Source organism: Micromonospora sp. NBC_01412, assembly GCF_045040215.1.
Taxonomy (GTDB): Bacteria; Actinomycetota; Actinomycetes; order Mycobacteriales; family Micromonosporaceae; genus Micromonospora; species Micromonospora rubida.
This window is the reverse complement of record NZ_CP109528.1, coordinates 1,322,008-1,552,693: the sequence shown is the minus strand read 5'-3', so window position 1 is coordinate 1,552,693 and position 230,686 is coordinate 1,322,008. Positions and strand designations below refer to the sequence as shown.

The following is a 230,686-nucleotide window of genomic DNA, read 5'->3' as shown; positions in this document are numbered from 1 at the left end:
CCACCATCAGGGCGCTGATCAGCAGCACCCCGACGGCCCGCATGGCGATCGTCACGGTGACTGCGGTGCCGACCGCGAGCAGCATGTTCAGCGCCCGCACGGGCAGCCCGGCGACCCGGGCGTACTCCTCGTCGTGGCAGACCGCGAACAGCGCCGGGCGCAGCGCCAGCATGGTCACCAGGAGCGCCGCGCCGAGCACCACGATGGTGGTCAGGTCCGCCGACGAGATGGTGATCAGCGACCCGAACAGGTAGGCGTTGAGGTTGGCGCTGGTGGCGTCGGAGAGCCCGACCAGCGTCACCCCGCCCGCGATCCCGCCGTAGAACAGCAGCGCCAGCGCGAGGTCGCCCGAGGTACGCCCGCGCGCCCGGACCAGCTCGATGGTGATCGCGCCGAGCGTCGCCACGATCACGGCCACCAGCACCGGGGATCGGTTGAGCAGCAGCCCGGCGCCGACGCCGGTGAGCGCCACGTGCCCGACCCCGTCGCCGATCAGGGCCAGCCGGCGCTGCACCAGGTAGATGCCGAGCGCCGGGGCGGCCAGGCCGATGACCAGCGCGCCGATCAGGGCGCGCTGCATGTACGGGTACTGGAAAAGCTCCATGCTCAACTGCTCCACAGCCCTGCGGGCTCGTCGGGTCCGTGCGGGTGCACGTGGTCGTGGTCGGGGTCGGCGTGGTGGCCGGCCGGCTCGGGGACCGGGCCGTCGTGGGCGATCCCGCCCTGGTGCACCACCACGGCCCGGCTGATCAGCGGTCGCAGCGGCCCCAGCTCGTGGGCCACCAGCAGCACCGTCCCGCCGCCGTCGACGAAGCCGCGCAGCGCCCCGGCGAACGCCTCCTGGCTGGCGGCGTCGACCCCGGCGGTCGGCTCGTCGAGGACCAGCAGCTCCGGCTCGCCGGCCAGGGCCCGGGCGATCAGGGTGCGCTGCTGCTGGCCGCCGGAGAGGGTGGCGACCGGGTCGCCGGCCCGGTCGGCCAGGCCGACGGCGGTCAGCGCGGCGTCGACCGCCGCCCGGTCGGCCCGGCCCGGCGGGCGCAGCACGCCCCGGCGGGCCAGCCGGCCCGAGGCCACCACCTCGCGGACGGTGGCCGGGACGCCGCCGCCGGCGCCGAGGCGCTGCGGGACGTACCCGATCCGCTGCCACTGCCGGAACCGGCGCAGCGGGGCGCCGAAGAGCGAGATCGACCCGGCGTGCAGCGGGACCAGCCCGAGCACCGCGCGGATCAGGGTGGACTTGCCGGAGCCGTTGGCGCCGAGCACGGCGACCACCTCGCCGACGGTGACGGTCAGTGAGACGTCGCGCAGCACCGGGCGGCCGTCGTAGCCGACCGCCCCGCGGGTGACGGTGATGACAGGCGCGTTCACGAGCAGCTCAACGCCGTCCGCAGGGTCGCCAGGTTGGTGCGCATCACCGAAAGGTAGTCCCCGCCATGATCGGCGGACAGTCCTTCCAGCGGGTCGAGCACCGCGGTCTTCGCGCCCACCTGGCGGGCGATCGTCTCGGCGACCTTCGGGCTGACCAGGGTCTCGAAGAAGATCGTGGTGGCCTGGTGCTCCCGGGCCTCCCGGGCGACCTCGGCGAGGCGCTGCGGGGAGGGCTCGTTCTCGGGGGCCAGCCCGGTGATGCCGACCTGGTCGAGCTGGTAGCGCTCGGTGAGGTAGCCGAACGCGGCGTGGCTCACCATGAGCTCGCGGCGCTGGCAGGTCCTCAGCCCGGCGGCGAACTCGGCGTCCAGCGTCTCCAGCTCGGCGCGCAACGCGCCCGCCCGGGCGGTGTAGTCGGCGGCGCGGTCCGGGTCGGCCCGGCCGAGCCGCTCGGCGAGCCGGTCGCCGACGGTGGCCAGCCGGGTCGGGTCGAGCCACAGGTGCGGGTCCTTGCCGCCGTCCTTCTCTTCGCCCCCGTGTCCGGCCTCCTCGCCCTCGTGGTCGTGCCCGCCTGCGCTCCCGGCCAGGAGCGGCTGCACCCCGGCGACGTCGAAGGCCCGGTCGCCGCCGTTCTGCTCGACCGCCTCGTCCACCGCGGGCTGGAAGCCCTTGAGGTAGACGATCAGCTCGGCCTGGTTCACCTCGCCGACCTGGCGGGGGGTGAGCTCCAGGTCGTGCGGCTCGGCGCCGGGCTTGGTCAAATTCGTCACCCGGACCGCGTCGCCGCCGATCCGCTCGGCGATGAACTGGAGCGGGTAGAAGGCGGCGGCCACGTCGACCCGCTGCGGGTCTGCGCCGGCGCCGTCCTCCGCGCAGGCGGTGACGGCGCCGAGGGCGATCAGGGCGGTCGCTGCGGCCAGGGCACGTGCGGTGGAGCGGCGGAGCTTCATGCCCCAACTCTCCGTGACAACGAAATTGATTGTCAAAAACGCATGCTTGCATGCGAACGGGGTGTCTGCTAATGCCCCGTTCAGGTGGCCCAGTTCCGAGCGGCGGCGGTCAGAGCAGCTTCGTCAGCGCTGCGGTGATCAGCAGGACGAGCATCACCAGCCGGATCACCCGGGTGGCCGGCGCCTGCACCGGCCAGGTGGTCAGCAGCAGCGCCACCAGGGCGGCGGCGAGCGCCAGCAGCAGCACCCCGCCGAACACTCCCGGCGTGAACAGCCCCACCAGCACCAGCGCCAGCGTGACCAGGAAGACCGTCGTCGGGTTCGCCCGGGCCAACCGGACCGGCAGGGGGCGCTGCGTACGCTGCATCCCACAGACTCTACGAGGAGGACCCGGTGCTGGTCACCAACCGGTTCGTGGTCGACGAGGACGTCGCCCCCGCCTTCACCGAACGCGCGCACGCCGCCCTGGCCGCGCTCGCCGCCCGCCCCGGCTACCTGCGTGGGGAACTGCTCCGGGCGCTGGACGACCCGCGCCACTGGTGCCTGGTCACCGAGTGGGAGTCCGTCGGGGCCTACCGGCGGGCGCTGGGCGGGTTCGACGTCAAGGTGCACGCCACGCCGCTGCTGGCCGAGTCGCTCGACGAGCCGTCCGCGTACGAGGCGCTGGCCGCCGCCGCCCCCGGCGGGGCGGTCGAGGTGAACCCCAGTGATCGGGCCGCTGCCCCGTACCGCTGACCCGTCGGGCACTACCCTGCACCTATGACCGCACCCGGACCGGCCGGTCCACCCTCGTACCCTGTGGCACCCGGGCCGGACGGGCCGCCTGCCCCCGGCGGGCCGCCGACGCACCTGGAGCCGGGGGTGCCCGCGCCCCCGGCCGGCCCCGGAGTGGCCCCGCCGTTCGTGGCGCCCCCGACCGAGGGGCGCCGCGCCCGGCTCTGGCTCGGCCTCGGGGCCGGGGCGCTGGCCGTGCTGCTCTGCTGCGGCGGGGGCGGGGCGGCCGTGGTCGGCCTGGCGGTCAGCAACGTGCAGGCGGTGCGGGAGCAGGGCCGCGCGGTGACCGACGACTACTACCAGGGGCTGGTCGAGCGGAAGTACGGCAGGTCGTACGACACCCTCTGCGACGACGCGCAGCGCCGCGAGTCCCGGGCCGAGTTCGAGCGTCGGGTCGCCGCCGAGCCGCAGATCGACTCGTACCGGGTGGGCGAGGTGGACCCCACCACCCTCACCGTCCCGGTCTCCGTCACCTTCAGCGGCGGCAACCGGGGCGACCAGGAGGTCACCCTCGCCGCCGACGGGCAGACCGGGGCCATGGAGGTCTGCGGGGTGAGCTGACACTCATCCGCGGCCGGGGCGGAGGCTCGCGGGGGTGGCCGGCCCCGCCCCCGGTATTCTGCTGGGCCCGGGGCCCGTACGGTCGTACCGTTGTCCCCGAACCGACCGATCCATCCACATCTCGCCCCCGCCGACCGCCAGCCGGCGTAGGAGGAAACATGCCAGCCGACCGTATCGACGCCGTCGTCAGCCTCGCCAAGCGCCGGGGCTTCGTCTTCCCCTCCAGTGAGATCTACGGGGGCACCCGGTCGGCGTGGGACTACGGTCCGCTCGGCGTGGAGCTGAAGGAGAACGTCCGCAGGCAGTGGTGGAAGACCATGGTCCAGCAGCGCGACGACGTCGTCGGCCTGGACTCCGCGGTCATCCTGTCCCGCAAGGTCTGGGAGGCCAGCGGCCACATCGCCGAGTTCGTCGACCCGCTGACGGAGTGCCAGTCCTGCCACAAGCGGTTCCGCGCCGACCACCTGGAGGAGGCGTACGCCGAGAAGCACGGCAAGCCGCTGGCCTCGCTGACGGAGCTGAACTGCCCGAACTGCGGCAACAAGGGCACCTTCACCGAGCCGAAGATGTTCAACGGCCTGATGAAGACCTACCTCGGCCCGGTGGAGAGCGACGAGGGCATGCACTACCTGCGCCCGGAGACCGCCCAGGGCATCTTCGTCAACTACAAGAACGTGGAGACGGTCGCCCGCAAGAAGCCGCCGTTCGGCATCGCGCAGACCGGCAAGTCGTTCCGCAACGAGATCACCCCGGGCAACTTCATCTTCCGCACCCGCGAGTTCGAGCAGATGGAGATGGAGTTCTTCGTCGAGCCGGGCTCCGACGAGCAGTGGCACGAGTACTGGCTCTCCGAGCGCTGGAACTGGTACCTCGACCTCGGCCTGTCCGAGGAGAACCTGCGCTTCTACGAGCACCCCAAGGAGAAGCTCTCCCACTACTCGAAGCGCACCGTCGACATCGAGTACCGGTTCCGGTTCGGCGGCAGCGAGTTCGCCGAGCTGGAGGGCATCGCCAACCGCACCGACTTCGACCTGTCCACGCACAGCAAGCACTCCGGCGTCGACCTGTCCTACTTCGACCAGGGCAAGGGCGAGCGCTGGATGCCGTACGTCATCGAGCCGGCCGCCGGCCTCACCCGCGCGGTGCTGGCGTTCCTGCTTGAGGCGTACGACGAGGACGAGGCCCCGAACACCAAGGGCGGGGTGGACAAGCGCACCGTCATGCGCTTCGACCCCCGGCTGGCCCCGGTCAAGGTGGCGGTCCTGCCGCTGTCCCGCAACGAGGCGCTCTCCCCGAAGGCCAAGGGCCTCGCCGCCGACCTGCGCAAGCGCTGGGTGGTCGAGTTCGACGACTCGCAGGCCATCGGCCGCCGGTACCGCCGGCAGGACGAGATCGGCACCCCGTTCTGCGTGACGGTCGACTTCGACACCCTCGACGACGACGCGGTGACCGTGCGGAACCGGGACACCATGGCCCAGGAGCGGATCTCCCTGGACCAGGTCGAGCGCTACCTGATCGAGCGCCTCCCCGGCTGCTGACCTGCATACGGGGCCCCGACCAGCGCGGTCGGGGCCCCGTACACTTGTCCGGTGACCGCCCCGATCCTGCCCGCGCAGCGTCCGTTGACCCTTGGGCGGCACGAGGTGTGGCCGCCGGTGGTGCTCGCGCCGATGGCCGGGATCACCAACGTCGGGTTCCGTCGGCTCTGCCGGGAGCAGGGCGGCGGCATCTACGTCTGCGAGATGATCACCACGGTCGCGCTGGTCGAGCGGAACCCGAAGACCCTGCGCATGATCGCCTTCGGCGACGACGAGCAGCCACGCAGCCTCCAGCTCTACGGCACCGACCCGGAGGTCACTGCCGCCGCCGTGCGGATCGTGGTGGAGAAGAACCTCGCCGACCACATCGACCTGAACTTCGGCTGCCCGGTCCCCAAGGTCACCCGCAAGGGCGGCGGGTCGGCCCTGCCCTGGCGGCGCAGGCTCTTCGCCCGGCTGGTGAAGGCCGCGGTGGACGCCGCCGCGCCCGCCGGGGTGCCGGTCACCGTGAAAATGCGCAAGGGCATCGACGACGACCACCTGACGTACGTCGAGGCCGGGCTCGCCGCCCAGGACGCCGGAGTCGTGGCGGTCGCCCTGCACGGTCGTACGGCCGCCCAGCGCTACTCGGGCACCGCCGACTGGGACGCGATCGCCACCCTCAAGCAGGCCCTCGACGTGCCGGTGCTCGGCAACGGCGACGTCTGGGAGGCCGACGACGCGCTGCGGATGGTCGCCCACACCGGGGTCGACGGGGTGGTGATCGGGCGGGGCTGCCTGGGCCGGCCGTGGCTCTTCGCCGACCTGGAGGCCGCGTTCGACGGGCGGCCGGAGCGGCGGCTGCCCGCCCTCGGCGAGGTGGCGGCGACGATGCGGCGGCACGCCGAGCTGCTGGTCGACCAGTTCGTGGCGGGGGCGCGGAACCCGGCCCGGGGCGAGCGGGACGGCTGCACCGACTTCCGCAAGCACGTCGCCTGGTACCTCAAGGGCTTCCCCGTCGGCAGCGAGCTGCGCCGGTCCCTCGCCATGATCGACAGCCTGGCCCAGCTCGACGACCTGCTCGGCAAGCTCGACCCGGCCGAGCCGTTCCCGGTGGCGACGCTCGGCCAGCCACGCGGCCGGACGAACTCCCCGGGCAAGGTCTACCTCCCCGAGGGCTGGCTGGCCAGCCGGGACGACGACACCGTGCCCGAGGGCGCGGAGCTGGCCGACTCCGGCGGCTGACCCACGACGAAGGGCCGGTCCCCGGGTGGGGGCCGGCCCTTGTCATTGGCGTTGTCGTTGGCGTTGGCGTTGTCGTTGTCAGGAGGTGGCGTAGCCGCGGGTGGCGGTCCAGTCGGCAAGGTTGTCGACGGTGACCTCGTAGCTGGCCTGGTCAGGGTTGGCCGAGTCGGCGATCCTCACGATGCCGCCGTTGTCGCGGTAACCGACGACGCTGATGTAGTGGCCGCCCTCGAACGAGTGGACGCCGCCGTCGATGTCAGTGGAGGTGCCGGCGATGTTGGCCACCACCGCACGACCGCTGTCGACGGTACGGACGACATCGCCGCGCAGCTTGTCGGTCTGGCCGTCGTCGGCCTTGCCGGTCTTGATCTCGACGCTGCGGTACGCGTCAGCCTTACCGGTCTCCTTGTTCAGGACGGGGGTGATGTCGTTGATGGAGTTGGTGCCGTCCTCGGTGGTGCCCATCTCCTTCGCCATGGCGTCAACACTGATGGCCTTGCCCTGCACGGACAGGGCGTTACGCGCGGCGGCCGGACCACAGTAGTAGAAGTTCGGCTGGGCTTCGTAGCGGACGTCGAGCTGCCGCTCGCCGGCGGCCCTACGGTCGGCCTGCACGGACGTGGTGGCGGCGGCCTTCTCGGCCGGAGCCGCCTGGGCGGCGATGGCGGGGGCGGCGATACCGGCTGCGGTGGCGGTGAGGATGCCGGCGGTGAGGGCGGTCCTGCGGATCAGATCGGTACGCATGGTGGCGTGCTCCTCTGGTCGGGGGACACGCGGCAACACCCGCTGGGAAGCGACGTGTGCCGCGAGGGGGGTCAGGTTCGGGGGGACGGGCCCGGCGATCGGGGGGACCTGCTCGGGCGTCCAGGGGATGTAACGACCCCGGCCGGCCCCGCATTCCGCGGGGGTCTCGGTTCCAGGGGCTACCCCGGGCCGGTCTCACCCGGGTGAACCATGTACAACGCCCCGGCCCCCCAACCGATTCCCCCGTCGGGGTGGCCCGGCCCACGCCCACCACCCCAAACCACCCACCCCCCCCAGGCCGCCCACCACCCCTCCCGCCTAGCCGCGTTGATCAAGAGGTTTACGTCTGCGGGGCGGCGGATCCTGACGTAAACCTCTTGATCAACGCGGCTAGAGGGTTGGGTGGCGCGGGGGCATGGGTGGCAGGATGGCGGCTCCTCGGTGTGTATTTGCGTGTGATATGGCAAAGGTGAGGTTCGGCAGAACCAGCGCGTCAAGAGGGAGAGAGGAACGGAGAATTGCTTGATAGTGCGCGTGGAAGCGTTCCCAAAAACCGGTACGGACACGGATAGTCGGGATGACTGTGCCAATTGTCACCGAACAGGCCCAGGTCACGCCATGTTCGCTTAGCCTTCGCCCACCGATCGCCGACGACCTCGGATTACCGGAGGCCGGCCCCGGGGTATGGAGGATCTGAACCTTCGTTAAGTGTCAGTTCCGGCGCGCGTTGGAGGCTCTGGTGGCAGCGCAAGAGATGGTCGATCGCAAGTACGTCTACGACTTCTCCGAGGGCAACAAGAGCCTCAAGGAGCTTCTCGGCGGCAAGGGGGCCAACCTCGCCGAGATGACGAACATCGGCCTGCCCGTACCGCCCGGCTTCACGATCAGTACCGAGGCGTGCAAGGCGTACCTCGCGACCGGCCGGGAGCCGGACGGGCTCGCCGGCCAGATCGAGGAGCACCTGGAGTCGCTGGAGCGCGGGATGGGCCGGCGGCTCGGCGACCCCGACGACCCGCTGCTGGTCTCCGTCCGCTCCGGCGCCAAGTTCTCCATGCCGGGCATGATGGAGACCGTCCTCAACGTCGGCCTCAACGACCACAGTGTCGTCGGGCTCAGCGCGCAGGCGGGCGGTGGGGCGGGCCAGGCCACCTCCGGCGGCGCGAACCGGTTCGCCTGGGACTCCTACCGCCGGCTGATCCAGATGTTCGGCAAGACCGTGTGCGAGGTGCCGGGCGAGGAGTTCGAGCAGGCCCTCGACGACATCAAGCGCGCCAGGGGCACGCAGAACGACCTCGACCTGGACGCGGACGACCTGCGTGGGCTCGTCGACGCGTACAAGAAGATCTTCGCCAAGCACACCGGGCGGGAGTTCCCGCAGGAGCCGCGCGAGCAGCTCGACCTGGCCATCCGCGCGGTCTTCGAGTCGTGGAACGCCGAGCGCGCGGTGCTCTACCGCCGTCAGGAGCGCATCCCGGCCGACCTCGGCACCGCGGTCAACGTGGTGGCCATGGTCTTCGGCAACCTCGGCCCGGACTCGGGCACCGGTGTCGCGTTCACCCGCGACCCGGCCAGCGGCGCGCAGGGCATCTACGGCGACTACCTGGCCAACGCCCAGGGCGAGGATGTGGTCGCCGGCATCCGCAACACCGTGCCGTTGCAGGAGCTGGAACGGCTGGACAAGAAGTCCTACGACGAACTGCTCGGCATCATGGCCCGGTTGGAGGAGCACTACCGGGACCTGTGCGACATCGAGTTCACCATCGAGCGCGGCAAGCTGTGGATGCTCCAGACCCGGGTCGGCAAGCGCACCGCCGCGGCGGCGTTCGTCATCGCCGGGCAGCTCGTCGACGAAGGGCTGATCGACCTGGACGAGGCGCTGCACCGGGTCAACGGCGCGCAGCTCGCCCAGCTCATGTTCCCCCGGTTCCAGCTCGACCACGAGTTCGAGCCGGTGGCCAAGGGCATCGGGGCGTCGCCGGGCGCGGCGTCCGGCAAGGTGGTCTTCACCTCCGCCCGGGCGGTCGAGTGGGCCGGCGCGGGGGAGGCGGTGATCCTGGTCCGCCGGGAGACCAACCCCGACGACCTGAACGGCATGATCGCCTCCCGGGGCATCCTCACCTCGCGGGGCGGCAAGACCAGCCACGCCGCCGTGGTGGCCCGGGGGATGGGCAAGACCTGCGTCTCCGGCGCCGACGAGATCGACGTCAACGTGCCGGCGAAGAAGTTCACCGTCGGCGGGCGCACCGTCACCGAGGGAGACGTCGTCTCCATCGACGGCACCACCGGCAAGGTGTACCTCGGCGAGGTGCCGGTCATGCCGTCCGAGGTGGTGCAGTACTTCGAGGGCAGCCTCGACCCGGCACACATCGACAACGCGCTGGTCCGGGCCGTACACCGGATCATGACGCACGCCGACGGGCGGCGGCGGCTGGCGGTGCGGACGAACGCCGACACCGCCGCGGACGCCGCCCGGGCCCGGCGCTTCGGCGCGCAGGGCATCGGGCTGTGCCGCACCGAGCACATGTTCCTCGGCGACCGGCGGGAGCTGGTCGAGCGGCTGATCCTGGCCCGCGCCGACACCGAGCGGCAGGACGCGCTGGCCGCGCTGCTGCCGTTGCAGCGCGACGACTTCGTGGAGATCTTCCGCGAGATGGAAGGGCTGCCGGTCACCGTCCGGCTGATCGACCCGCCGCTGCACGAGTTCCTCCCCCCGCTGGAGCAGCTCGCTGTGGACGTCGCCGTCGCCCAGGAACGCGGCGAGGACGTCGCCAAGGAGGAGGCGCTGCTCGCCGCCGTCCGGCGGATGCACGAGGAGAACCCCATGCTGGGGCTGCGCGGGGTCCGGCTGGGCCTGGTCATCCCCGGCCTGTTCGCCATGCAGGTCCGGGCGATCACGGAGGCCGCGGTCCAGGTCACCCGCGAGGGCCGGGCGGCCTGCCCGGAGATCATGGTCCCGCTGGTCGGCGCGGTCCAGGAGCTGGAGACGGTACGCGCCGAGGCCGAGAAGATCATCGCCGAGGTGGTCGGGGACAGCGGGGTCGAGGTGCTGATCGGCACGATGATCGAGGTGCCCCGGGCGGCGCTGACCGCCGGCCAGATCGCCGAGGCGGCGCAGTTCTTCTCCTTCGGCACCAACGACCTGACCCAGATGGGCTGGGGCTTCTCCCGCGACGATGTCGAGGGCGCGTTCTTCTGGCGCTACCTGGAGCTGGGCATCTTCGGCATCTCGCCGTTCGAGTCGATCGACCGCGACGGCGTGGGCCGGCTGGTGCGGATCGCCGCCGAGGAGGGCCGGGCCGCCCGGCCGGAGCTGAAGCTCGGCGTCTGCGGCGAGCACGGCGGCGACCCGGAGTCGGTCCACTTCTTCCACGAGGTGGGGCTGGACTACGTTTCCTGCTCGCCGTTCCGTGTCCCGGTGGCCCGGCTGGAAGCGGGGCGTGCCGTGGTGGAGAGCGACGGCTCCGACAGCCGTTGACGGTCGGCGTCGCCCGATCTGGCGACGCCGACCCCCGACCCCCGTCGCCGACCCCCGTCGCCGGTCGGCGTCGCCGGTCGGCGTCGACTGATCGGCGCCGGTCCCGGTGGGTGAGCCGCACGCACCCCCACCGGGACCGGCGGGCTCAGATCGGTGGGCGCCGCCAGCCGGTCACGCGGGACGCGTTGGGTGCCCGGCCGGGCAGCGTCGCCATCGGGGTCCGCACGGCCAGCGGCGCGTGCGGGTCCGGCACCGGGCCGGGGACGACCGCCGTGCGCTGCCGGTCGAAGACGGAACCCGCCCGGTCGGCCACCTCCCGGGCCTCCACGTGCAGCGTCTCCAGGTCGGCGCCGGCTGCGGTGACCAGGGTGAGCAGGGCGTGTTGGCCGGCCGGATAGGTCACCACGCAACCCCGGGCGGTGCGCACCATCGTTTCCTGGAACTCGCCGTGCCGCACCGTGTCGGCGACCCGGTTGCCGAGGCCGAAGCTGGCCGCCGCCAGGGCCGCCAGGTGGGTGGCGTCGGTCGTCGGTAGGTCGCTGGAGATGAGCAGGCCGTCGGTGCCGGCGAGCACCGTGCCGGCGACCTCCGGCCGGCGTCGGCGCAGCCCCCACAACTCCGTTCCCAGCACCGCGTCAGCGTCCACGAGCGTCACTTCCCGTCGTGCATTCAGATGTGCGGATCTTCGGTAACGTTCTGCTCCGGAAACGCTACCCGCCGCCATGGCGGCCCGCGACCCCCGTGACGGTCGGCGATCGGTCGACAACTCTCGACTGATCGGCTGTTGCAAAACCCTCACCTTGCCCGCTGAGCCGAGCGGGCCGCTCCGGCGTAACCTGGGCCCGCGAGTGTGTCGATATCGCCGGTGGAGGGTGGACCGCATGGCCAGCGTCTGGGAAAGTCTGACCGTCGACGCGCGGGATCCGGCCCGGCTCGCCAGCTGGTGGGCCGAGGTCCTGGGCTACCAGCTGGTCAACGACCACCCCGACGAGGTGGAGATCCGGCAGTCCGCCGACCAGCTCCCCGGCATTGTCTTCCTGCCGGTCCCCGACGACCGGCAGGTCAAGAACCGGCTGCACCTCGACCTGCGTCCGGCCGACCAGGAGGCCGAGGTCGAGCGGCTGGTCGACATGGGCGCCCGGCACGTCGACGTCGGCCAGGGCGACGTCGACTGGACGGTGCTGGCCGACCCGGAGGGCAACGAGTTCTGCGTGCTGCGGCAGCGCGGGTAGCGGGGCGGCGTGAGCGACCTGCACGGGGGCGGCCCTGGCGGCGAGCCGGCCGACGCCGCGCGCTGGGTCGCCGAGCCGCCGAAGGACGCCAGCCACGGCCGCTCGCCGTACGAGCGGGACCGGGCCCGGGTGCTGCACTCGGCGGCGTTCCGCCGGCTCGCCGCGAAGACCCAGGTGCACGTCGCCGGCACCGACGACTTCCTGCGTACCCGGCTGACCCACTCGCTTGAGGTGGCGCAGATCGCCCGGGAGATGGGTGCCCGGCTGGGCTGCGATCCCGACGTGGTGGACACCGCCGGGCTGGCCCACGACCTCGGGCACCCGCCGTTCGGGCACAACGGCGAGGCCGAGTTGGACCGGCTCGCCGTGGCCTGCGGCGGCTTCGAGGGCAACGCCCAGACGCTGCGGGTGCTCACCCGGCTGGAGGCCAAGGTGCTCGGCCCCGACGGCCGCTCCGTCGGGCTCAACCTGACCCGGGCGTCGCTCGACGCCACCGGCAAGTACCCCTGGCCGCGCCGGCCGGGCGAGCGCAAGTTCGGGGTGTACGCCGACGACCGGCCGGTCTTCGACTGGCTGCGCGCCGGCGCCCCGGCCGGCGGGCGGCGCTGCCTGGAGGCGCAGGTGATGGACTGGGCCGACGACGTGGCGTACTCGGTGCACGACGTCGAGGACGGCATCCACGGCGGGTACGTCGCCCTGCGCCCGCTGCTGGCCGACCCCGACGAGCGGGCCGCGCTCTGCGCCGACGTGGCCGCCGAGTACTCGGGGGAGTCCCCGGCCGACCTGGGCGAGATGCTGGTCGAACTGCTCGCCGACCCGGTGCTCGTCCCGCTCACCGGGTACGACGGCAGCCACCGCGCCCAGGCCGCGCTGAAGGCCACCACCAGCGTGCTGACCGGCCGCTTCGTCTCGACCGTGGTGGCCGCCACCGGGGAGCGCCGCGGCCCCGGCCCGCTGCGCCGGTACGCCGCCGACCTGGTGGTGCCGCGCCCGGTCCGGGCGCAGTGCGCGCTGCTCAAGGGGATCGCGCTGCGCTACGTGATGCGCCGGCCCGGGTCCGGGTGCCGGTACGAGCGGCAGCGGCAGATCCTCGCCGAATTGGTCTCCGTCCTGACCCACCGGGCGCCGGAGGCGCTCGACGAGGTCTTCGCCCCGCTGTGGCGGGCCGCCCCGGACGACGCCGCCCGGCTGCGCGTGGTGATCGACCAGGTCGCCTCGCTCACCGACCCGGCCGCGCTGGCCTGGCACGAGCGGCTGCTCGCCGACTGAGCCACCGGGCCGCTGCCGGCAGCGGCCGAGCGGTCAGTAGGAAGCCGGGGCGCACTTAGGTTAGCCTAAGCAGCATGACGGAGCGCCCGAAGATGGTCACCACCGCCCGGGTCCTGAAGACCGAGTGGCCCACCCCGCACCTGGTCCGGCTGGTGCTCGGCGGCGAGGAGCTGACCGGCCTGCCGGTGGGCGAGTACACCGACCACTACGTGAAGCTGGTCTTCCCGCCGCCCGGGGTGACCTACCCGGAGCCGGTCGACCTCGCCGCCATCCGCCGGGACCTGCCCCCGCAGCAGTGGCCTCGGCTGCGGGCGTACACCCTGCGGGCCTGGGACCCGCTGGCCGGCGAGCTGACCATCGACATCGTGCACCACGGCGACGCCGGGGTGGGCGGCCCGTGGGCGGCCCGGCTGTGCCCCGGCGACCCGGTGATGTTCGTCGGCCCCGGCGGGGCGTACGCGCCGAGCCCGGACGCCGACTGGCATCTGCTGGTGGGCGACGAGAGCGCCCTGCCGGCGATCGCCGCCGCCCTGGAGCGGCTGCCGGTCGACGCCCCCGCGAAGGTCTTCGTCGAGGTCGCCGACGCCGTCGACGAGCAGCCGCTGCCCAGCCCGGGCGCGGTGGAGCTGACCTGGCTGCACCGGGGCGACCGGCCGGTCGGCGAGGCGCTGGTGGCGGCCGTGACGGCGCTGGACTTCCCGCCCGGCGACGTGCACGCCTTCGTGCACGGCGAGGCGACCTTCGTCCGCGAGCTGCGCCGGCTGCTGCGCGTCGAGCGCGCCGTGCCCCGGGAGCGGCTGTCGATCTCCGGCTACTGGCGGCGCGGCATGGACGACGAGGGCTGGCGCTCGACGAAGGCCGACTGGAACCGCCAGGAGGAGGCGGAGGAGGCCACCGCCACCGCCTGAGCGACCCCTGCTCCCGTTGGGCTTCGCCCGGTTCCTCGACCAGGACCGCCGGGACCGACCACCGCCGCGCCCGGACGACCGGGCCCGCCTGCCCGCCCGCCACCACGGGGGCATGCCGGTGGGCGGGTAATCCCCGAAACGCGTCCTGGTGGGCCGCAGCCGGATCAGGATGGGCACCGGGGGTGGCCATGACTGAGCAGGCGGAGGACGTACACACGACGAGCCACCGCCCCGACCCGGTCGTGCTCGGGGCGGGCGTGGCCGGGGTGCTCGCCGTGGTGGCCTGGGGGGTGCTGGCCCGGGACTCGCTGGCCCGGTTCGGCGAGTCCGGGCTGGCCTGGGCGATCGACACCTTCGGCTGGTTCTTCGTGGTCGGCGCGGACGCCTTCCTGGTGCTCGCCGTCGTGCTCGCGCTGTCGCGGTTCGGCCGGATCCGGCTCGGCGCCGACGACGATGACGAGCCGGAGTTCGGCACGCTGGCCTGGATCGCCATGATGTTCAGCGCCGGGATGGGCATCGGCCTGGTGTTCTTCGCGGTGGCCGAGCCGATCCAGCACTACGCCGCCCCGCCCCCGGCCAGCGGGGTGCCGCCGCAGACCGGCGCGGCCGGTGCGGCGGCGATGCGGTACACACTGTTCCACTGGACCCTGCACCCCTGGGGGATCTACGCGATCGCGGCGCTCGCGCTGGCGTACTCGACGTTCCGCAAGGGGCGGGACAACCGCATCTCGGCCGCCTTCCACCCGCTGATCGGCGCGCGGGCCGACGGCGCGACCGGCCGGGCGCTCGACCTGCTGGCGGTCTTCGCCACGGTGTTCGGCTCGGCGACCAGCCTCGGCCTCGGCGCGCTCCAGGTCGCCGCCGGGCTGGACCTGGTGGCGGGCATCCCGGACACCCGGGCGGTGGAGCTGATCGTGATCGGCGCGCTGACCCTGGCCTTCGTCGTCTCCGCCTTCTCCGGGCTGCACCGGGGGGTCAAGTGGCTCTCCACCACCAACGTGGTCCTCGCCGTGCTGCTGATGCTCTTCGTCTTCGTGGTCGGGCCGACGATCTACACGCTGGAGGTGCTGCCCGCCGCGGTCGGCGACTACCTGGGCAACCTCGTGGTGATGTCGACCCGCACCGGGGCCTTCTCCGACCCGGCCTGGCTGGGCGCCTGGACGATCTTCTACTGGGCGTGGTGGATCTCCTGGGCCCCGTTCGTCGGCACGTTCATCGCGCGTATCTCGCGGGGGCGTACGGTGCGGCAGTTCCTCACGGGTGTCCTGCTGGTGCCCAGCGGCGCGAGCGCGGTCTGGTTCGCGATCATGGGGGGCACCGCGCTGCGGACGCAGGCCACCGGGACCCGCGACCTGGTCGCCGACGCGGCCGGCGGCACCGAGCAGGCGCTGTTCGGGCTGCTCGACGCGCTGCCGTTCGCGGCGGCGACCAGCGTGCTCGCCATGGTGCTGATCGCGCTCTACTTCGTCACCAGCGCCGACTCGGCGTCGCTGGTGCTGGGCTCGCTGACCTCCCACGGTGCGCTGCGACCGCACCGGGTGCTGGTGGTGCTCTGGGGGGTGCTCATCAGCGCGGTCGCCGCCGCGCTGCTGCTGGCCGGCGGGCTGGACGCGCTGCAACAGGCCACCATCCTGGTCGCGCTGCCGTTCCTGGTGGTGCTGCTGGGCCTGGCCGTGGCGCTGGTCCGGGACCTGTCCCGCGACCCGGCGGTCAACCCGCGGCGGACCCGGACCCGCCGGTACGGGCTGGCCGCCGCCGTGCGGGCCGCCCGGTCGTACGAGGAGGAGGACGGCCCGCCCGTCGCCCGCTACCTTCGCCGCCGCCCCCGCTGACCCGGCCCGCCCGGCGGGCGCGACGGGACCGGGATCGCCCGTGGCCACGGCCGAGCCCCTTCCGGCCCCGGACGGGCGGCGGCACGCGCCACAAGTCGTCCCCCCGACGCCGGATCGCCGCCCCCGGCAGGGCAGGATGTGGGGCCGAGGGGGTGGCGGATGGCTGGGCGGATCCGGGACGAGGACATCGCGCTGGTCCGGGAACGCACCTCGATCGCGGAGGTCATCTCGGACACGGTGACCCTCAGGTCGGCCGGCGGTGGCAACCTCAAAGGGCTCTGCCCGTTCCACGACGAGAAGAGCCCCTCGTTCAACGTCTCGCCCGCCCGCAACGTCTGGTACTGCTTCGGCTGCGGGGCCGGCGGCGACGCGATCAAGTTCCTGATGGACGCCGAGCACCTCAGCTTCGTCGAGTCCGTCGAGCGGCTCGGCGCCCGCGCCGGCATCCAGCTCCGCTACGTCGAGAACGACCAGGCCACCCCGCGCGCCCGCCCGCAGCAGGGGCAGCGGCAGCGCCTGGTGGCCGCCCACGCCGCCGCCGTCGAGTTCTACCGGGCCCAGCTCGGCACGGCCGGCGCCCGTCCGGCCCGGGAGTTCCTGGCGCAGCGCGGCTTCGACCGGGCCGCCGCCGAGCGGTACGGCTGCGGCTTCGCCCCGGACGCCTGGGACCTGCTCACCAAGCACCTGCGCCAGCAGGGCTTCAGCCACGACGAGCTGGTCACCGCCGGGCTGTCGCGTCCGGCGCGCTCCGGCACGCTGATCGACCGGTTCCGTCGCCGGCTGATGTGGCCGATCCGGGAGATCACCGGCGACGTGATCGGCTTCGGGGCCCGCAAGCTGTTCGACGACGACGACGGCCCGAAGTACCTGAACACCCCCGAGACGCCGATCTACAAGAAGTCACACGTGCTCTACGGCATCGACCAGGCCAAGCGGGAGATCGCCAAGCAGGGCAAGGTGGTCGTCGTCGAGGGCTACACCGACGTGATGGCCTGCCACCTCGCCGGCGTGCCGACGGCCGTGGCGACCTGCGGGACCGCGTTCGGCTCCGACCACATCGGGGTGCTGCGCCGGCTGCTGCTGGACACCGACGACGTGGCCGGCGAGGTCATCTTCACCTTCGACGGGGATGCCGCCGGGCAGAAGGCCGCGCTGCGTGCCTTCGAGGACGACCAGCGCTTTGTCGGGCGTACCTTCATCGCGGTCAGCCCCGACAACATGGACCCCTGCGACCTGCGCCTGGCCAAGGGCGACCTGGCGGTCCGCGACCTGGTCGCCCGCCGCGAGCCGCTGGTCGACTTCGCGCTCCGCCACCTGATCAACCGGTACGACCTGGACACCGTCGACGGCCGGGTCGAGGCGATGCGCCGGGCCGCCCCCCTGGTGGCGAAGCTCAAGGACCGGGAGAAGCGCCCCGAGTACGTGCGCAAGCTCGCCGGTGACCTCGGGATGGAGATCGAGCCGGTGCAGCGGGCCGTGCTCGCCGCAGCTTCGGGCCAGCCCGCCGGGCAGGCGACGCCTGCGGCGGCCCGCGCCGCCAGGGCCGCGCAGAGCCTGGACAGCCCGCTGGCGCTGGTCGAGCGGGAGGCGCTGAAGCTCGCCGTCCAGGAGCCGGTGCTGGCCGGCCCGATGTTCGACGCGGTCGAGGCGGCGGAGTACCGCCATCCGCTGCACGTGGCCGTGCGGGAGGCGGTCGCGGCGGCAGGCGGGGCCGCCGGCGCCACCGGCGGGGCCGTCTGGGTCGAGGCCGTCCGCGACGCGTGCGTCGACCTTGCCGCCCAGGCTCTGGTCGGCGAGTTGGCCGTCGAGCCGCTGCGGATCGACGGCGAGCCCGACCCGCGGTACGTCTCGGTGACCATCGCGCGGTTGCAGTGGGGCTCGGTGACCGGCCGGATCAAGGATCTCAAGTCCAAGATCCAGCGGGTCAACCCGGTCAGCGACAAGGACGAGTACTTCGCGCTGTTCGGGGAGTTGCTCTCGCTGGAGCAGCACGCGCGGGCGCTGCGCGAGCAGGCCGCAGGAGGGCTCTGATGGGACTGTTCAACCGCAGGCCGAAGCTGCCCCCGGCGGCCCGCCCGCCGCTCGCCGACGACGAGCGGGTGCTCGCCTGGGCCGCGGCCGGCGACGGCGAGGGCGACGGCGTGGTGGTCGCCAGCAACCTCGGGCTCTGGCTCCCCGGGCGGGGCCACCGGCTGGGCTGGCACGACATCCTCAAGGCCGGCTGGTCGGGCCGGGAGTTGACCGTCACGCCCGCCGAGCTGGTCGCCGAGCGGGACGGCTACCTGGTGGTGGCCGACTGCCCGGCCGAGACGTACCTGCTGCTCGACCCGGGGGAGCTGCCGCACCAGGTGCGCGCGCGGGTGACCAGCTCGGTCGCGTACACCCAGCAGCACCCGGTGCCCGGCGGCGCCGGTCGGATCGCCGCCCGCCGGGTGCCCGGCGTGGACGGCCTGACCTGGACGGTCCGCTACGACCCCGGCACCCCGGCCGACGACGAGCCGGTGGTCGCCGAGACCGACCGCCTCGTCGCCACCGCCCGCGCCGCCACCGCCCCCACCAACCTCTAGCCCCCGCGCCTCGCCCCGCGCCTCGCCCCGCCCGTCTCATGATCGTCTGTCGTTCAGGGAGAATCGGCACGGCGTGTCGTGTCTGTTTCCAGCAGACGATCATGGCGCTGCTCCGTCTGCCCGCAGCTGGGCAACCTCCATCCCGAGCCTGATCGGGCGGGGGAACCTGACCACCTGCGCCCGCCAAGCCTGGAGGACCTTCATCCTGCAGCTCGCCGGCCGCACCCTCGTCGACTGACCCCTATCGGAAGCGAACCCCCTCGTGCTCACCGTCCCCCGGCGCCAGGCCGGACTCACCGCCCTCTACCTCGGCGTCTTCGCGACGGTCTGGTTCAGCGTGCCGGCGGCCGGCCAGCCACTGCGGACGCTGCTGATGGTCACGAGCGTCGCCGCCCTGGGCACGGCGGTGGCCGGCGCCGTGGTCGCCGCGCGCAGCCGCCCCGAGGCGCGCGCCGTCGGGGACCGGGCGTCGGACCGCCGGTACCTGCTCATCGTGGTGGCCGAGTTCGCCGCGGCGGGGCTCGGCGCGGCGCTGCTGGCGATGCTCGGGCGCTCGGCGTACGCCCCGGTGCTGGTCTGCGCCGTCGTGGCGCCCACTTCTTCCCGCTCGCCCCGCTGCTGCGCGACCCCCGGCTGTGGCTGCTCGGCGTCGCGATGTGCCTGGTCGCGCTCGCCGGCCTGGTCACCGGGCTCGCCTCGGCCGTGGTACCGGGCCTGGTCGTCGGCGTCGGCGCCGGGCTGCTGCTCTGGGTGTACGCGGTGTGGACGCTGGCCACCGCGCCCCGGCCGACCGGCTGACGCCTGCGCCGGGGTGGCCGGCTGACGCTCGGCGCCCCGGGTGGTCTCGCCGCCGGGGTGCTGGAACGTCTGCTCCACCGGCGGCGGTTAGTGGACTCCTTCCCGGGGCATGCCCGAGTGGACACCGCGACCATGAGGAGGGGCGATGGCCTCCGACGAGACTTCCGTCCGCGCCGGACGCGACCGGGACGGCGCCCGCACCGCAGGCGCGGCCCGGCCGGGCGCCGACAGCCGGATCGACGCCGATCGTCCGGGGACCGGCCGCAACCGGGACCGGCAGGACACCGATCGGGACCGGCAGGACACCGATCGGGACCGGCAGGACACCGCCCGGGACCGACAGGACGTGGGCCGGCGCGACGCCGACCGGGACCAGCGGGACGTGGGCCGGGACCGGCCGGTCGGTCCGGATGAGGGGCCGGACAGCCCGATGGAGCTGTCGGGCACCGGCTGGCTGGCGACGCTGAAGCGCACCGTCCGGGAGTTCCAGGACGACAGCCTGACCGACTGGGCGGCGGCGCTGACCTACTACGGGGTGCTGTCGATCTTCCCCGGCGTGCTGGTGCTCATCTCGATCCTCGGCCTGCTCGGACCGAGCGCCACCGAGGGGGTCAGGGACACCGTCAACCAGGCGGTGCCGGAGGGCAACATCCGGCAGATCATCTCGGCCGCGATCGACCAGGCGTCCAACGCCGGCGGGCTGGCCAGCGTCGCCGCCGTCATCGGTCTGCTCGCCGCGTTCTGGTCCGCCTCCGGGTACGTCGCCGCGTTCATGCGCGCCTCCAACAGCATCTACGACGTTCCGGAGGGGCGGCCGATCTGGAAAACGCTGCCGATCCGGGTCGGGGTGACCGCCGTGATCGGCGTCCTGCTGCTGGCCAGCGCGGTGATCGTGGTCTTCACCGGCCGGTTCGCCGAGGAGGCGGGCAGCGCCATCGGGATCGGCTCCACCGCGGTGACGGTGTGGAACATCGCCAAGTGGCCGGTGCTGCTGGTGCTGGTCAGCCTGATGTTCGCGATCCTCTACTGGGCGTCGCCGAACGCCCGGCACGGCGGGTTCCGCTGGATCAGCCCCGGCGGGGTGCTGGCCGTGCTGATCTGGCTGCTGGTCTCCGGGCTGTTCGCCCTGTACGTCGGCAACTTCGGCTCGTACAACAAGACGTACGGGGCGCTGGCCGGTGTGATCATCTTCCTGGTCTGGCTGTGGCTGAGCAACATCGCGATCCTGCTGGGCGCGGAGTTCGACGCGGAGCTGGAGCGCAGCCGGGCGATCGCCGCCGGGCACCCGGCCGAGGTCGAGCCGTACGTCGAGCTGCGCGACGACCGCAAGTTGAAGAAGAAGCGCAACTCCGCCGCCAGCCGCTGACCGCCCCCACCAGGGCCGCCACCCGCCGCTTCGGAGCCCGCCGCCCCGTCTCGCCCCGCGAGGCGGGGCGGCTGCGTGAACCCGTCGACCTTCCTGGATCAACTGTCTGCTTTTGTTCGAACGGACAAAAGTTGGAGCCAGGCTGGCCGAAGCTCTGGACAGGCGGCACGGAAGCCTCCTACTGTGTCGGACACAACACATCGACGCACTTGTGGATGTGAATGACTCCGAGGCGGAGGTGAGTGCCGGTGCGGACGGTGGAGCCCCTGCACCTGCGACTGTTGCGGTTGCTCCGCGACGAGGGGGCGGTGTCCCGGGCGGAGCTCGGGGACCGGCTGCAGATGCCGCGTCCCCGGTTGCTCGCCGAGCTGGAGCGGCTGGTCGGCCTCGGCTACGTCGCCGAGGCCGGTCTCGCGGCCTCCCGGGGTGGGCGCCGGTCCACGCTGGTGGAGTTGAATCCCCAGCTGCGCTTCGCGGCGGTCGACCTCGGGGCCAGCTCGATCGACCTTGAGGTGGTCAACGGCCGGCTGGAGACGATCGCCGCGTACGGGGAGCCGGCCGACATCCGCAACGGCCCCAAGGTGACCCTGCAACGGGTCAACGAGCTGCTGCACAAGGCGCGGGTCGACGGGGCACACGACCGGCTGCACGCGGTCGGCGTCGGGGTGCCCGGGCCGGTGAGCTTCCGCGACGGGGTGCCGGTCTCGCCGCCGATCATGCCCGGCTGGGACCGGTTCCCGGTCCGTGAGCTGCTGACCCGCGAGCACGGCTGCCCGGCGGTGGTCGACAACGACGTCAACATCATGGCGATCGGCGAGCGGCACGGCGGGGTCGCCCACTCGGTGGACGACTTTCTGTTCATCAAGATCGGCACCGGCATAGGGTGCGGGATCTACCTCGGCGGCGACGTCTACCGGGGCACCGACGGCTGCGCCGGGGACATCGGGCACATCCAGGTCGACCCGCACGGGCCGATGTGCTCCTGCGGCAACGCCGGCTGCCTGGAGGCGCTGTTCAGCGGTGCCGCGCTGGCCCGGGAGGCGAACGTCGCCGCCCGCAGTGGGGCGTCCCCGGCCCTGGCCGACCGGTTCGCCAACCGGGGCGTGGTCACCGCCCGGGACGTCGCCGAGGGCGCCGTCGAGGGGGACGTGGCCTGCATCCAGCTCATCCGCGAAGGCGGCCGGCGGGTCGGCGGCGTGCTGGCCGGCCTGGTCAGCTTCACCAACCCGTCGATGATCGTGATCGGCGGAGGGCTGGCCCAGCTCGGCCACATCCTGCTCGCCGAGATCCGCAGCGTGGTGTACCGCCGATCGCTGCCGCTGGCCACCGGCAACCTGCCGGTCGTCCTGTCCGAGCTGGGCCCGCGCGCCGGGGTGGCCGGCGCGGCCGTGCTCGCCAGCGACGTGGCCTTCGGGGAGGCGTCATGACCACGCCCGCCGACGCCGCCGGCCCGCTGGTCGAGGCGCCCGCCGACGCTGCCGGCCCGGCGGGCGGCCCGCTGGTCGAGGCGCCCGCCGACGCCGTTGCCGGCGAGGTGGTGCTGCGCCTGACCGACGTGGTGAAGACCTTCCCCGGCGTACGGGCGCTGGACGGGGTGCAGTTGGAGGTGCGGGCCGGCGAGGTGCACTGCCTGCTCGGGCAGAACGGGGCCGGCAAGTCCACCCTGATCAAGGTCCTCGCCGGGGTGCACCGCCCCGACTCCGGCCAGGTCGAGTGGCGCGGGCAGCCCGCCGAGTTCGCCAACCCGCAGGCCGCCATGCGCGCCGGCATCGCCACCATCTACCAGGAGCTCGACCTCGTCGAGGACCTGTCGGTGGCGGAGAACGCCTTCCTCGGCCACGAACCGCGCCGGGCGGGCTTCGTCCGCCGTGGCCGGATGGCCCGCCGGACCAGGCAGATCCTCGGCCGGCTCGGCCACGGCGAGATTCCGCCGGGGCGGATGGTCCGGGCGCTACCGGCGGCCGGCAAGCAGATCGTCAGCATGGCCCGCGCGCTGTCCCACGAGGCCCGGCTGATCATCATGGACGAGCCGAGCGCGGTGCTGGCCCACGACGAGGTGGGCAACCTGTTCCGGATCATCCGGGAGTTGACCGCGCAGGGCATCGCCGTCATCTACATCTCCCACCGGTTGGAGGAGATTCGGGAGATCGGCGACCGGGTCACCGTACTCAAGGACGGCCGGACCACCGCGGCGAACCTGCCGGCGCGCGACACCCCGACCCGCGACCTGGTCGCCCGGATGACCGGCCGCACCATCGAGTACGTCTTCCCGGACCGCCCGGCCGACTCGGGCGCGGGCGCGGAGCTGCTCCGGGTCGACGGCCTGACCCGGTCCGGCGAGTTCGCCGACGTCTCGCTCAGCGTGCGGGCCGGCGAGATCGTCGGCATCGCCGGGCTGGTCGGCTCCGGCCGGTCCGAGCTGTTGGAGACCATCTACGGGGCACGCCGCGCGCACGCCGGGACGGTCCGGATGGGCGGGCGCGCGCTGCGCCCGGGCAGCGTCGGCGCGGCGGTACGGGCCGGCATGGGAATGGCTCCCGAGGAGCGCAAGAGCCAGGCGTTGCTGCTCGGCGAGCCGATCTACCGCAACGTCACCCTGGCCACCTTCGGCCGGTACGCCCGCCTCGGCTTCACCGACGCCGGGCGGGAGCGGGCCGAGGCGGACCGGATCGCGGACTCCCTGGAGCTGCGCCCCCGCGACGTGCGGCGGCCGGTGCGCACCCTGTCCGGGGGCAACCAGCAGAAGGTGGTGGTCGGGCGCTGGCTGCTCGGCGACACCCGGCTGCTGCTGCTCGACGAGCCCACCCGCGGGGTGGACGTCGGCGCCCGCGCCGAGCTGTACCAGGTGATCCGCGAGCTGGCCGCCCGAGGCGTCGGGGTCCTGCTGGTCTCCAGCGAGGTGCCCGAGGTGCTGGGCCTGGCCGACCGGGTGCTGGTGCTGCGGGAGGGCCGGATGGTGCGCGAGGCACCCGCCGACGAACTGGACGAGAACACGGTGCTCGACCTCGTCATGGCGGGGTCCCTGCTGGAAGGCGCACCCGCATGAGCGACAGCACACCCACCGCCACGCCGGACCGGCCGGAGGCGCTGCCGGCCCAGTCCCCGCCGGTGGACCCGGCCGTGACCGGGGCGGTCGGCAAGGGCCCCGCCCACGGGCCCGGCGGAACCGGCCGGCTCTCCTGGTGGCGCGGCGACGGCGGCGAGGGCGCCCGGCGCAACCTGGGCCTGATCGGGGTCCTGGTGGTGCTGATCCTGATCGGCATCGCCACCCGACCCGACCTGTACGGCGACTCCGGCTGGGTGTGGAACAACATCCTCACCATCCTCAAGCTCGCCTCGGTGGTCGGCGTCGTCACCGTCGGCATGACCTTCGTGATCATCGGCGGCGGCATCGACCTGTCGGTCGGCGCGATCGTGGCGATCGCCGGAGTCTGGTGCACCACGCTCGCCACCCAGAGCTACGGCGCGGGTGGCATGATCTTCACCGCGCTCGTCGTGGGCCTGTGCGTCGGCCTGGTCAACGGCCTGCTCGTCTCGTACGGGAAGCTGGTGCCGTTCATCGCCACCCTGGCCATGATGGTGGCCGCCCGGGGGCTGGCCGCGCAGATCTCCGACAAGCAGACCCAGGTGTCGGACAACGCGACGATCAACGGCATCGCCAGCACCGACCTGCTCGGCATCCCGCTGCTGGTCTACATCCTGGCCACGGTCGTGGTCGCCGGCTGGGTGCTGCTGAACCGGACGACGTTCGGCCGGCGCACCGTCGCCGTCGGCGGCAACCCGGAGGCCGCCCGGCTGGCCGGCATTGATGTCCGGCGGCACACCGTGCTGCTCTACGCGCTCTCCGGCCTCTGCTGCGGGATCGCCGCGATCATGCTGACCGCGCAGGCCACCTCCGCCCAGGCGGCGATGGCCGACCTCTACGAACTGGACGCGATCGCCGCCGCGATCATCGGCGGGACGCTGCTCAGCGGCGGGCGGGGCACGATCGTCGGCTCCCTGCTCGGTGTGGTCATCTTCTCCACCATCACCAACCTGTTCGCCATCAACGGCCTCTCCACCGAGGCCCAGAACATGGTCAAGGGCGGCATCATCGTCGCCGCCGTCCTGGTCCAGCAGTTCCAGTTCCGTAGCCTCACCCAGTTCCTGGGCCGCAACCGGCTCACCACCGGCTGATCCACCGGCACCACCCCACAGCACCACCGGATTCCACCCCGCGCACCCCGCGGTTGCCGTCGCACCGACGGTGGCCGGGCCCCGCACACCCTTTTCCTCCCTCCACCACCCCATCTCCCAGGAGGTCGTCATGACCCAGCACAGTCGGGACCTGTCGCGCCGCCGGTTGCTGTTCGGCGGGGCCGCACTCGGCGCCGGCGCACTGCTCGTCGGGTGCACCAGCAACGAGGCGGCGCCCACGACGGCGCAGACCAAGGCGGCCGACACCGCCGCCGGCGGCAACAGCGCCCCCGGCAAGAAGGTGACCATCGGCTTCTCCGCCCCGGCCGCCGACCACGGCTGGCTGGCCGCCATCACCGCCAACGCCAAGGCGCAGGCCGGCGCCTACTCCGACGTGGACTTCAAGACCGTCGAGGCCGGCGCGGACGCGGCGGCCCAGCGGGCGGCGCTGTCCACCCTGATCGCCCAGAAGCCGGACGTCATCGTCATGCTGCCGCACGACGGCAAGGAGCTCAACGCCGCCGGCCTGGAGGCGATGAAGGCCGGCATCCCGGTGGTCAACCTGGACCGGGCCTTCCCCGACGCGCTCGCCTACCGCCTACAGATCATGGGCGACAACTACGGCATGGGTGTGGCCGCCGCCAACTACATCGTCGCGCAGCTCAAGGCCAAGGGCGTCAGCAACCCGGTCATCGGTGAGATCCCCGGCATCGACTCGCTGGAGCTGACCCAGCAGCGCTCCAAGGGCTTCGCCGACACCCTCGCCGCAGCCGGGTTCAAGGTGGCCAACCGCCGCCCGGCCAAGTTCACCGCGGACTCCGGCCAGCAGGCCGCCACCGGTCTGTTCCAGGCCCTGCCCAAGATCGACGCGGTCTGGAACCACGACGACGACCAGGGCATCGGCGTGCTCGCCGCGGTCAACCAGACCGGCCGCAAGGAGTTCTTCATGGTCGGCGGCGCCGGCTCGAAGAAGGCGATGGAGGAAATCCAGGCCGACGGGACGGTCCTCAAGGCCACCGTGACCTACAGCCCGTCGATGGCGTCCTCCGCGATCTCGCTGGCCCGGCTCATCGGCCAGGGCAAGGGCATGTCCGACCTGGTGGAGCTTCAGGTGCCCAAGGAGATCGTGCTGGCCTCCGAGACGATCACCAAGGAGAACGCGAGCAACTACCTCAAGCTCGGGTTCTGACAGACGGGGGGAGACCCACCTTGTCCACTCACCACAGTCACCTGCGGGTCGGCATGGTCGGCTACGCGTTCATGGGCGCCGCCCACTCACAGGCGTGGCGCACCGTGAACCGGGTGTACGACCTGCCGGCCCGGGTTCGGATGTCGCTGGTCTGCGGCCGGGACACCGCGAAGGTGGCCGCCGCCGCCGACCGGCTCGGCTGGGAGGCGCACACCACGGACTGGCGACGCCTCGTCGAGTCCGACGAGATCGACGTGGTCGACGTCTGCACACCGGGCGACAGCCACGCCGAGATCGCGCTCGCCGCCCTGGCCGCAGGCAAGCACGTGCTCTGCGAGAAGCCGCTGGCCAACACGGTTGCCGAGGCCCGGGCGATGGCCGCCGCCGCGGCCACCGCGCGGGCGTCGGGGGTACGGTCCATGTGCGGGTTCAACTACCGCCGGGTCCCCGCCGTGGCCATGATGCGGCGGCTGATCGCCGACGGCCGGCTCGGCACCGTCCGGCACGTCCGGGCGGCGTACCTCCAGGACTGGATCGTGGACCCGCAGTTCCCGCTGGTCTGGCGGTTGCAGCGGGACAGGGCGGGCTCCGGTGCGCTGGGCGACATCGGCGCGCACATCATCGACCTGACCCAGTTCGTCACCGGTCAGCGGATCACCGGGGTCAGCGCGGTCACCGAGACGTTCGTCAAGGAGCGTCCGCTGTCGGCGGCGTCGAGCGGCCTGGCCGCGCAGGCCACCAACGGCGCCGGTCCGGTCGACGGCCACGGCCCGGCCACCGGCACGGTGACCGTGGACGACGCGGCGGTCTTCGTCGCCCGGCTCGACGGCGGGGCGCTGGCCACGTACGAGGCGAGCCGGTTCGCCACCGGGCGCAAGAACGCGCTCCGGGTGGAGATCAACGGCTCGCTCGGCACCGTGGCCTTCGACCTGGAACGCCTCAACGAGCTGGAGTTCTACGACGCCACGCGGCCGGCCGCCGAGCAGGGCTTCACCCGCATCCTGATGACGGAGGAGGACCACCCGTACATGTCGGCGTGGTGGCCGCCCGGCCACATCATCGGCTACGAGCACTCCTTCACCCACCAGATGCGGGACTTCGTCGAGGCGGTCGCCACCGGCGTCGACCCGGCGCCCTCGTTCGCCGACGGGTTGCAGGTCCAGTTGGTGCTGGACGCGGTGATTCGCTCGGCGGAGCTGGGCTCCTCGTGGACCGACGTGGAGCCGACGCTGGAGGCGGTCCCCGCCTGAGCCCGCCCCGGCGGAGGCGGCCCCGGGTCGCCACCGCCGAGGCGCACCGGCGACAGCCGTCCGCCGGTGGAGGAACCGCGGTGGCGGCGCGTGCCGTCGCCACCGCCCGAGAGGCTTCCGGACCGACCGGCGAGGGACCCGCCGCGGTTGCGCCCCGCGGCGGGGACGAGGTCGGTCCGGAGGGCGTGCGACGGCGGGCCATGGCCCGCCGCCGTGCGAGGGCAGGACGGTCGTCCGGTGCGGCCGGACCGGGATTCCCCGGCCGCACCGGAGGCCGCGCACCGCGCAGCAGGCACCACAAGCACCACGTACCAGGCACCACGGACGCGGGGGAGGCAGGGACGGACGCCGACCGGCCCTGCCTGCCAGCCCTGCCCGTCCCGTCCGTCCCGGGGGTCGTCCGGTGGCGTCGCCGTCGGAGGTGCCCTCGGGCGGGCGGCCGGGCGGGGCGCGCCCAGGGCGGTTGCGAAGTCGAGCGGGGGCGCTTTGATCAGGGAGTCTGGGGGTTCCTGGCGTGGGGTGCCGCTCCACGGCAGGTGTGCCTCTCGGCGCCTATGGAGCTGAGTCGGATACGACATCACCCACGCTCGCCGCGCTCGGCGACCGTGAGCGACGACCCGACGGGGCGGTGGGTGACGCGACGGCGGTGGCCCGACCGGCGTTGATGACGTAAACGACTCAGCTCCATAGGCGCCGAGCCACGGCATCGACCGCCGCGCCCACAGCTCCGCCGCGCCCACAGCTCCGCCCCGGCCACGGTCCGGGCCGACCGGGGACCGCACCCGCGACAACGCAATGATCCTGGGGCGTGCCCCGCGTCGAATGCTGGTTGGCTGAGGCGTGGGCGGAACTTTTGCCGACCCGAGCGAAAGTTCAGGTTGAGTAGTCAGAAGGTATGGACACAGGCAATTCATGGACATTAATGTCTGGGGCATTGCGATGGTGTTTTTCGTCGAGGTGAACCGGCGGCGCGGTGACCCATCGACTGGTGACCTCCGGGCACGCACCCGTCCCGCCCGGAGGCCGCGGCGGTCGGGCAGGCACCCGACGGCCCGAGCGCATCCCCCCGCTACGGCATCCGGCGCGACGGCGCGCGCCCCGCCTGGCAGTCAGACGTCAGGAAGGGACTGCAAAGCCATGTCCATCAAGGACGCTCCCACCCACCACCCCCGACGGTGGCCCACCGCCGCCGCGGCGCTGCTGCTCGTCGCCGTTGCCGGCGCGGTCGGCCTCGGCGCCGGCCCGGCCGCCCTCGGCGGCCCCACCCCGGCCGCCGCACACGTGATCAGCGGCAGCGACTTCCAACAGGTCGAGCTGGCCCGAGGCGTCGCGGAGACCGGCGAGCCGATGTCCCTGGCCGTGCTGCCGGACCGGTCGGTCCTGCACACCGCCCGCAACGGCACGCTGCGCCGCACCGACTCCGCCGGCACCACCACGGTCATCGGCACCGTGGCCGTCTACAACCACGACGAGGAGGGGTTGCAGGGCGTCGGGGTCGACCCGAACTTCGCCACCAACCGGCACATCTACCTCTACTACGCGCCGCCGCTGTCCACCCCCGCCGGGGACGCCCCCGCCACCGGCACCGACTTCTCCGCCTGGCAGGGCGTCAACCGGCTGTCCCGGTTCACCTTGAACGCCGACTTCACCGTCAACCAGGCCAGCAAGGTCGACGTGCTGGACGTCCCGGCCGACCGGGGCATGTGCTGCCACGTCGGCGGGGACATCGACTTCGACGCCGCCGGCAACCTCTACCTGTCCACCGGCGACGACTCCAACCCGTTCGACTCCGCCGGGTACTCCCCGCTCGACGAGCGGACCAACCGCAATCCCGCGTACGACGCGCAGCGCAGCGCCGGCAACACCAACGACCTGCGCGGCAAGATCCTGCGGATCAAGGTCGGCGCGGACGGGTCGTACTCGATCCCGGCCGGGAACCTGTTCGCGCCCGGCACCGCGAAGACCCGCCCCGAGATCTACGCGATGGGCTTCCGCAACCCGTTCCGGCTCAGCGTCGACAAGGCCACGGGAATCGTCTACCTCGGCGACTACGGGCCGGACGCCGGCACCACCAGCGCCACCCGGGGCCCCAGCGGCCAGGTCGAGTTCAACCGGGTCACCGGCCCAGGCAACTACGGCTGGCCGTACTGCACCGGCACCAACACCGCCACCGAGACGTACAACGAGTGGGACTTCGCCGCCGGCACCGGCGGGGCCAAGTACGACTGCGCGGGCGGGCCGACCAACAACTCGTTCCGCAACACCGGCCTGAGCAAGCTGCCGGCCGCGAAGCCGGCCTGGATCCGGTACGCCGGCGACGCCGGCACCCCGCCCGAGTTCGGCGGCGGCTCCGAGTCCCCGATGGGCGGCCCGGTCTACCGGTACAACGCCGCCTCCACCTCGACGACGAAGTTCCCGCAGTCCTTCGACGGGCAGTTCTTCGCCACCGAGTTCGGCCGCGGCTGGATCAAGCCGATCCACGTCAACGCCGACGGCTCGCCCGGCACCATCGACGCCTTCCCGTGGACCGGCAAGCAGGTGATCGACTCGGCCTTCGGCCCGGACGGCGCGTACTACGTGCTCGACTACGGCACCGGCTACTTCAACGGCGACGCCAACTCCGCCCTCTACCGCTTCGACCACATCGGCGGCGGCAACCGGGCCCCGACCGCCCGGGTGAGCGCGGACAGGACGTCCGGGACGGCCCCGTTGGCCGTGAACTTCTCCTCGGCCGGGTCGACGGACCCCGACGGCGGGGCGCTGACCTACGCGTGGGCGTTCGGCGACGGCACCACCTCCACCGCCGCCAACCCGGCCAAGACGTACGCCGCGAACGGGACGTACACCGCCACGCTAACCGTGCGGGACCCGCAGGGGGCCACCGGCAGCGCCGGCGTCACCATCACGGTGGGCAACACCGCCCCGACGGTGACCGTGAACAGCCCCGGCAACGGCAAGCTCTTCTCCTTCGGCGACACCGTGCCGTTCAGCATCACCGTCACCGACCCGGAGGACGGCACGATCGACTGCACCAAGGTCAAGATGACCTACGTGCTCGGCCACGACCAGCACGGCCACCAGATCACCTCGGCGAACGGCTGCTCCGGCTCGATCGCCATCCCGGTCGACGGCGAACACGACGACGCGGCGAACATCTTCGCCATCTTCGACGCCGAGTACACCGACTCGGGTGGGCTGACCACGCACACCCAGCACACCCTCCAGCCCCGGCACCGGCAGGCCGAGCACTTCAAGACCTCGTCCGGCATCGCGACCTTCGACAAGACCACCGCCGAGGGCGGCAAGACCGTCGGCAACATCGAGAACGGGGACTGGATCGCGTTCCAGCCATACCAGCTCGGGGACGTGACCTCGTTCAGCGCCCGGGTCTCCTCGGCCGGGACGGGCGGGACCCTTCAGGTGCGGGCCGGCTCGGCGACCGGGACGGTCCTCGGCTCGGCCACCGTGCCGGTCACCGGGGCGTGGGACACGTTCACCACGGTCACCAGGGCTGTCTCCGGTGCGCCCGCCGGCACCACCACCCTGTACCTCACCTTCGCGGGCGGTGCCGGGGCGCTCTACGACCTGGACGCGTTCACCCTGGACACCACCCCCGCCACCACCCGGACCGGCCCGGTCCGGGGCCTGGGTGGCAAGTGTCTCGACGTGCGCAACGGCGCGTCCGCCGACGGCACCCAGGTCCAGATCTACACCTGCAACGGCAGTGCGGCCCAGACGTGGACGGTGACGCCGAACAGCACGGTGAGGGCGTTGGGTAAGTGTCTGGACGTGTCGGGGGCCGGTACCGCCGACGGTACGAAGATTCAGCTCTGGACGTGTAACGGCACGGGTGCGCAGAGCTGGTCGGCGCAGGTCGACGGGACGTTGCGCAACGTCGGGTCGGGCAAGTGCCTGGACGTCTCCGGCAACACCTCCACCGACGGCACCCCCGTGCACCTGTGGACCTGCGGCACCGGCGCCAACCAGAAGTGGACCCTGCCCTAGTCAGGTGCGAGGAAGGGCTCCCTGCCGACGGATCCCGTCGCGCAGGGGGACCCGACCGACCCCACCCCCCGCAGCGCGAAGCCCCAGGAGAGCGACATGCGCAGACTCCTCCGTCCCGTCCTCGGCGTGGCCACCACGGCCCTCGCCGTCCTCGCCTGCACCACCCCCGCCACCCCGGCCTCGGCCGCCGACGCCCCGTACGACGTGCTGGTCTTCTCCAAGACCGCCGGCTTCCGGCACGACGCCATCGCGGTCGGCACCCAGGCCGTCCGCGACCTCGGCGCGGCCAACAACTTCACCGTCACCGCCACCGAGGACGCCGCCGTGTTCAGCACCGCCAACCTGGCGAGGTACGAGGCGGTGCTCTTCCTCAACACCACCGGCGACGTGCTCGACCCGACCCAGCAGGCCGCCTTCGAGTCGTACATCGGCTCCGGCGGCGGGTTCGTCGGCGTGCACGCCGCCGCCGACACCGAGTACGACTGGCCGTTCTACGGCAACCTGGTGGGTGCCTGGTTCGCCTCCCACCCGGCCATCCAGCAGGCCACCGTCAAGGTGGAGGACCGGGCGCACGCCGCCACCGCCACACTGCCGCAGTCCTGGCCGCGCACCGACGAGTGGTACAACTACCGCACCAACGCCCGCTCCACCGCGCACGTGCTGGCGACCCTCGACGAGTCGTCGTACTCCGGCGGGTCGATGGGCGGCGACCACCCGCACGCCTGGTGCAAGACGTACAACGGCGGCCGGTCCTTCTACACCGGCGGCGGGCACACCCAGTCGTCGTACGCCGAGCCGGCCTTCCGCTCCCACCTGCTCGGCGGCATCCGGTACGCGGCCGGCCGGGCGAAGGCCGACTGCCGGCCCGAGACCGGCTACACCCCCCTCTACAACGGCTCCACGGCCGGCTGGTCCCAGGCCGGGCCGGGTGGCTTCACCAACGCCGACGCCACCCTCACCTCCCACGACGGGATGGGCCTGTACTGGTACAGCGCCAAACAGTTCACCAGCTACTCGCTCAAGCTGGACTGGAAGCTGGCCGGGGACGACAACTCCGGCGTGTTCATCGGCTTCCCACCGTCGACCGACCCGAACTCCGCCGTGAACAACGGCTACGAGGTGCAGATCGACGCCACCGACGCCGCCGACCGCACCACCGGAGCGGTCTACACCTTCAAGTCCGCCGACCTGGCCGCCCGGGACGCCGCGCTCAACCCGCCGGGGGAGTGGAACACCTACGAGCTGCTGGTCGAGGGGGAGCGGCTCCAGGTACTCCTCAACGGAGTGAAGATCAACGACTTCACCAACACCGACCCGGCCCGCTCGCTCGCCGGCCACATCGGCATCCAGAACCACGGCACCGGCGACGACGCGGCGTTCCGCAACATCCGGATCAGGGAGCTGGGCGGCCCGCCGGCCGGGAACACCACCGTCCAGGCCGAGGCGTACAGCGCCGCCAGCGGCGTCAGCGCGTACCCCAAGGCCGGGGCCAACGGCGGCCAGACCCTGGGGTACGTCGACCCGGGCGACTGGGCCGGCTACCACGGCCTGGACCTGACCGGGGTGACCTCGGTGCGGGCCCGGGTGGTCTCCGGCGGCCCCGGCGGGACCATCCAGTTCCGCACCGGCTCGGCCACCGGCACCGTGCTCGGCCAGGTGGCGGTGCCCAACACCGGGAGCTGGACGACGTACGCCGACGTCAGCGCCCCGCTGACCGGGGTGCCGGTCGGCAACCAGAACCTGTACCTCACCTTCGCCGGCACCGGGACGGGCCTGTTCGACGTCGACGACGTGACCCTGGTCCGGTCGCCGGCCCCGACGAACGGCACCGGCCCGGTCAGGGGCCTGGGCGGCAAGTGTCTCGACGTGCGCAACGGCGCGTCCGCCGACGGCACCCAGGTCCAGATCTACACCTGCAACGGCAGTGCGGCCCAGACGTGGACGGTGACGCCGAACAGCACGGTGAGGGCGTTGGGCAAGTGTCTGGACGTGTCGGGGGCCGGTACCGCCGACGGTACGAAGATCCAGCTCTGGACGTGTAACGGCACGGGTGCGCAGAGCTGGTCGGCGCAGGCCGACGGGACGTTGCGCAACGTCGGGTCGGGTAAGTGCCTGGACGTCTCCGGCAACACCTCCACCGACGGCACTCCCGTGCACCTGTGGACCTGCGGCACCGGCGCCAACCAGAAGTGGACCCTGCCGTGACCTGGCCTGGCGGGTGCCGCCGGCGGTAGCCGCCGCCCGTCCGCCGCCCCGCCCCGCTGGGCGGGAAGGGACCCCGGCCGACGTTGTGCCGGGGTCCCTTCCTCACCGGTCGGGGCGGCCCTAGAGTGGGGGCGGCGACCGTACGCGGTGGCCGGTGACCCGGTGGGAGGCGCAACCCGCCGGGCCCAGGCGCTCCTTCGCGCCCGCCGCCCCGCCACGTCCGCCACACACCGGCCCGGCCGGTCGCCCTCGCCCCGGTCCCGCACGCGGAATCCCCCATCACCCAGGGGAGTAGGACAATGGCGCGACCCATCACACTCTTCACCGGCCAGTGGGCCGATCTTCCGTTCGACGAGGTCTGCCGGCTCGCCTCCGAGTGGGGCTACGACGGGCTGGAGATCGCCTGCTGGGGTGACCACTTCGAGGTCGACAGGGCGCTCGCCGACGACTCGTACGTCGACCGGAAACGGGAGACCCTGGCGAAGCACAACCTGAAGGTCTTCGCCATCTCCAACCACCTGGTCGGCCAGGCAGTCTGCGACCACCCGATCGACGAGCGGCACCAGGACATCCTGCCCGCCCGGATCTGGGGCGACGGCGAGCCCGAGGGGGTCCGCCGGCGGGCCGCCGAGGAGATCAAGGACACCGCCCGGGCGGCGGCGAGGCTGGGCGTGGATACCGTCGTCGGGTTCACCGGCTCGTCGATCTGGCACACCCTGGCGATGTTCCCCCCGGTGCCGCCAGCCATGATCGAGCGCGGCTATGCCGACTTCGCCGACCGGTGGAACCCGATCCTCGACGTCTTCGACGAGGTGGGGGTCCGGTTCGCCCACGAGGTCCACCCCAGCGAGATCGCGTACGACTACTGGACGACCAAGCGGGCCCTGGAGGCGGTCGGGCACCGGCCCGCGTTCGGGCTGAACTGGGACCCGTCGCACTTCGTCTGGCAGGACCTGGACCCGGTGAACTTCATCCTCGACTTCGCCGACCGGATCTACCACGTCGACTGCAAGGACGCGAAGGTGCGTACCGGCGACGGCCGGCGTGGCCGGCTCGCCTCGCACCTGCCCTGGGCGGACCTGCGCCGGGGCTGGGACTTCGTCTCCACCGGCCATGGCGACGTGCCGTGGGAGGACTGCTTCCGCGCGCTCAACGCCATCGGGTACGCCGGTCCCATCTCCATCGAGTGGGAGGACGCCGGGATGGACCGCCTCGTCGGGGCGCCTGAGGCGCTCCAGTTCGTCCGCAGGCTGGCCTTCGACGCCCCGACCGCCGCCTTCGACGCGGCGTTCAGCAGCAGCCGGGACTGAGCCGTCCACCCGTCGGCCGGGCCCGCGCGGCCCGGCCGACGTCACGGGGCGTCACGGGCGTCACGGGGCGTCGCAGGGCGTCGGTCGGGCCGCGCGGGCTGTCACGAGGCGGGGGGAGTCACGGGGCGTCGCGCGTTGTCACGGGCGGGTTGTCACGGGCGGGGCCGACGTGTGCGGGCGTCACGGGTGTGGCGGGCGGCGGCGTCGCTGATCGGCCGGGGCCACGCCCACCGCGCCGGCGGTCCCGAGTCGCGGAAACAGCAGACGGGCCGGTCGCCCGAAGGCGGCCGGCCCGTCGTCGTACGGTCGATCAGAGCGTGCTGCCGTTGGTCCCCGTGCCGGACGGCTTGGGGCGAGCGGCGGTGCTCGGGGTCGGCCCCGTCGGAGCGGTGCCGGACGAGCTGTTGCCCGCCTTGGCGCCGACCGTGGCCGGCGTGCCGGCGTAGGGCTTGTCGGCGGGGGTCAGGTCCTGCGTGCCGTTGCCGTTGCTGCTGAACTTCTCACCCAGCTTGGACTGGCTGAGCTTGTCCTTGCCCTCGCTGTAGAGCCGGTTGGCCTGGGCCTGCGCGACCCCGGCCGCCTCCTGGACGGTCGGGTGGTCGAGCACCTTGCGGCCCCGGACGACGAGCTCCTCGTACTTTTCCCGACCGGCACGGGCGCCCAGGACGAATCCCGCAGCCAGCCCGCCAAGAAACATGATCTTTCCGCGCATGGCGGCTCCTTCCGTACCTGACGCGCCATCGTCTCCCCGGGGCGGACCCCGTGGCGATCATCTCGCGCCTATCTTCTCTGTCGACAGCTAACTACCCATCCTCCTCCGCGCTCATACCTGCTTGTGCCAGGATGACGAATTGTCCGCTTGTCGGCTGCCGCCGCAGCCCCCCGCCCGGTCGGGTCGGTCCGGTACCCCCTGGACCAAACCCCCCGGCAGTCCTGTATTCTTGTCCCGTCGCCGGGCACCGGGAAAATCCGGACCAGGCGGCAGCGATCCCCCGTAGCTCAATTGGCAGAGCAGCCGGCTGTTAACCGGCAGGTTTTTGGTTCGAGTCCAAACGGGGGAGCCACGCTCCACCCCACGTGCCCGCCGGCCCCGCCGGCGGGCATCACTGTCTCCCCCCACCCACCCCACCCCCCGTTCAATGCGGTGATCAAGAGGTTTGCGTCGTCCTGGCTCCAAAACCAGACACAAACCTCTTGATCACCGGAGGGTGGGTGGGAGGTTTCGACCAGTCCGGGGTGGTATGGCCATGGGTGGTGGTGGTCGGCCCCTGCGGGCGAAGTCAAGGGGGACGGCCGGGAGGTCGGGCCGGTGCGCGGCCATGCTGATCGTGGTGCTGGTCGTGATCGGGTGGCTCGTGGTCGGCGGCGTCGCCTGGCCGTACGCCGGGAAACTGGGGACGTCGCCACCAACGGCAACGTCTCCTTCCTGCCCGCCGACGCCGAGGCGACCCGGGCCAGGACCTCGTCGCCGGCTTCGTCGACCGGCGGACCAACCCCACGCACGCGTCGGACGGGTGGCACCCGTTGGCCACCTCGGTAGTCGGCCCGTCCGCCTCTGCCGAGCTGGCGGTCCGAGCCGAGATGGCCCGGCTCTACGGCCGGTCCACGGCGGACTGGGCGCACCTGACCACGGTGTCGGTGCCGCACGCGCTGCCCGCCGCCGCGGCAGGGCCGGCTGCGCAAGCCGGTGGCGCTGGGCGGAGGGCTCTTCGTCGCCGGGGACCACCGGGACAGTCCCTCCATCAGGTGCGTTGGCCGGCGGGTGGCGTACCGCCGGGGCGGTCCTCGCCGAGCTGCGTGCCCAGGGCTGAGCCCTTCATCGACGGCTGCGTGCTGTTATCCTCGCGTAGCCCATCGTGCTGGATCACCGATGGGCCGTCCGGTGGGCGGATGGGGCTGTTTCGCGGTGGCCGATGATCCACCGCGCGGGTTACGATCCGGCGCGGTAGCGGGGCGGTAGCTCAGCGGGTTAGAGCAGGGGACTCATAATCCCTCGGTCGCGGGTTCGAACCCCGCCCGCCCCACCAGGCAAAACAAGCCTTTGAAGATCCACCCTGGGCATCCTCTGGTGCACGGCAGGTGCACCGACCGGCCCCACGAGGTGCACCACGTGCCGAGGCGGCACCCAAACCGCACCGCCAATGAGGGCTTGAGCGCCGCCTCGCCGCCGCAGATGGACCTACCCGCGGCCCCGGAACTGCCGGACTACGCCGCCGTCGTCGGCACCGTTAATGACCCGCTGCGTCTGCTCCATCAGCTCGCGGGCCGCGCTGTCCCCGTCGCGCAGGAACACCCCGACGGCGTCTTTGATCAGCCGCTCCTGCCGTGCCTGGTCGTGGGCGCGGATCCGGTCGGCTTTCGCGTCCTGGGCCCGCCGGTCCTGGACTGCCGCCCATGCGGCCAGCGATGCGACCGCCGCACTGGCCACCACAACGGCGAAGGTGAGGAAGGTGCCGGTCCCCCGGGTGAGCGGTGTGCCCGGGTCGAGTTGCGCGAGCGCGCCGAGGAACCCCCAGATGATGAGGGCCGCTGTGAGGATCCTGCGGTGCCGCCTTTGGGCTGTGGTCTGACTCGTGGTCTAACTGGCCGTGGTGCCTATGGATTGATCTGTCGACCATCGGCCCGGGGTGGTGCTTGCTGCCGCCGGCCCGGGCGGGCGTGTCCCGATAGGGGCCTTGCCGCACAAGGCACCGTCACAGTTCTGACCGCCCACCCGGTCCGGCGCTGGCCATGGACGTCGATCGGCTTGAAGGAGTCACATGACCGCCCTGAGCATGCCCGGATCCGGCGAAGGCCGCCAAGACGACACCGAAACGATCGTCCTCGGCGTTGACACTCACAAGGATTTCCACGTCGCGGCCGTGCTCACCCTCGCTGGTGCCCTACTCGAGCATGCAGCGTTTCCGACGACGGCATCCGGCTATCGCCAGTTGGTTGCCTGGGCCAAGTCTCTCGGCACACTACGCCGCGCGGGAGTGGAGGACACCGGTTCCTACGGCACCGCGCTGACCCGTCACCTACGCGTCGAAGACATCGTCGTGCTGGAGGTCAACCGGCCGGACCGAGCGGCCCGCCGGCGGCGAGGCAAGACAGACACCGCCGACGCCGAAGCCGCCGGACGCGCCGTCATCTCGGGACAGGCAACCACGACGCCCAAGAGCGCCGACGGCCCGGTCGAGATGCTTCGCCTGTTCAAACTGGCGAAGGACTCAGCGATCAAGGCCCGAACCCAGGCCATCAACCAACTCAAAGCCGTACTCGTCACCGCCGACACGCAGCTGCGAGAAGACCTCGCCCCGTTGTCCAACCCACTACTCGTCGCAGCCTGCGCTCGACTCGACCCGGACCGAAGCGCTGGACCCGCATACGCCGCCCGCTACACCCTTCGGCTGCTCGCCAACCGGATCCAACAGCTCACCGCCGAGATCGACGAGCTAACGACACACATCACCGCCACGATCGAGGCGAAGGCTCCGCAACTACTGAAACTGACCGGCGTCGGCCCGGACAGCGCCGCCGTCCTACTCGTCACAGCCGGTGACAACCCCGAACGCCTGACCAACGAAGCCTCCTTCGCCGCGCTCTGTGGGGTGAGCCCGCTGGAAGCATCGTCGGGCAAGACGGCAAGACGCCGACTCAACCGCGGCGGCGACCGCCAGGCCATCGCCGCCCTCTACCGCATAACGCTGTCACGGCTGCGATGGGACCAACGCAGCCGCACCTACCTCACGAAACGAACTGCCGAGGGCAAGAGCCGTCGCGAAATCATCCGCTGCCTGAAGCGCTACATCGCCCGCGAGATCCACCAGCACCTCACCACACCGGTCGCGCTCACCCCGGCCCCAGCCCGCCTTGACAATCCATAGGGGCATCAACCCCCAAGAACGGCTGAACAAGGAGATCCGCCGCCGCACCGACGTCGTCGGGATCTTCCCCAACCGACCGGCGATCATCCGCCTCATCGGCGCGGTCCTGGCCGAACAGACCGACGAGTGGACCGAAGGCCGCCGCTACATGGGCCTGGAAATCCTCGCCAAAGCCCGCATGACCACCATTGACAACAGCCAACAAGACACCGACCAGACCGACCCGGCCCCGATCGCCGCCTAACATCAACCGGATCCCGCGATGGCCGTCTCTTACACCACTCGCGTGCCTCGCTCATGCCTGCGATGCGGGAGTTGGATCGGATGATCCGCGAGACGGAAGAACCGGCTGACCAGCCGAGTGGCGAGCCTGCCGTCTCGGTTTGACGGGCGGGTCGGGGATGGTGGCCAGGTCGAACGGCTTGACCCACCCAACCAGCACGGCCACGTCCCCGGCAGCCCACCCGGACCGGTACCGGCACCACGTGCGGGCGGCGTCGATGAGCGGTGGCCGGTGGGTGCCCGGCGACGTGTCCTGCTGCCGCTGCCACATGCGGGCCAGCGCGGCGGCGAACGCGGACAGCGACTCATCCGGGGCAGACAACCAGGCGGGGACCTGCGCCGCCCACGCTTCGGCGGCGGCCGGTGTGTGCCCGTACCGGATCAACCGGACCACCGCGAACGCCGTATCGAGCCACGGTGCCACCAACGGCGGGGGCAGCCCAGTCCACCAACCGTGCGGCGCCGTCGTGGACCAGCCAGTTGCGGCGGCTCATGTCGGTGTGCGCGAGCGTCCCGCCTGCGATGTGCTCCGGGTCGATCAGCCCGGCCCAGCGGGCGGTGAGCGGGCGCACCGGGAAGGTGGGGGGCGGGGATGAGGCCAGGGCGGCGAGAACACCGGCGACCGCTGGCAGGTCGGGGGATCCGGGCCGCAGGTCGGCGTGCCGTCCGGGCACATGCTCGAACCCGGCGAGCAGCCAGCCGGCCTGCTCGACATGCCACAGGAGGGCTGGCGCGATACCGGGCAGGTGCGGGTTGACGCGGGCTTCGTTGCGCAACGTCCACGCCAGCCGATCGGTGATCGGGATGCCCTTGCAGAACGCGAGCCCGGTGTCGGTGTGCAGGGTCGCCGCGAACCGGCATGACGCTCCGGCGCCAGTTGGGCTCACGGACCGGACGGCGCCGGTATGCGCGACCACGGCCCGGTGTGCGGCGTCGGGCAGGTCATCCCATGCGGTGTGCACCAGCACGGTCTACCACGCGGGCACCGCCCCTTCCCCCGGCACCACCCGCGACCGCACGTAGGAGGAATGGCAACGGCAGGTGTGGGGGCCGTTCCGGCTGCGCCCCGGAACCGACGGCGCGGATGAGCACGGGCGGACCGCCAGGCAGGAAGGCCAGGCGGTCACCGACTCGTGGCTGCTCACCATTGAACGGCCGCCCAACACTCACGCCCAGGGCGGCTCTCCCATCAACCCAACGCACACCGCCATCGCCTTCTGCTGGGCGGTGGCGATCCTGGCCTCCGACTGCGTCATGTCGACCTCACCGTCGCTGTTCATCTCCAGCGCGTAGGCCTCTTCCGCAGCCGCCAGCAACTCCCGGCCGGCGGCCCTCAGTTCGACGTCAGGTGATGCGCTGCTCTTCCCGCCAGCGGACAGGTTGAGGGCGAAGTAATGGTTGCTCCGCTCCACCACATACAACACGGTGTGGCAGGCGCGACGGGTGACATCGTCTGGGGTGGGCTTGATAGCTGAGGGCTTCTCATCAACGCAAGCGGTGAGCAGGAGCGCGACGCCCCACATGCTCAGGGCCAAGGCACGATTCACCGGGGGATGATAGACGGTCGTGTTAGGCCCGAGGCTGCTCGTGTGTCTTGCGCGTCCAGCGTGCGTGAAGGCGACGCCAGCCCTGGCCCGGCGCATTCGTTCTCCCAAATCTTCGCCCCCTGTCTGTCAGGGTGAGTTGAGGCGGCGGGAAACGTGGGGTGGCTGTCGGTCATCGGGTGATCTCCTCCGGGTGTCGGGTTAGCCGCGCGAGACGGCGGGGCAGCCGGCGGCCCGCAGGTCGTCGAGGGTGACCGTGGGTGTCCTCCCCCACGCCAGAATCCAGCATGGACGACAGGTCGACGCACTAGTTCACCATGAGCGTGTGACCGAGCCGCAACCCGCAGCAGCCGCCCGACGAAAGTTCGCCCGGGACGTCGGAGTCAACGTGTTGGCGAACCTCATCGCGGCGGCGATCATCTTCCTGCTCGCTGTCGCCGGTGACTTCCTCACAGCCAACCCGCTCGTTGTAGCGGGTGTCGCCATCCTGCTGCTGGCAACCGCAGGAATCGGACTTTACATATGGTTCGACCAGCGCGACTTCCAGGCGGTTTTGAGTGGGATGACACTCTATTTGATGCTTGTGGGCCTCGTGTCGCTGGTTGGTGGGCTTGTCACAGTCGTTGGGCTTTTGGCGAGGTAATCACCACGACCAACTCGATCAGAGGCGGTTCCGTGTGTGGGAGCGGCTGGGATGTGTCGGCTCATCGGGGCGGCCCCCACCGCTCGGCGGCCTGTCGATCAACCTCATCCATGGCCTTGTCGAACTCGGCGCGTTTCCTCGGGGTCGAGTAGCACGGCACGGGCGCGTTCGTACTTGCGGCGCAATCGCTCGGCCTCGTCGTCAGGTAGTAGGGCCAGCCGCGCCAGTCGCGGGTGAGGTCAGCGGTCGGGGCGGTCACTGCTGGCCCTCCGTCCACGCGTTGGTGAAATCCGTCAGCGGCTTCGTGTCCAACCGTCCGCCGCGCCTACCGGCGGCCGGTCCGAACTCGACCACTTGCGACCACGCCACCACAACGACACCGCTGTGGAACCCGTCGTCGGGCCACGAATGGGAGGCGAGGCGAAAGCAGTGATCGTTGACGGCGACGACCTGGCCGATGACCGCGCGGTGGTGGGTGAGGCCGGCGGCGAGCACGCCGTCGGGGCGCAGGGGCATGTCTTCGGCCCAGGCACTGTCACCGCTTTCCGGGTCTCGTCGGAGGCATCGTCTGGCTTCTCCTGACGAGGGGCGGAGCAGCCCGGTCGGGTGGTCGCGCGAGCCGCTCCGCCGAGGGAATCTCGATTAGTTCAGGAGCGCGCCGGATTCGACGACGGTGGTCCTGAGGGTTCTTGGCAGTTCCGGCGGGTTGCCAGCGCCGGCGAACTCGAAGGTGGCGCCGTCGCTGCTGCGTGCGAACGTGCCTTGGTCACCGGTGATCAGCCAGCGGCCGGTGTCCTTGCCGGGTGCCAGCTGGAACGGTTTGACGAATAGCACGTACTCCCGGTCCTTGCCGAGGATCGCGCCGGTGTCATGCAGCTTCATGGTCTCGTCGCCGACCTGCTGGACGGCGAGCACGTCCGAGGGCACCTTGCCCCAGAGCACTTTCTGCACCCGCACCTTCGAGATCGTGACAGGCAGGTTGTTCAGCTTGTCCTTGGTGGACGACTCCACCGTCCCCCGGACGACCGCCGTGCTCTCCGCCCGTAGTTCAACCAGGGAGGCGTAGTCCTTGACCCGGCTGGCGCTCAAATCAGTCTTGCCTTCCGGCTGTGCTGCGGTCCCACCGTCGGGCGTGCTCCCGCAGCCGGCCAGAAACGCGGCGGTCACCGCTATCAAGGCGAGTTTCTTTAGCATGTACGGGTCTCCGCTCAGTAGATGAAGTTCGCTGCGGCGATGTCGTCGGCTTTCGGGGTGTTGATCAGACAACTGTCGTAACGTATGTCGGTCGTGGGGTACGCCAGCGGAACGCTGATGCACGGACCGATGCCGCTATGGGCGATCCCGAGGACGTGGCCGAGTTCGTGCGCCATCACGCTTTGCTTTTTGGCCGCCGAGTAGGCGTTGGCGTGGTAGGTATTCCAGGTCGCGGTGAGTTTCGTGGTCCAGGTGCCGCCACCACCGCAGACCGGGTCGCCGCCGCTGATCTTCTGAGTGATGCCGTCGAAGCTGACGTTGCCGTAGTTGGCGATGTTGATGCCGACGTGCCCACCCGACGCGACCTTCGAGAAGAGGAGCGGCGTCGAGGTCGCCTGCCAGGCCGAGGCGCTGCTTTGCGCGGCGGTGCCGTAGGCGCCACCACCCGTGCCGTCGGTCCACTGGACGGTGGTACTGGAGACCTTGCACCCGTGCAATGCGTAGGCCGATGCGGGGCCGGCTGTCATGGCGAGTGTCGCCGTGCTGGCGAGCGCGGCGGAGGCAACGATCGCGGCTGCCCGAAACAGGCCGCGAGGTATCGTGGAGACGGTAGTCATTTTTCTCCTTGCCGAGAGAGGGGACAACGCTGGCTGTGGTGGGCCAATACCAAAGCCGCACTTTGTTGCCGGAAGCGCTCCAGGCAAGGATTCTAATCTGTCGATATGTTGCTTGTCGGGGAGATCTGTTTCGCGGGCGGTGCGCCCGCCGGCCCGACGTGACACACCGTGACCACGGCGTTGAACGCAACGCCGCCACCACCACCCTGGGTAGGTGAATGACTACGCTAGGCGAGAGGTCACGATTCGGTCTCGACATGATTCAGCGGAACGCTTCCCCCCACGCAGCCGCCTCGCCGGGCGTGTAGCTGCGGGTGAACCCGCAGGCCCAGGCGATCGGATCGGCCAGCGGCGCACCGCCGTAACGCGGCTCCCCTGAGACCAGCAGCCGCGACCCGATCCGATAGGCCGCGCTGTCCTGCCCAGACGAACCCTCCGGTCGCGGCATCGTGACGACGACGGTCGCGCCCGCGCCTCCTCGGAACCATCGATGCACCTTGAAGGTCACCGGCACATAGCCGTCGGGCAGGCCTGCGGTGGACGCGGCGGAGCCGATGCCGGCCACTGTCCCGTCGAAGCCGAAGGCCCTCCGCGCCAATGCTTCCGGGGTGTAGGACTCCACACAGCTCTGCGGGGCTTGGTGCCCGGCGAAGACATCGACGCTGCCGGAGGCTGGGGGCTCCGGCCTCGAACCGTCCCATCCCACGCCGAACGCCACGAAGGCGGCGACCGCCGCGGCGGTTCCTGCGACGAGACTCAGCGCCCAGCGACGACCGACGAGACTCAGCGCCCAGCGACGACGGCGGCGGCGAGCCGGCGCAAGCCCCACCGCCCGCGGCGCCGGAAGTGTCGGCGATGGCTGGTTGACGATCCGCGCGAACAGCTCTCGGCGAGCCTCGACGTCGTCAAGGGCCGAGACGCGCTCCGCGTCGAGTGCCATCGCCTGTCTGACAAGGTCCGTAAGTCGATCGCTCATCCCGTTCATCCCCTTTCTAACCTCTCATGTCCGGCGCGGCCCCCCGCGTTACACCCGGCCGCACACCCGCTACAGGTCGATGCCCTCCGCGCCTAACTCCCGAGCGAAGCGGGCCCGGGCGCGGTGCAGGCGCACCCGGGCATTCACCGCCGTGCAACCGAGCACCTCGGCCGCCTCGGCCGGGGTCAAGCCCTCCACTGCGACGAGGCCGAGGATGTCCTGATCGTCTGGGCGCAGGCGGCCGAACGCCGCCGCCACCGAGCCTGCGCTGTCATGCGCCGCTGAGATGTCCAGCAGCGGCGAGGCCGAATGGGCCTGCACCTTTGCGGCCAGCCGCTCGTGGCGCCGCCGGGCACGGTCGTGATTGGCCAGGGTCCGCCGGGCGACGCCGTAGAGCCACAGCAACCCCTGCGGCCCTTCGGGCATATCGTCCAGCCGCCGCCACGCGGTCAGGAAGACCTCGGCGACGACATCACCGGCGTCCTGCACGTCGGTGGTGCGGCGCAGCGCGTATGTGAAGATCGACTTATAGTGAGCCGCATACTCCCGTTCAAACCGAGCCGACCGCATAACACTCCATGTCCGGCAGATCCCCAGGCGTTACATGTAACTGCCCGATGAGCGCGAAGTATTCGGGGGCGGCGGTCACGGTCACCTCCGGGTCAGCCGCGCGAGGCGGCGGGGGTAGTGAGGGTGCGGGCGAGCGGCAGTGCGGCAGTCACGGCGTCGGAGGCACGATCCCGATCCCAGCCGTACAGGCCGGACGTGATCAGCACCGACACGGCGTCGTAACGGCCGTACTCGGCGATCACAAGGGCGGCGGTCTCGATGTCGTCGGCGGCGGTCACGGCCGGCCCTCCGTCGGCACGGTCTGAGACCAGATTCCGCATCAGCCGGCGTCCGCGCTGCGAAGCTGAGCCTGGACACCCCACCGGGTTCCCAGGATCTCGTACACGGCGTCAGCGAGCAGGTTCTCACTGTCGTTGAGCATCTTCACCAGCACCGGGCTTCCCGCCGACAGTCGAATTCCGTCCTCCGTCAGTTCCTCCACTCGGGAGGACTGGGCGAGCGCCGACACCCGCCGGTGGTTTCGCTTCGACCGCTCCACCACCTCGGGCCACGCACGCCGGACAGCGTCCACGGTGAGCTGCTTCACGGGGGCGCCAGGGTTTCCCTCGGCGAGTTGCTGCTCGGCGGCGGCCACCGCGGCGTTGAGGGTGTCTCGAACCCACGAGAACTGGACGAGGTCGTGTTCGGCGTAGCCGACGCGGTCAACGCTGCCGTCGGGGTTACACCCACGACTGTGTGTGCCGCAGCCGGTGCTCCGGCCACCCCCACAGCGATTCCACATCCCCGGTGATCGCATCCGGGAGCCGCTGCACCATGCCGTCGAGCCGCCGCACCGTTTCCACCGCCTCAGCGTGCCGGCCCGCCAGCGACAGGGCTTGCGCCCGCCCGGCCAGCAGGCTGGTTGTCGACCATGTACCGGCCGCCGAGGAACGGCACAGCCCGTTTGGCAAGGATCTGGGCGTACCGGTCGAGGGTGTCTTCCTGCACCTCTTGCGACTTGGCCCGCTGGTCAAGGTAGGTGCTCACCCACTCGGCGAAGGTCGGCACCCCGGACGGCGCGTCGGGGGTGTCGCCGATGACTGCGGCGCGAACCTCATCGCGGGTGATGTTGTGGCTGCGAGACTCGGCAAGCCGCTTCGCCGCCTCCGCGAGCTTCCGCGTCGCCGCCAGCTTGTGACCGGGTGGGACGCGGAAGCTCAGAGTCTGGGGGCGCCGGTGCGCTTGCCGCCGATACGCCACTTCACGGCGAAGCCGGTAGAGGTCGCCTCGATCGATGCCATGGCGGGAGGCCACCTCGGTTGGGGCACCGATGGGTGCACCGAACCCGCTGTTTCACGTAAGGATCCGTAGGATTACGTTCAAGATCGTACGGGTGTGAGCAGGGGAAACGCGCATAGGCGCAGGTGAAGCAAATATTTGGTGCTGGACTCATAATCCCTCGGTCGCGGGTTCGAGTCCCGCCCGCCCCACTTGTCGACCTTCCGTGCGAACCCGGCTGGTCCTGTAACGACGAGCCGCGCGACTCGTAGATCGGATGACCAGCTTGGGGCGTCCGGGCGCGGCGCAGTGCGTGACCGACCTGCGGTCGGTCCATCGAGTCACCTGGCCTGAGGTACAATTTTCTGTACTTACCTGGAGGTGATCATGCGGACCGTGAACTTCACCCAGCTTCGGCAGAACCTGGCTGCCGAGCTCGACGCCGTCATCAACGACGCGGAGGAAGTGGTGGTGACCCGGTCGGGCCACGAGCCGGTGGTCATCGTGCCGCTTGCGGAGTACGAGGCGATGAAGGAAACCGAGTACCTGCTCCGCAGCCCGAGCAACGCCGCAGTCCTGCGTCGATCGATCGCGGAGCTGGAGGAGGGCGACGCCGCCGAGCGGGAACTGATCGATCCGGCCGACGTTCGGGACGTTGCGTGAGGCTGGTCTTCACAGCTACGGCATGGAACCAGTACCTCAGCCACACTGACCGCAAACGGGTGAAGCGCATCAACGACCTCATCGCGGACGTGATGCGCAACGGATACGAGGGCATCGGCAAGCCGGAGCCCCTTCGTGGGGAGCTGTCCGGCTTCTGGTCCCGCCGGATGGATCGCGAACACCGGCTGGTGTATCGGATCACCAAGGACGACGTCGGGATCATCGCCTGCCGGTACCACTACGGTGACAGGTAGCGGCCCAGGACCGGAGCGTCGGTCGTCCTGGTCATCGGGCCTCCAGCGCACGCGACATGTGCGACCGCTGAATCACGGGAGCACGCCGCTTCTCCCGCAGAGGATGTTCCCGTGACCGACCTGGTCATCCGCCCGCTGTGCGCGGGTGAACACACGCTGTTCCAGTCCATGCCCGAGCCTCCCACCGTTGGCATGGCCCTGCTCGGCCGCGACTTCGCCGAGACCATGGCCGCCCGCCAGTACCGTCCCGAGTGGACCTGGGTAGCCCTCGACGGCGACACGGTCATCGCGCGGGCCGCCTGGTGGGGCGGGCCCGACGACAGCGCCCCGGTGGCGCTGGACTGGTTCGATCCCGGCACCGACCCGATGGTGGGTGCGGAGCTGCTCCGCGCCGCGGGTTTCACCGTCGACTACCACCTCGTGCTGCCGACCGACTGGCGCGACGTCCCCGAGACGCACCGTGCAGCCCGGTCGCGCATTACCGCCGCCGGCGACGCCGGATTCAGCCCGGTCCTGGAGCGGCTGCGGTACCGGTGGACGCCGGCCGACGGCCTGCCAGAGCGCCCGGCGCGGCTGACGTACCACCCCGTCTCCGACGACGCCGTACTCCACGACGTGCTGCGCCGCATCCTGACCGGCAGCCTCGACTTCCACCAGCGGCAGGCGATCGAGCGGGAAGGCGTCGAGGCGGCCCTCGCCGCAGACCTGGAGTTCCTGGCCTGGCTGCCGAGTCCCCGCGACTGGTGGCGCCTGGCTCGCGACACGGCCGGCAACCTCACCGGCATCGTGATACCCGCACGCAACCACTCCTCGCCGATCATCGCCTACGTCGGGGTGCTGCCGGAGGCGCGGGGGCACGGCTACGCGTACGACCTGCTCGCCGAGGGCACCCACGTCCTGGTCGAGCAGGGCGCAGAGGGCATCACCGCCGACACCGACGTGACGAACACGCCGATGGCCGCCACGTTCGCCCGAGCCCGGTATCCGGTGGCGCAGCGGCGACTCATTCTGAGCCGGCCAGCGTAATCCGTACGGCGTGAGGCTCCTGGCCAGCCGGCCGTGGGCCTCACGCCGTTGATGGGCAGAGCGGCACCGGCGGCTGTTTCCGTGTGAGTGATGAAGCCCGCCTGACCCGAATCGCGGTCGAGCGCGCTCCTCGGGCGAGGCCATGGTCGGCGGTGGTCGGTTCTGGTGCCGCCGACCAGCACGGCGGCGGTGACGGTCAGCAGGAACGCGTTATCGCGCGACAGCCTAAACCCGTCATGACGGGTTTAGGGCGGAGCGCAGATCTTCCGCCTGACCCGCTCCGCTTGAGATCGTCCGGTGGGCGCCCCTCAACCACCCCCTGAGCCGCGCCCACTCATCACCCCGGGCGGCGACCCTTCACCCCTGGGTGCTGGCCCTTCGTCACCCTTTTTGGGAAGGATCGACATGATTCCTCGCCGATGGCGCCTGCGCGCCTCTGCGGGCCTGCTGTCGCTGGGCATGGTGGCTTCGGTCAGTGTGCCCGGCGTGGCGGCGCCGGCCGCGGGCCCGCCCACGCCCCCATCCAGCCAGCCCGACGCGCCCGGCAGTGGTGCTGGCCTGCCTGTCGCCCGCACGCAGGTCACGCTGATCACGGGTGACGTGGTCACCGTCGCGGTCGGCGCTGACCGGAAGGTGACCGCGGGCGTCTCCGAGACGGCCTACCGGCCGGGCCCGCCGCCGTCGTTCCTGCAGGTTTCCGACGGTGACGCGCTGTATGTGTATCCGTCGGATGCGATCAGCCTGGTCAAGGCGGGGAAGCTGGACGCCCGGCTGTTCGACGTCAACTACCTCGCGTCCAACGGCTACGACAACACGAGCAGCTCCGACCTGCCGTTGATCTTCCAGTACCGCAAGCCGAACGACGCGGCCCGCGACGCCGGGCGGCAGGTGCGGGATGTGGCCGCCGAGGTGGACGCGTTGCCGGGCACGGCACGGCCGCGGGCGTTGCACAGCATCAACGCCGCGGCCACGAAGGTGGCGCGGAAGAACGCCGACGAGTTGTGGGCCGCGCTGGCCGGCTCGACCGGTCCCCGGGCGATTGACAGGGGCATGTCCCGGGTGTGGCTGGACGCCAAGGTCAAGGCCGACCTGGATGTGAGTGTGCCGCAGATCGGGGCGCCGGCGGCGTGGCAGGCCGGGTTCGACGGCACCGGGGTGAAGGTCGCGGTGCTGGACACCGGTGCCGACCTCAACCACCCCGACCTGGCCGGCAAGATCGCAGCGTCGCAGAACTTCGTGCCCTATGAGATCGACGCCCAGGACGGGCATGGTCACGGCACGCATGTGGCGACCACGATCGCCGGCTCCGGTGCCGCCTCCGGCGGCAAGTACAAGGGGGTCGCTCCGGGCGCCGAGTTGATGGTCGGCAAGGTGCTGGGCGCGCGCGGCTCTGGTCCCACCTCCTCGGTGCTGGCCGGGATGGAGTGGGCCGCGGCCAACGGGGCGGACATCGTCAACATGAGCCTCGGCGGCCCCGACACGCCGGGGCTGGACCCGCTGGAGCAGGCGGTGGCCGACCTGTCCACCCGCTACGGCACGCTGTTCGTCATCGCCGCCGGCAACGACGGGGGCACTGACCGGACCATCGGCACCCCCGGAACGGCGCCGGAGGCGCTGACCGTCGCCGCCGTGGACAAGCAGGACAAGCTGGCCTCCTTCTCCTCCCGCGGCCCGACCAAAAGCTACGGGTTCAAGCCGGACATCGCCGCGCCGGGCGTGGACATCGTCGCGGGCCGGGCGGCCGGCACCACGATGGGCACCCCGGTCAACGACCGGTACACCTCGTCCAACGGCACGTCGATGGCGACCCCGCACGTGGCCGGTGCGGCGGTGATCCTGGCGCAGCGGCACCCGGACTGGACCGGCGCGCGGCTCAAGGCCGTGCTCACCGGTTCCAGCGTGGACACCCCGGCCGCGGTGCTGGAGGAGGGCGCCGGGCGGGTGGATGTGGCCCGCGCGGTCAGCCAGAGCGTGTCCGGCAGCGGCAACATCGACTTCGGTCTGGTCGCCTACCCGTATGACACGCCGGTGAGCCGGACGCTGACCTACACCAACGACGGCGACGCCCCGGTCACCCTTGACCTGGCCGCGTCGCTGGACTCCCGCGCCGGGCCAGCCCCGGCCGGGATCCTGCGGCTGGACCGCTCCGGCGTGCAGGTGCCCGCGCACGGTTCGACCACGGTGGGCGTGACGCTGGACTTCCGTGACGGGCCGGACACCTGGTATGGCGGGATCATCACCGCGACCGGGGCCGGCGGGGTCAGCGTGCGCACGGCGGTGGGCGCCTTCAAGGAGCCGAAGCGGGGCAAGCTGACCATCAAGACGATCGCCGCCCCGCAGATGACCGGTCTGACCTTCGGCTCCTTCGGTGTGCTGCGCGTCGACGACCGCGCCGACCTTGACCGGGCGTACCCGTTCAACGGAGCGCCCGAGGTCACCGTGGACGTGATGTCCGGCCGGTTCGGTGTGCTGGGCGCGGTCGGCTGGTACGACCCGGACGGCACCTGGAACGCACTGCCGGTCAGCGTGCCCGAGGTGGCCGTCGACGGTGACACCACGGTTACCCTCGACCTGCGCACCGCCACCGAGCCCAAGGTGCGCACCCCGAAGCCGACCGACGAATACCAGGTGCAGGGCACGCATCAGCGGACCGGGGCCTTCGGGCAGACGATGAGCACCGGCACCGGCGAGTTGCCCTACGGTAGCCGGCTGTGGTCGTTGCCCACCGCGAAGGCCACCACCGGCACCTTCCACACGGCCAGCCAGTACCTGCTGGGCGTGCCACCGATCAGCATGAGCGCCGACGGCGTCGCGCTGCACCCCCGGTATGTCTGGGTCGACCCGACCACCGGGATGATCGACGGCGAGCGGAAGCTGGCCGTGGTCTCCGCCGGCCACGGCACCACGGAGGACCTGGCCAAGGTCGACGTCAAGGGCAAGCTGGTGCTGCTGGACTTCTCCGACCTGTGCCCGACCCCGTCGTGCAACGCGTACGCCCCGGAACGGGTGAACGACGCGCAGCAGGCCGGGGCGGCGGCGGTGGCCTTCTACGGCAGCACGGAGCGGGCCACCATCTACTGGTGGAAGCCACTGCGGCGGAACGCGCACATCCCGCTGCTGAACCTGCCCCCCGCCGAGGCGCGGGCGCTGGCCGCGGCGGCCGCCGAACGGCCGGTCACGGTCACCGCCAACGGTGTGGCCGACTCGCCGTACATCTATTCCCTGAAGTTCTACCAGCGCCAGCAGGTGCCGGCAAACCCGGACCTGTCGGTGGACCAGCGCAACCTGGTCGAACGCGAATCCCACCGGTACATGGCGAAGCCCGGCTACTACAAGAGCCAGTTCGCCGCGTATCTGGGCGATGGCCACGACGTGACCGGCAGTAGCACGATGTCCCTGTTCACCGCGTCCCAGCGCACCCGCACCGAGTACTTCGGCCCGGTCGCCGCCGACGTCACCTGGGGTGAGATGGACTGGCCCTACGAGATCTCCTTCAACCCGCAGGAGGTGGCCTGGGGCAACAATCAGGAGACCCTGAACCGCTACACCGGACCGGGCCGGCACGTCCAGCGGTGGGGCCGGCAACCGTTCACTCCCGGTGTCGCCGGGTTCACGCTCGATCAGCGGTCCCCCGGCATGACGCAGTGCAACGACTGCCGGGTGGGTGACAACCTGGCTCCGGTGCACATCCTGCGCAACGGCGACGGGGTGTTCGGAGACCGCACCTGGCAGGCGGTGGGTGTGCCCACGTCGCGCACCGAGGACCTGCGGCTGTTCCAGGGGAACCGGGAGATCGCCATGACCCCGTACCCGTACTACGTCTTCGTCTTCCTCAACTGGCTACCGGCCTTCCCGGTCTCCGCCGATCCGGAGACCTACCGGATGACCAGTAGGTACCGCGGCGACAGGCCGGTGGACTTCTACGGCCGGGACATCGACACCGAGTGGACATTCCGGACCCAGCGTTCGGATCCCACCGCCCCGGCAGGTCCGTGCCTGGTGACGGTCTTGACTCCGCAACTGGGGCCCTGCGCTCCGCAGCGCAAGCTGTTCCTGAACTACGACGTGCCCCTCGCCCTGGACAACACCGCCCGGGCCGGGCGGGCCCAGGTCATCACCGTGTCCGGGTACGGCGAGTCCTACACCGACCCCGCCGCCCGACTGACGTCGCTGACCGCCGAGGCCAGCTACGACAGCGGCGCCACCTGGCATCGGGTAACGGCCGTCAAGGTCAACGGCAAGGGCAACTACAAGCTGATCATGAAGCACCCGGCCCTGAAGCGCACCGACGGCACCGTCTCGCTACGGGTGAACGCCACCGACAACGACGGCAACACCATCAAGCAGACCATCGAGCGGGCCTACGGCCTGCGCTAGCCAGCACCACCCCGGGCGCCCGGCCGGAGCTACCCGGCCGGGCGCCCGCCATTCCAGCCCCGACCAGCCGATCCGGCGGGATCATCCGACCGACCCGGTCCACCGGCCGGAGAGTCCGCACCCGCCCGCAGCGCCGCCCGGACACCGGCCTGGAACCGGGTGGCCGCGCCGAACTCGACCATCAGCTCCGCTATCCGCCGTTGCACCGTACGGTCACTCACCCCGAACTGGCGGCCGATGGCCTGGTCGGTCAGCCCGGCCAGCAACAGATCCGGCAGGTCGCCCCACCGATCCGCCGACCCGCCGGCGTGATGCGGATCGGCCCGCGCCCAGAGCGCCTCGAACAGCCCACCCAACACGTCGAGCAACAGGCTGGGATAGACCAGTACCGCAGCATCCAGGTCGCCACGCGCGACCAGCCCGAGCCGGTCGTCGGCCAGGTAGAGGGAGACCGGCAGCTCGGGCAACCAGCGCACCGTCGGCCCGCCGGCCGCGCCGGCCGCCCCGCCAACCGCCCGGTTCCCCGCCCGGGTCGGCGGCACCTCGACCACCATGCGGTATGGCAGGTCGGCCGGCGGGCGCCATCCGCCGGCCCGCACCAGGCAGCGCAGCTCGTCACGGGTGGCGGCGCGTACCTGCCCGAGCCCTTCGGCGATGGCGTCCGGACCGGTCAGCGCCGTCGCCAAGCGGCGGTCCAGGGCCAGTTGGCGCGCCCGATGGGCCTCGGTCAGCTCGTCAATGTGCCGCTGGATCTCGGCCAGTTCCCGCTCGTGCGCGAGGTGCAACAGCGCCCCGGCCACCTCCGGAGGAAACCCGGCGACCTCGGCCCGCTCCGCGCCGCCCGCCCCCGAACGCTCACGCGGCGGCATCGGTCGCCCCGCCGTCGCCCGCACTCCGGAACGTCGCCGGCCGGATGGGAGTCAGCCAGCCGTACCGGGCGGCGAGGTAACCCGCCTGGTACCGCGTTCGCGCGCCGAGCCGGATCTTGATCCGCTGGATGCGCCCCCGCACGGTGCGTTCATTCAGGCCGAGGCGCGCGGCGATCTCCCGGTCGGTGAGGCCCGCGACCAGCAGCAACAACAGCTCCCGCTCGCGGTCGTCCGGCTCTGCGGGCACCTGCCCGGAGGCCGCCGCGTCGGCGGCCAACCGCTCCGCCGTGAACGCCCCCAACGGAATGCCGATCTCCCAGTACCACTCGAATGCCGCAATGAGCGCACGGATCAGCACCGGGTCACGGACCAGCAGGCCCTCCGCCTGACCATCTACGACCTTCGCGACCAGGGCGAGCGACTGGTCGGCGATGGCGCCCTTCATCGGCAGCTCCGCCACCCTGGCGTAGAAGCCGGAGAGTACATCGCCGAGCAGTTCGGCGAGGCGGCCGGGATGGCTCACCGCGCGCGGGTCGTAGATCACTCGGACCACCACCCCACGCTCGCGGTAACCGTCCTCAACCGGCAGCGCCCACTCCAGATCGTCAAGGTAGGGCGGCATGTCCCAGAACCGGGCCGTGCTCCGGACACTGCGCATGACCTTCCGGTGGGCACGCACCAGCGCCTCCGGTCCCGACAGCAGTTCGACCGGGGGGTTCGGCTCACGCCGGGCCGCCGCGTCGTCGGTCCGCGCGGCGCGAGCCGCGAGCTGCCTGCGGATCTCCGCGAGCTGGCCGGCGCGTGCGTGCAGGAGCGGCTCCAGCGCGGCCCGGGGTGGCACGACGGCGATCAGCTCCGGCGGACCCGGGAGGCGGACCACCAGGCCGAGCGCGACCAGGCGCTCCGTCATCACCGGCACCGCCTCACCGTGAGTGACCGTCAGGTCCGCGACCGGAACCGGCGAATGCCGGATCAGGTGCCGGTAGAGGTCCTGCTCAGCGAGGGTCAACCCCAGGTGGGTCAGCATTGCTGGATTCTCACCTACCCGGCCGCAACCCCGGCCTGTGATCTGAGTCATGCGTTTCGCCGGCGGAGTCGCAGATCGGTGACCTCACTGACTGCTAGGGCACCGTTCCGCGCGGGACGACCCAGCGGGTCTCCGACCCGCGGCGGGTCGTCCGCCGTCCCGGAACCCGATCACCGCTCGGCTGGGCGGATGGTGAGGCGGGAGACCGCGACAACGGTGGCGCCGGCGGTTGCCTCGGCCACCAGCTGGCGGTGGCCGGCATCGTCGGGGTCGCCGAGCGTCGCGGTGACGGTGAGGGTGGCACCCCCGTCGTCGGGCACCAGCAGCGGCAGCTTGAACTGGGTCTCGTGGTCGAGCACTCCGGCCAGGTCCCCGAGCCATTCGGTGACTGCCCGCGCGGTCAGCGCCATGGTGAGCATCCCGTGCCCGATGACGCCGGGCAGTCCCGACCCGGTGGCGGCGTGGTCGCTGAAGTGGATCGGGTTGAAGTCACCCGACGCGCCCGCGTAGCGCACCAGGTCCTGCCGGGTGACCTTGAACTCGCGGGCCGGAAGCTTCTGGCCGGCCACGGTCCAGGGCTGTTGCGGTTTCGCGCCGCGCTTGGCAGTCCGAGGCCCGGTGCCCCGCTCCACCAGCGTCGAGTACGCCGTGCAGACCGGCTCGCCGGCCGTGGTGGCGATCTCGCTGCGGGTGGTGACGATCTGGTGCACCCCGCCGGACTGGATCTGTTCGATGTGGACGGTCACCGTCAGCTCGTCGCCGGCCTGTACGCCTCGCGTGTGCCGGAATCGCTGGCGCCCGTGTACTACCCGGCTGTAGTCCAGACCCAGCGTCGGGTCGGACAGCGTGTTCCGGGTGGCGGGCAGGCTCAGCACGATGGGGAAGGTGGGCGGGACCACCGGCTGGCCGTTCTGGGGGAGGGCGGCTCCGGTGGCCAGGATGAACTCCTGGATCTTTTCCCGGCTGACCCGGTACGGCGCGGTGGGCGCGAACACCCTGCCGATGAATGCCTCGTTGAGCGGCATGTCTCTCTCCTGATCGGGTCTTCTAGAGCGCGGCGGCCAGCCACGCGACCAGGTCGACGTCGGTGGTCTTGAGGGTCAGTACGTCGACCCCGGCATCCGCCCAGGCCGCCAGCCGGTCCCGGATCCGTTCGCGTGGTCCCACCAGGGCAAGTTGATCGATGAGCGCGTCCGGTACCGCGGCAGCGGCCTGGGCGCGTTGTCCGTCCAGGTACAACTCCTGGATCTGGTCGGTGGCCGCCTCGTAGCCCAGCCGGGACGCCAGGTCGGCGTAGAAGTTGCGGCCGCGTGCGCCCATGCCGCCCAGGTACAGGGCGAAGGCCGGGCGCAGCGCGTCCCGACAGGCCGCGAGGTCCGCTCCGGGCGCCACGTGCACCGTGGCCACGATCTGCAGCGGGCCGAGTTCCGCAGGGCGGCGGGCCAGCCCGGGGGCGAGCATGTCCCGGTACAGCTCGGGCTGGTCCGGGCAGTAGAAGGCGGGCAGCCAGCCCTCGGCGAGCTGTCCGGCGAGCGCCACGTTGCGCGGGCCGTTGGCCGCCAACAGGACCGGTATCCGCGGGCGTACCGGGTGCAGTGTGGCTTTCAGCGGGCGCGGTGGTTCCCGGTCGGCGCGCGGATACGGCAGCGGGTAGTGGACGCCCGGGTAGGTCAGCGGTTCCCGCCGGGCCACCGCCGCGCGCACGATGTCGACGTACTCGCGGGTTCGGGCCAGCGGGGAGTCGAACGCGACGCCGTGCCAGCCCTCCACCACCTGCGGGCCGGAGGTGCCCAGGCCCAGCAGGAGCCGGCCGTCGCTGAGCTGATCGAGGGTGAGCGCGGTCATCGCGGTGGCGGCCGGGGTGCGGGCCGGCATCTGGAGTACCGCCGTGCCCAGGCCGATCCGGCTGGTCACCGCCGACAGGTGGCCCAGAACGCTGACCGCGTCGGAGCCGTACGCCTCCGAGACCCACAGCGAGTCCAGGCCGGCAGAGTCGGCGCGGCGGGCCACGGCGCCGAGGTCCCGTAGGCCGGTTGAGTGTCCGAGGCTGAGTCCGAGTTTCATGAGGCCCGTTCTGTATGTAGAACGATCATCGTCTTGATTTCGAGAACAGTAGGGATGCTGAGGGTGGGCGTCAAGGGTCGGGATTCTCGACTTATGCCGAGGTAGAGGCCGGAAGAGGGTTGACAACCCGCATGGTCCATTCGATGATGTTCGCCACACAGGTCTTGAACGTGGTTCTACTGACAGACCGTCGGTGTTCGTTCCGTCCCCTGCTCGGACGCCGAGAGCCGGAGCCTTCGGCTCATCTCCTCCACACCCCCGCAGCCCGACGTCGAATGTCGTTCGTCAGGGCTCACCGGCCGCAATGCCCCACCCGCAGGAGCGACCATGTCCCGTACCCACGCGTTGCGATGCCTGAGCATCGCGGCCACCTCACTCACGCTCGCCGCATCGATCACCGCCTGCGGCGACGGCAAGGACTCCGGCGACTCGTCGTCCGGAAAAGACATCGTCATCGGGATGGTCGAGGACACCTCGGGTGGCACTGCGGCCACCTCGGCCGAGGCGAGCACCGGGATCTCGCTGGCCATCGACGAGATCAACAAGGCCGGCGGCGTGGGCGGGCGATCGCTCAAGCTGATCCGCCAGAACGACGGCAGCCAGCCCAGTCAGACCCCGGCCGTCCTACGCAAGCTCGTCAGCGACGGTGCCCGCGTCATCATCATGAACTCGTCGTCGGCGTCGGCCCAGCAGGTCAAGCCGGTCGTCGAGCAGGAGAAGATCGTCGCCGTCTCGGCGACGAACATCGCCACCGCCATCGCGGAACCGCCGAACAACACGTTCTCGTTCATCCTGGCCAACCCGATCACCGACATCGGCACCGTGTACGCGGCGGCGTTCAAGAAGATCGGCGTCGCGCGGCTGGCCGTCATCACCGACGACTCGCCCACCATGGCTGGGCTCAACAAGGGGCTGCTGCCCATCTTCGAGAAGTCCGGCATCACCATCGTCGCCAACGAGAAGGCGCCGCTCAACAGCACCGACGTGGCGCCGCAGCTGAGCCGCATCGCCGCCGCCAAGCCCGATGCGCTGTTCGTCTCCTCGCTGGGCGGACAGCTGGAGGTGCTGTTCCACAACACCGCGAACCAGATCATGCCGGACCTGCCGCGGATCTCCCTGGCGTCGATCGGCAACCAGCCGGACACCTGGAAGCTCGCCAAGCCCGGCGCGTTCCGGCAGCTCGTCTACGCCAGCGCCATCTCCGCCGACAACACCCGCTCCAACGAGCTGGGCGAGAAGCTCAAGGCCAAGCTGGGGGCCAAGTACCTGGGACTGACCGCGTTCGCCGCGCAGGGCTACGACACCGTGTACCTGCTGAAGCAGGCGATCGAGAAGGCCGGCGTGGACAGCGGTCCGGCGCAGGTGCGGGGCGGGCTCGAGCAGATCAGCGCGTTCCCGGCGAGTTGGGGACGGCAGGGCTTCACGATGAGCTTCACGTCCAGCAAGCACGTCGGTAGCGACGGGCTGTGCGGCATCGTGCTGCGCCGCTTCACCGAGCAGAACCAGCCCGGCGACAACTGGGCCGACTACCAGCCGCAGTGCTCATGACCGACACGACAGCTCAGCCGCGTACCGCATTCATCACCGGTGGCGCCCGGGGCATCGGGCGGGCGTTCGCAGAGGCGCTCGTCGCCGACGGCACCCGGGTGGTCCTGGCCGACATCGACGAGACGGCGGCGGTGCGGGCCGCCGTCGATCTCGGGGCCGCCGTGGCGCTCGGGGTCGCCTGCGACACCGCCGACGAGACGTCGGTGCAACGCGCGGTCGACGAGGCGGTGGCACACTTCGGCGGTCTCGACATCCTGATCAACAACGCCGGCAAGCACCTGATGGCCTGGAGCCGGCCGGTCACCGAGATCTCCACCGCCGGCTGGCGGGAGATCCTCGACGTGAACGTGCTGGGCATCGTCAACTGCGCCCGGGCCTGCCGGCCGCACCTGAGCCGCAGCGGCGCGGGCGCGGTACTCAACATCTCGTCGGTGTCCGGGTTCGCCGCCACCGACGTGTACGGCATCACCAAGCTCGCCGTGCGTGGCCTGACCGCCGCGCTCGCGAAGGAGTTCGCGCCCGACGGGACACGGGTGAACTGCCTGGCCCCCGGGCCGATGGACTCCGAGTCGGCCATTGCCGACCTGCCCGAGGAACTGCTTCGCGACTTCATCGCCAACAAGCAGCTCATCCAGCGCCAGGGCCGGATGGCCGACCTCGTGGGCGCCATGCGGTTCTTCTGCGGCGCGGACAGCGCCTTCATCACCGGCGAGACCCTGATCGTCGGCGGCGGCCACCCACTTCGGGTCTGAGCCGCATCACCACCACCACCCGTACCACCACCACCCCAAGGAGTGAGTTCTATGTCGTGGAGCCTGCATCACGTCAACCTGCCCGCCTCGGACGTCCGGGCGATGGCCGCCTTCTACTCGAAGGTGTTCGGCATGCAGGAGAAGAAGTTCCCGTTCGTCGAGGACGGGCGGGGCGCTCTGCAGACGGGCAACGACTTCGTCGCCCTGTTCGAGGACACCAACCAGCGGCAGATCCACATCTGTAAGCCGACCCCGACGCTGCCGTGGGACAACGACCTGCGGCTGCACCCGGTCATCAACGGACACATCGCCATCGAGGTCGACGACATCGACGGCGTGATGCGACGGCTGGGCGAGATGGGCATGCCCTACAACGACGCCGGCACGTGGGCGTTCAAGGGGTACCGGCAGGTCTACTGCTACGACCCGTCGATGAACGTCGTCGAAATCAACCAGAAGCACCCTTGATCCAATGATCCCCCTACAGGTCATCGTCTCGATCATCGAGACGGGATGCTTCTTCGGTCTGCTGGCCGCGGCGATGTTCGTGGTGCGGGAGAGTTCCGGGTTCTTCAACTTCGCAATCGGCGGGTACGCGGTGTTCGCCGGGCTTGCCTCGGCGTACTTCACCAGCGTACGAGGGCTGCCCGCCGCCGCCGGAATCGTCATCGGGGTCATCGGCGCGGTGGCGCTGGCGCTGCTGACCGAGGTGCTCGTGGTGCGTCCGATGTGGAAGCCGGGCGCCAACGAGGAACTGCCGATGGTCATCGCGCTGGTGGCCACGCTGTTCGCCCTCGAACAGATCTCCGGGGTGCTGTTCGGCCGTGCCGCGCTGCCCGGGCCACAACTGGTCGGGGACGGCGCGGTACGGCTGGGCAGCGCCACGGTGACCGCTCAGGCCGCGCTGGAGATCGGGCTGACCGCCCTGGCGTTCGGGTTGCTGCTGCTGTTCATCTACCGCACCCGGATGGGTCGGGGACTTCGCGCGATCGGCGAGAACACCCCGGCCGCCATCGTCCTCGGGCTGCCGGTGCGGGCGGTACGCATCGCCTCGTTCACCCTCGCCGGGGCGCTGGCCGGCCTCGCCGGCAGCGTCTTCGCGGCGCGATCCGGGATCATCTTCGAAAGCGCGATGGACTACACCCTCTTCGCGTTCCTGGCGCTGGTGATCGGCGGTACCGCGTCGGTGTGGGGGCCGCTGGCCGGTGGGCTGATCCTGGCCACCATCCAGTCGGCCGCCATCTTCTACTTCGGCGCGGCCGCCCTGCACTACGCGACGCTCGCCGCCGCCGTGCTGTTCTTCGCCTTCCGCCCGCAGGGCATCTTCATGAAACGGGTACGGGTATGAGCGCGGGTACGGGTATGAGCGCCAGCCGCTTGCGGCCCCTCGCCGAACCGGTCATCTCCGGCGTGCTGCTGATCCTCGCCATCACCTGGGTCGGCACCGACGGGTACCGGCAGGACCTCGCCGTGCTCACCGTCACGTACGGGCTGATCGGGCTCGGCTTGTACAGCCACTTCATCATGGGCGATTCGTTGTCCATCGCGTACAACGCGTACGCGGCGATCGGCGGCTACGCGCTGGGCCTGATCGCCACCCGGACCGGCTGGCCGCTGCTGGTGTCGCTACCACTGGGCATCGTCGCCGCCGTACTCATCTCCGTGCTCCTGGGCCTGGCCACCCGTCGGCTCAACGGCTTCTACCTGGCTGCCGTGACGCTGCTGTTCAGCGAGGCGTTCCAGGCGTGGCTCGTCGACGCGGACGGCGTCACCGGCGGCGCCGAGGGCGTGATCCTCACCCGGTCGCTCAGCATCTTCGGGGCGGAGCTCGGCAGGGACCAGATCGTGGTCATCGCGCTGGTGCTGATGTGGCTCATCGCGTTGCTGCTGTCCCGGCTGCGCCGCTCGCCGTTCGGCGTCACGCTGCGGGCCAAGGCGCAGGCCTCGGTCGCCGTCGAGGCGGCCGGGGTGCCGGTGACCGCGCTGACCCTCATCTCGCTGAGCATCGGCGCCGCGATCGGATCGCTGGCCGGCGCCGTGTTCACCACGGCGAACCTGTCGATCCTGCCGGAGTCGATCCCGGTGTCGGTGGCGTTCCTCGCGGTGTTCATCCCGTTCCTGGGCGGGCGGTCCAGCCCGTGGGGTGTGGTCATCGGCGCGCTGCTGGTCACCGAGCTCACCTTCAACCTCAACTTCTTCCAGGGTTCCGGGACGCTCCTGTTCGCCGTCGCCGTGGTGGCGGTGCTCATCTTCGCCCCGGAGGGCCTGATCGGACTGGCCCGCGACCTGACCGGCCGGCTCGTCGGCGCTGTCAACAGAGGCGGACGCGATGAACGCTGACATCCTTTCCTGTCAAGAGCTGACCAAGTCGTACGGCGGGGTCAAGGCGGTCACCGGCGCCTCGTTCACGGTCGGTGCCGGTGAGATCGTCGGGCTGGTCGGCCCCAACGGCGCGGGCAAGAGCACGATGGTCGACCTGATCGGCGGTGAGCAGCAGCCCGACAGCGGCCAGGTGCTCGTAGGCGGGGTACCGCTGGCCGGCTCGCCCTCCCTCCGCGCCCGTCGCGCCGGGTTGGCCCGCACCTATCAGTACCCGCAGGTCGCCGGCGCGCTCACCGCCCGCGACAACATCATCGTCGGCGGTTTCGCCCGGGGCATGTCCTCCGGCCTCGCACTGCTGGGCGCGGCGGCGCGGGGCGTGGTCGCCCCAGGCGGCCGGGCCCTGCGCGAGGAGGCCGGTCAGGTCGCCGCCCGCCTCGGGCTGCGCCGGATCGACCGGCTGGCCGCCGACCTGACCCTCGGCGAGCTGCGGCTGCTGGAGGTGGCCCGCGCGCTGTTGCAGCACCCGCGCATCGCGCTGCTCGACGAGCCATTCGCCGGGCTGGCCTCCGACGGCATAGCCGGCCTGTCCGAATCCATCCGCACGGTCGCCGCCGGCGGCACCGCCGTGCTGCTGGTCGACCACAACGTCGACATCGTGGCCTCGATGGCCGACCGGATGGTGCTGATGGCCGGCGGCACGGTCGTCTTCGACGGCGCACCCCGCGACTGCCTCGCCAGCGCCGAAATGCAGGCAGTCTACTTCGGCACCGGGCAGGTGGATCGATGAGCGAGACAGGCCTGCGGGCCAACGAGCTGACCGTCCGATACGGACGAGCGAGCGCGTTGAACCTCACCGGTACCGAACTGCGGGTACCGGCGGGGCGGGTGACCCTCGTGGTCGGCCCCAACGGCGCCGGCAAGAGCAGTCTGGTCCTGGCGCTGTACGGCTCGGTGCCGTCGGGCGGGCAGGTGTACCTCGGCGGCCGGGACGTCTCCGCGCTGCCCACCCGGGTCCGGGCCCGGTCCGGGCTCGCCCTGGTGCCACAGGGCCGGCAGCTCTTCGCCCGGATGAGCGTCCGGGAGAACCTGATGGTCAGCGCCGAACTGCTCCGCCTGGACCCGGAGCGGGTGGAGCAGGCACTGGACCGCTTCCCGATCCTGCGCACCCGCGCGAGCCGGCCGGCCGGCGTGCTCTCCGGCGGTGAGCAGCAGATGATGGTGGTGGCCCGGGCGCTGATGACCGACCCCAGCGTGCTGCTGCTCGACGAGATGGCGACCGGGCTGGCCCCGCTGATCGTGGACGACCTGCTGCGCACCGTGCGGGAGCTGGCCCGGTCGGGCACCGCCGTACTGCTGGCCGCGCCGACGATCGGCGTGCTCGGCCAGGTCGCCGACGGCGGTGTCGTGCTGATGCGCGGCCGTGTCGTCGCCGAACACGATGACGTCGCCGAACTGGACGCCGCCTACCAGGCCGCCATGGGCGCCATCGTGGAGGGCTGAGCCGTGGCCGACGGTACCGTGGTGGTCGGTTTCGTGGGGCTGGGCAACATCGGCCGGCCGATGGCCGCCGCACTGGCGCGTGCGTTCCCGGTGGTGGTGTACGACGTAAACGCGTCGGCCGCGGCCGAGGTGCCCGGTGCCCGGGTCGCGGCCTCGCTGGCCGACGTGGGCGCCGCCGCCACCGTGGTGGGCGTCGCCGTGTACGACGATGCCCAGGTCCGCGACGTGGTGACCGGGCTGCTGGCCGGGATGCGCCCAGGCGGCACCATCCTGGTGCACAGCACGATCTCGCTGGGCACCGTGCGGGACGTCGCGACCCAGGCGGGCGCGGCAGGGGTGGCGCTGCTGGATGTGGCGGTGGCCGGCGGCGACGCCCGGGCACGAAGCGGCGAACTCACCCTGATGGTCGGCGGCGACCCGGACGATGTGGCCCGCGTCCGTCCGGTCCTCGACGCCCTCGGCAGCCGGATCCACCACGTGGGGCCGGTCGGCGCGGGACTGGCCGCCAAGCTGGCCAACAACCTGGCGCTGCACGTCGGGTTCCAGGTGCTGGAAGAGGCCCTGGCGCTGGGCGGCGACGCGGGCGTCGGCGAGGCGGAGCTGCTGGAGGTGCTGGACTCCGGCACCGCGCAGTCCTGGCTGACCGGCAACTTCGCCTACTACCGCCGCCAGATCCGCGAGGTGCTGCCGCCCGGCATGGTCGCCAAGGACCTGCACGCCGCCGTCGCGCTGGCCGGCGACGGTGCGGACATCCCACTGACCCGGCTGGCCGCCGGCACCCAGCGGGAGGCGGTGGTGGTGGCGGCGGTGCGGACCCCGCTGGGCCGCCGCCGGGGCGCGCTGAGTGGGGTACGCCCGGACGAGCTGCTGGCCTACACCCTGCGCCGGCTCGTGCAGCGGGCCGGCATCGCGCCGGACACGGTCGACGACGTGATCGCCGGATGCGTCAACGCGGTCGGTGAGCAGGGGCGCAACATCGCCCGGGTGGCCGCGCTGGCCGCCGGCCTGCCGGTCACGGTGCCGGGTGTGACGGTCAACCGGATGTGCGGTTCCAGCCAGCAGGCGCTGCACTTCGCGGCGCACGCGGTGCTGAGCGGCCAGCAGCGGATGGTGATCGCCGCCGGCGTCGAGTCGATGTCCCGGGTGCCGCTGGGCGCCGACGCGGCGGGTGTCACCCCACCGGGCGCGGTCACCGGCCGGTACGAGCTGGTGGACCAGGGCGTGGCGGCGGACCGGATCGCCGCGCGCTGGCACCTGGACCGTGCCGAGCTGGACGCCTTCGCCCTGGCCAGCCACCGCAACGCCGAGGCGGCCTGGCGGGACGGCCGGTTCGCCGACGAGTGCGTACCGGTACCCGCCGACCTCACCACGGCGCTGCTCGCCGACGAGCTGCCCGACGCCGGCTGGCTCATCGAGCGCGACGAGGGCATCCGGCCAGACACCTCGCTGGCGGCCCTGGCCGCGCTGGAGCCCGCCTTCGGCGCGGACGGCGTGCACCACGCCGGCAACTCCAGCCAGCTCACCGACGGCGCGGCGGCCGTGCTGGTCTGCGACGGCGCCGAGGCGCAACGGCTCGGCCTCGTACCGCTGGCACGGATCGTGGCCACCGAGGTCGTCGGCGTGGAAACCGACCTGATGCTGCACGGCGTCATTCCGGTGACCCGGCGCATCCTGGAGCGCACCGGACTGACCATTGCCGACATCGACCTGTACGAGGTCAACGAGGCGTTTGCCAGCGTCCCGCTGGCCTGGCTGCGGGAGACCGGCGCCGATCCCAGTCGGCTCAACGTCAACGGTGGCGCCATCGCGCTGGGCCATCCCACCGGGTGCTCGGGTGCCCGACTGGCCACCACCCTGCTGTACGAGCTGCACCGCCGGGGTGGCCGGTACGGGTTGCAGGTCATGTGCGTCGGATACGGAATGGCCACCGCGACGCTCTTCGAACGGATTGGTGAGGCATGAGCGAGCTGCTGTCGGCGCAGAACCGGGAGATCCTGGACGGGTTGCGCGACTTCCTGAACGCGGAGGTCCTCGCCCGCCACCGCGAGGCCGGTGCGCTGCTGTCCGACCCGCGCCAGCGGTACGGGCCGGACGGCCGGCACGTCGCCGCCGTCGAGGAGCACCGCCGCGCGGTCCGGATGGCCTCGGCCGGCGCCGGGTACTACACGATGTGCGTTCCCGAGGAGCTGGGCGGCGGTGGGCAGGGCGCGGTCACCATGTACGCGGCGTGGGAGCTCATCAACCGGCTCTGCGGCAGCGGCGGCTGGCTGGGCAGCGAGGTGGTGGCGCACTGGGCCACCGGACCGAGCGTGGTGTTCGGCCGCGCCGGGCAGCGGCTGCGGGACACCTTCCTGGGCTCCCTGCTCTCCGGTGAGCAGACCATGTGCTTCGCGATGTCCGAGCCTGGCGCCGGCTCGGACGTGTGGCAGATGTCGACCCGGGCGGTGCCCGAGGCAGGCGGCTGGCGGCTCACCGGCGTCAAGCAGTGGATCTCCAACGGCCCGCATGCCGACCTGGCCATCGTCTTCGCGGTCACCGACCCCGAGAAGGTACGGGCCAGGGCGGGCGGCATCTCGGCATTCCTGGTACCGACCGACGCGCCGGGATTCCAGGTGGACAGCGTCATCGGCCTGTACGGCCAGATGGGCGGCGAGCATGCCATCCTGTCGTTGAACGAGGTGCGCGTCGAGGACTGGCAGCTGTTCGGCGAGCCGGGCGGCGGGCTGTCGCTCGGGCTGGACGGCATCGCCACCGGCCGGCTGTACAACACGGCGAAGGGCGTCGGGCTGGCCCGCTGGGCGCTGGGCCTGGCGGTCGGGTTCGCCACCGAGCGGGAGACGTTCGGTACCCGGCTGTTCGACAACCAGGGCATCTCGTTCCCGCTGGCCGATGCCGCCACCCGGATCCACGCGGCGCACCTCATGGGACTGCACGCCGCCGAACTGGTCGACTCCGGGCGGCCCGCCCTGACCGAGGTGGCGATGGCCAAGCTGTTCGCCACGGAGATGGCCACCGATGTCATCGACCGGGCCATGCAGACGCTGGGCGGGATGGGCATCACCACCGAGGTGGGGCTCGCGAAGGCGTGGCAGAGCATGCGGACGGTAAAGATCGCGGACGGCTCTTCGGAGATACTCAAGCGGCTCATCTCACGGCGTCTGGCCAATGGCGAGATGAGCGGATGAGTCGAGGTGATGCTGCCATGACCGAGGAATACCGGGTCCCCGCAATCGAACGGGCCGTACGGGTGCTGCGACTGCTCGCGGCACAGGACTCAATGTCGCTGGCGAAGACGGTGGAAGCCACCGGCATGAACAAGAGCACCACCTATTACATCCTGCGCACCCTGCTGGCCGAGAACCTCGTCCAGTACGACGACGCCGGGCAGGGCTACCAGCTCGGCCCCGCGCTGGTCGAACTCGGCGCCGCCGCGGCCAACCAGATGAACGATGTCAGCATCGCCAAGCGCAGCCTGGCCAAACTGCTGGACCAGATGAACGCCACGATCGTGCTGTACCGGCGGATCAGCCTGACCGAGATCATCCTGGTCGACAAGCTGGAGCGCCCACACCGGGTGCGCATCACCCTGCAGGTCGGCACACCGGTGCCGATCCAGGGCGGCTCGTTCGGCCGGGTCTTCCTCGCCTACGACCAGCCCTCGCAGGTCAATGCCGCGCTGGCCACCGGGCTGCAACTGTTCACCAGCAAGAGCGTCGCCCGCAAGGAGATCTTCCTGCGCGACCTGGAACGGGTGCGCGAGCAGGGTTTCGCGGTCGACCACGAGGGCTATGCGCTGGGCGTCAGCACCGTCGCCGCACCGATCTTCGGGCCGGACGGGCGGATCCGGCTGGTCGCCGCCGCCGTGGCTTTCACCAGTGAGATGGACGAACAACAATCCGCCTTGTACGGGCGGCTGCTGCGCGAATGCTGCGAGCGGATCACAAAGATGCTCGCCGGTCGCACCGAACTCGTCGGTCAGAACGAGTCCTGGGTCGACCACCAACCTCCGAAAGACAGGGAGTACCGCACATGACGGCTACGGCCTCGGTTTCAACAGAGACGCTCCGCGATCAGGTGGCCGTGGTCACCGGTGGAGCGGGTGGGCTGGGCCTGGCCATCGGCCGGGAACTCGGGCTGGCCGGCGCCACCGTGATCGTCGCCGACATCGCCGCCGAACCCGCCGCCCGCAGCGCCGAACAGCTCACCGCGGAAGGCATCGACGCGCATCCGCACACGCTGGACGTGACGTCCCGGGAGAGCATCGACGCGATGGCCGCCGAGGTGAACGCCCGCCACGGCCGCATCGACATCCTGGTCAACAACGCCGGCTTCCCGGTGGACCGGCCGCTGGTGTCCATGAGCGACGAAGACTGGCACCAGGTGCTCAACGTGTGCCTGTACGGCACCTTCGCGTGCAGCCGTGCCGTGGTGCCGGGCATGATCGAGCGCGGCTACGGGCGGATCCTCAACATCAGCTCCCGGGCGTACCTGGGCAACCCTGGGCAGGCGAACTACTCGGCGGCCAAGGCCGGCATCGTCGGCCTGACCCGTACTTTGGCCAAGGAGCTCGGCAAGCACAACATCACGGTCAACGCGATCGCCCCCGGCCTGATCGCCACCGAGACGGTCCGCCGGCACCCGAAGTTCGACGCCATCGCGGAACGGGCGGAGCGCGCCAACTCGATCCGCCGCCTCGGCACCCCCGAGGACATCTCCGCCGCCGCGCTGTACCTCGCCTCGCCGGCAGCCTCATTCGTCACCGGGGACGTGCTCCACGTCACCGGCGGCCGGTTCAGCTGAGGCGGCGGCGATGGATGTCCTGCTGACTGAGGACGAGCGGCTGCTGCGTGACAGCGTGCGCTCGTACCTCGACGCGAAGATCGCGCCGATCGTGACCGAACACGAACGCGCCCGCACCTTTCCCTGGCATCGGCTGGCCGAGCTGTACGAGTTCGGGTACGTGCGCGGTGTGGTACCGGAGGCGGACGGCGGCGACGGCGCCAGCCACATGGTGCAGGCCCTGCTGATGCAGGAGGCCGGCCGCTGCTGGGGTTCGCTGCGCACCACGCTCAACGTGCAGAGCATGGTGGCCCGGGTACTGAGCACGGCCGGCACGCCGGAGCAGAAGGAGCGGTTCCTTCGGCCGCTGCTGGCCGGGCAACGGTTCGGCTGGTTCGCGCTCACCGAACCCGACGCGGGTTCCGATGCCGGCGCGCTGCGCACGACCGCCCGGCGCGACGGGGATGACTACGTCATCAACGGGCGGAAGCTCTACATCACCAACGCCCTGGCCGGCGACTTCGGGGTCGTGCTGGCCCGGGTGCCGGACACCGGCGAGGTCAGCGCGTTCCTGGTGGACCGGACGGAGTCGGAGTACCAGGCCTACGACATCCCGCACATGCCGCTGCGGGCCACGACCAGCTGCGAACTGGTCTTCGACCAGACCCGGATACCGGCGGCCAACCTGCTCGGCGAGTTGGGCCGGGGGCTGTCCCTGGCGATGTCCGGCGTCAACCTGGGCCGGTTGAACATGGCGATGGGCGCGGTCGGGCTGGCCCAGGCGTGCCTGGAGTCCTGTGTGGACTTCGCCCGCACCCGGGAACAGTTCGGCCGCCCGATCGCCGGATTCCAGCTGGTGCAGGAGATGGTGGTACAGGTCGCCACGCTCACCGAGACCGCGCGGCTGCTGGGCTACCAGGCAGCTCGCACGCTCGACGCCGGGCTGCCGGGCCGGTACGAGTGCTCGATGGCCAAGTACTACTGCGGCGAGGCGGCCGGTCAGGCGGCGACGCTCGCGTTGCAGGTGCACGGCGGGGCCGGGCTGATGGAGGAGTCCCCGGTGGAGCGCTACTTCCGCGACGCGCGGGAGGCGACCATCCCCGAGGGCACCAGCCAGATCCAGATCCTGCACCTGGGCAAGCACCTGCTCGGGGTGTCGGCACTGCGATGAACACAGCACACATCGGAGGAGACGTCATGTCCGGGCCGCTGCAGGGCGTACGGGTCATTGAGGTGGCGGCGCTGGGCCCGGTGCCGTTCGCCGGGATGCTGCTGGCCGACATGGGCGCCGAGGTGATCCGGGTCGACCGGGTGGGCGCCCCCGCGCCGGGTGCGGGAGCGAGCGTCGAGACGGATCCGCGGCACCGGCACCGGCGCACCGTGGCACTGGACCTCAAGCGGTCCGAGGGCGTGGACCTGTTGCTGCGCCTCGTGGAGGGCGCCGACGTGCTGATGGAGGGGATGCGGCCCGGCGTGATGGAGCGGCTGGGCGCCGGCCCGCAACCCTGCCTGGAACGCAATCCGGGGCTGATCTACGCGCGGATGACCGGCTGGGGGCAGGACGGGCCGTTGGCCCAGCGGGCCGGGCACGACATCAACTACATCGGGATCGCCGGAGCGCTGCACCCGATGGGGCCGGCCGAGCTGCCACCGCCGGTGCCGTTGAACCTGGTCGGCGACTTCGGCGGCGGCGCGATGTACCTGGCCTTCGGCATCGCCTGCGCGCTGCGGGAACGGGAGCGCTCCGGGGCCGGGCAGGTCATCGACGCGGCCATGGTGGACGGCGCGGTCTCGCTGACCGCGATGTTCCACGGGATGCTGGCCGCCGGCACCTGGTCGGACCGGCGGGAGAGCAACGTGCTCGACGGCGCGGCGCACTTCTACCGCACGTACCGCACCAGCGACGGTGGCTTCATGGCCGTCGGCGCGATCGAGCCGCAGTTCTACGCCCAACTGCTGTCCGGGCTCGGGGTGGCCGCCGACAACTTTCCGCAGCACGACCGGGAGCGCTGGCCCGCGCTGGCCGCCGCGTTCGCCCGGACCTTCGCCACCCGCACCCGGGACGAGTGGACCGCGGTGTTCGACGGCACCGATGCCTGCGTCACACCGGTGCTGTCGATGGCCGAGGCCGCCGCTCACCCGCATCTGGCTGCCCGGGGCACGCTGGTGCCGGTCGCGGGCACGCCCCAGCCGGCACCCGCGCCTCGGTTCTCCCGGACCGCTGCGGTGCCGCCGGGCCCACCGGTCGGGTACGGCCGGCACACCGACGAGCTGCTCGCCGGCCTCGGACTGTCCGTAGCAGACATCGAACGGCTGCGCGCCGAGCGGATCGTGGGTTAGCGATATGACGAACGAGGACATCGAGTACGACGAGCACGACGGCATCGCCACCATCCGGCTCAACCGGCCGGAGGTGGGCAACGCGCTGTCGCGGCGGATGCGGCCCCGGCTGCGCGAGTTGTGGGCGAAGGTACGTGACGACCCGTCGGTACGGGTGGTCATCGTCACCGGCACCGGGGACCGGCACTTCTGCACCGGTGCCGACGTCCGCGAGGTGGCCGACACCGGTACGACCTCGTCCGGGCACGGCACGGTGGCCGAGGACATCGTCTGGTCACCGTTGCAGAACGAGGTGTGGAAGCCGGTCATCTGCGCCGTGAACGGGCTGGTCGCCGGAGGCGGGCTGCACTTCGTCGCGGACGCCGACATCGTCGTGGCGGCCGAGCACGCCCAGTTCATGGACACCCATGTCAGCGTCGGGCAGGTCGGTGCGGTGGAGAACATCGGACTGGCCCGCCGCCTACCGCTGGGCACCGTGCTGCGGATGACGTTGGCGGGCCGGGGTTTCCGGCTCGACGCGACCCGCGCGTACCAGCTCGGTCTGGTCGACGAACTGGTGCCGGCGGCCGGCCTGATGGACACCGCGCGGGAGCTGGCCGCGGCCATCGCCGCCAACTCCCCGAGTGCGGTGTCGCGCTCGAAGCAGGCCATCTGGGGTGCCGCCGAACGACCGCACCAGGAGGCTTTGGAGTATGGCTGGGAACTGGCCCGCCGGCAGTGGACCCACCCCGACTTCGCCGAGGGTGCGCGCGCTTTCGTTGAGCGACGCCCTCCGCAGTGGAACGTCGAGGTGCCGGCATGAGGTGGGCCTTCACCGCCGGTCAGGAACTCCTGCGCGATGAGGTGCGGGCCTTCCTGGCCGAACACGCGCACAAGCGCGACCCGATGCAGTACTTCCACGGCCGGGGCGGCGCCAGCCGCGAGCTGTACCGCGAGCTCGGCCAGCGCGGCTGGCTACGGCTGGCCTGGCCGCGTGAGTGGGGCGGGCAGGACGCGCCGCCCTCCACCGAGTTCATCGTCTGGGACGAGCTGGCCTACGCCCGCGCGGTACGCCCCGACCTGGCCGCCGGGATCGTCGCGAAGACCATCATCGGGCACGGCACGGACGAGCAGCGGGCCCGCTTCCTGCCCGGCATCGGCCTGGGCGAGATCAGCTTCGCGTTGGGATACTCGGAGCCGGAAGCCGGATCGGACCTGGCCGGGGTGCGCACCCGGGCGGTGCCCGACGACGACGGTTACCGGGTCACCGGCGAGAAGCGGTGGACCTCCGACGCGCACAACTCCGACTACCTGTGGCTGCTGTGCCGTACCCCGGAAAGCGGTCACACCCTGCTGATGCTCGACCTCACCGCGCCCGGGGTAGAGATCCGGCCGATCCAGACCATCGACGGGCACCGGCTCAACGAGGTGAGCCTCGACGGCGTGTACGTGCCGCAGGAGAACCGGATCGGCGCCGAAGGCGAGGCGTGGCGGCTGATCCGGGCCGCGCTGGCCGTCGAGCGGCATCTGATGGTGCTGCCCGGCCGGGTCCGCCGCGACTTCGAGGACCTGCTGCGCTGGTCGGCCGAGCGGGGCTGGTCGGCCGACGCCCGGACCCGCGACGACATCGCCGACATAGCGCTGGACGTGGCCGAGGTGGAGGTGGCGGCCATGAGCACCCTCGCGGCCCTGGAGTCCGGCCACGACGGCGCCGCGCAGGCGGCGCGGGCGAAGCTGCTGGGCAGCAGGACCCTGCAACGCATCGCGCGGCTGCCGTTCGACGTCGGCGATGCCGGGGCCGCCCGCACCGGCACGCCGAGTTTCCTGTGGCACGAGACCTTCATGGAGACCATCGCCGGAGGCACCTCGGAAATCATGCTGGGCGTGCTGGCCCGCGAGGCGCTCGGGCTGGGAGGACGTCGATGACCGGGTACCTGGACGTGCTCGCCGACCACGCGCGGCACGCGCCGAACGCGCCGGCGCTGATCGACGCGGTCGGCGAGTACACCTACGCGGAACTGTGGACCGCGATCGAGGAGCACGCCGCCGCGCTGCGCGCCCTCGGTGTCGCCCCCGGCGACCGGGTGGTCACCGCGCTGGCGCCCGGCGCCCCGCATCTGGCCGCGCTGTTCGGGGTGATGGCCGCCGGGGCGGTCGCGGTACCGCTGAACATCCGGCTCGCCCCGCCCGAGGCGTACGCCTTCCTGGCCCCGCTCTGCCCGGCCCAGTTGCTGGCCGCCGAACCCGACACCGAGCTGGCGGCCAGGCTGGGCTGCGGCCTGGCCACCCTGTCCTCGGCCGGCGCCCCCGGGTCGTTGACCGACCGGATGTCGCTGACCGCCGTGACGCCCGTCTCGTCGTCGCCCGCGTTCCGCGACGAGACAGCCGCGATGATCATCGGTACCGGCGGCACCACCGGCGAACCGAAGGGCGCCACCTGGACCCATTCGGCGCTGTACCAGTACGCCGCGTCCTGCCAGGCGCAGATGGAGATCCGGCGCACCGACGTGGAGCTGTACTTCTCCCCGTTCTTCCACATCGCGGTCGCCACGATCGTGTTCGCGACCCTGTTCGCGGGCGGCACCGCCTGGCTGCTGCCGCGCTTCGACGAGGCCGCTGTCCTCGACGCGCTCGCCACCGGCCGGCCCACCCGGCTGTTCGGCGCACCCACCGCGTTGTTGCGGCTGCTGGAGCATCCCGGCTTCGGCGCGGAACACGGCGCCTCGATCCGCCGGGTGCTGTTCGGCTCCACCGCCAGCGTGCCTGCCTTCCCCGGTCGGCTGCGCGCCGCGTTTCCGCGGGCCCAGCTGATCACCGGGTACGGCGCCACCGAGTTCGGCGCGGTGGCCCGGCTTCGCTCCTGGGAACAGGAGGACGGCGTCGACCGGGGGCTGGGTCGCCCGGTGCCGGGGGCGTCGATCCGCATCGTCGACGACGCCGGCCACGACGTGCCCCGGGGCGGCGTCGGTGAGGTCCTGGTCCGCGCGCCGTGGCAGATGTCCGGGTACTGGGCGCGGCCGGAACAGACCCGGGCCACGGTGGTCGACGGCGCGATCCGCTCCGGTGACCTCGGCCGGCTCGACGAGGACGGCTTCCTCCACCTGGCCGGCCGCGCCAAGGACATGGTCATCTCAGGGGGCGAGAACGTCTTCCCGATCGAGGTGGAGAACGTGATCGCCCGGCACCCGCAGGTCCACCAGGTTGCGGTCTTCGGCGTGGACGACCCGCTGTGGGGCGAACGGGTGGAGGCCGCTGTCGTACCACACCCCGGTGGCGGTGTGGATCCCGACGGGCTGCGCGAGCACTGCCGCGCCGCCCTGGCCGGGTACAAGGTGCCTCGCCGGTTCCACGTGCTCGACGCGCTGCCGGTGACCCCGGCGATGAAGGTGGACAAACGTGCCCTACGGGAGGTCACCCGTGACGCTTGAGGTGGACTACGGCCAGCAGCCGCGCGAGTTCGCGGAGGCGGTACGCATGCTGTGCCGGCGTCATGAGGAGGGTTGGCGCCACCTGCCCGGCGACGGGTTTCCCGAGCAGACCTGGCAGGACCTCGCCGACATCGGGTTCCTCGGCCTCGCAGCCGAGGGCACCGAGGTGGCCGGCGAGATCGCCGCCGTCATGGAGGAGCTGGGCGGCCTCGGCTGCCCCGGCCCGCTCTGGGAAACCGTCCTGGCGACCCGCGCCGCCGCCGAACCACCGGCGAACGGCATCGCCACCGTGGGTACCGGCGGCCCGCTGCCCTGGGGACACCGCGCCACCGTGTTCTTCGCGCTCACCGACGACGGCCTCTGGGAGTGTGAGCCGGCCGGCGAGGCGGTGCCCGTGCCGATGCTCACCGGTGAGCTGTGGGCCGAGGTGCCGCTGGCACCCCGCCGGCGCGTCCCCGACGAGTGCGGCGCGCTCGCCCTGGGTGACCTGGCGCTCGCCGCGCAACTCGTCGGAGCCGGTGCCCGGCTGGTTCGGGACGCCGCCGAGTACGTGGCCAGCCGCCACCAGTTCCGCCGGCCGCTGGGCGACTTCCAGGGCGTGGCCTTCCCGCTCGCCGAGGCCGACATCGGACTGGCCGCCGCGCGGGCCCTGACCAGCCGGGCCGCGTCCCGCCTGACGGACGGCGGTGCGGACGCCGCCCGCGCCGCCCGGGCCGCCGTCCTTTCCGCAGCCCGCGCGGCCCGTACCGCCACGTACCACACCTTCCAGGCGTACGGCGCGATGGCGTTCACCGAAGAGAGCGGCGTGGCCTGGTACGGGCGACGCATCGCACAGCTACGCACCCAGGCGTTGGCCCCGTACCGCAGGGCGGCGTGGACCGCCGACGTTTTCGAGAGGACCACCCCATGACCGACGACGTTGTCGTCCTCGCCACGGCCCGTACCCCGTTCGGCCGCTTCGGCGGCGCCCTTCGCGACCTGCCCCTGCCCGACCTCGGCGCGATCCCGGTGGGCACCGTGCTGGACCGCGCCGGCCTGACCGGCGCGGACGTCGACGAGCTGGCGTTCGGGGTGAACTTCCCCGGCTCCGAGCGCTCGGTGGCCCGGCAGGTGCTGCTACGGGCCGGCATCCCCGAGGAGAAGGTCGCGTACACCGTCGACCGGGCCTGCTGCTCGTCGCTCGCGGCGATCACGCTGGCCAGCCGGGGACTGCGGCTCAACGACACCGCGCTGAGCGTCGCCGGCGGCGTCGAGAACCTGAGTCGGGTGCCGTACTTCGTGCATGCGGCCCGCTTCGGAAACCGGATCGGCGACATCGTGCTCACCGACCAGCTCGTCGTCGCCTGCCCGCACACGGGGGTACCCCGGGCCGTGCAGGCCGGCGCCGAAGCCACCGAGTACGGGGTGGACCGCGCCGAACAGGACGACTGGGCGCTGCGCAGCCAACAACGGTACGCGGACGCCCTGGCCCGCGGCTGCTTCGACGACGAGATCGTGCCGGTGGACGTGCCGGACCGGACCGGCCGCCCGGTACGGCTGGCCGCCGACGAGGCGCCGCGGCCCGACACCACAGCACAGCAACTGGCCGCGCTGCCGACGGTCTACGACAGCGCCACGGTGACGGCGGGCAACGCGCCCAACATGAGTACCGGCGCGGTGGCCCTGGTGCTGGCCAGTACGGCGGAGGCGGCGCGGCGCGGCACCACCGGCCTGGCCACCGTCAGCGCGTGCACCCAGGTCTCCGGCGATCCGCAGCGCCTGGCGTCGATGCCCGCGCGGGCGGCCCAGCGGGCACTGGCCCGGGCCGGCCTGACCCTGGACGACATCGACCTGATCGAGGTCAACGAGGCATTCGCGGCGGTGCCCCTGGTCACGACACTTGTTCTGGCGGACGGGGACCGGGACAAGGCGCTGCGGCTGCGCGAGCGGACGAACGTCAACGGCGGGGCTGTCGCGGTCGGTCACCCCACGGGCGCGACGGGCGGCCGGCTGGTGATGACGATGATCAACGAGCTGCGCCGGCGGGGCGGGGGGAGGGGCCTGGTCGCCATCTGTGGCGGCGTCGGCGAAGCCGAGTCAGTCATCGTCACCGTCCGCTGACAGGCCCTGCCGGCATTCGGATCGACGCGACGGAGCCTCGACCACCGCTCACTCGTGTCACCGTCGGCGTGCTCCCGCGGGGCCTGCGGGAGCACGCCGCCGGACGGTCAGAGCATCCGGCGGAAGGCGGCCACCGCGTCCTGCTGCATCCGCCGCGACACAGCCGCCTCGGTCACCAACGCGGAGCCGTGGAAGGTGGCCGGGTACAGGTGCGCCTCGGTCGGCACGCCGGCCTGGGCCAGCCGCTGGGCATAGTGCATTCCCTCGTCGCGTACCGGATCGAACTGGCAGCTCGATATGAACGCTGGCGGCAGCCCGGCAAGATCCTCCGCGCGGGCCGGGGCGGCGTACGGCGACACGCTCGGGTCGCCGGGCTTGACGTCGTCCCCGAGGTAGTAGGCCCAGCCCAGCTCGGCGCTGGGGCGATTCCAGATCGGGGTGTCGACGTAGGCGCGCATGGACACGCTGCCGAGCTGGTCGTCGAGCACCGGGACGTCAAGGTACTGCATGGCCAGCCGCGGGCCGCCGCGGTCGCGGGTCAGCAGGGTGAGGCCGGCGGCGATCCCGCCACCGGAGCTGCGGCCGTAGAGGCCCAGGCGGGTGGGGTCCACGCCGAGTTCGTCGGTGTTGCCGGCCAGCCAGCACAGCACCGCGTAGCAGTCCTCCAGGGCCGCCGGGAAGGGCTCCTCGGGCGCGAGGCGGTAGTCGACGGCGATCACCACGGCCCCGATGCCGGTGGCGAACGCGGCGGCGTCGGCGTGTTCGAGCTCTAGGTCGCCGAGCACGAAGCCGCCGCCGTGCAGGTGCAGGACGGCCGGCGCCAGCGCTGCCGCCGGCTGCGGGGTGTAGATCCGCACCGGGACGGCGGGGGCGCCGGCCGGGCCGGGCACCGTGCGGTCCAGCACGGTAAGGCCGGTCAGGTCGGGCTGGGGAAGCTGGGCCGCGATGGCCCGCCCGACTTCGCGGGCGGCGGCCGGGTCGCGAAGGTCGAGGATGGGCAGCATCGGGACCCACGGCGCCAGCTCTGCATCAAAGGGATATGTCATGACAACCTCCACGGCCGGGACCGCTCGGAAGGCTGCCGAGCGGCACTCGTCTTACCGACGAGCGACCGGGCAGGGATCAGACATCCTGGGTGGTACTACTTTCCGGCCCCAATCCTTCGTCGAGAGCCCGGCCAGGAGCAACGAGCTCATCCTGGGTTGCCTTGCCGAGTCGGCCTGACGTCGCGGCCGTCGGTCCGGCACCGACCGCTCACGCGGCCGGTGCCGGACCCGGTCAGCCCGCCAGCAGCAGCGCGACGCCGGCCAGCGCGCCCAGCGCGGAGAAGCCGGCCCCGATGCCCAGGGCGAGCCGTGGCGACTGCGAGACCCGCCGGGAGTACCTGATGCGGTTCTCGACGAAGTGGAAGGTCAACCAGGCCGGGGCGATCGACAGTGCGATCACCAGCAGTCCGGTGGACGTCGACAGCGGTCCCCAGTACGTGGCCGCGATCGCGAGCATCGGCCAGTGCCACAGGTACAGCGAGTACGACAGCGCGCCGATCCAGCGCAGTGGCGCGATCCCGAGCAGAGTCTCCGCCCCGCCCCGGGCCGTGGCGCAGCCGGCCGCGATGACCGCCGCGGTGCCTAGCACCGGCAGGGCGGCAGTGTAGCCGGGGAAGTCCATCATCGGGGTGAAGAACAGGCCCGTCACCAGCACCGCTGCCAACCCGGCCCAGCCCAGCACGACAGCGACCGGCTTGGGTAGCCGGGCCCAGGCCCCGACCGACATGGCGACGCCGGCGCCGACGGCCAACTCCCAGATCCGGCTGGTGGTCTGGAAGAACGCCGGGGACTGCGCACCGACGGTGGTGGTTACCGACCAGGCCAGCGAGCCGGCGGCCAGCAGGCCCAGCGCCGTCGCCAGCACCGGCTTCAGCCGGGCGCCGGACACCTTGGCCAGCGCTACCGCCAGCAGGATAAGCAACGGCCAGATCAGGTAGTACTGCTCTTCGACGGCAAGCGACCAGAAATGCTGGACGGGGGACGGCGGCATCGTCGGGTCGGGGTGCGTGAAGCGCTCGGCCAGCCGCCAGTTCAGCAGGTAGGCCACTGCGGCGACGATGTCGCCGCCGATCTGACCCCACCGGCCACGCGGCACCATCAGGAACACGAACACCGCTGTCGTCAGCAGCACCACGTTGACCGCCGGCAGCAGTCTCTTGGCCCGGCGGGCGTAGAAGTCGATCAGCGCGACCCCGCCGGTCCGGTCCTGTTCGGACAGCAGTTGGGTGGTGATGAGGTAGCCCGAGATGACGAAGAAGACGTCGACGCCGGCGAAGCCGCCGGAGAGCGCCGGCACGCCGGCGTGGAACAGCATCACCATCACCACGGCGACCGCGCGGATTCCCTCGATGTCGCCACGGAATCTGGAGCGCGGCCGGTCGGGCGGACTTGGGTGGCTCGGCTCGCCGACGGCCGGCGATGGCGCCGGCCGTTCGGGGCCGGCGGGTTGGACGGGCGCTAAATGCGCCGGGTCGGCTGGAGCGGACACCATTCCTCCTGAGGGGAATTCGGAAAGCTTGATCTAAATCTATGAGCATGAGGCTGGCTGCATTCGTGGCCATATTTAGCAGGGAATCGTTCTGTTGTCGAGACGTGCGGCGTCGTGAATGCTGTGACATGTCGTGAATGGGATACATGGCCGGCCCCGCGGGATCGCAGTGGTGGAGCAGTCGACGACCGCTTTCTGTGGAAAGCCGAGATAGTTGCGGCAATGGCCGGATACCTAATTTATTCGAGCTAAATGAATGCATTGCCCTTGGCTTTCGACTCCAAGGCCCCAGCCGCCGGTGGATGCTGAGCTTCGCCCCCGCAACAACCCTGTCTATTGCCGGGTGAGGCCGACGGTGGCGGCGAGGCGGGCCACGTCGGCCGAGGTGGGGCCGGCGCGCAGGATGGTGGTCAGGGCGGCGCGAGCGGCGGGGCGTAGCCGGGTCTCGGCGGGGGCGATGCCGTCGGCGGTGACCAGGGCGCGGCCGGCGGCGTGGTGGTCGCCGAGGTCGAGGTGGGCGCGGGTGATGTCGATGAGGTGGGCGGCGCGGTGTTCGGCGGGGAGCAGGTGCCAGGCGTCGTCGGCGGTGGCCCGCCGGTGGGCGGTGACGGCCCGGTGGTGGTCGCCGACGCGCATGGCGGTCAGGGCGCGGGCGAGTTCGACGGTAACGGGGCCGAACCAGATGCCGTCGTGGTCGCCATGGTGCCGCTCACCGTGGGCGGTGGCGAGGCGGGCCGCGCGCTCGGTGAACTCGGCAGTGGCGGCGGCGGCCCCGCACGCGGCGGCGGCGAGAGCGGCCTCGGTCAGCAGGGTCCCCGTCAGCGCGGGCTCCTCCGGCAGGAAGGCGCGGGCGGGTGCCTGGTCGAGCCGCTGTGCGGCGGTGGCGGCGGCGGCCATCGCCAGCCGCCCCCGCCGCAGTGCCCGGAGCGCCTGGGCGAGGGAGACCGCCGCGAGGCCGGCGCGGCGTGGATCACCGGCGGCGGCGGTCATGGCCCGGTCGGCGGCCAGCCAGGCCAGGTCGGCCTCGCCGAGCTTGGCCAGCACCTGGGCGGCGAGCCGGTACACCCGCACCGGCAGGTCGGCGGCGGCCGGGTCGTCCGTCTGGACGTGGTGGGCCCGGCGGCTGTCGCCGAGCAGGTCCGGCAGCATCCGCAACACCTGGGCGTGGTGGCCGTTGCGGTACGCCGTCCAGGCGTACCCGACCTGGCCGTCAAGCTGCCGCAGCGACGACGCCGGCTGGCCGTCGCTGCCGAGCCGGGGTACGTCGTAGCGCGCCAACGCCTCGCGCACCCGCTCCACGGCGCTGCCGGTGTCGGTGTCGGTGGCCGGTCCCCGCTGGGCCCTGCTGGCGAGCAGGACGGTCGGGGCGACGCCGAGGGCTGCGGCGACCGTCTGGATCACCGAGAGCCGATCGAGGGTACGGACGCCGCGCTCGACCTTGTCCACCCAGCTCTTGGACTTGCCGATCCGGTCGGCGAAGACCTGCTGATTCATGCCCCGGTTGACCCGCAGCTCCGCCACCCGCCGCCCGATCGGCAACTCGTTGCCGGTGCGCCGGACGGGCCGGGTCATCGCTCCTGCTCCGTTGGCGGCTGCATGGCCAACGTGGACTCCCCGCAGCGCGGACACCACCGGGACTTGACCCGGAACGCGAGGAGCCCGAGCAGGAAGCCCGGCACCAGCCCGCCGAACACGACCGACACGACTTCGGAGATCACGAAGACCCTCGCTTTCTGACGAGGCAGAGGAGCGGTTCATGGGCGGGATTGCGCCCGCAAGTACTTGGTCACCCGGGCAGCCGCCCTCTCGGCCTGCTCGACGAGCGTGAGTAGCGGCGAGTTGGTTGGTCGGCGCAGCTCAAGCGCGTCTTCTGCCCGAGCGAGAGCGGCCAGGTGGACACGGGTGGACTCAAGAGCGCGGTTGACCACCTCGATGTCCCGCGCCGGTTCGCCGACCTGACCTTCCATGCCACGTCCTTGGTGATCGAATCTTGACGGTGGGTAACGTTGGATTCATACCAACCATTTTAGTTGGATGAGGGCCAGTCAAGACCATGCCGATAGATTGGTTGGTACGACATCAGGAAGGATGGCGACGTGGGTCAGCCGAAGTACCGCCAGATCGCGACCGAGCTTCGCGGCCAGATCGTGTCAGGAGCGCTGCGCGAGGGTGACCGGCTTCCAACCGAGCCGCAGCTCCAAGAGCAGTACGGCGCCTCACGCAACACGGTCCGCGACGCAACCGCATTGCTGGTCAACGAAGGCTTGGTGCACAGGGTGCCGGGACGCGGCGGAGGCATGATCGTCCGAAGGAAGGTCACCCTGACGTTCCACGCTCATCGCGCCGAGATGCCTGCCCAGCCGACGGCCGAGACAGACGCGTGGCGGTCGGAAGTTGTGGCGCAAGGCTATGAGGCGTCACAGGAGTTCTCCCTGACGATCCAGTCGCTCTCACCCGACCTCGCCGAACGCCTCCACGTCGAGCCCGACTCGGTCGCAGTGCTGCGGCGATGCGTCCGGTACGTCAACGACCAGCCGTCCTCGTTGCAGGACAGCTACTACCCGATGGACCTCGCAGAGGAGGTCCGCGAGTTGCTCTCGCCGAAAGACATCCCGCAGGGCACCACCCGGCTCCTGGCCGAACGGGGTCACGAGCAGACGGCCTTCTACGACGAGTACGTCTCCCGGATGCCAACGCCCGAGGAAACGAGGCTGCTCGGGTTGCAGCCCGGCACGACGATCCTGCTGCACATCCGCACCGGGTACACCGCGCAGCGCCCCGTACGGGTGTCCTTCAACGTGTTCGCCGGCGACCGCAACCAGATCGTCACCACCCACGGAGACGTGCGCATCATCGGCAGATTCCGCCCGGAGGAAGCCCCCGAATGATCACCATGCCGGCCCGGCTGAGGGATGTCGACGTCATCATGAGCTGGCGGCGCGAGCGCGTGGCGTGGCTTGCCGCCCGGGACGAAGAACAGTGGTCCATCCCGCTGCCCCGCTCCGCCGTGGCATCGACGATCTCAGCCGGACAGACGTGGATGGTCTGGGACGGCGACGAACCGATCGCCACCATCACCCTGACCGCGTACGTGGACGTCGACAACCTGTGGAAACCGGACCGGGACCCCGAGGCGCTGTGGCACCCGGAGGATGACCCGGCCGACGCGTTGTACGCGGCAAAGATGATGATCCCGCTCGCCCATGCCGGTGAAAACCTTGGCGGTGAACTACTGGACTGGGCTGGTGGCCGGACATACGAGGCGGAGCTGACGTGGCTGCGGCTCGACGCCTGGACCACCAATCACCGGCTGCACGACTACTACCGCCGGCAGGGCTTCCGACACGTCCGTACCGTCGAGTCCCGCGTCTCCGGCGCGTGTTTCCAACGGCCCTCCCAGCCGTATCTGAACGGCCGGCTCAAAACTGAGGCAGCATGACCGCTCCGGAACCGCCATTGGCTGCAGGGCGATTACGGAGTCGGGCCTGTCGTTGCGTGATCGTTTGCTGATTTGTGAGACGACACGCCGGGCGAGTTCTCCAGAATCAGCAGACGATCGTGAAGTCCCAATCCCAGGGGCGGGGCGGGGCGGGGCGGGAACGCCGACGCCGACGTCGTCGCCGACCGGCGGGCAACACCGCCGCGCCCCCTCTGCTCTGCTGCCCCCTGTGCAACGCTCGCGGAGCGCGACGGTTCTGCCGGCCTCTCATGTTCCTGGCGTGGGTGCCGCTCCGCGGCAGGTATGCCTCCCGGCGCCTATGGAGCTGAGTCGGATACGACATCAGCCACGCTCGCCGTGCTCGGCGACCGCAAGCGACGACCCGACGGGCGGTGGGTAACCGACGGCGGTGGGTAACGCGACGGCGGTGGCTCGACCGGCGGTGATGACGTGGACGACTCAGCTCCATAGGCGCCGCCCCACGGCATCGACCGGCCCGCCCACAGCTCCGCCCCGGGCCACGGTCCCCGGGCCGACCAGGGACCGCACCCGCGACAACGCAATGCCCCTGAACGCCGGCAGGCTTCTTTAGCGTCGGAGTCGAGCGCTGACGTGCTGCGAGTCGGTAAAGCCTCCTTCTCTGGCGCGGCGGTCTCGTCGTCATCTGCCGGCGGCGTCTGAATGGTCCGTTGCTGGTACTCGATGACCTCGCAACTCTCTCCACGGCGGTGGCGATCCTGCTGCTCCCCGTGCCTACTCGCGGCCGGTGACCCGGGTTACCACTGGAAGTTCGAGCAGAGCAGCGCGACACCCACGAGCGCCAGGGCGACGGCAGAGCCTTTGAACCATCGAGCCTTGCGGCGGTCTCGCCGGCCTACGGCAGTCGCGACGCCGAAGCGGAGGTACCCGGCGACGATGAACGCGAGGTACGCGAGGACGGCACGGGTGGTCTCCACGGTCCTGATCGTACCGTCGGGGGCCAGGGCGCCCGGTGGTCCACAATCCTGACGCGTCGCGCACGCGAGTGGTCCCGACGCCGTCGTCCGGCGGCGGACGCCAGCTGTCGGCGAACTGGCGTAGAGCAACCCGTGCCGGTGGGCGACGGACAACAGCCCGGTTCCCATCGACGCCTATCTCTGGTGCGAGCGGCCCGCGCATGGTAGGAATTTGCCAAGCTCGGCGTCGTTTGCGAAAGATTTCACCCAGAGAGGCTTCGATGAGGATAAGAAGGATCATGGCCGGCCTCACGGCAGCCATCGTCGCTCCGGCGGTGGCGGCCACACCAACCTGGGCGGCCCCCACGGGCGAACAGATCGTCAGCTACCGCGGCTACCAGGTGCAGGTGCCGGCGGACTGGCAGATCGTCGACCTGTCCACCGACCCGCACGCATGCGTCCGGTTCGACCGACTCACGGTCTACCTCGGTCATCCGAGCGCCGAGCCCTGGTGCCCCACCGGGCTGGTCGGGCGCACGGCAGGACTGATCATCGAGCCCATCGACGCCGTCACCGCGGAGCGCCTCACGGCGGACACCGCCGTCACGGCCAGCGGCCGGGCGACCGTGGACACCCTGGTGTCGCGCGACGGAGAGGCCCAGGTCGCGGTGCGCGACGCGGGCGTACTCGTCACGGCTCTCCACACCCCGGACACCGAGCCGGCGGTCCGCCGGATCCTGGCCGCCGCCAAGCTCGGCGCGGGTGCCACGCCGGTATCCCTGGACGCCGTCCGCGCGGCCTCGACGCCCGCCACGGTGGCGCCGTCGCTGGCAACCGGCCCGCAGCCGGGCACCTACACCGGCAAGGGCTTCGACACGTGCACCGCGCCGTCGCAGTCGACGATGGACACGTGGCGCAACAGCTCGCCCTACCGCGCCGTCGGCATCTACATCAGCGGCGCGAGCCGATCCTGCACCCAGGCCAACCTGACCGCGACCTGGGTGACCAACCAGGCTGCCAAGGGCTGGCACCTCATCCCCATCGAGCTCGACCGCCAAGCGCCGTGCGGCACCCGCCTGCCGAAGATGTCGTACGACCCCGCCACGGCGCGGTCCGAGGGTGCGACCCGGGCGACCAGTGCGGTGAACGCGGCCAAGGCGCTGGGCATCCCCGCCGGGAGCGCGATCTACAACGACATCGAGCAGTATCCGGCGGGTGAGTCGTGCAAGGCGGCCGTGCTCTCGTACCTCTCCGGCTGGACCGAGCGGCTCCACACGCTCGGCTACCTCTCGGGCATGTACTCCAGCGGCTCCTCCGGGGTCCGGGATCTGTGCAACGCCTACAACGACACCCGGTACACCCGCGTCGACCATCTCTTCCTCGGCTGGTGGAACGGCGTGGCGAACACCGATGCCGGCGACTACTGCCCGGACGCGTACTACAGCAACCACCAGCGCATCCACCAGTACACCGGCGACACCAGCGAGACCTGGGGCGGCGTAACGATCTACATCGACCGCGACTATCTCGACGTATCCACCGGAACCACGGAGCCGCCGCAGGGGTTCACCGTCACGGTCGACAACACCACCACGGGCCGGTTCACCGCGAGCGCGAACTGGAGCACCTCAGCCTATTCCAGTCAGCGGTTCGGCACCGACTACCGGTTCGCCACCCCGACCCCCGCCAGCGATGCCGCCTGGTTCGGAGCGGACCTCCCGGAGACCGGCAGCTACGAGGTCTCGGTCTGGTACCCGGCCGACCCGGGCTACAACGACTCGACCCCGTACGTCGTCGCCACCACCAGCGGCAGCCAGACGGTGAAGGTGAACCAGCGGCTCAACGGGGGACGATGGGTGTCACTCGGCGTGTTCACGCTGGCCGCAGGCTCAGGCAACAAGGTGGGCGTGAGCCGGTGGACCAGCGGCACCGGCTACGTTATCGCCGACGCGGTCCGCATCACCCGCGCCTGACCGACGGCATGAACAAGCGGTTGTGACGCGACAGCCGATGGCCCGGGCCGATGTGGTCGACCCGGGCCATCGGCTTCCGTCCGCCTGGGCCGGCGTCGAGGTGGGCCCAGCTCAGCCCTGTGCGTCGAGCTGGGCCCGGTTCGGCGGGGCCTACCCGTGCGGTTCGGCGCCGGCCGCCGACACGACGAGGTCCAGGTCGCGTATGACCTCGGAGAACGCCACGGGTGGCACCTCCGCGAGGGGGACCGCCGAGCCGGCCGCGAGGAAGCGCAGTTCGCCGACGACCACGTCGCCGCCGCCGAAGTAGCCGTGCAGTTCGCAGGCCAGCGCGGCGGTGAGCCCGGCGGTCACCGGGCGGGTCGCCTGGTACGCGTCGTACCGGTCGTGGGTCGACCAGCCGCGTCCGGACAGCAACTGGCCGGCCACCCTGCCGTCGACGGTGTGGCCGGCGAACCGTCGCGACACGTCGACGGTGTCGCGCTCGGCCGGAGTCAACAGGTACAACTCGCGGAACGCCTGCTTCACGGGCTGTTGGATCAGCAGCCGGACGATCTCCGCCTGCCAGTGGGCGAGCAGGCGCCGCTCGTACAGCAGGAAGGGGTGCGCCGCGGTGACCGGGCCGTCGAGGTCGATCTGGTCGAGCAGGCCGACGGTGCCCGTCCGGTCCTGCCAGATCAACGCGGGCAGCATCGCCTGCCCGGCCGGCAGCCGCCGCAGGCGGTGCAGCTCGTCGGGGTTGAGGGTGCCTCCGGTGGCGACCAGCCGCTCGATCATCCCGCCGCGCATCCGGCGGGCCTGGTCGCGCAGCCGTTCCTGGTGTTCGCGCGCGTGGGCGTACCGCGGGTCGGTGCGGACCGCGGCCGGCACCGACTTCAGCGCCCTGCCGGCCCTGCTGACCGTGAGAACCGGATCGGCGTCGGCGAGCCGTACCCCGACGGTGTAGTCGCCGATGTGCCAGTCGCCCGGGGTCTCGGTGACGACGCGGGCCTCGCAGTCCCACTCCAGGCGGTCCGCGTCGGGGAGGCCCGCCACCTGGGCAAGGTGGTCGAGGGCCACCGCGACCGCGGCGGCGTGGCTGTGCCGGCGGTTGGGGCCGAGCTTCGGGCCCCGGCCCGCCACCTCCCGCAGGGCCAGATGACGATCGAGTACGGTCTCGCCGTCGGCGAGCGGCAGCAGTCCGAACGCGGCGATCCCGGACAGCGCGTTGCGCTTGACCCGCTTCTCGACGGCCGCCCGGTTCCACCCCAGCGCGGCGGAGATCACCTCGCTCGGGCAGAGTCCCAGCAGCCGGCGGGCGCCGTCGTCACCGGCCCGCCGCGCGGCGGCCAGGATGTCGGCCCGGTCCTGCCGCCCCGCCTCCGTCGCGGCGGTCGCCAGCACCAGCCGCAGCAACGGCTCCGCCCCCGGCAACCCGAGCACCGGCAGCAGCACCTCCGCGTCGCCGGCCGGCAGCCGCAGCTCGAAGGCGTACCGCCGCTGTTCGGCGGTGCGGTCGCGCAGGTGGTCCACCAGGGCGGACCGCTCGTCGTCGGTCAGCTCGGCGGGGCCGAAGCGCTGGGCCATCCGGCGGTCGTGCGGCCGGTCCAGGGCCCGGAGCACGAACCGCAGGCCGCGCGGCACCAGCACCTCGGGCAGCTCGTCCCAGTCGGGCTCGGCCGGCGAGGTCAGCCGCCAGGCCAGCGCGTCGAAGTAGTCCCGGACGACCGGGGCGCAGCAGGCCGACGCCGAAGCCACGGCACTGCCCGCCGACGCCGAAGTCGTGGCGCCCTCCGCCGGTGAGCCCCCGCCGATGGCCCTGCCCAGGTACGCGTCGTCGGCGAACGCCTTCTCGATGACCTCGACATCGAGCGCGCCCGCCACGTGCAGGGCGTCCAGGATCCGCACCACGGTCTCCCGACCCGCGCGGCCCAGCGGGGTGAGCACCAGCAGCCGCAGCAGGCGCACGTCGTCGTCGGCGATCGCCCGCTCGGCCAACGGTTCGAGCGGCGGCTTTCGCCAGCCCACCCGGTCCACGGCGGACGCCAGCATCGCCGCACGGCGGGCGGTGGGCCACGGGCCGTCCAGCACCTCCGCCGGGTCGTCCGGGTTCCGCACCGGGAACGCCTCGTCGTACACGTCGTCGAGCGCGGCGCTGATGTCCGCCATGTTCCCGCCGAGATGCCCACCGGTCCGTTCGATACTGTCGCCGGTCGCCAGCCGCCGCCGGACCCTGTTGGCGAGATCCCGCAGCCCCGCCAGGTCACCGGCCTTCGCCAGGCCCCCGGCCTCGTCGACCAGCAGCCACAGCGCGTCCCGCTCCTCGCGGACCGCGTCGGCGTACATGCCGGGAACGTCAACCACGGGTCACCCGCAGGCCAGGGCGGTCAGCCACAGGAAGACGGTGCTCTCGCCGCCGAGCCGGGCCGGGCGCCGGCCGCCGTACCTTCACCTGCAACATCGACACGCCCCCGTCCCGCCCACCACAACTGATCACCGACGGGTCGACCATACCCACGGCATTCAGGTTCCGGTCCCCACCTCGGCGACCGATCGGGCCCGCCGGCTCAGCGAGTCGACACGCTCGGTGAGCTCGCGTACGGCAGCCTCGTCGCCGCCGTCCACGGCCGTGATGCCGTCGAGCAGCGCCGCGTAGTCGGACGTCAGCCTCAGGTACCTCCGGCCGAACTTCCGGTCGGTGTCGCGGGCCCGGCGCTCCGCCCGGGCGTACCGCTGGTCGAGGTCGATGATCTGTTGGGCCAGGACGGCGGTGGCGGCGCTGAGCGCGCTGCGGCCGTCCGCGTGCTCGTCGCGGCGGCTGCGCCGGGTGGCCGCGAGCCGGCCCGCCCGCCGGCCGCCGACATAGAGCGCCGTCGCCCCGGCGACGACGCCCACGATCGCCGCGACCGCGAGCAGGAAACGGGGCAGCGACGGGCTGATCGTACGGGCGCCGTCGGGCACGGTGCCGGCCTTCACCAGCAGGTCGTAGTTGACGGTGACGACCTTCAGCGCCTCCAGGGGACGGTCGGCGAAGGTGTCGACCCCCCGGCCGACGGTCCCGTCGGCGGCACCCGCCTGGGTGGTGTGGGTACCGACCGAGTCTCGCCGATCGAGTCAAACCGTTCCACACGGCCCACTCGTGTGCTTATTCCGTGACCGACCCCTGCCGCATCCTGGTCGAGGGCCGGGAGCGGCGGCGGACCTTGGACGGTTCCCGTCGCCCACGAGCGCGAACTGTCCAACGTCCCGAGGGAGGACGGGCGGCGGGGTAGGCAGGTAGGTAGGGGTGCTCATCCGGCGCGCTGCGGTTCAGGGAAGGATCGTGCCGTGAACACCTCGACGCGTACACGTGCTCTGCTCGGTGGGCCGGTCCTCGCGGTGGCGACGGTCGCGGCCTGGTGGGCCTGGCTCGGCTGGGACACCGAGTACACGGTCGACCCGGTGACCGACTCGGTCAGCGGCCCGTACGAGGTGTGGCAGGTCGTCGGGTGCGTCCTGTCCCTGGCGGTGATCGCAGCCGTCGGCGGCTGGACGCTCCGCCCCTGGCTGGTGGCGCCGGTCATGACGGTGGCCTTCACCGTCGCCTGGGCGTGGCAGGCGGCGACGAGCGACGACTCGGGCCTGTGGGCGGTCGGGGCGGTCCTGATCCTGCTCGGGATGGCGGCCGGCAGTACCGCGGTCAGCCTGGGCGCCCACCTGCTCCACCGACGGCGTGCCGGCGGAAGCTGATCCGCACCGGTCGCCACGTCGAACCTGTCGGAGACCGCGCCGGTCGGTCAGCGCGGTCTCCCCGGCCACGGCTACACCCTGCCCACCGACTACGACCTCGATGCCGCCCGCACGGCCGCGTTACCGGCGAGGACGGGGCAGCGCCCGCGCCGCCGGCTCGGTAGCGTGCGTGGCCATGCGCAGCGGGGCCGGTCCGGAGTGGTGGACGGCCGTCCCGCCGCTTCGCGTCAGCCACCTCGTGGGCGTCGACCCCGAGCTGCTCCGGTTGGCCCTCGACCCGCTGCCGCCGTCCGCGCCGGCCGTGGTCGCCTACCGGCCGGCGCGGGGCCTTCCCCTCGCCGGCCTGGTCACCGTCCTCCTCGACGAGTTGGAGGACGCCGCCCGGGCGTTGTTTCCCCGCTGGCTGCCCGGTGCGGCCCGGCTCGACGACCGTGGACGCCTCGGCGCCCCGGCCGCCCGGGAACTCGCCACCCGGGTCGCGGCCCGCTCCGACCACTTCGGGCCGTTCCTCGCCGACCTGGCCGAGCGGGCCCTGGGCTCCCGCCGTGCCGGAGCCCATCCCCGTGACCGACGGGAGCAGCCGGGCGGGAGCCGCCCGCAGGTCCCCGGCGAGGACCGACGGGAGCAGCCGGGCGGGAGCGGCCCGCAGGTCCCCGGCGAGGACCGACGGCGTACGCGCCCGTCGCGCTTTCCCGCCGAGGTGCGGGCCGCCGGCCTCACCCGGGTGCTCGCCGACGCGTACGACAGGCAGTCCTGTGTGCTGGTGGCCGAGTCGCCGGAGGGGGCCGGCCCCGAGGACGAGCGGGCGCTCGTGGCGGCGGCCGAGTGGCTGGTGCAGCACGGCCGGTGCGCGGTGTGGCTGGTCGGCCCGCTCCCGCACGGAGCCGACCGGGTCCGACCGGTGTCGCTCCGGCTCCCGACGCAGCTCGCCGAACTGGCCGGGGGCGTCGGTCGGGTTTCCGACAGCCCTGTCGGTCCGGGTGGCGCGGGCCTGGCGTACCCGCCGCTGGCCGGGACGCCCCGTCCGGACAGCGCCGCCGAACAGGCCCTGGAGCGGGCCCTGGCCCCGCACGACTGGGCCCGGGACCGGCGGTGGAACCACACCTACGAGTGGCATCCGCTGGGCCGGCCGTACCGATTGGATCTCCTCTGGACGGTCGAGGGGCTTGCGGTCGAGGTGGACGGCCCGGAGCATCGGGGAGCCATGATGTTCGCCGACGACCGGCGGCGCGACGTCCAGCTCCAGCTCCTCGGGCTCGACGTGCTTCGGTTCACCAATGAGCAGGTGCTGACCGACGTCCAGGCCGTGGTCCGGAGCATCCGGGAACTGCTGGCCCGGCGCCGCGCGGCCGGCGCGCACCCCTGACAGGAATGAGGCACCGATGTCGAGCAGCAGTGCGGACCTGCCGAGCCTGACCCCCAACCAGATCAACGTGCTCGTCGTGCTGATGGTGGAGGCCCGCAAGCTGACCAACTCCGAGCTGCGGGAACTGGCCGGTTTCCCGCTGACCGGCAAGGACAACGAGAAGCTGGTCAAGGCCGGTCTGGTCGAGACCGACAGGTCTCACCGTCCCTTCTCCCACGAGCTCACCGACGAAGGCTGGCGGGTCGTACGCGAGCTGCACACCGGCGTACCGCCCAAGGCGGGCGGCTCGGCCAGCCGGTCGCTGTTCACCCTGCTCGCCAACCTGCACCGAGGGCTGGACCGGCTCAGGGTCAGCCACGGCGACTTCTTCAAGCAGACCGCCGGCCAGCCGGCGCTGGCCCGGCTCGTCGCGGCCGGGAGCGACGAGGGTCAGGCCGTTCCGCCGCCGGTCACCGGGACCGCCCCCGCCCCGGCGGGCGGCGACGTGGAGGAGCGGATCCGGGCGGCGTACCGGGAGCTGGCCAAGGCCCCCGGCACCTGGGTCGGCCTCGCCGACCTGCGCGACCGCCTCGGCGACGCCGACCGGGCGGTCGTGGACGACGCGCTGCGGGCGATGCTCCGGCGGGACGGCGTCCGGATCATCCCGGTCGCCAACAGCAAGTCGCTGACCGCGCGGGACCGGGCGGCGGCGGTACGCATCGGCGAGGAGGACAACCACACCCTGTCGATCGGGGCGGCATGATCGCCGGGGACGAGCGCGCGGCGCTGGAGGCGCTGACCTTCAATCCGGCCGTCACCCCGGACGACGTCTGGCGGCCCGCCCCGCACGACGTGCCCGAGCTGCACGAGCGGGTCGTCGCCGAGATCCTGCGTGGGGTGGCCCGGGCCCGCACCGACGACACCAGCCGTCCCCTCGGGGTGGCCATGCAGGGCCGGGCCGGCTCCGGCAAGACCCACCTGCTCGGCGCGGTCCGCGAGCGCATCCAGCGCGACGGCGGCTACTTCTTCCTGGTCAACATGGTCAGCGGGAAGACGTTCTGGGCGAGCGTCGCGCTGGCCATGGTCGAGGGGATGGGCCGGGAGGGCTACGGCTGGGGCACCCAGCTACGCAAGTTCCTGCGCCGGCTCACCTCGCAGCTCGGCATCCCGGCCGAGGTCCGCGACGCGGTGGCCGGCGTCCGGCCGCTCACCAGGGAGGACCTGGACACCTTCGTCCGCGCCCTGCGCACCCACCACCGGGAGGTGGGCCGGGACTGCCAGGACACCGCGCGGGCGCTGGTGCTGCACGGCTCCCGCGAGTTCGACGACCAGGACGTCGGGTACGCCCACCTGATCAGCGAGCCCGGTGACCCGGCCGGCCGGGCCGCCTGGGGGCTGACCACCAGGCTGTGCACCCCGCAGCAGATCGTCCAGGACGTCTCCCGGCTCATGGCGTTGACGCTGGACCCGACGGTGATCGCGGTCGACCAGCTCGACACGCTCTTCGCCCAGACCAGCACCTCGATGTTCGACCGGTACGCCGAGCTGGACGACGCCCAGGCGATCGCGTTCGGGCCGATCGCCGACGGCCTGCTTACCCTGCGCGACGTGACCCGTCGGTCGCTGGTCGTCGTGTCCTGCCTGCCCGACACCTGGGAGCTGCTGACCCGCAGCGCGCCCACCCCGGTCGCGGACCGGTTCCGGGTGTCCGTCCTGCCGGACCGCATCCCGACCTCGGAGATCGGGCGGGCCATCGTGGAGAAGCGGTTCACCGCCGCGTTCGCCGCGCTGCGGTTCACGCCGCCCGCGCCGACGTGGCCGATCGGCCCCGAGGCGTTCGCCGACGCCTCGAACCTGACCCCGCGCGCCCTGCTGCGCCGGGTGGATCGGCACGTCTCCTGGTGCCGGGACGCCGACGAGGTGATCTTGCTGGACCGGCTGATCGACGGCGGCGACCCGTCGGCCCCGACGCCGGGGGCGACCGGGGCGGTGGATCTGCGGCCGTTGGACGAGCGGTTCGCCGCGCTGGTCGAGGCGGCCGAGGTGGGCCCCGCGCTCGACCACCGGACCGAGGACGAGCGCCTGCCGGCGCTGCTCGCCGCCGGGCTGGCCGCCTGGATCGCCGAGCAGGCCCCGACCGGGGCCACGTACAAGTACGACCCGCCGCCCGGCCGTAAGCCGGCCCTGCACGGCCGGCTGATCGAGGTGCTGGACGAGGCCACCGAGAACGAGGCGCACTGGTGCTTCCGGGCGATCTCCCACCCGAACGCCGTCGCCACGATCGCCCGGGTCAAGGCGGCCTGCACGATGGCGGGGCTGGACCGGCAGTACCCCCAGCGCCGGCTGGTGCTGCTGCGCAACGGCCCCTGGCCGACCGGGAAGCGTACGGCCGAGGTGCTGGCGGCGTTCGACGCGGCCGGCGGGGTGACCTGCGCCGTGCCGGAGGCGGACCTGCGGGTGTTCTCGGCGCTGCGCGAGTTGGGCCGCCGCCCGGACGCGGCCTACCAGGAGTGGCTGGTGGCCCGCCGGCCGGCGGGCGGCACCGCCCTGTTCCGCGCGGTCCTCGGCGACCCGGACCCCACGCCGGCCGCGCCCGCCCCCGGTCCCGCCCCCGGTCCGGGGCCCGCCGAGCCGCAGGCCCCGCACCCGGCCGTCGAGCCGGTTCCGCGTGGCGCCGCCGAGCCGGTCCTGCATACCGGCGACGGGTTGGTGTCCGGCCACGGCGACGGGTCGGTGTCGGGTTCCGGCGAGGGCCGCGTTCCGGGCCCCGTCGGGGACGGCGCGGTGGTGGTGGCCCTCCCGGCCGTCGGCGAGCAGCCGGCGGGCGGCGGGGGCGCGGCGGTCCGGCTGGGGCAGACCACGGACGGGCGGCGGCCGTTCCTGGTCGACCTGGAGTCGCTGCGCCGGCACACCGTCGTCTTCGCCGGCTCGGGATCGGGCAAGACGGTGCTGATCCGGCGGCTGGTCGAGGAGTGTGCCCGGCAGGGCGTCTCCTCGATCGTGCTGGACCCGAACAACGACCTGGCCCGGCTGGGGGACGCGTGGCCGCAGCCGCCGGTCGGCTGGGGGCCGGGCGACGACGAGCGGGCCCGGGACTACCTCGACCAGACGGAGGTCGTCGTCTGGACGCCCCGGGTCAACGCCGGGCGGCCGTTGAGCTTCCAGCCGCTGCCCGACTTCAGCCCCGTGCGGGACTCGCCGGACGAGTTCGACCAGGCCATCCGCTCGGCGGTGGAGGCCCTCGCGCCCCGGGCCGGGGTGAACCGGCCCACCCGGCTCGCCCAGCAGGGCAAGGCCGTGCTGACGGAGGCGCTGCTGGCGTACGCGAGGACCGGCACGGTGGGCCTGCCCGGCTTCACCGAGTTCCTCGCCGACCTGCCCGACGGGGTGAGCCGGCTGGCCCGGGCCGACAAGCTCGCCCTCGAACTGGCCGAGACGCTCAAGGCGGCGATGGTCACCGACCCGCTGTTCGGCGGCACGGGTGCCCCGGCCGATCCCGGCCTGCTGCTCACCCCGACGCCCGGCCGGCGGGCCCGGGTGTCGGTGATCAGCTTCGTCGGGCTCACCTCCGACCAGGAGCGGCAGAGCTTCGTCAACCAGTTGCAGATGGCGCTGTTCGCCTGGGTCAGGCGGCACCCCGCCGGGGACCGGCCGCTGGGCGGCCTGTTCGTCATGGACGAGGCGCAGACCCTCGCCCCGTCGACCGGGAACACCGCCTGCACGGCCAGCTCCATCGCCCTGGCCTCGCAGGCCCGCAAGTACGGCCTCGGGCTGGTCTTCGCCACCCAGGCCCCCAAGGGCCTGCACAACCAGATCTCGGGCAACGCCACCACCCAGTTCTTCGGTCTGCTCAACGCCCCGGCACAGATCGACGCGGCGCGGCAGCTCGCCGAGGCCAAGGGCGGCCGGCTGCCCGACATCGGGCTGCTGAGCAGCGGCCAGTTCTACGTCGCGAGCGAGGGCTTCCCCTTCGTCAAGGTGGACACCCCGCTGTGCCTGACCCACCACCCCAAGGCGCCGCTGACGCCGGAGGAGGTGGTGCGGCGGGCGGGCTGAGCCGGGCCGCCCCACGCCGGACGACGCCGGGGCCCGCCCGCGTCAGTAGGCCAGCTCCACCGGCCGGCCGAGCAGGTGGGCGCCGTTGTTGCCCAGCCAGCCCTCCGCCGCCGCCGCGTGCTGGGCGAAGGTGTGGATGTCCCGGAAGCGGCGCTGCACCGGGGAGGAGTCGCGGGCCGCGCCGCCCCCACCCGCCCGGTAGCAGGCGTCCACGGCGGCGGTGGCGACCTCGGTCACCCAGGGCAGGCTGGCGGAGATCTGCGGGCGCAGCGCGTCGACCGCGGCGGGGTTCTCCGCGTCGGCCGCCCGGGACAGGTCGTGGGCCAGCGACCGCACCAGGGCCCGGGCCGCCCGGACGTTCAGGTCGGCACGGCCGAGCTGCACCCGGAAGGCCGGCGAGTCGGCCAGCGACTGCCGCGCGTACAGCCGCTGCCGGCCGCCGTCGAGCAGCGCCACGGTGTCGTCCAGGGCGCCCTGGGCGATCCCGACGGCCACCGCGCCCAGGTGCAGGACGAACTGCGCCAGCGGCGCGACGAACCCGGGCCCCGGCACGCACGGGACCCCGGTGAACAGGTCGAAGCTCTGCTCCACCGGGCAGAACACCGACTCCATCAGCACGTCGTGGCTGCCGGTGCCGCGCAACCCCAGCGTGTGCCAGGTGTCCTGCACCGTCACCGAGCCGGCGGGCAGCAGCACCGAACGGATCTCCACAGGTTGGCCGTTCGGGCCGGGCAGCGGCTGGCCGTCCCCGGTGAGCACGCAGTTACCGAAGATCCAGTCGGCGTGCCGGGAGCCGCTGGCGAACCCCCACCGCCCGGTGACCTGGAACCCGCCGTCGGCCAGCTCGGCCCGGCCCTGCGGGGCGAAGCCGCCGGCCACCACGACGTCCGGGCCCGACGCGTAGAGCTTGTCGAACCGGTCCCGGGGCAGCAACGCCAGCAGGTGCGGCGTCTCCGCGCCGATCATCACCGTCCAGCCGGTGGAGCCGTCGGCGCGGGCCAGCTCCTCCAGCACCGCCAGCCCGGTGTGCGGGTCCGCCTCGTACCCGCCGTGGCTGCGCGGCACGAACATCCGGAAGCAGCCGGCGGCCCGGAGCCCGTCGAGCAGGTCGGCGGGCAGTTCCCGGGCGACCTCGATCTCCTCCGCCCGCCGGCTCAGCTCCGGCGTCAGCTCCCGTACCGCATCTGTCAGTCGGGTGCGGTCCTGTTCGTCCATGGTTGCCTCCTGCTCGCCCCGGGCGTCGCGGCGCCGTCCCGGCGCCGTCGGACTCGCGGCGCCGGCCTGCGGCATCCGCGGCTCAGACGTTGGACGGCCCGGCGTCCCGGCGGGAAGGGACGGCGGTACCGGGCCGCCGGGCCCCCTGCCCGGCGGAAGTTCCCGGGTGGACGGGACGGTGCGCACCATGCGGCCGGGACGTCGGGACCGGCACGCTCGGTGGACCGGCGGTGTCGCCCGCACCCCGACCCGCTGGCCCCATCGACGACCACGTCCCGTCGGGAGGCGCCCGTGTCCCACCCGTGGCCGTACCCCGTCCCGGCCGGGCCCGCGCGACTGTCGCCGGACCGACACCCGTTGCGCAGCGCCGGGATCTCGGCAACCGCCGCTCCGACTGACAGGATCACGCCATGCTGGTCGACCCGGTGCCGAGCGCGCTGACCGTCCCGAACGCCGGTGATGACCCCGGCCGCCCGGTCGCCGCCTGGACAGTGCTGGTCGGCTGCGTGCTGCTGCTCGCCGCCACGACGCTCTGCTGGGTGCTCGCCCGCCGCCCGTGGGGGTTGTCCCAGCTCTACTTCCTCGTCGACTACACCGACTGCGCGGTGTACGGCACGACCGGATGGCTGATCCTGCTGCGCCGCAGTCACCCGGTGGCCTGGCTGCTGGCGGTCACCGGGGTCGGCGGGGGTATCGCCGGCCTGGGCGCCCAGTACCTCGACCTGCTGCGGGTGTACCCCGGGCTGCCGGAGGTCACGCTGCTGACCACGGCCCGGCACTGGGGCTGGGTGCCGGGGATGCTGTCGCTGATCGTGGTGCTGCCCTGGCTGGTCCGGGAGGGCCGGCTCACGGTGGGTCCCCGGGTGGCGGTGACGGCCGGCGCCGCGGTGGTCGCCGCGACCGAGCTGTTCCAATTGACCTATCCCGGGCTGGGCGGCGCCCCGTCCGGGGCGCCGCTGGCGATCCGCAGCGCCGACTGGGCCGAGTTCGTCGCCCGGGTGCAGCCCGTGCTCACCGCCCTGGTGCCGCTGCTCGGGCTGGTCGCCGCCGCCGGGCTGCTGTGGCGGCGTCGGGTCTCGCCGCCCGCCGAACGGGTCGGCCTGGGCTGGCTCGCGGTCGGCACGGTGCTGCTGGCGGTGAGCTTCGCCCCGATAGCGCTGCCCGCCGACTGGGCGGGCGCGGTGCCGGAAGGGCTGCCGCCGACCGCCATGCTGGCCGCGCAGGCGTTCTTCCCGGCCGCCGTGCTGGCCGTGGTGCTGCGGCAGCGGCTGTGGGGGATCGAGATCGCGGTCCGCCGCACGCTGGTCTGGTTCCTGCTGACCTTCCTGCTGGTCGCCGCGTACGTGGTCGGGGTGACCACGCTGGACGCGCTGCTCCCGGCCAGCCGGGCGGTCCCCGGGGTGCTGGTCACCGCCCTGGTCGCGGCCGCCGTGCAGCCGGGCCGGTGGTGGGTGCAGCGGCGGGTGGACCGGCTGATCCACGGCGCGGCGGCGGAACCGATCGGCGTGGTCCGGGGCGTCGGCGACCGGATCAGCGCGAGCGAGGACCCGACCGACGTGCTGACCGGGGTGGCGCGGAGCCTCACCGAGTCGCTGCGGTTGGGTGCCTGCGGTATCGAGGTGGACGGCCCGGACCCGTGCACCGCCCACTGCGCGTCCGCCGGGCCGGTGGGGGAGCCGCTGGTGCTGCCGCTGCGCCGGGGCGAGCGGGAGGTGGGGCGGCTGACCGCGTGGGCCCGGGCCGGCGAGCGGCTGGACGGGCGTACCCGCTCGGCGCTGGTCGACCTGGTGCCGGTGGTCGCCTCGGCGGCCAGCCTCGCCGCGACCAGCCGGGCGCTGGTCGTCTCCCGGGCCCGGCTGGCCGAGGCCCGCGACTCGGAACGCCGCAAGCTGCGGCGGGACCTGCACGACGGGCTCGGGCCCGCCCTGGCCGGGGTGGCGCTCGGCCTCCAGGCGGCCCGCAACCTGCTGGCCGCCGACCCGGGCGCGGCCGGACGGCTGCTGGACCGGCTGCGCGACGAGACGGACCAGCGGGTCGAGCAGGTCCGCGACCTGGCCCGCGGGCTGCTGCCGCCGGTCCTCGGCGAGCGCGGCCTGGTCCCCGCCCTGCACGAGCTGGCCCAACGGTACGACGGCTCGGGGCTGACCGTGCTGGTCGAGGCGCTGCCGCTGCCGCTGCCCGAGCCGGTCGCCACCGCCGTGTACGGGATCGTCTCCGAGGCGGTCCGCAACGCCCGGCGGCACTCCGGCGCACCGACCTGCCGGGTGGCGGTCGAGCGGGATCCGGACGGGCTCACCGTCCGGGTGACCGACCCGGGTCGGGGCGTCGCGGTCGGCACGCCGTCCGGGGTCGGCATGCTCTCCATGCGGGAGCGGGCCGAGGGCATCGGCGGGGTGTGCGTGATCGGCCCGGCGCCCGACGGCGGCACCGAGGTCACCGTCCGGGTGCCCGCCGACCGCCTGCCGCCGGTCGACGGCGACCTGCCGTCGGCCGTCCCCGCCCAGCGGGGGTTGGACCCGGCCGATCCCGACCCCGGCCCGGAGCTGCCGGCCGCCGTCCGCGCCCCGGCCGACCCGTCGGCGGGCCCGCGGCAGCCGGCGGGCGTGCCGGCGGAAGCCGGTACGGTGCCGGGGACGCGGACGGGACGATCCCTGGCGGTGCGGCGGTGACCGGTGACGGTGCGGTGGACGGTGGCGCGACGAGCCCCGGCGGTGTGGCGATGACGGTGGACGGTGGCGCGACTAGCCCTGGCGGTGCGGCGGTGACGGGTGACGGTGCGGTGGTCGGTGGAGCGGCGGTGATCCGGCTGGCGGTGGTCGACGACCATCCCGTGTTCCGGCTCGGCATGACGGCGCTGCTGGCGTCCACGCCCGGGCTGGAGGTGGTCGGCGAGGCCGCCGACGCCGACGAGGCGGTCCGGCTCGCCGACCGGACCCGACCCGAGGTGATCATCATGGACCTGCACCTCGGCGGGCGGTCCGGAGTGGAGGCCACCCGGGAGATCGTCGCCCGGCACCCGGGGATCGGGGTGCTGGTGGTGACGATGCTGGACGACGACGACTCGGTGTTCGCCGCGCTGCGTGCCGGCGCGCGGGGGTACCTGCTCAAGGGCGCCGCGCCGGGCGAGGTGGAGCGGGCCGTCCGCGCGGTCGCCAACGGCGAGGTGCTGCTCGGCCCGGTGATCGCCAGTCGGGCGATCGGCTTCCTCGCCGGCGGGCGGGCTGGCGGGCCGGCGCCGTTTCCCGAGCTGACCGACCGGGAGCGGGAGGTGCTGGACCTGGTCGCGCAAGGGCTGAGCAACGTGGTGATCGCCCGCCGGCTGACGCTCAGCCCGAAGACCGTCCGCAACCACCTGTCCAACGTGCTCGGCAAGCTCCAGGTCGCCGACCGCAGCCAGGCGATCCAGCGGGCCCGCGAGGCCGGCCTCGGCCAACCCTGACCGGTACGCTGCGCCCCCAAGGGCCTTCCTTTCGCGGCGGGCGCCCGGCGGGCTCCCTATGCTCGGGGCATGGAACTGCGGATCTTCACCGAACCCCAGCAGGGTGCCAGCTACGACCAGCTGCTCGCCGTGGCCCGCTGCGCGGAGGACGCCGGCTACGGCGCGTTCTTCCGCTCCGACCACTACCTGAAGATGGGCGCGGTGAGCGGCGACCCGGGCCCGACGGACGCCTGGACCACGCTGGCCGGCCTGGCCCGGGAGACCTCCCGGATCCGGCTCGGCACCCTGATGACGGCGGCCACGTTCCGGCTGCCCGGCCCGCTGGCGATCAGCGTCGCCCAGGTCGACCAGATGAGCGGCGGCCGGGTGGAGTTGGGCATCGGCGCCGGCTGGTTCGCCGACGAGCACACCGCGTACGGCATCCCGTTCCCCTCGGTGGGCGAGCGGTTCGACCGGCTGGAGGAGCAGCTCGCCGTCATCACCGGGCTGTGGGAGACGCCGGCCGGCGAGACGTTCGACTTCGCGGGCCGGCACTACCCGGTGACCGGCTCACCGGCCCTGCCCAAGCCGGTGCAACAGCCGCGGCCGCCGATCCTGCTCGGCGGCATGGGGCCGAAGCGCACGCCCCGCCTCGCGGCCCGCTACGCCGACGAGTTCAACCTGCCGTTCGTCTCCGTCGCCGACTCGGTGGCCCAGTTCGGCCGGGTCCGGGCCGCCTGCGCCGACATCGGCCGGGACCCGGCCGGGATGCGCTGGTCGAACGCGCTGGTGCTGTGCTGCGGCCGGGACGAGGCGGAGGTGCGACGGCGGGCCGAGGTGATCGGCCGGGAGCCGGCGGAGCTGCGCGAGAACGGCCTCGGCGGCACCCCGGCCGAGATCGTCGACAGGATCGGCCGGTACGCCGAGGTCGGCAGCGAGCGGATCTACCTCCAGGTCCTCGACCTGGCCGACCTGGACCAGGTCGAGCTGGTCGCCGCCGAGGTCATGCCGCAGCTCTGAGCCCGGGCAACCTCCCCGGCCGGTGCCGCCCCGGGTCGTCGGCCGACGACGTCGAGCGACGGGAGTGCGACGTGGACGCAGGGGAGCAGGAACAACGCGCGGGCGTCGGTGTGCCCGGGGCAGGGCCCACCGACCGGGCACCGGGCGTGCCGGAGCGCAACTGGGCCGGCAACGTCCGGTACGCCGCCGCCCGGCGGCACCGCCCGTCCGGGGTGGACGAGCTGCGCCGACTGGTCGCCGGCAGCGACCGGCTCCGGGCGGTCGGCACCGGGCACTCGTTCAACCGGCTCGGCGACACCACCGGCGACCTGGTGTCGCTGGCCGGCCTGCCGCCCACCGTCGAGGTGGACCGGGAGCGCCGCACGGTCACGGTGGCCGCCGCCGTCCGCTACGGCGATTTGGCCACCCGGCTGCACGTCGCCGGGTACGCCCTGCCGACGATGGCATCGTTGCCGCACATCTCGGTGGCCGGGGCGGTGTCCACCGCCACCCACGGCTCGGGCGTCGGGATCGGCAACCTGGCCACCGCCGTGGCCGCCCTGGAGCTGGTCACCGCCGACGGGGACCTGCTGACCGTACGCCGGGACGCCGACGGCGACCGGTTCGCCGGGATGGTGGTCGCCCTCGGCGCGCTGGGCGTGGTCACCCGGGTCACCCTGGACGTGCTGCCCGCCTTCGAGATACGGCAGTACGTCCGGCTCGGCCTGCCCCGCGTGGCTCTGGACGAGGCGTTCGCCTCGGCGTACAGCGTCAGCGTCTTCACCGACTGGCGCGGCGACCGGTTCGGGCAGGTGTGGCGCAAGCAGCTCGCCGACGCGCCGCCGCCGGAGGCCGACTGGCTGGGCACCACGGCGGCGGACGGGCCGGTGCACCCGGTGCCCGGGATGCCGGCGGGGAGCTGCACGGCCCAGCTCGGCGAGCCCGGGCCCTGGCACGAGCGGCTGCCGCACTTCCGGCTCGGCTTCACCCCGAGCAGCGGCGACGAGCTCCAGTCGGAGTACCACCTGCCCCGGGCGACGGCGGCCGACGCGCTGGCCGCCCTCGACCCGGTGGCGGACCGGATCGCCGCCGTGCTCCAGGTCTGCGAGCTGCGTACGGTCGCCGCCGACGAGCTGTGGCTGAGCCCGCAGTACGGGCGGGACAGCGTCGCCGTGCACTTCACCTGGACCGCCGACGCCGACGCGGTGGCCCCTGTGCTCGCCGAGGTGGAACAGAGGCTGGCCCCGTTCGCGCCCCGACCGCACTGGGGCAAGGTGTTCACGCTCGACCCGCCAGCGGTCGCCGCCACATACCCCCGTCACCCGGACTTCCTGGCCCTCCAGCGCACCCTGGACCCAACAGGAAAATTCCGCACAGCCCTGCTGGACCGCCACTTCCCCCGCTGACCGACCGGATCCACCACTCCACCACTCCACCGACCCGCCGCCCGGCCTTCCTGCCTTCCCTTGATCGTTTGCGCCGGAGTGAGACGACACGCCGGAGCGGATGTCCGTGAACAGCAGACGATCAAGGGCCGCCGGGCGGCTCAGTGCCGGCCGGCCGGCACCTGCTCGCGGAGGCTGCCGCGCTGCACCGCCCGGCTGATGTCGCTGGGCGAGACGATGCCGACCAGGCGCTGGTCGGTCACTACCAGCGCCCGGCCGTCGGTGCACCCGCTGAGCCGGGGGAGCAGGTCGGTGAGCTGCTCGTCCGGGGAGGCCAGCACGAGCTGGTCGGCCCGGCAGGCCACCTCGGCCAGCGTGGTCGCGGCCCGCCGGTCGGCCGGGACGCCGCGTACCCGGTCGAGGGTGACCAGGCCGACCGGACGGCCGTCCTCGGTCAGCGGCAGCGCCGAGTGCCGGTACGCGAAGAGGTAGTGGTCGACGAAGTCGGCCACGGTCATCTCGGCCGACGCGGTCTGCGGCTGCGGGGTCATCACGTCCGCCACCCGTATCCCGCGCAGCGCGCTGCCCGTCCGGGCCTGCCGCTCCTCCAGGCCGGCGGCCCCGATCAGGAACCAGCCGATCAGCGCCAGCCAGAGCCCGCCGAAGCCCGCGCCGCGCAGGAACTGCCACAGGCCCAGCCCGATCAGCAGCACGCCGAGGACCCAGCCGGCCCGGGCCGCCACCACCGACGCCCTCGTCCGGTCGCCGGTGGCCTTCCACACGGCGGCGCGCAGCAGCCGACCCCCGTCCAGCGGGGCGGCCGGCAGCACGTTGAAGATCGCCAGAAGGATGTTGATGCCGGCCAGCCAGGCCAGCGCCCCGAGCCACAGGCCGGTGGACCCGGCGAGGGCGAGCAGCACCGCGATGCCGCCGAAGACGACGCCGATGATCAGGCTGACCAGCGGCCCGACCCCGGCGATGCGTAGCTCCGCCCCGGGGTCGCGGGCCTCCCCGCGCAACTCGGCCACCCCGCCGAAGAGCCACAGGGTGATCCCCTCCACCTCGATGCCGTTGCGCTTGGCCACCACGGCGTGCGAGACCTCGTGGGCCAGCAGCCCGAGGAAGAAGACCACCGCGGCGCTCAGCCCGGCGAGCACGTACGCCCAGGTCGGCCGGTCCGGGTACGACCGGGGGAACTGGTTGGCCGACAGCCCCCAGGCGATCAGCAGGAAGATGACCAGGACGCTCCAGTTGACCCCGACCGGCACGCCCGCGACCCGGCCGATCCGGAAACTCGCCCTCATGTTCCGGTCATACCCCGCGAAAACCGGAGCATGCCATCGCCGGTGGTCCGGTTCTCCGGCCGGGTTGACCCCGTCGGGGATAGTGGCAACGTGGCGAGGCTGACCGATGAGCATGACGACCCGTACCTCTGGCTGGAGGACCTTGACGGACCGGACGCCGCCGGATGGGTGCGGGACCGCAACGCGGAGACTCTGGCCGCGCCATCCGGGGACGAGCGGTTCACCGCCCTGCGGGCCGAGATCCGGCAGGTGCTCGACTCGGACGACCGCATCCCCTACCCCGGGTGGCGTGGGGACCGCTTCTACTACAACCTCTGGACCGACGCGACGCATCCGCGGGGGATGTGGCGGCGGACCACCCTCGACCAGTACCGCCGGCCCGAGCCCGAGTGGGACGTGCTGCTCGACCTCGACGCGTTGGCCGCCGAGGAGGGCGAGAACTGGGTCTGGGACGGCGTGACGGTGCTGCGCCCCGGGTACGAGCGCTGCCTGGTCAGCCTGTCCCGAGGCGGCTCCGACGCGGTCGTGGTACGCGAGTTCGACCTGGTCGGCCGCGCCTTCGTCGAGGACGGCTTCACGCTTCCCGAGGCCAAGAGCACCGTGTGCTGGATCGACGCCGACCACATCTACGCGGCCACCGACTTCGGGCCGGGCTCGCTGACCACCTCCGGCTACCCCCGGGTGGTCAGGCGCTGGCGGCGGGGCACGCCGCTGTCGGCGGCCGAGGTCGTCTTCGAGGGGCAGGCGGACGACGTCAGCGCCTACGCCTCGTACGACCACACACCCGGCTTCGAGCGCACCTTCGTGGGGCGCAGCCTGGACTTCTACCGCACGGAGAGCTACCTGCTGACGCAGGAGGGTGAGCGGCTGCGGATCGACGTGCCGGACGACGCCCGGTGGGATGTGCACCGGGAGTGGCTGGTGATCGGGCTGCGCTCGCCGTGGACGGTCGAGGGCGTCACCCATCCGGCGGGCGCGCTGCTGGCGGCCCGGTTCGACGCGTTCCTCGCCGGTGGGCGGGACCTGACGGTGCTGTTCAGGCCGGACGACCGCACCGCGCTGGGCGGTCACGCGTGGACCCGTAACCATCTCATCCTGGTCACCCTCGCGGACGTGCGGAGCCGGCTGGAGGTGCTGACCCCCGACACGACGGGGTGGCGGCGGGAGCCGCTGCCGGGCGTACCGGAGTCGGGCCACAGCGGGCTGGTGGAGACCGACCGCGACACCGGCGACGACTACCTGCTCGTGTCCGAGGGGTTCCGGCAACCGGCGACCCTGCGGCTCGGACGGGTCGGTGGCACCGTCGAGACGCTCAAGCGCGCACCGACGTTCTTCGACGGGGAGGGCCTGGCGGAACGACAGTTCTTCGCCACCTCGGCGGACGGGACGCGGGTGCCGTACTTCGTGGTGGGCGACCCGGACGCGACCGGCGGCCCGACCCTGCTCACCGGGTACGGCGGCTTCGAGGTCTCCCTGACCCCGCACTACAGCGGCATCATCGGCCGGGGGTGGCTGGCCAGGGGCGGCACCTACGTGGTGGCGAACATCCGGGGCGGCGGCGAGTACGGCCCCCCGTGGCACCGGGCCGCGCTCCGGGAGGACCGGCCCAGGGCGTACGAGGACTTCGCGGCGGTGGCGGCCGACCTGGTCGCCCGGGGAATCACCACACCGGCGCGACTCGGCATCGAGGGCGGTAGTAACGGTGGCCTGCTGATGGGGGTGATGCTGACCCGCTACCCGGAGCTGTTCGGGGCGGTCGTCGCGCACGTCCCGCTGCTGGACATGCGGCGCTACCACCGGCTGCTGGCCGGCGCCTCGTGGACCGCCGAGTACGGCGACCCGGACGAGCCGGCCGACTGGGCCTACCTGCGCCGGTACTCGCCCTACCACAATATCCGCAGCGACCAGCCGTATCCGCCGCTCCTGCTCGTCACCTCCACCCGGGACGACCGGGTGCATCCGGGGCACGCCCGCAAGATGGCGGCCCGGCTGCGCGAGCACGGCCACGAGGTGGCGTACTACGAGAACGTCGAGGGTGGGCACGGTGCGGCGGCGAACAACGCGCAGCGTGCCTTCGTCTGGGCGCTGACGCTGGAGTTCCTGTGGCGGAACCTGAGCGGGGAGGCGGGTCCGGCCCTGCCGCGCCAGCGGCCGGCAATCGACGCGGCGGAGCAGGGTTTCAGCGCGTAAGGATGGACTCGTCGGGGCGACGGCGGCGCGGGACCCGCCCCCTCACCCGCCCCCTCACCCGGCCGTGACGCCAGCCGTGACACCGGCCGTGACCGAGAGCCCGTACCGGTCCACGCAGGTGATCGTGCTGTGGGCGACCGGAGGGTCGGTCGGCCCTGCGACGCTGTCCCGGTACTCGATGGAGACCTGGCCGCTCGGCCCGGGGCTGACGAACTGGCCCACCTCGGTGTCGAGGGAGACCGCCGCGCTGACCCGCCTGGAATCCCGGCCACCTGGACGCTTGCCCGCTGGCTCCTGGCATGCCGGGGCGTAGATCGCGCCACCCTCACGCCCCATGGTCGCCGACCTGCGGACAACACCTGCAAGCCCCCCTTTGCTCTGCTGCCCCCCATGCAACGCTCGCGGAGCGTGACGCTCACTGCCGTCGGATCGTGCTGGCCTGCGACGTGAAGTGGCTGTTCAGTCCAGGTGTTGCGCTGACGGCAGCAGAGCAAAGGGAGGAGTCTCGTTCGGCGCTCCAAGCGGCAGGCTGACGCAGCGTGACCGTGCGCAAGGGTGGTGCCGCCAGGGGCGCGGGAGCCGGGAAATCGCTCGGAGCCGAAGGGCCGGGGCCGGGGCCGGGGCCGGGGCCGGGGCCTCAGTCATGACGGCGGCGCGGCGGTTGCCACGTGGTGACCCCGGTTGCCGGGCCACTGCGGCTGGTGGCGGCAGCCTCGTGGCGGGCTGGCCGTCTCGGAGACAACTCGAAGGCAACGCCTTCCGGTCAGCGGCTCACCGTCTCGTCCTTGACGCCCGCCACGAAAGCGACCCAGGCAGCCGGGGTGAAGGTCAGCAGCGGGCCGGTCGGGTCCTTGCTGTCGCGCAGCCCGACGACGCCAGGGAAGCTGCCAGCGACTTCGACACAATTGCCACCATTGTTGCTGCGGGTCGACTTGCGCCAAATGCCGTCCACTCGCCGAGCAGAACGGCTGGCTGCTCGGCGACTGACCGGGTTCACGGGATGGGCAGGGCGTCGACCACCAGCACGCCGGTGCCCGGCGGGACCTCGGCGAGGAGTTGGCGCTGACCGCTGCGGGTCAGCCGGATGCAGCCGTTGGTGACGTTCTCGCCGAGGGTGTCGTCGTTGTGCCAGCTGTGCACGCCGATGTGCGCGCCGCGTAGCCCGGCCGGGACGGCGTCCGGGTCGTCAGGGACGGCACCGAGGGCGTAGACGTCCACGCCGCCGTACACCGCCTCGGGCGGGGGCGTGCGGCCGAGGACGAAGGTGCGGCCGAGCGGGGTGGACTGGCCCGGCATGCCGAGGCTGACCTGCCACGATCGCATCGCCCGGCCGTCCCGGTACCAGGTGAGCCGGTGCGGCCGGCGCTCCACCACGATCTGGTCGCGTAGTGGCACGACGCCGCGGTCGTCGCCGGGCGGCAGCCAGGCGAGCCGCCGGTTGGCCGAGGGCAGCAGCACCGCCGTCCAGCCGGTCCGGCGCTCGACGATCGGCACGGTCAGCTTGACGCCGTTGATGGTGGGGGCGAGGAAGGCCAGCGGCCGGCCGCCGGGCGCGTCGTAGGCGGCGATCTTCCGGCTCGGCCGCAGCCCCTCGGTGAGCGGGGCGGCGTCCAGCGGGTGGGGGTCGGCCGGGAAGCCGGTGGGCGCCGGGTCGTAGTCGACGACCGGCAGGGTGGCGGGTGCGGGGGCCGCCACCGGGACCGGCTCGTCGGTGGGGGCGGCGGCGCTGGGGGGCGCGGCGTCCTCGGTGGGGGCGGCGGCGGGCGGGGGAGCCGGGCGGACCGGGTCGGGGGTCAGGGCCCGGCCGGCGAGCAGCGCGGCGGCCAGGAGCAGCGGTACGCCGAGCGAGGCGGCCAGCCAGCCGAGAACCCACCGCGAGGTCAATCGGGCAAACAGCACAAATGCACTGTAACCACGTGACCGGGGTGAGGCCCCCTCCTGTGCGAAAGTGCGCCCGGAGGGGCCCTCCCTTCCGCTCGACTCAGCTCAGCTTGGCACCGATGTGGATGGCGACCGCGTCGTGGGCCGCGACGCTCGCGGCGAACCAGCCGCTCGCGTCCACGGTGATCACCGGGCCGCTGCACGCCCCGCCCGAGAAGTCGCCGTGGATGACGTCGCAGTACCGGCCGGCGGGCAGCCCGGCGTAGTAGGAGCGTCCGTTGACCGCGCCGTCCTCGTCGTTGACCGTCAGGTAGCCCTTGCCGCTGCGGCTGAACGCGATGTGGTTGTTGCCGTTGTCGTACCAGTTGGCGACGCCCGCTCCCTGGGTGGCGTTGTTGAACGCGACCATGTTGGCGACCACCCGCCAGCGGTGCTCGCACTCCCAGCCGGAGTAGCAGGTGGTGTTCCGGGTCTTGTTGCTGCCGTCCGAGGGCGGGCCGGTCTCCCGGTTGCTGAAGGTGTAGCTGGACATCACCGTCGGGGAGCCGTACGGCCAGGCCAGCATGAAGGCGTTGGCCAGCGCGTAGATCCCGCCGTCCCGGTAGGTCAGCACGCCACCCTCGCGCTGGGTGTCGTGGTTGTCCACGAAGACCGCCGCAGAGCCGCTGGGCAGGTGGCCCCACCCCTCGCCGAAGTTCTTCAGGTACGCCAGCTTCTCGCTGCGGAACACCCGGGCGAGGTCCTTGCCGTAGCGGAACTCGTGCACGTCGCCGTTGCCGGTGTACTCCGGTGGCTGGATCGGCTCACCCGCGCCGTGGATGACCTCCTGCACCAGGTACGTCGAGCGGGAGAGCTTGCCCTTGACGGCGGCGATGTCGGCGGCCGGCATGTGCTTGCTGGCATCCAGCCGGAACCCGTCCACGCCGAGGGAGAGCAGGTCGTTGAGGTATCCGGCGATCTTCGACCGGACGTAGTCCGACTCGGTCTTCAGGTCCGAGAGGTTGACCAGCTCGCAGTTCTGCACCTCGTACCGGTCGTTGTAGTTGGCGATGTCGTCGCCGCCGTTGCGCCCGCAGTGGTGGAAGTCCTGCGTCTGGTAGATCCCGGGGTAGTCGTAGTGACCGTACGACGAGCCGGCCCAACCGGTGCCGCCCGCGTCCTGGCCGGACATGTGGTTGACGACGGCGTCCACGATCACCTTCACCCCGGCGGCGTGGCAGGTGTTCACCATGGACTGGAACTGCGCCCGGGTGCCCTTGCGGGACTCGATGCGGTAGCTGACCGGCTGGTACGCCACCCACCACTGGTTGCCCCGGACGTGCTCCTGGGGCGGGGAGACCTGGACGTAGCCGTACCCCTTTGGGCCGAGGACGCTCGTGCACTCGCTGGCCACCGAGGGCCAGTTCCACTCGAACAGGTTTGCGATGACCTTCTTGGCGCCGGATGGGGCCGCGGCGGCCGGGGGTGCCGCCACAACGGTTGGGACGAGCAGGCTGGCGATCACGCCGAGGGCGAGGACCGCCGGGCGGCGTCGACGTCGATGCATCGGGAATCCTGACGGGGGATCGGGGGAACCGTGGGGGTGCCGTGCGACGGGGGGAAGGGCCGCCTGTCGGAATCTTGCAAGCCGCGTGGAAATTTTCGGAAACGTTACAAGCGTGTTGCGCAACCTGTCAATGCATGCACATGTGTCGCTGCATGGTGCGCTGCCGGCTGCCAGCCTCAGGACGGTTCGACGGTTCGACGGCTCGACGGTTCGACGGTTCGGCCGAGAAGCCCGAGAAATCCGCCATCGGGCCGATCCGTTGGCCCCGGCGCTCCGTGCTCGCTGGGGGAACGGGGTTGGCCTGCGGCTGGTCAGGGCCGAGTGGCGCACCCTGCTGGGCCGGTCGGAGGTCGGGGCGTCACTACGCCCCACCCGCCGCCCGCCCCCGAAGGGAGACACGCCTGAGCCCCGCGATCTTGCAGTTACGGCCCTGACAAATACCGCATGACGCCCTTTTGGCGGGCCCAAAGTGCAAGATCGGCGGGGTGGGCGGGGCGGGGCGGGCGCGGGGCGGGGCGGGGCGCGGGGCCAGGCTGAGTGCGCGGGGGTGAGGTGGTGGGTGGGCCAGGGCCGGGGCGGAGGAGGGGTTCCGCCCCGGCGTGGGCGTCAGCGGAGGGGCGTGAGGCGGTCGGTGCCCACCCGGTCGCGGAGCACCTCCGGCACCAGTACCGAGCCGTCGGGCTGCTGGAACTGCTCCAGGATCGCCGGGAACAGCCGGCTGGTGGCCAGCGCCGACCCGTTGAGGGTGTGCACGAACCGGGTCTGCTTGCCGCCCGGCTCCCGGTAGCGGATCGCCGCCCGACGGGCCTGGTAGTCGCCGGCCCAGGAGACCGACGACACCTCCTTGTACTTTCCGGTGCTCGGCATCCACACCTCGATGTCGAGGGTCTTCTTCATCCCCGCGCTGGCGTCGCCGGCCGAGAGCAGGCTGCGCTGGTAGTGCAGGCCCAGCCCTTCGACCAGGCTCTCCGCGTGGGCGAGCATCTCCTCCAGCGCCGCGTCCGCCTGCTCCGGCAGGGTGAACTGGAAGATCTCCACCTTGTTGAACTGGTGGCCTCGCACGGTGCCCCGCTCGTCCGAGTGCGACCCGGCCGACTCGCGTCGGTAGCAGGGGGTGTACGCGAACGTCTTCAGCGGCAGCTTCGTCGTGTCCAGGATCTCGTCCTGGTACGTGCCCAGCAGCGCCGTCTCCGCCGTGGGCAGCAGGAACTGCCCGCGCGGGGCGGACTCCCGGTCCAGGTGGTAGACGTCGTCGTAGAACTTGGGGAACTGCCCGGCCGCGAACCCGACGCTGTCCAGCAGCAGGTGCGGCGGGAGGAGGAACTCGTACCCCGCCGCGATGTGCCGGTCGATGAACCAGTTGACCAGCGCCCACTCCAGCCGGGCACCCTGACCGGTGTAGATCCAGAAGCCGGAGCCGCCGAGCTTGACGCCCCGCTCGTAGTCGACCAGGCCCAGCGACCGGGACAGCTCGACATGGTCGCGGACCTTCTCGATGGCCGGCGGCTCGCCGAAGGTCTTGACGACCCGGTTGGCCTCCTTGCCGCCGGGGAGCACGTCGTCGGCGGGCAGGTTGGGCAGCTCGCTCATCTGGTCGCGCAGCCGGGACTGCACCTCGTCGAGCTGGGACTCCAACTCGGCGAGCTGCTTGCGCTCGGCCTCCGGCGCGGAGACCTCCGGCGCGCTGCCGGCCCGCTTCGCCGCCGCGTACGCCCGGGCGTCCGCCTTGCGGCGCTGCCGCTCGGCGTCGATCTCCGTGATGAGGGCGCGACGTTCCTGGTCGAGCCGCTGGATCTCGTCCAGCGCCCGGTTGACCTCGGCGGGATCCAGTCGCTTCGCCAGCGCGGTCGCCACCGCCTCGCGATCCTTCCGGATCAACTCCATGTCGAGCATGCTGCTCCGTACGCCTCCGTCCGGGGGTCAGGTGGAACCCACAGATGCTACCTGTCGCCGGGCCCGCACCCGCCGGCCCGGCCCGGGGATCGGCCGGCCGGGGCCGCGCGGGTCGGCGGCCCCGGCCGGCCGGTCGCCGGCGGATCGGCACCAGTACAGCCAGGCGGATCGGCATCAGGGCAGCGGGCGGATCGGTGCCAGGGCGGTCACAGGCGGATCGGCATCAGGATCGAGAACACGTCGGCGTCGTCGGGTCGGCGCACGGCCAGCGGGGCGATCGGCCCGTCCAGCTCCAGCACGAGCTGGCCCCGGTCGCCCGCGTCCAGGGCGTCGAGCAGGTACCGCCCGTTGACCCCGACCCGCACCGCGCCCGGGTCGTCGTCGGCGAGCGCGTCGCCGTCGAGGACCCGCAGCGCGCCCCGGTCGTCCAGGCCCAGCACGGTCACCGGCACGGCCACGCCCTCGTGCTCGCGCACCAGGGCCGGCGCCGCGCCGCTCAGCGTCGCGCGCAGCGCCGGCACGTCCACCGGGATCCGGTACGTCGGGGCGCCCGTGACGTGCCCGTGCAGCAGCCGCCGGTAGTCCGGGAAGTCGTACGGCAGCGCGGTGCCGGTGATCTCCCGGCCGGCGACGGTGACGGTGACGGCGGACCCGTCGAGCCGCAGTTGCGCCTCGGCGGCGCTCCCGGCGTCGGCGTCCAGCAGCGCGCGGACCCGGTCGACGAGGTCCACCGGGGCGAGCGCCCGCACCGGGGGGCCGTCGACCCGGCCGGACACCCGGGACACCGCCAGCCGGTGCCGGTCGGTGGCGACGAGGCGTACGCCGTCGTCCCCGGCCTCGAGCAGGACCGCCGACAGCACCGGCAGGTCGGGGTCGGTGCCGACGGCGAAGCGGACGGCGTCGATCGCGGCGGCGAGGTCGATGTGGGACAGGACGAGACGGGTGGTCATCGGGTTCTCCTCGGGGTCGATCAGGGCGCGGACGCGGGAGAGCTCGCGGCGGGCGTCGGCGAGACCGTCCTCCAGCCGTCGCAGGTGCGCGTCGAGCAGCCGGCCCAGCACGGCCGGCTCGGCGCGGTGCCGCACCGCGGCGGCGATCTCCGCCAGCGGCATCCCGACCCGGCGCAGCCCGGCCACCAGCCGGGCCGGGGCCACCTGCTCGTCGGCGTACCAGCGGTAGCCGGTGACCGGGTCGACCAGGGCCGGTACCAGCACCCCGGAGCGGTCGTAGAACCGCAGGGCGCTGATCGTCAGCCCGCTGGCCCGGGCCAACTCGCCGATGCTGCGTAGTTCGCTCTCCACACCGAGGATCCTGTTGTCTCAACCTGGTCGAGGGTCAAGCCGTGGGCCGGACGGGAACGCCGAGCAGCCGCGCCATGCCCTGACAGGCGCGCGGCACCGCGCCCGCGTCCTGGCGCAGCCGCAGCGCCTGGTGCAGGGCCAGCGCCAGCCCGGTCAGCTCGAAGACCAGCTGCTCCGGGTCGGTGCCGGCGGGCAGGTCCCCGTCGGCGACGGCCCGCAGTGCCTGCCCGCGTAGCTCGCGGTGCCAGCGGTCGGCGTACCCGAGGACGAGGTCGCGGACCGGGCCCGGCCGGTCGTCGAACTCGCTGGCGGCGGCGATGAAGAGGCATCCACCGGGGAAGACCGGACGGGCGAGGTGGCGTACCCAACTGCCGCAGACGGCGGCCAGTCTCGGCAGCCCGGCGGGTCGGTCTGCGACCGGTTCCCAGGTCTCCCGCCAGAACACGTCGGCGGCGGCCTCGACCACCTGGAGTTGCAGGGTCTCCTTGTTGCCGAACGGGCCGAGCAGCCCGGACTTGCTCATGCCGAGGTCGGCGGCGAGCCGGCCGATGGTCAGCCCGGCGAGGCCCTCGACCGAGGCGACCGCAGCACCGTGCGCCAGGATGGCGGCGCGCGTGCGGGCGGCGTCGGCCAGGGACGAGCGGGGACTCATCGGGACAGTGTAGCGACGCGCGGAGGTAATAGCGTCCGAACGTTCGGTCGCTATAGTGCGGGTCGACCCCTCACTCCAGGAGAAGTGCCGTGCCCCGAGCCGCCGCCACCGTCCGCGCCGTGCTGCGACCGCTGATGCGGCTGGCCTGGCACCCCCGCATCGACGGGGCGTCGCATGTGCCCGCCACCGGTCCGGTCATCCTGGCCAGCAACCACCTGTCCTTCCAGGACAGTGTGCTCATCCCCCTGTCCGCGCCCCGCCCGGTGTCGTTCCTGGCCAAGGCGGAGTACTTCGAGAGCCGAGGCGCCGGCGGGCTGCTGCGCCGCCAGTTCTTCGCCGGCCTCGGCGCCATCCCCGTGCGGCGGGGCGTCAACCGCGAGTTCCAGTCCTCGCTCGACGCCGCCCTCGCGCTGCTGGAGGCGGGCGGCGCCTTCGGCATCTACCCGGAGGGCACCCGCTCCCGGGACGGCCGGCTGCACCGGGGGCGCACCGGGGTGGCCTGGCTGGCGATGGCCTCCGGTGCCCCCGTGGTGCCGGTGGCGGTGGCCGGCACGGCCCGGCTGGGGTCGGCGGCGGCCCTGCTGCCCGGCGCCGCCCGGCCGACGGTCCGGTTCGGCCCGGTGCTGGAGTTCCCCGCACACCGGGGGAACGCCGGCTCCGCCCCGGCCCGTCGTCGGGTGACCGACCAGATCATGGACGCCATCGGTGCCCTTTCCGGCCAGGAGCGGGCCCACACGTACAACCCGCCGCCCGGCGACGAGCCGAGCTGACGTTCAGCGGGGCGCGTCCAGGACCCGGAAGGTCATTCCCGCCCGCACCAACCGGTTGAGCAGGGCGTCGCCCATCGCGGTCACCGGGGTCACCTGGCCGGAGGTGGCCGGCAGGCCCTCGTCCAGGGCCAGGCAGAGCGCGGACTCGGCGAGCATCTTCGCGGTCTCGTCGTACCCGGGGTCGCCGCCGGAGACCTCGGTGAGCACCCGCCGGCCGCCGCCCGAGCCGAGGAACCGCACCCGGAACCAGGACTTCGCCCGCTGCTGCGGGCTCGGCCCCTGCCCGGAGGCGAGCCGGCCGAGCAGCCAGCGCCGGGTCGGCGGGAGCTTGGCCAGCCCGACGAGGCCGCCCAGCCCGGCCGCGCCGAGCACGATCGTCGGCAGCCGCTTCACGGCGGCGAAGTGCCGGTAGCGGAAGTCCGGGCCGTACTCCGGGCGGGCCGCCGCCGACCGGCGGACCACCTGCGGGTCGATGGTCGGCAGCGGGACGGCCCAGGTGCCCAGCTCCTTCGACCGGCCCACCTTCCCGGGCACCGCGCGGACCCGGCGGCCCTCCGGCCGGGGTTCGACGGCCCGGCGCTCCCGCGCCGCCCGGCCCGCCTCGGCGGTACGCGAGAACGCGGTCAGCGCCGAGTGGTACGTCCCGGCGGAGAACCTCCCGCCGGCCCGGACGAACCCGTCCACGGTGATCGGCGCGTCCGCCGGGAGTTGTTTGACGGTGAACCAGACGCCCAGGTCGTGCGGGACGGAGTCGAAGCCGCAGGCGTGCACCAGCCGGGCCCCGGTGCGCACCGCCTCGGCGTGGTGGCGCACGTACATCCTGTCGACGAACTCCGGCTCGCCGGTGATGTCGAGGTAGTCGGTGCCGGCCGCGGCGCACGCGGCGACCAGCGGCTCGCCGTGGTGCACGTACGGCCCGACCGTGCTGGCCACCACCCGGGCGCTGCCGGCGACCCGGCGCAGCGACTCCGGGTCGGTGACGTCGGCGGTGAGCAGCGGCAGCCCGGCCAGCGCCGGGTCGATGGCGGCCAGCCGGTCCCGGACGGCCGCCAGCTTCGCCGGGTTGCGCCCGGCGAGCGCCCAGCGCAGCCCGTCCGGCGCGTGCCGGGCGAGGTATTCGGCGGTGAGCCCCCCGGTGAACCCGGTGGCCCCGAACAGAACGACGTCGTACGGCCGGTCCTCACGCATCCTGCGAGTGTCCCACCCGGGCCGGCACCCCGCCCGGCCCCGAGGACGGCCCTCAAGGACGGCCCTCAAGGACGGCCCTCAAGGACGGTCCTCAAGGACGGTCCCGAGGACAGGGCCCCGAGGACGGCTCAGGAAACGGCTCAGGGAGCGGCTCAGGGCGTGAAGACCGCGCGCAGGCAGCCGTCGGCGCGCTCGCGGAACAGGTCGTAGCCGTGCGCGCCCTGCTCCAAAGGGAGGCGGTGGGTGGCCAGGTGACCGGTGTTGATCTCGCCACGGGCCATCCGGTCCAGCAGCATCGGGATCCACCGCTGCCCGTGCTGCCGGGAGCTGCGCACGGTCAGCCCCTTGTGCATCACCGCGCCGAGCGGGAACGTGTCGACGAACCCGGTGAACGTGCCGAGCACGACGACCGTGCCGCCCTTGCGGCAGGCGTGCACCGCCTCGCGGACCGCGATCGGCCGGTCCGGGACCGTGCCGCCCCGCCCGGCGGCGGCGAACAGGTCGGCCAGCGACCGGGGTCCGGTGCCGTCCCAGGCCATCCCGACCGCCTCCACGCAGACGTCCGGGCCCCGCCCGCCGCTGCGTTCGCGCAGTTCGGCGGCGACGTCGGTGGCCCGGTAGTCGAGGGTCTCCGCGCCGACGTGCCGCTCGGCCGACCGCAGCCGGTCGGGGTGCCGGTCGATCACCACCACCCGGGCCGCGCCGCGCAGCAGGGCGGCCTGCGCGGTCATCTGGCCCACCGCCCCGGCCCCCCAGATTGCCACCACGTCGCCGGGGCACACCTCGCCCAGTTCGGCGCCGAGCCAGCCGGTCGGCACCGCGTCGGATGCGAAGACCGCCCGGTCGTCGTCCACCGGGTCGGGCACGGCGAACGCCCCGACGTCGGCGTACGGCACCCGGACGTACTCGGCATGGCTGCCGGCGAAGCCCCCGGCCGAGCGGGGCTGGCCGTAGCAGCCGCCGGTGGGCTGCCCCCACGCCTGCTCGGCGACGGCCGCCCTGGTGCTGGCGTTGTCGCAGCAGGCGTACAGGCCCTGCCGGCAGTACCAGCAGCTCCCACAGGCCACGACGGCACAGACCACCACCCGGTCGCCGACCCGGTGCCGGCGCACCCCCGGGCCCACCTCGACCACGTCGCCGAGGAACTCGTGCCCGAGCACGTCGCCGACGGTGAGGCTCGGCCCCCGGCCGCCGAGCAGCGGCAGGTCCGCCCCGCAGGTGGCGCTGCGCCGCACCCGGACGATTGCGTCGCCGGAGTTGCGCAGCTCCGGGTCGGGCACCTCGCGCACCCCGAGGCCGTCCGCGCCGAGCCAGCAGAGGGCCCTCATCCGGGCACCCCGAGGTTGTCCGCGCCGAGCCGGCAGAGCGCCCTCATCCGCGCCCCACCGACCCGTCGATCGGGCCGTCGAATGGTCCGTCCGGGGGGCGGCCAGGCCCGGCCGGTGGCGCCGGCCCGTCCAGCGGGGAGCGGTCCGGGCGGAGCAGCTCACCGGTCTCGGCGAGCTGCTTGACCTGCCGCAGGGTCTCCCGGATCGGCAGCCCGGGGTCGTCCCCGGCCAGGTGGGCGGCCGGCCCGGTGAGCGGGCCGCCGCCGGCCGACCGGGCGGCCAGTTCGGTGCCCCGCCCGCCGGGCGCCGGGCGCAGCGCCACCTCCACCCCGTCGCCGAGGCGACGCAGCGGCTCGGGTCGTCGCCCGCCCGGCAGCACCCGCTCCGGCGGCCGGTCGACGGTCACCACCTGCCAGCGGTCTCCCCGGTCCGGGCGGCCCGCCGTCCGGGACCGGTTCGCCCGCCCAGGTCCGCGCAGCGCCCGCGCCGCCGTCACCGCGGCCACCGCGCCGGCCGCCATCGCCCCGGCGGTACGGGCCACCGCCCGCGCCCTCCGCGTCCCGCGCCCCATCCGTCCCACCCACCCCTCGTCGTCGGTGGCCCTCGTCGGCCGGCGGGCACCCGGTCACCCGCCTTCGAGCTGCTGCGGACCTGGGCGGCGGACAAGCGGCCGGCCCCCGCGTGCCCCCACGGTGGCCGCCGGCCGGGTGAAGCGGGTTCCCCCCGAAGGGGTGAACCGGCCGGGGCGGGGTAACCGCCCGCCGCACGACCTGGGGAAGTGGACGCGTCCGTGGGGGTGGGGCCGGATGCCGCAGCACGACTGGGACGCCACGGCCGTGGCCGCCGCGAGCGCCGGGCCGGGGACCCACGCCGGGGACACGGTCCCGGGTTCCGCCGCCGGGTACGCCGGGGCGGGCGGGCCGCCGCCGCTGCTGGCGTCCCGGCTGGCCCCGGCCCCGCTGGCCGAGCCGGTGCTGGTCCGCCCCCGGCTGCTGCGCCGGCTGGACGAGGGGACGGCCGGCCCGGTCACCCTGGTCTCCGGCCCGGCAGGCTGGGGAAAGACCACCCTGCTCGGCTCCTGGGCCCGCACGGTCGAGTCGCCCCCGGCGTGGGTGACGGTCGAGGCGGGCGACACGGGGGCGCGGCTCTGGTCGTACCTGGCGGCGGCGCTGCACGGCGCTATCGGCCGGCGGTCCGACCCGGCGCAGCCGCCCCTGCCCGCCCCGCCCCCGGCCGACGCGCCGCCCCGCCCGGACCAGCTCGAACTGCTGGCCGCCGCGCTCGCCGCCCGGGAGCGCCCGGTGCTGCTGGTCCTGGACGACCTGCACCGGATCGCCGACCCGGCGGCGCTGACCGGGCTGGAGTTCCTGCTCCGCCACGCGGGACAGCGGCTGCGCCTGCTGGTCGGGGCGCGCACCGACCTGCCGCCGGGCCTGCACCGCCTGCGCCTGGCCGGGGAACTGACCACCGTCGGCCCCGACGAGTTGGCCTTCACCGACGACGAGGTGGCGGATCTGTTCACCGCGTACGGCGTGTACCTGCCGGCGGCGGTGGTGCCCCGGCTGCGGGAGCGCACCGCCGGCTGGGCGGCCGGGCTGCGGCTCGCCGCGCTGGCCGTGCGGGACCGGCCGGACCCGGTGCGCTGGCTGGAGCAGTTCGGCGGGGACCAGCCGGACGTCGCCAGCTACCTGCGCGAGGAGGTGCTCGACCCGCTCGACGGGGCGGCCCGGGACTGCCTGCGCCGGGGCGCGGTGGCCGACGCGTTCCGCGCCGACCTGGTCGACGCGCTGACCGGCCGCCCCGGCTCCGAGGCGGTGCTCGCCGCGCTGGCCACGACCGGGGGGTTCGTGCGTCGCGACGACAACCGGCCGCCCTGGTACCGCTGCCACCCGCTGCTGGCCGACCTGCTCCGGGCCGAGCTGGCCGGGCTGCCCGCCGAGGAGCGGCGCGAGCTGCGCCTGCGGGCGGCCGGCTGGTACGCCGGGCACGGGCGTCCCGCCGAGGCGCTGCGGCACGCGCTCGCCGCCGGTCACTGGGACCGGGCCACCGAACTGCTGGTCACCCGCTGGCCGGAGCTGATCCCGTACGACCGGGAGGGTTTCGGCGGGCCGCCGCCGGCCGCGCCGCCGGAGGAGGCGGTCCGGCGGGACCCGGAGCTGGGGCTCGCCGCCGCCGCCGAGCGGGCCCACGCCGGCGATCCGGCCGCCGCCGCCGCGCAGCTCCACCGGGCCGCCGCTCACGCCAGGTCGCTGCCCGTGCCGCGCCGGGACCGGTTCCGCCGGCTGGCCACCGCGCTGGAGGTCACCCTGGCCCGGCTGGTCGGCGACCACGACGAGGTACGCCGGGCGGCGCACCGGTTGCTCGCCACGCGTACCCCCGGGGGGCCGGCGGACGACCCGCGCACCGGCGCGGCCGACGATGCCGACGTGCGGGCGACGGCCGGCGCGGCGCTCGGCCTGGCCGCGTTGGCCGACGGCGACCTGCGCGGCGCGGCGGCCGAGTTCGGGCCGGCGCTGGCGGCGGCCCGGGAGGGCGGGCGGCCCCGCACCGAACTGCTCTGCGCGAGCCGGTCGGCCCTGCTGCACGCGGCCCTGGGTGAGCTGCGGGCGGCCGAGCGGACCGCCCGGGAGGCGTTGGACCTGCCGGCCTGCCAGGGCTGGTCCTGCCGGGTCGACTGCGCGCACGGGCACCTGGCGCTGGCCCTGGTGGCGCTGCACCGGGACCAGCCCGACGAGGCGGCGGCGCACCTGGCGCTGGCCGCCCCGGCCACCGGCGGCGACGCCCCCGGCGCCCCTGGCATCCCCCGCGACCCCGGCGCCCCTGGTGGCCCTGGTGGCCCCCGAGCCTCCCGCGACCTCGGTGGCCCCCGCGACCTCGGTGGCCCCCGCGACCTCGGTGGTTCCCGCGATCTCGGCGGTGACGGCGGTCCCCGCGCCCGCGGCGACTCCGGCGACGTCGGGGAGCCGTCGGTCGCGGCGCTCGCCGCGCTGTGCCGGGCAGAGCTGCTGAGCGACCGGGGCGACCCGGCCGCCGGCCTGCGCCTGCTCGCGGCGGCGCGGGACCGCTTCGGCGGGGCCGGGGAGGGGCCGGCCGGGGCGCGGGAGCTCGCCGGCCGGCTGCTGGCCGCCGAGGCGGAGCTGCGGGCCGCCCACGGCGACCTGGGCACCGCCCGGGAGTTGTTCGCCGACGGGCTGCGTCACCCGGACGGCCCGGCGCCGGCGGTGGCGGTGGCCCTGGCCCGCATCGAGCTGCGCGCCGGGGACGCGCGGGCCGCCGGGCACGCCCTGCCGGACTGGGACGGCCCCGACGCCGCAGCCTGGCCGCTGCCCGTACGCCTCGACGCTGCGCTGCTCGACGCGGTGCTGGCCCGGCGGGCCGGCGACGAGCGGCGGGCCGGGCGGCTGCTGGAGCGGGCGCTGGAGCTGGCCGAACCGGACGGGTACCGGCGGGTCTTCACCCGGGCCGAGCCGGGGGCGCGGGACCTGCTCGCCGCGCACCTGGACTCCGGCACGGCGCACTGGCCGACGGTCAGCGACCTGGTCCGCGCCCAGGAGCCGACCGACCGGCCGGACCCGGCGTCGGGGCGGCCGCTGGAGGAGCCGCTCACCGAGCGGGAGCTGACCATCCTGCGGTACCTGCAGAGCATCCTGTCCAACGTGGAGATCGCCGGCGAGCTGTCGCTGTCGGTCAACACGGTCAAGACGCACGTGCGCAACATCTACCGCAAGCTGGACGCCACCCGCCGCCGGGAGGCCGTCCGGCGGGCCCGGGAGCTGCACCTGATCTGAGCCTCGCGGGGCCCGGCGTCGTGGCCCCGCGAGGCGTGGGTCCGGGGGCGTGGGTTGCTATGGGCGCCGTGCCAGCCATACCGTCCGGGTCGCCCGGACGGTGAGGTCGTCGCGGTCGAGGACGCCGGCCGCGAGCGTGTCGAGGGCGGCCAGGTCGTCGGCCCCGAGCCGGCCGTCGAGACCGTGCCGCAGGCGCTGCAGGCAGAGCTGGGCGTAGCGGCCGGTGGCCGGGGGCAGGGGCGCTCGCAGGGCGATGTCGAAGTGCCGCTGCGCTTCGACGGTGAAGCCGGCCTTCGTGAGGTGGGCCGTCCAGTCCTGGCCGATGTGCATTCCCGCCTCGGCGCGGATCTCGGCGATGGCGGCGTTGCCGCGTTCCTCCAGCGCCGCGCCGGCGTCGTCGGGCAGGAATCGGGGGAGCGAGTCCAGCTCGGTGGCCACGAGGATGCCGCCGGGCCGCAGCGCCGCGAGGGCCTGGGCGAGGGTACGAACGGGGTCGGCCATGTGGTGCAGCGAGGCCGACGCCCACACCAGGTCGGCGGGCCCGAGGTCCGGCCACGGCTGGTCCAGGTCGGCCTGCACGGTGCGGATCCGGTCCGCGACGCCGGACGCCTGGGCCTTGTGCCGTAGGTGCTCGAGCATCTCGTCGGAGAGGTCCACCGCGATGACCTCGGCGTCCGGCAGGTGTCGGGCCAACGCGAGGGTGCCGGTGCCCGTGCCGGCGCCCACGTCGATGATGCGGGGCCGGTCGGGGACCAGCGAGCCGGCCCAGGCGATCACCTCGCGGTGGAACTCGTGCAGAACGTCGGCGTCGAGGTCGAGCATTTCGCCCAGGTGAGAATGTGCCATGCCGACGACCGTACCCGCCCATTGCTGGGATGGCATAGCATCTTGCGTATGACGCAAGACGGTGAGTTGGACGCCCTGGTTCGGCAGCGGATCCGAGGGCTGCGGGTGGCGCGCGGCTGGTCGCTCGATGACCTGGCAGCCCGCTGTTTTCTGAGTCCGTCGACGCTGAGCCGGATCGAGACCGGCCACCGGCGGATCGCCCTGGACCAGTTGACGCCGATCGCCCGGGCGCTGGGCACCACGCTCGACCAACTGGTGGAGTCGGGCGCCGACGACGACGTGGTGATCCGTCCCCACCGTGACGAGGCGCGTGGCGTCACCACCTGGCTGCTGTCCCGCGAGGGCGCACCGCACGGCGTGACGGTCGCCAAGATGCGGATCACCCGGTCGATCCCCGACGAGGGGCGGGTGCATCCGGGCCGGGACTGGTTCACCGTGCTCTCCGGCACGGTGGTGCTACGCCTCGGCGAGCGGACCATCCTGGTCGAGGCCGGTCAGGCGGCGGAGTTCTCCACGATGGTGCCGCACGCGTTCGGCGCACACGGCGGTGCGGCCGAGATCCTGTGCATCCTCGACCACGACGGGGAACGCACCCACCTGGCGCCGGCAAGGCCCTGACCGGGCCCGACGCCGCCCACCACGAGGGGCCGGCAAGCGGCGCCGCCTGAAGCTATGGGTGGGGTGTCAGGCGGTGGCGGCCTGGTCGACGGCGGCCAGCAGCTCGGGCAGGGCGTGCCCGCCCTCATACCGGACGTCGTTGAGGAACAGCGTCGGGGTGCCGCTCACCCCGCTGCGGATGCCCCCGACGAAGTCCCGCCGGACCCGGTCGGCGTGGGCGTGTCGCTCCAGCTCGCCGCCCACCTCGTCGGCGGGCAGGCCGAGCTGCGCCACCCCGAGCCCCAGGTGCACCGGGTCGAGCTGGTCCTGGTGCTCGTACAGCCAGTCGTGCATCTCCCAGAACCTGTCCCGCCGCCCGGCCGCCTCGGCGACCTCGGCGGCGCTCTCGGCGTACGGATGGACGTTGGCGATCGGGAAGTGCCGGTAGACCAGCCGGACCACGTCGGCCCGCTGGCGCAGCAGCTCGGCGAGGTTCGAGTGCACCGCGCCGCAGTGCCCGCACTGGAAGTCGCCGTACTCGACGAGGGTCACCGGCGCGTCCGCCGGCCCCCGGGCGTGGTCGGTCCCGGTCACCGGCACCCGAAGTCGGGCGGTGACCTGCAACGGCGTGGTCATCCGGCCACCACCGTGAGGCGGTTGCGCACCTCGTGGACGCCGGGCGCCGACCAGACCGTCCGCTCCACCGCCTCGCGCTCCGGCACCGAGTGCACCGTGCCCTCCAGCAGCACGGCGTCGCCGCGTACCCGCACGGTGACCTGCTCGCCGTCGACCGCCGCGGCGCGGGCCAGCGCGTCGATGATCCGGTCGGCGAGGTCGTCGGTGTCCGGCCGGACCGCCGGCCGCACGGTGACCCCGTTGCTCAGCCCGCGTACGCCGGTCAGCCGGCCGACGACGCGTTCGGTGGCCCGGCGCTGGTACTCCCACTCCACCTCGCCGTGCAGGGTGACCCACCCGTCGGCGACGGTGATCTCCAGCCGCTCGACCGGCACGAACGCGTCCCACTCCAGCGCCCGCCCGACGGCCGTCGCCAGCTCGGCGTCGGTGCGCTCGGCCGAGCCGGGCAACCGGACGGTGAGGTCGTTGGCGACCGCCCGGACCCGGGCGACGTGGTGGGCGGCGCGTTCCGCCACCCACTTCTTCGCGTAGCTGTCCACCCAGCCGGTCAGGGTGACCACGCCCCCGGTGACGGTCACGCCGATCTCGTGGGGCTGGACCCGCGGCTCCCAGGTCAGCTCGTCCAGCACGTCGGACTGGATGTCCTGGTCGGTGCGGGTGGTCGTCGCGGTGGCCATCGCTGCATCCTCCCGAATGTCGACGAACGGTCGGCGGCGCGCGTGGGCCCGCCCGCCGGGGCCGATCCTGCCGCCGGAGGGGGTGAACCGGACCCACCCCGGTCGGGTGAGGGCGCCCGCACAGCGCCGTCCCGGCGCGCGGTGGTGGCCGGGCGTCGACAAGGGCCCACCGGGTCCGGCACCATCTGTGGGCGGCGTGACTGTCGGCGGCGGGGAGCAAGCGATGAGTGAGGTTCGCGCGACGGCTCCGGCCGCCGCCCCCAAGCGGTGGGGCCCCGGGCGGTGGGGCCCTGGGCGGGGCCGGGCGGTGGCCGTCCGGCTGGGCCTGCTGGCCCGGCACGAGTGGACCCTCGCGGTGCTCGGCTCGCTGCTGCTCGCCGCCGTGCTGACCTGGCCGACGCTGCGCGACCTGGCCGGCACCATCCCGCAGGACACCGGAGACCCGACGCTCCAGGCGTGGCAGGTCGCGTGGGGCGGGCACGCCCTGCTCACCGACCCGGCGCAGGTCTGGCACTCGAACACGTTCTGGCCGGAGCCGTACACCTACGCCTACTCCGACACGCTGCTCGGCTACGCCCCGTTCGGGATGATCGGGCACGGGCCGGTCGCCGCCGTGGTCCGCTACAACCTGCTGTACGTGCTGGTGCACGCGCTGGCCTTCGTCGGGGCGTACGCGCTGTCCCGGCAGCTCGGCGCGGGCTGGGCGGGCGCCGCGGTGGCCGGGGCGTCCTTCGCGTACGCGCCGTGGAAGCTGGCCCAGGCCGGGCACCTGCACGTGCTCAGCATCGGCGGGATCGCGCTGGCGCTGGCCATGCTCGCCCGGGGGCACGGCTGGTCGCTGCGGCACGGGTACCGGCCGGACCGGGCCCGGCCGGGCTGGGCGGGGGCCGGCTGGCTGGTCGCCGCCTGGCAGGTCAGCCTCGGCTTCGGCATCGGCCTGCCCTTCGCGTACGTGCTGGGGCTGCTCTGCCTCGGCGTGGCCGGCGGGTACGGCTGGTCGTGGTGGCGGCGGGAACGGCCGGCGTTTCCGCGCCGGCTGCTGGTGGCGGACCTGGCCGGCGGCGCCTTCTTCGCCGGGGTGACCCTGCTGATGGCCGCGCCCTACTTCGAGGTGGTGGCCCGGCACCCGGCCGGCCGACGGACGGTCGAACAGATCGCGATGTTCTCCCCGCCGGTGCGCGGCTTCCTCACCGCGCCGCCGGAGTCCTGGCTGTGGGGGGAGCGGCACACCGCCGCCCGGGCCACCCTGAGCTTCGCCGGGGAGATGACCCTGCTGCCCGGGATGGTGCTGATCGGGCTCGCCGTCGCCGGGCTGTTCTTCTCGGCGTGGCGGCTGCGGCACCGGCTGGCGCTGGCCGCCGGGGTGCTGGTCAGCGCGGCGCTGGCCGCCGGCACCACGCTGTTCGGCGACGGCGACCCCGGCTACGTCACCCTGGTGGAGCACGTGCCCGGCTGGGACGGCGTGCGCACCCCGGGCCGGCTGGTGCTCTGGACGACGCTGCTGCTGGGCGTCCTCGCCGCCGGGGCGCTGACCGTTCGCGAGCCGGACCCGGAGCCGGGATCGCCCGGCGGCCGGTGGCGGCGGTGGGGGCAGGCGGCGCTGGTGCTCCCGATGCTGCTGGTGCTCGCCGAGGGAGTCAACCGCACCCCGCACGTGCCCGCCCCGGTGCAGCCGGCGGCGCTGCACGGGCTGCGCGGGCCGGCGCTGGTGCTACCCAGCGACGGCATCCGGGAGTTCCACGTGATGCTCTGGTCCACCGACGGCTTCCCGCAGGTGGCCAACGGGCTGGCGTCGTTCACCCCGGCCGGCCAGCAGGAGATCCGGGCGGCGAGCGGGGGCTTCCCCGACGCGGCGTCGGTGGCGTACCTGCGGGGGATCGGGGTGCGCACGGTGGTGCTGCTGCCGGCGTACGCGGCCGGCACGCCGTGGGCCGACGTGGAGGCCCGGCCGGTGGACGGGCTGGGCATCCGGCGGGAGACCGTCGGCGACGGGCTCGTCTACCACCTCGACTGAGCCGCCGCCGCGCTTTGCGACCCCGCAGGGCAGGGCAGGGCGTGGCCCGGGCCGGTCCGCCGACTTTGTTGGGAGCGCTTCCAAACCTGTTGGGGGAGAGGCTACTGTGAATCCTTCCTCGGCAGCGGGAGCCACGCATGCCGGTGGGGAGCCTGGGCCGCTCCCCCCACCTCGACGCGCCAGGGCACGGTCGCCCCGTCGACCGCCGCGCGTCGTGCTCGTACCCACCACCACGGGCATCCCGAGAGGAACCGCAGATGCGGAGAGGTCTCGTCGGCGCGGTCACCACCGTGCTGGCCGCCGCCACGGCAGTCGTGGCCGTTCAGTTCACCGTCGCCCCGTCCGCCCCGGCCGCCGCCGCGGCGGCGGAGCCGTACTCCTGGAAGAACGTCCGGATCGACGGCGGCGGCTTCGTCCCCGGCATCGTGTTCAACCAGACCGAGAGGAACCTGATCTACGCCCGCACCGACATCGGCGGCGCGTACCGCTGGGAGCAGGCCAGCCAGTCCTGGACGCCGCTGCTCGACTGGGTCGGCCCCGACAAGTGGGGCTACAACGGCGTGGTCAGCCTCGCCACCGACCCGGTGCAGACCAACCGGGTGTACGCCGCCGTCGGCATGTACACCAACGACTGGGACCCGAACAAGGGCGCGATCCTGCGTTCCGCGGACAAGGGCGCCACCTGGCAGGTCACCGAGTTGCCGTTCAAGAACGGCGGCAACATGCCCGGCCGGGGCATGGGCGAGCGGCTGGCGATCGACCCGAACAGGAACAGCGTCCTGTACTACGGCGCCGAGGGCGGCAACGGCCTGTGGCGCAGCACCGACTTCGGGGCGACCTGGGCCAAGGTGGCGAACTTCCCCAACGTCGGCAACTACCGGGCCGACCCGAACGACAGCAGCGGCTACCAGAGCCAGAACCAGGGCCTGACCTGGGTCAGCTTCGACAAGAGCACCGGCACGGCCGGCAACGCCACCCAGACCGTCTACGTCGGCGTGGCGGACAAGGAGAACCCGGTCTACCGCAGCACCAACGGCGGCACGACCTGGGAGCGGATCGCCGGCCAGCCCACCGGCCACCTCGCCCACAAGGGCGTGGTGGACCCGGTCGGCGGCTACCTCTACATCGCCACCAGCGACACCGGCGGCCCGTACGACGGGGCCAAGGGTGACGTGTGGAAGTTCAACCGGGCCACCGGCGCGTGGACGCGGATCAGCCCGATCCCGTCGTCCAGCACCGACGCGTACTTCGGCTACTCCGGGCTGACCATCGACCGGCAGAAGCCGAACACCCTCATGGTGGCCACCCAGACCTCCTGGTGGCCGGACGCCATCTTCTGGCGCAGCACCGACGGGGGCGCGACCTGGACCCGGATCTGGGACTGGGGCAGCTACCCGAACAAGACCAAGAAGTACACGATGGACGTCAGCTCCGCGCCGTGGCTGACCTTCGGCAGCAACCCGTCCCCGCCGGAGGAGACCCCGAAGCTGGGCTGGATGAACGAGTCGGTGGAGATCGACCCGTTCGACTCCAACCGCTTCCTGTACGGCACCGGCGCGACCATCTACGGCAGCACCGACCTGACCAAGTGGGACACCGGCGGCCAGCTCACCATCAAACCGATGGTCAAGGGGCTGGAGGAGACCGCCGTGCTCGACCTGGTCAGCCCGCCGTCCGGGGCGCCGCTGGTCAGCGCGCTCGGTGACATCGGCGGCTTCCGGCACACCGACCTCGCGGCCGTGCCGCCGATGATGTTCACCCAGCCGAACTTCACCAGCACCACCAGCCTCGACTACGCCGAGACCAACCCGTCGGTGCTGGTGCGGGCCGGCAACTTCACCGACGCGGACCGGCCCAACGACAGCCACGTCGCGTTCTCCACCGACGGCGGGGGGAACTGGTTCCAGGGCGGCGAGCCGTCCGGGATCAACAGCGGCGGCACGGTCGCCGCGTCCGCCGACGGCAGCCAGTTCGTCTGGGCGCCCGGCGACGCCGGTCAGGCCGTGGTCCGCTCGGTCGGCTTCGGCAACTCGTGGACCGCGGCGACCGGCATCCCGGCCAACGCGGTGGTCGAGTCCGACCGGGTCAACAAGAACAAGTTCTACGGCTTCGGCGGCGGCAGATTCTACGTCAGCACCAACGGCGGGGCCAGCTTCGCCGCGTCGGCCGCCGCCGGCCTGCCGAGCACCGGCAACGTGAAGTTCAAGGCGCTGCCCGGCAGGGAGGGCGACATCTGGCTGGCCGGCGAGGGCGGCCTGTGGCACTCCACCGACTCCGGCGCCGCCTTCACCAAGCTCGCCAACGTGTCGTCGGCGGTGAACATCGGCTTCGGCAAGGCGGCCCCCGGGCAGACGTATCCGGCGCTGTTCACCTTCGGCACGGTCGACGGCCAGCACGGCGTGTTCCGGTCCGACAACGCCGGCGCGAGCTGGGTCCGGATCAACGACGACAAGCACCAGTACGGCAACGCGGGCGAGGCGCTGACCGGCGACCCCCGGGTCTACGGCCGGGTCTACCTGGGCACCAACGGCCGGGGCATCCTCGTCGCCGACCGGCTCGGCGGCACGACCAGCCCGTCGCCGACCACGCCCGCGCCGACCACCCCGGCGCCCACCACCCCCGCGCCGACGACGCCCCCGCCCACCACGCCTCCGCCGTCCCCGACCACGCCGGCGCCGGTCGGCGGCTGCACGGCGACGTACAAGGTGACCGGCTCCTGGTCGGGCGGCTTCCAGGGCGAGGTGACCGTCAGGAACAACGGGTCGCCGAGCAGCGCCTGGTCGGTGGCCTGGAACTACGCCGACGGGCAGCGGCTCACCCAGCTCTGGGGCGGTTCGTTCACCCAGACCGGCACCCAGGTCGTGGTGCGGGACGCCGGCTGGAACGGTGCCCTCGGCACCGGCGCCAGCACCACCTTCGGCCTCCTCGGCAGCTTCACCGGGGCGAACTCGGTGCCGGTGCTGAGCTGCACCGCAACCGTCGCCCGCTAGCCAAGGCGCGGTCGGTCGGCGGCGTCCCCGGCGTCCGGGCGGCCCCGCGCGTGGGGGCCGGTCGGGTCTGGTTCTCGGCCGGTTGGTCGGTCGGGTCTGGTTCTCGGCCGGTCGGCCGGTCCGGCGGCGCGGCGGGGAGACCGTCGCGCCGCCGGACCGGGCGGGATCAGCCGTCGAGGCCGACGGGGGAGTCGGGCCGGTCGACGTCGACGAACTCGATGTCGTCGGCGTCCCGGTCGCCCCGGCCGCCGGCGGCCCGGGCGGCCGACCCCGCGGCCCAGCCGACCGCCGCGCCGACCAGCGCGGCGCCGATCAGCAGCGTCCAGGGCAGGGCCGGGCGGCGGCCGGCGAGCGAGTCGAAGGCCCGCAACGCCCGGCGGCGGGCCTCCTCGGCCGCGGAGCCGACCAGGTCACCGGCGTCATCGGCGAGGCCTGAACCGTTGCGGCGGGCCGAGCGGGCGGTGTCCCGGACGCTGTCCCCGGCGGAGCTGACGGCGGAGACCAGGTGCTGCCACGCCTGGTCCGCGATCCGCTCGGGCTTGCTGCGGCGTTCCAGCAGATCGGTTCCGAACATCGTTCTTACCTCCTCGGGGTGCCGAAGCTTGCGGCCACTTCGGACTTTCGGCTAGGGCAGGGCTCGGGCGCCCCGCCCACCGGCGTGGTCCGGCGGTCCGCCCGTCCGCCCACTCGGGCAGTGCCCCGCCGGACCCGGCCGCAAACCCGGCCCGGCCGGTGGCGGCCCAGTCCGGCGGTGGTCAGTCCGGCGGTGATCAGCGGACGGACACCACCGCAGCGCCACGGGCGAAGTCGTCGTCGTCATCATCGTCGTCGTCACCCGCGCCGCCGAAGCCACAGGCCAGCATGAGGGCGAGCAACACGCCGACGCCGGCGAGGCCGGCCAATCTCCGGATCATGAGTGGTCCTTCCGTAGTACGGGTGACGGACGCCACCGAGCGTAGGCGGGGCGGGCAACGGTGGCGGATCGCCCGCCGTGACCTCTCTCACCGGGTCCCGCGAGGCACGCCCGGCACACAATGTGCGCGCGAAGGTCGGGGGTCACCGTTACCCTGGGTCGGCGACATCGGCTTCCGGGCCGATCGTCCGCTGAGCAGGACCTGAAAAGTCCGGATAAGGGCCAGCCGCTGTGCCTTGATCCAGGAATTGCTCATCCCGAGGGGTGGCGACCGAGGCCGTCGGAGGAATACTCTCGGTCGCGGCCCGCGTACTGATGAGGCGCCCGTGAACGGGCGAGTGGAGGTGCTCGCGTGAGCCTGTCGATCGTGAAGTCGGTCCTGTCTGGTGGTGTCATCGAGATCGTCCCGCGTGGCGAAATCGACGTCGACACCGCGTACGAGGTGCGCGAAGCCATCGCAGAGGTGCTCGCCAAGGGGCGTCCCGCCCGCATTGAGCTCAACATGCGCCTCGTCACCTTCATCGACTCCGTCGGAATCAGCGCGATGGTGGCTGGTTTCCAGACCGCCGAGGTCAGCAGCGTGAAGCTGGTCGTCACCGAGCCGAGCCGGTTCGTGCACCGGCAGCTCTGGGTGACCGGGCTGCTCGGCCTGTTCGGCGCCCCGGAGCCCTACTACGCCGGCGCCGGCGCCGCCACTCCCACCCCCGAGGCGCTGCCGGGCGCCTGACGGCCGCCCGCCCCGGGCGTCCCGTCTCCGCCGCCCCTCCGGGGGATACGCCGCCAGGTCGGTGCGCCGGGGCCGGTTCGCCTGGACGGGGCGGTGGTCCTTCCCTCCGGGGGCCGGGTGGGGGACGATCGGGGTGTGCTTCGGCGAGACACCTTCGAGTATTCGGTCCAGGCCCGCTGCCCACGGGCCGAGGCGGTGGCGCTGCTCGGCGACCTGGCCCGGCAGGGTGAGCTGCATCCGCTGATCACGCGGGTGCGCCGGCTGCCGCCCCGGCCGGGCGCCCGGGCCAGTTACGCCATCACCGACCGGCTCGCCGCCGGGCCGCTGCGCTTCCCGGTGACGTACGAGGCGGATGTGCTGGTCGTCACCGACGACGAGATCGTCACGGTGGCCCGGCAGCGGCCGGCCACCACCGTGCGCAACCGCACCCGGCTGCGTGACGAGCCGGGCGGGGTGGTCCGGATCGACGTGGAGATCACTCTCGCCGCCCCGGCGCCGCTGTTCCGGTACGCCTTCCGGCAGGCCCGCTCGGCGCACCTTGGGCTGGCCCGGAGGCTGGGCGAGGTGCTGGACCGCGCCGGGGACGGCCCCGCCCAGCAGGCCTGAGCGGCGCGGCCGGGCCGACCGCAGCCCGGTTCAACAGCTTGTGCGCGTGACGTCCGGTGGCCCCGGGTGGGGCCACCGGACGCGCGGTCAGTACACCGACAGGTGCACGTGGTTGGTGTGGTCGCTGGACGGGTCCCCGTTGCCCCCGCTGTACGACTTCCAGCCGCTGCTGGGCAGCCAGATCTGCTTGAACCAGATCACGTACAGGACGGCGAGGTTGTCGGCGTTGCGGATGTAGTACGCCGCCAGGTTGTTGCCGTAGGTGCGGTCCCCGCCGGAGGCCACCCCGCCGAATCCGCCCTTCTGGGCGGCGAAGTCGCACGCCCGCCCCTTGGGATGCTCGCCGGAGCCGCTGGGCCGGTGGCAGGAGACGTACCGGGTGAAGCCGGCCGCCTTGGCCTGCTGGAGCGCGTGCAGCGTCCGCGGGGTGATGCAGCCGCTGGCCGGGGTCGGGTCGTTCACGCTGCACGACTCCGACGGCCAGGACCCGTCGGAGTTGCGCTTCGCCGGGGTGGCGTTCGCGCTGGAGGTGCCCCGGTTGGACCCGCCGCCGCTGGCGCTGGCCTTCTCGTTGGCCACGGTCAGGGCCTGCTCGGCCTGCTGCTTGCGCTTGGCCATCACGGTGACCTGCTTGCGCTGCTCGCGGATCTCCCCGTCGAGGGCCAGCCGGGTCTTGGCTGCCTGGTCCCGGGTCTCCAGCAGGTCGCGCAGCGCCCGGTCCTCGTTGGTGGCGACCGCGTCCAGCGCGGCGATCCGGTCCAGGAAGCCCGCGGGGCTGGTGCTGTTGAGCAGCGCGGACACCGGGCTGAGTCGTCCCGACTTGTACGCCACGCCGGCGATCTCGTCGACCTTGGCGCCGCGTACGGTCAGCTCTGCCTCGACCGTCTTGAGCTGGCTGCCGAGTTGCTGCTGCCGCTTGACCGAGCGGGCCAGGGCGTTCTTGGCGTCCAGGTAGCCCTTGCTGGCCGCCTCGAGTTGGGCGCGCAGGGCCGGGGTGCCGCCCTCCTCGTCCTGGCCGGGCGCGGCGGCTCGCAGACCGGTGGGCGGGGCCGCGCCGGCCGGGGCCACCGGCCCGAACCCGAGGCCGACGGCGAGCGTCAGCACCAGCATCGCCGCCATCCGGGCGGCGGTCCTTCGTACAGGTGCCACTACTGGCATACGCATGTCCTTCCGTCAGCCGCCGACCGGGTTAGCTGACGGGTTCGGGACGGAAGATCCCTACCGCTCATGCGGATACACCCCACGAACATGGTTCCCCGGCTCGCCAGGAGGCGATTAGGCGGCGGTCACCGCAGGCGCCGGAGGGCGCCGCCCGGCGGAGACCGGATGAGAGCCTACCGGTGCGGATGGGTCCCCCGCTGCGTCCGTGACGGACGGTGCGTGGGCCAATACGCTTAAAACCGGCATGAAGGCACAATACATCACCTGATTGATGGGTGTGGGTATCACCAGCCGGTCGGCCCGCAGGGGCCCGCCGACTCCCCGGGCTCCACCTGCAACGTGGCGTGCTCTATGTGGAAGTCCTCGTGCAGGGCGGTGCGGGCCGCGGCCAGCACCGCGCCCACCTCGGCGTCCGGCGCCATGGTCAGGTGGGCGGAGGCGACCTCCATGCCGGAGGTCAGCGTCCAGACGTGCAGGTCGTGCACCTCGACCACGCCGGGCACCGCCGCCAGGCGGTCGTGCACGGCGGTCACCTGGAGGTGCTCCGGCGCGGCCTGCACCAGGATGCGCACCGCGGCCCGTCCGAGCCGCCAGGTGCGGGGCAGGATGAACACGCCGATCGCGACGGCCACCAGTGGGTCCGCCCACCACCAGTCGGTGACGGCGATCAGCGCCGCGGCGCCGATCACCCCGACCGACCCGAGCAGGTCGCCCAGCACCTCCAGGTACGCCCCACGCAGGTTGATGCTCTCCTTCGCCCCGCTGCGCAGCAGGGCGAACGCGACCACGTTGGCGAGCAGGCCCAGCGTCGCCACCGCGAGCATCGGGCCGACGGTCACCTCGGGCGGCTCGCCGAACCGGCGGACCGCCTCGACGAGGACGTAGACCGCGACGCCGCTGAGCAGGACGGCGTTACCGAGCGCGGCGAGCACCTCCAGCCGGTAGAGCCCGAAGGTGCGCTGGGGGTCGGTGGTGGCCCGCCGGGTGGCGGTGATCGCGGCCAGCGCCATGCCGATGCCGAGCACGTCGGTGAACATGTGCCCGGCGTCGGAGAGCAGCGCCAGCGAGCCGGTGCCGAACGCGGCCACCGCCTCGACGATCATCAGGGTGGCGAGCAGCGCGAAGGCCGCCCAGAGCCGCCCTGAGTGGCGGTCCGCGGCGTTCGCCACCGCGCCGTGGTGGTCATGACCTGCGCCCACGCCAACACCCTCCGTCCCCGATCCGGACTCGGCCAAATGTATGCTCACATCGCTATGTGTGCAAGTGAACGTCCGGTGTCCGACCGGGGACGGGGCGCCGGTCGGTCAGCCGGTCAGCCGGTCGGATCGATCGTGGTCAGCCGCTGGGTGGCCCGGGACAGCGCCACGTACAGCGTCCGCACGCCGGAGCCCGGATCGGCCCGGATCTCGGCCGGTGCGACCAGCACGACCCCGTCGTACTCCATGCCCTTGGCCTGGAGACTGGTCACCACCTGCAGGCGCGGCGCGGCCAGGCCGGCGAGCCAGCCGGCGACCTCGTCCCGGCGCGGTACCGGCGTGATCACCCCGACCGTCCCCTCCACCTCGCCGAGCAGCGCGGCGACCGCCGCGACGGTGGCCCGTTCGAGTTCGGCCGGCGGCACGGTCAGCGCGACCGGCTCCACGCCGGTGGACCGCACCGCGCTGGGCAGCCTGAGGTCCGGGTAGAGCCGGCGGATCTCCGCCGCCGCCACCGCGAAGATCTCCGCCGAGTTGCGGTAGTTGGTGGTCAGCTCGAACTGGTGCCGGCGTCGCCGGCCCAGCGCCTGGTCCCGGGCCCGGGTCAGCTCCTCCTCCGCGCCCGTCCACGCGGTCTGCGCCGGGTCGCCCACCACCGTCCAGGACGCCAGCCGGCCGCGCCGGCCGACCATCCGCCACTGCATCGGGGAGACGTCCTGCGCCTCGTCGACCACCACGTGCGCGTAGTCGCGGTAGTCCTCCGGGCGCTCCCGGGCCGCCTCCCGGGCCGCCCGCTGCCGGTCGGCCTGCGTGCTCAGCTCCCGCACGCCCCCGGCGAGCTGGAACGGGTCCCGCTTGGCCCGCTTCGGCTGCATCGGCTTGCCCAGCAGCGCGTCCAACTCGTCCAGCAGGGCGATGTCGGCGATCGTGAGACCTTCGGTGTCCAGCGTCCGGTACGCCTCGGAGAGCAGGCCGATCTCCGCCCGGGACAGGATCCCCCCGGCGTACCGGCGCAGCTGGTCCGGGCGGGCCAGCCAGCCCAGCACGTGCCGGGGGTGCAGCCGGGGCCACCACGCCTTCAGGAACTCGCGGAAATCGGCCCGCTCGGCGATCTCGGCCTCGAACGCGGGCTGCTCGGGCAGTTGGCGGATGCTCAGTCGCCGGGCCTGGGCCCACAGCGCGGCGAACACGCCGTCGAAGCCGGCCCGGCGCGCCTCGTTGCGGCGGGCCCCCCGGGACAGCGCCCGGTCCCGGATGCTGTCCAGCTCCCGGTGGTCCAGCCGGAGCAGCGCGCCCCGGTAGAGCAGGCGCAGCTCGCCCGGCCCGCCCGGCACCGCGTCCCGCGCCGCCTGCTCCAGCACCCGTCGCATCCGCAGCGATCCCTTCACCGCAGCCACCTCGGGCGGGTCGGTGCGGGTCGCGTCCATCCCCGGGAACAGCGAGCCGAGCGAGTGCAGCGTCGCGGTCTCCTCGCCCAGCGACGGCAGCACCGAGGCGATGTACTCCACGAACACCGCCGACGGGCCGACCACCAGGATGCCGCCGCCGGCGTACCGGCTGCGGTCGGAGTACAACAGGTACGCCGCCCGGTGCAGGGCGACCGCCGTCTTGCCCGTCCCCGGGCCGCCGGAGACGATCGTCACCCCGGAGCCGGGGGAGCGGATCGCCTCGTCCTGCTCCCGCTGGATGGTGGCGATGATGTCCCGCATGCCCCGGCCGGTGGCCCGCGACAGGGTGGCCAGCAGCGCCCCGTCGCCCACCACCGCCATGTCCGGCGGGGCAGCCGCCGGGTCCAGCAGGTCGTCCTCGATCCGGGTCACCCGCTCGGACGTGGACCCGATGGTGCGCCGCCGCACCACGTCCATCGGCTGCGCCGGGGTGGCCTGGTAGAACGCGGCGGCGGCCGGGGCCCGCCAGTCCACCACCAGGGTCTCCGCGTCCTCGCCGCGCACCCCGAGCCGCCCGACGTGCAGCACCTGCCGGTCGCGCAGGTCCAGCCGGCCGAAGACCAGCCCCTCGTGCTCGGCGTCGAGCCGGTGCCGGCGCTGGGCGGCGTGGAAGACCATCGCGTCCCGCTCGACGAGCGCGCCGAAGTTCCCCACCCGGGCCAGTTGGTAGCCGTCCTTCTCGGCCTGGGCGGCCGAGCGGCGCAGTTCGGTGAGGCGTGCGTACACCCGGTCGAGATGCCGCTGTTCGACGGCGATCTCCTGCTCCAGGGTGGTCCGGTCGGTCACGCGCAGCTCCTCGCAGACGGCGGCGGACGGCCGCGCCGGGGCGCAGGCCGCGCGCCGGGCTAACCGGAGAGGGTACGGCCACCGGTCGACCGGGACGCGGGGCCATGCCGTCGCCGCGATCCAGCCCACGTCCCGGCGCGAGCCAGCCCACGTCCCGGACCGCCGCTCACACCTGTGGCGCGGCCCCGGTCAGGCCGGGGAAGCCGGGTGTGGCGCGGCCGCCAGGGCCCGGTGCAGCACGCCGGCCACGGCGGCGTTCACCTGGTCCGGCCGCTCCATCATCAGCATGTGCCCGGCACCCGGGCAGACGGTCAGTTCGGTCGCCGGCAGCGCCGCCGCGATCGACTCGGCGCACGGCGGCGGGGTGAGCCGGTCCCGGTCGCCGACCAGCGCCGCCGCCGGGAGGCGGGCCAGCGCTGCGAGGGTGTCCAGCCGGTGCTGCGTCCCGATCGAGGCCCGGAAGCCGCCGATCGAGCGCAGCGAGGCGCGGGCCACCGCCGAGGTGACCAGTCGGATGTCGGTGGGCTCGCAGTGATCGCCGAAGAGCATCCAGCGGATGCTGGGCCGCAGGGCCCGCAGCAGCGCCCGGGGCGGGCGCCACGCGCCGCAGCGGGCCAGCACCCCGGCCCCGGCGGTCTCGGCCAGCCGGATCAGCCGGGCGATGCGCGGGGAGAGGCCGTAGGCGGTGTGGGTGTGCCCCTCGGCCGTGGTCGAGACGAAGACCAGCCCGGCCGTGCGGGCTGCGAAGTGCCGGGGGTGGCGGTGCGCGTACTCCATGATCGTCATGCCGCCCATCGAGTGCCCGACCAGCACCACCGGCCCGGCCGGGGCGACCGCGTCGAGCACGGCGACCAGGTCGTCGCCGAGCTGGGCGAGGGTGGCGGTGCGCAGCGCCATGCAGCTCGACCGGCCGTGCCCCCGGGCGTCGTAGGTCACCACCCGGACCCGGCCGCCGAACCGCTCGCGGACCCCGGCGAGCTGCCGGTGCCAGCTCCGCCCGTCCAGCGTCCAGCCGTGCAGCAGGAACGCGGTGACCTCGGCGTCCGCCGGCCCGGACACCTCGACGTGCAGCCGTACGTCGTCGGCGAGCCGCACCTCGGTCTGTTCCAGCATCGCCGCCTCCCCTCGGGCCGCCACGAGAACTTCGCCACCTGGTGACCCGGCGGTAACACCGGCTACCCGTCATGACACCACGCCAACCCTCCAAGGGGAAGGAAGAGCACCCGGCCGACGCCCCCCGGTGGGTGGGAGGTGACGGTGGGTGGGAGGCGGAGACGACGAACCGCCCGCCGGGTCGACCGGCGGGCGGTTCGTGGTGTCGCGGTGGGCTGGCTCAGCCGCCGAAGACGCCGGCCTCGGCGAGGCGCTTCTCGGTGGCGTCCCAGCCGTGGTCCGGGTGGGTGGCCGCGAGGTTGTTCAGCTCGGCCCGGATCTTGACGGCGTGGCCGGCTGCGGCCAGCACCCGGATCTCCTCGACGAAGGCCTCGGAGTCGGTGCGCAGGTGCGCGGTCTTGCCGTTGGTCAGGTTGCGCACGTAGGCGTGCTTGCCGCCGTTGAGCGGGATGACGTACTTGAACTCGCCCAGCACGCTGAGGGCGCCACCCTGGCCTGCCTGGCCGGCCCGGACTGACGCGCGCGCGGTCTTAGAGGTGTTGCTCGCCACGGAGGTACTCCTTGAGACGTACGGGAGGACGGTAACGTCCGGGGGCTGTGGCGGGTGACGCTCGGGATGAGCCTCGACCCGCCGAAGTTGTGCGCGGCAACAAGCCGCCGAGAGAACTTTACACGACCGCGATGCCTGGCTGGTCACCGTGCCTGTCTGAGGGACACAACCACGGACGCCGGCCCGACATTCCGCCGGGTCGACCCGCCCGCCCGCCCGGGAGCGGCCGCTCCGGACGCCCCGGGACGGCCGCGCCGGGCACCCCTGGCGGGGTGGATCCGAGCACCGGTTCCGGCGAATTCCCCGATTCTCTGGCGCACCATCCGTCCCACCAGTCATCATGTGTTGCAACAGCCACTCGGGTGGTCGAGGTCGTAGGGGAAGACGCACCTCGCTCTCCGGGAGGTCACCGTGCCAACGCGTGGCGTCGTATACGTCCACTCGACCCCGCTCGCCGTGTGCTCGCACGTCGAGTGGGCGATCGCGCGCGTCCTCGCCGCGCCGGTCAACCTGCAGTGGACGGCTCAGCCCGTCGATCCCGGCGCCCGCCGCGCCGAGTGCGGGTGGACCGGTCGCCCGGGGACGGGCGCCGAGCTGGCTGCTGCCCTTCGGCAGTGGCCCATGATCCGTTTCGAGGTGACCGAGGAACCGAGTGCCGGCGTCGACGGCGAGCGCTTCATGTACGTCCCGGGCCGGGGACTGTTCCGGGCCACCGTCGGCGTGGCCGGCGACATCCAGCTGGGCGAGGACCGGCTGCGCGCCGTCATGGCCGCCGCCCGGGCCCCGGAGGCGCTGGCGCACGCCCTCGACAAGGCGCTCGGCACCGCGTGGGACGCCGAGCTTGAGCCCTACCGGTACGCCGGCGACGGCGCACCGGTGACCCGGCTCACCCGGGTCGGCTGAACCGCGCCACCGCGCGTCCCCAGCAGGGGTGGCGCTGCCCTCGACACGCCCGACGGGGTGATGTTTGACCAGGTCAAGTTGCCCTGATAAGGGGTGGACTGGTGGGATGGTCCGCGTGTCGATTACCCCGCGACGTGCCAGCGTCGCGCTCGCCGCCCTGACCGCTGTGCTCGTCACCGGATGCTCGGGGGAGCCGGACCGGCCCCGTCCCACGCCGTCGGCCAGCACGGTCACGGCGGAACCGACCGCGGCCGGCAGCCCGCCCGCCGCCGCCGACCCGGCCGCCCGGGCCGCCGCCCTGATCGGCACCCTCGCCGACGAGGACCTGGTCGGCCAGGTGCTGATGCCGTACGCGTACGGCAGTTCGGCGACGAAGGTCTCGGACGGCTCCGCCGCCGGCAACCGGTCCCTCGCCGGGGTGGCCACCCCGGCGGAGATGGTCGCGAAGTACCGGCTGGGCGGGCTGATCCTGGTCGGCTTCAGCGCCGACGACCCGACCGCCGGCAACCAGACCACCACCAACGTCGACAACCCGAAGCAGGTCCGCGAGCTGACCACCGGCCTGCGCGAGGCAGCCGGGAAGCTCCCCACCGGCGCCGCGCCCTTCCTGGTCGGCACCGACCAGGAGCACGGCATCGTCACCCGGATCACCGATGGCGTCACCCTGCTGCCCAGCCCGATGGCCGCCGGGGCGGCCGGCGACCCGGCGCTGACCGAGGCGGCCTGGCGGGCCGCCGGCGCCGAGCTGGCCGCGATGGGGATCAACATGGACTTCGCCCCGGTCGCCGACGTGCTCGCCACCCGCAGCACGGTGATCGGCTCCCGGTCCTTCGGCGCCGACCCGAAGCGGGCCTCGGCGCAGGTCGCCGGCGCGGTCAGGGGGTTGCAGAGCGCCGGGGTGGCGGCCAGCGTCAAGCACTTCCCCGGGCACGGCCTGAGCGCCACCGACTCGCACAAGGACGTCCCGGTGATCACCCAGAGCCGCAAGGTGCTCGACGGCACCGCGTTCCCGCCGTTCACCGCCGGGATCGACGCCGGCGCCCTCGCGGTGATGTCCGCCCACCTCGACGTCACCGCCATCGACCCGGGCACCCCGGCCACCTTCTCGCACAAGGTCCTCACCGACGTGCTGCGCGGCCAGCTCGGGTTCAAGGGCGTCGTGGTCACCGACGGGATGAACATGCCGCCGGCCAAGCGCTGGGCGCCGGGGGAGGCGGCGGTGCGGGCGCTCAAGGCCGGCAACGACCTGATCCTGATGCCCCCGAACGTCACCCAGGCGTACGACGGGCTGCTCGCCGCGCTGCGCGACGGCTCGCTGCCCCGGGCCCGGCTGGTCGAGGCGGTCACCCGGGTGCTGACCATGAAGTTCACCCTGGCCGACACGCCCGCCCCGGCGATGTCCACGCTGAACAGCCCCGAGCACCGGCAGGCCGCGGACGCACTGGCGGCCGGCGCGGTGACCGTGCTGCGCGGCTCCTGCGCGACCGGGGTGCGCGGCCCGGTCACCGTCACCTCCTCCGGGGGACGGGAGAAGACCCGGGACCTGCTGACCGAGGCGCTCACCGCCGCCGGGGTGAAGGTGGTCCCGAGCGGCGGCACGAGGGTGCACCTCGTCGGGTACGGCGACGGCACGGCCGATCTCAGCGCCGACGCCGCGGTGACCGTGGCGATGGACACCCCGTACCTGCTTGCGAAGGCGAAGTCACCGACGCTGCTGGCCACGTACTCCTCCGGCCGGGCGTCGATGACCGCGCTGGCGAACGTGCTCGCCGGCAAGGCCCGACCGGCCGGCCGGTCCCCGGTGCCGGTCTCCGGTCTGCCCGCCACGGCCTGCGGCAACTGACCCGGCGGGCGCGGCATCCAGGGTCGCGCGCGGGGGCCTTCGGGCCGGGCTCCGGCTGATAGCGTTCGGCTGTCCGACTGCGCAGACGAGACGGAGGCCAGCCCCGTGACGCGACCGGAGCCGGCACTGTCCGTGGTGGTCCCGATGTTCAACGAGGAGAGCGTGCTGCCGCTGTTCGCCCGGCGGCTGCGCGCGGTCCTCGACGCGCTCGACGAGCCGTACGAGGTGCTGGCGGTCGACGACGGCAGCACCGACGGCACCGCCGCCGGCCTGGCCGGGCTGCGCGCCCGCTGGCCGCAACTGCGGGTGCTGCGGCTGCGCCGCAACAGCGGTCACCAGGCCGCCCTGGTCGCAGGGTTGCTGCGGGCCCTGGGCCGGTACGTGGTCAGCATCGACGCCGACCTCCAGGATCCGCCGGAGACCATCGCCGAGATGCTGCGCCGGGCCCGCGCCGACGGCCTGGACATCGTCTACGGGGTCCGCGCCGACCGCAGCCGGGACACCCGGTTCAAGCGGTGGACCGCCGCCGGCTACTACCGGCTGATGCGCCGGCTGGTCGGCAAGCAGGTGCCCGCCCAGGCCGGCGACTTCCGGCTGCTCAGCAGGGCGGCCGTGGAGGCGCTGCGCGAGCTGCCCGAGCGCAGCCCCGTGCTGCGGTTGGTGGTGCCGTGGCTCGGCTTCCCCAGCGGCGAGGTGGCCTATCAGCGTGAGGAACGCGCCGCCGGCCGGACGAAGTACCCGCTGTCCAGGATGGCCGGGCTGGCCGCGGAGAGCGTCACCAGCTTCTCCGCCGCGCCGCTGCGGGTGGCCACCTGGCTGGGGCTGGCCGGGGTGGCGGTCTGCGGGATGCTGGTGGTGGTGGCGGTCGTCGCCTGGCTGGCCGGGGGCACGGTCACCGGCTGGCCCTCGCTGTACGTGGCGATCCTGTTCCTCGGCGCGGTGCAGCTGCTCTGCCTCGGCCTACTCGGCGAGTACGTGGCCCGGATCTACACCGCGGTGCAGGCCCGCCCGGCGTACTTCGTGGCCACCGACACCGACACCGACACCGATCCGGCCCCGGAGGCCGGCGCCGCCCCGGCCGGCCCCGGCGGGCCGGCCGAGCTGGCCGACAGCCTCCGGTGACCGCACTGGCCACCGGAGACCCGTCGGGCCCCGGCCCATCCGGCCCCGGCCCATCCGGCCCCGGCCCGTCCGGCGCGGCTGGGCTCGCGGCCCGGGCGGCCCGCCCGGCCGTCCTGCGGTACGCCCCCGCCGTCGCCAGCTACGCCGTGATCGTGGCCGTCCTGCTCGGCACCGGAACCCCGGTTGCCGACCTGGCCCGGTGGACCGGGTACCTGCTGCTGGCCGTGCTGCTGCCCGGCACTCTGGTGTTCCGGGCGCTGCGCCGCCGGCCGCACACCCTGGTCGAGGACCTGGCGTTCGGCGCGGCCGTCGGCCTGATGCTGGAGCTGGCCGGCTGGGCGGTGTTCACCGCCGCCGGGGTGCCCCACCTGCTGTGGCTCTGGCCGCTGGCGGTGCTCGCGCCGTTCGCGGCGGTGCCCCGGCTGCGCCGGCACTGGCGGGTGTCCGGGTACGCCCCGGTGCCGACCGGGTGGGCGTGGGCGCTGGCCGGGGTGGTCGCCGGGTTCACCCTCTACCTGTACGAGTCGTTCCTGCGGGTCAACCCGGTGCTGCCCACCGACGAGGGGCAGGCGCAGTACATCGACCTGGCGTTCCAGCTCTCGCTGGCCGGCGCGGCCACCCACCAGGCGCCGCTGGACGTGCCGCAGGTCGCCGGGGAGCCGCTGCACTACCACTGGTTCGGCTTCGCCCACTTCGCGGCGGCCAGCCTGGTCAGCGGCGTGGACCTGCCGACGGTCTTCTTCCGGCTCGGCGTGCCGACGCTCTGCGCGCTGGCCGCCGTGCTGGTCGCGGTGGTCGGCTGGCGGGTCACCGGCCGGCCGTACGCCGGGGTGGTCGCCGCCGCGCTGATGTTCACCGTCGGCGAGTTCGGCTACGAGAACGGGGTCCGCCAGCTCTTCGGGACCCAGGCCACCTTCATCGTCTGGGGCAGCCCGTCGATGACGTACAGCTGGGTGTTGCTGCTGCCGTTGATCGCGGCGCTGGGTGAGCTGGTCGGCCGGGCCCGGGGCTCGGCGGTGCCGGCGCTGGGGCGCGGGGCGTGGGTGCTCGCCGCGCTGTTCCTGGCCGCCTCGACCGGGGCGAAGGCCAGCTCGGTGCCGGTGGTGCTGGCCGCGCTGGCGTTCGTCGCGGCGGTGTCGCTGGCGTTCCGCCGCAGGCTGCCCCGGGTGGTGCTGGCGGCGGCCGGGCTGGCGCTGGCCGCGCAGCTCTTCGCCACGGCGGTGCTGTTCGCGTTCGAGAGCCACGGGGTGAGCGTGGACCCGTTCTCGGGGCTGCGCCCGTACGTCCTGTCGGGGCGGCCGGCGGGGACGACGGCGCTGCAGTGGGTGTTGGTCTTCGTCGCGTTCCTGCTGAACCTCCAGCTCCGGCTGGCCGGGGTGGCTGCGCTGCTGCGGCTGCGCCGCTGGCGGCTGGAGCCGGTGCAGGTGTTCCTGCTCGGCGGGGCGCTCGCCGGCCCGGCGATCTACCTGCTGGTGGGGCACCCGGGCAGCAGCAACCAGTACTTCACCCGGGCCGGGTTCGCGTTCGGGGTGATCCTGTCCGCGTGGGGCTGGGTGGAGCTGCTGGACTCCGCCGCGCTGGGTGCCCGGGGCCGGGCGCTGCTCGGGGCGGGGGCGGCCGGGTTCGCCGTGCTGCTCACCGCCGTCCAGTTGCGCTTCCCGGCCGCCTCGCCGGCCACCCCGTCGTACGCGTCGGTGCTGCCGCTGCTGACCTGGGCGGCGGCGCTGCTGGGGGTGGCGCTGCTGGTGCAGCTCTGCTGGCCGGCGCTGGTCGGGCGCTGGCCGGGGCTGGCCGGCCGGGGCCCGGCGATGCTGCTCACCGCCGCCCTGGTCGCGGGCGCGCCGGGGCTGGTGCTGGACGCCGCCGCCGCAAACCGGTTCCCCAACGGCGGGGCGTACCCGGCGGAGCGGATGCCGGCCTCCCGGGTGGCGGCTGCCCGCTGGGTGCACGAGCACAGCGACCCGGGCGACGTGGTGGCCACCAACGTGCACTGCCGGGCGGTGGTCAGCGGCTGGTGCGACGCCCGGTCGTTCTGGCTGAGCGGGTACACCGAACGGTCGGTGCTGGTGGAGGGGTGGGCGTTCGCGCCCCGGATGGTCGGCCTGCCCGGAGGCCCGTACGCGCCGTTCTGGGATCAGGAGCGGCTGCGGGCCAACGACGCCGCGTTCACCGCCCCCACCGTCGCCGGCCTGGCGGAGCTGCGCGACTCCTACGGCGTCCGCTGGCTCGTCGTCGACCGTCAGGTCGCCCCGGAGTCCCCGACCCTGGCGACCCTCGCCGACCTCCGCTACACCAACGCCCGAATGGCCGTCTACCACCTACGCTGACCCCCACCCACCCCCACCCAGGCCGCGCAAGTTCTGGGAATTCGTGGTCATGAAGCGCCGGAAGGCCACTCTTTCCGAGAATTTGCGCGGGGCGCGGGGCGCGGGGCGCGGGGCGCGGGGGGACGGGCGAAGGGCGCGGGGGGACGGGCGAAGGGCGCGGGGGGACGGGCGAAGGGCCCGTCGGTGACGCGAACGCGTCACCGACGGGCCCTTCTGGCGCGTCAGCTCAGGGGGAGCTTGCTGGCCAGGGCCGAGCCGTTCGACTCGAACGCGGTCAGCAGGGCGCTGGGGCGGCCCGAGGCGACCGGGACCACGACGGTCACCGGGCGGCCGGCGGTCAGCTCGACGGTCCGGTCACCGAGGGCGGTGGTGCCGTTCCAGGCGTACAGGTACGCCGTGCCGGCCCGGTCGGCCCGCAGGGTGACCAGCACCCCACCGGCCACCCGGCGCTGGTCGGTCAGCCGCAGCGCCTTCTCGGGCAGCTTGGCCACGGCGGCCGGGGCCACCCCGTCCACCGCCGACTGGGCGATGGTCTGCGGGCTGTGCACGCTGCGGGCGGAGGTGTCCGGGAACACCGGGGCGCTGGGCTGCTGCTGCGCCGGGGTGTATCCGGGCAGGGTGGCCAGGCCGTAGCGGTACGGGTCGGCCCGGACACCGTTGAAGGTGGACCAGCCCAGCCGCGACTGGGAGCTGAGGTCCTGGGTGTCCGAGTCGTAGACCAGCACGTTGAAGCCCATCCGGGCCGGGTCCACCGCGTCGGGCAGCACCGAGAACGGGATGCTCGCCTCGATGGTGTAGCCCGCGTACGGGCTGGTGACCTTGCTGACCACGGTCATCCCCGGCGCGGTGGTGGCGCCCGGTCCCTGCCGGTTGTCGGCGTCGCGCTGCCAGCACGGCGGGTTGCCGTTGGCCGGGTCGTCGGTGATCGGGAAGATGCCGGCCTTGAACACGGTGGAGGTGTCCGCCGAGTTCCCCTTCGGGTCGACGATGATCTCCACGCTGTCGGTGCGGCGCTGCCGCTTGCAGTCCTGCGGCACCACCTTCGTGCCGAGCACGTCGTCGGTGACCTGCACGTACACCTTCAGCGCGTCGGCGGTCCAGGCGATGTGGCCCTTCGCCGAGGCGTCCTGCGGGGTGGTGGCCTGCCCCTCCCAGATGCGGGAGAAGTCCAGCTCCGCGCCGGGGTACTCGCCGGGGGAGGCCACGCCGTCGACGGCGTGGTCGTGACCGGCCTGCGGCACCTCGGTGGTCGGCACGATCTCCAGGGCGCCGGTCTCCACGGTGCTGCCGGCGGCGCTGGTGGTGGTGATGGTGATGCCGTAATCGCCGCCCGTGCCGCCCTCGTTGGCGGTCGGCAGGCTGGCGTCGGCAGTCACGTTGAAGGTGACCGCCCCGGTCGCGCCGGGGGCCAGGTCGGCGTAGCTCTTCGTCGCGGCGTCGGCGGTGAAGCCGGCGGGCAGGCCGAGGGTGACGGCGCCGCTCTGGGCGGCCTCGCCGTGGTTGCGCAGGTCGATCCGGACCGCCCGGCTCTGGCCGGAGCCGACGGTGAGCACCGGCTTGATCAGGGTGTCGAGCTGCGGGTATCCGCCCTCGCCGGCCCACTGCCGGAACACGCCGACCTCCTCCAGCGGCTCCAGGGTGCCGCGCACGTCGGCGACGACCCGGACGGCCCGGTCGGTGCGGCCGACGCCCTGGCGGGTGGTCAGGGTCGCGCCGATGAGCTGCTGCTGGTTGGTGTCGCTGTTCGCCGGCACGGTGACGGTGAACTTGCTGGTCCGCTCCTTGCCCGCCGGTACGGCGCTGTTCAGCGTCCCGGAGCCCTTGGCGGTCCAGCCCTGCGGCAGCCGCAGGTCGATCCGCGGCGCGGCCAGTGCCCGGTCCCGGGGCGCTCGCACGTGCGCGGTGACCTCGACGGTCTCGCCGGGGGCGAGGTCGAACCGGTCGGTGGTGAGGTACAGCTCGGCGCCCTTGGGCAGGCCGCCGGCCGCGTTCGGCAGTACGGATCCGCGCAGGATCGCTTCGGGGGAGGTGTCCGCCGGGTCGTACGGGACGCGGCTGTCGATCAGGGTGTAGAAGTCGCAGCGAATCTTGGTCGGGTCGGTGGAGGCGTCGCCGCTGTTGGCCCAGCCCTGGGTGACGTACTCCCGGCGGGCGTCGACCTCGATCGCGGCCCAGGTCTTGCCGGTGGCGCTCGGGGTGCCCTCCCAGACGCCGAAGACCTGGTCGGTCGGCACGGTGGGTACGAAGCTGGTGGCGCACTGCGGCCCGGCGGCCGAGGTGCCGGTGCCCCCGGAGCGCAGGAACTTCGCCGCCCGGAACGGCTTCAGCTTCTCCTTGCTGATCTGCTCCGGGAACGCGGCCGGGTCGGCGGCGGCCTGGAACGCCTCGGCGGCGAACCGGGCGGCCTGCTGGTGGTTGCCGTGGTTGCCCGGGGTCGGCGACGGGTTCATCGTCATGATGATCTCGGGCCGGGTCTGCCGGATCACCCGGACGATCTGCGCCAGGGTGTCGTCGTGCCCCCAGATCTGCTCGGACAGCGGGGCGGAGGCGGTGTACCAGAAGTCGACCCGGTCGAGGTTGTAGAGGTTCTTCACGCCGGCCTTGCCGATCGCGGTGCGCTCCTCGCGCTCCCGGATGATGCCGAGCGGCGGGCCCTCCTCGAGGCCGACGGCGTTGCCGCCGCCCTCGCCCCGGGTGATGGTGACGACGCCGGCCTTGGCGCCGTAGCGCTCCTTCCACTGGCCGAGGGTGGCGAGGCTGCCCGCCTCGTCGTCGGGGTGGGCGCTGACGAAGAGGACGTCCAGGTCGACGGCGTCGGTGGGAGAGGCGGGGGAGGCGAGAGCGGCGGTGGGCACCCCGGACAGGGCCAGGGCGAGCGCCGTGGGTAGCAGGAACGCCTTGATTCGCATGCAGATCCTTCCGGAACCACGAGGTCCGGGCAGCGACCACCGTCGTCGGACGCGGGGCGTCGACGCGAGAGTCGTGATCGGACGGCGAGTGGGTTGGGACGGGACGGTGGGCGCCGACGGGCGCATGGTCACCGGGGACAGCAGCGGCACGGTGGTCCGTACACACTGGAAGGCCTTCGCCCGGTGACGCTAAGGACCGGTGCGGCGGCCCGTCAATGCTTTGCAAGGACTTTCTTTCTTTGCAAAAGAAAGAAAGTGTGCCCGAACTGCCCTCGTAAGTGCCTGCGTGGCCGCATGCGCCCACCCCGACTGCCGTCGCCAAAGGGGATGTTTCCCCTGTTCGCGGAGGGGTTTGTCGGAGCCCGAGATCGTTTTGTTACTTGACTCCATAGTTCGTTCGCCGTAGGAAGGAAGTGTGACTGACGTGGTGACGCCACCAACGAGCCCGGTGAGCCGGGAGCGGTCGAAGGAGATCAAGCGGTTGTCCGTGATCTCCACCGCCCGCCAGGTTCGGCTGCTCTCGCGCGCCGAGCTGACCGAGCTCACCGGCCTGAGCCCCGCCACGCTCACCCCGCTCGTGCGCGAGCTGATCGCCGAGGGGTACCTCATCGAGCGGGGGCCCGGGGCGTCCCGCTCCGGCCGCCCCCGGGCGATGCTGGAGTTCAACCCGCGCGCCGAGCTGGTCGCCGCCGTCTCGCTGGAGCCGTCCCGGATCAGCTGCGAGATCGCCGACAGCGACGGCACCGTGGTCGCCCACCGGGCCGTCCGGCTCACCGGCGACATCATCGACACCATCTGCCGCTCGGTGCCCGAGCTGGCCGGCGACGGCCTGCCGGCGCTGCGCGGGGTGGCCATCGCCGCGCCCGGCGTCTCCTCCGGCGGTGCGGTCCGGCTGGCTCCCTCGGTCGGCCTCGTCGAGGGCCGGCCGATAGGGGAGTCGGTGCAGCGGCACCTCGGGGTGCCGGTGGTGGTGGACAACGACGTCAACCTGATGGCGGCCGGCGAGCACGCGGCCGGCGCCGGCAGCGACGTCGCCGACCTGCTGCTGCTGCACGTCGCCGACGGCATCGGCGCCGGCCTGGTGCTCGACGGCCAGGTCCGCCGGGGCGCGGGCGGGGCCGCCGGCGAGGTCGGCTTCCTGCCGCTGGACCCGGCCGACCGAGGCCACGACGGGATCGGCCCGTTCGAGGCCCGCTGGTCGGAGAACGCCATCGCCGAGCGGGTGGTGGCCCTGGCCCCCGGGCGCCGGCCGGACGCGCCGGTGGCCGCCCTGGTCGAGCTGGCCCGCGCCGACGAGCGGGCCGCCGCGTACCTGGACGAGGTGCTGACCGCCTGGTCCCGGCTGATCGTCTCCTGCGTCTGCGTCATCGACCCCGGTCGGGTGCTGCTCAGCGGGGCCGCCGCCCAGCTCGACGACCCGGCCGTCGACCGGCTCCAGTCGCTGGTCGACGCCGCCGCGCCGAGCGTCACCGAGGTCCGCCGGGCGGTGCTCGGCGACCGGGCCGTGCTGCACGGCGCGGTCAGCTACGCGCTCTCCGCCGCCGCGGCCGGCCTGCCGATCCTGCTCCCCAGCCCCTGACCCACGAGTTTCCCCTTATTCCCCTCGGAGGTACCCCATGAGACGTCGTCTTCTCCTCGCCGGTGCGCTCGCCACCGTCATCGTCGCCGGCACCGCCTGCGGCGGCGGCGGTGACGACGACGCGTCCGGCGGCTCGAGCGCCGAGAAGCTCACCATCTACACGGCCCGCGACAAGAAGGTCTCGACCTTCGTGGTGGACCAGTTCACCGCGAAGTACCCCGAGTACAAGGGCAAGGTCGAGATCCTCAACCTGGGCGCGCAGGAGATCCTGGAGCGGGTCCGGGCGGAGAAGGCCAACCCGCAGGCCGACGTCTGGTGGGGCGGCACCCAGCAGGGGCTCTCCGCCGGCGCGTCCGAGGACCTGCTGACCGGCTGGCAGCCGGCGTTCGCCGGCAAGATGGACGCCAAGTACAAGGACGCCGAGGGCCGCTGGTTCGGGGAGATCCTGCTGCCCGAGGTCATCATGTACAACAACAAGGCGCTCACCCCGGAGCAGGCCCCGAAGGACTGGGACGACCTGCTGAAGCCGGAGTGGAAGGACAAGATCATCATTCGGGACGTGGCCGCGTCCGGCACCATGCGGTCGATCTACTCGGCGATGATCACGCGGCAGTCCCCGGACGGCAGCAACCCGCAGCCCGGCTACGACTGGCTGAAGAAGCTCGACGCCAACACCGGCTCGTACGCGGCCAACCCGGCCGACCTGTACCTCAAGCTCTCCCGCCAGCAGGGCACGCTCAGCGCCTGGAACCTCCAGGACGTCCTGCTCCAGGCCAACCAGTCGAACATGCCGTTCGGCTTCGTGATGCCGGCCTCCGGGGCCCCGGTGCTGGTCGACGGCATCGCCGCGGTCAAGGGCGGCAACACCACCGGCGCGCAGAAGTTCATGGAGTTCCTCTTCGACGACAAGCTCCGCGCCGACCTGGCCAAGGACTACTTCCAGATCCCGGCCGTGGACATCGCCGAGAAGCCGGAGTGGCTGGCCCAGCTCAACCTCAAGCCGCTGGACGTCGACTGGGACGTGATCGGCAAGAACGAGACCGAGTGGATCAACCACTGGAACAGCCAGATCAAGAACAAGGGCTGACCAGCGCGGGCGCCGGGGGCGGGAACCTTCCCGCCCCCGGCGCCGCCCGCTAGCGGGGCACCCGGACGGGAGCCCTTTCCCACCAGAGGCGTCAAGTGCCCGTCCCCCGGTCTCCCGCCACCCGTCACCCGACCGGCCCCGATCCGGTACCGCAGAAGGAGAAGACATCATGATCGATGTCACGCTGGAGTCGGTGAGCAAGCGCTTCGCGCGCGGCGGCGACACCGCAGCCGTGGACGACGTCGACATCACCATCGCCGCCGGGGAGTTCTTCACCCTGCTCGGCCCGAGCGGCTGCGGCAAGACCACCACCCTGCGCATGGTGGCCGGGTTCTACTTCCCCACCTCGGGCCGGATCCGGTTCGGCACGGAGGACGTCACCCGGCGCCCGCCGAACAAGCGCGACACCGGCATGGTGTTCCAGAACTACGCGCTCTTCCCGCACATGAGCGTCGCGCAGAACGTCGCGTACGGGCTGAAGATTCGCAAGGTCAACCGGGCCGAGTCGAGGCGGCGGGTCGAGGAGGCGCTCGGCCAGGTGCACCTCGCCGGGTACGGCGAGCGGCGCATCGACGAGCTTTCCGGCGGCCAGCAGCAGCGGGTGGCGCTGGCCCGCGCCCTGGTCATCCGGCCGAAGACCCTGCTGCTGGACGAGCCGCTGTCCAACCTCGACGCCAAGCTGCGCGAGGAGACCCGGACGGAGATCCGCCGGATCCAGAAGGAAGCCGGCACCACCGGCATCTACGTCACCCACGACCAGGCCGAGGCGATGGCCATGTCGGACCGGATCGCGGTCATGCAGTCCGGCCGGGTGCAGCAGATCGGCGCCCCGCAGGAGATCTACCACCGCCCGGCCACCAGCTTCGTGGCCCGGTTCATCGGCCGCAGCAACGTACTCACCCTGCCGGTGCTCGCCGCCACGGCGGAGACCCTCACGGTGGGGCTGCCCGGCGGCAGGGAGATCGTCGTCCCCGCGCCGACCGACCACGGCCTGAGCCAGGGGGAGACCGCCCTGGTGTCCGTGCGGCCCGAGCACATCGGCCTCACCTCGACCACCGACCCGGGGGCGCTGCCCGGCCGGGTCGTCGACCTGGAGTTCACCGGCATGGCCACCAACCTGGTCGTCGACACCGCCGGTGAACAGGTGCAGGTGGCCGCCGTCGAGGTGCCGGCCGGGATCGCCGTCGGCGACCAGGTCGGGCTGCGGCTCAACCGCGAGCGGATGTGGGTGGTGCGCCCGTGAGCACCATCCCCGCTACCCCCACCCCGGCCACCGTCGCGCCGGTGACGAAGGACCCGACGCCGCCCCCGGGCCCGCGCCGCCGGCTCACCGCCCGGTTCGCCGGTGGCACCGGCTCCCGCTGGTTCCCGTACGTGCTGGTGTTCCCGCTCGTGCTGGTCCTGTTCGGGTACGTGGTGCAGCCGATGTTCGCCACCTTCGCCGAGAGCGTCGGCGTGGACGGGGTGGAGAACTACGGCAGCTTCCTCACCAGCGACGGGGTGGCCCGGTCCTCCCTGGTCACCTCGCTGATCATCTCCGCGGCCAGCGTGCTGCTCTGCGGGGTCGTCGGCGTGGCGATGGCGTTCCTGCTCAAGCGCTTCTCGTTCCCCGGGCGCAAGCTGATCGAGGCGATCATCCTGGTGCCGGCGGCCCTGCCGCCGCTGATCGGGGCGATCTCCTTCCAGCTCCTCTACAGCGAGACCGGCATCCTGCCGCGCGGCCTCCAGCAGCTCTTCGGCGCGGAGAACCCGGTGCTGCCGTTCAGCGGCATCGCCGGGGTGCTGGTGGTGCACACGTTCACCATGTACCCGTACTTCTACCTGTCCGCCTCGGCGGCGCTCGGCGGGATGGACCCGTCGGTGGAGGAGGCGGCGTACAACCTGGGGGCCGGCCGGGTCCGGGTCTGGCGCACGGTGCTGCTGCCGATGCTCACCCCGGCGCTGGTCTCCGCGTCGCTGCTGGTGTTCATGACCTCGCTGGCGTCGTACACCGCCCCGCTGCTGTTCGGGGTGGACCAGACGATGACCATGCAGATCTACATCAACCGCACCAACGGCGACCTGCCGATGGCCTCCACGTACGCCTCCGTGCTCGGCGTGGTCTCGGTGCTGTTCCTGCTCGGCATGCGCTGGTACGAGGGGCGGCGCAGCTACCGCTCCCAGTCCAAGGGCGTCGCCGCGCACCGGCGCGAGATCACCAACCCGTTGGGCAAGTGGCTCGCCCTGGCCGCGTCGTTGCTGGCCACGGCCGTGCTGCTGGCCCCGGTGGCGACCATCGCCCTGGTGGCGTTCTCCGCGGACGGCTCGTGGACCACCGAGGTGATCCCGGCGCAGTACACCATGCAGAACTTCGTCACGATCTTCTCCGAGCCCCGGGCGTTCCAGCCGATCCTGAACTCGCTCAAGATGAGCCTGATCGCGACCGTCGCCTGCGTCGTGGTCGGCGTGCTCATCGCGTACGCGGTGCGCCGGCTGAACTTCCGCGGCCGGGGGCTGCTGGACGTGGCCGTCATGCTGGCCTGGGCGCTGCCCGGCACGGTGGTGGCGATCAACCTGATCTCGGCGTTCAGCACCGGCAACGCGTTCAGCTTCGGCCAGGTGCTGATCGGCACCTTCTGGATCATGCCGCTGGCGTACTTCGTGCGGTTCCTGCCGCTGGTGTTCCGGTCCAGCTCGGCCGCCCTGGCGCAGCTCGACCCGTCGCTGGAGGAGGCCGCCCGCAACCTCGGCGCGTCCTGGTGGCGGGCGTTCGGCACGGTCACCCTGCGGCTGATGCTGCCGGGCGTGCTGGCCGGCGCGCTGCTCGCCTTCGTGCACGGCGTCGGCGAGTTCGTCGCCTCGGTGCTCATCTACACCTCGGAGACCGCACCGATCTCGGTGGAGATCAACAACCGGATGTACTCGTTCGAGGTCGGCACCGCCGCCGCGTACGGCATGCTCCAGGTGGTCCTGATCTTCGTGGTGATGGTGGTCTCCGGCCGGCTCGAGGGCGGCGGGCGATCGACCCGGGAGGCGGCGAAGTGGACGGCGTGACGCGGAGCAACCCCGACGGCGACCACATCGCCGCCTGGCTCGCCGGCGGCGGCCTGGTGCCCGTGTCCCGGGTTCCCGGCGGGGAACTCGCGGCCGTCGCCGAGGCGGCGGACTTCGCGGTGCTGCCGGTCGGCGCGGTCGAGTGGCACGGCCCGCACCTGCCGCTGGGCACCGACCTGATCCTCGCCGAGGGCTTCGCCGCCGAGAGCGCGACCAGCTCCGGCGCGTTCTCGGCCGGGGACGGCGCGGCCTCGTCCGGTGGCGGGACCCCGGACGAGGCCGCGACCCCGGCCGGTGGCCGGCCGGCGGTGGGCCCGCGCGGGGTGCTCTTCCCCGCCGTGCCGTACGCCGCCTGCCCCGGCCAGACCCGGCCCTGGCCCGGCACCGTGGCGATCCGGCCCGAGATCGCGGTCGGCTACCTGGCCGACGTGATCGAGGGCATCGTCGCGGCCGGCTTCCCCCGGCTGCTCATCGTCAACGGGCACGACGCCAACATGTCCACCGTCCGGGCCGCGATGGAGTGGGTCTCCGGGCGGCGGACCGCCAGCCTGCTGCTGGTCAACTGGTTCCAGCTCGTCACCCCCGCCGAGACCGTCGAGCTGTACGGCCCGCTGGTCTCGCGCGGGCACGGCGGGGCGTACGAGACCTCCGGGGTGCTCGGGTTCGACCCCGGCGCGGTCCGGCTCGGCGCGGTCGACGACCTGCCGCCGAAGCCGAAGCTGCCGGTGACCCACCCGTACGTGTTGGTGGAGTCCCGGCCCGACCCGTGGCAGGGCTGGTCCGGGCACATCTCGCTGGCCGACGAGCCCGCCGGCCGGCGGGTGCGGGAGCTGGCCGGGACGCGGCTGCGCGAGGTCGTCGCCGCCTGGGTGGCCGCCCCGCCGCCCGCCCCGCCCACCGCCAACCCGCTGCCTGCCTCCGAGGGGGGATTATGACCGTCGACCGGGGACTCGACATCGTCGACTTCCACCTGCACTTCCGCATCGGCGCGGACCAGACCATCCAGGCGTGTGAGCACGCCGCCGGGATGCACCCCGGCGGGGAGCACGAGCGGGCCGTCCGGGCCGCCGGCTCCGCCCCGTACTCCCGGCAGTGGCGGCAGGCGTGGGCCTTCCCCGACCCGGAGCCCCCGGCCGAGCGCTGGCAGGACGAGGCGGACCGGTGGGCCGAGGAGCTGCGCCGGGTGAACGTCCGCCGGGCCGTCTTCGTCACCGGCGGGGGCAACGACACCGTCGCCGACGTCGTCGACCGGCACCCGGACCTGCTGCTCGGCCTCGCCCACCATGACCCGTACGGCCCCGACGCGGCCGGCGAGCTGGACCGCGCGGTGACCGAGCGCGGCCTGCGCGGGCTGAAACTGTTCGCCCCGCTGCTGCGCGGGCCCCTCGACCACGCCGACCTGGACCCGCTCTGGTCCACCGCCCAGCGGCTCGGCGTGCCGGTGCTGATCCACATCGGGCACTACGGCAGCGCCGGCGGCCTGTCCCACGGCCGGTACGGCGGCCCGGACGAGCTGGCCCGGATGGCCCGCCGCTTCCCCGAGCTGGCCGTGGTGGTGCCGCACTTCGGCGTCCAGCACGTGCAGGACCTGCTCTTCGCCGCCTGGGGCTGCCCGAACATCCACGTCGACACGTCCGGGTCGAACCAGTGGGTGCGCTGGATGCCGTACAAGCTCACGCTGGAGGAGCTGTTCCGGCGCTGCTACGAGACCATCGGCCCGCACCGGATCGTGTACGGCAGCGACTCGTCGTGGTTCCCGCGCGGGTACGTCACCCGCTACCTCGACGACCAGCTCCGGATCTGCCGGGAACTGGGCCTGCCCGACGAGCACCTCCGCGCGATCTTCGCCGGCAACGCCGAGCGCCTGCTCGGCGTGCACGAGTAGACCGGCTGACGTCCGGGCGCGGCGAACAGCGCCGCACCCGGCCTGGAAGGAAGCAGAGACTCCTGATGAGCACACCCGCGCTGACCACCTACCAGCGGCACCACCTGCGGCCGACATACGACCACCACGTCGGGTACCTCTACCCGGCGATGGTGCGGGCCAGCCAGGCGCACGTGGTCATGCTGACCGAGCAGGGGCTGATCCCCGCCGCGCGGGGCGCCCGGCTGCTGCGCGGGCTGGCGGAGCTGCGCGCCGACACCGGCCCCGCGCCCGCCTTCGACGGCAGCTTCGAGGACACGTACTACCTCATGGAGAAGCGGATCGCCGAGGCGTGCGGCATCCCCACGTCCGAGCTGGACGTGCAGATGGCGCGCAGCCGCAACGACCTCGACGCCGGGGTGTTCCGGATCCTGCTGCGTGACCAGCTCCTCGGGGTGCTCGACCGGGTGCTCGCCGCCGGGGCCACCGCCCTGGACTCCGCCGACCGGTACGCCGACGTGGTCATCACCGGCTACACCCACCGCCGGCCGGCCCAGCCGACCACCATCGGCCACGCCCTCGCCGGGTACGCCGAGGCCCTGGCCGGCGAGGCCGTCGCGTACGCCGACCTGATCGACCAGATCAACACCTCGCCGCTTGGCTCCTGCGCGTTCGCCGGCACCGACCTGGACATCGCCCCGGCCCGGGTGGCGGAGCTGCTCGGCTTCGGCGGCCTGGTCACCAACTCGTACGAGGCGGTGGCCGGTGCCGACCACCTGATCCGGGTCGGCACCCTCAACGCCCAGGCCCTGGCCACCGGGGCCCGGCTGGCGCGCACCCTGATGGACTGGCTGACCTGGCGCTGGGTGACCACCCCGGGGGACTTCACCCAGGGCAGCAGCATCATGCCGCAGAAGCGCAACCCGGTGGTGCTGGAGCACCTGGTCTCGATGGCCGGGGCCACCGCAGCCGACGCCGCCAGCGTGCTCAACAACGTGGGCGCGGCCTGGTGGGAGGACTCCAACAACGCCACCACCGACGTGCAGGTGCGGCTGTGGGACAGCAACGACCGCACCGACCGGTTCTTCGCCCTGCTCGGCGGCTTCCTCGCCGAGATCGAGCCGCTGGAGCCGCCGTCGCGGGAGGAGATCGTCGCCTCCGGGGCCACCACCACGGCCGCCGCGGACGCGCTGACCCGGCACGGGGTGCCGTTCCGGGCCGCCCACTCGGTGGTCGGCCGGCTGGTCCGGGGCGGCGCCCCGGACACCTGGACCCCCGAGGGCGTCCGGGCGGCGGCCGAGGGCATCACCGACCGGCTCGACGACGACGCGATCGGCGACCTGATCGCCGCCGCCGTCCGCCCCGAGCTGGTGCTCGACCGGGCCCAGGTCGACGGCCCCGGCGCGTACGCCGTCCGGGCTCAGGTGACCGTGCTGCGCGGCACCTTCGACACCGTCGCCGGCCGGCTGGCCGCCGTGCGGGACAGGCTGGCCAGGGCCGACGAGGCGCTGGACGCCGTGGCCGCCGAGCGAGCGGCCCGATGAGCGCGGGCATCCCGGACACGACCGACGGGACTGAGCTGTGAGCGTGCGGCTGGCCGGCCGGGTCGCCCAGCCCGCGCCGGTGGCCGGTGACGCGCCCGCGCTGCTCGGCATCGACTTCGGCGGCACCAAGATGGCGGTCGGGGTGGCCGACGGCGAGGGCCGGCTGCTGGCCTGCGAGCGCGTGCCCACGTACGCCGAACAGGGTGCCCAGCAGGCCCTGGACCGCGCGCTGGACCTGGCCGCGAAGCTGGTGGGGGAGGTCGGCGGCCCGATCGCGGCGGCCGGGATCGCCTCGCCCGGGGTGGTCCGGCCCGACGGCATCGACCTGGCCCCGAACGTGCCCGGCTGGGACCGGCTCCGGCTGGCCGACGCGGTCCGCGACCGGTTCGGCGTGCCGGCGGTGGCGGTCGACAACGACCTGAACGCCGCAGCCCTTGCCGAGTTGCGCTTCGGCGCGCTCCGCGACGCCGACCCCGGCCTGGTCGTCGGCCTCGGCACCGGGGTCGCGGCGGCGCTCACCGTGCGCGGGTCGGTGCTGGCCGGGCACCACGGCGCGGCCGGCGAGATCGGGTACGCCGTGGCGGGCGGCCCGTGGCCCGGCACCATGCTGGAGTTGGACTTCTCCGGCCGGGCGCTGGACCGGCTCGCCGACGAACTCGGGGTTCCGGGGACGGCCGCCGGGCTGGCCGCCGCCGCCGAGCGGCCCGGCCCGGCCCGGGACGCGCTGACCGCCCGGGTCGACGAGCTGGCCCGCCACCTGGTCACCTGCTGCCTGCTGCTCGACCCGCAGCGGGTGGTGCTGGTGGGCGGGGTGGCCGGCAGCGAGCTGATCCGTGGCCTGCTGGTCGAGCGGCTGGCCGCCGTGCTGCCGTACCGGCCCGACGTGGTGCTCTCCGGGTTCGCCGACGACGCCGCGCTGCTCGGCGCGGTCGTCCTGGCCCGCGAGGCGGTCCCGGCCCCCCGCTGACCCGCTTGCGGGGCGCTACTCTCCGGGTGCAGTTGTTGTTGCCAGGGCTGCTGCCAGGGTCGCGACAACTGCACCCGGAACCGGCGGGTCCGCTCAGCCGGTCGGCCGCAGGGTGCTCGTCGCGAGCTGGTACGCCGGGAACATCGCCTCGAACTCGCCGGTGTCCATCCCGCCGAGGGTCAGCAGCACGGCCCCGCCGGAGGAGGTGTTCGCGCCCAACGCCCGGTGCCGGTTCGGGCCCCCGCTCAGCCCGTCCTGCTGGAGGTAGGTGGCCTCCACCAGGTCCAGCGGGCCGCGCCGCACCCGCCGGTACTCGATCTCGCTGATCCGGCCGTACTCGGCCAGGAACTCCTCCAGTGAGGCCCGCGCGCCGAGGGGGGCCGCGTCGACCGCCCAGACCCGCAGGAACCCCACGTTGTCGGCCGGCTTCGCGTCGACCTCGCAGCGCAGCCGCGACCCGCCCAGCGTCACCCCGGCCGCGTCGCCCACCGGCTCGGCGACCCACCGGGCCGGCAGCGAGAACGTGATCGGCAGCTCGCAGGGGGTGCCCTTCGCCCCGACGGTGACCCCCGCCTCGGCCGGGGCCACGTCGTCGTACCAGGGCGGGCCGGACACTAAGGGCGACAGCGCGGGGCCGGCCCGGGCCGCCGACGACCGCGTCCCGTCCTCGGCGCAGCCCGTCGCCGTCGCGATGGTGAGCACGGCCAGTACGGCCGCCCCGATACGTCGAAACACCGTTTTACTTCCCCCGTGGTCGTCCGCGCCGCCCGGTCCACCCCGGACAGCGGGTGGATGTTAGCGGGTCGGCCGTCGGGGTCAGTCGGCCGTCGGGCGGTGGGCGCGCAGCATCAGCGACACCCCGGGCAGGGAGCGCACCGGCAGGTACCGTTCGGCGGTGACGATGGTCCGCAGGCCCAGGTTGACCACCGGGTTCAGGTCGTCCAGGTCGCTGCCGGTGGACTTCCGCCGCCGCCAGGCCGCCACCGGGCGGAGCAGCACGTTCCAGCTCCACAGCTCGTCGACCACCAGGCCCGCCTTCTCCACCACGGCGCGCAGCGACGCCCGGTCGTACCGCCGGACGTGACCGACCGCCACGTCGTGCGCCGACCAGAGCGCCATGTCGGCCGGTACGGCGATCAGGGCGACGCCGCCGGGGCGCAGGGTGCGGCGGATCTCGGCGGCTGCGAGGTGGTCCTCGTCGAAGTGTTCCAGGATGTCGAACGCGGTCACCAGGCCCAGGCTCGCCGAGGGCAGCGGCAGATGCCGGGCGTCGGCCCGGATCACGTCGAGCCCGCGCTCGCGGGCCACCCCGGCGCCCTCCACGCTGTACTCCAGGGCCACCGGACGCCAGCCGTGCGCCCGCAGCACCCGGGTGTTGCCGCCGCCGGCCGCGCCGACGTCCAACGCCCGCCCGGGGGAGTGGCCTGTGGCGGCGAGCCGGCGCAGCGCCCGGGCCAGCAGGGCCCGCCGCTCCCGGTACCACCAGTGGGTGTCCTCCAGGGCGGCGAGCTTGCGAATCTCGGTCGCTTCCACGGCGTGCTCCTCGCAGGGTCTCGGCGGATCCCACCCTAGCGGCCCGCCCCGCCCGCCCCGTCCGCCCCGCCCGGGTGTGCGGAAACGCCCGGTGTCGGGCGGCGGGCCTGCCCGGAGTGGGTCGGCGTTGCCCCGGTCCTGCGGACCCGGGTGCTGGTGCACGTCGTGCCGTACGGCGCGGGCCCCTATATCGGCCAGTCCGGCGCGTTCACCCTCGCCGAGGCGGCCGGCGGCGACCACCTGGCCTTCCTGGAGGACCAGCTGGAGGGGCGGGTGGTCGCCGACCCGAAGCAGGTTTCCGCGCTGGAGCAGGCGTGGGAAGCTGTGCGTGCGGTCGCCCTGCCGCGCGACCAGTCCAGAGACCTGATCCTGTAGCAGGTGAACGAGCTGTGAGCACCGCCCACCCCCGCTGGCGCACCGCCACCCGCAGCAACACCAACGGTGGCAACTGCGTCGAGGTCGCCGACAACCTGCCCGGCGTCGTGCTGGTCCGCGACTCCAAGGCCCGCGACGCCGGCACCCTCGCTTTCGCCCTCTCTTCCTGGCGGGCCTTCGTCACCGACCTCCGCGTCCCCGCCCGGCAGGCGGCCTGACCGACGGGGCGCCTGATCCGACAGGGCGCCTGATCCGGCAGGCGGCGGATTCAGGCCGCCTGCCGGGTCTCCTCGGAGCTGTCCGTTGACGGGTGTGACCAGGCGTTCCAGGTGTGCCGTGGCCGCCCGCGGGTACCCGACGGGCTCCCGAGGGAGGCGGCAGTGACGAACGAGGCCCCGGACTACTTCCAGCCGGAACACGGCATGGTGCTCACCCACCTGTTGATCGTGCGCGACGTGGAACGCTCGCGTGAGTTCTACCGGACGGTGCTCGGCGCGACGGTGGTACGGGAGCGCCAGCCCGCCATCCTCCGGCTGCACAACAGCTACCTCGTGATCAACGACGAGGGCGGCCCGACCGACGACAAGCCGACCGTCGTCGCTCAGGCGCCGACGGACCCGAACGTGCTCCACAGCGCGCTCAACGTCCGGGTGACGGACGTGCACGCCGTCTACGAGCTGTGGCGCTCGCGCGGCGGGCAGTTCCTCACCGAGCCGAAGGACCACGGCGTGGAGATCCGGTGCTACCTGCGCGACCCCGACGGCTATCTCATCGAGCTCGGCCAGGGCACCGGAATCCTCGCCGAAAAAGCTCCCGACTAGCCGCCCACGCCGCCCCGCGACAGATCTTGGAGGATTTCGGCCCCTGGAGGGGCCGTTTCCTTCCAAGATCTGTCCGGTGTCCGGGCGAAATCGGGGTGCGGGGGGTGTGGGCGGGGTGGGAGTGTGCCGGGCATGGGAGAAGCACAGGGTTTCGTGTACGCCCAGCGGGCGGACGGGTCGGTGGTGATCACGCACCACGGGAGGGTGGCCGGCACGCTGCGAGGCGGCCGGGCGGCGGAGTTCCTCGCCGAGGTCGACGGCGACCCGCAACTGGTGATGGCCCGGTGGACCGGCAACTACCGGCGGGGTAACGAACGCGCCGCGCGGCAGCACCCCCGCAACCGCGCCTGACCCGCAACCGAGCCGAGGCCCAGCCTGACCCCCGAGCCGGGTCGTACTTGAGAAGATCAGGTTCAGCCCTGCCGGGAAGTCGGAGGGGATGCGGGCCCTTTGATGAGAATTGAACAGAGTTCGGCGCTGGACCACGCTCGGGCGGCCCTTCAGGCGCTGGCGCAACGTCAACGCCCGCCAGTCCGGGGTACCGAGGTTGGCCGTTGGCACCGGCCGGACGTCGAGAAATCCGTATGAGTCAGACAGACCCGGGAGAAGCAAGCCAATGACCGGCACCGAAATGCCGCACAGGGTCCGTGGTTGAGGCGGTGGAAGCAGGGTTCCGTCCCGCTGCTCGGCTGTCGACTCCCGCTGGTGACCACATAGGCTCCGGATGTGACGGCGTCGAGGAAGCCGGCCGAGGCCGCGCTCGCTTGGGCGGCCGGCCTCATAGGCCATGGTGCGTCGGTCGTGGCGGCGAAGGGGCTGCGGGAAGGTGACAACCCCTGGTCCTTGCAGATCGAGCACGAGGGTCGGACGATCGAGGCGGTACTGAAGACTGCGCGGCCCGACGATTCCGGCGGCTTGGCCACCGAGATCGCCGCGCTGCGATTGGCCGACGAACGGCGCGTCCCGGCGCCGCGGATTCTGGGGTTTGATGCCACCGGCAGTTCTGCCGGGACACGGGCGGTGCTGGAGACCGTCGTGCGCGGGCGCAGCGCGATCCCGATCGAGCCCACCCCGGAACGGCTGCGTGTCATGGGCGCGGCGGCCGCAGCCCTGCACGCCATCACCGCCGAGCCGTCAACAGAGCTACCGACGCGCACCCGCCCGATCCCGGCCAGCGACTTCGCGGGAGAACGGCGGCTGGGAACCAACCACACCACATCGTTGTTGGCAGCCGCAGACGACCTGATTGCGAGGCCCCTGGGTGTCAGGGTTGGGTGAGACCAGCGGTTCAGAGCAAGTAAGAGCCCGCCCGGGGCGAGGATGGATTCTCCTTCGATGACGATTTCCAGGACTGGCCTGCCCGTCGGGCACGATGGGGTCATGACGACCGATGGACCTCGAGCGGAGCGGCCACGGCGGCGTTCGTTCGCTCCCGGGGAGAAGCTGCGGCTGCTCGCCGAGTATGAGCAGGCTGTCGCCGAGGGTGACGGCAATGGCTATCTCCGTCGTAACGGCTTGTACTCGTCGTTGATGAGTGAGTGGCGCCGGGCCCGTGACGCCGGCCTACTGGAGGGCAAGAAGCCCGGCCAGAGTGTTGGGCGCCCGAGTGGGGAGCAGGCCGAGATCGCCCGGTTGCGCCGTCAGTTGGAGTTGGCGAACCGGAAGATCGCCCGGACCGAGGCGGCGTTGGACATCATGGGAAAAGCACACGCGCTCTTGGCCGAGATCTCCGAGAGCGCGGACACCGACACCAGGCCGACCAAGCCCTGACCGACGCCCACACGGCGTTGCTGGCCGCGCAAACGTCGACGCGTGTGGCGGCCCGGCTGACCGGGATCGCCCGCAGCACCGCCCACCGACGCTCCCGCCCGCCGGTGATGTATGAACCCGCGCCACGGCCGACACCGGCGAACCGGCTGTCCGACACCGAACGCGCCCGGATCCTGGCCGTGCTCGACAGCGACCGGTTCGTCGACACCACCCCGACCGAGACGTTCGCGACGCTCCTCGACGAGGGTGTCTACCTGGCCTCGATCTCGACCCTCTACCGCATCCTGCGCGCCGACAACCAGGTCGTCGACCGCCGCCGCCAGGCCCGACACCCCACCCGGGCCCGCCCGGAGCTGACCGCCACCGCACCCGGCCAGGTGTTCACCTGGGACATCACCAAACTCCCCGGCCCGACCAAGGGCCTCTACTACGACGCCTACGTCATGATCGACATCTACTCCAGGTATGTCCTCGGACACCACGTCGCCGCCACCGAGAGCGCCGACATCGCCCACGACTTCATCACCGACGTCATCGCCACCCACGGCGTCCCACAGGTCGTGCACGCCGACCGCGGCACCTCCATGACCTCCAAACGCGTCGCGACGCTCCTGGCCGACCTGCACGTCACCCGCTCACACTCCCGACCCCGCGTCAGCAACGACAACCCGTTCTCCGAAGCCGCGTTCAAGACCGTGAAGTACCACCCCACGTTCCCGGAACGCTTCGGATCCCTGGCCGACGCCCGCGCGTTCTGCGACACGTTCTTCGGCTGGTACAACCACGAACACCACCACGCCGGCATCGGCCTACACACCCCCGCCGACGTCCATTACGGCCACACCGCGACCCAGCAGAAGCAACGCGCCCACGCCCTCGACACCGCCTGGACCACAAACCCCGAACGCTTCTCCCGCCGACCCCGACCCAAAGCGCTACACCTACCCGAGACCGTCTGGATCAACCCACCCGAACCGGCGGCTGACCAGCCGTTACTCCATGCGGCTTAACACCCACTGGTCCCACCGACCTTGACAAGTTCCGCGACCTTTGGCAGGGAAACATGATGTGGAACGGCGACAGGCTCTGCGGCCTGCTCGACTGGGACATGGCCGGCGTGGGCCATCACGGCATCGACCTGTGTTCGCTGCGCCTGGACGCGGTGCTGATGTTCGGTCAGCAAGCGGCCGAACCGGTCCTCGCCGGATGGGAGGAGGCCAGCGGAGAGCAGGCTGAGAACCTCGCCTACTGGGACGCCGTCGCGGCGCTCAACCAGCCGGGCGACCTCGCCGTGTTCACCCCCGTCATCCACGACCAAGCCAGGCACGACCTGACCGCCGCGATACTGAACGAACGCCGAGACACGTTCCTGCAGGCCGCGCTCGACCGGCTCCGCTGAACCAACGGCACCAGCCCATTTCTGGCGCCCCCGCACGTCTGCACACGGCGAGCAGTTTCGGCAGCAGCGCGGTGCCTTCCGTCACCACGGCACCGGTCATGTCCCACACGCCTCGCGTTCGGCCGGGCGAACTCGGCTGTCGCGCCGAGCGAGCGGGAGTTCATCGCGATGTACGCGCCGCCGTACGCCTTGCGGGTCTCACCAGGATCACCCGGGGCACCTCGGCCTCGGCGGACCCGTGCGGCAGCTTCGCCCCGCGCCGGGCCACGCCGTTCCACTCCTGGCCCGGGCCGGGCAGGACGACGCGGCCGGCATCGTGGCGGTCAGGTAGTGCCCGCCCTCGATGCCGGCCGCGTCGCCCGGACAGATCCGCCTTCAGAGCCTGAAGTCTCAGGGCCGGGTGAAGACGAGAGCCACGTTGTGCCCGCCGAAGCCGAACGCGTTGTTCAGCGCGGCGGGGACCTCCATGTGACGTGCCTTGTGGGCGACCACGTCCAGATCGATGCCGGCTTCCGGGTCGTCCAGGTTGATCGTCGGGGGGATGACACTGTCGCGGATGGCCAGGATGGTGGCGATCGACTCCAACGCGCCGGCCGCACCGAGCAGGTGGCCGGTCATCGACTTGGTGGCGGTGATCACCGGATGGTCGCCGAGCGCGGCGCGAAGCGCCCCGATCTCCAGCATGTCGCCGACCGGGGTCGAGGTGGCGTGCGCGTTGACATGCACGACGTCGGTCTTCGCGATGCCGGCGTCCTCGACCGCCTTCTTGATCGCCCGGATCGCGCCCTCGCCCTCCGCGTGCGGCTGCACGATGTCGTACGCGTCGGAGGTGATCCCGGCGCCGGCCAGCCGCGCGTACACCCGGGCGCCCCGGGCTGCGGCGTGCTCGGCCCGCTCCAGGACCAGCACGCCCGCGCCCTCGCCGAGCACGAAGCCGTCCCGGCCGGTGTCCCACGGTCGGGAGGCCCGCTCGGGCTCGTCGTTGCGGGTGGACATCGCCCGCATCGAGGCGAACCCGGCGATCGGCAGCGGGTGGATGACGGCCTCGGTGCCGCCGGCCACCACCACGTCGGCCCGGCCCGAGCGGATGATGTCCAGCCCGAGCGCGATCGCCTCCGCGCCGGTGGCGCAGGCGCTGGCCACCGTGTGTACGCCGGCCTTCGCGCCCAGCTCCAGCCCCACCCAGGCGGCGGGACCGTTGGGCATCAGCATCGGGATGGTGTGCGGGGAGACCCGCCGAGGGCCGGACGCCTCCAGGATGTCGTCCTGGGCGAGCAGGGTGGTGGCCCCGCCGATGCCGGAGCCGACGCTGACCGCCAGCCGCTCCGGGTCCAACCCGGAGTCGGCCAGGCCCGCGTCCGCCCAGGCCTGCCGCGCCGCGATGATGGCGATCGCCTCGGAGCGGTCGAGCCGGCGCAGCTTGACCCGGTCCAGCACCTCGGACGGGTCGACGGCGAGCTGCGCGGCGATCCGGACCGGCAACTGCGCGGCCCACTCCTGGGTGAGCGGACCCACCCCGGAGCGGCCGGCGAGCATGGCGTCCCAGGTCGACGCGACGTCCCCGCCCAGCGGAGTGGTCGCGCCGATTCCGGTGACGACGACGTCGGAGCGACTCATGATCAGGCCTGCGCCTCGATGAAGCTGACGGCGTCGCCTACGGTCTTCAGGTTCTGCACCTCGTTGTCGGGGATCTTGACGCCGAACTTCTCCTCGGCGGCGACCACGACCTCCACCATGGAGAGCGAGTCGACGTCGAGGTCGTCGGTGAAGGACTTGCCCTCGGCCACGTCGTCCGGGTTCACCCCGGCAACCTCTTCGAGGATCTCGGCGAGGCCGGCGGTGATCTCGTCACGGGTCATGGTTGGTGCGTTCCTCTCAATGGTTGGACTCGCCGCGCGACGCGTGCCGGGCGGCGTGCGAACGGCCCCGGGAGGGGCCGGACGTCAGGGGCAGCGGATGACCTGACCGGCGTAGGTCAGGCCTCCGCCGAAGCCGAAGAGCAGGACCGGGGCGCCGGAGGGCACCTCCCGCCGCTCGACGAGCTTGGACAGCGCCAGCGGCACGCTCGCCGCCGAGGTGTTGCCCGACTCGATGAGGTCCTTCGCGATGATCGCGTTGGGGATGCCGAGCCGCTTGGCGATGCCGTCGATGATCCGGGTGTTGGCCTGGTGCGGCACGAACGCGGCCAGCTCCGACGGGGCGACCCCGGCCCGCTCGCAGGCCTTTAGTGCCAGGGGGGCCAGCTCGGTGGTGGCCCAGCGGAACACCGTCTGCCCCTCCTGCTTGACGTACGGCCGCCAGCCCTCGATGCGTACCGCGTCGCCCTTGTCCGGGACCGAGCCCCAGACCACCGGGCCCACCCCGGCCGGCTCGCCCTCGGCCGTGGCGGTGACCACCGCGGCGCCGGCGCCGTCGGCGAAGATGATGCAGGTGGAGCGGTCGGTCCAGTCGGTGAAGTCGGACAGCTTCTCCGCCCCGATGACGATCGCGTTACGCGACGCCCCGGCCCGGATCGCGTGGTCGACGGTGCCCAGCGCGTAGGCGAAGCCCGAGCACGCGGTGTTGAGGTCGAACGCGCCCGGCGCGGTGATGCCGAGCTTCGCGGCGACCCGGCAGGCCACGTTCGGGCTGCGGTCGATCGAGGTGCAGGTCGCCACCACGACGAGGTCGATGTCGGCGGCGGTGAGCCCGGAGTTGGCCAGCGCCTTGTCGGCGGCGGCCGCCGCCATGTCGGCCACCGTCTCGTCGCCGGCGATCCGTCGGCTGGCGATGCCGACCCGGTCCCGGATCCACTCGTCGTTGGTCTCGACGAACTGGGCGAGGTCGTCGTTGGTGACGATCCGGGACGGCTGGTAGTGCCCCAGCGCGAGAATCCGGCTGCCAGTCATCAGTGTTGACCCCCGATTCGGGCGAGCGGTTGGCCCGGCGCGACCGGGTCGTTGTGGTGGGCGAGCCACTCGGTGAGCGGGCCGCTGTCGTGCGCGGTCACCTCGACCTGGCCCTGCCGGGTGGCGACGTGCCCGATCACCTGGCCGACCTTCAGGGCCTCGCCCTCGGCCAGCCCCTCGGCCGGCGCGAAGGTGCCCACCGAGGGGGACACGACGACCCGGAACCGCATGGCCGGCTCGTGGCTCGGGGCCATCCCGTGCCGGGCGATCAGGTCCCGCGCGGCGGGCAGGTCGTCCGGCGTGTTCAGGGTGACGATCTCGGGCACGCCCGACTCCTTGAGCTCCCGCTTGATCAGGCCGGCGAGGGTGCCGGCCGGCGGCAGCTCGATCACCCCGGTGACGCCGAGGTCGGCGAGGGTGCGCATGCACAGGTCCCAGCGCACCGGTGAGGTGACCTGGCGGACCAGCCGCTGCACCATCTCCCGGCCGTGGCTGACCGCAGCGCCGTCGAGGTCGGACAGCAGGATCCGGGCCGGGTCGGCCGGGGTGATCCCGGCGGCCACCGCACCCAGAGCGGCCTCCGCCGGGGCCATGTACGGGGTGTGGAACGCGCCGGCCACCTTCAGCCGGACCACCCGGGCCTTCGCGGGCGGCTCGGCGGCGAGCTTGTCGAGCGCGGAGAGCGAGCCGGCGGCGACGATCTGGCCGGCGCCGTTGCGGTTGGCCGGCTCCAGCCCGTGGCTGTCGAGGGCGGCGAGCACCTCCTCAGTGTTCCCGCCCAGCACCGCGACCATGCCTGTCGGCTCCAGCGCGCACGCCGCGGCCATCTCCCGGCCACGCACCCCGGCGAGGGTGATCGCGGTCTCGGCGGGGAAGACCCCGGCGAGCGCCGCCGCGCCCAGCTCGCCGACGCTGTGCCCGACCGTGAGTGCGACGTCGTGCATCGGCAGGTGCTCGGCCGCGAGCAGCGCCGCGGCGACCAGCAGCGGCTGGGTGCGGGCCGTGTCCTTGATCTCGTCGGCGTCGGCCGCCGTGCCGAGGCGGACCAGGTCGACGCCGGCCAGCGCCGACCACCACCGCAGCCGTGCCTCGGCGCCGGTCAGGTCGAGCCAGGGTGTCAGGAAGCCGGGTTTCTGGGAACCCTGTCCGGGTGAGAGTACGGCGAGCACGGATATGACTCTTCCGGATACCCGCCGGTCACGGTGCTACCGACCGACACCAAACCACACTAGAACCTTTGGAGGAACCCAACAGAAATCGGTGGCGGTGATCGTATTTATGGGGCCTTTTGGCGGCTTGTGCCGCTTATCGGCTGATTCGCTGCCGGGGGCACCACCGGGTCGAGCCGGCCCACGGTCAGGGCCACCTGGAGGGCGAACGCGTCCCGGGGGAGCAGCGGCGAGAACCCGGTCACCTCGGCGATCCGGCGCAGCCGGTAACGCACCGTGTTCGGGTGCACGAACAGCGCCCGGGCGGCGCTCTCCAGCGTCCCGCCGGCGGCGAAGAACGCGTCCATGGTCTCCAGCAGCTCGCCGCTGGCGCGGGCCAGCGGCGCGTACACGTCGTGGCGCAGCCGGCGGCGGGCCTCGGCGTCGCCGGCCAGGGCCCGCTCGGGCAGCAGGTCGGCCGCCGGCACCGGGCGCGGCGCGGTCGGCCAGGCCGGGGCCGCCCGGAACCCGGCCAGCGCGGCGCGGGCCGAGTCCGTGGCCTCGTCCAGGCTCGGCACCGCCGGGCCCACCACCACCGGGCCGTCGCCGAAGGCGGGCAGCAGCTTCCCGGCGGCGCCGAGCGGGTCGGCCGCCCCGCCGAGCACGATCACCAGCCGGTCGCCGTGCACCCCGCCGATCATCTCCACCCCGATCCGCCGGGCCAGCCGGTACGCGGTGTGCAGCACGGCGGCCACCTCGCCGCCGGGGGAACGGCCCACCGCGACCGCGACCGGCGGGGCATCCGACCAGCCCAGCGCGGCGGCGCGGCTGGCCAGCACGTCCGGGGAGTCCCCGCGCAGCAGGGCGTCCACCAGCAGGGCCTGCAACCGGGCGTCCCAGGAGCCGCGCGACTCGGCGGCCCGCGCGTACGCCCGGGCGGCGGAGAAGGCGATCTCCCGGGAGAACCGCAGCACCGCCTCCCGCAGCCGCTGCTCCTCGCCCTCGGCGGCCAGGGTGCCGACCTGCTCCTCGACCACCTCGATGGTCACCTTGACCAACGCCACCGTCTGCTGGAGGCTGATCGAGCGGGCCAGCGCCTGCGGCGCGGTGGCGAAGACCTCGTCGGAGACCTCCTGGGTGCTGTCGGCAGAGCCGCCGCCCTCGCGCAGCCACTGCACCAGCGACCGGGCGCCGGCCTGGGCCACCAGCATCACCCAGGAGCGCTGGTCGGCCGGGAGCGCCCGGAACCAGGGCAGCGTCTCGTCCATCCGGGCCACGCTGGCGGTGGCCAGCGCCCCCGCCGCCCGCTCGATCCGGCGCAGCGTGGCCGACAGTTCGATCCCGCCCGGCTCGCTCACCCCCCCAGCCTTCCAGAAAGCGAGGGGCCCCGGTCAACGGCACCGGTGACGCGGGCGCTCACCCCCTCGGCGGCGGGGCCGACGGTGCCCCGCCGGGCGGGGCCGGCAGGGCCAGCTCCTGCGCCAGGATCGCGGCCTGGACGCGGCTGCGCAGGTCGAGCTTGGCCAGGATCCGGCTGACGTGGGTCTTCGCGGTGCTCTCCGCCATCGCCAGCCGGGCGGCGAGCTGCTGGTTGGACAGGCCCAGCCCGAGGCAGGCCAGCACGTCCCGCTCCCGGGCGGTCAGGCCGGCCACCGCATCCCGGACGGCGGCCGGCGCCCCCGGCGCGGTGGCCGCGAACGCGCTGATCAGCCGCCGGGTCACCGCCGGGGCGATGAATCCCTCGCCCCGGGCCACCGTCCGGACGGCGGCGACCAGGGTGTCCGCGTCGGTGTCCTTGAGCAGGAAGCCGGCCGCCCCGGCCCGCAGCGCGCCGAACACGTACTCGTCGAGGTCGAAGGTGGTCAGCACCAGCACGTCGGCGAGCCGGCCGGCGACGATCTCCCGGGTGGCGGAGATGCCGTCCAGGCGGGGCATCCGCACATCCAGCACGGCGACGTCGGGGCGCAGTTCGGCGCAGAGTCGCACCGCCTCCTCCCCGTCGGCGGCCTCGCCGACCAACGCGATCCCCGGCGTGCCGGCCAGGATCAACGCCAGCCCGGCCCGCACCGCCGCCTGGTCGTCGGCGAGGACCACCCGCACCGGGCCGTCCGCTCCGTCGTCCCGCCGGCCGGTGCCGGTGGCGCCCGGGCCGCTCACGCCGGCTCCCCGGTGGGCAGCGCCGCCCGGACCCGCCAGCCCTCGTCGGCCGGGCCGGCGGCGAACTCGCCGCCCAGCAGCACCGCGCGCTCGCGCATCCCGATCAGGCCGGCACCCGCCCCGATCAGCCCCCCGCCGCCCGCTCGGACCGGGTTCGCCACGGTCACCACCACCTCCGCCGGCCGGTACGTCACGATCAGCTCCACCTCGCCCGCGCCGTGCTTCAGCGCGTTGGTCAACGACTCCTGCACGATCCGGTACGCCGCCAGGTCCACCCCTACCGGCAGCGGACGCGGCCCACCGGCCACCTCGGCCCGCACCGTCAGCCCGGCGGCCCGCATCCGGTCCACCAGTAGGTCCAGCTCGTCGAGGCGGACCCGGGTCGCGTCCTCGGCCGGGTCCGCCGCCCCCGGCGTCGGCTCCCGCAGCAGCCCGACGAGCTGGCGCATCTCCGCCATGCCCTGCACGCTGCTTTCCCGAATCACCCGCAGCGCCGAGGTCACCTGCGCCCGGTCCAGCCCTGGCACGGAGAGCACGGCGGTGGCGTGGATGGCCACTGCGCTGAGGTGATTGGCCACCACGTCGTGCAGCTCCCGGGCCATCCGGGACCGTTCGGCACGGACCGCCTCCCGCTGGTCCAGCTCGGCGAGCCGGGCGGTCTGCTCGGCCCGGGCCCGCTCGGCCGCGGCCTGGTCCCGGTACTGCCGCACGCTGATCCCCGACAGCACCGGCAGGACCGCGACCAGCACCACCGGCACGACGAGCGCCACCCCACGCCAGTTACCGGCCAGCAGCGTCCCGGCGCCGGCGGCGAGCAGGCTGAGTGCCACGGCGACCCGCAACAGCCACCGCCACAGCCGGGGCGGGCCGTACAGGCAGGAGTCGTAGAGCACCTGGGTGTAGATCAGCGCGGTGCCGAGGGTGGTGCCGAGGGCGACGTCGACGACCAGTGCCGCCGTGCCGAGGGCCAGGCCGGTCCGGGTGGCCACCCGGCGCAGGCCGACCGCCACCGACACGGCCAGCAGCGACGGCAGGAAGGCCGCCGTCGGCACGTCGGTGCGCGGGGTGATCGCCAGGTGCGAGCCGAGGCTGAGCAGCGCCAGCCCGCCCGTCAGGGAGGCGCCGGCCAGCACCAGGTCCCGGCCGGGGGTCCCGGAGCCGAGCCAGGGTGGCGGTCGCATGGCCCGATCCCACCACACCCCCAGCCGCGCCGGCTCCGCCCACGGCACGAGGCCGCGGTCCGCCGAAGGAGGTACGGCTCAGCCGTACACCGGGGTCATGACGGCGGCCAGGCGCAGGTGCCCGGCGGCCTCGGCGGGATGCCCCTGCCGGCGCAGCACCCGGCCGAGCAGCAGCCGGGCGTACGAGTCGCCGGGCTGCTCGGCCACCAGCCGCTCCAGCACCGCCGGGCCCGGCCGAGCTGCGCCGAGCCGACGTACGCGCGGGCGGCGACCAGGCGGACCCCCCGGTCGTCGCCGTGCTCGGCCAGCAGCCTGCGCGCCTGACCGGGTCCATCCTTCGGCGGACCCGGATCTCACCGTCCGCGCCGACGTCGGGGTCCGCGGCGGGCGGCATGCTGGACTCCGACGAACGGGGAGGTCGGCGTGCTGGTCGCGGTCATCATCGGGTGCGAGATCGGGTTCTGGGTGGTGCTCGCGGCGGGGCTGGTGGCCCGGTACCCGCTGCGGAGACCGCGCCTCGGCGCGGCGCTGCTGGTCTGCGTACCCCTCGTCGACCTGGTGCTGCTCGCGGCGACCGCGCTGGACCTGCGGCGCGGCGCCACCGCGGACGTCACCCACGGCGTGGCCGCCGCCTACCTGGGCTTCTCGGTGGCCTTCGGACACTCGATGGTCCGCTGGGCCGACCAGCGTTTCGCCCACCGGTTCGCCGGCGGACCGCCCCCGGTCCGGCCGCCCCGGCACGGCTGGGCGCGCACCCGGCACGAGTGGCGGGAGTGGGGCAAGGGACTGCTGGGCTGGGCCGTCGCCTGTGCGCTGCTCGGCGCCGCGATCCTCTACGTGGACGACGCCGAACGCACCCGTGAGCTGTGGAACTGGATCCAGAACCTCACCCTCGTCATCGCGATCTGGCTGGTCGCCTTCCCGGTCTGGGAGACGATCTTCCCGCGTCGCCCCAAGCGCTGAGGTGGGGTACGCGCCGCACGACGCGTCGGCCCGCCCCAGTACGGTGACAGGGCACGCGGGCCACCACCGGCCAGGCGCGACGGCGAGCTTGAGGAGACCGGGGATGGCGCACGGGGAGGCCGAGTACGGCTGCGCCCAGGGGGAGACCCGCCGGCCGGGCCACCACGACCCCCAGCAGACGGCCGAGCACCACCGCCGGCTCACCGGCCCGGTCCACCCCGTCGAGCCGACCTCCGGCCGGGCCGCCGAGCGGGGCGAGGACGACGCGGCGGTGCCCCGCCAGCGCACCCCCGAGCCGCCCGCCGACGAGCTGGGCCGGGCGGCGGCCTGCCGCAGCGACCTGCCCGGCTGGGCCGGCGCGCACCGGCACGGCCCGGTCCGCCCCCGGCACCGGGCGGTCCGCCAGGAGCGCCCGCCGCGCCGCTGGTGCTGACAGCGGCCTGACGGCCCGCCGCCGGCCCGCCCCGTGGACCGGCTCCGCCACCCGTGCCGCCCCGCGGCGACCCCGCAGCGGCTAGCGTGAGCAGGGTGAAGGCGATCGCGATCGACGCGTACGGCCCCGCCGACCGGCTCGCCGTGCGGGAGCTGCCCGACCCGCCGGTCGGGCCGGACACGGTGCTGGTGCGGGTGCGCGCGGCCGGCGTCAACCCGGTCGACTGGAAGATCCGCGAGGGGCACCTCGACGGGGCCATCCCCGCCCACTTCCCGCTGGTGCCCGGCTGGGACGCGGCCGGCGTGGTGGCCGCGGTGGGCCCGGCGGTGGCCGGGTTCGCCGTGGGCGACGAGGTGATCGGGTACGTCCGCCGCGACGACCTCCAGTACGGCACGTACGCGGAGCTGGTGCCCGCCCCGGAGCGGACGGTGGCAGACAAGCCGCTCCGCGCGTCCTGGGCGGAGGCGGCCGGGTTGCCGCTGGCCGGGCTCGCCGCGTACCAGGCGCTCCAGCTCACCCGCACCGGGGCGGGGGACACCGTGCTGGTGCACGGCGCGGCCGGCGGGGTCGGGCACCTCGCCGTCCAGATCGCCCGGGCGCTCGGCGCCGGCAAGGTGATCGGCACGGCGGGCGAGGCCAACCACGACTTCGTCCGGTCGCTCGGCGCGGAGCCGGTCAGCTACGGCGACGGGCTGCTCGACCGGGTCCGCGCGGTCGCGCCCGACGGGGTGGACGTGGCCCTGGACCTGTTCGGCGGGGCGACGCTGGACGTCTCTGCCGAGCTGCTGACCCGTCCCGCCCGGCTAGTCTCCACCGCCGACCCGGAACACGTCACCCGCCTCGGCGGCAGCTACCTGTTCGTCAGGCCGTCCACGGCGGACCTGAGCGTCCTGGCCGGGCTGGTCGACGCCGGCCGGCTCGCCGTCCACGTGGCACGGACGTTCCCGCTGGACCAGGCGGCCGAGGCGCAGCGCCTGGTCGAGCAGGGGCACGTCCGGGGCAAGGTGGTCCTGGAGATCTGACCCGCCGACCGCCCGGCCGGGGCGGCTCAGCCTGCTCGGCGGGCGTGGCTCAGCGGGTGCGGCGGCGGATCAGCAGCGCGATCCCGGCCAGCCCGAGGGTGATCACCAGCATCACCCCGACGTTGAGCAGCAGTAGCCGCTGCAACTCGCCGAGGGCCTCGTCGAGGTCCTGGCCCGGGTTCAGCGACTCGTCCGGGAGCACCCGCTCGCCGCCGCCGCCGCCGCCGACCGTGTCGAACTGCTGCTCCAGCGGCACCCCGGCCGTGCGCAGGGCCTCCGACATGTTCAGCCGGCCGAGGAACCAGCCGGCCTTGGCCTTCGGGGACGGGCCCGGCTGCTTCGCCGGCCGATACACCCGTGGGCCGCCCTTGGCCAGCGGGTAAAGGTCGTACGTCTGGGTGGCGATCTCCCCGGCGAACACCACCACCGTGTACTTCGGGCCGAGGTCCTTCGCGGCCGGGCCGGAGGGCGAGCCGGTGCGACCCAGCCAGCTCACCTGGTCGATGACCGCGACCACCGCGGCGGGGTGGGTGGCGGCCCGCAGCCGCAGCGGCTCGGCGAGCCGGTCACCGGTGATGTCCACACCGGCGGGCTGCGGTTTCGGGGCGGCCGGCACCGCGACGCGCGCCGGGCCGGCGGTCCGCGCCGGGCCACCCGCGTGGGCCGGTCCCGTGAGGACCGCCGCCAGCAGCATCCCTGCGGCCAACGCGATCAGCCGCCTCACCTGTCGGACCATCGCCGCCTCCTCGCCCCGTTTCGATTTGGATGGCTTCACTGCGGGTCACGCGTTGGTCGGTCGATGGCGGTGACCATGCCCCAGGGCGGGCGCCCACCTCTAAGACTGTGCGGAACGTCGATCAGTTGCAGCTACTGGATCGGGAATTGGAACTATCTGCGATCCTGGGCCGACTAACCAGTCAGCCGTTCATTAGCGGGCGGATAGTACCTTTCCGGAGGGGTTCATGGGGGGCACGTTCCCACGCGTGGCACGTACCTGGGTAGTGGTTCTCGGTGTGTCGCTCGGTGTGTCGCTGGCGCTCCCGGCGGCGCCGGCGTCGGCGCACAATTCGCTGACCGGCAGCAACCCGGAGAACGGCGCACGGGTGGCCGCCGCGCCGGCCCGGATCGAGCTTCGCTTCCTGGCGAAGCCGGACCCGGGTACGACGAAGATCACATTGACCGGTCCGGACAACGTGGCCGCGCTCGGGGGCGAGCCCACCTTCTCCGGCAGCCGGGTGAGCGTCCCGTTCGCGCCCGGCGCCGCCGGCCTCTACGTCGTCGGGTACCAGGTCGCCTCGGGCGACGGCCACCCGATCAAGGGCGAGGTGCGGTTCACCCTCACCACCGGCACCCCGGCCCAGCCTCCTTCGTCGTCCCCGGCCACCGACCCGACCGCGAGCGCCACCCCGACGGCCGTGCCGTCGTCACCGGCCGCCGCGACGAGCCCGCCGGCGGCTGACCCGGCCGCCGCCGAACGCTCGGACGACGACGGCGGTGCCGGCTGGCTCTGGGCGCTCGGTGGGCTCGTCGTCCTCGCGGCCCTCGCCGCCGGCCTCCTGCTGCGCCGCCGCTCGCCCCGCCCCTGACCCGGCGAGTCCGGGCACTGACGGCGAAGGGCCCGCCGGGTCACCGGCGGGCCCTTCGCGTGCCAGGTCAGGGCAGGCGGAGACGCGCGGCGCGCAGCCGGGTGAGGGTGCGCTCGCGGCCGAGGACCTCCAGCGACTCGAACAGCGGCAGGCCCACGGTGCGGCCGGTGACCGCGACCCGGACCGGTGCCTGAGCCTTGCCGAGCTTGAGGCCGCGCTCCGCGCCGACCGCCTCCAGCGTCGACTTCAGCGAGTCGGCGTCCCACGACTCCAGCGCCTCGAACGCGACCACCGCCGCGTCCAGCAGCTCGGCCGCGCCCTCCTTCATCGCCTTGGTCCAGGCGGCCTCGTCGATCAGCGGCGAGGCCAGGAAGAGGAAGTCGACGTTCGGCACGATCTCGCTGAGCACGGCGATCCGGGTCTGGGCCAGGGGGGCGACCGCGGCGAACGCGTCCGCGTCGAACTCCTCCGGCTGCCACGGCGGCGGGGCGATGGTGTCGGTGCCGGTCAGCCACGGCTGGCAGGCCGCGACGAACTCGTCCACCGGCAGCGCCCGGATGTAGTCGCCGTTGAACGCGCGCAGCTTCTTCTCGTCGAAGAACGCGGGGGAGGGGTTGACCTCCGCCAGCCGGAACTCCTCCTCGATCACCGACCAGGGCACGATCTCCCGGTCGCCGGACGGCGCCCAGCCCAGCAACATCAGGTAGTTGCGCATCGCGGCGGCGAGGTAGCCCTCGTCCCGGAACGCCTCCAAGGCGACCTTGTCCCGCCGCTTGGACAGCTTCTGCCGCTTCTCGTTGACCACCACCGGCACGTGCGCCCAGATCGGCGGCGTGACCCCGAGGGCGTCCCAGAGGAGCTGCTGCTTCGGGGTGTTGGGCAGGTGCTCCTCGGCCCGGATCACGTGGGTGATCCCCATGGTCATGTCGTCGACGACGTTGGCCAGCAGGAACACCGGCGAGCCGTCGCCCCGGGCGATGACGAAGTCCTCGATCAGCTTGTTCTCGAAGGTCGGCTCGCCGCGGATCAGGTCGACCACCACGGTCTCGCCGGAATCGGGGGTCCGGAAGCGCAGCGCCCGGCCCTCGCCCGGCGTCAGGCCCCGGTCCCGGCAGAAGCCGTCGTAGCCCTGGTACTGCGAGCCGGTGCGGGCCTGCACGGCGTCGCGGGTGCAGTCGCAGTAGTACGCCTGGCCGGCCTCGAACAGGCGCTGGGCGGCGGCGCGGTGCTCCCCGGCGTACGACGACTGGAAGTGCGGGCCCTCGTAGCTGCCCCGGGCGATGCCGATCCAGTCCAGCGCCGAGAGGATGCCCTCGGTCCACTCCGGCTTGTTGCGGGCCGCGTCGGTGTCCTCGATGCGGAGCACGAACACTCCGCCCTGCTGCTTGGCGTAGATCCAGTTCTGCAGGGCCGAGCGGGCACCGCCGACGTGGAACATACCGGTCGGGGAAGGGGCGAAGCGCACACGTACCGTCACGTCCCCCAGCCTACGGCCGCCGGCCGGCGCCTTCCGCGAGGGGGCCCGGGCCCTCTCCTCGGCGTCTTCCCCGAGCGGCCCGGGCCCCCCTCCGGGCGGGTCAGGCCACCGAGCGGATCTTGACCACCAGGACGCTGCCGAGCAGGGTGACCACCGCGGTGGCCGCGTACAGGGTGGGGTAGCCGCCCAGGTGCACCACGAGCGGGGCGGACAGCGCCGGGCCGAGCACCTGCGGCGCGGAGTTGGCGATGTTGATCACCCCGAGGTCCTTGGCCCGGTCGGTGGCCGTCGGCAGCACCTCGGTGATCAGCGCCGCGTCGACGGACAGGTAGACGCCGTAGCCCGCGCCGAGCAGCAGCGCGGCGACCACGGCCATCGACCAGACCGGCGCGACGGCCAGCAGCGTCGCGGCCACCGCCATCACCACGCCCGAGGTGATCACGAAGACCTTCCGTCGCCCGGACCGGTCGGACAGCCGGCCGGCGACCACGGCGGTGAGGATCATCCCGAGGGTGTAGAGCAGGATCAGGATCAGCAGCCCGCCCTCGGGATCGGGGTGGCGCACCCCGTCGGTGAGGAAGTACAGCAGGTACAGGGTGCCCAGCGCGTTGCCGAGCTGGACCAGGAACCGGGTGATCCAGGCCCAGGCGAAGTCGGGGTGCCGGCGCGGGCTGATCCACATCGAGGCGAGCAGCGTGCGCAGCCGCAGCGCCGGGCGGTGCTCCCGGGGCAGCGGGTCGTCGGCGGTGAGCAGCGCGAACGGCAGCGACAGCAGCAGCACGGCCAGCGCGACCGCGGCGTACCCGGCGGCGTTGCCGGTCACCAGGGCGGTCACCAGCACCGCGCCGAGCACCAGGCCGAGCGACTGCGGGATGCCGATCCAGCCGGAGACGCCACCGCGCTGCGCCACCGGCACCCGGTCCGGGAGGCCGGCGGTGAGGCTGGCCAGCATCGCGTTGAAGCAGACCTGGGCGGCCACCCAGCCGACCGCCACCCCGGCGATCGTGTTCTGCCGGGCCAGCAGCAGCAGGGCGAGCGCCCCGAGGACCGCGCCGCCGGCCGTCCAGACGTGCCGGCGGCCCAGCTCCCGGCCGCCCAGCCGCAGGCAGGTCCGGTCCGACAGCGCCCCGGCGAGCGGGTTGGCCAGCACGGCGGCGAGCGCGCCGAGGCCGGTGACCACGGCGAACATGGCCTCCTTGTCGCCCGGTGCGATCCGCTCGATCTGCTGGGGCAGCAGCACCTGGATGGGGGTGAAGAAGGCCATCCACACCCCGAGGTTCGCGGCGAAGATCAGCGAGATCCAGCCCCGCCGCACCGGCGCGATCGGCTCGGCGAGCGCCGCCGGCAGCGTGGCCGGCGGCGGGTCGACGGTGGTCACGGCCCTACTCCGCGCTCGGTGTCGCGGGGCGCGCCGGCCGGGTGACGGCGTCGCGGAACCAGGCGTACGACGACTTGGGCGTGCGGGCGCCGGTGGCGAAGTCGACGTGCACCAGGCCGAACCGCTTGGTGAAGCCCTCCGCCCACTCCCAGTTGTCCAGCAGCGACCAGACGAAGTACCCGGTCACGTCCACGCCGTCGTCGATCGCCGCCCGCACGGCGCGCAGGTGCCCGTCCAGGTAGGTGATCCGCTCCGGGTCGTGGACCCGGCCGTCGGCGTCCGGCGCGTCGTCGTAGGCGCAGCCGCTCTCGGTGACCTGGATCGGCGGCAGCCGGTCGCCGTACCGGTCGCGCAGGCCCGTGAGCAGCTCGCGCAGCCCCTCGGGCACGACCGGCCAGTCGAACGCGGTACGCGGGTACCCGGCCAGCTCGACCAGATCGAACGGCAGCGGCGAGTCCGCGTCGGCGGCCCGTACGCCGGTCGGGTTGTAGTAGTTGACGCCGAGCACGTCGATCGGCGCGGCGATCACCGCGAGGTCGCCGTCGCGGACGGCCCCCACGTCGGCACCGGGGACGTCGGGGTAGCCGAGGCCGAGCAGCGGGTCGGTGAACAGCCGGTTGTGCAGCGCGTCGTACGCGTCGGCGGCGGCCCGGTCGGCGTCGGTGTCGCCAGCCACCCGCACGGGCGAGTAGTTGTTGGTGATGGCCACCGGGCTCGTGGTGCGGGCGCGCAGCGCGGCGACGGCGAGCCCGTGCCCGAGGAGCTGGTGGTGGGCCACCGGGAACGCGCCGAACAGCAGCGTCCGGCCGGGGGCGTGCTGGCCGGTGCCGTAGCCGAGGCTCATCTGCACGAACGGCTCGTTGAGGGTGATCCACAGCTTCACCCGGTCGCCGAGCCGGGCGGCCACCAGGTCGGCGTACTCCGCGAACCGGGCGGCGGTGTCCCGGTTCAGCCAGCCGCCCGCGTCCTCCAGCGGCTGCGGCAGGTCCCAGTGGTACAGGGTGGCGACCGGGTCGATGCCGGCGGCGGCCAGGTCGTCGACGAGCCGGTCGTAGAAGTCCAGGCCGGCGGCGTTGGCCGGGCCGGTGCCGCCGGGCTGGACCCGGGGCCAGGCGACCGAGAACCGGTACGCCGACACGCCGAGCCCGGCCATCAGCGCGACGTCCTCGCCGTGGCGGTGCCAGTGGTCGCAGGCGACGTCGCCGGTGCTGCTGTCGGCGACCAGCCCGGGGGTGTGCGCGAAGGTGTCCCAGATGGACGGCCCGCGTCCGGCGGCCGTCGTGGCCCCCTCGATCTGGTACGCGGCGGTGGCGACGCCCCAGCGGAATCCGGCCGGGAACTCGGGCAGCGGCTCGGTGGTCATGCGCCCTCCAGGCGAGTCGAGATCGGACGGCGTTCGCGGGCCCGTGGGGACGCCGGCAGCGCGACCCACGGGACGCCCGCGAAACGCGAAACGTGTTCGGACTCTAGGCCCCCGACGGTCGATCGCGCCATAGGCGGCCGGCGATCGGCGCGCAAGGGTTTTCGGCGTGTCTTTTCCGAAGAAGTCCTAGTAAGTCCGTTTTCATGCATAGAGTGCGGAATATCGCGGATGTCCTCAGTGGGGGAAAGAACGAAAATGATCCTCGTGGAACGCAGTGCGCACGTGGCGGCGCCGGTGGAAGCGGTCTGGGAAGTCGTCCAGCGGGCCGAGCAGTTGCCGGCCTGGCTGGCGGGGGTCCGTGCGGCCGAGGTGCTCTCGGGGGAGGGCTTCGGTCGCCGGCAGCTGGTCCAGGCCGGGCGCGGGTCGGCGCACGAGGCCGAGGTGATCGCCTACCAGGAGCCGAACCTGATCGGCTGGCGGGAGCGCGCCAAGGGCGCCGGGGCCCGGGCCGAGGCCCGGACCGAGATCTACGTCCAGCTCACCGGAGACGAGGAGGAGGGCGGGACCGTCGTGCGGCTCATCGTCGTACGCTGGCCGGCCGGCCCGGTCAAGGCCGCCCTGCTCCGGCTCGGGTTGCGTCGGGTCGGCGCCGACCTGGAGGACTCGCTGGCCCGGCTCACCGATCTGGCCGCCGTCGGCTGACCGGGCCCGTCCCGGCGTCACCCGCGATGGTGATGGTCCGGCGCCCCCGCCAGGGACGCCGGACCATCACCCTGTCCGGGGTGGGGTAGACGAAGGGCCCGGCGCGGTGATCACCGCCCCGGGCCCTTCCACTTTCGCTGCCTTAGCTGTCGCCGCCGGTCTCGCCGACCGGCGCCGCGTTGACGTCGCCGATCGCGTACTTCTTGGCAGCCTCGGCCGGAACCGTGGCCGGCACCGTGCCGCGCAGCGCGAGCTGCCGCAGCGTCGCGACCGCCACCGACTCGGCGTCGACGTGGAAGTGCCGGCGCAGCGCGTGCCGGGTGTCGGACATGCCGAAACCGTCCGTGCCGAGCGAGGTGTAGTCGCCCGGCACCCAGCGGGCGATCAGGTCCGGCACCGCGCGCATCCAGTCGCTGACCGCGACCTTCGGCCCGTCGGCGTCGGCCAGCTTCTGCTGGATGTACGGCACCCGCTGCTCCGCGCCCGGGTTGAGCAGGTTGTGCTCCTCGCACTGCACCGCGTCGCGGCGCAGCTCGGCCCAGGAGGTCACCGACCAGACGTCGGCGGCCACCCCCCAGTCCTGGGCGAGCAACTGCTGGGCCTTGAGCGCCCACTGCATGCCGGTGCCGGAGGCCAGGATGTTGGCCTTCGGGCCGTCGACCTGCGGGGCGGGGGAGTAGCGGTAGATGCCCTTGAGCAGGCCCTCCACGTCAACGCCCGCCGGCTCCGCCGGCTGGTGGATCGGCTCGTTGTAGATGGTCAGGTAGTAGAAGATGTTCTCCGGCTGCTCCCCGTACATCCGGTGCAGGCCGTTCTCCACGATGTGCGCCAGCTCGAACGCGAACGCCGCGTCGTAGGCGACCACCGCCGGGTTCGTGGCGGCGAGCAGCAGCGAGTGGCCGTCCTCGTGCTGGAGGCCCTCGCCGTTGAGCGTGGTCCGCCCGGCGGTCGCGCCGAGCACGAAGCCCCGCGCCATCTGGTCGGCCGCCGCCCAGAAGCCGTCGCCGGTGCGCTGGAAGCCGAACATCGAGTAGAAGATGTACAGCGGGATCATCGGCTCGCCGTGGGTGGCGTACGAGGTGCCGGCGGCGGTGAACGAGGCCACCGAGCCGGCCTCGTTGATGCCCTCGTGCAGGATCTGCCCGGTCGTCGACTCCTTGTACGACAGGAACAGCTCCCGGTCGACCGAGGTGTACCGCTGGCCGTGCGGCGAGTAGATCTTCGCTGTGGGGAAGAGCGAGTCCATGCCGAAGGTGCGGGCCTCGTCCGGGATGATCGGCACCCAGCGCTTGCCGAACTCCTTGTCCTTCATGATGTCCTTGAGCAGGCGGACGAAGGCCATCGTGGTGGCCACCTTCTGCTTGCCGGAGCCGCGCTTGACGTCGGCGAACCGCTCGCTGCCCGGGATCGCCAGCGCCTTGCCGGCGGTCCGCCGGGACGGCAGGTAACCGCCGAGCTGCTGCCGCCGTTCCTTCAGGTACGCGATCTCGTCGGACTTCTCGTCCGGCTGGTAGTACGGCGGGAGGTAGGGGTTCTCCTCCAGCTTCTTGTCCGGGATGTCCAGGTAGAGCCGGTCGCGGAAGAGCTTCAGGTCCTCCAGCGTCAGCTTCTTCATCTGGTGGGTGGCGTTGCGGCCCTCGAAGTGCGAGCCGAGCGTCCAGCCCTTGATCGTCTTGGCCAGGATCACCGTCGGCTGGCCGGTGTGCTCCGTCGCCGCCTTGTAGGCCGCGTAGAGCTTGCGGTAGTCGTGGCCGCCCCGCTTGAGGTTCCAGATCTCGTCGTCGGTGAACCCCTCGACCATCTTGCGGGTCCGCTGGTCGCGGCCGAAGAAGTGCTCCCGCACGTACGCCCCGGACTCCGCCTTGTAGGTCTGGTAGTCGCCGTCGGGCGTGGTGTTCATCAGGTTGACCAGCGCGCCGTCGGTGTCGGCGGCGAGCAGCGGGTCCCACTCGCGGCCCCAGACCACCTTGATGACGTTCCAGCCGGCGCCCCGGAAGAACGCCTCCAGCTCCTGCATGATCTTGCCGTTGCCCCGGACCGGCCCGTCGAGCCGCTGGAGGTTGCAGTTGATCACGAAGGTGAGGTTGTCCAGCTCCTCGCGGGCGGCCACGCCGATCGCGCCGAGCGACTCCACCTCGTCCATCTCGCCGTCGCCGAGGAACGCCCAGACGTGCTGCTGCGAGGTGTCCTTGATGCCCCGGTGGTGCAGGTACCGGTTGAACCGGGCCTGGTAGATCGCGTTCAGCGGGCCGAGACCCATGGAGACCGTCGGGAACTCCCAGAAGTCCGGCATCAGCCGCGGGTGCGGGTACGACGGCAGCCCGCCGCCCGGGTGGGACAGCTCCTGGCGGAACCCGTCGAGCTGGTTCTCGCTCAGCCGCCCCTCCAGGTACGCGCGCGCGTACATGCCGGGGGAGGCGTGGCCCTGGTAGAAGATGTGGTCGCCACCGCCCGGGTGGTCCTTACCCCGGAAGAAGTGGTTGAAGCCCACCTCGTAGAGCGACGCCGAGCTGGCGAAGGTGGAGATGTGCCCGCCGACGCCGATCTCGGGGCGCTGCGCGCGGTGCACCAGCATCGCCGCGTTCCACCGGATGTACGCCCGGATCCGCCGCTCGATGTGCTCGTCACCCGGGAACCACGGCTCGTGCTCCGGCGGGATGGTGTTGATGTAGTCGGTGGTGGTCAGCGACGGCACCCCGACCTGACGCTCGCGCGCCCGCTCCAGCAGACGAAGCATGACGTACCGGGCGCGTTTGGTTCCGCGCTCGTCGATCACTCCGTCGAGCGACTCGACCCATTCGCCGGTCTCTTCGGGGTCGATATCCGGAAGCTGGCTCGGCAGACCGGCGGTGATCACCGGGCGCTTGCGTTCCGTGGCCACAGGCGTTCCCTCGGTTGTGTGTGGGACAGGTCTCTAGATGCCATCCTGCCTCCTCCCGGCGGTGATCGTCACGCCTGCCTCCCCCAGACGCGACGCTGAACACAGGTACCCGTCGGTAACATTTGGGTCGGCCGCTCCACCCGGAGCCCGGGCCCCGCCCCGGCCGGAACGGTCCGGCCCGCGCCCCGGGATCACCCCCCGCCCGACGCGTTGGGCGGGTTGCCCGCGTCCCCTACCGTCGGGACATGACGATGCTGCGGGCAGTGGCGAGCGCACTCGTACTGGTCGGCGGGCTCATTCTCCTGCTGGCGCTGATCGGGCTCGCCGGCGGCGAGCCCGACGCGGCCCTGGCCGGGGTGCTCGGCCTGGCCCTGTTGGCGGTGGGCCTGGTGCTGTTCAACCGGGCGGGCCGCCGGCGCGGCGGGTACCACCACCCCGCCACGGGTGAACCGGCCGGCCTGTACGGCTCCGGCACCTACGGCTTGGGTGCCGGCGCCGACCACTCGGGCGGCGGCCGGTGGGGCGACTCGGGGCCGGGGGACTCCGGCTCCGGCTGGTCGGGCGGCGCTGACCACTCCGGCGGTGACCACTCCGGTGGTGGCTGGTCGGGCGGGGACTCGGGCGGCTGGTCGGGCGGCGGCGACAGCGGGGGCGGCGGAAGCTGCTGACCGCCGTCCCGGCGGCTGCCGGCGGGCCCGCCGCGTCTCGGGCAGAATGCGCCGTATGCGCACCGAGGTGATCACCGTCCAGACCGGGTCCCGGCCGACCGTCCGGGACATCACCGCCGAGGCTGAACGGTTCGTCTCGGGCCTGGGCGACGGCCTGCTGCACGTCTTCGTGCCGCACGCCACCGCCGGCCTGGCGGTGATCGAGACCGGCTCGGGCTCCGACGACGACCTGCTGCGGGCGCTGGACGACCTGCTGCCCACCGACGACCGCTGGCAGCACCGGCACGGCTCGCGGGGGCACGGGCGGGACCACGTTCTGCCCGCCTTCGTCCCGCCGTACGCGACCCTGCCGGTGGTCGACGGGCGGCTCGCGCTGGGCACCTGGCAGTCGATCTGCCTGGTCGACACCAACGGCGACAACCCCACCCGCCAGGTCCGCCTCTCGTTCCTGCCGGGCTGACCCGTGGGGCGGGCACAGCCCTCTGACCGCCGGCCGAAGACGCTGGTGGTCACCGAGGCCGGCCGGCGGATGCGCGGCCACGGCGACCGGGTGATGTCAGACTCCCGACTGCTCGCCGGGCTCACCCACACCGAGCCGGCCACCCTGCGCGAGCTGGTGTGGAAGGCCTCCGACGGCGGCTGCCCGCAGCGGGAGGACTGAGCCGCCCCGGGCGGATCGTGTCCGAGTGGGCGAGCGGGCGCCGAGTCGGTAATGCTGTCCGACGTGACCACCGCGCAAGATCTCGACGACAGGTTCCGGGAGACCCTCGCCAAACTGGCCGCCGCGCCCCGGCGGCGTGACCCGGCCGAGCCCGTCCGCGACGGCACGGCGCTGACCGGGGCGCAACTGCTGGACCTCTTCGACGCCCAGGTCACCAGCCGGCAACTCGACCTCGCCGGGCGGTGGCTGCGCAGCTTCGGCGAGGGCTTCCACACCACGGGATCGGCCGGCCACGAGGGCAACGCGGCGGTCGCCGCCGCCCTGCGGCCCGGCGACCCCGCCCTGCTGCACTACCGCTCGGGCGCGTTCTACTGCCTCCGGGCCGCCCTGGCCGCCGGCCGGACCGCCTTCCCCGACCCCGCCTTCCCCGACCCGGCCGGGAGTAGCACCGACGAGGGCGGCCCGGACGGCCACGCCGACCCCGGCCGCCCAGACGCAGCCCCAGACCCAGACGCTGCCGCCGACACCGACACCGACACCGACGCCACCGACACCGACGCCGGCTCGGCCGTCCCGGCCGGTCCGATCAGCTCGGCCGGCGCGGTCCACCCGAGCGGCCCGTCGGCCGACCCCGTGGCGCGGGGCGACGCCGCCGAGGGGGCCGGCCCGGCGGGGGAGACCGACCCGGAGGACGCGTACGCCGGAGCGGCCCGCGACGTGCTGCGTGGCATGGTCGCCTCCGCCCGGGAGCCGATCGCCGGGGGCCGGCACAAGGTCTTCGGCCGGGCCGACCTCGCCGTCGTCCCGACCACCTCCACCATCGCCTCGCACCTGCCCCGGGCGGTCGGCGTGGGCCTGGCCCTGGAGCGGCTGCGCCGGCGCGACCCGGCCGGGCGGCCGGCCGGGGCGGCCCCGGCCGGCGACGTCGGGCAGCCGCCCCGCTCGCCCTGGCCGCCGGACGCCATCGTCGTCTGCTCGTTCGGCGACGCCTCGGTCAACCACGCCAGCGCCACCGCCGCGTTCAACACCGCGGGCTGGTACGACCACACCGGTCTGCGTATCCCGGTGCTCTTCGTCTGCGAGGACAACGGCCTCGGTGCCAGCGTCCGCTCGCCCAGGGGCTGGGTGGAGGCGACGCTGCGGGCCAAGCCGGGCATCCGCTACTTCGCCGCCGACGGGACCGACCCGGTGCACACGTACGAGGCGGCGGTGGAGGCGGCCGGCTGGGTGCGCCGGCACCGGCGGCCGGCCGTGCTGCACCTGTCCACCGTGCGGCTGATGGGACACGCGGGGGGCGACGCTGAGGCCGCGTACCGCCGCCCCGGGGAGCTGGCCGCGGACCTGGCGCGGGATCCGCTGCTGGCCACCGCGCGGCTGCTGGTCGAGGCCGGCACGGCCACCGCCGAGGAGCTGCTGACCCGGTACGACGAGCGCGGCTGGCAGGTACGCCGGATCGCCGAGGAGGTGCTCGGCGAGCCGAAACTCGCCTCCGCGGCCGAGGTGGTCGCCGAGATCGCTCCCCGGCGGCCGGCCCGGGTGGCCCGCGCCGTGGCCGACGCGGCGACCCGGGCCGCCGGGCCCGGCGCGGTCGCCCGGGCCGAGGCGTTCGGCGGTCGGCTGCCCGAGCTGGCCGGCCCGCTCACCCTGGCCCAGAGCATCAACGCCGCCCTCGCCGACGGCATGCTCGACCACCCCGGGATGGTCGTTTTCGGCGAGGACGTCGCCGCCAAGGGCGGGGTGTACGAGGTGACCAAGGGTCTGCGCGACCGGTTCGGCGCGGCCAGGGTCTTCGACACCCTGCTCGACGAGACCTCGATCCTCGGGCTCGGGCTGGGCGCCGGGCTGGCCGGGCTGCTGCCGGTGCCGGAGATCCAGTATCTGGCGTACCTGCACAACGCCGAGGACCAGCTCCGCGGCGAGGCGGCCACCATGCGGTTCTTCTCCTCGGGCGCGTTCCGCAACCCGATGGTGGTCCGGGTGGCCGGGCTGGCGTACCAGGAGGGCTCCGACGGGCACTTCCACAACGACAACTCCCTCGCCGTGCTCCGCGACGTGCCGGGCCTGGTGATCGCCGTGCCGGCCCGCCCGGACGACGCCGCGCCGATGCTGCGCGCCTGCCTGGCGAGCGCGGCGGTGGACGGCAGCGTCTGCGTCTTCGTCGAGCCGATCGCGCTCTACCACACCCGCGACCTGTACGCCGAAAGTGACGGCGAGTGGCTGGCCGACTATCCGGAGCCGGAGGCGTGGCCGGCCGGGCACGCCCCGGTCGGGCGGGCCCGGGTGTACGGCGTGGGCTCGGCCGAGGACGTCACCATCATCACCTTCGGTAACGGCGTACGGATGTCGTTGCGCGCCGCCGCCGCCCTCGCCGACGAGGGGGTCGGCACCCGGGTGGTGGACCTGCGCTGGATCGCGCCGCTGCCGGTCGCGGACATCGTCCGGGAGGCCTCCGCGACCGGCCGGGTGCTGGTCGTGGACGAGACGCGCCGGTCCGGCGGGGTCGGGGAGGGGGTGCTCGCGGCGCTGGTGGACGGGGGATACGTCGGAGCGGCGCTGCGGGTGGCGGCAATAGACTCGTTTGTACCATTAGGCCCGGCGGCGCGCCAGGTGCTGGTCTCCGAGAAGGCCATCACCCAGGGTGCCCGTACGCTGCTGGCACGGTAAATTCCGATCCACCCGGTGCGCCACTTGCGCGGGGAGCTACGAGTGTGTGGACTCTGCCTGACGGCATCGCAACGATGCCGCGAGCAGAGACGAGATGAGGAGGCACGCGACAGTGAGCGCGACCGCTGGTCAGGCCGCCGACGGGGTACGCAGCCTGGCGGACCGGTTCGGGATCGAGCCGGGGATGGTCGTCATGGAGATGGGGTACGACGAAGACGTCGACCAGGATCTCCGGGACGCCCTGACCGACCGCTGTGGAGAGTTGGTCGACGAGGACACCGACGAGGTGGTCGACGCGGTGCTGGTGTGGTACCGCGACGGTGACGGTGATCTTTTCGAACTCCTCGTCGACGCCCTCGGCCCGCTGGCCGACAACGGCGTCGTGTGGCTGCTGACGCCCAAGGCCGGGCGGGACGGCCACGTCGAGCCGAGCGAGGTCGCGGAGTCCGCGCCCACCGCTGGCCTCCAGCAGACCTCCACGGTCAACGCCGGCCGGGACTGGAGCGGCGCCCGTCTGGTGCTGCGCCGGGGCACGAAGGCCAAGAAGTAGCAGTAGCGGCCCCGTCCGGGGCAAGACCGGGCAGCAGCCCTCCGCCACCACACCCGGCAGCCCTGGCCGCCGGGTGTGGTGGCAGGCTGGTGCCACCCTGACTCGACCTGAGGAGCTCGCATGCCGATTGAGGTTGGCGCCGACGCGCCGGACTTCGTGCTCAAGGACCAGAACAACCAGGAGGTCCGGCTGTCGGACTTCCGTGGCAAGCGCACCGTGCTGCTGGTCTTCTACCCGCTCGCCTTCACCGGCATCTGCCAGGGCGAGCTCTGCGAGGTGCGGGACAACCTCAACGAGTACGTCAACGACGACGTGCAGGTGCTCACCGTCAGCGTGGACTCGGTCTACAGCCACAAGATCTGGGCCGAGAAGGAGGGCTACCAGTTCCCGCTGCTGGCCGACTTCTGGCCGCACGGCGCGGTGGCCCAGGCGTACGGCGTCTTCAACGACGTCGCCGGCATCGCCAACCGGGGCACCTTCGTCATCGACAAGGCCGGCGTGGTCCGGTTCGCCGAGATGAACATGCCGGGCGAGGCGCGCGACCAGCAGGGCTGGCGCAAGGCCCTCGCCGAGGCCGTCGCTGCCTGATCCCACCCCAGGCACACCGGCGCGTCGGGCCGGGGTCGGCAGGGTAAGCTTGCCGGACTCCGGCCCACCGCACGGGCGTTCGGGGCGCGTAGCTCAGTGGGAGAGCACTCGCCTTACAAGCGAGGGGTCGCAGGTTCGAAACCTGCCGCGCCCACACTCTGACCAGCATGTGAAACGGGCCGCCGGATGACCGGCGGCCCGCTTCGTCTCAGTTCGTCGCGTTCCAGCTGCTGTGCTTGCCGGCCCCAACATCAGGGTTCGTCGCGTGCCGCCTCTGCGACCGGCGGGTCCGCTGAGCGCGGAGCCACTCGGCTGGCAGTGGCACTCACGTCAGTTCGGCGATCACTGCGCGGACCATCCGGCGGCCGTGCTCCGCCATGCGGGGAAAGGTGTGCCGGTAGTAGTCGATGCCCGTCAGCGACGGTGCGAGGGCCCAGCCGTAGGCGCGGTGCCAGGTGGCGTCGTCGTACTCGATTGCCTTCCGGTACGCGTCCCGAGCCGCGCCGGTGAAGGTCCACAGCGCCGGTGCCACGTCCGGTGCCGGGTCGCCGACACCGAGTGCCCCGAAGTCGACGACCGCGGCCAGCCGGCCGGCGTCGGTGATCAGGTTGCCCGGCTGCAGGTCGCCGTGGATCCATACGGGGTCCCGGTCCCAGTCGGGAGCGGCGAGGCAGACGTCCCAGGCGGCCTCGGCCGCGGCCACGTCGAAGCCGTCGTCATGCTCGGCCAGGCGGGGCAGCACCCGGCGGACGTTCGCGTCGACGTGGCGCAGGGCGGACCCGCGGGAACCCGGTGGCTTGACCGGACCTCCGGCAGGATCCACCCGGTGCAGGGCGTGGACGAAGGCTGCCACGTCGCGGGCCAGGGGTACGTCGTCGCAGCCGAGCCGGGGCGGTGCGACGCCCGGGACCCACGGCACCACCGTCCACCGCCACGGGTAGCCCGCGCCCGGCTCGCCGACGTGCAGCGGAACGGGGATCCGCACCGGCAGGTGAGGCGCCAGCACGGGCAGCCATCGAGCATCAGAATCGGCTTGGTCGACCGCCGAGGCAATCTTGGGCATACGGGCGACGAGGTCGTTGCCGATCCGGAACAGTACGTGGTCGGTGCCCTCCAACTCGTCGGCCAAGTTTTTAACGGGAAGGTCGGCCCACTGCGGGCACTGGGCCGTCACCAGGCGGCGCATCTGACCGACGGTGGCTCGGACCTCGTCATCGTGGATGGGCACGACCGGCACGGTAATGCGGTGAGGCGACGCGGTACCAACCGATTTAGTCCGGCACTGCACTTTGCCTACGCTCGCCGCGTTGGGCGTCAGCCCCATCGACGCCTGGCCCAGGGCGATTGCGAATTCGGGCGGGAGCGCTTCGATCAGGAGGTCTGGGGATTTTTTGGCGTGGGGCGCCGCTCCATGGCGGGTATGTCTCCCGGTGCCTATGGAGCTGAGTCGGATACGACATCAGCCGCGCTCGCCGTGCTCGGCGACCGTGAGCGACGACCCGACGGGGCGGTGGGTGACGCGACGGCGGTGGCCCGACCGGCGTTGATGACGTAAACGACTCAGCTCCAAAGGCGCCGCCCCACGGCATCGACCGCCTCGCCCACAGCTCCGCCCCGGGCCACGGTCCCCGGGCCAGCCAGGGACCGCACCCACGACAACGCAATGACCCTGCCTGGCCGCTCTCGTAGCTTGTTGTGAGTCGTCTCAGTTCTCGTCTCGTTGACTGACGTTCAGGGTGGGTCGGTAGTGGCGGCGGGTGTCGATCTTTCCTGGTGATGGATGCCGGCGGACCTCGGTGGACAGAGGGTCACGGAACTTGCCGCGCCCACAAACCACATTCACCTGCGGAAACGCTGGCGGAGGATCGCAACTCCAAAGAGCTTGACCGGTCGGACAGGACTCGCTTACTTGGTTCACCGATCTTCGAAACAACGTGCCTCAGATGCAGTGGTGCTCGTACACGCCACGTGCTTGCTGGAAATGCGAAGGGCGGGATGGGAAGCCATCCCGCCCTTCTACGTGAACTGCCCTCGTGCGCGGTGGAAGACAAATCAGACAGCGGGCGTCTCGTCCCCGGGGATCACCGGGACCGCCCGGCGGCGCCGGGCGAGGAGCAACATGATGCCGCCACCCAGCACCATGGCGAGACCGGTGCCGGCGATCAGCCCGGCCTGCGACCCGGTGATCGGCAAACCACCCCCGCCGCCGCCCCCGCCGTCACCGCCACTGCCGCTCGCGGCGACCACGACGGCGAACCCGTCCTGGTTGTCGCTGTCGTCCACATCGGCCGCACGTACCGCGACGGCGTTGGCCGGCAGTTCGGTACGCTCCGGGCCGGAGCGGGCATCCGTTCGCTCGGTCAAGCCCTCGACCTGCACAGCTCCGCCCTTCAATGTGACGGGTGCCTTGGTGGAGGCCGACACCGTCACCAGATTGTGAAGCTCGACAGCGGAATAAATGCTGTCATTTGGGTCGGTGTCCTGGCCTACCGGTACGAGCGCGAGCGTGTCGTAGGTGCAAACCGCCGACCGCCTGTCGTTGCCGACCGCGCACTCCTCCGGTGGTCGGGTAAACGTCACGCCCTTGGGCAGGTGCAGCGTGACCTTGACGCCGCTAACCGCCTTCCGGCCCTGGTTGACGACCCGGTACCGCACCGCGCCCATCTCGCCCGGGTTCAACGTCCCGGTGAGTTCGAGCCTGCCGCCCGCGCCGACCCGCGCCGACTGCTTCACGTCCGGCACCACCACCGACAGGTCAGCTTCGGGATCGTCGACCAACTTGAGCGTGAACCATTTGCTGACACTCAGTTGCATCTTCTCCTCACCCCAGGCCATGCCGGCCTCGACGTGGAACCTGCCTTCGTAAGGCTCCTGATCCTTGCGGATGCGAATATCAATGGGAAGATCCACCGTGCCGCCGGGAGCCGGCAGTAGCTCCGGAAGCAGGCTCGATTCGATGCGGCAGTACCAACCTGAGAAGTCGCCATCGCACTCGCCGGATCCGCCGCCCTCCGGCCACATGAGTGAGGCTTTGTCCAAGTCCAACTCCAAGGGTCGGACATAGAAGATCACCTCGGTCGGGATCTTGTCGGTCAGATTGGTGAGTCGCAGGTGGACCCTCTTCCTGTCGACCCCCAGCGGAATCGTCGTACCGGTCAGATCGAGCGCGAACTTCGCACCCGTTTCCGCCGCCGAGGCGGGACCGGCGGGGGCAGCCATCCCGGCAAGGAGGAGCAGCGCGGCGACAACTGCTCGCGACAGCCATCGATTACCAAAGGCCATAGCAGAACCCTTCAGGTAGGCGGACAGTGTGACCGAGGACACTATCCGCAAGAGGCTCGCATCGGTAGCCTCCGCTCGCCCACCACCTGGGCGAGGGCTGGATCGGCGCAGCGGAGATGGCCACGGCGGCCCCTGGCAAGTTGCGTCGGGCGATCGTCGTGTTGAATCCACTCTCAGGGCCAGCCGGCGCCGGACATCGCCCACCTGCTGCGGACCCAGCGAGGACTACGTGCGGGACGTGATCCACGCGTTCAACGAGCGAGGTCTACCGCGCTGGACCCAAAATGGAGAGGGCACCGAGACGGACCGATGAGCAGACCTGCGGTTGGATCTGTGTCACCGCCCGGTGCGACCCCCGCTTCCTCGGCCGCCCTCTTCTTCTGCTGGTCGCTGACGAGGCTGTGTGACCACCTCATCGACGCCGGCCACGTCACGACGATCGGCGTCGAGACCGTCCGGCGGATCCTGCGGGAGCGTGGCGTGTCATGGCAAAACACGAAGACCTGGAAGGCCAGCACCGCCCCCGATTTCACCACCAAGATGCACCGGATCCTGGACCTCTACGATCACACCCACCCACGATTCTCGCAGCGTTCGACGTGGCGGGGCCAACACATAACGCCACACATCATCCGGATACAAGGAGAGACGATCACGTAAGGCGCTCAACTCGCCGATATCGTCGTGGAACACGGCCCGCGCCGCCAGCAACGCCGAGGTCGCCTCGCCGTACCGGACGAGGTCAACGGCCGCCGCAGAACGACAGGCGTTCCCGGATGAGGGCGTGGGCCGGTTCTATACATCCACCGCGTGACTGTCTCTCGACGACTCGCCCGGTGCGTGAGATGCCTCTTGGGTCAGCCGCCTCGTCAGCTCCTGCCGCAGCGGCCACGACGGGTCGTTGATGGACTCGGCCAGGCATGCCAGGCCGAAGGCCAGCGGCCATGACGCTGAAAGGCTGATCTTGTCCGGCAGCATGGCCAGCGGCTTCCTCGGATTCCACCTGGCGATCGGCGATAGATCCACCGCCAGTACCTCGCAGACGTATGGGCGCTCCGTTCGCCGGATTGCTCGATCGAGCACCTGGTCGCTGGTGAGGTGAAGAAGGGTGACCGCGCAAAACTGACGTGGGAGCAAGAACGGACGCAGGCAGAAGCCTGAAACGGAACCGAAGCAAGCCTCCCGCCGCCTCCGACCAGAGCCGTTGGACACCGGCGGACGTTGCAGTTCACACCGAAGCGTCCTTCGTAGGCGGGGAGCGCTGTTTCAGCACGCGAACGGGCCGCCGGATGACCGGCGGCCCGTCCCAGTTCGTCGATCCTCGAACGGCCGGCGACCTGCTGGTCCCGCGCCGGACATCCGGCGCGGGACCACGGATACCTGCCGGTCAGCTCGCGCAGACGGCGTACGAGCGCACCTTCCAGGTGTCGCTGAAGCCGTTCTCGTCCTCCGCGGCGCGGACGGTGACAACGGTCGAGGACGTGGCCCGCATCTCGGTCAGGCGTACCTGTCCCTCGCCGCCGAGGATCTCGCCGCCCACCCCGTGCACGCGCGTGCCGGCGGGGCAGGTGGCCGTGACCGACTGGGTGGCGGTGGAGCTGTAGGTGCTGTCGTCGATCACGCGCTGCTCGCCGGGCAGCGGGTCGGCGCAGATCGCGGTGGCGTCCAACCACCACGTGCCGGCGAAGCCGGTGCCGTCCTCGGCACCCGCCACCACGACGCTGTTCTGGTTGATGCGCAGGTCCTCGAGGACGATCTCGCTGTTCGAAGCCCCGACGACCGCGCCACCGACCCCGATGGCGTGCTTGCCGGCCGGGCAGGACTTCTCGAACCAGTTCGACGTGCCGAGGCTGGGCGCCGAACTGCCGGAGACGGTCACCAGGCCCGGGGGCAACGGGGCGCACACCGCGTTCGCCGTGACCGCCCAGTTGCCGGCCACGCCGTTCTCGTCCTCACGGCCGGTCACCGAGTACGTGTCGCTGCCGATCAGCGGCACCATGATGTCCATGCCGACCTGCCCGAGGCCGGAACCGGTGATCGCGCCGCCGCCGCCGATGACCTTGGTGCCGGCCGGACAGGTCGCGTTCTGCGACTTCGCGACGCTGTTGCTGGGGCCGGTCGTCGTCTTGAGGCTCAGGCCGGGAACCGCCGCGACCGGTCCGGTGAGGGCCACCTGGCCGAGGACGAGCGCGCTCAGCGCGCCCCCGCCCACGGCGGCCATCCGACGCGACCAACGGTTCCGGTTCGATCCTTCTCGCATGATGTCTTCCTTTTCTAGAGGTGCTCGACACCGGTAGGAGCGCGGTCGGGTCGGGATGCCAACAGAAAGTCCCGAAGAAAAATATTCGCGGCTTTACTGGCACCGTTGACGAGCAGCGGGGGACACGGATGGACACGGCGGCACAGGACGACACCGCGCTGGTCGAGGCGGTGCGTCGCGGCGAGCGGGCAGGGCTGGAAGGCATGTACCGGCGGTACGCCGACCGGCTGTACACGTACGCCCGGGCCATGCTGCGCGAGCCGGAGGCCGCCGCGGACGCCGTCCACGACGCGTTCCTCACCGCCAGCCAGCGCATCGACCAGCTGCGCGACCCCGACCGACTGCGCTCCTGGCTGTACGCGATCGTGCGCAACGAGTGCCTCCGGCAGCTACGGGAGCGGTCCCGCTCCCTGCCGCTGGAGGAGGCCGGCGAGCCGGTGGCCGACACCGCCGACCCGGCCACGGGCGTCCACGCCGAGCAGGTGCGCGACCTGGTACACGCCGCGGCCGCCGCGCTGAACCCGGGCGACCGTGAGGTGGTCCACCTGGCCATCCGCCACGACCTGTCGTCCGCCGACATCGGCGTGGCCCTCGGGGTGTCCGCCAACCATGCGCACGCCCGCCTGTCGCGCGCCCGCACCCAGCTCGAACGGGCGCTGGGGGCGCTGCTGGTGGCCCGTACCGGGGCCCGGGACTGCCCCACCCTCGCCGGCCTGATCGACGGCTGGCAGGACCGGCTCACCCCGACTCTGCGCAAGCGGGTCTCGCGGCACATCGAGAACTGCGTGGTGTGCGGGCTGCTCCGGCGGGAACAGCTCAGCCCGGCCGCGCTGCTGTCGGCGTACACGGCACCGGCCTTCCTGGTCGTCGCCGACACGGTGTGGTCGAGACTGGCCGAGGTCTGCGCGACCGACGTCCTGACCACCCCGGCGGCCGACGCGGCAAGTGTGGCCCCGGCCGACCCGGTGGCCGACCTGGCGCCAACGGCCGACGAACCCCCGGGTTCCGGCGATGCCGGGCCGGCGGACGGACCGGCCAACGGGCCCCCGCGAGCGGCCGGCGGTGCGGCGGCGTCTCCGGGCGGTGCGGCGGCAGTGCCGCGCGAGGCGGCGCACGCCGTGCGGGCGACCTCGCGGGCGGACCGCGACCGGCGCCGTCGGCGGCTGGCCGCGACCGCGGCTCTGCTGATCCTCATCGCCGTGCTCGGTGCCTGGGCACTGGCCCCCGGTCGCCAGACCGCCGCGCGGGACGGCTCTGGCCACCCGGTGTCCGAAGTGCTCGGTCTACCGGCCGGGGAGCCGGTGGCTCCCCCCGCCGCGCCGCTGCCGTCCGTCACGGCCACGGAAGCCGACCCGCCGGCGTCGGCCGGAGCCGGCGGTGCGACGTCCGTTGCCGGGCCGGCGGACGGCGACGGGGCTGCCCGGACCGATGCGCCCGCCGTGCCCGATGTCGCGCCGGGTGGCGCCGCGCCGGCACCGAGCAGACCACCGACCGGGCCCCGGCCGACCGCCGCACCGCAGGTCGCCGCTCCCTTCACAGTCTCCGCCACCGCGCGGGTACGGTGCGGCGCGGAGACGTACAGCCTCGCGGTGCAGGCCACCGGCAGTGCCGCGCTCGGCGGCGCCGAGGTTCGCTGGACACCCCCCGGCGGCCGCACGTCGGCCCGGGCCATGACGGTGGACGGATCCGCCGGGCGGGTGACCGTCGGAGGGCTGCGCGCGTCGGCGTTGACCTGGTCGGTACGGGTGACCGCGGTGGACGGTCGCACGGCGCAGAGCCCGACCTACACGATCACCGACCCGTGCGTCCGGCCGGGATAGCAGGGGATTCCGGCCGGCATCATCACTGCCCTCCGTGACCGCGTCGGCGGACCCGCGCCCGGACGCCCGCGGTGGCCTGCCCCCGTCGTCCTGGCCGACGCCGGATCCAGGGCGGGCGGCGGCCCACTGGACGCCGTCGTGGGGTGGGCCGGGGCGATCCGCGCCGCGATCCCGTACGGCTGGTGTTGGATCGGGGCGAGTGGCCGGACGAGCCGGAGGTGCCCTGGTGAGCTACGCGGAGGTCAACGGCCTGCGGCTGTGGTACGAGGTGCACGGCACCGGTCGCCCGCTGGTGCTGCTGCACGGCGGGTACGGCGCGGTGGAGATGTTCGCCCCGATCCTGCCCGCCCTCGCCGGGCGCCGCCGGGTGATCGGGGTCGACCTCCAGGGGCACGGCCGCACCGCCGACGTCGACCGCCCGCTGCGGTACGAGTCGATGGCCGACGACGTCGCCGCGCTGATCCGCCACCTCGGCCTCGGCGAGACCGACGTGCTGGGCTACTCGCTGGGCGGAGGCGTTGCCCTGCGGGTCGCGATCCAGCACCCGGACCTGGTGCGCCGGTTGGTCGTGGTCTCCGCCCCCTGCCGCCGGCAGGGCTGGTACCCGGAGGTGCTGGCCGCGATGGACACCCAGGACGAGCGGACGGGCGAGCGGATGCGGGGCACCCCGCCGCACGAGCTGTACGCCCGGGTCGCCCCACGCCCGCAGGACTGGCCGGCGCTCTGGGCCAAGACCGGCGATCTGCTCCGCCGCGAGTACGACTGGTCGGCCGAGGCGGCCGCCCTGGCCCAGCCCACCCTGCTGGTCTTCGCCGACGCCGACTCGATCCCGGTCGGCCACGTGGCGGAGTTCTTCGGGCTGCTCGGCGGCGGCCACCGCGACGCCGGCTGGGACGGCACCGACCGTCCCACGTCACGCCTGGCCGTGCTGCCGGGCCTCACCCACTACGACATCGTCACGTCGCCGGCACTGCCCGCCGCAGTGATCCCGTTCCTCACCACCCAGGTCCGCGAGCCGGCCTGACCGGGGCCGGCCTGACCGGGGCCGGCCTGACCGGGGCCGGCGTTGGATGTCGAGTACGGCGGCGAGGTCCCCGGCCCGGATCCGAGGTTGCAATTGGACGTATACGTCTATTAGGTTGTCCCGGTGCCCCTGGACGCCTCCCGGAACAGCCTGGTGCTGCCGCTGCTCGGGCTCCTCGTCGAGCAGCCGTCGCATGCCTACGACCTCACGACACGCCTACGCGACCGGTACGGGCACCTGTCGGTGACCCGCAGCACCCTCACGTCCCTGTTGAAGGCGCTGGAGCGGGCCGGCCTGGTCGCCGCCCGCGTCCCCGAGCGGGTGGGAAACCGGCCGCCGCGCACGGCCTACGAGGTGACCGAGGCGGGTCTGACGGACTTCAGCCGCAGGGTCGTGGAAGGGCTCAGCGACGCCCAGGTCGCCTCCCCGGACTTCGTCATGGCAGTGGCCTACCTGGGGATCCTCCCGGCCGACGACGCGGCGTCGATCCTGGACGACCGTGCTGCCCGCCTCGGCCAGAGGCTGACGGCCCTGCGGCAAGAGCCCGCCGGGGTGCCCGAGGCGTACATGCTCGAAGTCGCCTACTGGCGCAACGTCGTCGCCGCCGAGGCGGGCTGGATCAGGATCCTGGCGACGCGGATCCGGTCGCGCGACATCGACTGGCCGACCGAGTAGCCCGGCGGGCCAGGGAGGACCGACGCATGAAGTTCGGCATCTACCCGGGCGGACGGGCGGGCACCGTCTGCTCGTACCCGCCCGATCCCACCGCGATCAGCGCCCTCGTCGACGACCTCGCGGGCGGGCGGCCGTTCGTCGTCCGCGAGTACGTGCACTTCTTCGGCGACGGCACACCGCCGGACGTGGTCGCCTCACTCGGGGCGGACCACGACCTCGCCCACCTCACGATGCCCGACGAGTGGTACGTCGAGGGAGGCCGCGAGCTGGACCTCGTGGTGAGCTACCTCCCGCGGACCGCCGACATCCCCGGATGGCTGGCCTTCCTCGACACCGTCATCGACCGCTACGGCCACCTGACGCGGTGCCTTCAGGTGACGCTCGAACCCAACTTTCCGATCCCGTTCATCGACGGAAGCTCCCCCGGCGTTCTCCAGGCCCTGACCCTCGGCGTACCGCACGCGCGCGCCGCGCTCGACCGCCGGGGCCTGCACGAGGTGCGGGTCGGCTTCTCCGTCGCCGAGCCGGCGGAGTGGCTGGGCGGCGACGACGCGTTCTGGGCGTACCTGTCCGCCCTGCCGCGGCGGGACTTCGCGGCCCACGTCGACTACGTCGGCCTGGGCCTGTACCCCGACGCCTTCTCACCCGTCGCCCCGCGCGGCGTACCAGGGGACGTCGCATCCCTCACCGCGCACGCCCTCGACCACCTGCGAAACCACTCGCTACCCCGCGCCAGCATCCCGCCCGGCATTCCGATCCACGTGGTCGAGAACGGCAGCCCCAGCGGGGCGCCGCGCACCGAGCAGGGGCAGCGGGACTCACTGTCCGACATGCTCGACGTGGTCCTCGCCCGCCGGGAAGCCCTGAACATCACCCAGTACGAGCTGTTCAGCCTGCGCGACGCGGACAGCGGTTCCGATCAACCCACCGGAACGTTGGGGATCGTCACCGACACCTACCGGCCCAAGCCCGCCTTCGCCAGCTACCGCGACGTCGTCCACGGCGTCGGTCGGTCACCCGCTGACGGAAGACGCTGACGGAAGACGCTGACGGAAGACGCTGACGGCATTACCGGACGCCGCGTTCGAGATCGCTTTGCTGCGCCCCCAGTAGATGAGCAAGCCGGTCGGCCCGGTGCGCAAGCCGGTCGGCCCGCCCGGACGGGCCGACCGTCCCAGGTGTGCCCCCGTACCCAGCGGGAACCCTGCCCGGACGCACACACCGGGAACCTTGCCCGGACGCGCACCGGCAGGCCGGACGCACGGACTCAGACCGGGAGGCCGGACGCATACCGGGAGGAGCGAGGCGATGGGGGACCGCACCGCACTGACGATCGGCGTGCTGGGCTCGTACGGTGGCCGCAACCTCGGCGACGAGGCGATCCTGACCGGCCTCCTGGCCGACCTGCGTTCGCACGAGCCGCACGCGCGGATCATCGTCTTCTCCCGGAACCCGGAGCACACCGCCCGGGCCCACCCCGACGTGGAGGCGGTGCCCTGGGAGGGGGTCAGCCGGGTCGACTCGGCGCAGGTGCTGGCCGAGCTGGACCTGCTGATCCTCGGCGGCGGCGGCATCCTCTACGACCGGGAGGCCCGCCGCTACCTGCGGGTGGTCCGGGTCGCCCAGGAGCGGGGCCTGCCCCTGCTCACGTACGCGGTGGGGGTGGGGCCGCTCAGCGACGGGGTGGACACCGGGATGGTCCGGGAGACCCTGGCCGGCGCCACCGAGGTGACCGTGCGGGACCAGGAGTCCCGGATGGTGCTGGAGGAGGCCGGGCTGATCAACCCGATCACGGTGACCGCCGACCCGGCGTTCCTGCTGGAGCCCGAGGAGTTCCCCGACCGGTTCCTGCGCGAGGAGGGGGTGCCGGCCGGCCGGCGACTGGTCGGGCTCAGCGTCCGGGAACCGGGCCGGGCCGCCGAGCGGCTCGACGTCGACGGCTACCACCGGCTGATCGCCCAGATCGCCGACTTCCTGATCCACCGGATCGACGCGTACGTGCTCTTCGTGCCCATGGAACGCGACGACATCCGGCACTCGCACGGCGTGATGTCGCATATGACCGCCGCCGAGCGGGGGCGCATCCTGCACGGCGACTACTCACCCCGGCAGGTGCTCGGGCTGATGCGGCACTTCGACCTCGCCGTCGGCATGCGGCTGCATTTCCTGATCTTCGCCGCGATGGTCGGCACCCCGTTCCTGCCTCTGCCGTACGCGGGGAAGGTCTTCGACCTGGCCCAGCGCCTCGGCGTGCCGGCGCTGCGCGGCGTGGAGCGGGAGGTGGAGGGGCCGCTGCTGGCCGAGGTGGACCGGCTGTGGGACGAGCGGGAGGCCCGCGCCGCGGAGACGGCCCGCCGGGTGGCCGAGGTCTGCGACCAGGCCCGGGGCACGTCGCAGGTGACCGGCGCGGTGCTGGAGAGCCTGCGCTCGTCGCGGCTGCCGGGCCGGGCTGACGGCCGGCTTCGCGCGACCGGGGTGCCCGGGGGTCAGACGGCAGACCCCCGCCACCGGTAGAGCCACCCCCGGCCGGTCTCGGCCACCGACTCCAGCTCGTAGATCTCGGCCTCGGCCAGCCCGTGCTCGCCGAGGTGGTGGTGGGTCAACGGCGGACGGCCGTTGCTGTCCAGCTCGACCGTGACCACCTGCCCGTCGGCGGTGCCGCCCGCCAGCGGGATCTCTACCGTTGCTGCCATGCGCCCAATCCTGCCCGGGCGACCGCCGCCCCGCAGGAGATACCCGCCCGCGCACTCGGTCTGCGCCGCGTTCGCGGGGACGGGCGAGATCTTGGTAGGAAACGGCCCCTCCAGGGGCCGAAATCTTCCAAGATCTGCCGCTACGAGGTGCGGGTGAGCGGGGCAGTGTGATCGGGTGGTGACCGTTAGGGTCCGGAGATGGCGGAGATCGCGATCGACCCCACCCTCGGGCCGGTGCTGGCCCGCACCGGCGATGAGCGCGCCGTGCTCGAATCTTTCCTCGACTTCCACCGCGCGACCGTGACGCGCAAGCTACGCGGCCTCAGCGACGCCGACGCCCGGCGCCGGCTGGTGCCCTCCCTCACCACCCTCGCCGGCCTGGTGAAGCACCTGACGCTGGTCGAGTGGAACTGGTTCCCCTGCCTGCTCGCCCCGGAGCCCGGCGACGTCTACCAGACCACCGAGGAGGCGGCGGCGGCGAGCTTCACCCTCGACGACGCCGACACGGTGCATTCCCTCCTGGCCGGCTACGAGCGGGCCTGCGCCCGGTCCCGCGCGGTCGCCGCGCACTTCGACGTCGACCATGTGGTGCCGCACCCGCAGCTCGGCGAGGTCTCCCTGCGCTGGATCCTGACGCACATGGTGGAGGAGACCGCCCGGCACGCCGGCCACGCCGACATCCTGCGCGAGCTGACCGACGGCTCCACCGGGTCGGTCTGACCACCGGCACCATCCGGCCGGCAGGGTGGCACGCCCGCCTCGGCCGGGCCGGGCCGCTCACCCGAGCGGCAGTAGTCCCGGCGGGTACTCCATGCCGTCGTGCGTGCAGGCCGCCGCGGCGACCCGGGCCGCGTACGCCGCCGCCTCGGCCAGCCCCGCGCCGCGCAGCCGGGCGGCGACCAGGCCGGCCGCGAACGCGTCCCCGGCGCCGTTGGTGTCGACCACCGGCCCCGGCGGCACGGCGGCGGGCACCCGGGCGGGCGGCCCGTCGGCGACGAAGAGTTCCGCGCCGTCCGCGCCCCGGGTGACCACGGTGGTCCGGGGCGCCAGCGCGGCGGCGACCGCCCCGGCCCGCTCCCCGAGCCGGACGCCACTGACGAAGACCAGGTCGGCCACGTCGGCGAACGGGAGGTGGTACGGATTGTCGCCGTCCCAGTCGTGCAGGTCGGTGGAGAGGCCGACCCCGGCCGGCAGCCCGGCGCGCAACGCGGGCAGCAGGGGCGGCACCCAGTCCATGATCGAAACATGCACGTGCGCCGCGTCCCGGGCCAGCGCGGTCAGCCGCTCCGGCGCGAACGGCGGCGGCCCCTGCCACGGGCGGGGGTCGTAGAGCGACATCCGCCCGCCGGCTGGGTCCACCAGGTTCACCGACTGGCGGGTTCCGGCGGGGGCCACGGCCAGCACCGTGTGCACCCCGGCCCGGTCCAGCGCGGCCCGGACCACCTCGCCCGCCGGGTCGGCGCCGAGCACATCGACGACCGCCACCCGCAGGCCGAGAGCGCGGGCGGCCAGCGCCACCCCGGCGCCGGTGTTGCCGACCCGCAGATCGATCGGAGGGACGGTGAGGGAGTCGGCGGCCGGCAGCGGAAGCTGCGGCACGCGTACCCGCAGGTCCACCCCCAGCCCGCCGAGCACGAGAAGATCGAACATGACCCGGACGCTAGCCGGTCGGACCGGGCGGCCGGAAGATCACCGCACGGCGTTGGTTGTGTCGGTGCCGGCGCTGCGCGTTGTCCCGGTCGGGCCCGGCTATTCTCGGTGGTCGTCGGTCGGAGGGGGACGGGTGCTGGTCATCCACGGGGCGTGGCTGCCCGGTACGGGGCTCGCCGTCTGGGCTGAGGACACCGCCCTGCCGGCGCGGGCGCCCCGCCGCCCCGGCCGGGTCCCCCGCGAGCGGCCCCACCCGTTCGCCGCCGATCCCGCCACCCTGGCCGCCGCCCTCGACCACGCCGACCCGCAGGCCGACGTCCCGCCGCCCGCCCGCCGGGCCGCCGCCGGCCCAGGGACGGACGGCCCAGGAACGGACGGGTCGGCAACCGTGGGCCCCGAGACCGTCGGGTCGGCGACCACCGGCCGGCCGCCCGGCTCGCCGGAAACGACCGGGCCGGGGACCGCCGAGGCCGGGTCGGTGCTGCTGCGCCTGCCCACCAGGGCGGGCTCGCCGGTCGACTCGCCGGAGCTGGTCCGGACCGCCGTCGACGAGCCGGTCCGTGGGCCGGTCACCCTCGCCGGGTGGCGCGCTCCCGCCCTCCGGTACGCCCCGGCGGACGCGCTCGCGCTGCTACGCGCTGCCGGCGACCACGCCGGGATGCCCGGCGCCACCCTGCGGCACCTGGCCGAGCTGGCCGAGTTCGCCGCCGACCTGGTCCGCCGGGGCCGCGTCCTGCCCGGGGTCGCCCCGTCGCGGCCCGAGGACGACGAGCCCGGGGCCCCGGCGGCGCGGGCGGAGCCGGCCGCGTTCCGCCCGGCCGGCACCCCGACGCGGGCCCGGCGCCGGCCCGCGCGGGCCGGGGCGGTCGCGGCGCGGGCGGTGTGGCGGCCGTTGCTCACCGGCGCCGACGCGGCCTGGGCCCGGTCGCTCGCCCTGGCCCTCCCGCCGGCCGCCCGGGCCGCCGTCGACCTGCCCCCCGGCGACCTGGTCGCCGACGCCCTCGACGTGCTGACCGACGCCGCGGCCCGGGCCGCCCTCACCCGCACCACGCCGACCCGGGGCGGCCGGCCGACCGGCGCGGTGCCGGCCTGGCTGGCCGCGCTGACCGGTCCGGCCGGGGAGTTCACCGCCGAGCCGGGGGCCCTCGCGGCGCTGCGCGCCGAGCTGGACGACTGGCAGCGGGACGCGGCCGGCGGCGCGGTCCGGGCCAGCTTCCGCCTGGTGGAGCCGGTCGCCGACCTGCTCGACGACGCCTTCACCGACGCGCTCGACGACGCCCTGGCCGACCCGACCGGCGATGTGCCGGCCGGGGCCCGGGGCCCGCAGGAGGCGGTGGCCGGTCCGGCCGGGACGCCCCCCGACGCCGCTCGCTGGCGGGTCGAGTTCGGGCTCCAGGCCGCCGACGAGCCGAGCCTGATCGTCGACGCCGGGCAGGTCTGGCGGTCCCCGCACACCGTGCCGGCCCTCGCCGGCCGGCTGGACTCCCCGCAGGAGACCCTGCTCGCCGAGCTGGGTCGGGCCAGCCGGCTCTGGCCGGAGCTGGACGCGGCGTTGCGTACGGCCACCCCGGAGGCCCTGGAGCTGGATGTCGAGGGCGCGCACCGGTTCCTGCGGGACGGCGCTCCGGTGCTGCACGCCGCCGGCTTCGGGGTGCTGCTGCCGTCCTGGTGGCGGCGGCCCTCGTCCCGGCTGGGGGCCCGGTTGCAGGCCCGCAGCCGCACCGCGCCGGGCACCGTGGCCGCCGCCGACGGCGGGTTCGGCCTGGACGCGCTGGTCGACTACCGGTGGGAGGTGGCGCTCGGCGACGAGTCGCTCACCGCCGAGGAGCTGGCCGCGTTGGCGGAGCTGAAGACGCCGCTGGTCCGGCTGCGGGGGCGCTGGGTGGAGCTGGACCCGGGGCGACTCGCCGCCGGGCTGCGGATGCTCCGCTCGGCCGGTGAGCTGACCGTGGCCGACCTGCTCCGGCTCGGCCTCGCCGAGGCGGACTCCGACGACGCGCTCCCGGTGCTGGAGGTGACCGCCGACGGGGCGCTCGGCGAGCTGCTCTCCGGGCAGGCCGAGCGGCGGCTCACCCCGCTGGACCCGCCGCCGACGTTCACCGGGACGCTCCGGCCGTACCAGCGGCGAGGGCTGGCCTGGCTGGCGTTCCTCCAGTCGCTCGGCCTCGGCGGGGTGCTCGCCGACGACATGGGGCTGGGCAAGACGGTGCAGCTGCTGGCGCTGATCGCCGGGGACCCGCCGACCGCCGGGCCGACCCTGCTGGTCTGCCCGATGTCGCTGGTCGGCAACTGGCAGCGGGAGGCGGCCCGGTTCGCCCCGACGCTGCGCGTACACGTGCACCACGGTGCCGACCGGGCGCGCCGGGAGGGGTTCGCCGCGGTCGTGCACGCGGCGGACCTGGTCCTCACCACCTACTCGGTGGCCACCCGGGACGCGGTCGAGCTGGCCGGGATCGATTGGCACCGGTTGGTGGTGGACGAGGCACAGGCCATCAAGAACGCCGCCACCCGGCAGGCGGAGGCGGTCCGGTCGCTGCCCGCCCGGCACCGGGTGGCGGTCACCGGCACGCCGGTGGAGAACCGGCTCGCCGACCTGTGGTCCATCATGCAGTTCGCCAACCCCGGTCTGCTCGGACCGGCTGCCAGCTTCAAGAAGGCGTACGCCGAGCCGATCGAGCGGCACGGCGACGCCGACGCCGCCGAGCGGCTGCGCCGGATGACCGGCCCGTTCGTGCTGCGCCGGCTCAAGACCGACTCGTCGATCATCTCCGACCTGCCCGAGAAGCTGGAGATGGAGGTGCTGTGCAACCTCACCGCCGAACAGGCGTCGCTCTACCAGGCGGTGGTGGACGACATGCTGGCCCGCATCGAGTCCAGCGACGGCATCGAGCGGCGCGGCCTGGTGCTGTCGGCGATGACCCGGCTCAAGCAGGTCTGCAACCACCCCGCTCAGCTCCTGCGCGACGGGTCCGCGCTGGCCGGCCGGTCCGGCAAACTGGCCCGGCTGGAGGAGATCCTCGACGAGGTGCTCGCGGCGGGGGAGCGGGCCCTGCTGTTCACCCAGTACGCCGAGTTCGGCGGGATGCTGCGCGGGCACCTCTCCGCCCGGTTCGGCCGGGAGGTGCTCTTCCTGCACGGCGGGGTGGGCAAGGCCGACCGGGACGCGATGGTGACCCGCTTCCAGTCCGCTGACGGGCCGCCGCTGTTCGTGCTCAGCCTCAAGGCCGGCGGCACCGGGCTGACCCTCACCGCCGCCAACCACGTGGTCCACGTCGACCGGTGGTGGAACCCCGCCGTCGAGGACCAGGCCACCGACCGGGCGTTCCGGATCGGCCAGCGCCGGAGGGTCCAGGTCCGCAAGTTCGTCTGCGCCGGCACGGTGGAGGAGAAGGTGGCCGCGATGATCGCCGAGAAGCGGAGCCTGGCCGCGTCGGTGGTGGGCTCCGGGGAGCAGTGGGTGACCGAGCTGTCCACCGAGCGGCTGCGCGAGCTGTTCGCGCTGGAGGCCGGGGCGGTGGCCGAGTGACCGGGCCGTCGACGGACTGGTCGGCGTCGACCGGCCGGTTCGCCGAATACGGCCGGCCGCGCCGGGTCGACGGCGGGCTGCGCGCCCGCAGCACCCGGGGCGCGATCGGCCGGTCCTGGTGGTCCCGCCGGTTCCTGGAGGTGCTGGAGTCGTTCGCGCTGGGTACCCGGCTCACCCGGGGCCGGTCGTACGCGCGGGCGGGCCAGGTGGTCAGCCTCGACGTCGCCCCCGGCGTGGTGACCGCGCGGGTGCAGGGCTCCCGGCGCGAGCCGTACCGGGTGCGGATCGCGCTGGAGCCGTTCCCGGCGGCGCTGTGGCACCGGATCGAGGCGGACCTGGCGGCCCAGGCGTTCTTCAGCGCCCGACTGCTCGCCGGTGACCTCCCCGCCGAACTGGAGGAGCTGTGCGCCGGTGCCGGGGCGCCGCTGTTCCCCGCCGGGGTCGACGAGCTGGCCCAGCGGTGCGACTGCCCCGACTTCGCCGTCCCGTGCAAGCACCTCGCGGCGGCGTTCTACCTGCTCGCGGAGGCGTTCGACGCGGACCCGTTCGAGCTGCTGCACTGGCGGGGACGGCGGCGGGCGGAGTTGCTGGACCGGCTGCGCGACCTGCGCGCCGCCGCCCCGGCCGTCGACTGCGCGGAGCCGGCCGCCGGTGCTGCCGGTGCCACGGCGGGCGATCGGAACGCCCCGAGGGCCGGCCGGGTGCCCGCGTCATCCACCCCGGATGGCCCCGGTCGGGTGCCCGCGCCGTCCACCCCGGACAGCCTCGGTCGGGCCGGGTCGGCCGCCCCGGCGGTTGCCGGCCGCCCCGGGTCACCGTCCGCCAGGGACGATTCCGGCCGGGTCGCGCCGGCCGTCGGGGCGGCGCGGGCGCTCGCCGCGCTGCCCCCGGCGCCCCTGGACGAGGCCGTCGACCGGTTCTGGGTGCCTCCGGTGCCGCTGCCGGACCGGCCGCCGACCCTGTTGACCGGCCCGGACCTGCTGCTGCGGCAGCTCGGCGCGCCCGCGCCCGCGCTCGGCGGGCCCGGCCTGCTGGAACGGCTGCGCCGGGCGTACCGGGAGTTCGGCCACGCCCGCCCGGAGGCGGGCCGGGCACCGGCGTCGAGGTCCCGTCCGACGACCTGATGACGGTTCGCGGCCGACGGCGGACCGGCGGCCGGACCGGCGTCACAGCCAGCGGCGGCGGAACCGCCACATGAGTGCGCCGTTGGCCAGCAACACCACCGCGAAGATCGCCCCGGCCAGCCCGCCGGCCAGCACGGTCGCCGCCGGCAGCGAGGCCCACAGCACGATGGTCAACAGCATCAGGTACCGGCTGCGGTGGCCCCGGGCCCGGTGTTCCAGGCGGGTGAAGAACTCCGGATCGCTTTCCCGGAGCTGACGGGTGATCTGTTCGAACCTGCGCTGATCCTCTTTGCTGAGCATGGCGGTGCCTTCCCCTCACGCGTTCAGCGGTTCGGCGGCATACCCGCTGCGGCGGCGGCTCACGCGCTCCTCCTGCTGCTACTTTCGACAGCTCGCCGGGTGGGAGCGGGAGCCGACGTCCCCGCCGGCGGTCCGTCCACCGCCGCCGGAGCGCTGGCCCCCGCGTCGTGGGCCGCTTGAGCGCAGCCTTATTCCTCCCTTAAGTTTCGCTGTGCCAGGGAACGGCGCACGTCGCGCCGGGGCGGTGCGAAACGGCACGTCCGGGCCCGGCCGGTGCGTGTTCGTCCTGCTCCGGACGCAGCCCCCGGCAGCAGCCGAAACGGACCCTCCGCCCGTGCCGTTGAACGCCGTCTTAAGTGCCCTCGCCGGCTGATTCGGCGCGTATTGAAGGCTCTCACCTCCCCGGCTACCTTCCGTGGCAACTCCTCCAGCAGTAGCCGCCGCACCCCGCCCCACCCCCGGGCGTAGCCGTGCCGGCGTTCGACGAAAACGGGATTGGTACATGGCCGACCAGAATGTGCCACCGAGCCGGCCGCGGGACGATCGCGGCTGGGACGGACGACAGCACCCCGCCCAGGACGGTTACCGCGACCACGGCACGTCCGTCCCCTACGGCCCGACCGGCCAGCAGCCGAACCACCCGCACCCCGGCGCTCACCCCGCCCCGGCCGGCGGCCCGTACCCGGGGCACGCGCCCGCCGCCCCCGGGCCGGCACAGCGCGGCCCACAGTGGGTCGGCCCCGACGGCCTCGGCCAGCCGGCCCAGGCCGCGAACCCCGGCTACGGACTACCCAACCTGGACGATGACGACGACCCGGGCCGCAGGGTGGGCCGGCGGCGCGCCCTCGCCGCCATCGGGGGCACCGCCGCGGTGGTGGCCGGCGGCGCCGCCCTGGCCATGACCCCGCAGGTGCGTGGGCTCTTCGGCGGCGACGCCCCGGTCGGCGACGCCACCGGCACCACGGTCACCGACGGCACCCCCGCCCGCCCCAGCGGCCAGCAGCCGAGCACGGTGCGCACCTACACCGAGCAGAACGAGAGCTACATGGGCTCCCGGGCCGGCGAGGCGCTGAAGAAGAACAGCCCCTCCGGTGGGCGTACCTTCTCCGGCCCGGCCGCCGCCGCCGAGGCCACCGAGGTCACGGTCAAGACCGTGCTCGCCAAGGACCCGGTCCGGCACCTGGCCAGCCGGGCCACCTTCGGCGCCACCCCGAAGCTGACGGCCGACATCAAGCGGCTCGGCATCGACGCCTGGGTCCGCCAGCAGCTGGAGCCGGAGAAGCTCGCGCCCACCCCGGCGGAGCTGAAGCTGGCCGACCTGCCGACGCTCAAGCTGAGCCCCCAGCAGCTACGCGCCCAACGCGACGCCCTCAACGAGCGGGGCGCGCAGCCCGAGCGCGAGGTGGTCGACGCCACCATCGCCCGGCAGATCTGGTCGGAGCGCCAGCTCTTCGAGGTGATGGTCGACTTCTGGAACGACTTCCTGCACGTCGCCGCCAACTTCGACGGCGGCGAGGTGTACCGGACCTCGTTCGACGCCGACGTGGTGCGCAAGCACGCGCTGGGCAGCTACCCGGAGATGCTGGTCGCCGCGAACAAGCACCCGGCGCTGCTGCTGTACCTCAGCCAGAACGACTCCCGCGCAGACGCGGTCAACGAGAACCTGGCCCGGGAGAACCTGGAGCTGTACTCGGTGGGCGTCGACGGCGGCTACACCGAGAAGGACGTCCGGCAGGCCGCCCTGCTCCAGACCGGCCGCGGCGTCAACGACGGCAAGTACGTCTTCCGCCCGGAGCGGCACTACCTGGGCAAGGTGAAGGTCCTCGGCTTCTCCCACCCGAACAACTCCGACGACCCGAAGAAGGCCGACGCGGCCATCGACGCGTACATCGCGTACATCGCGTTGCACCCGTCGACCGCGAGGTACGTGGCGCAGAGCCTGGCCACCCGGTTCGTCTCGGACACCCCGCCGAAGTCCCTGGTGGAGCGCCTGGCCAAGACGTACGCGGCGAACAAGGGCATGATCAAGCCGATGCTGATGACGCTCTTCAGCTCCTCGGAGTTCTGGGCGTCGGTGGGCCAGAAGGTGCGCCGGCCGATGGAGTACCTGGTCGCCACGTACCGCACCCTCGGCGTCTCCCCGCAGGCGGCGCCCGGGTTCAAGCAGGGCGACAACAAGCGCACCGCGTTCGCCCAGGGGCTGCGGCAGATCCACGACAAGATGCGCGAGCTGGGCCAGTACCCGATGGGCCAGCCCACCCCCGACGGCTACCCGGACGTCTACGTCGCCTGGACCTCGGCCGGCACGATGGTCAACGGCTGGAACGAGGCCGGTGAACTCCTCGGTGGCTGGCGCACCCAGTTCACGTACACCAAGCCGGAGAAGCTGGTCGCCCGGCCGCCGGCCACCGCCGGGGCGTACGTGGACGCGCTGTCCCAGCGCCTGGTGCACCAGAAGCTCAGCGCCCGGGAGCGGGAGCTGATCCTCGACGTCGCCGGGGTCTCGGCGAGCACCAGGGTCGACGCCACGTTCAACGGGGCAATCGCCGCCGTCGCGCGGGCGATCCTCGCGTCCCCCCAGCACCACCTCCGGTGAGGCATCCGATGGAGAAGACTGTGCACTCGTTCCCCCTGCACCCCGAATGCCCCGACCTGCGGCGGTTGGCCGACAACCCGGCCGAGGCGCTGCTGCGGGCGGAGGCCGACATCGTCGCCGCCGAGAACGCCGCCGAAACCGACCGCTACCGCCGGCTGGAGGAGCTGGAGGAGGCCCAGCAGGACGGTCGGGGGGTCACCCGGCGCACCTTCGTGGCCGGTGCCGCCGCCACCGCCACGGCGCTGGCCACCGCACAGTTCGTCACCACCTCCGCCTCGTTCGCCGCGACGAAGACCGGCACCCTGATCCACGTCTTCCTCTACGGCGGGCTGGACGGGCTGAGCCTGGTCGCCCCGGCCGGCGACCCGGTGTTGGCCAAGGCCCGCCCCGACCTGCTGCTCGGCGACGACTCCCTGGCCCTGGGCCGGGGGTTCAAGCTGACCAGCGCGTTCAAGCCGCTGGAGCAGTGGCTCAAGGCCGGCCAGCTCGGCTTCGTCCCGGCGGTCTCCGACGAGCGGCTGTCCCGCAGCCACTTCCAGGCCGCGGACGCCTGCAACCTCGGGGGCCTGCCCAGCGAGACCGGCGGCCGGGGCTGGCTGGACAGCCTGGTCGACAACCTCGGCAAGGGCACCGCGTTCCGCAGCGTCGGCATCGGCAGCACCCTGCCCCGGTCGCTGGTCGGCACTAACGGCGCGCTGTCCATGAACAGCGTCGGCTCGCTGCGGCTCAACGGCGACGCCCGGTACCGGGCCGCCACCGAGAAGGCGATCAAGGGCCTGTTCACCGGGATCAACCACCCGGTCGAGGAGGCGGTGCAGGACGGCCTCGGCGCGCTGGCCACCGCGCAGAAGCTGGCCGCGAAGCCGTACGAGGCGGCCGAGGGCGTCAAGTACGAGGGCGTCGGCAACGCCTTCCAGCAGCTCGCCCAGCTCATCAAGGGCGGGGCGAACGTCCGGGTCGCCACCGTCGGGATGGGCGGCTACGACACCCACGAGAACCAGGGCACCCGCTCCGGCGGCCAGCTCCACCGGCGGCTCAACGAGCTGGCCGGCGCCATGGCCGCGTTCTTCACCGACCTGGGCGACAAGGCCGCCGACGTGACGATCATGGTGTCCAGCGAGTTCGGCCGCCGGGTCTCCTCCAACGGCGGCGGCACCGACCACGGCCATGGCGGGGTGGTCACCGTCCTGTCCGGCCGCAAGCTCGCCGGCTCGCTGCTCGGCACCTGGAACGGCCTGGACAAGCTGGACTCCGGCGACGTGCCCGAGTACAACAACATGTTCAACGTGTACGGATCCGTCGCCCAGGGCCGGTTCGGGCTCACCACCGCCGAGGTGGACAAGATCTTCCCCCGGCAGAAGTTCACCCCGATGAAGCTGTACGCGTGACCCATCAGCACGCCCACGCCGCCGGCCGCCACACCGGGACCCCGTCCCGGAGCGGCGGCCGGTCGGCTGCTCCCGTACCCCCGGCGGCGGTGCCCCGGCGTGGGCCGGGCGGCCGGCGGGCGGTGACCACCCTGTTCTGGGTGGGCCTGGTCGCGGCTGTGCTGCCGTGGTGGCTGGACACCCCGGCCGGCTCGCTGGGCAGCACCAGTGCCACGCTGACCGCCGCCGGGCGGATCGCAGGCCTGGTCGCCGGCTACCTGCTGCTGGTGCAGGTGCTGATGATGAGCCGCCTCGGCCTGCTGGGGCGTCTCGCCGGGGAGCGGATCTCCCGCTGGCACCGCGACGTCGGCGCCACCCTGGTGGTCACCGTGCTGGCCCACCTGTCGCTGATCGTGGTCGGCTACGCCGCCGGCCGGCGGTCGGTGCTCGGCCAGGCCGGCGAGCTGCTGCGCGAGTACGAGGACATGGTCGCCGCGTTCGCCGCCGCCGGCATCCTGGTGCTGCTCGGCCTCACCGGGATCCGGGCGGTCCGCACCGCCCTGCCCTACGAGCTCTGGCACCACCTGCACCTGGCCAGCTACCTGGTCCTGCTGCTCGGCTTCAGCCACCAGTTCAGCAACGGCGCCCAGCTCTTCCCGGCCGGCCCGGTGCGCGCCGGTTGGATCACCGCGTACGCGCTGGTCGCCGCCGCCCTGCTCTGGGGCCGGGTGGTGGCCCCGCTGCGGTTCAACCTGCGGCACCGGCTGAGGGTGGCCGACGTGGTCGCGGAGAGCCCGGACACCGTCTCGGTCTACCTCACCGGCGACCGGCTCGACCGCGTCGACCTGCTCGGCGGGCAGTTCTTCCGCTGGCGGTTCCTCACCCGGGGCTGCTGGTGGCAGTCGCACCCGTTCTCCGTCTCCGCCGCTGCGAACGGCCGCTGGCTGCGGCTGACCGTCAAGGTGGTCGGCCGGCACACCGCCGACCTGCGCGACCTCGACCAGGGCACCCGGGTCTGGGCGGAGGGCCCCTCGGGCACGTTCACCGCCGCCCACCGCACCCGGGAGCGGGCCCTGCTGATCGCCGGCGGCAGCGGGATCACCCCGCTACGGGCGATGCTGGAGGAGCTGCCGCCCGGCGCTGCCCTGATCTACCGGGCCCGCACCCCCGACGACGTGCTGCTGCACCGGGAGCTGGACTGGCTGGCCCAGGAGCGGGGCACCGACGTCTGGTACGTCATCGGCTCCCGCGACGACCAGGGCCCCCGGCAGGTGATGAGCGCCGCGGGCCTGCGCCGGCTGGTGCCCGACGTGGCCCACCGGGACGTCTACCTGTGCGGCCCGCCCGGCCTGGTGGAACAGTCCGTCCGGGCGCTGCGCCGGGCCGGCGTGCCACGCCGGCAGATCCACCTCGCCACCTTCGAGCTGTAAGGAAGGCCCCATGCGTCGCGCGCTGCTCGCGATCACCGGCCTCGCGGCCGGCACCACCGCGTTGGTGGTGCTCAAGGGCTCCCCGGAGGCCGGCCAGGTCGCCCAGGAGCTGCCCGCCACCCGGCCGCCGGTGGTGCCGTCCGGGGCGGCCCCGGGCCGGTCGGCCGCGCCCACGCCGACCTCCGCCGCGTCGGCCCGCGCCACCGCCACCCCGAAGCCCCGCCCCACCGCCACCCGCACCCCGGGCTCCCGGACCAGCACCTCGGCCCGGCCCACCTCGGCGCCGCGCACCACCACCGCCGCGCCGCCGAAGTCCACCACGCGCAAGGTGACCGGGTCGGTGGTCTCCAACGAGTACGGCAGCGTGCAGGTGCAGATCACCCTGTCCGGGACCCGCATCGTCGACGTGGTGGCGCTGGAGCTGCCCCAGGAGACCGCGCAGTCCGACCGGCGCAGCGAGGAGGTCGACGGCCGGTACAGCGGCACCGCCGGGCAGGTCGTGCAGAAGCAGGGCACCGACTTGGACACCGTCTCCGGGGCGACCGCCACCAGCACCTCGTACCGCCAGTCGTTGCAGGCCGCCCTCGACCGGGCCCGCTGAGGTGACCACGCCGGTGACCCGCCCCGGCCTGCGCCGGGTCGAGCAGGTCATGGGTACGGCGATCAGCCTCGACCTCGCCGACGACCTGCCCATGGCGCGGCTGCGCGAGCTGACCGACGCCGTCTTCGCCTGGCTGCGCGAGGTGGACGCCCGGTTCAGCACGTACCGGGCCGACAGCGAGGTGTGCCGGTTCGACCGGGGCGAGGTGCCGCTGTCCGAGGCGTCCGGGGACCTGCGCACGGTCCTGGAGCGCTGCGCCGACCTGTGGGGCGCCACGGACGGCTTCTTCGACGCGTACGCCACCGGGCGGCTGGACCCGTCCGGCTACGTGAAGGGCTGGGCGGCGCAGGTCGCCTCAGACCGGTTGGTCGCCGCCGGAGCGCCGAACCACTGCCTGAACGCCGGCGGGGACGTTCGCGTCCGGGGGAACTCGGCGAGCGGCCGGCCGTGGCGGATCGGCGTCCGGCACCCGTGGGACGAGTCGTCGGCCTGCCTGGTGCTCACCGGCACCGACCTGGCCGTGGCCACCTCCGGGGTGTACGAGCGGGGGCACCACGTGCTCGACCCACGCCGGGGCGTACCGGCCACCGGCCTGCGCTCGGTCACCGTGGTCGGCCCGGACCTGGGGGCCGCCGACGCGTACGCCACGGCGGCGGTGGCGATGGGGGCGGCCGGCATCGGCTGGCTCGACCGCCTCCTGGGCCACCTGCACGCGGTGATCACGGACGACGCCCGCTGCCTCCACTCCACCCACCTCCCCCTCCTCCCAACCTGACACGACCCCCCGCCGCTTGCCGCGATCATGCACTCGCGGCCCACGGGATGCGGCTTTTGCCCCGGTCTGACCGGGCCCGAACTGCAAGATCGCGGAGGGTGGGAGCGGTGGGAGCGGCGGGGGCGGTCAGCCGGCGGGGCGGCGGGTGCCGGCCGGGTGGGCGCCTCCGGGGCGGGGACGGCCGGGGCGGGAGCCGGACGGGCGGGTCGGCGGCCAGCGGTGCCCGCGTCGGTGGTGCGGCGGCGGTTCCGCGCCGTCTGGCCGGCGTGCCGCGTCATCCCTGCTGGACATCACACCCCCGCTCGGGGCGCTGTCGCCCCCTCGTCCGGGTCAACGACGTCCCGGGCCGCAGGGACGCTGCCCGGGACGCGTCGGCTCCCCGACAGGCGGGCCCGCCCGTGTCGGGCCGACGGCGGACGGATCCACCAGCGGCGCCGGCCGGGCGGCGGTGCCCCTCAATGGCGTGGGCGCGACGGCGGTGTCTCTCGGGGATGTCGGCGCGACGGGGGTGCCCCTCGGGGACGTCGGCGCGACGGGGGTGCCCCGCCGCGCCGAGGGTGTGGCGGGCGGGTTCACCGGCCGCGTCGAGGCAGCGGCAGGTGGCCGGGGAGCAGCTCGGGGGTGAGCGCCACGCCGGTGGCCCGCAGCGCGTCGACCAGCACGTTCTGCACCAGGTAGGAGTCCGGGAGCTGCCAGCGCGCCTGTTCCGGGGCGACCGCCCAGCGGACCGTGCCCTCCGGCAGCCGGGTCGGTGGCGCCGGGATCCACGAGCCGACGCCGTGCCGGACCACGTGGAAGCAGTGCTCCAGTTCCGGGCGCAGCGGGTCGCCGGGGCGGACCAGGAACATCCACCGCCCGGTCGGCGTCACCACCACCGGGCCGCGGACCCCGAAGCCGGCCGGGTGGTTCCCCACCGCGTCGAGGACCCCCCGCCCGAGGTGGGCCGGCACCTCCAGGACGTCGAACGCCCGCCCGGTGGGCAGCAGCACCCCGTGCGGGCGGCTGCGCCACCAGGTCGCCACCCGCGCCGCGTCGGTGCTGGCCGCCCGCTCCCAGTCTTCCAGGGCGGGATGGCAGCCGACGGTGGGACAGCCGGCCCGGCCGCACACGAAGCGGCTGCGGGCCAGGCACGCGCCGGGGGTCACCTCCCAGCCGTGGACGGCGTAGCGGACGGCGACCCGGCGCAGCCGGACCCGTTCCAGCGGCGAGAGCTGCGCGACCCGCGGCCCGACGTTCCCCCACATGCCTACGAACTCCTCTCGCCCGGACCGGTAGGTGCCAGGTCGCTTGTCGAGCGCCGTCACTGCCGTAACTCGCGTTCGTTGACTTGACGGAACGGCTGGTGCAACTTGCACGAAAGCTACGAGTGCTGCCCGCTCGGCCGACGTACTGGCTGTGCGACCAGCGAAAACCTGAGGACGAACGGACAGCCGATCCGTCCGCACGGTCGCCGCCGAGGCCAACCGGCCCGGCCAGGGGAGGGATGGACATGGACGAGTTGCCCATAGGCCGGCGGGTGGCGTACTGGCGCGGTCGGCGCAAGATGTCCCAGCAGGTCTTCGCCGACCGGCTCGGCAAGTCCAAGAGCTGGGTGGACAAGGTCGAGCGCGGGGTGCGCCGGCTGGACAAGTTCTCCGTTCTCTACGAGATCGCCGTCATCCTCCAGGTCGACGTGCAGTTACTGCTCGGCAAGGACCCGGAGCGGCGTACCGACGTGCTCAACTGCATCGACCCGGTCGAGGTCCAGGAGATCCGGGCGGCCCTGGAGCGGTACGACTCGATGAGCGCCTACTTCGACGCCGCCCCGTTCCCGCCGCCGCTGGTGGACATGCGCAAGGCGGTCAACCACGCCTGGCTGACCTACCAGTACGGCCGTTACGGGATACTCACCCGGGCGCTGCCGAAGCTGCTGCGCGACGCCCAGGCGGCGGACGCCGGCCACGACGGCGACCAGTCCCGTGACGCCGCCCACCTGCTCGGCCAGGTGTACCAGATCGCCTCCTCGGTGCTGCGCAAGCTCGGCGAGTGCGAACTGGCCTGGCTGGCCGCCGACCGGTCGATGGCGGTCGCCCAGCGGGCCGACGACCAGCTCCTCGCCGGGATCGCCACCACCCGGGTCTGCAACGCGATGGTCGCCATGGGGCGGGCCCGTCCCGCGCTGGAGCTCAACGTCAACATCGCCAACCGGCTGGCCCCCGGCGGCGGCAACGACGCCACCCCGGACCGGCTCTCGGTCTACGGGTTACTGCTGCTCCAAGGCGCGATGGCCGCCGCCCGGCTCGGCGACTCGGCGACCGTGGACGACCTGATCAACGGTGCCCAGGAGGCGGCCGTCCTGCTCGGCGGCGACCATAACCACTACTGGACCTCCTTCGGTCCGACGAACGTCGAGCTGCACCGGGCCGCCGCCGCCGTGGAGCTGGGCGACGGGGGGCGGGCGGTGGAGGTGCATCACCAGCGCATCCCCGAGTCGTCCTTCAACGGCCTGCTTCCCGAGCGCCGGGCCCACCACCTGCTCGACATCGCCCGGGGCATGGCCCAGATCGGCGACGTGGCCACCGCCGGGGAGATGCTGCTGCGCGGTGACCGACTCGCGCCCTCGGAGATCCGCTGCCGCCCGATCGCCCACGTGGTGATGTCGGACATCCTGCGTCGCACACGGGGTGCGCCGCCTCCGCCGATTGCGGAGTTGGCTGAGCACATGGGAGTGGGAGTATGAGCGCGGCAGCGGTCGGCATGAACGGGCCGCACCGCGGCAGCGAGCGCCGTGGGGTGCTCTACGTCATCGCCTGCGGGTCGCCGCTGGCCGGTCACGTCGGCCGCCTGGTCGAGTTGGCCCAGCAGGACGGCCGGGAGGTCTGTGTGGTCGTCACGCCGGACGGCGCGAAGTTCGTCGACCGGCCGGCGCTGGCCCGGCAGACCGGCCATCCGGTCCGCAGCCGGTACAAGGACCCGGGTGACCCGGACGTGCTGCCGCAGGCCGACGCGATGATCGTCTGCCCGGCCACGGTCAACACGGTCAACAAGTGGGCGGCCGGGATCACCGACACCCTCGCGCTCGGCCTGCTGGTCGAGGCGCAGGGCAAGGGGGTGCCGATCGTGGCGGTGCCGTTCACCAACGTCGCGATGGCCGGGCACCCGGCCTTCCGGGCAAGCCTGGCCCGGCTCGCCGAGTGGGGGGTGGACGTGGTTTTCGGCGAGCACGTCGTGCCGCTGCACCCACCCGGCACCGGCGAGCGTCACCTGCACGCGTTCCCGTGGGGCGTCGGCCTGGCGGCGCTCCGCGACCGGCGCTGCCCGGTCACCCCAGCCGCCTGAACGAGGAGCAGGGCCCCCTTGCCGACGGATTCCGTTGCACCGGGGGCCCTGTCCACAGCCGCGGCCCTGACCTACGGCGCGCGCCGGTAGAGTGGCCCGCCGTGAGCACAACCCCGACACCGCCGACGGTGGCCGACGTGGTGGCGACGCTGCACCGGCGCTACCCACCGGCCTGGGCCGAGGACTGGGACCGGGTCGGGCTGGTGCTCGGCGAGCCGACCGCTGAGGTCCGCCGGGTGGCCTGCGTCGTCGACGTCGTCCCCGAGACCGTCGCCGAGGCCCTCGCCGCCGGGGCGGACATGATCGTCGCCCACCACCCGCTGCTGCTGCGGGGGGTCTCCTCGGTCGCCGCGACGACGTACAAGGGGCGGATCGTCCACCAACTGATCAAGGCCGACGTGGCGCTCCTCGTCGCGCACACCAACGCCGATGTGGCCGACCCCGGCGTCTCCGACGCGCTGGCGGCCCGCTTCGGGCTGACCGGGCTGCGCCCGCTGCACACCCCGGCGCCGGGCGCCCCGGCAGCCGGCGCGGGCCGGGGGATCGGCCGGATCGGCGTGCTGCCCCGGCCGATGACCCTCGCCGAGCTGACCCGGTACGCCGCCGCCGTGCTGCCCGCTACCGCCTGGGGAGTCCGCGCCGCCGGCGACCCGGCGCGGACGGTGCGTACCCTTGCGGTCAGCGGTGGCTCGGGCGACGCCTTCCTCGGCGCGGCCACCGCGGCCGGCGTCGACGCCTATCTCACCGCCGACCTGCGCCACCACCCCGCCGGCGAGCACCTCGCCGCCGACGGCCCGGCACTGCTCGACGCCGCCCACTGGGCGACCGAACGACCCTGGCTGGACGACCTGGCCGCCCTGCTTCGGGCGGAGCTGGGCGTCGAGACCATGGTGTCCGACCTGAACACCGACCCGTGGACGGTGCATGCCACCGCGCCCGGCGGCGTCCCGGCACCCGCCGGCCCCGCCACCACCACTGCCCCCGCCACCACCCTCGCGCCCGGCGGCGCCGCCCCGGTACCCGCCGCCGACCCCGACCCCGCCCTCGCCGCGGACGACAAGGAGCCCAGACCGTGAAGGCTGACCCCAAGGTCCAGCGCCGCCTGCTCGACCTCCAGGCGATCGACACCTCCCTCGCCCAGCTCGCCCACCGCCGCCGTTCCCTGCCCGAGCGGGCGGAGCTGGAGGCCCTCGCGCGGGAGCTGTCCGCGCTGGAGGACGAGCGGGTCCGCGCCCAGGTCGCCGTCGACGACCTGGACCGGGACATCGCCCGGCTGGAGAAGGACGTCGAGCAGGTCCGGGCCCGCAAGAGCAAGGACGAGACGCGGCTCGCCGCCGGCACCGGCCCGGCCCGGGAGCTGGAGGCGCTCCAGCACGAGCTGGTCTCGCTGAACCGACGGCAGAGCGACCTGGAGGACGCCGAGCTGGAGCTGATGGAGCAGCGGGAGACCGCGCAGGGGGTGCTCGACGGCATCGAGCGGCGGGCTGCCGAGGCGCGGGAGGGACGGGCCGCGACCGAGCAGCGTCGCGACCAGGCCCTCGCCGAGATCGCCAAGGAGGAGGAGTTCAAGCGGACCGCCCGCCAGCCCCTCGCCGGGGACCTGCCGGGCGAGCTGGTCACCCTCTACGACAAGATCCGCGAGGACAGCGGGCTCGGCGCGGCCCTGCTCACCGGTGCCCGCTGCGGCGGCTGCCGGCTGGACCTCTCCGGCGCCGACATCGCCCGCATCCGCAAGGCCGCCCCGGACGAGGTGGTCCGCTGCGAGGAGTGCCGCCGGATCATGGTCCGCACCAACGAGTCCGGGCTGTAGGCGCGATGGCGGTACACACGGTTGTCATCGAGGCCGACGGCGGGTCCCGGGGCAACCCCGGCCCGGCCGGCTACGGCGCGGTGGTCCGGGACCCGGCCAGCGGCGAGGTGCTGGCCGAGCGGTCCGAGGCGATCGGTACCGCCACCAACAACGTCGCCGAGTACCGGGGGCTGATCGCCGGCCTGGAGGCCGCCGCCGAGCTGGGCGCGGCCGAGGTCGACGCCCGGATGGACTCCAAGCTGGTGGTCGAGCAGATGTGCGGGCGCTGGCAGATCAAGCACCCGGGACTGCGTCCGCTCGCCGCGCAGGCGGCGGCCCTCGTCGGCCGGTTCGCCGCGGTGCGCTTCCAGTGGATCCCGCGGGAACGCAACCGGCACGCCGACGCCCTCGCCAACGCGGCGATGGATGCCGCCGCCGGCAAGCCGGCCCGCGCCGCCGCGCCGACCCGGGCAGTCGAGCCGTCGCGCGAGGTGGCCGCCCCGGACTCGCCCGCCCGGGCCCTCGCTCGCGAGGCCGCCGCCCGCGCCGCCACCCGGGGGGCCGGCTCCGACCCGGCCACCATCCCCGCGTCCTGGGAGCCGCGGCCCAGCGACACCGCCACCCGGCTGATCCTGGTCCGGCACGGCGAGACCGAGTTCACCGCGCAGCGCCGCTACTCCGGCCGGGGCGACGTGCCGCTGTCCGCGCGGGGCCGGGCCCAGGTGCGGGCCGTTGCCGCCCGGGTGGCCGCCCTCGCCCCGTCCGTCGCGGCCGTGGTCAGCTCGCCCCTGTCCCGGTGTACGGCGACCGCCGAGGCGATCGTCGAGGCGCTCGGCGACGTCCCGTTGCGCACGGCCGGCGACCTGATCGAGTGTGACTTCGGGGCCTGGGAGGGGCGCACCTTCGCCGAGTTGCGCGCCGACTGGCCGGGGGAGCTGGACGCCTGGCTCGCCTCCACCCACGTCGCCCCGCCGGACGGCGAGTCGTTCACCGAGGTCGCCGCCCGGACGATCCGGGTCACGGACGCGCTGATCGAGGCGTACCCCGGGGAGACCGTGGTGGTGGTCTCGCACGTCTCGCCGATCAAGCTGGTGCTGCGCGACGCGCTCAGCGCCGACGACGCGTTCCTGCACCGGCTCTATCTCGACGCGGCCGGCATCTCCGTCCTGGACCGCTGGCCCGACGGCGGCGTAGCGGTCCGCTCGATCAACGACACCGCCCACCTCCCCACCCCCTAACCCCACCCCTCACCCCGCGCGCTTTCACGGAAAGAGTGGCCATTCCTCGGCGGATGGCCACTCTTTCCGTGTATTTGCGCGGCGAGTGGGGTGGGGGTGGGGTGCCGTTTGGCGCAGGTGGGGTGCCGTTTGGCGCATTGGCGGGGGCCGATGGAGTGTGGCGGGGGTCACCTGGTCGTAACGTGCGGCCGTCACTGGCGAGATACGACTTCCCGGAGGTGTGTCGGATGGCTGCACCCGAATCGGAGACGCCCGGCTCGGCGTCGTCCAGGGCGAAGGACCACAGCCCCTGGAACTGGCTGCTGTTCATCCCGATCGTGGTGCCGCTGATTCCGGTGTTCTTCAACGCCGATTCGCCGCGCGTGCTCGGGTTCCCGCGCTTCTACTGGCTGCAACTGGCCTACATCCTGCTCGGGGTGGCCACCACCACGCTGGTCTACCAGCTCACGAAGAAGCGGGGTGGCCGGTGAGCGGGAGGAGTGAGCCGGGCCTGCGAGCCCCGCAGTCGCGAACGAAGGCGGTGCAGTGATGTGGCGCGACCACCTGACCGAGATCATCGTCTTCGCGGTGCTGTTCCTGCTGGTCAGCGCCATGGGCTTCGTCGCGGCGCGGTGGCGGGCCCCGAAGGACATGGCCCACCTCGACGAGTGGGGGCTGGGCGGGCGCAGCTTCGGGGGCTGGGTCACCTGGTTCCTGGTCGGCGGCGACCTGTACACCGCGTACACCTTCGTGGCGGTGCCGGCGCTGATGTTCGGCGCGGGTGCGGCCGGGTTCTTCGCCGTGCCGTACACGATCGTGATCTACCCGCTGGTGTTCCTGGTGCTGTGCCGGCTCTGGTCGGTCTCGCACCGGCACGGCTTCGTCACCCCGGCCGACTTCGTCCGCAGCCGGTTCGACTCGCCGGTGCTGGCGCTGCTCATCGCGATCACCGGCATCGTCGCCACCATGCCGTACATCGCTTTGCAGCTCGTCGGCATCGAGGCGGTGCTCAAGACCATGGGGGTGACCGGGGACAGCGCGGTGGCCCGGCACCTGCCGATCATCATCGCGTTCGCGATCCTGGCCGCGTACACGTACCAGTCGGGGCTGCGCGCGCCGGCGCTGATCGCGTTCGTGAAGGACACGCTGATCTACATCGTGATCCTGGTGGCGGTGATCTGGCTGCCGCAGAGGCTGGGCGGCTGGGGCAGCATCTTCGACGCCGCCGAGGCGAAGTTCGCCGCGTCGCCGAACCCGAACGACGGGATCCTGCTCAACGCCAACAACCAGCTCCAGTACGTCACCCTGGCGCTCGGCTCGGCGCTGGCGCTGTTCCTGTACCCGCACAGCATCACCGGCGTGCTGGCCAGCCGGAACCGGGACGTGATCAAGCGGAACATGTCGGCGCTGCCCGCGTACAGCCTGGTGCTGGGGTTGATCGCGCTGCTCGGCTTCATGGCCATCGCGGCGGGGGTGAAGCCGCTGCCCGGGGCGACCGCCGGCACCGTGGACAGCAACACGGTGGTGCCGGTGCTGTTCGACCAGCAGTTCCCGGACTGGTTCGCCGGGGTCGCGTACGCGGCCATCGGCATCGGCGCGCTGGTGCCGGCGGCGATCATGTCGATCGCGGCGGCGAACCTGTTCACCCGCAACATCTACAAGGAGTACCTGAAGCGGGACGCCACCCCGGCCCAAGAGGCGAACGTCTCGAAGATCACCTCGCTGGTGGTGAAGGTCGGCGCGGTGGCCTGCATCGTCTTCCTCGACCCGCAGTTCTCCATCGACCTCCAGCTCATCGGCGGCGTGATCATCCTTCAGACGCTGCCGGCGGTGGCGCTGGGCCTCTACACCCGCTGGTTCCACCGGGGCGCGCTGGTCGCGGGCTGGGTGGCCGGCATGGGCCTGGGCATGTGGATGCTCTATCAGATCCCCAACCCGGCGACGAAGCGGGCGCACTTCGGCGGCTCGGCGTTCCCGTTGAGTGACTTGGGCTTCGACACCACGAAGACGATCTACGTCGGCATCGTGGCCGTGCTGGTGAACCTCGTGGTCGCCGCCCTGGTCACCCTGGCCCTGCGGGCCGCTCGGGTGGCCGAGGGCACCGACGGCACCACCCCGGACGACTACTTCGCCGACGAGGGCGACCCGCGCGTCACCCCCGGTGCCGCCCGGGGCGCGGACGCCGCCCCCGAACCCGTCGCCTGAGCGGCGCGGAGGGGCCCCAGGTCGTCGTCTCGGTCTTGATGATCCGCAGCGAGCGGCCGGGGCCCTTCCGTGTGTCCGCGCCCGGCCGGCTCAGCGGCGGGTGCGGTTCTCCAGGGCCTCGTTGAGCCGGGCGAGCATGTCGGCGAGGGTGTCTCGGTCCCCGGGCGTCCAGTCGGCGAGGATGTCGCCGTAGAGCCGGGTGCGGGCCGCCCGCACGGCGGCCATCCGGTGCAGCCCCGCCGGGGTGGGGGAGATGACCGTGCCCCGGCCGTCGGTCGGGTCGGGGGCCCGGGCGATCAGGGCGTCCCGCTGCATCGCGGAGACCTGCCGGGTGACCGTGGAGCCGTCCAGGTTGAGCCGGGCGGCCAGCGCCGAGACGTTCTGCGGCCCGGCCACGGCCAGGTGCCGCAGGATCACGTACGCCGCGCGGTCCAGCACCCGGTGCTCGGCGGTGCCGGTGGCCCGTCGGGTCGCCTCGCCGAGGCGCATCAGCATCGCCACTTCGGTCTCGATCCGCGCGAGGGCGGTCTCGTCCGGCCCGCTTCCCGTGGTGTGGTCGTCGCTCATGACTGTATGATACAACGGAATTACCTGTACGATACAGCTATATTGGAGGCGGAGTGGATCGGCGTACCGAGCCCAACCGCAGTGCCATCTACGCCACCACGCTGGTGGCCTTCCTCGCCATCGCGGGCATCGCCGTGGTCGACCCGATCCTGCCCGCCATCGGCGAGGCCATCGGGGTCACCGCCTGGCAGGTCGAACTGCTGTTCACCGCGTACATCGCGGTGATGGCCGTCGGGATGATCCCGGCGACTCTGGCCAGCGGCCGGTTCGGCTTCAAGCCCGTGCTGATCACCGGCGTGTCGGTGGTCGGCCTGGCCGCCATCGGAGCCTCGTTCAGCAACGACATCGTCCAGCTCTCCGTGCTGCGCGGCGTGTGGGGGCTGGGCAACGCGATGTTCTTCGCCACCGCCATGGTGGTGCTGGTCAACCTCGCCAACGACCGCGAATGGGTGGTCGGCCTCTTCGAGACCGCGCTCGGCCTCGGCTTCGCCGTCGGACCGCTGATCGGCGGCCTGCTCGGCCAGGTGAGCTGGCGGCTACCGTTCTTCGTCTGCGGCGTGTTCATGGTGCTCGCCCTGGCCGTCGCGTCCCGCAAGATCCGCGAGCCGGCCAACCGACAGACGCCCGTACGCGTCGGGCAGATCTTCTCGACCTACCGCAAGCCCGCGTTCGTCACCCTGTGCGTGGTCACCGCCGCGTACAACTTCGTCTTCTTCGTGGTGCTCGGCTACACGCCGCTCTTCCTCGGCCTGGACATCGTCCCGCTGGGGCTGGCGTTCACCGGCTGGGGCCTCGGCCTGGCCGCCGGAATCCTGGTGATTGGCCACCGGCTCGCCCACCGCATCGGCGCCGTGCAGACCGTCGGCGTGGCCATCGCCGGCCTGCTGGTCTGCATGGTCCTGTTCGCCACCTCGACCGGCACCGCCATGTCGCTGGTGGTGCTCGTGACCTCCGGCCTGTTCATGGGCCTGGCCAACGCCAACCTCACCGACCTGGCGCTCGGCCTCGGCTCCGGCGACCGCCGGGTGGCCACCGGCGCGTTCAACCTGGTCCGCTGGGGCGCCGCCGCGCCCGCCCCGATCATCTCCGGCAAGCTCGCCGAGCACAGCCTCGCCCTGCCGTTCTGGGTCGGCTTCGGCGTGCTCGCCGTCGGCGTGCTGGTCTACCTGGCCTTCGCCCACGTGATGGCCGCCGGCTACGGCGAGCGGGTGCTCTGGTCCCGCTGGAACCGGGCCGCCGCCGGCGCCGAGCACACCCCGGAGGAGCCGGTCGGCGAGGCGTACTGAGCCGCCGCCGAGCCCGCGACCGGGCCCGTTCCTCGGGGTGCCGCAGGCCCCGTGCCCGGTCCACGGGCGGCCTCGGTCGCCGGATCAGCGCAGCGCGCGCCAGAGCAGGTACAGGCCGATGCCGGTGCCGAACACCACGATCAGCGTCTTCAACACCACCGGCGGCAGCCGGCGGACCAGCCGCGCGCCCGCGTACCCGCCGACCAGGGTCGCCGGGGCGACCACCGCGACGGCGGCCCAGTTGATCGGGCCGAACAGCGCGAAGACCACCAGCGTGGTCAGCCCGACCGTGGCGGACAGCAGGTTCTTGACCGCCGACACCCGGGCCAGCGTCGCGTCCAGCACCAGGGCCAGGCCGGCCACCAGCATCACCCCCAGCGCCGCGCCGAAGTAGCCGCCGTACACCGCGCCGACAGCGACCATGGCCTGCACCGTCACGGTACGGCGGCGCGGCGCCAGGTCGGCCGGGTGCCCGACGAGGCGGCGCAGCGGATCCTGGAAGGCGAGCACGGCGGTGGCCCCGAGCACCAGGAACGGCACCGTCAGCTCGAACGCCCGCGCCGGGGTGGCCAGCAGCAGCAGGCAGCCGACGATCGTGCCGGCGACGGTGGTCGGCAGCAGCAGCCACAGCGACCGCCCGCGCGGCAGGTCCGCCCGGCTGCCCGCCACGCTGGCCACGTACCCGGGGAAGACCGACACGGAGTTGCTCACGTTCGCCGGAATCGGTGGCAGGCCGACCGCGATCAGGGCCGGGAAGGTGATCAGCGAACCGCCCCCGGCCACCGCGTTCACCGTGCCCGCGGCGAGACCGGCGGTGACCAGGAGCGCGGCGCTGGAGAGATCCACGATCCCCGAGGCTAGTACGTACGACCACCGCCGCCCGCCCCGACAGTCGTGCCGGGGGGCTCAGTGGCCACGGGGGCAGCCGGGCCGCCAGGGCCGAGGCGTACGTGCGGTCGCGGCTGGCCCCGACCTCAGCGACGACGATCTGAGCGGCGCGGAGAGCGTGTGGGCTGCCGTCGAGGCTGGCGAGTCGCCCGAGGCCCTGCCGGACTCTCGCCGTTGGGCCGCGTGAGCAGAGCGGTGTGGTCTTCGACCACACCGCTCTGCTCGCCTTCGGCGCTGGCCACCGAATGCTGTCCGGCCTCGTCGTCCAAGCGCACCAGGCTCAGGGCAGGCACCTGTTCGTGCCCGCCCTCTGCCTCGCCGGTGCCACCGCCGAGCGGACCGCCCTCGGCGAGCATGTCGGGGCGCTACCCGCGATGGAGGTCGTCGAGCTGGGATACTCCGCCGCCCTCGTCGTCGGGCGACTCGTCAAACAGGGTGTCGACTGGCGGCTCGTCCATGCCGTCGTGCTCGACTGTCCGGAGCCGGAGTGGCCTCAGGGGCGCCCGGTCCTGATCGACTCTCCGAAGGCGTACGCCGGGCTGGGCGTCGTGACGATCGGCATCCCCTGAGCGAAGGCGGACGCTCACCGACGGGTGCGCAATAGACGCGCACGCCCCGTCGTTAGGATGGGTGAGCGACGGACGAGTCGACCGGGCGGTCGCGTTGACGGGCTCCGGCCCGTCGCCGAGGAACGTCCGGACTCCACAGGGCAGGGTGGTTGTTAACGGCAACCCGGGGCGACCCGCGGGACAGTGCCACAGAAAACAGACCGCCGACCCCAACGGGGACGGTAAGGGTGAAACGGTGGGGTAAGAGCCCACCAGCATCCCGGGTGACCGGGATGGCTTGGTAAACCCCACCCGGAGCAAGGCCAAAATGGGCCATCACCGCAAGGTGACGGCCCAGCGCAGACGCTTGAGGGCTGCCCGCCCGATGTCTGCGGGTAGGCCGCACGAGCCTGCCGGCGACGGCAGGCCTAGATGGATGGCCGCCGCTGGCGCGGGCCCCGCGAGGGGTACGCGCCGGGCACAGAATCCGGCGTACAGGTCGACTCGTCCGTCGCCCACCAGCTCAGAGACCTTATCAAGGCTCTGAGCTGGTTCTATGTTCGGGCGTCGATGGTCGTCCTTGGTCAACACTGGCCGGCGTTTGACGCCCTGACGACGCCCTGACGCCCTGGAGACGCCCTGAGCGCGGGCTCAGTTGACCTCGCCTTGGGTCGGCCGGGCTGCGCCGTCGTGGGCCTCTGTGGGGCCGGCGCGTGGGGTTCCGGGTAGGGGTCGGCGGCTGCGGGGGAGGGTCGGGTACGTCCTGGCCGTGGAGCTGGGTGCCGCCACGGGATGAGCCAGTGGCAAGCCAGTCCCGGGGTTGGACTGGCGCGGCAGCCGGAAGCCCCAACCTCGACGGCGGCCGACGTGCTGGCTTCCGTACCACATTGCTGGCCCGCCGCCTATCCGAACCTTCCAGAGCCGCCCAATCGGATGTCCAGGTCTCGCAGGAGTGCGCCGAGCCGTCTGCTGGTGTCGGTGTCCATGTGCGGGATTCCTCTGCCTGCGGCTTGATGCTCGCCCAGGTTGTACAGGGCATCGCGAAGGTCCTCGGCGGTGGCGGGGTCGAGTCGCAGCTCGATCGCGTCGTTCATGCTGTGACCGTAGTGCTGCCGGCAGCAGGCGTGAGGGCGGTGTCCCGGCGGCTGTCGGTGGCTCACCGCCCCGGCGCCGTAGGCGGCCGGGGCGGCTTGCCGCCGGCCGGGCTTGCCGCCCCGCACCGCGCGGAGCGCGGTGCCTTGATCCAAAAGAGAGCAATTCGGCAAGCAGCCCACCACCGGCCTGTCCTCCGTCGACTGATGTGCGACAGTCGTTCGCCAACTGATCTGCGACACCTCGGCGCGCTCGTCGCGGCAGATCAGTGCGGGCATCGAGCGTTGTAGCGAAAGAGCTGTACCAGTACGGGTTGCGGAAGTCCCCTGTCCCACCCTCACCGTCGTGGATCTGCACCCGGTAGTGTGCCGTGCCCTGTGCGCCGTCACCTGTGTCCTGTGCTGGGCATGCGATGTATGCCAGGGAGTCGAACCCCCACGCCTGCCCTCGGCGCGCCAGGAGTGAGCCGGAATACCCGCCGGCTCTCGGGTTCGTGCACGCCTCCACGTCGGCTACCTGCTCCGCAACCTGTCGTCAGTCCAGCAGGTCGACCTCCCAGTTCGTCCGCTGGATCAGGGTGTCGACCTCGCGAAGTTGCCGGGCTAGGTCGTCGGCCTGGCTGCGCAGTTGCGCCACCGGCAGGGCCGGGATCATCTTCAGCTCCGACCGCAACTGCCGAAACCCTCGCTGGCCCTCCCCGACAGCGGCATCGGCGGCAGAGGTGACCACGCTGTGCCGCAAGCGAAGCACGTCGCGCCGTGCCAGAGCGTCGGTGAGTGTGCCACCGTCAACCCCGGTGGCGGCGTTGGTGCGGTTGATTCGTCGGATCAGCGCCTCCAGTTCACCGAGCACCTCGCCGACCTCCCCCAGGAGAGCCGCAGCGTCCTCCGCAGGCGTCTCACCCTCCTGGAACCGCGCGCTGGCGACGATGCGGGCACGGAGTTGTTCGGCGCGACGCGCCGCATCCGCGCGCAACGCAAGAGCCTCAGCAAGCTTCATAGGCACCAGTATGACCAGCGAAGATCACCGCCGCCTCCCAATTCCGTTGACCAGCAGGAGAAGAAGGAACAGGAAGGACGGTACGCGGGTTGCGGCATGATCGTGCGCCGCCCCCTGGAGGTGCCGCACAAGGTCGTGCTCCTGTTGGGTCTGCTGCACCGGTAGGTGACAGTTTCAGTCACGCGGCCTGACTGGCCGGTGGGGTCATGATGGTCTCGTACTCGATAGGGGTCAGCCGGGACAGGGATCGCTGTCGTCTGCGGCGGTGGTAGGTCCGTTCGATCCAGGTCACGATCGCGGTCCTCAGCTGCTGGCGGGTGGTCCAGGTTCGCCGGTCGAGGACGTTGTTCTGCAGCAGGCCGAAGAACGATTCCATGGCGGCGTTGTCGCCGGCGGCGCCGACTCTGCCCATCGACCCGATCATGTGATGCTGGTTGAGGGCGCGGATGAGTTTCCGGCTGCGAAACTGGGACCCGCGGTCGGTGTGTAGCACGCAGCCGGCCACTCGGCCGCGTCGGGCTACGGCGTTGTGCAACGCGTTGACGGCCAGCCGGGACTTCATCCGTGAGTCGATGGAGTAGCCGACGATCCTCCTCGACCAGACGTCCTTGATCGCGCACAGGTAGAGCTTGCCCTCGGCGGTGTGGTGCTCGGTGATGTCGGCCAGCCACAGCTGGTTCGCCCGTGGCGCGGTGAAGTCCCGGCGCACGAGATCGTCGTGCACCGGCGGCCCGACCTTGCCGCCCTTGCCGCGGCGCTTCTTCTTGCCGAACGCGCTCCACCAGCCGTTACCCGAGCAGATCCGCCACGCGGTTCGATCGGCCATCGGATGCCCAGCGTGCCGGGCCTCGTCAACCAGGAACCGGTACCCGAACTCCGGATCGTCGCGGTGGGCGTCCACCAGGGCGTTCGCGCGGTAAGCGGCAACGAGTTCGGCGTCGCCGACAGGCCGGGCGAGCCACCGGTAGTAGGGCTGACGAGCGATGCTCAATACCCGGCACGTCACCGCTACGGGGATACCGTCGGCGGCCAGCTCGCTCACGAGCGGGTAGAGCCTTTCCCCGGCAGGTTCGCCTGCGACAGATACGCCGCGGCCCGGCGCAGGACCTCGTTCTCCTGCTCCAGCAACCGGATCCGCTTGCGGGCCTCGCGCAACTCGGCTGACTCGCTGCCGCTGACACCCGGTCTGGTCCCAGCGTCAACGTCAGCCTGGCGCAACCACTTGAACAACGTCATCGGGTGGACTCCGAAGTCCTTCGCGATCTGCTCGACCGTCAGGGTCCCGGTCACGGGCCACCCGCACGACGTCATCGCGGAACTCACGAGGGTAGGGCTTGGGCACGGCAACATCCTTCCAGCCCGCCACCAGGGCAAGCCATCTCAGATGTCACCTACCGGTGCAGCAGACCCGTTCGACCTCGCCCCTCCTGGCTACGAGGACATGCCGCCGGACGAACTGCGGGCCTCGGTGGCAGGCCTCGTACGACGGACCAAACGCCTGCGATCGAGCGGTCAGGTGCCTGCATCGAGCCAACGTCGCCAGCTCGTGCGGGTGGGAGTTTGCTCGGGATGCGTGCCCACATGGAGAACGAACCGTGCTCGGCGCTGGACCAGGGGATCGTCGGCGGACGTTAGCATCTCCACCTCATGGAAGAACAGCGAGTCGTGGAGATGACGGACCAAGCTGGCGTACAGCCAGTCCTTGCACCGGTACGGTCGCCTCAGTGCCGCGAGGATCAGCTCAGCGATCTGTGGCTTGATGGCCTCCGGGAGACCGCCCCGATTGAGTCGGCGAAGGAGCACCTCCTTCGTTCCCCAGCGGGACCACATCCACGACTCCGGCGCTCCCCACTCGTCGGGATACTCCGTCTCCCACCGCAGGTAGAGGGCGGCGATCGGCGCCCAGCGTGCGTGGCCGGCGCGGTCGTCGTCCGAAGCGTCCCGAAAGGCATGGAGAGGTCCGTAGATTGTCTGCTCCTGATGCCACCGGAAGTCAGCGCACGCTTGGTCTAACCCCGCGGCGAGCCGCGCTGTGTCCCGCACCGGGTTTGATGGAGACATCGAAACCTGGGAGGAACACCAGCGATGCCCGCACCGAAGAAGTACCCCGATGAGCTGCGCGAGCGAGCGACCCGGTTGGCGGTCGAGGCCCGCCGGGACCCGGCGTCCGCGGTCGGAGCGATCCGCCGGATCGCCGGGCAGCTCGGCATCCACCCGGAGGCGTTGCGGACCTGGGTGAAGAAGGCCGAGACCGACGCCGGTGAGCGGCCGGGCACCACCAGCAGCGACGCGGAACGCCTCGCCGCCCTCGAACGGGAAGTGCGTGAGCTGCGCCGGGCGAACCAGATCCTGAAGTCCGCAGCGAGTTTCTTCGCGGCGGAGCTGGACCGTCCGTCGCGATGAAGGTCGACTTCGTCGACTCCCAGAAGGCCGAACACGGTGTCCAGCCGGTCCTGCAGGCGCTCGAAGACACGCCGGCACAGATCGCACCGTCGACCTACTACGCCGCCAAGACCCGCCCGGCCTCGGCCCGGTCGCGGCGCGATGAGGAGCTGACCGCGGTGATCGAGCGGATCCACGCGGAGAATTACGGCGTCTATTGCGCCCGCAAGGTCTGGCACGAGTTGCGCCGACGCGGCGTGCGAGTGGCCCGCTGCACCGTCGAGCGGCTGATGCGCGAGTCCGGACTGCGCGGACTGCTGCGCGACAAGTCACCGCGCACGACCCGGCCAGCGGCCGAGACCGGCCGCCCGGGTGACCTGGTCAAACGTGACTTCACCGCGGTCCGCCCGAACCAGCTGTGGGTCGCGGACCTGACCTACGTGCGCACCAGCGTGGGCTGGGTGTACGCCGCGTTCGTCCTCGACGTGCACTCTCGCATGATCGTCGGCTGGCAGGTCGCCACCAGCCTCTACACGGATCTGGCTCTCGACGCGCTGAAGATGGCGATCTGGCGCCGCGAGAACCAAGGCGCTGACCTGCGCAAACTGGTACACCATTCCGACCGGGGAGTCCAATACCGAACGATTCGCTACACCCAGCGGTTGGCCGAGGCCGGCGCCGTCGCCTCGGTCGGCTCCAAGGGCGACTCCTACGACAACGCCATGGCCGAGGCGTTCAACTCCCTCTACAAGGCCGAACTCGTCCGCAACACCGGCCCCTGGCGTGGACTCGACGACCTGGAGATGGCCACCGTCGAGTACATCGACTGGTACAACAACCGGCGCCTACACGGCGAACTCGGCCACGTCCCACCAGCTGAGTACGAAGCACTACACACGATGACCCAGCCGGTCACCGCACTCCTGGAAACCAGATAACCCAATCTCCATCAAACCCGGGGCTTGACACTGACTGGACCTCGACCGGTAATGCGCTGCCCACAGGCCGTTCGACCGGTGCAACGCGTCGCTCGCCGCAGCGAGCAGTGCCTGATGACGAGCAAGCGCATGGTGACGCATGACCGGATCGATCGCCACCAGGTCAAACAGCCAGGAGTAGTCGCCGCGCGGCTCCGCAAACACCATGGAAGCTTGCCATCCCCGCCCATCCAGGAAGTAGCGGCACCGGCAAGTGTCAAGAGAGGTGGTGCGGGACTCGCGGCAGATCCGAATGCAGGGTAGACATCTTGATCTTGCCGGTCACGTAGTGTGTCGCGGCATGACGACGACCGATGACGAGCCGGACGCTGCGATCGAGCGGGTACTGGACGAGGCGTACGCGGCGTTCGACGCCGAGCGGTACGACCGCGCCGGTGAGCTGCTGACGGGGGTGGCCGTCGGGGTGGCGCCCGGTCTCGCCAAGGCGCTCTGGTTTGATGCCGCGTTGTGCGCTCTGCGGATGCGGGACTGGCCGACCGCCCGTGACCGTGGCTTGCAGGCGGTCAGGTTTGTCGAGCGCGAACGAGCCGGCGTACTGGAACCTCGGCACCGCCGCGACCGCACTGCGGGACTGGGACCTGGCCCGTGACTGCTGGGCCGGCTTCGGGATGGAGCCGCTACCGGGCACCGGCCCGATCGACATCGACGGTGGACCCACCTGCGTCCGACTCGGCATTGGCGAGGTGGTCTGGGCCAGACGGATCGACCCGGTCCGGGCTCGTGTCCTCAACGTGCCGTTCGATCCGTCGCGCCGGTACGGCGAGATCGTCCTGCACAGCGGCGCCCCGAGCGGCGAGCGGGTCTCCGGCGGTGTCACCTACCCCGTCTTCGACGAGATCGAACTGTTCGAGGCATCACCGCTGGCAACGCTGGCCGTCAGGGTCACCGCCCGAGACGCCGACGACATCGAGGACCTGTCGGCGCGGTTCGCGCAGGACGGATACGGCATGGAGGTCCTCAACAGCCGCGTTGACCGGTGCTCCTGCTGCAGCCAGGGCACCCACCGCAGCGAACGGGGCCGCTTCGACGGCGAACAACCGCTGCTCATCGCCGCACCCGAGGACACCGCCCACGTAGTCCTTGACGCTTGGACACAGGACCGCCCGGACGCACGCTCCTGGACAGACCTACATCCAGCGTGACGTGGCCCGTGGCCCCCGATCATCGGCCTGAGGCAAGCCGAGCAATGGCACCCGGCGCGACACACGCTCGACCCAACAGCCACCCCAGCACTCAGCCAACCGCCGTCGGACGACGCCGCAGCGCGCAACGACGAGTAACCGCCGAGCGGATCGCGGCATGAGCGTGCACCGGATCTTCGCGTCGCACCCGAATGCCGCCGATGGGCTGGACCGACCGGTCCACGTTCGACCTGCGCGGCGATGACCTCCAGGTCGAGTGCGACATGGAGGCCAAGCGTCGCCGTGGCCGCAATTACTGATCGCGGTAGGTCAGCTGCGCGATGGCGTTCTCGCGCACGGTGGTTCAGGCTACGAGCAGGCGGAGGCCGAGCTCTGCGGTGTCGAGGGCGACGAGGTCACGGTTGCGCTCGGCCCACCGCCCTGAGGAAAGGTCTTCGCGGAGTGTGTTGACTGCCCGTTGCTCAGCCTGCGGTCCGACTCTGGTCCATACCGAAACCGCGCGGCGTACATGTTCGTCCAGGTATGCCTCAGGCCGGCGCCAGTGTGCCTCGAAGAAGCCGTCAGCGCAGTCCCAGGGGACGAGCACCGGCTCCGCGCGTCCTCCGATCGCGCGGGTCAGGTCGGCCAGGGACGGCCAGCCGACGAGAAGGTCCGCGAATTCAGGCAGGTAGTCGCGGGTGAGCCAGAACCGCTGACGCCAGCCGGTGTCATCGGCGTCGTACGTGAACACCACCACGCGGCGGGCCACACGCCGCATCTCACGCAGCCCGGCGACCGGGTCCGGCCAGTGATGGACGGTGCTGACCGCCATCGCGGCATCAAAAGACTGGTCCTCGAACGGCAGACTCTCCGCAGCGGCGGCAACGCACGGCGCCGCGCCCACGGGACGCTGCGCCCGCATGACCGCCGACGGTTCCACCGCCGTGACATCGCGGTCGGGGGGCTCGTAGGAACCGGTGCCAGCCCCGACGTTCAGCACCGTTCGGGCGTCCCCCAGCGCATCCCAAATGCGCGCGGCGATCCGCGGCTCGGTGCGCCGCGTTGCTGGGTAAGCAGATCCGATGGCGTCGTACAACTGCGCGCCGAACACTTTCAGTTGCTCCTCTGGCGTCGTCCTGATTCCCATTGCTCGTGCCTCCAGCTCCCTGTCTATGGCCGTCACCATGGCAGCAGCGCGGTCGCGCTGGTCCATCAGCAGGCCGCGCAGCCGGCACAGGTGCGCGACTGCGTCGGTGGCCGGATCGTCAACCAGATCCGCGATCTCCCGCAATCCGAAGCCGAGCCGCCGGTAGGCGAGCACCTCCCGGAGTCGCTCCACATCGTCGGCGGAGTAGGCTCGGTGCCCAGCTGCGGTCCGCGTGGACGGCTCCAGGAGGCCGATCTCGTCATAGTGATGCAGCGTGCGGACGCTGACGCCGGCCAACTCCGCCACACGCCCCACGGTCAGGTGCTCCTCCACGCCACCGACTATGTGGCATGACGCCGCGTGAGGAGCAAGCACTTCGCTGCTGGCATGATCGAGTTTCCGCTCATCGGCTACTTATGTACTGGTGCTACGACCGCAGCCCGGCCAGGCTTGGTCGAGGTGACCGGCGGGGTAGCTCTCTCATCGGCTGCCCACCGCGAGTTGGTGTGGCTCACTCATGGCATGCGTCCTGCCGGTCACCGTGGCGCGGAGAGGCTCAAGAGGGGTCTGCCCAGCTCGAAGTAGCGCTGCCCTCCTCGCCGGTTTCAGCCCGGTTTGATCGAGGAGGACGAGCGTGGGACGCGTCATCATCGGCATGGATCCGCACAAGCGGTCCGCGACTATCGAGATCATCAACGACCGTGAGCAGATCCTTGCCCAAGGTCGATTCGCCACCGACCGTGACGGCTACCAGGCGATGCTCAAGTTCGGCCGACAGAACAAGGACCGTGTCTGGGCGGTCGAGGGCTGCAACGGTATCGGCCGGCACATCGCTCAACGCCTCGTGGCTGATGGCGAGACTGTGATCGACGTTCCGGCGAAGCTGTCCGCGCGGGCTCGGGTCTTCGATACCGGTCAGGGTCGCAAGACCGACCCGGTCGACGCCCACAGCGTGGCCGTCGCGGCTTTACGGGCCAAGGGCCTGCGGGAGGTGGCCGTCGACGACGTGACGATTGCGCTGCGGCTGCTGGTCGACCGTCGCGATGGTCTTGGTCATGCCCGCACGGACCTACTCAACCGGATTCACAAGTTGCTCTTGGAACTGGTGCCCGGCGGGGCGAAGACGTTCCTGTCCGCCCCGCAAGCCCGGGCACTACTCAACACGGTCCGACCCCGTGACCTGGTCGGGTCCACCCGCCGGCGGCTCACGTCGGAACTCATCACCGAGCTGGCCCAGGTCGACAAGAAGATCAAGGCCGCGAACAAGGAGCTCACCGAACTCGTCGCCGCCACCGGCAGTGGTCTGCAGGACCTCAACGGCATCGGCCCGTCCGGCGCGGCCCGACTCATCGGCGACGTCGGTGACGTCAGCCGGTTCGCGACCCGTGGCCACTTCGCCTCCTGGAACGGCACCGCACCTCTGGACGCCTCGTCCGGCGACCAGAAACGTCACCGACTGTCCCGCGCCGGGAACCGGCGCATCAACCGGGTCCTGCACATCATGGCCATCGTCCAGATGCGGCACGACACCGAAGGTCGTGCGTACTACCGGCGCAAACTCGCCGCGGGCAAGACCCCGATGGAAGCCATACGCTGCCTGAAACGACGCCTGTCCGACGTCGTCTACAAGCAGATGATCAAAGATGCCACATCGGTGTGGACGGGTCCGGGAGGACACCTGGGGGCGACTCTTCAATCCAGCGCGGCCGACCCAATCCCCAAGGTCGACACTTCGGAACAGTCACTTCCCGGACCCGCCGAACCCCAGCCTAGAACACCATTCCTCGCCGCCTCTTGACACAGAGGGGTGCCATGACAGGACGTTTGGTCGGTGGCTAACCTGCCACCCCTAGATCGCCGGCCCCTGTCGCACATCACCTGGCGGAGTTGTGTCGCACGTCAGTTGTCGGATCACAGTGTCCTCCGTCGACTGATGCGCGACACGCGTCCGCCAGGTGATCTGCGAGTTGTTTACAGCAGATCGAACAACGTGGGCTCGTAGCCGAGTCCTTCTATCTGGGGCGTAGCGAAGTTCCCCGACTGCGGTGCAAGGCGGTACGTCGTGATCGGCACCCGACCGGCCGGAGGATTGTTCCCCAACGCGCTGTGGGGCCGCTCGTGGTTGTACGTGTTGAGGAAGTCCGCGAGCGCGGCGGTGCGCTCTTCGTCGCTGGCATAGGGACGGACGTAGAGCCATGTGCCCCGAGTGCGAGGACTACCTGCGAGCCGGATCGCGTACCGATCAGTTTCGTGCGCTGAACCGGGTCTAAACTTCCGAGACCGGCTGACGGAAGGCATGGCGCGATGCGGAAACTGATCTACGGCATGAACCTGACACTGGATGGCTACGTCGCCGCGCCCGGCGACGACCTCGGGTGGAGCGGGCCGAGCGACGAGCTGTTTCAGTGGTGGCTCGATCAGGAGCAGGCGATCGGCCTGTTGCTGTATGGGCGCAAGCTGTGGGAGGCCATGAGTTCCTACTGGCCGACCGGCGACCAGCAGCCCAATGCCACCCCGGCGGAGATCGAGTTCGCGCGGAACTGGCGGGACACGCCGAAGGTGGTGTTCTCCTCGGCGATGGAGAAGGTCGACTGGAACACCCGCCTGGTCACCGGCGACGCGGTCGCGGAGATCACCCGGCTCAAGGCTGAGGACGGCGAGCCGATGAGGGTTGGTGGTGCAACGCTCGCCGGGGCGGCCATGCGGGCCGGGCTGATCGACGAGTACACGATCGTGACCCATCCGGTCCTGGTGGGCGGCGGCACGCCGTTCTTCACCGCGCTGGATAGCTGGGTG

202 protein-coding genes, 3 tRNA genes, 1 other RNA gene, 10 pseudogenes and 1 riboswitch (2 of these 217 running past the window's edge) are annotated in these 230,686 nt (G+C 72.8%); of the genes and pseudogenes, 128 read left to right on the top strand and 88 right to left on the bottom strand.

The genetic code is table 11. The features are described 5' to 3' along the window. The 4 genes from OG617_RS06755 to OG617_RS06740 all read right to left on the bottom strand — a co-directional run. Nucleotides 1-604, bottom strand: partial view of a metal ABC transporter permease gene (locus OG617_RS06755; RefSeq protein WP_405099680.1) — the 5' portion only. It extends 263 nt beyond the left edge of the window; 604 of the gene's 867 nt are visible here — the first part of the coding sequence; its start codon is at nt 602-604; its stop codon lies off the left edge, out of view. A gap of 2 nt (nt 605-606) precedes the next feature. Further along, complete coding sequence (locus tag OG617_RS06750) at nt 607-1,368, bottom strand: metal ABC transporter ATP-binding protein (RefSeq protein WP_405099678.1); 762 nt, start codon at nt 1,366-1,368, stop codon at nt 607-609. Further along, complete coding sequence (locus tag OG617_RS06745) at nt 1,365-2,318, bottom strand: metal ABC transporter substrate-binding protein (protein ID WP_405099676.1); 954 nt, start codon at nt 2,316-2,318, stop codon at nt 1,365-1,367. The genes OG617_RS06750 and OG617_RS06745 overlap by 4 nt, the downstream gene beginning before the upstream one ends. Before the next feature lie 109 nt (nt 2,319-2,427). Further along, nucleotides 2,428-2,685, bottom strand: coding sequence for a DUF6703 family protein (locus OG617_RS06740; protein WP_405099674.1), 258 nt, complete (start codon nt 2,683-2,685; stop codon nt 2,428-2,430). Between the two features lie 26 nt (nt 2,686-2,711). Here OG617_RS06740 and OG617_RS06735 point away from each other — a divergent pair, with 26 nt between their 5' ends. From OG617_RS06735 to dusB, 4 genes are all read left to right on the top strand, one after another. After that, nucleotides 2,712-3,053 carry an antibiotic biosynthesis monooxygenase family protein gene (locus OG617_RS06735; protein WP_350887292.1) on the top strand — a complete coding sequence of 114 codons (342 nt, stop codon included), beginning with the start codon at nt 2,712-2,714 and terminating at the stop codon, nt 3,051-3,053. A gap of 126 nt (nt 3,054-3,179) precedes the next feature. Next, the gene (locus OG617_RS06730; RefSeq protein WP_405103507.1) at nt 3,180-3,653 is read left to right on the top strand and encodes a hypothetical protein; all 474 of its coding nucleotides are present in this window, start codon (nt 3,180-3,182) and stop codon (nt 3,651-3,653) included. 158 nt (nt 3,654-3,811) lie between these two features. Then, complete coding sequence (locus OG617_RS06725) at nt 3,812-5,191, top strand: glycine--tRNA ligase (protein WP_405099672.1); 1,380 nt, start codon at nt 3,812-3,814, stop codon at nt 5,189-5,191. A 51-nt stretch (nt 5,192-5,242) separates the two neighbouring features. Further along, nucleotides 5,243-6,415, top strand: coding sequence for a tRNA dihydrouridine synthase DusB (gene dusB, locus OG617_RS06720; protein ID WP_405099670.1), 1,173 nt, complete (start codon nt 5,243-5,245; stop codon nt 6,413-6,415). A 78-nt stretch (nt 6,416-6,493) separates the two neighbouring features. Here dusB and OG617_RS06715 read toward each other — a convergent pair whose 3' ends face one another. Further along, nucleotides 6,494-7,159, bottom strand: coding sequence for a C39 family peptidase (locus OG617_RS06715; protein WP_405099668.1), 666 nt, complete (start codon nt 7,157-7,159; stop codon nt 6,494-6,496). 739 nt (nt 7,160-7,898) lie between these two features. Here OG617_RS06715 and ppdK point away from each other — a divergent pair. Then, a complete protein-coding gene (gene ppdK, locus OG617_RS06710; RefSeq protein ID WP_405099666.1) occupies nt 7,899-10,634 on the top strand; it encodes a pyruvate, phosphate dikinase in 2,736 nt (911 codons plus the stop codon). A 145-nt stretch (nt 10,635-10,779) separates the two neighbouring features. On the opposite strand, the gene OG617_RS06705 is transcribed toward ppdK, so the two are convergent. Then, on the bottom strand, nt 10,780-11,280 hold the full coding sequence (locus tag OG617_RS06705; RefSeq protein WP_405099664.1) for a roadblock/LC7 domain-containing protein: 501 nt from the start codon (nt 11,278-11,280) through the stop codon (nt 10,780-10,782). A gap of 235 nt (nt 11,281-11,515) precedes the next feature. On the opposite strand from OG617_RS06705, the gene OG617_RS06700 reads away from it, so the two are divergent. The 6 genes from OG617_RS06700 to OG617_RS06675 all read left to right on the top strand — a co-directional run bounded on the left by OG617_RS06700 (nt 11,516) and on the right by OG617_RS06675 (nt 18,442). Beyond that, nucleotides 11,516-11,866 (top strand): VOC family protein, encoded by a 351-nt coding sequence (locus OG617_RS06700; RefSeq protein WP_405099662.1) that lies wholly within the window; start codon nt 11,516-11,518, stop codon nt 11,864-11,866. 9 nt (nt 11,867-11,875) lie between these two features. After that, nucleotides 11,876-13,135, top strand: a complete 1,260-nt coding sequence (locus OG617_RS06695; protein WP_405099660.1) for a deoxyguanosinetriphosphate triphosphohydrolase — start codon at nt 11,876-11,878, stop codon at nt 13,133-13,135. A gap of 74 nt (nt 13,136-13,209) precedes the next feature. Then, nucleotides 13,210-14,043, top strand: coding sequence for a siderophore-interacting protein (locus OG617_RS06690; RefSeq protein ID WP_405099658.1), 834 nt, complete (start codon nt 13,210-13,212; stop codon nt 14,041-14,043). Nucleotides 14,044-14,231: 188 nt separating this feature from the next. Then, the gene (locus tag OG617_RS06685) at nt 14,232-15,875 is read left to right on the top strand and encodes a BCCT family transporter (RefSeq protein ID WP_405099656.1); all 1,644 of its coding nucleotides are present in this window, start codon (nt 14,232-14,234) and stop codon (nt 15,873-15,875) included. A 159-nt stretch (nt 15,876-16,034) separates the two neighbouring features. Then, complete coding sequence (dnaG, locus tag OG617_RS06680) at nt 16,035-17,906, top strand: DNA primase (RefSeq protein ID WP_405099654.1); 1,872 nt, start codon at nt 16,035-16,037, stop codon at nt 17,904-17,906. Further along, nucleotides 17,906-18,442, top strand: coding sequence for a hypothetical protein (locus tag OG617_RS06675; protein ID WP_405099652.1), 537 nt, complete (start codon nt 17,906-17,908; stop codon nt 18,440-18,442). Before dnaG ends, OG617_RS06675 begins: the two co-directional genes overlap by 1 nt. 303 nt (nt 18,443-18,745) lie before the next feature. Here OG617_RS06675 and OG617_RS06670 read toward each other — a convergent pair whose 3' ends face one another. Further along, nucleotides 18,746-19,318 carry a hypothetical protein gene (locus OG617_RS06670; protein WP_405099650.1) on the bottom strand — a complete coding sequence of 191 codons (573 nt, stop codon included), beginning with the start codon at nt 19,316-19,318 and terminating at the stop codon, nt 18,746-18,748. A 67-nt stretch (nt 19,319-19,385) separates the two neighbouring features. Between OG617_RS06670 and OG617_RS06665 the strand changes: the two genes are divergently transcribed. The 9 genes from OG617_RS06665 to OG617_RS06625 all read left to right on the top strand — a co-directional run bounded on the left by OG617_RS06665 (nt 19,386) and on the right by OG617_RS06625 (nt 34,741). Next, nucleotides 19,386-20,606, top strand: a complete 1,221-nt coding sequence (locus OG617_RS06665) for a YihY/virulence factor BrkB family protein (RefSeq protein ID WP_405099648.1) — start codon at nt 19,386-19,388, stop codon at nt 20,604-20,606. A 248-nt stretch (nt 20,607-20,854) separates the two neighbouring features. Further along, a complete protein-coding gene (locus OG617_RS06660) occupies nt 20,855-22,033 on the top strand; it encodes an ROK family protein (RefSeq protein WP_405099646.1) in 1,179 nt (392 codons plus the stop codon). Then, entirely contained in the window at nt 22,030-23,652 is a 1,623-nt protein-coding gene (locus tag OG617_RS06655) for a sugar ABC transporter ATP-binding protein (protein WP_405099644.1), read from the top strand. Before OG617_RS06660 ends, OG617_RS06655 begins: the two co-directional genes overlap by 4 nt. Beyond that, the gene (locus tag OG617_RS06650; RefSeq protein WP_405099642.1) at nt 23,649-24,782 is read left to right on the top strand and encodes an ABC transporter permease; all 1,134 of its coding nucleotides are present in this window, start codon (nt 23,649-23,651) and stop codon (nt 24,780-24,782) included. Before OG617_RS06655 ends, OG617_RS06650 begins: the two co-directional genes overlap by 4 nt. 130 nt (nt 24,783-24,912) lie before the next feature. Beyond that, on the top strand, nt 24,913-25,971 hold the full coding sequence (locus tag OG617_RS06645) for a substrate-binding domain-containing protein (protein ID WP_405099640.1): 1,059 nt from the start codon (nt 24,913-24,915) through the stop codon (nt 25,969-25,971). 53 nt (nt 25,972-26,024) lie between these two features. Then, nucleotides 26,025-27,221 carry a Gfo/Idh/MocA family protein gene (locus OG617_RS06640; RefSeq protein ID WP_405103505.1) on the top strand — a complete coding sequence of 399 codons (1,197 nt, stop codon included), beginning with the start codon at nt 26,025-26,027 and terminating at the stop codon, nt 27,219-27,221. Between the two features lie 1,137 nt (nt 27,222-28,358). Continuing rightward, nucleotides 28,359-31,226, top strand: coding sequence for an RICIN domain-containing protein (locus OG617_RS06635; RefSeq protein ID WP_405099638.1), 2,868 nt, complete (start codon nt 28,359-28,361; stop codon nt 31,224-31,226). A gap of 96 nt (nt 31,227-31,322) precedes the next feature. Next, nucleotides 31,323-33,431: a ThuA domain-containing protein gene (locus OG617_RS06630; protein ID WP_405099636.1), complete on the top strand. Its 2,109-nt coding sequence runs from the start codon at nt 31,323-31,325 to the stop codon at nt 33,429-33,431. A 299-nt stretch (nt 33,432-33,730) separates the two neighbouring features. Continuing rightward, nucleotides 33,731-34,741 (top strand): sugar phosphate isomerase/epimerase family protein, encoded by a 1,011-nt coding sequence (locus OG617_RS06625; RefSeq protein WP_405099634.1) that lies wholly within the window; start codon nt 33,731-33,733, stop codon nt 34,739-34,741. A 310-nt stretch (nt 34,742-35,051) separates the two neighbouring features. Here OG617_RS06625 and OG617_RS06620 read toward each other — a convergent pair whose 3' ends face one another. Continuing rightward, nucleotides 35,052-35,453, bottom strand: coding sequence for a hypothetical protein (locus tag OG617_RS06620; RefSeq protein ID WP_405099632.1), 402 nt, complete (start codon nt 35,451-35,453; stop codon nt 35,052-35,054). Nucleotides 35,454-35,729: 276 nt separating this feature from the next. Between OG617_RS06620 and OG617_RS06615 the strand changes: the two genes are divergently transcribed. The 3 genes and pseudogenes from OG617_RS06615 (at nt 35,730) to OG617_RS06605 (ending at nt 36,768) form a co-directional block, all read left to right on the top strand. Then, nucleotides 35,730-35,805, top strand: a tRNA-Asn gene (locus OG617_RS06615). A 421-nt stretch (nt 35,806-36,226) separates the two neighbouring features. Continuing rightward, a pseudogene (locus tag OG617_RS06610) lies at nt 36,227-36,552 on the top strand (amine oxidase); the annotation flags it as partial. A gap of 139 nt (nt 36,553-36,691) precedes the next feature. Continuing rightward, a tRNA-Ile gene (locus OG617_RS06605) sits at nt 36,692-36,768 on the top strand. A 152-nt stretch (nt 36,769-36,920) separates the two neighbouring features. Here OG617_RS06605 and OG617_RS06600 read toward each other — a convergent pair. Next, nucleotides 36,921-37,172, bottom strand: coding sequence for a hypothetical protein (locus OG617_RS06600; protein ID WP_405099630.1), 252 nt, complete (start codon nt 37,170-37,172; stop codon nt 36,921-36,923). 328 nt (nt 37,173-37,500) lie between these two features. On the opposite strand from OG617_RS06600, the gene OG617_RS06595 reads away from it, so the two are divergent. Further along, the gene (locus OG617_RS06595; protein WP_405099628.1) at nt 37,501-38,607 is read left to right on the top strand and encodes an IS110 family transposase; all 1,107 of its coding nucleotides are present in this window, start codon (nt 37,501-37,503) and stop codon (nt 38,605-38,607) included. A 7-nt stretch (nt 38,608-38,614) separates the two neighbouring features. After that, nucleotides 38,615-38,851: pseudogene (locus OG617_RS06590) on the top strand (transposase); the annotation flags it as partial. 343 nt (nt 38,852-39,194) lie between these two features. Here OG617_RS06590 and OG617_RS06585 read toward each other — a convergent pair. Together OG617_RS06585 and OG617_RS06580 are read right to left on the bottom strand one after the other, a co-directional pair. Then, the gene (locus tag OG617_RS06585; protein WP_405099626.1) at nt 39,195-39,851 is read right to left on the bottom strand and encodes a hypothetical protein; all 657 of its coding nucleotides are present in this window, start codon (nt 39,849-39,851) and stop codon (nt 39,195-39,197) included. A 204-nt stretch (nt 39,852-40,055) separates the two neighbouring features. Beyond that, nucleotides 40,056-40,436, bottom strand: coding sequence for a hypothetical protein (locus OG617_RS06580; RefSeq protein WP_405099624.1), 381 nt, complete (start codon nt 40,434-40,436; stop codon nt 40,056-40,058). Nucleotides 40,437-40,758: 322 nt separating this feature from the next. On the opposite strand from OG617_RS06580, the gene OG617_RS06575 reads away from it, so the two are divergent. Beyond that, a complete protein-coding gene (locus OG617_RS06575) occupies nt 40,759-41,076 on the top strand; it encodes a hypothetical protein (RefSeq protein ID WP_405099622.1) in 318 nt (105 codons plus the stop codon). A 255-nt stretch (nt 41,077-41,331) separates the two neighbouring features. On the opposite strand, the gene OG617_RS06570 is transcribed toward OG617_RS06575, so the two are convergent. The 9 genes from OG617_RS06570 to OG617_RS06530 form a co-directional block, all read right to left on the bottom strand. Beyond that, nucleotides 41,332-41,592 carry a hypothetical protein gene (locus OG617_RS06570; RefSeq protein ID WP_405099620.1) on the bottom strand — a complete coding sequence of 87 codons (261 nt, stop codon included), beginning with the start codon at nt 41,590-41,592 and terminating at the stop codon, nt 41,332-41,334. Nucleotides 41,593-41,718: 126 nt separating this feature from the next. After that, nucleotides 41,719-42,270 (bottom strand): hypothetical protein, encoded by a 552-nt coding sequence (locus OG617_RS06565; RefSeq protein WP_405099618.1) that lies wholly within the window; start codon nt 42,268-42,270, stop codon nt 41,719-41,721. 14 nt (nt 42,271-42,284) lie between these two features. After that, nucleotides 42,285-42,887, bottom strand: a complete 603-nt coding sequence (locus OG617_RS06560; RefSeq protein WP_405099616.1) for a matrixin family metalloprotease — start codon at nt 42,885-42,887, stop codon at nt 42,285-42,287. Between the two features lie 262 nt (nt 42,888-43,149). Then, complete coding sequence (locus OG617_RS06555) at nt 43,150-43,863, bottom strand: hypothetical protein (RefSeq protein ID WP_405099614.1); 714 nt, start codon at nt 43,861-43,863, stop codon at nt 43,150-43,152. A 69-nt stretch (nt 43,864-43,932) separates the two neighbouring features. After that, nucleotides 43,933-44,433 (bottom strand): RNA polymerase sigma factor, encoded by a 501-nt coding sequence (locus OG617_RS06550; RefSeq protein WP_405099612.1) that lies wholly within the window; start codon nt 44,431-44,433, stop codon nt 43,933-43,935. A 92-nt stretch (nt 44,434-44,525) separates the two neighbouring features. After that, nucleotides 44,526-44,711 carry a hypothetical protein gene (locus OG617_RS06545; RefSeq protein WP_405099610.1) on the bottom strand — a complete coding sequence of 62 codons (186 nt, stop codon included), beginning with the start codon at nt 44,709-44,711 and terminating at the stop codon, nt 44,526-44,528. Nucleotides 44,712-44,752: 41 nt separating this feature from the next. Further along, nucleotides 44,753-45,067: a hypothetical protein gene (locus OG617_RS06540; protein WP_405099608.1), complete on the bottom strand. Its 315-nt coding sequence runs from the start codon at nt 45,065-45,067 to the stop codon at nt 44,753-44,755. Between the two features lie 85 nt (nt 45,068-45,152). Next, nucleotides 45,153-45,275, bottom strand: a complete 123-nt coding sequence (locus OG617_RS06535; RefSeq protein WP_405099606.1) for a hypothetical protein — start codon at nt 45,273-45,275, stop codon at nt 45,153-45,155. A gap of 4 nt (nt 45,276-45,279) precedes the next feature. Continuing rightward, nucleotides 45,280-45,726 carry a hypothetical protein gene (locus OG617_RS06530; RefSeq protein ID WP_405099604.1) on the bottom strand — a complete coding sequence of 149 codons (447 nt, stop codon included), beginning with the start codon at nt 45,724-45,726 and terminating at the stop codon, nt 45,280-45,282. A gap of 351 nt (nt 45,727-46,077) precedes the next feature. Between OG617_RS06530 and OG617_RS06525 the strand changes: the two genes are divergently transcribed. The 4 genes from OG617_RS06525 to OG617_RS06510 all read left to right on the top strand — a co-directional run bounded on the left by OG617_RS06525 (nt 46,078) and on the right by OG617_RS06510 (nt 52,010). Then, a complete protein-coding gene (locus tag OG617_RS06525; protein ID WP_405099602.1) occupies nt 46,078-46,353 on the top strand; it encodes a type II toxin-antitoxin system Phd/YefM family antitoxin in 276 nt (91 codons plus the stop codon). Next, complete coding sequence (locus tag OG617_RS06520) at nt 46,350-46,607, top strand: Txe/YoeB family addiction module toxin (RefSeq protein ID WP_405099600.1); 258 nt, start codon at nt 46,350-46,352, stop codon at nt 46,605-46,607. The genes OG617_RS06525 and OG617_RS06520 overlap by 4 nt, the downstream gene beginning before the upstream one ends. 111 nt (nt 46,608-46,718) lie before the next feature. Further along, the gene (locus OG617_RS06515) at nt 46,719-47,633 is read left to right on the top strand and encodes a GNAT family N-acetyltransferase (RefSeq protein WP_405099598.1); all 915 of its coding nucleotides are present in this window, start codon (nt 46,719-46,721) and stop codon (nt 47,631-47,633) included. A gap of 405 nt (nt 47,634-48,038) precedes the next feature. Further along, entirely contained in the window at nt 48,039-52,010 is a 3,972-nt protein-coding gene (locus tag OG617_RS06510) for a S8 family peptidase (RefSeq protein WP_405099596.1), read from the top strand. A 29-nt stretch (nt 52,011-52,039) separates the two neighbouring features. Here the strand turns inward: OG617_RS06510 and OG617_RS06505 are convergent, their stop codons facing one another. The 5 genes and pseudogenes from OG617_RS06505 to OG617_RS06485 form a co-directional block, all read right to left on the bottom strand. Beyond that, nucleotides 52,040-52,879: a hypothetical protein gene (locus tag OG617_RS06505; RefSeq protein ID WP_405099594.1), complete on the bottom strand. Its 840-nt coding sequence runs from the start codon at nt 52,877-52,879 to the stop codon at nt 52,040-52,042. Continuing rightward, nucleotides 52,866-53,906, bottom strand: coding sequence for a LuxR C-terminal-related transcriptional regulator (locus OG617_RS06500; protein WP_405099592.1), 1,041 nt, complete (start codon nt 53,904-53,906; stop codon nt 52,866-52,868). Before OG617_RS06500 ends, OG617_RS06505 begins: the two co-directional genes overlap by 14 nt. A 170-nt stretch (nt 53,907-54,076) precedes the next feature. Then, nucleotides 54,077-54,475, bottom strand: coding sequence for a MaoC/PaaZ C-terminal domain-containing protein (locus OG617_RS06495; protein ID WP_405103503.1), 399 nt, complete (start codon nt 54,473-54,475; stop codon nt 54,077-54,079). 90 nt (nt 54,476-54,565) lie between these two features. Beyond that, nucleotides 54,566-54,931 (bottom strand): annotated as a pseudogene (locus OG617_RS06490) (MaoC family dehydratase N-terminal domain-containing protein); the annotation flags it as partial. Nucleotides 54,932-54,953: 22 nt separating this feature from the next. Further along, nucleotides 54,954-55,970: an LLM class F420-dependent oxidoreductase gene (locus OG617_RS06485; RefSeq protein ID WP_405099590.1), complete on the bottom strand. Its 1,017-nt coding sequence runs from the start codon at nt 55,968-55,970 to the stop codon at nt 54,954-54,956. Nucleotides 55,971-56,297: 327 nt separating this feature from the next. Here OG617_RS06485 and OG617_RS06480 point away from each other — a divergent pair, with 327 nt between their 5' ends. The 19 genes and pseudogenes from OG617_RS06480 (at nt 56,298) to OG617_RS06390 (ending at nt 74,718) form a co-directional block, all read left to right on the top strand. Beyond that, nucleotides 56,298-57,518, top strand: a complete 1,221-nt coding sequence (locus OG617_RS06480) for an ABC transporter substrate-binding protein (RefSeq protein WP_405099588.1) — start codon at nt 56,298-56,300, stop codon at nt 57,516-57,518. After that, nucleotides 57,515-58,270 carry an SDR family NAD(P)-dependent oxidoreductase gene (locus OG617_RS06475; RefSeq protein WP_405099586.1) on the top strand — a complete coding sequence of 252 codons (756 nt, stop codon included), beginning with the start codon at nt 57,515-57,517 and terminating at the stop codon, nt 58,268-58,270. The genes OG617_RS06480 and OG617_RS06475 overlap by 4 nt, the downstream gene beginning before the upstream one ends. Before the next feature lie 51 nt (nt 58,271-58,321). Further along, the gene (locus tag OG617_RS06470; RefSeq protein ID WP_387024770.1) at nt 58,322-58,738 is read left to right on the top strand and encodes a VOC family protein; all 417 of its coding nucleotides are present in this window, start codon (nt 58,322-58,324) and stop codon (nt 58,736-58,738) included. A gap of 4 nt (nt 58,739-58,742) precedes the next feature. After that, on the top strand, nt 58,743-59,618 hold the full coding sequence (locus OG617_RS06465) for a branched-chain amino acid ABC transporter permease (RefSeq protein ID WP_405099584.1): 876 nt from the start codon (nt 58,743-58,745) through the stop codon (nt 59,616-59,618). 14 nt (nt 59,619-59,632) lie between these two features. Beyond that, the gene (locus OG617_RS06460) at nt 59,633-60,610 is read left to right on the top strand and encodes a branched-chain amino acid ABC transporter permease (protein ID WP_405099582.1); all 978 of its coding nucleotides are present in this window, start codon (nt 59,633-59,635) and stop codon (nt 60,608-60,610) included. Next, the gene (locus tag OG617_RS06455; protein ID WP_405099580.1) at nt 60,600-61,379 is read left to right on the top strand and encodes an ABC transporter ATP-binding protein; all 780 of its coding nucleotides are present in this window, start codon (nt 60,600-60,602) and stop codon (nt 61,377-61,379) included. Before OG617_RS06460 ends, OG617_RS06455 begins: the two co-directional genes overlap by 11 nt. Further along, nucleotides 61,376-62,092 (top strand): ABC transporter ATP-binding protein, encoded by a 717-nt coding sequence (locus OG617_RS06450; RefSeq protein WP_405099578.1) that lies wholly within the window; start codon nt 61,376-61,378, stop codon nt 62,090-62,092. Before OG617_RS06455 ends, OG617_RS06450 begins: the two co-directional genes overlap by 4 nt. 60 nt (nt 62,093-62,152) lie before the next feature. Continuing rightward, nucleotides 62,153-62,815 (top strand): annotated as a pseudogene (locus OG617_RS06445) (NAD(P)-dependent oxidoreductase); the annotation flags it as partial. A 42-nt stretch (nt 62,816-62,857) separates the two neighbouring features. Further along, entirely contained in the window at nt 62,858-64,054 is a 1,197-nt protein-coding gene (locus tag OG617_RS06440) for a thiolase family protein (protein ID WP_405103501.1), read from the top strand. After that, nucleotides 64,051-65,277 (top strand): acyl-CoA dehydrogenase family protein, encoded by a 1,227-nt coding sequence (locus OG617_RS06435; protein WP_405099576.1) that lies wholly within the window; start codon nt 64,051-64,053, stop codon nt 65,275-65,277. Before OG617_RS06440 ends, OG617_RS06435 begins: the two co-directional genes overlap by 4 nt. A 17-nt stretch (nt 65,278-65,294) precedes the next feature. Next, on the top strand, nt 65,295-66,125 hold the full coding sequence (locus OG617_RS06430; protein ID WP_405099574.1) for an IclR family transcriptional regulator: 831 nt from the start codon (nt 65,295-65,297) through the stop codon (nt 66,123-66,125). Continuing rightward, complete coding sequence (locus OG617_RS06425) at nt 66,122-66,892, top strand: SDR family NAD(P)-dependent oxidoreductase (protein ID WP_405099572.1); 771 nt, start codon at nt 66,122-66,124, stop codon at nt 66,890-66,892. Before OG617_RS06430 ends, OG617_RS06425 begins: the two co-directional genes overlap by 4 nt. A gap of 10 nt (nt 66,893-66,902) precedes the next feature. Further along, on the top strand, nt 66,903-68,042 hold the full coding sequence (locus OG617_RS06420; RefSeq protein WP_405099570.1) for an acyl-CoA dehydrogenase family protein: 1,140 nt from the start codon (nt 66,903-66,905) through the stop codon (nt 68,040-68,042). Between the two features lie 11 nt (nt 68,043-68,053). Further along, nucleotides 68,054-69,211, top strand: coding sequence for a CaiB/BaiF CoA transferase family protein (locus OG617_RS06415; RefSeq protein ID WP_405103499.1), 1,158 nt, complete (start codon nt 68,054-68,056; stop codon nt 69,209-69,211). Nucleotides 69,212-69,215: 4 nt separating this feature from the next. After that, the gene (locus tag OG617_RS06410; protein WP_405099568.1) at nt 69,216-70,013 is read left to right on the top strand and encodes an enoyl-CoA hydratase/isomerase family protein; all 798 of its coding nucleotides are present in this window, start codon (nt 69,216-69,218) and stop codon (nt 70,011-70,013) included. Next, the gene (locus tag OG617_RS06405; protein ID WP_405099566.1) at nt 70,010-71,116 is read left to right on the top strand and encodes an acyl-CoA dehydrogenase family protein; all 1,107 of its coding nucleotides are present in this window, start codon (nt 70,010-70,012) and stop codon (nt 71,114-71,116) included. The genes OG617_RS06410 and OG617_RS06405 overlap by 4 nt, the downstream gene beginning before the upstream one ends. Beyond that, a complete protein-coding gene (locus OG617_RS06400) occupies nt 71,113-72,618 on the top strand; it encodes a class I adenylate-forming enzyme family protein (protein ID WP_405099564.1) in 1,506 nt (501 codons plus the stop codon). Before OG617_RS06405 ends, OG617_RS06400 begins: the two co-directional genes overlap by 4 nt. After that, complete coding sequence (locus tag OG617_RS06395) at nt 72,608-73,528, top strand: acyl-CoA dehydrogenase family protein (protein ID WP_405099562.1); 921 nt, start codon at nt 72,608-72,610, stop codon at nt 73,526-73,528. Before OG617_RS06400 ends, OG617_RS06395 begins: the two co-directional genes overlap by 11 nt. Further along, entirely contained in the window at nt 73,525-74,718 is a 1,194-nt protein-coding gene (locus tag OG617_RS06390) for a thiolase family protein (RefSeq protein WP_405099560.1), read from the top strand. The genes OG617_RS06395 and OG617_RS06390 overlap by 4 nt, the downstream gene beginning before the upstream one ends. Before the next feature lie 107 nt (nt 74,719-74,825). Here the strand turns inward: OG617_RS06390 and OG617_RS06385 are convergent, their stop codons facing one another. From OG617_RS06385 to OG617_RS06365, 5 genes are all read right to left on the bottom strand, one after another. Next, nucleotides 74,826-75,764 carry an alpha/beta hydrolase gene (locus OG617_RS06385; RefSeq protein WP_405099558.1) on the bottom strand — a complete coding sequence of 313 codons (939 nt, stop codon included), beginning with the start codon at nt 75,762-75,764 and terminating at the stop codon, nt 74,826-74,828. 232 nt (nt 75,765-75,996) lie between these two features. Continuing rightward, complete coding sequence (locus OG617_RS06380) at nt 75,997-77,256, bottom strand: acyltransferase family protein (RefSeq protein ID WP_405099556.1); 1,260 nt, start codon at nt 77,254-77,256, stop codon at nt 75,997-75,999. Nucleotides 77,257-77,586: 330 nt separating this feature from the next. Continuing rightward, nucleotides 77,587-78,825, bottom strand: a complete 1,239-nt coding sequence (locus OG617_RS06375) for a helix-turn-helix domain-containing protein (protein WP_405099554.1) — start codon at nt 78,823-78,825, stop codon at nt 77,587-77,589. Then, the gene (locus tag OG617_RS06370) at nt 78,822-78,971 is read right to left on the bottom strand and encodes a hypothetical protein (RefSeq protein WP_266264216.1); all 150 of its coding nucleotides are present in this window, start codon (nt 78,969-78,971) and stop codon (nt 78,822-78,824) included. Before OG617_RS06370 ends, OG617_RS06375 begins: the two co-directional genes overlap by 4 nt. Before the next feature lie 36 nt (nt 78,972-79,007). Beyond that, complete coding sequence (locus OG617_RS06365) at nt 79,008-79,220, bottom strand: hypothetical protein (protein ID WP_405099552.1); 213 nt, start codon at nt 79,218-79,220, stop codon at nt 79,008-79,010. A gap of 129 nt (nt 79,221-79,349) precedes the next feature. Between OG617_RS06365 and OG617_RS06360 the strand changes: the two genes are divergently transcribed. Further along, complete coding sequence (locus OG617_RS06360) at nt 79,350-80,141, top strand: GntR family transcriptional regulator (RefSeq protein ID WP_405099550.1); 792 nt, start codon at nt 79,350-79,352, stop codon at nt 80,139-80,141. Continuing rightward, nucleotides 80,138-80,692, top strand: a complete 555-nt coding sequence (locus tag OG617_RS06355) for a GCN5 family acetyltransferase (RefSeq protein ID WP_405099548.1) — start codon at nt 80,138-80,140, stop codon at nt 80,690-80,692. Before OG617_RS06360 ends, OG617_RS06355 begins: the two co-directional genes overlap by 4 nt. 776 nt (nt 80,693-81,468) lie before the next feature. Here the strand turns inward: OG617_RS06355 and OG617_RS06350 are convergent. Beyond that, a complete protein-coding gene (locus OG617_RS06350; RefSeq protein WP_396681772.1) occupies nt 81,469-81,648 on the bottom strand; it encodes a hypothetical protein in 180 nt (59 codons plus the stop codon). A 278-nt stretch (nt 81,649-81,926) separates the two neighbouring features. On the opposite strand from OG617_RS06350, the gene OG617_RS06345 reads away from it, so the two are divergent. Beyond that, nucleotides 81,927-83,600 carry a glycoside hydrolase domain-containing protein gene (locus tag OG617_RS06345; RefSeq protein WP_405099545.1) on the top strand — a complete coding sequence of 558 codons (1,674 nt, stop codon included), beginning with the start codon at nt 81,927-81,929 and terminating at the stop codon, nt 83,598-83,600. Nucleotides 83,601-83,750: 150 nt separating this feature from the next. Here OG617_RS06345 and OG617_RS06340 read toward each other — a convergent pair whose 3' ends face one another. Both OG617_RS06340 and OG617_RS06335 read right to left on the bottom strand, forming a co-directional pair. Then, entirely contained in the window at nt 83,751-85,940 is a 2,190-nt protein-coding gene (locus OG617_RS06340) for a DUF4132 domain-containing protein (protein ID WP_405099543.1), read from the bottom strand. A 159-nt stretch (nt 85,941-86,099) separates the two neighbouring features. Beyond that, nucleotides 86,100-86,552, bottom strand: coding sequence for a hypothetical protein (locus tag OG617_RS06335; protein ID WP_405099541.1), 453 nt, complete (start codon nt 86,550-86,552; stop codon nt 86,100-86,102). 351 nt (nt 86,553-86,903) lie between these two features. Between OG617_RS06335 and OG617_RS06330 the strand changes: the two genes are divergently transcribed. The 4 genes from OG617_RS06330 (at nt 86,904) to OG617_RS06315 (ending at nt 92,706) form a co-directional block, all read left to right on the top strand. Continuing rightward, nucleotides 86,904-87,305 (top strand): hypothetical protein, encoded by a 402-nt coding sequence (locus OG617_RS06330; RefSeq protein ID WP_405099539.1) that lies wholly within the window; start codon nt 86,904-86,906, stop codon nt 87,303-87,305. 175 nt (nt 87,306-87,480) lie between these two features. Further along, nucleotides 87,481-88,671: a DUF559 domain-containing protein gene (locus OG617_RS06325; RefSeq protein WP_405099537.1), complete on the top strand. Its 1,191-nt coding sequence runs from the start codon at nt 87,481-87,483 to the stop codon at nt 88,669-88,671. 16 nt (nt 88,672-88,687) lie between these two features. Beyond that, nucleotides 88,688-89,413 carry a hypothetical protein gene (locus OG617_RS06320; protein WP_405099535.1) on the top strand — a complete coding sequence of 242 codons (726 nt, stop codon included), beginning with the start codon at nt 88,688-88,690 and terminating at the stop codon, nt 89,411-89,413. Continuing rightward, nucleotides 89,410-92,706, top strand: coding sequence for a helicase HerA domain-containing protein (locus OG617_RS06315; protein ID WP_405099533.1), 3,297 nt, complete (start codon nt 89,410-89,412; stop codon nt 92,704-92,706). Before OG617_RS06320 ends, OG617_RS06315 begins: the two co-directional genes overlap by 4 nt. Before the next feature lie 42 nt (nt 92,707-92,748). On the opposite strand, the gene OG617_RS06310 is transcribed toward OG617_RS06315, so the two are convergent. After that, nucleotides 92,749-93,921 (bottom strand): acyl-CoA dehydrogenase family protein, encoded by a 1,173-nt coding sequence (locus tag OG617_RS06310; protein ID WP_405099531.1) that lies wholly within the window; start codon nt 93,919-93,921, stop codon nt 92,749-92,751. 410 nt (nt 93,922-94,331) lie between these two features. Between OG617_RS06310 and OG617_RS06305 the strand changes: the two genes are divergently transcribed. The 4 genes from OG617_RS06305 to OG617_RS06290 all read left to right on the top strand — a co-directional run bounded on the left by OG617_RS06305 (nt 94,332) and on the right by OG617_RS06290 (nt 99,744). Then, on the top strand, nt 94,332-96,590 hold the full coding sequence (locus OG617_RS06305; protein WP_405099529.1) for a sensor histidine kinase: 2,259 nt from the start codon (nt 94,332-94,334) through the stop codon (nt 96,588-96,590). After that, a complete protein-coding gene (locus tag OG617_RS06300; RefSeq protein WP_405099527.1) occupies nt 96,587-97,360 on the top strand; it encodes a response regulator in 774 nt (257 codons plus the stop codon). Before OG617_RS06305 ends, OG617_RS06300 begins: the two co-directional genes overlap by 4 nt. A gap of 69 nt (nt 97,361-97,429) precedes the next feature. Beyond that, a complete protein-coding gene (locus OG617_RS06295) occupies nt 97,430-98,359 on the top strand; it encodes an LLM class F420-dependent oxidoreductase (RefSeq protein ID WP_405099525.1) in 930 nt (309 codons plus the stop codon). Nucleotides 98,360-98,505: 146 nt separating this feature from the next. Next, a complete protein-coding gene (locus OG617_RS06290; protein ID WP_405103497.1) occupies nt 98,506-99,744 on the top strand; it encodes an FAD-binding protein in 1,239 nt (412 codons plus the stop codon). 140 nt (nt 99,745-99,884) lie between these two features. On the opposite strand, the gene OG617_RS06285 is transcribed toward OG617_RS06290, so the two are convergent. Further along, complete coding sequence (locus tag OG617_RS06285) at nt 99,885-101,027, bottom strand: site-2 protease family protein (RefSeq protein WP_405099523.1); 1,143 nt, start codon at nt 101,025-101,027, stop codon at nt 99,885-99,887. 90 nt (nt 101,028-101,117) lie between these two features. On the opposite strand from OG617_RS06285, the gene OG617_RS06280 reads away from it, so the two are divergent. After that, nucleotides 101,118-103,217 carry a prolyl oligopeptidase family protein gene (locus tag OG617_RS06280; protein ID WP_405099521.1) on the top strand — a complete coding sequence of 700 codons (2,100 nt, stop codon included), beginning with the start codon at nt 101,118-101,120 and terminating at the stop codon, nt 103,215-103,217. Between the two features lie 54 nt (nt 103,218-103,271). Here the strand turns inward: OG617_RS06280 and OG617_RS06275 are convergent, their stop codons facing one another. The 7 genes from OG617_RS06275 to OG617_RS06245 form a co-directional block, all read right to left on the bottom strand. Further along, nucleotides 103,272-103,553 (bottom strand): hypothetical protein, encoded by a 282-nt coding sequence (locus OG617_RS06275; RefSeq protein ID WP_405099519.1) that lies wholly within the window; start codon nt 103,551-103,553, stop codon nt 103,272-103,274. A 427-nt stretch (nt 103,554-103,980) separates the two neighbouring features. Continuing rightward, a complete protein-coding gene (locus OG617_RS06270; protein ID WP_405099517.1) occupies nt 103,981-104,169 on the bottom strand; it encodes a DUF397 domain-containing protein in 189 nt (62 codons plus the stop codon). A gap of 41 nt (nt 104,170-104,210) precedes the next feature. Then, nucleotides 104,211-105,116 carry a L,D-transpeptidase gene (locus OG617_RS06265; RefSeq protein WP_405099515.1) on the bottom strand — a complete coding sequence of 302 codons (906 nt, stop codon included), beginning with the start codon at nt 105,114-105,116 and terminating at the stop codon, nt 104,211-104,213. Nucleotides 105,117-105,198: 82 nt separating this feature from the next. Next, the gene (locus OG617_RS06260; RefSeq protein ID WP_405099513.1) at nt 105,199-106,644 is read right to left on the bottom strand and encodes an alpha-amylase family protein; all 1,446 of its coding nucleotides are present in this window, start codon (nt 106,642-106,644) and stop codon (nt 105,199-105,201) included. Nucleotides 106,645-107,250: 606 nt separating this feature from the next. Next, complete coding sequence (gene serS, locus OG617_RS06255) at nt 107,251-108,537, bottom strand: serine--tRNA ligase (protein WP_405099511.1); 1,287 nt, start codon at nt 108,535-108,537, stop codon at nt 107,251-107,253. A gap of 206 nt (nt 108,538-108,743) precedes the next feature. Next, nucleotides 108,744-109,838 (bottom strand): MerR family transcriptional regulator, encoded by a 1,095-nt coding sequence (locus OG617_RS06250; RefSeq protein ID WP_405099509.1) that lies wholly within the window; start codon nt 109,836-109,838, stop codon nt 108,744-108,746. 34 nt (nt 109,839-109,872) lie between these two features. Continuing rightward, the gene (locus tag OG617_RS06245) at nt 109,873-110,490 is read right to left on the bottom strand and encodes a TetR/AcrR family transcriptional regulator (RefSeq protein ID WP_405099507.1); all 618 of its coding nucleotides are present in this window, start codon (nt 110,488-110,490) and stop codon (nt 109,873-109,875) included. Nucleotides 110,491-110,579: 89 nt separating this feature from the next. On the opposite strand from OG617_RS06245, the gene OG617_RS06240 reads away from it, so the two are divergent. Then, nucleotides 110,580-111,260 carry a lysophospholipid acyltransferase family protein gene (locus OG617_RS06240; protein ID WP_405099505.1) on the top strand — a complete coding sequence of 227 codons (681 nt, stop codon included), beginning with the start codon at nt 110,580-110,582 and terminating at the stop codon, nt 111,258-111,260. 3 nt (nt 111,261-111,263) lie between these two features. Here OG617_RS06240 and OG617_RS06235 read toward each other — a convergent pair whose 3' ends face one another. The 3 genes from OG617_RS06235 to OG617_RS06225 all read right to left on the bottom strand — a co-directional run bounded on the left by OG617_RS06235 (nt 111,264) and on the right by OG617_RS06225 (nt 114,347). Continuing rightward, nucleotides 111,264-112,448 (bottom strand): saccharopine dehydrogenase family protein, encoded by a 1,185-nt coding sequence (locus tag OG617_RS06235; RefSeq protein WP_405099503.1) that lies wholly within the window; start codon nt 112,446-112,448, stop codon nt 111,264-111,266. A 152-nt stretch (nt 112,449-112,600) separates the two neighbouring features. Further along, nucleotides 112,601-113,776 carry an alcohol dehydrogenase catalytic domain-containing protein gene (locus tag OG617_RS06230; protein WP_405099501.1) on the bottom strand — a complete coding sequence of 392 codons (1,176 nt, stop codon included), beginning with the start codon at nt 113,774-113,776 and terminating at the stop codon, nt 112,601-112,603. Between the two features lie 43 nt (nt 113,777-113,819). After that, complete coding sequence (locus OG617_RS06225) at nt 113,820-114,347, bottom strand: hypothetical protein (RefSeq protein ID WP_405099499.1); 528 nt, start codon at nt 114,345-114,347, stop codon at nt 113,820-113,822. Between the two features lie 235 nt (nt 114,348-114,582). Between OG617_RS06225 and OG617_RS06220 the strand changes: the two genes are divergently transcribed. Beyond that, nucleotides 114,583-117,564, top strand: coding sequence for a LuxR C-terminal-related transcriptional regulator (locus OG617_RS06220; RefSeq protein ID WP_405099497.1), 2,982 nt, complete (start codon nt 114,583-114,585; stop codon nt 117,562-117,564). A gap of 57 nt (nt 117,565-117,621) precedes the next feature. Here OG617_RS06220 and OG617_RS06215 read toward each other — a convergent pair whose 3' ends face one another. Further along, the gene (locus OG617_RS06215; protein ID WP_405099495.1) at nt 117,622-118,410 is read right to left on the bottom strand and encodes a class I SAM-dependent methyltransferase; all 789 of its coding nucleotides are present in this window, start codon (nt 118,408-118,410) and stop codon (nt 117,622-117,624) included. Nucleotides 118,411-118,458: 48 nt separating this feature from the next. Here OG617_RS06215 and OG617_RS06210 point away from each other — a divergent pair, with 48 nt between their 5' ends. Then, complete coding sequence (locus OG617_RS06210) at nt 118,459-119,028, top strand: helix-turn-helix domain-containing protein (protein WP_405099493.1); 570 nt, start codon at nt 118,459-118,461, stop codon at nt 119,026-119,028. A gap of 66 nt (nt 119,029-119,094) precedes the next feature. On the opposite strand, the gene OG617_RS06205 is transcribed toward OG617_RS06210, so the two are convergent. Together OG617_RS06205 and OG617_RS06200 are read right to left on the bottom strand one after the other, a co-directional pair. After that, a complete protein-coding gene (locus OG617_RS06205; RefSeq protein WP_405099491.1) occupies nt 119,095-119,643 on the bottom strand; it encodes a DsbA family protein in 549 nt (182 codons plus the stop codon). Next, nucleotides 119,640-120,320 (bottom strand): BON domain-containing protein, encoded by a 681-nt coding sequence (locus OG617_RS06200; protein WP_405099489.1) that lies wholly within the window; start codon nt 120,318-120,320, stop codon nt 119,640-119,642. The genes OG617_RS06205 and OG617_RS06200 overlap by 4 nt, the downstream gene beginning before the upstream one ends. 223 nt (nt 120,321-120,543) lie before the next feature. Here OG617_RS06200 and OG617_RS06195 point away from each other — a divergent pair, with 223 nt between their 5' ends. Then, complete coding sequence (locus OG617_RS06195; protein ID WP_405099487.1) at nt 120,544-122,334, top strand: hypothetical protein; 1,791 nt, start codon at nt 120,544-120,546, stop codon at nt 122,332-122,334. 257 nt (nt 122,335-122,591) lie between these two features. Further along, a complete protein-coding gene (locus tag OG617_RS06190) occupies nt 122,592-125,324 on the top strand; it encodes a cellulose binding domain-containing protein (RefSeq protein ID WP_405099485.1) in 2,733 nt (910 codons plus the stop codon). 166 nt (nt 125,325-125,490) lie between these two features. On the opposite strand, the gene OG617_RS06185 is transcribed toward OG617_RS06190, so the two are convergent. Further along, entirely contained in the window at nt 125,491-125,898 is a 408-nt protein-coding gene (locus OG617_RS06185; RefSeq protein WP_396681695.1) for a hypothetical protein, read from the bottom strand. A gap of 196 nt (nt 125,899-126,094) precedes the next feature. Then, entirely contained in the window at nt 126,095-126,238 is a 144-nt protein-coding gene (locus OG617_RS06180; RefSeq protein ID WP_405099483.1) for a hypothetical protein, read from the bottom strand. Between the two features lie 351 nt (nt 126,239-126,589). Between OG617_RS06180 and OG617_RS06175 the strand changes: the two genes are divergently transcribed. Beyond that, nucleotides 126,590-126,964, top strand: coding sequence for an STAS domain-containing protein (locus OG617_RS06175; RefSeq protein ID WP_405099481.1), 375 nt, complete (start codon nt 126,590-126,592; stop codon nt 126,962-126,964). 135 nt (nt 126,965-127,099) lie between these two features. Further along, complete coding sequence (locus OG617_RS06170) at nt 127,100-127,570, top strand: SRPBCC family protein (protein WP_405099479.1); 471 nt, start codon at nt 127,100-127,102, stop codon at nt 127,568-127,570. An 87-nt stretch (nt 127,571-127,657) separates the two neighbouring features. Here OG617_RS06170 and OG617_RS06165 read toward each other — a convergent pair whose 3' ends face one another. The 5 genes from OG617_RS06165 to OG617_RS06145 form a co-directional block, all read right to left on the bottom strand. Next, nucleotides 127,658-128,728 (bottom strand): coiled-coil domain-containing protein, encoded by a 1,071-nt coding sequence (locus tag OG617_RS06165; protein ID WP_405099477.1) that lies wholly within the window; start codon nt 128,726-128,728, stop codon nt 127,658-127,660. A 4-nt stretch (nt 128,729-128,732) separates the two neighbouring features. Then, nucleotides 128,733-128,862, bottom strand: a riboswitch (cyclic di-AMP (ydaO/yuaA leader). Between the two features lie 153 nt (nt 128,863-129,015). Beyond that, on the bottom strand, nt 129,016-129,930 hold the full coding sequence (locus OG617_RS06160) for a cation diffusion facilitator family transporter (protein WP_405099475.1): 915 nt from the start codon (nt 129,928-129,930) through the stop codon (nt 129,016-129,018). 113 nt (nt 129,931-130,043) lie between these two features. Beyond that, complete coding sequence (locus OG617_RS06155) at nt 130,044-132,161, bottom strand: HelD family protein (protein ID WP_405099473.1); 2,118 nt, start codon at nt 132,159-132,161, stop codon at nt 130,044-130,046. 189 nt (nt 132,162-132,350) lie between these two features. After that, nucleotides 132,351-133,274 (bottom strand): alpha/beta fold hydrolase, encoded by a 924-nt coding sequence (locus OG617_RS06150; RefSeq protein WP_405099471.1) that lies wholly within the window; start codon nt 133,272-133,274, stop codon nt 132,351-132,353. A 220-nt stretch (nt 133,275-133,494) separates the two neighbouring features. Continuing rightward, nucleotides 133,495-133,824, bottom strand: a complete 330-nt coding sequence (locus OG617_RS06145) for a hypothetical protein (protein WP_405099469.1) — start codon at nt 133,822-133,824, stop codon at nt 133,495-133,497. A 411-nt stretch (nt 133,825-134,235) separates the two neighbouring features. Between OG617_RS06145 and OG617_RS06140 the strand changes: the two genes are divergently transcribed. From OG617_RS06140 to OG617_RS06125, 4 genes are all read left to right on the top strand, one after another. Continuing rightward, on the top strand, nt 134,236-134,727 hold the full coding sequence (locus OG617_RS06140; protein ID WP_161691970.1) for a DUF3145 domain-containing protein: 492 nt from the start codon (nt 134,236-134,238) through the stop codon (nt 134,725-134,727). 106 nt (nt 134,728-134,833) lie between these two features. Then, nucleotides 134,834-136,570, top strand: coding sequence for a glycoside hydrolase family 3 protein (locus OG617_RS06135; RefSeq protein ID WP_405099466.1), 1,737 nt, complete (start codon nt 134,834-134,836; stop codon nt 136,568-136,570). Nucleotides 136,571-136,675: 105 nt separating this feature from the next. Continuing rightward, complete coding sequence (locus tag OG617_RS06130; protein WP_405099464.1) at nt 136,676-137,692, top strand: glycosyltransferase family 2 protein; 1,017 nt, start codon at nt 136,676-136,678, stop codon at nt 137,690-137,692. Further along, a complete protein-coding gene (locus OG617_RS06125; protein ID WP_405099462.1) occupies nt 137,689-140,019 on the top strand; it encodes a hypothetical protein in 2,331 nt (776 codons plus the stop codon). The genes OG617_RS06130 and OG617_RS06125 overlap by 4 nt, the downstream gene beginning before the upstream one ends. Nucleotides 140,020-140,240: 221 nt before the next feature. Here OG617_RS06125 and OG617_RS06120 read toward each other — a convergent pair whose 3' ends face one another. Further along, on the bottom strand, nt 140,241-142,928 hold the full coding sequence (locus OG617_RS06120) for a sugar-binding protein (RefSeq protein WP_405099460.1): 2,688 nt from the start codon (nt 142,926-142,928) through the stop codon (nt 140,241-140,243). Nucleotides 142,929-143,343: 415 nt separating this feature from the next. On the opposite strand from OG617_RS06120, the gene OG617_RS06115 reads away from it, so the two are divergent. The 8 genes from OG617_RS06115 to OG617_RS06080 all read left to right on the top strand — a co-directional run bounded on the left by OG617_RS06115 (nt 143,344) and on the right by OG617_RS06080 (nt 153,002). Next, entirely contained in the window at nt 143,344-144,507 is a 1,164-nt protein-coding gene (locus OG617_RS06115) for an ROK family protein (protein ID WP_405099458.1), read from the top strand. A gap of 37 nt (nt 144,508-144,544) precedes the next feature. After that, a complete protein-coding gene (locus OG617_RS06110; RefSeq protein WP_405099456.1) occupies nt 144,545-145,594 on the top strand; it encodes an extracellular solute-binding protein in 1,050 nt (349 codons plus the stop codon). A 169-nt stretch (nt 145,595-145,763) separates the two neighbouring features. Next, nucleotides 145,764-146,837 (top strand): ABC transporter ATP-binding protein, encoded by a 1,074-nt coding sequence (locus OG617_RS06105; RefSeq protein WP_405099454.1) that lies wholly within the window; start codon nt 145,764-145,766, stop codon nt 146,835-146,837. Continuing rightward, nucleotides 146,834-148,627 carry an ABC transporter permease gene (locus OG617_RS06100; protein ID WP_405099452.1) on the top strand — a complete coding sequence of 598 codons (1,794 nt, stop codon included), beginning with the start codon at nt 146,834-146,836 and terminating at the stop codon, nt 148,625-148,627. Before OG617_RS06105 ends, OG617_RS06100 begins: the two co-directional genes overlap by 4 nt. Then, the gene (locus OG617_RS06095; RefSeq protein ID WP_405099450.1) at nt 148,624-149,562 is read left to right on the top strand and encodes a creatininase family protein; all 939 of its coding nucleotides are present in this window, start codon (nt 148,624-148,626) and stop codon (nt 149,560-149,562) included. The genes OG617_RS06100 and OG617_RS06095 overlap by 4 nt, the downstream gene beginning before the upstream one ends. Further along, nucleotides 149,559-150,512, top strand: coding sequence for an amidohydrolase family protein (locus tag OG617_RS06090; RefSeq protein WP_405099448.1), 954 nt, complete (start codon nt 149,559-149,561; stop codon nt 150,510-150,512). The genes OG617_RS06095 and OG617_RS06090 overlap by 4 nt, the downstream gene beginning before the upstream one ends. Nucleotides 150,513-150,577: 65 nt before the next feature. Beyond that, nucleotides 150,578-152,035, top strand: coding sequence for an argininosuccinate lyase (locus OG617_RS06085; protein ID WP_405099446.1), 1,458 nt, complete (start codon nt 150,578-150,580; stop codon nt 152,033-152,035). Between the two features lie 37 nt (nt 152,036-152,072). Beyond that, nucleotides 152,073-153,002, top strand: a complete 930-nt coding sequence (locus tag OG617_RS06080; protein ID WP_405099444.1) for an ROK family protein — start codon at nt 152,073-152,075, stop codon at nt 153,000-153,002. 93 nt (nt 153,003-153,095) lie between these two features. Here the strand turns inward: OG617_RS06080 and OG617_RS06075 are convergent, their stop codons facing one another. Together OG617_RS06075 and OG617_RS06070 are read right to left on the bottom strand one after the other, a co-directional pair. After that, entirely contained in the window at nt 153,096-153,737 is a 642-nt protein-coding gene (locus OG617_RS06075) for a lipoprotein (protein WP_405099442.1), read from the bottom strand. Nucleotides 153,738-153,818: 81 nt separating this feature from the next. Continuing rightward, nucleotides 153,819-154,535 carry a class I SAM-dependent methyltransferase gene (locus OG617_RS06070; RefSeq protein ID WP_405099440.1) on the bottom strand — a complete coding sequence of 239 codons (717 nt, stop codon included), beginning with the start codon at nt 154,533-154,535 and terminating at the stop codon, nt 153,819-153,821. 150 nt (nt 154,536-154,685) lie between these two features. Between OG617_RS06070 and OG617_RS06065 the strand changes: the two genes are divergently transcribed. The 7 genes and pseudogenes from OG617_RS06065 to OG617_RS06035 all read left to right on the top strand — a co-directional run. Further along, nucleotides 154,686-154,910, top strand: coding sequence for a Scr1 family TA system antitoxin-like transcriptional regulator (locus tag OG617_RS06065; protein WP_405099438.1), 225 nt, complete (start codon nt 154,686-154,688; stop codon nt 154,908-154,910). Between the two features lie 14 nt (nt 154,911-154,924). Then, complete coding sequence (locus tag OG617_RS06060) at nt 154,925-155,128, top strand: DUF397 domain-containing protein (RefSeq protein WP_405099436.1); 204 nt, start codon at nt 154,925-154,927, stop codon at nt 155,126-155,128. A gap of 162 nt (nt 155,129-155,290) precedes the next feature. Further along, on the top strand, nt 155,291-155,731 hold the full coding sequence (locus OG617_RS06055; protein WP_405099434.1) for a VOC family protein: 441 nt from the start codon (nt 155,291-155,293) through the stop codon (nt 155,729-155,731). A gap of 132 nt (nt 155,732-155,863) precedes the next feature. Further along, nucleotides 155,864-156,082 (top strand): hypothetical protein, encoded by a 219-nt coding sequence (locus OG617_RS06050; RefSeq protein ID WP_405099432.1) that lies wholly within the window; start codon nt 155,864-155,866, stop codon nt 156,080-156,082. Nucleotides 156,083-156,457: 375 nt separating this feature from the next. Then, nucleotides 156,458-157,009: a phosphotransferase gene (locus tag OG617_RS06045; RefSeq protein WP_405099430.1), complete on the top strand. Its 552-nt coding sequence runs from the start codon at nt 156,458-156,460 to the stop codon at nt 157,007-157,009. Between the two features lie 57 nt (nt 157,010-157,066). Next, nucleotides 157,067-158,511 (top strand): IS3 family transposase gene (locus tag OG617_RS06040; protein ID WP_405099428.1). Its coding sequence is split into 2 segments (ribosomal slippage): nt 157,067-157,436 and nt 157,436-158,511, totalling 1,446 coding nucleotides; the frame shifts between segments, so codons are not numbered across the junction. A 44-nt stretch (nt 158,512-158,555) separates the two neighbouring features. Then, nucleotides 158,556-158,900 (top strand): annotated as a pseudogene (locus tag OG617_RS06035) (phosphotransferase); the annotation flags it as partial. A 113-nt stretch (nt 158,901-159,013) separates the two neighbouring features. Here the strand turns inward: OG617_RS06035 and OG617_RS06030 are convergent. The 9 genes and pseudogenes from OG617_RS06030 to OG617_RS05990 all read right to left on the bottom strand — a co-directional run. Beyond that, a pseudogene (locus tag OG617_RS06030) lies at nt 159,014-159,198 on the bottom strand (carboxyl transferase domain-containing protein); the annotation flags it as partial. A 92-nt stretch (nt 159,199-159,290) separates the two neighbouring features. Beyond that, on the bottom strand, nt 159,291-160,517 hold the full coding sequence (fabF, locus tag OG617_RS06025; protein WP_405099426.1) for a beta-ketoacyl-ACP synthase II: 1,227 nt from the start codon (nt 160,515-160,517) through the stop codon (nt 159,291-159,293). 2 nt (nt 160,518-160,519) lie between these two features. Then, nucleotides 160,520-160,759 (bottom strand): acyl carrier protein, encoded by a 240-nt coding sequence (locus tag OG617_RS06020; protein WP_117673394.1) that lies wholly within the window; start codon nt 160,757-160,759, stop codon nt 160,520-160,522. A gap of 84 nt (nt 160,760-160,843) precedes the next feature. Continuing rightward, entirely contained in the window at nt 160,844-161,788 is a 945-nt protein-coding gene (locus tag OG617_RS06015; RefSeq protein WP_396681649.1) for a beta-ketoacyl-ACP synthase III, read from the bottom strand. Then, nucleotides 161,788-162,957, bottom strand: coding sequence for an acyltransferase domain-containing protein (locus tag OG617_RS06010; RefSeq protein WP_405099423.1), 1,170 nt, complete (start codon nt 162,955-162,957; stop codon nt 161,788-161,790). Before OG617_RS06010 ends, OG617_RS06015 begins: the two co-directional genes overlap by 1 nt. A 107-nt stretch (nt 162,958-163,064) precedes the next feature. After that, nucleotides 163,065-164,294, bottom strand: a complete 1,230-nt coding sequence (locus OG617_RS06005; protein WP_405099421.1) for a PucR family transcriptional regulator — start codon at nt 164,292-164,294, stop codon at nt 163,065-163,067. 58 nt (nt 164,295-164,352) lie between these two features. Beyond that, a complete protein-coding gene (locus OG617_RS06000; RefSeq protein WP_405099419.1) occupies nt 164,353-165,093 on the bottom strand; it encodes a response regulator in 741 nt (246 codons plus the stop codon). Further along, nucleotides 165,090-166,274: a sensor histidine kinase gene (locus OG617_RS05995; RefSeq protein ID WP_405099417.1), complete on the bottom strand. Its 1,185-nt coding sequence runs from the start codon at nt 166,272-166,274 to the stop codon at nt 165,090-165,092. The genes OG617_RS06000 and OG617_RS05995 overlap by 4 nt, the downstream gene beginning before the upstream one ends. 78 nt (nt 166,275-166,352) lie before the next feature. Then, nucleotides 166,353-166,481 (bottom strand): hypothetical protein, encoded by a 129-nt coding sequence (locus tag OG617_RS05990; RefSeq protein ID WP_405099415.1) that lies wholly within the window; start codon nt 166,479-166,481, stop codon nt 166,353-166,355. Nucleotides 166,482-166,697: 216 nt separating this feature from the next. Between OG617_RS05990 and OG617_RS05985 the strand changes: the two genes are divergently transcribed. The 3 genes from OG617_RS05985 (at nt 166,698) to OG617_RS05975 (ending at nt 168,692) form a co-directional block, all read left to right on the top strand. Continuing rightward, nucleotides 166,698-167,237, top strand: coding sequence for a hypothetical protein (locus OG617_RS05985; protein ID WP_405099413.1), 540 nt, complete (start codon nt 166,698-166,700; stop codon nt 167,235-167,237). A gap of 103 nt (nt 167,238-167,340) precedes the next feature. Continuing rightward, the gene (locus OG617_RS05980; protein WP_405099411.1) at nt 167,341-167,670 is read left to right on the top strand and encodes a hypothetical protein; all 330 of its coding nucleotides are present in this window, start codon (nt 167,341-167,343) and stop codon (nt 167,668-167,670) included. A 95-nt stretch (nt 167,671-167,765) separates the two neighbouring features. Beyond that, nucleotides 167,766-168,692: an NADP-dependent oxidoreductase gene (locus tag OG617_RS05975; protein WP_405099409.1), complete on the top strand. Its 927-nt coding sequence runs from the start codon at nt 167,766-167,768 to the stop codon at nt 168,690-168,692. Nucleotides 168,693-168,741: 49 nt separating this feature from the next. Here OG617_RS05975 and OG617_RS05970 read toward each other — a convergent pair whose 3' ends face one another. Further along, the gene (locus OG617_RS05970; protein ID WP_405099407.1) at nt 168,742-169,428 is read right to left on the bottom strand and encodes a hypothetical protein; all 687 of its coding nucleotides are present in this window, start codon (nt 169,426-169,428) and stop codon (nt 168,742-168,744) included. A 247-nt stretch (nt 169,429-169,675) separates the two neighbouring features. Here OG617_RS05970 and OG617_RS05965 point away from each other — a divergent pair, with 247 nt between their 5' ends. Then, nucleotides 169,676-170,278 carry a copper resistance CopC family protein gene (locus tag OG617_RS05965; protein ID WP_405099405.1) on the top strand — a complete coding sequence of 201 codons (603 nt, stop codon included), beginning with the start codon at nt 169,676-169,678 and terminating at the stop codon, nt 170,276-170,278. 67 nt (nt 170,279-170,345) lie between these two features. Here OG617_RS05965 and gltX read toward each other — a convergent pair whose 3' ends face one another. From gltX to OG617_RS05950, 3 genes are all read right to left on the bottom strand, one after another. After that, nucleotides 170,346-171,755, bottom strand: a complete 1,410-nt coding sequence (gltX, locus tag OG617_RS05960) for a glutamate--tRNA ligase (protein WP_405099403.1) — start codon at nt 171,753-171,755, stop codon at nt 170,346-170,348. Nucleotides 171,756-171,855: 100 nt separating this feature from the next. After that, nucleotides 171,856-173,133 carry an MFS transporter gene (locus tag OG617_RS05955; RefSeq protein WP_405099401.1) on the bottom strand — a complete coding sequence of 426 codons (1,278 nt, stop codon included), beginning with the start codon at nt 173,131-173,133 and terminating at the stop codon, nt 171,856-171,858. Nucleotides 173,134-173,137: 4 nt separating this feature from the next. Beyond that, nucleotides 173,138-174,496, bottom strand: coding sequence for a GH1 family beta-glucosidase (locus OG617_RS05950; protein ID WP_405099399.1), 1,359 nt, complete (start codon nt 174,494-174,496; stop codon nt 173,138-173,140). 255 nt (nt 174,497-174,751) lie between these two features. Here OG617_RS05950 and OG617_RS05945 point away from each other — a divergent pair, with 255 nt between their 5' ends. Next, complete coding sequence (locus OG617_RS05945; protein WP_117673365.1) at nt 174,752-175,198, top strand: SRPBCC domain-containing protein; 447 nt, start codon at nt 174,752-174,754, stop codon at nt 175,196-175,198. Between the two features lie 142 nt (nt 175,199-175,340). Here the strand turns inward: OG617_RS05945 and aceE are convergent, their stop codons facing one another. After that, nucleotides 175,341-178,079 (bottom strand): pyruvate dehydrogenase (acetyl-transferring), homodimeric type, encoded by a 2,739-nt coding sequence (gene aceE / locus OG617_RS05940; RefSeq protein WP_405099397.1) that lies wholly within the window; start codon nt 178,077-178,079, stop codon nt 175,341-175,343. A 245-nt stretch (nt 178,080-178,324) separates the two neighbouring features. On the opposite strand from aceE, the gene OG617_RS05935 reads away from it, so the two are divergent. The 7 genes from OG617_RS05935 (at nt 178,325) to OG617_RS05905 (ending at nt 183,364) form a co-directional block, all read left to right on the top strand. Continuing rightward, entirely contained in the window at nt 178,325-178,747 is a 423-nt protein-coding gene (locus tag OG617_RS05935; RefSeq protein WP_405099395.1) for a hypothetical protein, read from the top strand. 55 nt (nt 178,748-178,802) lie between these two features. Beyond that, nucleotides 178,803-179,207 (top strand): secondary thiamine-phosphate synthase enzyme YjbQ, encoded by a 405-nt coding sequence (locus OG617_RS05930; RefSeq protein ID WP_405099393.1) that lies wholly within the window; start codon nt 178,803-178,805, stop codon nt 179,205-179,207. Between the two features lie 45 nt (nt 179,208-179,252). Beyond that, entirely contained in the window at nt 179,253-179,408 is a 156-nt protein-coding gene (locus OG617_RS05925) for a hypothetical protein (protein WP_405099391.1), read from the top strand. Between the two features lie 171 nt (nt 179,409-179,579). Continuing rightward, nucleotides 179,580-182,072: a transketolase C-terminal domain-containing protein gene (locus OG617_RS05920; protein ID WP_405103495.1), complete on the top strand. Its 2,493-nt coding sequence runs from the start codon at nt 179,580-179,582 to the stop codon at nt 182,070-182,072. A gap of 112 nt (nt 182,073-182,184) precedes the next feature. Next, on the top strand, nt 182,185-182,622 hold the full coding sequence (locus OG617_RS05915) for a DUF3052 domain-containing protein (RefSeq protein ID WP_396681618.1): 438 nt from the start codon (nt 182,185-182,187) through the stop codon (nt 182,620-182,622). Nucleotides 182,623-182,742: 120 nt separating this feature from the next. Then, nucleotides 182,743-183,210, top strand: a complete 468-nt coding sequence (locus tag OG617_RS05910) for a peroxiredoxin (RefSeq protein WP_405099389.1) — start codon at nt 182,743-182,745, stop codon at nt 183,208-183,210. A gap of 82 nt (nt 183,211-183,292) precedes the next feature. Beyond that, nucleotides 183,293-183,364 (top strand) — tRNA-Val (locus OG617_RS05905). Nucleotides 183,365-183,535: 171 nt separating this feature from the next. On the opposite strand, the gene OG617_RS05900 is transcribed toward OG617_RS05905, so the two are convergent. The 5 genes from OG617_RS05900 to OG617_RS05880 form a co-directional block, all read right to left on the bottom strand. Then, complete coding sequence (locus OG617_RS05900) at nt 183,536-184,438, bottom strand: aminoglycoside phosphotransferase family protein (RefSeq protein ID WP_405099387.1); 903 nt, start codon at nt 184,436-184,438, stop codon at nt 183,536-183,538. Nucleotides 184,439-185,262: 824 nt separating this feature from the next. Then, entirely contained in the window at nt 185,263-186,492 is a 1,230-nt protein-coding gene (locus OG617_RS05895) for a hypothetical protein (RefSeq protein ID WP_405099385.1), read from the bottom strand. Between the two features lie 483 nt (nt 186,493-186,975). Next, entirely contained in the window at nt 186,976-187,185 is a 210-nt protein-coding gene (locus OG617_RS05890) for a DUF4037 domain-containing protein (protein WP_405099383.1), read from the bottom strand. Between the two features lie 102 nt (nt 187,186-187,287). Continuing rightward, nucleotides 187,288-187,704, bottom strand: a complete 417-nt coding sequence (locus OG617_RS05885; RefSeq protein ID WP_405099381.1) for a hypothetical protein — start codon at nt 187,702-187,704, stop codon at nt 187,288-187,290. A gap of 175 nt (nt 187,705-187,879) precedes the next feature. Continuing rightward, nucleotides 187,880-188,752: a hypothetical protein gene (locus tag OG617_RS05880; RefSeq protein WP_405099379.1), complete on the bottom strand. Its 873-nt coding sequence runs from the start codon at nt 188,750-188,752 to the stop codon at nt 187,880-187,882. Nucleotides 188,753-188,880: 128 nt separating this feature from the next. Here OG617_RS05880 and OG617_RS05875 point away from each other — a divergent pair, with 128 nt between their 5' ends. The 5 genes from OG617_RS05875 (at nt 188,881) to OG617_RS05855 (ending at nt 194,785) form a co-directional block, all read left to right on the top strand. Then, complete coding sequence (locus tag OG617_RS05875) at nt 188,881-190,572, top strand: sigma-70 family RNA polymerase sigma factor (RefSeq protein WP_405099377.1); 1,692 nt, start codon at nt 188,881-188,883, stop codon at nt 190,570-190,572. A 226-nt stretch (nt 190,573-190,798) separates the two neighbouring features. Beyond that, nucleotides 190,799-191,596: an alpha/beta fold hydrolase gene (locus tag OG617_RS05870; protein WP_405099375.1), complete on the top strand. Its 798-nt coding sequence runs from the start codon at nt 190,799-190,801 to the stop codon at nt 191,594-191,596. A 123-nt stretch (nt 191,597-191,719) separates the two neighbouring features. Further along, the gene (locus OG617_RS05865; protein WP_405099373.1) at nt 191,720-192,271 is read left to right on the top strand and encodes a PadR family transcriptional regulator; all 552 of its coding nucleotides are present in this window, start codon (nt 191,720-191,722) and stop codon (nt 192,269-192,271) included. A 26-nt stretch (nt 192,272-192,297) separates the two neighbouring features. Next, on the top strand, nt 192,298-193,308 hold the full coding sequence (locus OG617_RS05860) for a hypothetical protein (protein WP_405099371.1): 1,011 nt from the start codon (nt 192,298-192,300) through the stop codon (nt 193,306-193,308). Between the two features lie 271 nt (nt 193,309-193,579). Next, the gene (locus OG617_RS05855; protein WP_405099369.1) at nt 193,580-194,785 is read left to right on the top strand and encodes a polysaccharide pyruvyl transferase family protein; all 1,206 of its coding nucleotides are present in this window, start codon (nt 193,580-193,582) and stop codon (nt 194,783-194,785) included. On the opposite strand, the gene OG617_RS05850 is transcribed toward OG617_RS05855, so the two are convergent. Then, a complete protein-coding gene (locus OG617_RS05850; RefSeq protein WP_405099367.1) occupies nt 194,758-194,964 on the bottom strand; it encodes a hypothetical protein in 207 nt (68 codons plus the stop codon). The two genes, OG617_RS05855 and OG617_RS05850, sit on opposite strands and share 28 nt — an antisense overlap. A gap of 198 nt (nt 194,965-195,162) precedes the next feature. Here OG617_RS05850 and OG617_RS05845 point away from each other — a divergent pair, with 198 nt between their 5' ends. Further along, nucleotides 195,163-195,684, top strand: coding sequence for a DinB family protein (locus OG617_RS05845; RefSeq protein WP_405099365.1), 522 nt, complete (start codon nt 195,163-195,165; stop codon nt 195,682-195,684). Between the two features lie 57 nt (nt 195,685-195,741). Here OG617_RS05845 and OG617_RS05840 read toward each other — a convergent pair whose 3' ends face one another. Next, nucleotides 195,742-196,614 (bottom strand): carbohydrate kinase family protein, encoded by an 873-nt coding sequence (locus tag OG617_RS05840; protein WP_405099363.1) that lies wholly within the window; start codon nt 196,612-196,614, stop codon nt 195,742-195,744. Between the two features lie 133 nt (nt 196,615-196,747). On the opposite strand from OG617_RS05840, the pseudogene OG617_RS05835 reads away from it, so the two are divergent. The 3 genes and pseudogenes from OG617_RS05835 to OG617_RS05825 form a co-directional block, all read left to right on the top strand. Continuing rightward, nucleotides 196,748-196,942: pseudogene (locus OG617_RS05835) on the top strand (hypothetical protein); the annotation flags it as partial. Between the two features lie 60 nt (nt 196,943-197,002). Continuing rightward, a complete protein-coding gene (locus OG617_RS05830; RefSeq protein ID WP_405103493.1) occupies nt 197,003-200,140 on the top strand; it encodes a DEAD/DEAH box helicase in 3,138 nt (1,045 codons plus the stop codon). Continuing rightward, nucleotides 200,137-201,264 carry an SWIM zinc finger family protein gene (locus OG617_RS05825; protein ID WP_405099361.1) on the top strand — a complete coding sequence of 376 codons (1,128 nt, stop codon included), beginning with the start codon at nt 200,137-200,139 and terminating at the stop codon, nt 201,262-201,264. The genes OG617_RS05830 and OG617_RS05825 overlap by 4 nt, the downstream gene beginning before the upstream one ends. 42 nt (nt 201,265-201,306) lie before the next feature. Here the strand turns inward: OG617_RS05825 and OG617_RS05820 are convergent, their stop codons facing one another. Next, nucleotides 201,307-201,564 carry a DUF3040 domain-containing protein gene (locus OG617_RS05820; protein WP_396681586.1) on the bottom strand — a complete coding sequence of 86 codons (258 nt, stop codon included), beginning with the start codon at nt 201,562-201,564 and terminating at the stop codon, nt 201,307-201,309. A 502-nt stretch (nt 201,565-202,066) separates the two neighbouring features. On the opposite strand from OG617_RS05820, the gene OG617_RS05815 reads away from it, so the two are divergent. From OG617_RS05815 to OG617_RS05795, 5 genes are read left to right on the top strand one after another with little or no spacing between them, the layout of a single operon-like run. Beyond that, nucleotides 202,067-204,160: a DUF1800 family protein gene (locus OG617_RS05815; protein ID WP_405099359.1), complete on the top strand. Its 2,094-nt coding sequence runs from the start codon at nt 202,067-202,069 to the stop codon at nt 204,158-204,160. A gap of 8 nt (nt 204,161-204,168) precedes the next feature. After that, the gene (locus OG617_RS05810) at nt 204,169-205,548 is read left to right on the top strand and encodes a DUF1501 domain-containing protein (RefSeq protein WP_405099357.1); all 1,380 of its coding nucleotides are present in this window, start codon (nt 204,169-204,171) and stop codon (nt 205,546-205,548) included. After that, complete coding sequence (locus OG617_RS05805; RefSeq protein ID WP_405099355.1) at nt 205,545-206,957, top strand: ferric reductase-like transmembrane domain-containing protein; 1,413 nt, start codon at nt 205,545-205,547, stop codon at nt 206,955-206,957. Before OG617_RS05810 ends, OG617_RS05805 begins: the two co-directional genes overlap by 4 nt. A 10-nt stretch (nt 206,958-206,967) precedes the next feature. Next, the gene (locus OG617_RS05800; protein ID WP_405099353.1) at nt 206,968-207,558 is read left to right on the top strand and encodes an FMN-binding protein; all 591 of its coding nucleotides are present in this window, start codon (nt 206,968-206,970) and stop codon (nt 207,556-207,558) included. A gap of 49 nt (nt 207,559-207,607) precedes the next feature. After that, the gene (locus OG617_RS05795) at nt 207,608-208,333 is read left to right on the top strand and encodes an FAD:protein FMN transferase (RefSeq protein WP_405103491.1); all 726 of its coding nucleotides are present in this window, start codon (nt 207,608-207,610) and stop codon (nt 208,331-208,333) included. 572 nt (nt 208,334-208,905) lie between these two features. Here the strand turns inward: OG617_RS05795 and OG617_RS05790 are convergent. Then, nucleotides 208,906-209,577: a bifunctional DNA primase/polymerase gene (locus tag OG617_RS05790; RefSeq protein WP_405099351.1), complete on the bottom strand. Its 672-nt coding sequence runs from the start codon at nt 209,575-209,577 to the stop codon at nt 208,906-208,908. A 245-nt stretch (nt 209,578-209,822) separates the two neighbouring features. Between OG617_RS05790 and OG617_RS05785 the strand changes: the two genes are divergently transcribed. From OG617_RS05785 to mctP, 7 genes are all read left to right on the top strand, one after another. Continuing rightward, nucleotides 209,823-211,052, top strand: coding sequence for a helix-turn-helix domain-containing protein (locus OG617_RS05785; protein WP_405099349.1), 1,230 nt, complete (start codon nt 209,823-209,825; stop codon nt 211,050-211,052). Nucleotides 211,053-211,069: 17 nt separating this feature from the next. Next, nucleotides 211,070-211,651, top strand: coding sequence for a flavoprotein (locus OG617_RS05780; RefSeq protein WP_405103489.1), 582 nt, complete (start codon nt 211,070-211,072; stop codon nt 211,649-211,651). Between the two features lie 101 nt (nt 211,652-211,752). Then, nucleotides 211,753-212,727 carry a Nif3-like dinuclear metal center hexameric protein gene (locus OG617_RS05775; protein ID WP_405099347.1) on the top strand — a complete coding sequence of 325 codons (975 nt, stop codon included), beginning with the start codon at nt 211,753-211,755 and terminating at the stop codon, nt 212,725-212,727. Beyond that, nucleotides 212,724-213,461, top strand: a complete 738-nt coding sequence (locus OG617_RS05770) for a zinc ribbon domain-containing protein (protein WP_396681574.1) — start codon at nt 212,724-212,726, stop codon at nt 213,459-213,461. The genes OG617_RS05775 and OG617_RS05770 overlap by 4 nt, the downstream gene beginning before the upstream one ends. A 5-nt stretch (nt 213,462-213,466) precedes the next feature. Next, entirely contained in the window at nt 213,467-214,678 is a 1,212-nt protein-coding gene (locus tag OG617_RS05765) for a bifunctional RNase H/acid phosphatase (protein WP_405099345.1), read from the top strand. A gap of 227 nt (nt 214,679-214,905) precedes the next feature. Further along, nucleotides 214,906-215,148, top strand: a complete 243-nt coding sequence (locus OG617_RS05760) for a DUF3311 domain-containing protein (protein ID WP_405099343.1) — start codon at nt 214,906-214,908, stop codon at nt 215,146-215,148. A gap of 58 nt (nt 215,149-215,206) precedes the next feature. Beyond that, nucleotides 215,207-216,862: a monocarboxylate uptake permease MctP gene (gene mctP, locus OG617_RS05755; protein ID WP_405099341.1), complete on the top strand. Its 1,656-nt coding sequence runs from the start codon at nt 215,207-215,209 to the stop codon at nt 216,860-216,862. A 90-nt stretch (nt 216,863-216,952) separates the two neighbouring features. Here the strand turns inward: mctP and OG617_RS05750 are convergent, their stop codons facing one another. Continuing rightward, complete coding sequence (locus OG617_RS05750) at nt 216,953-217,429, bottom strand: MarR family winged helix-turn-helix transcriptional regulator (protein ID WP_405099339.1); 477 nt, start codon at nt 217,427-217,429, stop codon at nt 216,953-216,955. Nucleotides 217,430-217,482: 53 nt separating this feature from the next. Here OG617_RS05750 and OG617_RS05745 point away from each other — a divergent pair, with 53 nt between their 5' ends. Beyond that, the gene (locus OG617_RS05745) at nt 217,483-218,715 is read left to right on the top strand and encodes an MFS transporter (RefSeq protein WP_405099337.1); all 1,233 of its coding nucleotides are present in this window, start codon (nt 217,483-217,485) and stop codon (nt 218,713-218,715) included. Between the two features lie 84 nt (nt 218,716-218,799). Here the strand turns inward: OG617_RS05745 and OG617_RS05740 are convergent, their stop codons facing one another. Beyond that, complete coding sequence (locus OG617_RS05740; protein WP_405099335.1) at nt 218,800-219,561, bottom strand: sulfite exporter TauE/SafE family protein; 762 nt, start codon at nt 219,559-219,561, stop codon at nt 218,800-218,802. 239 nt (nt 219,562-219,800) lie between these two features. Between OG617_RS05740 and OG617_RS05735 the strand changes: the two genes are divergently transcribed. Next, nucleotides 219,801-220,172: a hypothetical protein gene (locus OG617_RS05735; protein ID WP_405099333.1), complete on the top strand. Its 372-nt coding sequence runs from the start codon at nt 219,801-219,803 to the stop codon at nt 220,170-220,172. Between the two features lie 73 nt (nt 220,173-220,245). Beyond that, nucleotides 220,246-220,662: RNase P RNA component class A (gene rnpB, locus OG617_RS05730), an RNA gene on the top strand. A 391-nt stretch (nt 220,663-221,053) separates the two neighbouring features. On the opposite strand, the gene OG617_RS05725 is transcribed toward rnpB, so the two are convergent. The 3 genes and pseudogenes from OG617_RS05725 to OG617_RS05715 form a co-directional block, all read right to left on the bottom strand. Then, nucleotides 221,054-221,245 carry a hypothetical protein gene (locus OG617_RS05725; RefSeq protein ID WP_405099331.1) on the bottom strand — a complete coding sequence of 64 codons (192 nt, stop codon included), beginning with the start codon at nt 221,243-221,245 and terminating at the stop codon, nt 221,054-221,056. A gap of 532 nt (nt 221,246-221,777) precedes the next feature. Then, the gene (locus OG617_RS05720; RefSeq protein ID WP_405099329.1) at nt 221,778-222,242 is read right to left on the bottom strand and encodes a DIP1984 family protein; all 465 of its coding nucleotides are present in this window, start codon (nt 222,240-222,242) and stop codon (nt 221,778-221,780) included. A 178-nt stretch (nt 222,243-222,420) separates the two neighbouring features. Continuing rightward, nucleotides 222,421-223,584 (bottom strand): annotated as a pseudogene (locus tag OG617_RS05715) (IS3 family transposase). A 743-nt stretch (nt 223,585-224,327) separates the two neighbouring features. Between OG617_RS05715 and OG617_RS05710 the strand changes: the two are divergent. From OG617_RS05710 to OG617_RS05700, 3 genes and pseudogenes are all read left to right on the top strand, one after another. After that, nucleotides 224,328-225,562: pseudogene (locus OG617_RS05710) on the top strand (IS3 family transposase). Nucleotides 225,563-225,902: 340 nt separating this feature from the next. After that, on the top strand, nt 225,903-226,211 hold the full coding sequence (locus tag OG617_RS05705) for a hypothetical protein (protein WP_405099327.1): 309 nt from the start codon (nt 225,903-225,905) through the stop codon (nt 226,209-226,211). After that, nucleotides 226,132-226,764, top strand: coding sequence for a hypothetical protein (locus OG617_RS05700; protein ID WP_405099325.1), 633 nt, complete (start codon nt 226,132-226,134; stop codon nt 226,762-226,764). Before OG617_RS05705 ends, OG617_RS05700 begins: the two co-directional genes overlap by 80 nt. 343 nt (nt 226,765-227,107) lie before the next feature. Here OG617_RS05700 and OG617_RS05695 read toward each other — a convergent pair whose 3' ends face one another. Continuing rightward, the gene (locus OG617_RS05695; RefSeq protein ID WP_405099323.1) at nt 227,108-228,223 is read right to left on the bottom strand and encodes a MerR family transcriptional regulator; all 1,116 of its coding nucleotides are present in this window, start codon (nt 228,221-228,223) and stop codon (nt 227,108-227,110) included. A gap of 301 nt (nt 228,224-228,524) precedes the next feature. On the opposite strand from OG617_RS05695, the gene OG617_RS05690 reads away from it, so the two are divergent. Then, nucleotides 228,525-229,688 carry an IS110 family transposase gene (locus tag OG617_RS05690; protein WP_405096680.1) on the top strand — a complete coding sequence of 388 codons (1,164 nt, stop codon included), beginning with the start codon at nt 228,525-228,527 and terminating at the stop codon, nt 229,686-229,688. Between the two features lie 272 nt (nt 229,689-229,960). Here OG617_RS05690 and OG617_RS05685 read toward each other — a convergent pair. After that, nucleotides 229,961-230,086: pseudogene (locus tag OG617_RS05685) on the bottom strand (integrase core domain-containing protein); the annotation flags it as partial. Nucleotides 230,087-230,194: 108 nt separating this feature from the next. Between OG617_RS05685 and OG617_RS05680 the strand changes: the two are divergent. Further along, nucleotides 230,195-230,686: the 5' portion of a dihydrofolate reductase family protein gene (locus tag OG617_RS05680; protein WP_405099321.1), read on the top strand. Its footprint extends 72 nt past the window's final position; 492 of the gene's 564 nt are visible here — the first part of the coding sequence; its start codon is at nt 230,195-230,197; its stop codon lies beyond the right edge, outside the window.

Bases quoted from the DNA above. Each gene is read 5' to 3' on its own strand.
- OG617_RS06745 (WP_405099676.1), bottom strand. From the start codon at position 2,318: ATGAAGCTCCGCCGCTCCACCGCACGTGCCCTGGCCGCAGCGACCGCC.
- OG617_RS06740 (WP_405099674.1), bottom strand. From the start codon at position 2,685: ATGCAGCGTACGCAGCGCCCCCTGCCGGTCCGGTTGGCCCGGGCGAAC.
- OG617_RS06725 (WP_405099672.1), top strand. From the start codon at position 3,812: ATGCCAGCCGACCGTATCGACGCCGTCGTCAGCCTCGCCAAGCGCCGG.
- OG617_RS06715 (WP_405099668.1), bottom strand. From the start codon at position 7,159: ATGCGTACCGATCTGATCCGCAGGACCGCCCTCACCGCCGGCATCCTC.
- OG617_RS06700 (WP_405099662.1), top strand. From the start codon at position 11,516: ATGGCCAGCGTCTGGGAAAGTCTGACCGTCGACGCGCGGGATCCGGCC.
- OG617_RS06690 (WP_405099658.1), top strand. From the start codon at position 13,210: ATGACGGAGCGCCCGAAGATGGTCACCACCGCCCGGGTCCTGAAGACC.
- OG617_RS06685 (WP_405099656.1), top strand. From the start codon at position 14,232: ATGACTGAGCAGGCGGAGGACGTACACACGACGAGCCACCGCCCCGAC.
- dnaG (WP_405099654.1), top strand. From the start codon at position 16,035: ATGGCTGGGCGGATCCGGGACGAGGACATCGCGCTGGTCCGGGAACGC.
- OG617_RS06675 (WP_405099652.1), top strand. From the start codon at position 17,906: ATGGGACTGTTCAACCGCAGGCCGAAGCTGCCCCCGGCGGCCCGCCCG.
- OG617_RS06665 (WP_405099648.1), top strand. From the start codon at position 19,386: ATGGCCTCCGACGAGACTTCCGTCCGCGCCGGACGCGACCGGGACGGC.
- OG617_RS06655 (WP_405099644.1), top strand. From the start codon at position 22,030: ATGACCACGCCCGCCGACGCCGCCGGCCCGCTGGTCGAGGCGCCCGCC.
- OG617_RS06650 (WP_405099642.1), top strand. From the start codon at position 23,649: ATGAGCGACAGCACACCCACCGCCACGCCGGACCGGCCGGAGGCGCTG.
- OG617_RS06645 (WP_405099640.1), top strand. From the start codon at position 24,913: ATGACCCAGCACAGTCGGGACCTGTCGCGCCGCCGGTTGCTGTTCGGC.
- OG617_RS06640 (WP_405103505.1), top strand. From the start codon at position 26,025: ATGGTCGGCTACGCGTTCATGGGCGCCGCCCACTCACAGGCGTGGCGC.
- OG617_RS06635 (WP_405099638.1), top strand. From the start codon at position 28,359: ATGTCCATCAAGGACGCTCCCACCCACCACCCCCGACGGTGGCCCACC.
- OG617_RS06630 (WP_405099636.1), top strand. From the start codon at position 31,323: ATGCGCAGACTCCTCCGTCCCGTCCTCGGCGTGGCCACCACGGCCCTC.
- OG617_RS06625 (WP_405099634.1), top strand. From the start codon at position 33,731: ATGGCGCGACCCATCACACTCTTCACCGGCCAGTGGGCCGATCTTCCG.
- OG617_RS06620 (WP_405099632.1), bottom strand. From the start codon at position 35,453: ATGCGCGGAAAGATCATGTTTCTTGGCGGGCTGGCTGCGGGATTCGTC.
- OG617_RS06595 (WP_405099628.1), top strand. From the start codon at position 37,501: ATGACCGCCCTGAGCATGCCCGGATCCGGCGAAGGCCGCCAAGACGAC.
- OG617_RS06570 (WP_405099620.1), bottom strand. From the start codon at position 41,592: ATGCCCCTGCGCCCCGACGGCGTGCTCGCCGCCGGCCTCACCCACCAC.
- OG617_RS06565 (WP_405099618.1), bottom strand. From the start codon at position 42,270: ATGCTAAAGAAACTCGCCTTGATAGCGGTGACCGCCGCGTTTCTGGCC.
- OG617_RS06560 (WP_405099616.1), bottom strand. From the start codon at position 42,887: ATGACTACCGTCTCCACGATACCTCGCGGCCTGTTTCGGGCAGCCGCG.
- OG617_RS06555 (WP_405099614.1), bottom strand. From the start codon at position 43,863: ATGAGCGATCGACTTACGGACCTTGTCAGACAGGCGATGGCACTCGAC.
- OG617_RS06550 (WP_405099612.1), bottom strand. From the start codon at position 44,433: ATGCGGTCGGCTCGGTTTGAACGGGAGTATGCGGCTCACTATAAGTCG.
- OG617_RS06525 (WP_405099602.1), top strand. From the start codon at position 46,078: ATGCGGACCGTGAACTTCACCCAGCTTCGGCAGAACCTGGCTGCCGAG.
- OG617_RS06510 (WP_405099596.1), top strand. From the start codon at position 48,039: ATGATTCCTCGCCGATGGCGCCTGCGCGCCTCTGCGGGCCTGCTGTCG.
- OG617_RS06505 (WP_405099594.1), bottom strand. From the start codon at position 52,879: ATGCCGCCGCGTGAGCGTTCGGGGGCGGGCGGCGCGGAGCGGGCCGAG.
- OG617_RS06500 (WP_405099592.1), bottom strand. From the start codon at position 53,906: ATGCTGACCCACCTGGGGTTGACCCTCGCTGAGCAGGACCTCTACCGG.
- OG617_RS06485 (WP_405099590.1), bottom strand. From the start codon at position 55,970: ATGAAACTCGGACTCAGCCTCGGACACTCAACCGGCCTACGGGACCTC.
- OG617_RS06480 (WP_405099588.1), top strand. From the start codon at position 56,298: ATGTCCCGTACCCACGCGTTGCGATGCCTGAGCATCGCGGCCACCTCA.
- OG617_RS06475 (WP_405099586.1), top strand. From the start codon at position 57,515: ATGACCGACACGACAGCTCAGCCGCGTACCGCATTCATCACCGGTGGC.
- OG617_RS06470 (WP_387024770.1), top strand. From the start codon at position 58,322: ATGTCGTGGAGCCTGCATCACGTCAACCTGCCCGCCTCGGACGTCCGG.
- OG617_RS06465 (WP_405099584.1), top strand. From the start codon at position 58,743: ATGATCCCCCTACAGGTCATCGTCTCGATCATCGAGACGGGATGCTTC.
- OG617_RS06460 (WP_405099582.1), top strand. From the start codon at position 59,633: ATGAGCGCCAGCCGCTTGCGGCCCCTCGCCGAACCGGTCATCTCCGGC.
- OG617_RS06455 (WP_405099580.1), top strand. From the start codon at position 60,600: ATGAACGCTGACATCCTTTCCTGTCAAGAGCTGACCAAGTCGTACGGC.
- OG617_RS06450 (WP_405099578.1), top strand. From the start codon at position 61,376: ATGAGCGAGACAGGCCTGCGGGCCAACGAGCTGACCGTCCGATACGGA.
- OG617_RS06435 (WP_405099576.1), top strand. From the start codon at position 64,051: ATGAGCGAGCTGCTGTCGGCGCAGAACCGGGAGATCCTGGACGGGTTG.
- OG617_RS06430 (WP_405099574.1), top strand. From the start codon at position 65,295: ATGACCGAGGAATACCGGGTCCCCGCAATCGAACGGGCCGTACGGGTG.
- OG617_RS06425 (WP_405099572.1), top strand. From the start codon at position 66,122: ATGACGGCTACGGCCTCGGTTTCAACAGAGACGCTCCGCGATCAGGTG.
- OG617_RS06420 (WP_405099570.1), top strand. From the start codon at position 66,903: ATGGATGTCCTGCTGACTGAGGACGAGCGGCTGCTGCGTGACAGCGTG.
- OG617_RS06410 (WP_405099568.1), top strand. From the start codon at position 69,216: ATGACGAACGAGGACATCGAGTACGACGAGCACGACGGCATCGCCACC.
- OG617_RS06405 (WP_405099566.1), top strand. From the start codon at position 70,010: ATGAGGTGGGCCTTCACCGCCGGTCAGGAACTCCTGCGCGATGAGGTG.
- OG617_RS06400 (WP_405099564.1), top strand. From the start codon at position 71,113: ATGACCGGGTACCTGGACGTGCTCGCCGACCACGCGCGGCACGCGCCG.
- OG617_RS06390 (WP_405099560.1), top strand. From the start codon at position 73,525: ATGACCGACGACGTTGTCGTCCTCGCCACGGCCCGTACCCCGTTCGGC.
- OG617_RS06385 (WP_405099558.1), bottom strand. From the start codon at position 75,764: ATGACATATCCCTTTGATGCAGAGCTGGCGCCGTGGGTCCCGATGCTG.
- OG617_RS06380 (WP_405099556.1), bottom strand. From the start codon at position 77,256: ATGGTGTCCGCTCCAGCCGACCCGGCGCATTTAGCGCCCGTCCAACCC.
- OG617_RS06375 (WP_405099554.1), bottom strand. From the start codon at position 78,825: ATGACCCGGCCCGTCCGGCGCACCGGCAACGAGTTGCCGATCGGGCGG.
- OG617_RS06365 (WP_405099552.1), bottom strand. From the start codon at position 79,220: ATGGAAGGTCAGGTCGGCGAACCGGCGCGGGACATCGAGGTGGTCAAC.
- OG617_RS06355 (WP_405099548.1), top strand. From the start codon at position 80,138: ATGATCACCATGCCGGCCCGGCTGAGGGATGTCGACGTCATCATGAGC.
- OG617_RS06345 (WP_405099545.1), top strand. From the start codon at position 81,927: ATGGCCGGCCTCACGGCAGCCATCGTCGCTCCGGCGGTGGCGGCCACA.
- OG617_RS06325 (WP_405099537.1), top strand. From the start codon at position 87,481: ATGCGCAGCGGGGCCGGTCCGGAGTGGTGGACGGCCGTCCCGCCGCTT.
- OG617_RS06320 (WP_405099535.1), top strand. From the start codon at position 88,688: ATGTCGAGCAGCAGTGCGGACCTGCCGAGCCTGACCCCCAACCAGATC.
- OG617_RS06315 (WP_405099533.1), top strand. From the start codon at position 89,410: ATGATCGCCGGGGACGAGCGCGCGGCGCTGGAGGCGCTGACCTTCAAT.
- OG617_RS06310 (WP_405099531.1), bottom strand. From the start codon at position 93,921: ATGGACGAACAGGACCGCACCCGACTGACAGATGCGGTACGGGAGCTG.
- OG617_RS06305 (WP_405099529.1), top strand. From the start codon at position 94,332: ATGCTGGTCGACCCGGTGCCGAGCGCGCTGACCGTCCCGAACGCCGGT.
- OG617_RS06295 (WP_405099525.1), top strand. From the start codon at position 97,430: ATGGAACTGCGGATCTTCACCGAACCCCAGCAGGGTGCCAGCTACGAC.
- OG617_RS06285 (WP_405099523.1), bottom strand. From the start codon at position 101,027: ATGAGGGCGAGTTTCCGGATCGGCCGGGTCGCGGGCGTGCCGGTCGGG.
- OG617_RS06275 (WP_405099519.1), bottom strand. From the start codon at position 103,553: ATGGGGCGTGAGGGTGGCGCGATCTACGCCCCGGCATGCCAGGAGCCA.
- OG617_RS06260 (WP_405099513.1), bottom strand. From the start codon at position 106,644: ATGCATCGACGTCGACGCCGCCCGGCGGTCCTCGCCCTCGGCGTGATC.
- serS (WP_405099511.1), bottom strand. From the start codon at position 108,537: ATGCTCGACATGGAGTTGATCCGGAAGGATCGCGAGGCGGTGGCGACC.
- OG617_RS06245 (WP_405099507.1), bottom strand. From the start codon at position 110,490: ATGAGTCCCCGCTCGTCCCTGGCCGACGCCGCCCGCACGCGCGCCGCC.
- OG617_RS06235 (WP_405099503.1), bottom strand. From the start codon at position 112,448: ATGCGTGAGGACCGGCCGTACGACGTCGTTCTGTTCGGGGCCACCGGG.
- OG617_RS06230 (WP_405099501.1), bottom strand. From the start codon at position 113,776: ATGAGGGCCCTCTGCTGGCTCGGCGCGGACGGCCTCGGGGTGCGCGAG.
- OG617_RS06225 (WP_405099499.1), bottom strand. From the start codon at position 114,347: ATGGGGCGCGGGACGCGGAGGGCGCGGGCGGTGGCCCGTACCGCCGGG.
- OG617_RS06220 (WP_405099497.1), top strand. From the start codon at position 114,583: ATGCCGCAGCACGACTGGGACGCCACGGCCGTGGCCGCCGCGAGCGCC.
- OG617_RS06215 (WP_405099495.1), bottom strand. From the start codon at position 118,410: ATGGCACATTCTCACCTGGGCGAAATGCTCGACCTCGACGCCGACGTT.
- OG617_RS06210 (WP_405099493.1), top strand. From the start codon at position 118,459: ATGACGCAAGACGGTGAGTTGGACGCCCTGGTTCGGCAGCGGATCCGA.
- OG617_RS06205 (WP_405099491.1), bottom strand. From the start codon at position 119,643: ATGACCACGCCGTTGCAGGTCACCGCCCGACTTCGGGTGCCGGTGACC.
- OG617_RS06200 (WP_405099489.1), bottom strand. From the start codon at position 120,320: ATGGCCACCGCGACGACCACCCGCACCGACCAGGACATCCAGTCCGAC.
- OG617_RS06195 (WP_405099487.1), top strand. From the start codon at position 120,544: ATGAGTGAGGTTCGCGCGACGGCTCCGGCCGCCGCCCCCAAGCGGTGG.
- OG617_RS06190 (WP_405099485.1), top strand. From the start codon at position 122,592: ATGCGGAGAGGTCTCGTCGGCGCGGTCACCACCGTGCTGGCCGCCGCC.
- OG617_RS06185 (WP_396681695.1), bottom strand. From the start codon at position 125,898: ATGTTCGGAACCGATCTGCTGGAACGCCGCAGCAAGCCCGAGCGGATC.
- OG617_RS06180 (WP_405099483.1), bottom strand. From the start codon at position 126,238: ATGATCCGGAGATTGGCCGGCCTCGCCGGCGTCGGCGTGTTGCTCGCC.
- OG617_RS06165 (WP_405099477.1), bottom strand. From the start codon at position 128,728: ATGCCAGTAGTGGCACCTGTACGAAGGACCGCCGCCCGGATGGCGGCG.
- OG617_RS06150 (WP_405099471.1), bottom strand. From the start codon at position 133,274: ATGCTGGAACAGACCGAGGTGCGGCTCGCCGACGACGTACGGCTGCAC.
- OG617_RS06135 (WP_405099466.1), top strand. From the start codon at position 134,834: ATGGTCCGCGTGTCGATTACCCCGCGACGTGCCAGCGTCGCGCTCGCC.
- OG617_RS06120 (WP_405099460.1), bottom strand. From the start codon at position 142,928: ATGCGAATCAAGGCGTTCCTGCTACCCACGGCGCTCGCCCTGGCCCTG.
- OG617_RS06110 (WP_405099456.1), top strand. From the start codon at position 144,545: ATGAGACGTCGTCTTCTCCTCGCCGGTGCGCTCGCCACCGTCATCGTC.
- OG617_RS06105 (WP_405099454.1), top strand. From the start codon at position 145,764: ATGATCGATGTCACGCTGGAGTCGGTGAGCAAGCGCTTCGCGCGCGGC.
- OG617_RS06090 (WP_405099448.1), top strand. From the start codon at position 149,559: ATGACCGTCGACCGGGGACTCGACATCGTCGACTTCCACCTGCACTTC.
- OG617_RS06085 (WP_405099446.1), top strand. From the start codon at position 150,578: ATGAGCACACCCGCGCTGACCACCTACCAGCGGCACCACCTGCGGCCG.
- OG617_RS06050 (WP_405099432.1), top strand. From the start codon at position 155,864: ATGGGAGAAGCACAGGGTTTCGTGTACGCCCAGCGGGCGGACGGGTCG.
- fabF (WP_405099426.1), bottom strand. From the start codon at position 160,517: ATGAGTCGCTCCGACGTCGTCGTCACCGGAATCGGCGCGACCACTCCG.
- OG617_RS06020 (WP_117673394.1), bottom strand. From the start codon at position 160,759: ATGACCCGTGACGAGATCACCGCCGGCCTCGCCGAGATCCTCGAAGAG.
- OG617_RS06015 (WP_396681649.1), bottom strand. From the start codon at position 161,788: ATGACTGGCAGCCGGATTCTCGCGCTGGGGCACTACCAGCCGTCCCGG.
- OG617_RS05995 (WP_405099417.1), bottom strand. From the start codon at position 166,274: ATGCGACCGCCACCCTGGCTCGGCTCCGGGACCCCCGGCCGGGACCTG.
- OG617_RS05980 (WP_405099411.1), top strand. From the start codon at position 167,341: ATGGCGCACGGGGAGGCCGAGTACGGCTGCGCCCAGGGGGAGACCCGC.
- OG617_RS05970 (WP_405099407.1), bottom strand. From the start codon at position 169,428: ATGGTCCGACAGGTGAGGCGGCTGATCGCGTTGGCCGCAGGGATGCTG.
- OG617_RS05950 (WP_405099399.1), bottom strand. From the start codon at position 174,496: ATGACCACCGAGCCGCTGCCCGAGTTCCCGGCCGGATTCCGCTGGGGC.
- OG617_RS05945 (WP_117673365.1), top strand. From the start codon at position 174,752: ATGATCCTCGTGGAACGCAGTGCGCACGTGGCGGCGCCGGTGGAAGCG.
- OG617_RS05935 (WP_405099395.1), top strand. From the start codon at position 178,325: ATGACGATGCTGCGGGCAGTGGCGAGCGCACTCGTACTGGTCGGCGGG.
- OG617_RS05930 (WP_405099393.1), top strand. From the start codon at position 178,803: ATGCGCACCGAGGTGATCACCGTCCAGACCGGGTCCCGGCCGACCGTC.
- OG617_RS05910 (WP_405099389.1), top strand. From the start codon at position 182,743: ATGCCGATTGAGGTTGGCGCCGACGCGCCGGACTTCGTGCTCAAGGAC.
- OG617_RS05895 (WP_405099385.1), bottom strand. From the start codon at position 186,492: ATGGCCTTTGGTAATCGATGGCTGTCGCGAGCAGTTGTCGCCGCGCTG.
- OG617_RS05880 (WP_405099379.1), bottom strand. From the start codon at position 188,752: ATGCGAGAAGGATCGAACCGGAACCGTTGGTCGCGTCGGATGGCCGCC.
- OG617_RS05875 (WP_405099377.1), top strand. From the start codon at position 188,881: ATGGACACGGCGGCACAGGACGACACCGCGCTGGTCGAGGCGGTGCGT.
- OG617_RS05860 (WP_405099371.1), top strand. From the start codon at position 192,298: ATGAAGTTCGGCATCTACCCGGGCGGACGGGCGGGCACCGTCTGCTCG.
- OG617_RS05855 (WP_405099369.1), top strand. From the start codon at position 193,580: ATGGGGGACCGCACCGCACTGACGATCGGCGTGCTGGGCTCGTACGGT.
- OG617_RS05850 (WP_405099367.1), bottom strand. From the start codon at position 194,964: ATGGCAGCAACGGTAGAGATCCCGCTGGCGGGCGGCACCGCCGACGGG.
- OG617_RS05845 (WP_405099365.1), top strand. From the start codon at position 195,163: ATGGCGGAGATCGCGATCGACCCCACCCTCGGGCCGGTGCTGGCCCGC.
- OG617_RS05840 (WP_405099363.1), bottom strand. From the start codon at position 196,614: ATGTTCGATCTTCTCGTGCTCGGCGGGCTGGGGGTGGACCTGCGGGTA.
- OG617_RS05820 (WP_396681586.1), bottom strand. From the start codon at position 201,564: ATGCTCAGCAAAGAGGATCAGCGCAGGTTCGAACAGATCACCCGTCAG.
- OG617_RS05815 (WP_405099359.1), top strand. From the start codon at position 202,067: ATGGCCGACCAGAATGTGCCACCGAGCCGGCCGCGGGACGATCGCGGC.
- OG617_RS05810 (WP_405099357.1), top strand. From the start codon at position 204,169: ATGGAGAAGACTGTGCACTCGTTCCCCCTGCACCCCGAATGCCCCGAC.
- OG617_RS05800 (WP_405099353.1), top strand. From the start codon at position 206,968: ATGCGTCGCGCGCTGCTCGCGATCACCGGCCTCGCGGCCGGCACCACC.
- OG617_RS05795 (WP_405103491.1), top strand. From the start codon at position 207,608: ATGGGTACGGCGATCAGCCTCGACCTCGCCGACGACCTGCCCATGGCG.
- OG617_RS05790 (WP_405099351.1), bottom strand. From the start codon at position 209,577: ATGTGGGGGAACGTCGGGCCGCGGGTCGCGCAGCTCTCGCCGCTGGAA.
- OG617_RS05785 (WP_405099349.1), top strand. From the start codon at position 209,823: ATGGACGAGTTGCCCATAGGCCGGCGGGTGGCGTACTGGCGCGGTCGG.
- OG617_RS05780 (WP_405103489.1), top strand. From the start codon at position 211,070: ATGAACGGGCCGCACCGCGGCAGCGAGCGCCGTGGGGTGCTCTACGTC.
- OG617_RS05765 (WP_405099345.1), top strand. From the start codon at position 213,467: ATGGCGGTACACACGGTTGTCATCGAGGCCGACGGCGGGTCCCGGGGC.
- OG617_RS05760 (WP_405099343.1), top strand. From the start codon at position 214,906: ATGGCTGCACCCGAATCGGAGACGCCCGGCTCGGCGTCGTCCAGGGCG.
- mctP (WP_405099341.1), top strand. From the start codon at position 215,207: ATGTGGCGCGACCACCTGACCGAGATCATCGTCTTCGCGGTGCTGTTC.
- OG617_RS05750 (WP_405099339.1), bottom strand. From the start codon at position 217,429: ATGAGCGACGACCACACCACGGGAAGCGGGCCGGACGAGACCGCCCTC.
- OG617_RS05725 (WP_405099331.1), bottom strand. From the start codon at position 221,245: ATGAACGACGCGATCGAGCTGCGACTCGACCCCGCCACCGCCGAGGAC.
- OG617_RS05720 (WP_405099329.1), bottom strand. From the start codon at position 222,242: ATGAAGCTTGCTGAGGCTCTTGCGTTGCGCGCGGATGCGGCGCGTCGC.
- OG617_RS05705 (WP_405099327.1), top strand. From the start codon at position 225,903: ATGACGACGACCGATGACGAGCCGGACGCTGCGATCGAGCGGGTACTG.